176 protein-coding genes, 4 pseudogenes and 1 riboswitch are annotated in these 194,349 nt (G+C 73.0%); of the genes and pseudogenes, 91 read left to right on the forward strand and 89 right to left on the reverse strand.

Annotation, left to right across the window (positions count from 1 at the left end; genetic code table 11):
- The 23 genes from AB0M97_RS14280 to AB0M97_RS14390 all read right to left on the reverse strand — a co-directional run.
- The coding region (locus AB0M97_RS14280; protein ID WP_365961133.1) for a fasciclin domain-containing protein at nucleotides 1–431 on the reverse strand (431 nt) is incomplete at its 3' end.
- Nucleotides 432–507: 76 nt separating this feature from the next.
- Complete coding sequence (locus AB0M97_RS14285) at nucleotides 508–2,121, reverse strand: sulfite oxidase (RefSeq protein WP_365961134.1); 1,614 nt, start codon at nucleotides 2,119–2,121, stop codon at nucleotides 508–510.
- A 202-nt stretch (nucleotides 2,122–2,323) separates the two neighbouring features.
- A complete protein-coding gene (locus AB0M97_RS14290; protein ID WP_365961136.1) occupies nucleotides 2,324–3,070 on the reverse strand; it encodes an anti-sigma factor in 747 nt (248 codons plus the stop codon).
- Nucleotides 3,067–3,651 (reverse strand): ECF RNA polymerase sigma factor SigK, encoded by a 585-nt coding sequence (gene sigK, locus AB0M97_RS14295; protein ID WP_365961137.1) that lies wholly within the window; start codon nucleotides 3,649–3,651, stop codon nucleotides 3,067–3,069. The genes AB0M97_RS14290 and sigK overlap by 4 nt, the downstream gene beginning before the upstream one ends.
- Before the next feature lie 145 nt (nucleotides 3,652–3,796).
- Nucleotides 3,797–4,354, reverse strand: coding sequence for an ATP-binding protein (locus tag AB0M97_RS14300; RefSeq protein ID WP_365961138.1), 558 nt, complete (start codon nucleotides 4,352–4,354; stop codon nucleotides 3,797–3,799).
- A gap of 198 nt (nucleotides 4,355–4,552) precedes the next feature.
- Nucleotides 4,553–6,838 carry an N-acetylmuramoyl-L-alanine amidase gene (locus tag AB0M97_RS14305; protein ID WP_365961139.1) on the reverse strand — a complete coding sequence of 762 codons (2,286 nt, stop codon included), beginning with the start codon at nucleotides 6,836–6,838 and terminating at the stop codon, nucleotides 4,553–4,555.
- A 132-nt stretch (nucleotides 6,839–6,970) separates the two neighbouring features.
- Nucleotides 6,971–7,711: a VOC family protein gene (locus AB0M97_RS14310; protein WP_365961140.1), complete on the reverse strand. Its 741-nt coding sequence runs from the start codon at nucleotides 7,709–7,711 to the stop codon at nucleotides 6,971–6,973.
- 82 nt (nucleotides 7,712–7,793) lie between these two features.
- The gene (locus tag AB0M97_RS14315; protein ID WP_365961141.1) at nucleotides 7,794–10,196 is read right to left on the reverse strand and encodes a SpoIIE family protein phosphatase; all 2,403 of its coding nucleotides are present in this window, start codon (nucleotides 10,194–10,196) and stop codon (nucleotides 7,794–7,796) included.
- Nucleotides 10,197–10,506: 310 nt separating this feature from the next.
- Nucleotides 10,507–11,454, reverse strand: a complete 948-nt coding sequence (locus AB0M97_RS14320; RefSeq protein WP_365961142.1) for an oxidoreductase — start codon at nucleotides 11,452–11,454, stop codon at nucleotides 10,507–10,509.
- Entirely contained in the window at nucleotides 11,454–12,134 is a 681-nt protein-coding gene (locus tag AB0M97_RS14325; protein WP_365961143.1) for a DsbA family protein, read from the reverse strand. Before AB0M97_RS14325 ends, AB0M97_RS14320 begins: the two co-directional genes overlap by 1 nt.
- A gap of 34 nt (nucleotides 12,135–12,168) precedes the next feature.
- Nucleotides 12,169–13,284 (reverse strand): beta-ketoacyl synthase N-terminal-like domain-containing protein, encoded by a 1,116-nt coding sequence (locus AB0M97_RS14330; protein WP_365961144.1) that lies wholly within the window; start codon nucleotides 13,282–13,284, stop codon nucleotides 12,169–12,171.
- Between the two features lie 5 nt (nucleotides 13,285–13,289).
- Complete coding sequence (locus AB0M97_RS14335; protein ID WP_365961145.1) at nucleotides 13,290–14,138, reverse strand: alpha/beta hydrolase; 849 nt, start codon at nucleotides 14,136–14,138, stop codon at nucleotides 13,290–13,292.
- Nucleotides 14,135–15,097 carry a beta-ketoacyl synthase N-terminal-like domain-containing protein gene (locus AB0M97_RS14340; RefSeq protein ID WP_365961146.1) on the reverse strand — a complete coding sequence of 321 codons (963 nt, stop codon included), beginning with the start codon at nucleotides 15,095–15,097 and terminating at the stop codon, nucleotides 14,135–14,137. Before AB0M97_RS14340 ends, AB0M97_RS14335 begins: the two co-directional genes overlap by 4 nt.
- A complete protein-coding gene (locus tag AB0M97_RS14345; protein ID WP_365961300.1) occupies nucleotides 15,094–16,239 on the reverse strand; it encodes a beta-ketoacyl synthase N-terminal-like domain-containing protein in 1,146 nt (381 codons plus the stop codon). The genes AB0M97_RS14340 and AB0M97_RS14345 overlap by 4 nt, the downstream gene beginning before the upstream one ends.
- Nucleotides 16,236–17,537, reverse strand: a complete 1,302-nt coding sequence (locus AB0M97_RS14350) for a beta-ketoacyl-[acyl-carrier-protein] synthase family protein (RefSeq protein ID WP_365961147.1) — start codon at nucleotides 17,535–17,537, stop codon at nucleotides 16,236–16,238. The genes AB0M97_RS14345 and AB0M97_RS14350 overlap by 4 nt, the downstream gene beginning before the upstream one ends.
- A gap of 51 nt (nucleotides 17,538–17,588) precedes the next feature.
- The gene (locus tag AB0M97_RS14355; protein ID WP_365961148.1) at nucleotides 17,589–17,840 is read right to left on the reverse strand and encodes an acyl carrier protein; all 252 of its coding nucleotides are present in this window, start codon (nucleotides 17,838–17,840) and stop codon (nucleotides 17,589–17,591) included.
- 180 nt (nucleotides 17,841–18,020) lie between these two features.
- On the reverse strand, nucleotides 18,021–18,968 hold the full coding sequence (locus tag AB0M97_RS14360) for a hypothetical protein (protein ID WP_365961149.1): 948 nt from the start codon (nucleotides 18,966–18,968) through the stop codon (nucleotides 18,021–18,023).
- Complete coding sequence (locus tag AB0M97_RS14365) at nucleotides 18,965–19,213, reverse strand: acyl carrier protein (RefSeq protein WP_365961151.1); 249 nt, start codon at nucleotides 19,211–19,213, stop codon at nucleotides 18,965–18,967. Before AB0M97_RS14365 ends, AB0M97_RS14360 begins: the two co-directional genes overlap by 4 nt.
- Before the next feature lie 42 nt (nucleotides 19,214–19,255).
- Nucleotides 19,256–20,275: an SDR family oxidoreductase gene (locus AB0M97_RS14370; RefSeq protein WP_365961152.1), complete on the reverse strand. Its 1,020-nt coding sequence runs from the start codon at nucleotides 20,273–20,275 to the stop codon at nucleotides 19,256–19,258.
- Nucleotides 20,272–20,739, reverse strand: a complete 468-nt coding sequence (locus AB0M97_RS14375; protein ID WP_365961153.1) for an SRPBCC family protein — start codon at nucleotides 20,737–20,739, stop codon at nucleotides 20,272–20,274. Before AB0M97_RS14375 ends, AB0M97_RS14370 begins: the two co-directional genes overlap by 4 nt.
- A gap of 6 nt (nucleotides 20,740–20,745) precedes the next feature.
- A complete protein-coding gene (locus AB0M97_RS14380; RefSeq protein ID WP_365961154.1) occupies nucleotides 20,746–22,377 on the reverse strand; it encodes an MFS transporter in 1,632 nt (543 codons plus the stop codon).
- 13 nt (nucleotides 22,378–22,390) lie between these two features.
- Nucleotides 22,391–23,302, reverse strand: a complete 912-nt coding sequence (locus tag AB0M97_RS14385; protein ID WP_365961155.1) for a beta-ketoacyl synthase N-terminal-like domain-containing protein — start codon at nucleotides 23,300–23,302, stop codon at nucleotides 22,391–22,393.
- Nucleotides 23,299–24,453 carry a beta-ketoacyl-[acyl-carrier-protein] synthase family protein gene (locus tag AB0M97_RS14390; RefSeq protein WP_365961156.1) on the reverse strand — a complete coding sequence of 385 codons (1,155 nt, stop codon included), beginning with the start codon at nucleotides 24,451–24,453 and terminating at the stop codon, nucleotides 23,299–23,301. Before AB0M97_RS14390 ends, AB0M97_RS14385 begins: the two co-directional genes overlap by 4 nt.
- Nucleotides 24,454–24,673: 220 nt before the next feature.
- On the opposite strand from AB0M97_RS14390, the gene AB0M97_RS14395 reads away from it, so the two are divergent.
- The 16 genes from AB0M97_RS14395 (at nucleotide 24,674) to AB0M97_RS14470 (ending at nucleotide 37,845) form a co-directional block, all read left to right on the forward strand.
- Nucleotides 24,674–25,651 carry a thioesterase family protein gene (locus tag AB0M97_RS14395; RefSeq protein WP_365961157.1) on the forward strand — a complete coding sequence of 326 codons (978 nt, stop codon included), beginning with the start codon at nucleotides 24,674–24,676 and terminating at the stop codon, nucleotides 25,649–25,651.
- Nucleotides 25,652–25,657: 6 nt separating this feature from the next.
- Nucleotides 25,658–25,984: a DsrE family protein gene (locus AB0M97_RS14400; RefSeq protein ID WP_365961158.1), complete on the forward strand. Its 327-nt coding sequence runs from the start codon at nucleotides 25,658–25,660 to the stop codon at nucleotides 25,982–25,984.
- Nucleotides 25,984–26,388 (forward strand): hypothetical protein, encoded by a 405-nt coding sequence (locus tag AB0M97_RS14405; protein ID WP_365961159.1) that lies wholly within the window; start codon nucleotides 25,984–25,986, stop codon nucleotides 26,386–26,388. The genes AB0M97_RS14400 and AB0M97_RS14405 overlap by 1 nt, the downstream gene beginning before the upstream one ends.
- Nucleotides 26,388–26,765: a hypothetical protein gene (locus tag AB0M97_RS14410; protein ID WP_365961160.1), complete on the forward strand. Its 378-nt coding sequence runs from the start codon at nucleotides 26,388–26,390 to the stop codon at nucleotides 26,763–26,765. The genes AB0M97_RS14405 and AB0M97_RS14410 overlap by 1 nt, the downstream gene beginning before the upstream one ends.
- Nucleotides 26,766–26,823: 58 nt before the next feature.
- Complete coding sequence (locus AB0M97_RS14415; protein WP_365961161.1) at nucleotides 26,824–28,011, forward strand: beta-ketoacyl-[acyl-carrier-protein] synthase family protein; 1,188 nt, start codon at nucleotides 26,824–26,826, stop codon at nucleotides 28,009–28,011.
- Nucleotides 28,008–28,946: a beta-ketoacyl synthase N-terminal-like domain-containing protein gene (locus AB0M97_RS14420; RefSeq protein ID WP_365961162.1), complete on the forward strand. Its 939-nt coding sequence runs from the start codon at nucleotides 28,008–28,010 to the stop codon at nucleotides 28,944–28,946. Before AB0M97_RS14415 ends, AB0M97_RS14420 begins: the two co-directional genes overlap by 4 nt.
- Nucleotides 28,947–29,096: 150 nt before the next feature.
- Nucleotides 29,097–29,486 carry a hypothetical protein gene (locus AB0M97_RS14425; RefSeq protein ID WP_365961163.1) on the forward strand — a complete coding sequence of 130 codons (390 nt, stop codon included), beginning with the start codon at nucleotides 29,097–29,099 and terminating at the stop codon, nucleotides 29,484–29,486.
- Complete coding sequence (locus tag AB0M97_RS14430; RefSeq protein WP_365961164.1) at nucleotides 29,483–29,992, forward strand: beta-hydroxyacyl-ACP dehydratase; 510 nt, start codon at nucleotides 29,483–29,485, stop codon at nucleotides 29,990–29,992. Before AB0M97_RS14425 ends, AB0M97_RS14430 begins: the two co-directional genes overlap by 4 nt.
- Nucleotides 29,985–30,731, forward strand: a complete 747-nt coding sequence (gene fabG / locus AB0M97_RS14435) for a 3-oxoacyl-[acyl-carrier-protein] reductase (protein WP_365961165.1) — start codon at nucleotides 29,985–29,987, stop codon at nucleotides 30,729–30,731. The genes AB0M97_RS14430 and fabG overlap by 8 nt, the downstream gene beginning before the upstream one ends.
- Nucleotides 30,728–31,213 (forward strand): DUF3995 domain-containing protein, encoded by a 486-nt coding sequence (locus AB0M97_RS14440; protein WP_365961166.1) that lies wholly within the window; start codon nucleotides 30,728–30,730, stop codon nucleotides 31,211–31,213. The genes fabG and AB0M97_RS14440 overlap by 4 nt, the downstream gene beginning before the upstream one ends.
- A gap of 310 nt (nucleotides 31,214–31,523) precedes the next feature.
- Nucleotides 31,524–32,189, forward strand: coding sequence for a helix-turn-helix transcriptional regulator (locus AB0M97_RS14445; RefSeq protein ID WP_365961167.1), 666 nt, complete (start codon nucleotides 31,524–31,526; stop codon nucleotides 32,187–32,189).
- A gap of 162 nt (nucleotides 32,190–32,351) precedes the next feature.
- The gene (fabD, locus tag AB0M97_RS14450) at nucleotides 32,352–33,323 is read left to right on the forward strand and encodes an ACP S-malonyltransferase (RefSeq protein ID WP_365961168.1); all 972 of its coding nucleotides are present in this window, start codon (nucleotides 32,352–32,354) and stop codon (nucleotides 33,321–33,323) included.
- Between the two features lie 14 nt (nucleotides 33,324–33,337).
- On the forward strand, nucleotides 33,338–34,939 hold the full coding sequence (locus AB0M97_RS14455; protein WP_365961169.1) for an acyl-CoA carboxylase subunit beta: 1,602 nt from the start codon (nucleotides 33,338–33,340) through the stop codon (nucleotides 34,937–34,939).
- Nucleotides 34,940–34,944: 5 nt separating this feature from the next.
- Entirely contained in the window at nucleotides 34,945–35,151 is a 207-nt protein-coding gene (locus AB0M97_RS14460; RefSeq protein WP_365961170.1) for an acyl-CoA carboxylase subunit epsilon, read from the forward strand.
- Nucleotides 35,152–35,195: 44 nt separating this feature from the next.
- Nucleotides 35,196–36,953 (forward strand): biotin carboxylase N-terminal domain-containing protein, encoded by a 1,758-nt coding sequence (locus AB0M97_RS14465; protein ID WP_365961301.1) that lies wholly within the window; start codon nucleotides 35,196–35,198, stop codon nucleotides 36,951–36,953.
- Between the two features lie 121 nt (nucleotides 36,954–37,074).
- Nucleotides 37,075–37,845 (forward strand): LuxR family transcriptional regulator, encoded by a 771-nt coding sequence (locus AB0M97_RS14470; protein ID WP_365961171.1) that lies wholly within the window; start codon nucleotides 37,075–37,077, stop codon nucleotides 37,843–37,845.
- 13 nt (nucleotides 37,846–37,858) lie between these two features.
- On the opposite strand, the gene AB0M97_RS14475 is transcribed toward AB0M97_RS14470, so the two are convergent.
- The gene (locus AB0M97_RS14475; protein WP_365961172.1) at nucleotides 37,859–38,461 is read right to left on the reverse strand and encodes a TetR/AcrR family transcriptional regulator; all 603 of its coding nucleotides are present in this window, start codon (nucleotides 38,459–38,461) and stop codon (nucleotides 37,859–37,861) included.
- A 49-nt stretch (nucleotides 38,462–38,510) separates the two neighbouring features.
- Here AB0M97_RS14475 and AB0M97_RS14480 point away from each other — a divergent pair, with 49 nt between their 5' ends.
- A complete protein-coding gene (locus AB0M97_RS14480) occupies nucleotides 38,511–38,912 on the forward strand; it encodes a hypothetical protein (RefSeq protein ID WP_365961173.1) in 402 nt (133 codons plus the stop codon).
- Nucleotides 38,913–39,037: 125 nt separating this feature from the next.
- Here the strand turns inward: AB0M97_RS14480 and AB0M97_RS14485 are convergent.
- Nucleotides 39,038–39,390 (reverse strand): annotated as a pseudogene (locus AB0M97_RS14485) (5,10-methylene tetrahydromethanopterin reductase); the annotation flags it as partial.
- A gap of 225 nt (nucleotides 39,391–39,615) precedes the next feature.
- A complete protein-coding gene (locus AB0M97_RS14490; RefSeq protein WP_365961174.1) occupies nucleotides 39,616–40,221 on the reverse strand; it encodes a lytic polysaccharide monooxygenase in 606 nt (201 codons plus the stop codon).
- A gap of 382 nt (nucleotides 40,222–40,603) precedes the next feature.
- Here AB0M97_RS14490 and AB0M97_RS14495 point away from each other — a divergent pair, with 382 nt between their 5' ends.
- Nucleotides 40,604–41,368: a calcium-binding protein gene (locus AB0M97_RS14495; protein ID WP_365961175.1), complete on the forward strand. Its 765-nt coding sequence runs from the start codon at nucleotides 40,604–40,606 to the stop codon at nucleotides 41,366–41,368.
- A gap of 210 nt (nucleotides 41,369–41,578) precedes the next feature.
- On the opposite strand, the gene AB0M97_RS14500 is transcribed toward AB0M97_RS14495, so the two are convergent.
- Entirely contained in the window at nucleotides 41,579–41,953 is a 375-nt protein-coding gene (locus tag AB0M97_RS14500) for a MazG-like family protein (RefSeq protein WP_365961302.1), read from the reverse strand.
- Nucleotides 41,954–42,062: 109 nt separating this feature from the next.
- Complete coding sequence (locus AB0M97_RS14505; RefSeq protein WP_365961176.1) at nucleotides 42,063–42,608, reverse strand: DoxX family membrane protein; 546 nt, start codon at nucleotides 42,606–42,608, stop codon at nucleotides 42,063–42,065.
- 226 nt (nucleotides 42,609–42,834) lie between these two features.
- Between AB0M97_RS14505 and AB0M97_RS14510 the strand changes: the two genes are divergently transcribed.
- Nucleotides 42,835–43,161 (forward strand): nuclear transport factor 2 family protein, encoded by a 327-nt coding sequence (locus AB0M97_RS14510; protein ID WP_365961177.1) that lies wholly within the window; start codon nucleotides 42,835–42,837, stop codon nucleotides 43,159–43,161.
- A 427-nt stretch (nucleotides 43,162–43,588) separates the two neighbouring features.
- Complete coding sequence (locus AB0M97_RS14515) at nucleotides 43,589–45,229, forward strand: alkaline phosphatase D family protein (protein WP_365961178.1); 1,641 nt, start codon at nucleotides 43,589–43,591, stop codon at nucleotides 45,227–45,229.
- A gap of 37 nt (nucleotides 45,230–45,266) precedes the next feature.
- Here AB0M97_RS14515 and AB0M97_RS14520 read toward each other — a convergent pair whose 3' ends face one another.
- Nucleotides 45,267–46,292, reverse strand: a complete 1,026-nt coding sequence (locus tag AB0M97_RS14520; protein WP_365961179.1) for a Gfo/Idh/MocA family oxidoreductase — start codon at nucleotides 46,290–46,292, stop codon at nucleotides 45,267–45,269.
- A gap of 100 nt (nucleotides 46,293–46,392) precedes the next feature.
- On the opposite strand from AB0M97_RS14520, the gene AB0M97_RS14525 reads away from it, so the two are divergent.
- The 5 genes from AB0M97_RS14525 (at nucleotide 46,393) to AB0M97_RS14545 (ending at nucleotide 51,479) form a co-directional block, all read left to right on the forward strand.
- A complete protein-coding gene (locus tag AB0M97_RS14525; protein ID WP_365961180.1) occupies nucleotides 46,393–47,700 on the forward strand; it encodes a multidrug effflux MFS transporter in 1,308 nt (435 codons plus the stop codon).
- 56 nt (nucleotides 47,701–47,756) lie between these two features.
- The gene (locus AB0M97_RS14530; RefSeq protein WP_365961181.1) at nucleotides 47,757–48,824 is read left to right on the forward strand and encodes a serine hydrolase domain-containing protein; all 1,068 of its coding nucleotides are present in this window, start codon (nucleotides 47,757–47,759) and stop codon (nucleotides 48,822–48,824) included.
- Nucleotides 48,825–48,917: 93 nt separating this feature from the next.
- Nucleotides 48,918–49,925, forward strand: coding sequence for a small ribosomal subunit Rsm22 family protein (locus AB0M97_RS14535; protein ID WP_365961182.1), 1,008 nt, complete (start codon nucleotides 48,918–48,920; stop codon nucleotides 49,923–49,925).
- Between the two features lie 62 nt (nucleotides 49,926–49,987).
- Nucleotides 49,988–50,653, forward strand: coding sequence for a TetR/AcrR family transcriptional regulator (locus AB0M97_RS14540; RefSeq protein WP_365961183.1), 666 nt, complete (start codon nucleotides 49,988–49,990; stop codon nucleotides 50,651–50,653).
- 103 nt (nucleotides 50,654–50,756) lie between these two features.
- Nucleotides 50,757–51,479 (forward strand): bifunctional DNA primase/polymerase, encoded by a 723-nt coding sequence (locus AB0M97_RS14545; protein ID WP_365961184.1) that lies wholly within the window; start codon nucleotides 50,757–50,759, stop codon nucleotides 51,477–51,479.
- Nucleotides 51,480–51,520: 41 nt separating this feature from the next.
- Here the strand turns inward: AB0M97_RS14545 and AB0M97_RS14550 are convergent, their stop codons facing one another.
- Both AB0M97_RS14550 and AB0M97_RS14555 read right to left on the reverse strand, forming a co-directional pair.
- The gene (locus AB0M97_RS14550; protein WP_365961185.1) at nucleotides 51,521–52,513 is read right to left on the reverse strand and encodes a hypothetical protein; all 993 of its coding nucleotides are present in this window, start codon (nucleotides 52,511–52,513) and stop codon (nucleotides 51,521–51,523) included.
- A pseudogene (locus tag AB0M97_RS14555) lies at nucleotides 52,473–52,589 on the reverse strand (iron transporter); the annotation flags it as partial. The gene AB0M97_RS14550 and the pseudogene AB0M97_RS14555, both read right to left, overlap by 41 nt.
- 260 nt (nucleotides 52,590–52,849) lie before the next feature.
- Here AB0M97_RS14555 and AB0M97_RS14560 point away from each other — a divergent pair.
- Entirely contained in the window at nucleotides 52,850–53,353 is a 504-nt protein-coding gene (locus AB0M97_RS14560; RefSeq protein ID WP_365961186.1) for a hypothetical protein, read from the forward strand.
- Nucleotides 53,354–53,422: 69 nt separating this feature from the next.
- Here AB0M97_RS14560 and AB0M97_RS14565 read toward each other — a convergent pair whose 3' ends face one another.
- Both AB0M97_RS14565 and map read right to left on the reverse strand, forming a co-directional pair.
- Entirely contained in the window at nucleotides 53,423–54,070 is a 648-nt protein-coding gene (locus AB0M97_RS14565; protein WP_365961187.1) for a biliverdin-producing heme oxygenase, read from the reverse strand.
- A 133-nt stretch (nucleotides 54,071–54,203) separates the two neighbouring features.
- Nucleotides 54,204–55,061: a type I methionyl aminopeptidase gene (gene map / locus AB0M97_RS14570; RefSeq protein WP_365961188.1), complete on the reverse strand. Its 858-nt coding sequence runs from the start codon at nucleotides 55,059–55,061 to the stop codon at nucleotides 54,204–54,206.
- A gap of 58 nt (nucleotides 55,062–55,119) precedes the next feature.
- On the opposite strand from map, the gene AB0M97_RS14575 reads away from it, so the two are divergent.
- A complete protein-coding gene (locus AB0M97_RS14575) occupies nucleotides 55,120–55,347 on the forward strand; it encodes a hypothetical protein (RefSeq protein ID WP_365961189.1) in 228 nt (75 codons plus the stop codon).
- A 200-nt stretch (nucleotides 55,348–55,547) separates the two neighbouring features.
- Here AB0M97_RS14575 and AB0M97_RS14580 read toward each other — a convergent pair whose 3' ends face one another.
- Nucleotides 55,548–56,156 carry a hypothetical protein gene (locus AB0M97_RS14580; protein ID WP_365961190.1) on the reverse strand — a complete coding sequence of 203 codons (609 nt, stop codon included), beginning with the start codon at nucleotides 56,154–56,156 and terminating at the stop codon, nucleotides 55,548–55,550.
- A gap of 138 nt (nucleotides 56,157–56,294) precedes the next feature.
- Here AB0M97_RS14580 and npdG point away from each other — a divergent pair, with 138 nt between their 5' ends.
- Entirely contained in the window at nucleotides 56,295–56,975 is a 681-nt protein-coding gene (npdG, locus tag AB0M97_RS14585; RefSeq protein WP_365961191.1) for an NADPH-dependent F420 reductase, read from the forward strand.
- 65 nt (nucleotides 56,976–57,040) lie between these two features.
- Nucleotides 57,041–57,232 carry a hypothetical protein gene (locus tag AB0M97_RS14590; RefSeq protein ID WP_365961192.1) on the forward strand — a complete coding sequence of 64 codons (192 nt, stop codon included), beginning with the start codon at nucleotides 57,041–57,043 and terminating at the stop codon, nucleotides 57,230–57,232.
- Here AB0M97_RS14590 and AB0M97_RS14595 read toward each other — a convergent pair.
- Nucleotides 57,222–58,022 (reverse strand): site-2 protease family protein, encoded by an 801-nt coding sequence (locus tag AB0M97_RS14595; protein ID WP_365961193.1) that lies wholly within the window; start codon nucleotides 58,020–58,022, stop codon nucleotides 57,222–57,224. The genes AB0M97_RS14590 and AB0M97_RS14595 overlap by 11 nt on opposite strands.
- 177 nt (nucleotides 58,023–58,199) lie before the next feature.
- Between AB0M97_RS14595 and AB0M97_RS14600 the strand changes: the two genes are divergently transcribed.
- Nucleotides 58,200–61,484, forward strand: coding sequence for a BTAD domain-containing putative transcriptional regulator (locus AB0M97_RS14600; RefSeq protein ID WP_365961194.1), 3,285 nt, complete (start codon nucleotides 58,200–58,202; stop codon nucleotides 61,482–61,484).
- Nucleotides 61,485–61,516: 32 nt separating this feature from the next.
- On the opposite strand, the gene AB0M97_RS14605 is transcribed toward AB0M97_RS14600, so the two are convergent.
- The 3 genes from AB0M97_RS14605 to panB form a co-directional block, all read right to left on the reverse strand.
- Nucleotides 61,517–62,326 carry an ABC transporter permease gene (locus tag AB0M97_RS14605; protein WP_365961195.1) on the reverse strand — a complete coding sequence of 270 codons (810 nt, stop codon included), beginning with the start codon at nucleotides 62,324–62,326 and terminating at the stop codon, nucleotides 61,517–61,519.
- Nucleotides 62,323–63,342: an ATP-binding cassette domain-containing protein gene (locus tag AB0M97_RS14610; RefSeq protein ID WP_365961196.1), complete on the reverse strand. Its 1,020-nt coding sequence runs from the start codon at nucleotides 63,340–63,342 to the stop codon at nucleotides 62,323–62,325. The genes AB0M97_RS14605 and AB0M97_RS14610 overlap by 4 nt, the downstream gene beginning before the upstream one ends.
- A 344-nt stretch (nucleotides 63,343–63,686) precedes the next feature.
- Nucleotides 63,687–64,562 carry a 3-methyl-2-oxobutanoate hydroxymethyltransferase gene (gene panB / locus AB0M97_RS14615; RefSeq protein ID WP_365961197.1) on the reverse strand — a complete coding sequence of 292 codons (876 nt, stop codon included), beginning with the start codon at nucleotides 64,560–64,562 and terminating at the stop codon, nucleotides 63,687–63,689.
- A 179-nt stretch (nucleotides 64,563–64,741) separates the two neighbouring features.
- On the opposite strand from panB, the gene AB0M97_RS14620 reads away from it, so the two are divergent.
- The 3 genes and pseudogenes from AB0M97_RS14620 to AB0M97_RS14630 all read left to right on the forward strand — a co-directional run bounded on the left by AB0M97_RS14620 (nucleotide 64,742) and on the right by AB0M97_RS14630 (nucleotide 68,321).
- Nucleotides 64,742–66,331 (forward strand): MFS transporter, encoded by a 1,590-nt coding sequence (locus AB0M97_RS14620; RefSeq protein WP_365961198.1) that lies wholly within the window; start codon nucleotides 64,742–64,744, stop codon nucleotides 66,329–66,331.
- A gap of 113 nt (nucleotides 66,332–66,444) precedes the next feature.
- Nucleotides 66,445–67,079, forward strand: a pseudogene (locus tag AB0M97_RS14625) (TetR/AcrR family transcriptional regulator).
- A gap of 192 nt (nucleotides 67,080–67,271) precedes the next feature.
- Nucleotides 67,272–68,321, forward strand: coding sequence for an endonuclease/exonuclease/phosphatase family protein (locus tag AB0M97_RS14630; protein ID WP_365961199.1), 1,050 nt, complete (start codon nucleotides 67,272–67,274; stop codon nucleotides 68,319–68,321).
- Between the two features lie 102 nt (nucleotides 68,322–68,423).
- Here AB0M97_RS14630 and glnA (AB0M97_RS14635) read toward each other — a convergent pair whose 3' ends face one another.
- Nucleotides 68,424–69,785: a type I glutamate--ammonia ligase gene (glnA, locus tag AB0M97_RS14635; RefSeq protein WP_365961200.1), complete on the reverse strand. Its 1,362-nt coding sequence runs from the start codon at nucleotides 69,783–69,785 to the stop codon at nucleotides 68,424–68,426.
- Nucleotides 69,786–70,087: 302 nt separating this feature from the next.
- On the opposite strand from glnA (AB0M97_RS14635), the gene AB0M97_RS14640 reads away from it, so the two are divergent.
- From AB0M97_RS14640 to AB0M97_RS14655, 4 genes are all read left to right on the forward strand, one after another.
- Nucleotides 70,088–70,783: a DUF3105 domain-containing protein gene (locus tag AB0M97_RS14640; protein WP_365961202.1), complete on the forward strand. Its 696-nt coding sequence runs from the start codon at nucleotides 70,088–70,090 to the stop codon at nucleotides 70,781–70,783.
- On the forward strand, nucleotides 70,780–71,397 hold the full coding sequence (locus tag AB0M97_RS14645) for a DUF305 domain-containing protein (protein ID WP_365961203.1): 618 nt from the start codon (nucleotides 70,780–70,782) through the stop codon (nucleotides 71,395–71,397). Before AB0M97_RS14640 ends, AB0M97_RS14645 begins: the two co-directional genes overlap by 4 nt.
- Nucleotides 71,398–71,488: 91 nt before the next feature.
- Nucleotides 71,489–73,243 (forward strand): NAD+ synthase, encoded by a 1,755-nt coding sequence (locus AB0M97_RS14650; protein ID WP_365961205.1) that lies wholly within the window; start codon nucleotides 71,489–71,491, stop codon nucleotides 73,241–73,243.
- A gap of 372 nt (nucleotides 73,244–73,615) precedes the next feature.
- On the forward strand, nucleotides 73,616–75,172 hold the full coding sequence (locus AB0M97_RS14655) for a polysaccharide lyase family 1 protein (RefSeq protein ID WP_365961206.1): 1,557 nt from the start codon (nucleotides 73,616–73,618) through the stop codon (nucleotides 75,170–75,172).
- A 117-nt stretch (nucleotides 75,173–75,289) separates the two neighbouring features.
- Here the strand turns inward: AB0M97_RS14655 and AB0M97_RS14660 are convergent.
- A pseudogene (locus AB0M97_RS14660) lies at nucleotides 75,290–75,820 on the reverse strand (pyridoxamine 5'-phosphate oxidase family protein); the annotation flags it as partial.
- A 189-nt stretch (nucleotides 75,821–76,009) separates the two neighbouring features.
- On the opposite strand from AB0M97_RS14660, the gene AB0M97_RS14665 reads away from it, so the two are divergent.
- Nucleotides 76,010–79,015 carry a bifunctional [glutamine synthetase] adenylyltransferase/[glutamine synthetase]-adenylyl-L-tyrosine phosphorylase gene (locus tag AB0M97_RS14665; RefSeq protein ID WP_365961207.1) on the forward strand — a complete coding sequence of 1,002 codons (3,006 nt, stop codon included), beginning with the start codon at nucleotides 76,010–76,012 and terminating at the stop codon, nucleotides 79,013–79,015.
- On the opposite strand, the gene AB0M97_RS14670 is transcribed toward AB0M97_RS14665, so the two are convergent.
- Both AB0M97_RS14670 and AB0M97_RS14675 read right to left on the reverse strand, forming a co-directional pair.
- Nucleotides 79,003–79,875: a phosphatase PAP2 family protein gene (locus tag AB0M97_RS14670; protein ID WP_365961208.1), complete on the reverse strand. Its 873-nt coding sequence runs from the start codon at nucleotides 79,873–79,875 to the stop codon at nucleotides 79,003–79,005. The genes AB0M97_RS14665 and AB0M97_RS14670 overlap by 13 nt on opposite strands.
- Nucleotides 79,876–80,006: 131 nt before the next feature.
- The gene (locus AB0M97_RS14675; RefSeq protein ID WP_365961209.1) at nucleotides 80,007–81,041 is read right to left on the reverse strand and encodes a LacI family DNA-binding transcriptional regulator; all 1,035 of its coding nucleotides are present in this window, start codon (nucleotides 81,039–81,041) and stop codon (nucleotides 80,007–80,009) included.
- A 456-nt stretch (nucleotides 81,042–81,497) separates the two neighbouring features.
- Between AB0M97_RS14675 and AB0M97_RS14680 the strand changes: the two genes are divergently transcribed.
- The 7 genes from AB0M97_RS14680 to AB0M97_RS14710 all read left to right on the forward strand — a co-directional run bounded on the left by AB0M97_RS14680 (nucleotide 81,498) and on the right by AB0M97_RS14710 (nucleotide 94,818).
- Entirely contained in the window at nucleotides 81,498–82,769 is a 1,272-nt protein-coding gene (locus tag AB0M97_RS14680; RefSeq protein ID WP_365961210.1) for an extracellular solute-binding protein, read from the forward strand.
- A gap of 103 nt (nucleotides 82,770–82,872) precedes the next feature.
- Entirely contained in the window at nucleotides 82,873–83,877 is a 1,005-nt protein-coding gene (locus tag AB0M97_RS14685; protein ID WP_365961211.1) for a sugar ABC transporter permease, read from the forward strand.
- A 13-nt stretch (nucleotides 83,878–83,890) separates the two neighbouring features.
- Entirely contained in the window at nucleotides 83,891–84,802 is a 912-nt protein-coding gene (locus AB0M97_RS14690; RefSeq protein WP_365961212.1) for an ABC transporter permease subunit, read from the forward strand.
- 141 nt (nucleotides 84,803–84,943) lie between these two features.
- Nucleotides 84,944–86,692 (forward strand): glycoside hydrolase family 13 protein, encoded by a 1,749-nt coding sequence (locus AB0M97_RS14695; protein WP_365961213.1) that lies wholly within the window; start codon nucleotides 84,944–84,946, stop codon nucleotides 86,690–86,692.
- A 226-nt stretch (nucleotides 86,693–86,918) separates the two neighbouring features.
- A complete protein-coding gene (locus tag AB0M97_RS14700; RefSeq protein WP_365961214.1) occupies nucleotides 86,919–88,292 on the forward strand; it encodes an alpha-amylase family protein in 1,374 nt (457 codons plus the stop codon).
- Between the two features lie 683 nt (nucleotides 88,293–88,975).
- The gene (gene pulA, locus AB0M97_RS14705; RefSeq protein WP_365961303.1) at nucleotides 88,976–94,378 is read left to right on the forward strand and encodes a pullulanase-type alpha-1,6-glucosidase; all 5,403 of its coding nucleotides are present in this window, start codon (nucleotides 88,976–88,978) and stop codon (nucleotides 94,376–94,378) included.
- Nucleotides 94,379–94,461: 83 nt separating this feature from the next.
- Complete coding sequence (locus AB0M97_RS14710; RefSeq protein ID WP_365961215.1) at nucleotides 94,462–94,818, forward strand: 5-carboxymethyl-2-hydroxymuconate Delta-isomerase; 357 nt, start codon at nucleotides 94,462–94,464, stop codon at nucleotides 94,816–94,818.
- Nucleotides 94,819–94,831: 13 nt separating this feature from the next.
- On the opposite strand, the gene AB0M97_RS14715 is transcribed toward AB0M97_RS14710, so the two are convergent.
- The 3 genes from AB0M97_RS14715 to AB0M97_RS14725 all read right to left on the reverse strand — a co-directional run bounded on the left by AB0M97_RS14715 (nucleotide 94,832) and on the right by AB0M97_RS14725 (nucleotide 98,095).
- Nucleotides 94,832–95,521: a TetR/AcrR family transcriptional regulator gene (locus AB0M97_RS14715; RefSeq protein ID WP_365961216.1), complete on the reverse strand. Its 690-nt coding sequence runs from the start codon at nucleotides 95,519–95,521 to the stop codon at nucleotides 94,832–94,834.
- Between the two features lie 94 nt (nucleotides 95,522–95,615).
- The gene (locus AB0M97_RS14720; RefSeq protein WP_365961217.1) at nucleotides 95,616–97,538 is read right to left on the reverse strand and encodes a hypothetical protein; all 1,923 of its coding nucleotides are present in this window, start codon (nucleotides 97,536–97,538) and stop codon (nucleotides 95,616–95,618) included.
- A 35-nt stretch (nucleotides 97,539–97,573) separates the two neighbouring features.
- The gene (locus AB0M97_RS14725) at nucleotides 97,574–98,095 is read right to left on the reverse strand and encodes a tetratricopeptide repeat protein (protein WP_365961218.1); all 522 of its coding nucleotides are present in this window, start codon (nucleotides 98,093–98,095) and stop codon (nucleotides 97,574–97,576) included.
- Nucleotides 98,096–98,218: 123 nt separating this feature from the next.
- On the opposite strand from AB0M97_RS14725, the gene AB0M97_RS14730 reads away from it, so the two are divergent.
- Complete coding sequence (locus AB0M97_RS14730; RefSeq protein ID WP_365961219.1) at nucleotides 98,219–98,662, forward strand: hypothetical protein; 444 nt, start codon at nucleotides 98,219–98,221, stop codon at nucleotides 98,660–98,662.
- Between the two features lie 81 nt (nucleotides 98,663–98,743).
- Here the strand turns inward: AB0M97_RS14730 and AB0M97_RS14735 are convergent, their stop codons facing one another.
- The 5 genes from AB0M97_RS14735 to AB0M97_RS14755 all read right to left on the reverse strand — a co-directional run bounded on the left by AB0M97_RS14735 (nucleotide 98,744) and on the right by AB0M97_RS14755 (nucleotide 104,398).
- Nucleotides 98,744–100,216: a DUF1996 domain-containing protein gene (locus tag AB0M97_RS14735; protein ID WP_365961220.1), complete on the reverse strand. Its 1,473-nt coding sequence runs from the start codon at nucleotides 100,214–100,216 to the stop codon at nucleotides 98,744–98,746.
- 248 nt (nucleotides 100,217–100,464) lie between these two features.
- Nucleotides 100,465–101,481, reverse strand: a complete 1,017-nt coding sequence (locus AB0M97_RS14740; RefSeq protein WP_365961221.1) for an NAD-dependent epimerase/dehydratase family protein — start codon at nucleotides 101,479–101,481, stop codon at nucleotides 100,465–100,467.
- A gap of 59 nt (nucleotides 101,482–101,540) precedes the next feature.
- Complete coding sequence (locus tag AB0M97_RS14745) at nucleotides 101,541–102,143, reverse strand: winged helix-turn-helix domain-containing protein (protein ID WP_365961222.1); 603 nt, start codon at nucleotides 102,141–102,143, stop codon at nucleotides 101,541–101,543.
- A gap of 479 nt (nucleotides 102,144–102,622) precedes the next feature.
- Nucleotides 102,623–103,654: a glutamine synthetase gene (gene glnII / locus AB0M97_RS14750; RefSeq protein WP_365961223.1), complete on the reverse strand. Its 1,032-nt coding sequence runs from the start codon at nucleotides 103,652–103,654 to the stop codon at nucleotides 102,623–102,625.
- 384 nt (nucleotides 103,655–104,038) lie between these two features.
- On the reverse strand, nucleotides 104,039–104,398 hold the full coding sequence (locus AB0M97_RS14755; protein WP_365961224.1) for an arsenate reductase family protein: 360 nt from the start codon (nucleotides 104,396–104,398) through the stop codon (nucleotides 104,039–104,041).
- A 172-nt stretch (nucleotides 104,399–104,570) separates the two neighbouring features.
- Between AB0M97_RS14755 and AB0M97_RS14760 the strand changes: the two genes are divergently transcribed.
- Entirely contained in the window at nucleotides 104,571–104,885 is a 315-nt protein-coding gene (locus AB0M97_RS14760; RefSeq protein WP_365961225.1) for a hypothetical protein, read from the forward strand.
- A gap of 66 nt (nucleotides 104,886–104,951) precedes the next feature.
- On the opposite strand, the gene AB0M97_RS14765 is transcribed toward AB0M97_RS14760, so the two are convergent.
- From AB0M97_RS14765 to glnA (AB0M97_RS14775), 3 genes are all read right to left on the reverse strand, one after another.
- The gene (locus AB0M97_RS14765) at nucleotides 104,952–106,136 is read right to left on the reverse strand and encodes a winged helix DNA-binding domain-containing protein (RefSeq protein WP_365961226.1); all 1,185 of its coding nucleotides are present in this window, start codon (nucleotides 106,134–106,136) and stop codon (nucleotides 104,952–104,954) included.
- Between the two features lie 122 nt (nucleotides 106,137–106,258).
- Nucleotides 106,259–106,522, reverse strand: a complete 264-nt coding sequence (locus tag AB0M97_RS14770) for a hypothetical protein (RefSeq protein ID WP_365961227.1) — start codon at nucleotides 106,520–106,522, stop codon at nucleotides 106,259–106,261.
- 202 nt (nucleotides 106,523–106,724) lie between these two features.
- Entirely contained in the window at nucleotides 106,725–108,134 is a 1,410-nt protein-coding gene (gene glnA / locus AB0M97_RS14775; protein WP_365961228.1) for a type I glutamate--ammonia ligase, read from the reverse strand.
- 210 nt (nucleotides 108,135–108,344) lie between these two features.
- Between glnA (AB0M97_RS14775) and AB0M97_RS14780 the strand changes: the two genes are divergently transcribed.
- Nucleotides 108,345–108,812 carry an RDD family protein gene (locus AB0M97_RS14780; protein ID WP_365961229.1) on the forward strand — a complete coding sequence of 156 codons (468 nt, stop codon included), beginning with the start codon at nucleotides 108,345–108,347 and terminating at the stop codon, nucleotides 108,810–108,812.
- A 95-nt stretch (nucleotides 108,813–108,907) separates the two neighbouring features.
- Here the strand turns inward: AB0M97_RS14780 and AB0M97_RS14785 are convergent, their stop codons facing one another.
- From AB0M97_RS14785 to lipB, 4 genes are all read right to left on the reverse strand, one after another.
- Entirely contained in the window at nucleotides 108,908–109,609 is a 702-nt protein-coding gene (locus AB0M97_RS14785) for a DUF4191 domain-containing protein (protein ID WP_365961230.1), read from the reverse strand.
- A gap of 91 nt (nucleotides 109,610–109,700) precedes the next feature.
- Nucleotides 109,701–109,901, reverse strand: coding sequence for a hypothetical protein (locus AB0M97_RS14790; RefSeq protein WP_365961231.1), 201 nt, complete (start codon nucleotides 109,899–109,901; stop codon nucleotides 109,701–109,703).
- Nucleotides 109,902–110,174: 273 nt separating this feature from the next.
- Entirely contained in the window at nucleotides 110,175–111,164 is a 990-nt protein-coding gene (lipA, locus tag AB0M97_RS14795; RefSeq protein WP_365961232.1) for a lipoyl synthase, read from the reverse strand.
- 131 nt (nucleotides 111,165–111,295) lie between these two features.
- A complete protein-coding gene (lipB, locus tag AB0M97_RS14800; RefSeq protein WP_365961233.1) occupies nucleotides 111,296–112,114 on the reverse strand; it encodes a lipoyl(octanoyl) transferase LipB in 819 nt (272 codons plus the stop codon).
- 230 nt (nucleotides 112,115–112,344) lie between these two features.
- Here lipB and AB0M97_RS14805 point away from each other — a divergent pair, with 230 nt between their 5' ends.
- Nucleotides 112,345–113,802 carry a regulator gene (locus AB0M97_RS14805; RefSeq protein ID WP_365961234.1) on the forward strand — a complete coding sequence of 486 codons (1,458 nt, stop codon included), beginning with the start codon at nucleotides 112,345–112,347 and terminating at the stop codon, nucleotides 113,800–113,802.
- A 51-nt stretch (nucleotides 113,803–113,853) separates the two neighbouring features.
- Here the strand turns inward: AB0M97_RS14805 and AB0M97_RS14810 are convergent, their stop codons facing one another.
- Both AB0M97_RS14810 and AB0M97_RS14815 read right to left on the reverse strand, forming a co-directional pair.
- Nucleotides 113,854–115,260, reverse strand: a complete 1,407-nt coding sequence (locus AB0M97_RS14810; protein WP_365961235.1) for an NAD(P)/FAD-dependent oxidoreductase — start codon at nucleotides 115,258–115,260, stop codon at nucleotides 113,854–113,856.
- Between the two features lie 179 nt (nucleotides 115,261–115,439).
- Nucleotides 115,440–116,342, reverse strand: coding sequence for a TIGR01777 family oxidoreductase (locus AB0M97_RS14815; RefSeq protein ID WP_365961236.1), 903 nt, complete (start codon nucleotides 116,340–116,342; stop codon nucleotides 115,440–115,442).
- Nucleotides 116,343–116,415: 73 nt separating this feature from the next.
- On the opposite strand from AB0M97_RS14815, the gene AB0M97_RS14820 reads away from it, so the two are divergent.
- Together AB0M97_RS14820 and AB0M97_RS14825 are read left to right on the forward strand one after the other, a co-directional pair.
- Entirely contained in the window at nucleotides 116,416–116,916 is a 501-nt protein-coding gene (locus tag AB0M97_RS14820) for a GNAT family N-acetyltransferase (RefSeq protein WP_365961237.1), read from the forward strand.
- Between the two features lie 354 nt (nucleotides 116,917–117,270).
- Nucleotides 117,271–118,071 carry a peptidoglycan recognition protein gene (locus tag AB0M97_RS14825; RefSeq protein WP_365961238.1) on the forward strand — a complete coding sequence of 267 codons (801 nt, stop codon included), beginning with the start codon at nucleotides 117,271–117,273 and terminating at the stop codon, nucleotides 118,069–118,071.
- A 7-nt stretch (nucleotides 118,072–118,078) separates the two neighbouring features.
- Here AB0M97_RS14825 and AB0M97_RS14830 read toward each other — a convergent pair whose 3' ends face one another.
- The 7 genes from AB0M97_RS14830 to AB0M97_RS14860 form a co-directional block, all read right to left on the reverse strand.
- Complete coding sequence (locus AB0M97_RS14830) at nucleotides 118,079–118,597, reverse strand: DUF4240 domain-containing protein (RefSeq protein WP_365961304.1); 519 nt, start codon at nucleotides 118,595–118,597, stop codon at nucleotides 118,079–118,081.
- A 91-nt stretch (nucleotides 118,598–118,688) separates the two neighbouring features.
- Nucleotides 118,689–119,663 carry a WYL domain-containing protein gene (locus tag AB0M97_RS14835; protein WP_365961239.1) on the reverse strand — a complete coding sequence of 325 codons (975 nt, stop codon included), beginning with the start codon at nucleotides 119,661–119,663 and terminating at the stop codon, nucleotides 118,689–118,691.
- Between the two features lie 59 nt (nucleotides 119,664–119,722).
- On the reverse strand, nucleotides 119,723–122,425 hold the full coding sequence (aceE, locus tag AB0M97_RS14840; protein WP_365961240.1) for a pyruvate dehydrogenase (acetyl-transferring), homodimeric type: 2,703 nt from the start codon (nucleotides 122,423–122,425) through the stop codon (nucleotides 119,723–119,725).
- Between the two features lie 287 nt (nucleotides 122,426–122,712).
- Entirely contained in the window at nucleotides 122,713–123,342 is a 630-nt protein-coding gene (locus AB0M97_RS14845; RefSeq protein ID WP_365961241.1) for a GntR family transcriptional regulator, read from the reverse strand.
- Nucleotides 123,343–123,551: 209 nt separating this feature from the next.
- The gene (sucB, locus tag AB0M97_RS14850; protein WP_365961242.1) at nucleotides 123,552–125,399 is read right to left on the reverse strand and encodes a 2-oxoglutarate dehydrogenase, E2 component, dihydrolipoamide succinyltransferase; all 1,848 of its coding nucleotides are present in this window, start codon (nucleotides 125,397–125,399) and stop codon (nucleotides 123,552–123,554) included.
- A gap of 57 nt (nucleotides 125,400–125,456) precedes the next feature.
- Complete coding sequence (gene lpdA, locus AB0M97_RS14855; RefSeq protein ID WP_365961243.1) at nucleotides 125,457–126,845, reverse strand: dihydrolipoyl dehydrogenase; 1,389 nt, start codon at nucleotides 126,843–126,845, stop codon at nucleotides 125,457–125,459.
- Nucleotides 126,846–127,180: 335 nt separating this feature from the next.
- On the reverse strand, nucleotides 127,181–128,722 hold the full coding sequence (locus AB0M97_RS14860; RefSeq protein ID WP_365961244.1) for a leucyl aminopeptidase: 1,542 nt from the start codon (nucleotides 128,720–128,722) through the stop codon (nucleotides 127,181–127,183).
- A 408-nt stretch (nucleotides 128,723–129,130) separates the two neighbouring features.
- On the opposite strand from AB0M97_RS14860, the gene AB0M97_RS14865 reads away from it, so the two are divergent.
- From AB0M97_RS14865 to AB0M97_RS14885, 5 genes are all read left to right on the forward strand, one after another.
- A complete protein-coding gene (locus AB0M97_RS14865) occupies nucleotides 129,131–131,182 on the forward strand; it encodes a hypothetical protein (protein ID WP_365961245.1) in 2,052 nt (683 codons plus the stop codon).
- Between the two features lie 104 nt (nucleotides 131,183–131,286).
- Entirely contained in the window at nucleotides 131,287–132,807 is a 1,521-nt protein-coding gene (gene pelF, locus AB0M97_RS14870; RefSeq protein ID WP_365961246.1) for a GT4 family glycosyltransferase PelF, read from the forward strand.
- A complete protein-coding gene (locus tag AB0M97_RS14875; protein WP_365961247.1) occupies nucleotides 132,804–134,315 on the forward strand; it encodes a hypothetical protein in 1,512 nt (503 codons plus the stop codon). The genes pelF and AB0M97_RS14875 overlap by 4 nt, the downstream gene beginning before the upstream one ends.
- 62 nt (nucleotides 134,316–134,377) lie before the next feature.
- Nucleotides 134,378–135,076, forward strand: a complete 699-nt coding sequence (locus AB0M97_RS14880; RefSeq protein ID WP_365961248.1) for a spherulation-specific family 4 protein — start codon at nucleotides 134,378–134,380, stop codon at nucleotides 135,074–135,076.
- Complete coding sequence (locus AB0M97_RS14885; protein WP_365961249.1) at nucleotides 135,073–135,879, forward strand: endo alpha-1,4 polygalactosaminidase; 807 nt, start codon at nucleotides 135,073–135,075, stop codon at nucleotides 135,877–135,879. The genes AB0M97_RS14880 and AB0M97_RS14885 overlap by 4 nt, the downstream gene beginning before the upstream one ends.
- A gap of 23 nt (nucleotides 135,880–135,902) precedes the next feature.
- On the opposite strand, the gene AB0M97_RS14890 is transcribed toward AB0M97_RS14885, so the two are convergent.
- Nucleotides 135,903–136,685, reverse strand: coding sequence for an adenosylcobinamide-GDP ribazoletransferase (locus AB0M97_RS14890; protein ID WP_365961250.1), 783 nt, complete (start codon nucleotides 136,683–136,685; stop codon nucleotides 135,903–135,905).
- Nucleotides 136,686–136,694: 9 nt separating this feature from the next.
- The gene (gene cobT / locus AB0M97_RS14895) at nucleotides 136,695–137,777 is read right to left on the reverse strand and encodes a nicotinate-nucleotide--dimethylbenzimidazole phosphoribosyltransferase (protein WP_365961251.1); all 1,083 of its coding nucleotides are present in this window, start codon (nucleotides 137,775–137,777) and stop codon (nucleotides 136,695–136,697) included.
- 137 nt (nucleotides 137,778–137,914) lie between these two features.
- Between cobT and AB0M97_RS14900 the strand changes: the two genes are divergently transcribed.
- Complete coding sequence (locus AB0M97_RS14900) at nucleotides 137,915–138,790, forward strand: class I SAM-dependent methyltransferase (RefSeq protein WP_365961252.1); 876 nt, start codon at nucleotides 137,915–137,917, stop codon at nucleotides 138,788–138,790.
- A gap of 277 nt (nucleotides 138,791–139,067) precedes the next feature.
- Here the strand turns inward: AB0M97_RS14900 and AB0M97_RS14905 are convergent, their stop codons facing one another.
- Nucleotides 139,068–140,267 carry a bifunctional adenosylcobinamide kinase/adenosylcobinamide-phosphate guanylyltransferase gene (locus AB0M97_RS14905; RefSeq protein ID WP_365961253.1) on the reverse strand — a complete coding sequence of 400 codons (1,200 nt, stop codon included), beginning with the start codon at nucleotides 140,265–140,267 and terminating at the stop codon, nucleotides 139,068–139,070.
- Nucleotides 140,268–140,379: 112 nt separating this feature from the next.
- Here AB0M97_RS14905 and AB0M97_RS14910 point away from each other — a divergent pair, with 112 nt between their 5' ends.
- Nucleotides 140,380–140,592 (forward strand): hypothetical protein, encoded by a 213-nt coding sequence (locus AB0M97_RS14910; protein WP_365961254.1) that lies wholly within the window; start codon nucleotides 140,380–140,382, stop codon nucleotides 140,590–140,592.
- 65 nt (nucleotides 140,593–140,657) lie between these two features.
- On the opposite strand, the gene AB0M97_RS14915 is transcribed toward AB0M97_RS14910, so the two are convergent.
- Complete coding sequence (locus AB0M97_RS14915) at nucleotides 140,658–141,395, reverse strand: methyltransferase domain-containing protein (protein ID WP_365961305.1); 738 nt, start codon at nucleotides 141,393–141,395, stop codon at nucleotides 140,658–140,660.
- Nucleotides 141,396–141,481: 86 nt separating this feature from the next.
- Nucleotides 141,482–142,081 (reverse strand): DUF3043 domain-containing protein, encoded by a 600-nt coding sequence (locus AB0M97_RS14920; RefSeq protein WP_365961255.1) that lies wholly within the window; start codon nucleotides 142,079–142,081, stop codon nucleotides 141,482–141,484.
- 334 nt (nucleotides 142,082–142,415) lie between these two features.
- Between AB0M97_RS14920 and AB0M97_RS14925 the strand changes: the two genes are divergently transcribed.
- The 4 genes from AB0M97_RS14925 to AB0M97_RS14940 all read left to right on the forward strand — a co-directional run bounded on the left by AB0M97_RS14925 (nucleotide 142,416) and on the right by AB0M97_RS14940 (nucleotide 145,671).
- Complete coding sequence (locus AB0M97_RS14925) at nucleotides 142,416–143,201, forward strand: PspA/IM30 family protein (RefSeq protein ID WP_365961256.1); 786 nt, start codon at nucleotides 142,416–142,418, stop codon at nucleotides 143,199–143,201.
- Nucleotides 143,202–143,255: 54 nt separating this feature from the next.
- Nucleotides 143,256–143,537, forward strand: coding sequence for a hypothetical protein (locus AB0M97_RS14930; RefSeq protein ID WP_365961257.1), 282 nt, complete (start codon nucleotides 143,256–143,258; stop codon nucleotides 143,535–143,537).
- 155 nt (nucleotides 143,538–143,692) lie between these two features.
- Nucleotides 143,693–144,925 (forward strand): sensor histidine kinase, encoded by a 1,233-nt coding sequence (locus AB0M97_RS14935; RefSeq protein WP_365961258.1) that lies wholly within the window; start codon nucleotides 143,693–143,695, stop codon nucleotides 144,923–144,925.
- A 65-nt stretch (nucleotides 144,926–144,990) separates the two neighbouring features.
- Nucleotides 144,991–145,671, forward strand: coding sequence for a response regulator transcription factor (locus tag AB0M97_RS14940; protein WP_365961259.1), 681 nt, complete (start codon nucleotides 144,991–144,993; stop codon nucleotides 145,669–145,671).
- A gap of 136 nt (nucleotides 145,672–145,807) precedes the next feature.
- Here the strand turns inward: AB0M97_RS14940 and nadA are convergent, their stop codons facing one another.
- Complete coding sequence (gene nadA, locus AB0M97_RS14945; RefSeq protein WP_365961260.1) at nucleotides 145,808–146,992, reverse strand: quinolinate synthase NadA; 1,185 nt, start codon at nucleotides 146,990–146,992, stop codon at nucleotides 145,808–145,810.
- 315 nt (nucleotides 146,993–147,307) lie between these two features.
- Here nadA and erpA point away from each other — a divergent pair, with 315 nt between their 5' ends.
- Complete coding sequence (gene erpA / locus AB0M97_RS14950; RefSeq protein WP_100572291.1) at nucleotides 147,308–147,664, forward strand: iron-sulfur cluster insertion protein ErpA; 357 nt, start codon at nucleotides 147,308–147,310, stop codon at nucleotides 147,662–147,664.
- 72 nt (nucleotides 147,665–147,736) lie between these two features.
- Here the strand turns inward: erpA and AB0M97_RS14955 are convergent, their stop codons facing one another.
- Together AB0M97_RS14955 and AB0M97_RS14960 are read right to left on the reverse strand one after the other, a co-directional pair.
- The gene (locus tag AB0M97_RS14955; RefSeq protein WP_365961261.1) at nucleotides 147,737–149,272 is read right to left on the reverse strand and encodes a hypothetical protein; all 1,536 of its coding nucleotides are present in this window, start codon (nucleotides 149,270–149,272) and stop codon (nucleotides 147,737–147,739) included.
- A gap of 88 nt (nucleotides 149,273–149,360) precedes the next feature.
- Nucleotides 149,361–149,570, reverse strand: coding sequence for a hypothetical protein (locus tag AB0M97_RS14960; RefSeq protein WP_365961262.1), 210 nt, complete (start codon nucleotides 149,568–149,570; stop codon nucleotides 149,361–149,363).
- Between the two features lie 130 nt (nucleotides 149,571–149,700).
- Between AB0M97_RS14960 and AB0M97_RS14965 the strand changes: the two genes are divergently transcribed.
- The gene (locus tag AB0M97_RS14965) at nucleotides 149,701–150,675 is read left to right on the forward strand and encodes a carbohydrate kinase family protein (RefSeq protein WP_365961263.1); all 975 of its coding nucleotides are present in this window, start codon (nucleotides 149,701–149,703) and stop codon (nucleotides 150,673–150,675) included.
- 11 nt (nucleotides 150,676–150,686) lie between these two features.
- On the opposite strand, the gene AB0M97_RS14970 is transcribed toward AB0M97_RS14965, so the two are convergent.
- Complete coding sequence (locus tag AB0M97_RS14970; RefSeq protein ID WP_365961264.1) at nucleotides 150,687–152,069, reverse strand: aminotransferase class V-fold PLP-dependent enzyme; 1,383 nt, start codon at nucleotides 152,067–152,069, stop codon at nucleotides 150,687–150,689.
- A gap of 370 nt (nucleotides 152,070–152,439) precedes the next feature.
- Here AB0M97_RS14970 and coxB point away from each other — a divergent pair, with 370 nt between their 5' ends.
- From coxB to AB0M97_RS14990, 4 genes are all read left to right on the forward strand, one after another.
- The gene (gene coxB / locus AB0M97_RS14975; RefSeq protein WP_365961306.1) at nucleotides 152,440–153,360 is read left to right on the forward strand and encodes a cytochrome c oxidase subunit II; all 921 of its coding nucleotides are present in this window, start codon (nucleotides 152,440–152,442) and stop codon (nucleotides 153,358–153,360) included.
- Nucleotides 153,357–155,099 carry a cytochrome c oxidase subunit I gene (ctaD, locus tag AB0M97_RS14980; RefSeq protein WP_365961265.1) on the forward strand — a complete coding sequence of 581 codons (1,743 nt, stop codon included), beginning with the start codon at nucleotides 153,357–153,359 and terminating at the stop codon, nucleotides 155,097–155,099. Before coxB ends, ctaD begins: the two co-directional genes overlap by 4 nt.
- Complete coding sequence (locus AB0M97_RS14985; protein WP_365961266.1) at nucleotides 155,096–155,494, forward strand: cytochrome c oxidase subunit 4; 399 nt, start codon at nucleotides 155,096–155,098, stop codon at nucleotides 155,492–155,494. Before ctaD ends, AB0M97_RS14985 begins: the two co-directional genes overlap by 4 nt.
- Nucleotides 155,495–155,623: 129 nt before the next feature.
- Nucleotides 155,624–156,886: an Ig-like domain-containing protein gene (locus tag AB0M97_RS14990; protein ID WP_365961267.1), complete on the forward strand. Its 1,263-nt coding sequence runs from the start codon at nucleotides 155,624–155,626 to the stop codon at nucleotides 156,884–156,886.
- Nucleotides 156,887–156,924: 38 nt separating this feature from the next.
- Here AB0M97_RS14990 and AB0M97_RS14995 read toward each other — a convergent pair whose 3' ends face one another.
- A complete protein-coding gene (locus AB0M97_RS14995; protein WP_365961268.1) occupies nucleotides 156,925–157,326 on the reverse strand; it encodes a hypothetical protein in 402 nt (133 codons plus the stop codon).
- A 144-nt stretch (nucleotides 157,327–157,470) separates the two neighbouring features.
- Here AB0M97_RS14995 and AB0M97_RS15000 point away from each other — a divergent pair, with 144 nt between their 5' ends.
- The 6 genes from AB0M97_RS15000 to AB0M97_RS15025 all read left to right on the forward strand — a co-directional run bounded on the left by AB0M97_RS15000 (nucleotide 157,471) and on the right by AB0M97_RS15025 (nucleotide 164,626).
- The gene (locus AB0M97_RS15000) at nucleotides 157,471–158,091 is read left to right on the forward strand and encodes a heme-copper oxidase subunit III (protein WP_365961269.1); all 621 of its coding nucleotides are present in this window, start codon (nucleotides 157,471–157,473) and stop codon (nucleotides 158,089–158,091) included.
- A 66-nt stretch (nucleotides 158,092–158,157) separates the two neighbouring features.
- The gene (locus AB0M97_RS15005) at nucleotides 158,158–158,967 is read left to right on the forward strand and encodes a c-type cytochrome (RefSeq protein ID WP_365961270.1); all 810 of its coding nucleotides are present in this window, start codon (nucleotides 158,158–158,160) and stop codon (nucleotides 158,965–158,967) included.
- On the forward strand, nucleotides 158,964–160,022 hold the full coding sequence (locus tag AB0M97_RS15010; protein WP_365961271.1) for a Rieske 2Fe-2S domain-containing protein: 1,059 nt from the start codon (nucleotides 158,964–158,966) through the stop codon (nucleotides 160,020–160,022). The genes AB0M97_RS15005 and AB0M97_RS15010 overlap by 4 nt, the downstream gene beginning before the upstream one ends.
- Nucleotides 160,019–161,656: a cytochrome bc complex cytochrome b subunit gene (locus AB0M97_RS15015; RefSeq protein ID WP_365961272.1), complete on the forward strand. Its 1,638-nt coding sequence runs from the start codon at nucleotides 160,019–160,021 to the stop codon at nucleotides 161,654–161,656. The genes AB0M97_RS15010 and AB0M97_RS15015 overlap by 4 nt, the downstream gene beginning before the upstream one ends.
- Nucleotides 161,657–161,779: 123 nt before the next feature.
- The gene (gene trpD / locus AB0M97_RS15020) at nucleotides 161,780–162,844 is read left to right on the forward strand and encodes an anthranilate phosphoribosyltransferase (RefSeq protein WP_365961273.1); all 1,065 of its coding nucleotides are present in this window, start codon (nucleotides 161,780–161,782) and stop codon (nucleotides 162,842–162,844) included.
- A 78-nt stretch (nucleotides 162,845–162,922) separates the two neighbouring features.
- Nucleotides 162,923–163,039: riboswitch (SAM riboswitch) on the forward strand.
- A gap of 204 nt (nucleotides 163,040–163,243) precedes the next feature.
- On the forward strand, nucleotides 163,244–164,626 hold the full coding sequence (locus AB0M97_RS15025; protein WP_365961274.1) for an aminotransferase class V-fold PLP-dependent enzyme: 1,383 nt from the start codon (nucleotides 163,244–163,246) through the stop codon (nucleotides 164,624–164,626).
- On the opposite strand, the gene AB0M97_RS15030 is transcribed toward AB0M97_RS15025, so the two are convergent.
- The 7 genes from AB0M97_RS15030 to AB0M97_RS15060 form a co-directional block, all read right to left on the reverse strand.
- Nucleotides 164,566–165,774 carry a glycerate kinase gene (locus tag AB0M97_RS15030; protein WP_365961275.1) on the reverse strand — a complete coding sequence of 403 codons (1,209 nt, stop codon included), beginning with the start codon at nucleotides 165,772–165,774 and terminating at the stop codon, nucleotides 164,566–164,568. The two genes, AB0M97_RS15025 and AB0M97_RS15030, sit on opposite strands and share 61 nt — an antisense overlap.
- 10 nt (nucleotides 165,775–165,784) lie before the next feature.
- The gene (locus tag AB0M97_RS15035; protein ID WP_365961307.1) at nucleotides 165,785–167,194 is read right to left on the reverse strand and encodes an SLC13 family permease; all 1,410 of its coding nucleotides are present in this window, start codon (nucleotides 167,192–167,194) and stop codon (nucleotides 165,785–165,787) included.
- Nucleotides 167,195–167,328: 134 nt separating this feature from the next.
- Nucleotides 167,329–167,991, reverse strand: a complete 663-nt coding sequence (locus AB0M97_RS15040) for a response regulator transcription factor (protein WP_365961276.1) — start codon at nucleotides 167,989–167,991, stop codon at nucleotides 167,329–167,331.
- Nucleotides 167,988–169,352, reverse strand: coding sequence for an ATP-binding protein (locus tag AB0M97_RS15045; RefSeq protein WP_365961308.1), 1,365 nt, complete (start codon nucleotides 169,350–169,352; stop codon nucleotides 167,988–167,990). The genes AB0M97_RS15040 and AB0M97_RS15045 overlap by 4 nt, the downstream gene beginning before the upstream one ends.
- A gap of 58 nt (nucleotides 169,353–169,410) precedes the next feature.
- Nucleotides 169,411–169,728, reverse strand: a complete 318-nt coding sequence (locus tag AB0M97_RS15050) for a small secreted hydrophilic protein (RefSeq protein ID WP_365961277.1) — start codon at nucleotides 169,726–169,728, stop codon at nucleotides 169,411–169,413.
- 86 nt (nucleotides 169,729–169,814) lie between these two features.
- Nucleotides 169,815–170,096 carry an Lrp/AsnC ligand binding domain-containing protein gene (locus tag AB0M97_RS15055; protein WP_365961278.1) on the reverse strand — a complete coding sequence of 94 codons (282 nt, stop codon included), beginning with the start codon at nucleotides 170,094–170,096 and terminating at the stop codon, nucleotides 169,815–169,817.
- A complete protein-coding gene (locus tag AB0M97_RS15060; RefSeq protein ID WP_365961279.1) occupies nucleotides 170,093–170,827 on the reverse strand; it encodes a rhomboid family intramembrane serine protease in 735 nt (244 codons plus the stop codon). Before AB0M97_RS15060 ends, AB0M97_RS15055 begins: the two co-directional genes overlap by 4 nt.
- A gap of 159 nt (nucleotides 170,828–170,986) precedes the next feature.
- On the opposite strand from AB0M97_RS15060, the gene AB0M97_RS15065 reads away from it, so the two are divergent.
- The 5 genes from AB0M97_RS15065 to AB0M97_RS15085 all read left to right on the forward strand — a co-directional run bounded on the left by AB0M97_RS15065 (nucleotide 170,987) and on the right by AB0M97_RS15085 (nucleotide 176,486).
- Nucleotides 170,987–171,226, forward strand: coding sequence for a hypothetical protein (locus AB0M97_RS15065; RefSeq protein ID WP_365961280.1), 240 nt, complete (start codon nucleotides 170,987–170,989; stop codon nucleotides 171,224–171,226).
- Nucleotides 171,227–171,311: 85 nt separating this feature from the next.
- The gene (locus tag AB0M97_RS15070) at nucleotides 171,312–172,655 is read left to right on the forward strand and encodes an NYN domain-containing protein (RefSeq protein ID WP_365961281.1); all 1,344 of its coding nucleotides are present in this window, start codon (nucleotides 171,312–171,314) and stop codon (nucleotides 172,653–172,655) included.
- A 232-nt stretch (nucleotides 172,656–172,887) separates the two neighbouring features.
- Nucleotides 172,888–173,928: an NlpC/P60 family protein gene (locus tag AB0M97_RS15075; RefSeq protein WP_365961282.1), complete on the forward strand. Its 1,041-nt coding sequence runs from the start codon at nucleotides 172,888–172,890 to the stop codon at nucleotides 173,926–173,928.
- A gap of 253 nt (nucleotides 173,929–174,181) precedes the next feature.
- A complete protein-coding gene (locus AB0M97_RS15080; protein WP_365961283.1) occupies nucleotides 174,182–175,204 on the forward strand; it encodes an NlpC/P60 family protein in 1,023 nt (340 codons plus the stop codon).
- Nucleotides 175,205–175,337: 133 nt separating this feature from the next.
- A complete protein-coding gene (locus AB0M97_RS15085) occupies nucleotides 175,338–176,486 on the forward strand; it encodes a hypothetical protein (RefSeq protein WP_365961309.1) in 1,149 nt (382 codons plus the stop codon).
- Here the strand turns inward: AB0M97_RS15085 and AB0M97_RS15090 are convergent.
- Complete coding sequence (locus AB0M97_RS15090; RefSeq protein ID WP_365961284.1) at nucleotides 176,443–177,696, reverse strand: glycosyltransferase 87 family protein; 1,254 nt, start codon at nucleotides 177,694–177,696, stop codon at nucleotides 176,443–176,445. The genes AB0M97_RS15085 and AB0M97_RS15090 overlap by 44 nt on opposite strands.
- Before the next feature lie 119 nt (nucleotides 177,697–177,815).
- Here AB0M97_RS15090 and AB0M97_RS15095 point away from each other — a divergent pair, with 119 nt between their 5' ends.
- On the forward strand, nucleotides 177,816–178,958 hold the full coding sequence (locus tag AB0M97_RS15095; RefSeq protein ID WP_365961285.1) for a glycosyltransferase family 4 protein: 1,143 nt from the start codon (nucleotides 177,816–177,818) through the stop codon (nucleotides 178,956–178,958).
- Between the two features lie 92 nt (nucleotides 178,959–179,050).
- Here AB0M97_RS15095 and AB0M97_RS15100 read toward each other — a convergent pair whose 3' ends face one another.
- Nucleotides 179,051–180,847, reverse strand: a complete 1,797-nt coding sequence (locus tag AB0M97_RS15100) for an AMP-binding protein (protein WP_365961286.1) — start codon at nucleotides 180,845–180,847, stop codon at nucleotides 179,051–179,053.
- A gap of 313 nt (nucleotides 180,848–181,160) precedes the next feature.
- On the opposite strand from AB0M97_RS15100, the gene AB0M97_RS15105 reads away from it, so the two are divergent.
- The 6 genes from AB0M97_RS15105 (at nucleotide 181,161) to AB0M97_RS15130 (ending at nucleotide 186,366) form a co-directional block, all read left to right on the forward strand.
- Entirely contained in the window at nucleotides 181,161–181,958 is a 798-nt protein-coding gene (locus tag AB0M97_RS15105; protein ID WP_365961287.1) for a metallophosphoesterase, read from the forward strand.
- Nucleotides 181,959–182,060: 102 nt separating this feature from the next.
- Nucleotides 182,061–182,510, forward strand: coding sequence for an SRPBCC family protein (locus AB0M97_RS15110; RefSeq protein WP_365961288.1), 450 nt, complete (start codon nucleotides 182,061–182,063; stop codon nucleotides 182,508–182,510).
- A 172-nt stretch (nucleotides 182,511–182,682) separates the two neighbouring features.
- The gene (locus AB0M97_RS15115; protein ID WP_365961289.1) at nucleotides 182,683–183,852 is read left to right on the forward strand and encodes an ArsA-related P-loop ATPase; all 1,170 of its coding nucleotides are present in this window, start codon (nucleotides 182,683–182,685) and stop codon (nucleotides 183,850–183,852) included.
- Between the two features lie 57 nt (nucleotides 183,853–183,909).
- Complete coding sequence (locus AB0M97_RS15120; protein WP_365961290.1) at nucleotides 183,910–184,431, forward strand: DUF5304 domain-containing protein; 522 nt, start codon at nucleotides 183,910–183,912, stop codon at nucleotides 184,429–184,431.
- A gap of 55 nt (nucleotides 184,432–184,486) precedes the next feature.
- On the forward strand, nucleotides 184,487–185,440 hold the full coding sequence (locus AB0M97_RS15125; protein ID WP_365961291.1) for an ROK family glucokinase: 954 nt from the start codon (nucleotides 184,487–184,489) through the stop codon (nucleotides 185,438–185,440).
- Nucleotides 185,441–185,619: 179 nt separating this feature from the next.
- Nucleotides 185,620–186,366: an endonuclease/exonuclease/phosphatase family protein gene (locus AB0M97_RS15130; protein ID WP_365961292.1), complete on the forward strand. Its 747-nt coding sequence runs from the start codon at nucleotides 185,620–185,622 to the stop codon at nucleotides 186,364–186,366.
- A 94-nt stretch (nucleotides 186,367–186,460) separates the two neighbouring features.
- Here the strand turns inward: AB0M97_RS15130 and AB0M97_RS15135 are convergent, their stop codons facing one another.
- Both AB0M97_RS15135 and AB0M97_RS15140 read right to left on the reverse strand, forming a co-directional pair.
- Complete coding sequence (locus tag AB0M97_RS15135; protein ID WP_365961293.1) at nucleotides 186,461–187,057, reverse strand: hypothetical protein; 597 nt, start codon at nucleotides 187,055–187,057, stop codon at nucleotides 186,461–186,463.
- Entirely contained in the window at nucleotides 187,050–187,829 is a 780-nt protein-coding gene (locus tag AB0M97_RS15140) for an alpha/beta fold hydrolase (RefSeq protein WP_365961294.1), read from the reverse strand. The genes AB0M97_RS15135 and AB0M97_RS15140 overlap by 8 nt, the downstream gene beginning before the upstream one ends.
- A 188-nt stretch (nucleotides 187,830–188,017) precedes the next feature.
- Here AB0M97_RS15140 and AB0M97_RS15145 point away from each other — a divergent pair, with 188 nt between their 5' ends.
- From AB0M97_RS15145 to AB0M97_RS15160, 4 genes are all read left to right on the forward strand, one after another.
- The gene (locus AB0M97_RS15145) at nucleotides 188,018–188,806 is read left to right on the forward strand and encodes a lysophospholipid acyltransferase family protein (RefSeq protein ID WP_365961310.1); all 789 of its coding nucleotides are present in this window, start codon (nucleotides 188,018–188,020) and stop codon (nucleotides 188,804–188,806) included.
- An 88-nt stretch (nucleotides 188,807–188,894) separates the two neighbouring features.
- Nucleotides 188,895–190,142: a DUF5931 domain-containing protein gene (locus AB0M97_RS15150; protein ID WP_365961295.1), complete on the forward strand. Its 1,248-nt coding sequence runs from the start codon at nucleotides 188,895–188,897 to the stop codon at nucleotides 190,140–190,142.
- Nucleotides 190,143–190,150: 8 nt separating this feature from the next.
- Entirely contained in the window at nucleotides 190,151–190,843 is a 693-nt protein-coding gene (locus tag AB0M97_RS15155) for a response regulator transcription factor (protein WP_365961296.1), read from the forward strand.
- 71 nt (nucleotides 190,844–190,914) lie between these two features.
- Entirely contained in the window at nucleotides 190,915–191,934 is a 1,020-nt protein-coding gene (locus AB0M97_RS15160; protein ID WP_365961297.1) for a 6-phosphofructokinase, read from the forward strand.
- A gap of 57 nt (nucleotides 191,935–191,991) precedes the next feature.
- Here AB0M97_RS15160 and AB0M97_RS15165 read toward each other — a convergent pair whose 3' ends face one another.
- Nucleotides 191,992–193,872, reverse strand: coding sequence for an anthranilate synthase family protein (locus AB0M97_RS15165; RefSeq protein WP_365961298.1), 1,881 nt, complete (start codon nucleotides 193,870–193,872; stop codon nucleotides 191,992–191,994).
- Nucleotides 193,873–193,966: 94 nt separating this feature from the next.
- The gene (locus tag AB0M97_RS15170) at nucleotides 193,967–194,023 is read right to left on the reverse strand and encodes a trp operon leader peptide (RefSeq protein WP_121888102.1); all 57 of its coding nucleotides are present in this window, start codon (nucleotides 194,021–194,023) and stop codon (nucleotides 193,967–193,969) included.
- 96 nt (nucleotides 194,024–194,119) lie between these two features.
- Here AB0M97_RS15170 and AB0M97_RS15175 point away from each other — a divergent pair.
- On the forward strand, nucleotides 194,120–194,349 hold a 230-nt coding region (locus AB0M97_RS15175), incomplete at its 3' end, for a 3-deoxy-7-phosphoheptulonate synthase (protein WP_365961299.1).

Genomic DNA, 194,349 nt, shown 5'->3' on the forward strand with positions numbered 1-194,349 from the left:
TTGTCGCTCAGGACCTTGTCGAGGTCGGCCTTCGGGATCTTCGCGAAGGCGTCGTTGGTCGGCGCGAACACGGTGATGTTCTGGGCGTTGTTGAGCGTGTCGACCAGACCGGCCTTCTTCACCGCGGTCACCAGCGTGGACAGGGCCGGGTTGTTGGAAGCGGCGGTGGCCACCGGGTCCTTGGCCATGCCGTCGAAGGAACCGGCACCGTCCTTCGGCACCGACGCGCAGGCGGAGCCGAACGGCTCGTCCGTCGCGGGGGCGCCGGTGTCGGCCATGGAGTCGTCCGAGGCGGGCGCGGACGCCGATGCCTTGTCGCTGGTGTCCGACTTCGCCGAGTCGTCGCCGTCGCCGGAGCAGGCGCTCAGTGCGAGGGGGAGTACCGCGGCGGCGGCGACGGTCACGGCGATGCGGCGGATGCGGGTCTGCATGGTGTGTCTCCTGTTTTTCGGGTGCGGCGACGTGCCGCTCGATCGGGGGGTGGGTGGTGTGGGTAGGAGGGCGCGGTCACTCGACGGTGACGACGACGGAGTGCCATCCGCTGGCGCCGTCGGGGACGGTGCGCGTGCGCTTGTCGGTCTGGGTCCGGCCGGTGCGGTCGGTCGCCCGCACGGTGAGGGTGTGGCCGCCTTTGCGGGCGTCCCAGGCGTAGGTCCACTGGCGCCAGGTGTCCCGCGAGTCCTCCGCGGCGAGGGTGGCCTGCCGCCAGGGGCCGTCGTCGACGCGGATCTCGACCTTGTCGATGCCGCGGTGCTGGGCCCAGGCCACGCCGGCCACCATCACGGTTCCGGCCCCCGGCCGGGCGAACGGCTTGGGGGTGTCGATGCGGGACTGCGTCTTGACGGGAGCTTCGCGGGCCCAGTCGCGCTTGACCCAGTAGGTGTCGTAGGCGTCGAAGGTGGTCAGCTCGATGTCCTTGATCCATTTGCAGGCGGAGACGTAGCCGTAGAGGCCGGGCACGACCATGCGGACCGGGAATCCGTGGGTGAAGGGCAGGGGTTCGCCGTTCATGCCGACAGCGAGCATCGCGTCGCGGCCGTCCATGACCTCCTCCACCGGAGTGCCGATGGTCATGCCGTCGACCGAGCGGGCCACGAGCTGGTCGGCCGGACCGCCTCGGGAGGGCGGCCGCACGCCGGCCTCGCGGAGGAGGTCCGCGAGCCGGACACCGATCCAGCGGGCGTTGCCGACGTACGGGCCGCCGACCTCGTTGGACACGCAGGTGAGCGTGATGTCCCGCTCGACCAGGTCCCGCCGCAAGAGGTCGTCGAACGACAGCGTCAGGGGCCGTCGCACTCCTTGGCCGTGGATGCGCAGTCGCCAGGTGGTGGCGTCCACTTTGGGCACCACCAAAGCGGTGTCCACCCGGTAGAAGTCCTCGTTCGGGGTGATGAACGGGCTGACGCCCTTCACCCTGGCCTGTGCGCCGCGTGGTACGGCCCGGGCGGGTGAGGCCGGGGCAGGGAGGACGACGTTCCTGCGCGAGGCGACCGCTTCCCGGCCGCTGGAGGCGTTGAGGGACCGGCCCAGTACGCCCGCCCCGGACGAGGCGGCGGCAGCGGCGGTCGCGGCGATCACGAACCGGCGCCGGTCCCAGCCCTCCTCGCGTTCCGGTGAGGTGGTGCCGGGCGAACCGGCGGGTGAGGTGAGGCGGCCGATGAGGACGTACAGCAGGGCACCCGCGACGATCGCCCCGACGACGGACGGGAGGGCGTCGGCGAGACTCGTGGAGTCGGGGCGGCTGGTGGCAGCCGCCGCCCCGACGACCCCGAACACCAGGACTCCCGCAGCGCCGGCCCGGCGGTGGCGCAGGGCGACGACTCCGAGGACCGCGGCGAACAACGCCAGCACGGTGAGGATGCCGAGCTGCAGGATCAGCTTGTCGGCGGTGCCGAAGGTGCGGATCGCCCAGTCCTTCACGGCGGTCGGGGTGCGGTCGATGGCCGCACCGCCGACCGCGACGACCGGACCGGCCTGCGGCCGTACTGCTGCCGCCACCAATTCGGCGACAGCGAGGGCGGCGAAGCCTGCCAGAAGCCCGCTCAGCGCACCCAGCCCGAGCCGTGCCCTTCGCCCGGGACCGCTCCCGGTGTTGCGCGGTGCCTTCTCTTTGTCGCTCACACCCGTAATCCGGTCCCGGCCGGGCGGCGGATTGCCCTGAATCCCCGTGAATTATTTTTTTTCCGGACCAATCCGGCCGCCGCGCGGCTACGGATGGTGCGCCTGTCCGTACTTCCCCACCCGGCCGTGGTGGCTCACCCGGGCGCAGGGTTGCCGCACAGTGCGGCGAGCACGGGTACTCCGCTGTTCCGCGGCAGGGGATTCAGGCGGGCAGGGCCACCAGCGCCAGCGGGGACGTGGTGGGGCGGGTCGAGCCTCCGGCGGGTTCGACGGTGATGCCCACGGCCGACGCCGCGTTCGCCGAGCCGCTCAGGATGACGGCCTGGTTGGTGCGGTCCGCGTCCATCAGGCCGGCTGATCGCATGGTGCCGTCGACGTCGTACCACAGCTGATACGTCTTGTCCGCCGGGAGGTCGGGCAGGCCCGCCGCCATGAGTACGGACTTGTCCCGCTGACGCGAGAAGACGACCGTGGCGCTGGCGTCGCCGTCGATGCTGACGCGGCGGGCGACGGCGTCGGACGCGCCCACCACGGCAGCGAGCTCGTCCGTTCGCCGCTGAGCCTCCTCGGCCCGCACCGCAGCGTTCTCGGCGCGCTGGTGCTGCCAGGCAGCGACGCCTCCGAGGCCGGTGGCCGCCGCCAGGCAGGCGGCCAGCGCCAGCTGGGGAAGGCGCCGGCGCAGCCTGGTGGCGGGCTTGGCCACGCGGACAGTGGGAGGCACCTGCCGGACCGTTGCCACGCGGTGCAGGACGTGCTGCTTCATGGCGGGGCTGGGCGTGACGGCCACCGCTGCCGCGAGCCTGGCGGCTGTCGCGGTGAGCTCGGCCACCTCCTCCCGGCAGGACTGGCACACCTCGAGGTGCTTCTCGAACAGCGCCCGCTCCTCGTCGGACAGGGCGTGCACCGCATAGGCACCCGTGAGGGTGTGCAGGTCGGCATGGGTGGTCATGCGCTCACTCCCAGGCAGTCGCGCAAGCGGATCAGTCCGTCACGCAGGCGGGTCTTGACCGTGCCCAGCGGCACGGACAGCTGGGCGGCCACCTCGCGGTAGGTGAGTCCGCGGTAATAGGCGAGGGTGACGGACTGGCGTTGCAGCTCCGTCAGCGTGCGCAGGCACCGGCGGACCTGCTCCTGCTCCAGGCGGTGCTCGACCTGCTCACTGACTTCGTCGTACTCGGGCAGCTGGTCCAGGAGCGCCGCCTTGTGGTCCCTCGCCGCGGCCGCCTCCACCGAACGGACCCGGTCGACGGCTCGGCGGTGGGCGAGCGTGAGGACCCAATTCATGACGGTGCCGCGGTCGGGCCGGTAGCGGGGCGCGGTGCGCCACACCTCCACCAGCACCTCCTGGGCGACCTCCTCGGACTGGCTCCGGTCGCGCAGCACGGCACGGGCCACACCCAGTACCGGGGCCGCGACGGCGTCGTACAGCGCGGCGAAGGCGTCGGCATCTCCGCACGCCACCGACTGCATCAACGCTCCGAGGTCCGGCCGGCCCGCCGACTTGCGCCCGATGAATGCAGGCTCTTTCACTGAGTCCGTCCCCCGTTCGGCACCCGCCGGCCACGCCGGGCATCCCCGACAGCTCGCCTTACCGTCCTGAGCACGCAGCGGATGGAGCACCGCCTTTTGTCACCTGTCACGAAGGGAATCCGATCCTGAGGGGCGAATGGATTGGTCAGTTTCCGCGGGTTCTGCCGCCGGGGGCGGTCGGCCGAGGTGCCTGTCCCGGCGCCGGCCGGCCGTCCTGGACGCAACGGCGCCGCCCGGGACGGTCTGCCGTGTTCCCTTCAGCCTCACCGACAAGCGGCCCCGGATCATCGGCTCCGCGTCGGTCCATCATGTCCGCCCACACCGTGTGCCCGTCGTCGTCGACGCGGTCGCCCCACGCACTGGTGAGCGCGTCGACCAGGAAGAGGCCCCGGCCGCCCTCGTCCATCCAGAAAGACGGGTGCCTCCAGCGGGCCCGGACGAGTTCCACGTCGATCGTGTGACCCGCGTCCGCGACCTCGACCCGGACCGTACGGCCGCGGCATCCGCAGCACAGGGACACGGTCACCCGTACCGGTGGCCGGCCGTGGCGCACAGCGTTGGAGACCAGCTCCTCGAGGACCAGCCCGGCGTCGTCGGCGAGTTCCCCGGCTCCCCACGTGCGCAGCCGACTCCGCACGGCCCCGTGCACTTCGTGCGCGCACTCGACCGATGACAGGACGGAACTGCTGTAGGTGTATTCCATGACATTTCACCCTTCGGCCTCACTGAGTAATCCGTGGCCGTCGGGCGAATGGATGGCTGCGGACCGATCGCAGTCGCCGATGCCCGCCCATGGCGAAAACCCAACCCCCGCCTGCTGGGATTGGGCTCGCCCGTCTCACCGCGGACGCCGTGGCGGTGCAGTCGCCTCGGCGACCGCCTCCGCCTTCCGCCGCCCCACCTACTTGACGTACACGACACCGTCCGTCGTGACGGTCGGCCGGCCCGAGGTGCCCGCCACGACGATCTTGATGGTGTGCCTGGCGCTCGTGGACCAGGTTCGGGTCCAGATCGCGTCGCGGTACTTCGTCGTGGCCGACTTCAGGTCGACCGTGGCCGTCTTCGTGCCGTCGATGTACACGTGCGCCTGGCCCGAGGTGGAGGCCCGGGACACCACCCAGGCCACGGAGCGGCCGGTGAAGGTCCACGTCAGGGAGGCGTTCCTGGCGGAGCTGGAGTACGACTTGCCGCCCAGGTAGCTGGTGGAGGACTTGGTCGTCCAGGTGCCGGTCCTGGTGGCGGCGGACTCCTGAAGGATCACCGGGGTGCCGGTCACGGAGGCGGAGCCGGTGTTGCCCGCCTGGTCGTACGCGGTCATGGACCACGTGGTCGCCGTGCCGGACGCGGCGGTGCGGTTCGTGGCGCCGGTCGTCGGGCCGTACGTCGCGGCGGCGGGAGCGGTCAGTCTGACCTCCTTCAGGGCGGCGTTGTCGGCGGCCTTCCAGCTGAGCCTGAGCGGGACCGCCGCCGTGTTCACGGTTCCGGTGCGCAGGGCGAGGCTCGGCCTGGTCGGGAACGTCGGGGCCGTGGTCTCCGCGACGACCGTCGCGGCCGGGGAGGTGGCGACCTTGCCGGACTGGTGGGTCGCGCGGACCTGCACCCGGTGGGTGCCCACGGGCAGGGTGGCCCTGGCCGAGGTCGCGGTGCCGGCGGCCCTCGTGGTGGCCATGCCGTCGACGAGGAGTTCGTACGCCGAGATCAGCGAAGCCGGTGTGGTGGCCGACCAGTTCACCGTGATGCCGGCCTTGGTGTAGTACGTCGTGCCCGACAGGCCGGCGCCGGTGACGGACTTGATCGCCAGGCCGGTGACCGGACCGGCGGCCCAGTCGCGGATCGCGGGCAGCTTCGCGTAGAGCTGGTCGCCGGGGCACTGGGTGTTGTAGCCGTCACGGTGCCCGTGGATGGCCGGGAAGCTCAGCTGGGCACCCTTGGCCCAGGTCTTGCCCGCGTAGTTGCGGCCGCTGTCGCCCGCGGTCAGCGTGGTGGTGCCGGTCGGGCTCACGCCGTACTGGCCCAGCTTCCAGGCGGCGACCTTGGCCACCGACTCCATGGCGGCCTGGCTCGGCGCGACATCGGTGTACGTGCCGAGGACCGAGATGCCGGTGGTCTCGGCGTTGAAGCCGTAGGCGTGGGCGCCCATCACCGGCTTGTCCACGCCGCCCTTGCGTCCCTCGTAGACGGTGCCGCATTTGTCGACGAGGAAGTTGTAGCCGATGTCCTTCCAGCCCAACTGCTTGACGTGGTACGCGTAGATGCCCCGGACGACGGCCGGGGCGTCGGCGCAGGTGTAGGCGTTGGACTCGGCGGTGTGGTGGACCACCACCGCCTTGATCTTGCCGCCCGGCAGGTAGCCCGGTTCCTCGGGGCTGATCGACTCGTCCGCGCCCCATGCGGCGCGCGAGGTGATGTCCGGGCGGGGCGCGCTGGACGGCGGGGCCGTGGGGCCCGTGGCACTCGGGCTCGCGGTGGTGGGGGACGGGGCGGAGGGGGACGAGGGCGCGGACGAGGTCGGTGCCTCGCTGGAGGGCGCGGGGGCCGTCGGCGTCACGGACTCGGTGGGCGTCGCCGTCGGATCGGTGCTCGCCGTGACGTCGGTGGAGGGGGACGCGCTGTCTTCCGCCTGGCTGGGGCTGGGCGATGCCGTCGGGTCGTGCGTTTCGTCGGCGCGGAAGGCCGCCGGCTCCATGTCGCCCCCGGCGTCCGCACCCGGGTCGATCATGTCCAGGCGCAGCCCCGCGGGCAGTGCCGCGGACGTCTTCCCGCTCGCGGTGACGCGCACCTCCACGCCCTCGGACGGTCCCACCCAGGCCGGTTCGGTGCCGCCGCGGCGGGCCCCGGGCTCGCCCCGGCCGCTGTCGCCGTCCAGGCGCAGCCAGTCCGACCACCGACCGGACCCGGCGGCACGGGTACGTGCCTCCACCGTGCCGGCGAAGGTGGCCGCCGGGTCGGTCCAGGTCACGCCGAGCATGCTGAACGGGGCGCCGGTGTCCTGCTTCCTCAGCACGGCGCGGCGGCCGTCGCCGGCCGGCTGCAACGGGGCCGTGTGCGCCCGGGGCCGGACCGGGCCGGACTTGCCGTCGGAGGCTGTGCCGTCCGCCGGCGGCGCGGTCACTCCGTGGAACACAAGGGCCCCGGTGAGGCCGACAGCGGTCACGGCCGCCGTACCCCAGACGTACCGAGATCTCATGGGGAACCGATTCTTCCTTCTGTGGGACAACGAGCTTCTGTCGTCGGGGGATTCAGGCCGGGCATCGGGTCAGGATCACCGCGTCGGGTGACCGGCACGAGGACGTGGGGCGTCCGGCAGGCCGACCCCGCCTCACGACGCGGCCAACACGCAGAACTCGTGCCCCTCCGGGTCGCTCAGGCAGGTCCACGCAACGTCTCCCTGGCCGAGGTCGAGGTCGGTGGCGCCGAGGTGCCGCAGCCGGTCCACCTCCGCCGCCTGGTCGTCGCCGGGGCGCGGTTGCAGGTCCAGGTGGACGCGGTCCGGCGCGGTCTTCACGTCGGGCGTGCGGCGGAACTCGAGGTAGGGGCCGACGCCCTCGGGGGAGCGCCACACCGCGTGGTCGTCGGTCACCTGGTGCGGGGTCCAGTCGATCGCCTCGCCCCAGAACCGGGCCATGGCCCGCGGATCCCCGCAGTCGACCACTGTCCGGGCGACGGGGCCGGTGTCCCGGTAGGTCTCCCGCGGCTCCAGCACGCAGAACTCGTTGCCCTCCGGGTCGGCGAGGACCGTCCACGGCACGTCGCCCTGGCCCACGTCGGCGGGTGTCGCACCGAGCGCCGTCAGACGCGCGATCAGCTCCTCCTGATGCGCCGCGGAGGTGGTGGCGAGGTCGAGGTGCAGACGGTTCTTCGCCGTGGACGTGCGCTCCGGGACGGGAACCACGTCGATGCCGACCGCCACCGGGTGCGGCCACACGAAGTCGCCGACGGGACCGACGTAGGTGGTCACGCCGGATTCCCGGACGTTCCAGCCGGGCGCCTCCCCCCAGAATGTGCCGACCGCCGAGCTGTCGAGAGCCTTGGTGTTCACCTGAACCGGGCGCAGTGCCATGCCGGGATCTTATGCACGGCCTGTGCCGGGGACGCGCATTCATCGGCCTTTCGGGTTCAGGCCCAGGGCCTGTTCGCCGGGCTCAGGGCCGGAGCGTCAGCTGCTGTTCCGTCCAGATCGTCTTGCCGGACGCCGTGTAGCGGCTGCCCCAGCGGTGGGCGAGCTGGGCGATGAGGAACAGGCCGCGCCCGCCCTCGTCCATCAGCCGGGCCCGGCGCAGGCGCGGCTGGGTCTGGCTGGCGTCGGACACCTCGCAGATCAGGCTCTTGTCCTTGATCAGCCGCAGCCCGACGGGCGGTTCGGCGTAACGGATGGCGTTGGTGATCAACTCGCTGACGATCAGCTCGCTGGTGAAGGTCAGCTCCTCCAGGCCCCACGCGGCGAGCTGGGCGGTGATCAGCCGGCGGGCCTCCGCGACGACGCTCGGGTCGGCCGCCAGCTGCCAGGCGGCGGTGGTGCCCTCGGGCAGCCGGCGCACGCCGGCCACCAGGACGGCCACCTCGTCGGCGGGCGGCCCGGTCAGCACCTGGTCGAGCCCGGCCCGCCCGATGCCGGCCGGGGAGGCGCCCGACGCGGCGGCGGTCGCCATGCTCCGCTCCAGCAGCGCCATCCGGTCGTCGTCGGACCCCAGCCCTTTGGTGTGGAACACCAGGACGCTGTCCGGCGCGAGCGTCAGCTCCAGCGGCTCGAAGGGCAGGGTGCCCGTGCCGAGCGGCGGACCCGGCGTGAGGTTCACGCGCCCGCTCCGTCCGTCCGGGGTGATCAGGACGGGCGGCGGATGGCCCGCGCCGGCCATGACGCAGCGGCCGGTGACCGGGTCGTAGACGCAGTACAGGCAGGTCGAGCCGAGGACGCCGCCGTCCGGTGACTGCGGTTCCGTGCTGCTCAGCCGGACCACGAGGTCGTCCAGGTGGGTGAGCAGCTCCTCCGGCGGAAGGTCGAGGTCGGACAGCGTCTGCACCGCCGTGCGCAACCGGCCCATGGCCGCCGTCGCCGCCAGCCCGTGCCCGGCCACGTCACCGATCACGAAGCCCACCCGGGCGGCCGACAGCTCGATCACGTCGTACCAGCATCCGCCGATGCCCGACGCGCTGCCGGCCGGCACGTAGATCCCGGCCGACTCGGCCGCGCTGAGGGCCACGCCCGAGGGGGGAAGGAGACTGCGCTGCAGGGTTTCCACGGTGCGCAGCTCGGTGGTGTACCGGCGCGCGTTCTCCAGGCTCAGCGCGGCCCGGGAGGCGATCTCCTCGATCAGCGGGACGTCGCTGCCGGTGAAGGGCGTACGGTCCCCGGTGCGCCACAGGCCCAGCACCCCCAGCACGCTGCCCCGGGCGTGCAGCGGGACGAACAGCGCGGACGTCGCCGCCTCGGGGAACAGCAGCCGGCGCCGTTCCTCGTCGACGTTCAGCTCGGCGGCGAAGGCGGCCATGTCGGGCACCAGGACGGTCTGGCCCTCCACCAGGGCCTCGCTCTCCTCCTCCCGGGCGCGGACGGTGTCACCGACCTGGTGGATGTCCTCGGGCCAGGTGCCGCTCGCCGAGGCGGTGGCGATGCGGCGCAGCCGGGTGCCGGGGAGGAACCTGCTGGGCTCGCGCCCCAGGAAGACCGTGTCGGAGAGGTCCACGCTCACCAGGTCGGCGAAGGGCACGAGGACGGCGGCCAGCTCCTGGGCGTTGTGGGTGACGTCCAGGGTGCGGCCGAGCCGCGTGGCCGCCGCGTGCAGCAGGGCGAGCCTGCGACGGGCGGTGTACTCCTCGGTGATGTCGGTGAACACCGCCGCCACACCCGTCGCACCGTCCCCGGCGTCGTGCAGGCGGAACGCCGACAGGGACAGCACCCGCTCCTGCCCGGAGGCGGTCAGGGGCCGCGCTGAGTGCTTCCAGTCGATCAGGGCCTCGCCGGTGTCGAGCACCCGCCGCAGCTGCTCCTCGATCGCCTCGGCATCGTCCCGTACCAGCAGGTCCGTGAGCCGCAGACCCGGCGGGCACACCCCGTCCGGGTGACACCCCACGCCGAACCGGCGCGGGCCGGCGTTGCCCCGGGTGATCCGCAGGTCCGTGCCGAGGATGAGCAGGCCGATGTGGTGCTGGCCGAACAGCGCGCGGATCACCGACTCGTCCTCCGCGCGGGAGCCGGCCGCCGCCTCGGACCCGGGGGCCACGCGCACCACGAACCGGGTCTGGCCGGACGCGGGCAGCGGCAGCACCGCGGCGTCCGCCTCGACCGTCGAGCCGTCCTGGTGGATGAGGGACGTGCGCAGCGTCCGGTACTCCTGCCCGGACGCGCCGAGCGCCCCGGCCCAGGCGTCCGGCTCGGTGACGAGATCCGTGATGCGCCGGCCGCGCAGCTCCCCGGGAGGGCGGCCGACCAGGGCCCGCACCGCGTCGGTGCACCACATGACGACACCGTCCCCGTCCAGCCCGAACACCGCCGCCCGGTCGTCCGGCGGCCCGTCGATGCCGTGGGCGTGTGTCGTCGGAGTCACTCGGCTGCCTCGATCTGTTGAGTCCCTGAGCACCGGGGGAACACCACGCTTCCCGGCCATTGTGCGCGAGACGGTCCCGGACAGCACCCCGGGGCGGCCGGCCCGCACGCCGGCCGCCCCAGCCCCGCAGGCCCGCCGACGACCGGCCGCACGCCGGCCCGCACGCCCACCCGCACCGGGCCCGCCCGCCGGTCCGCACCGGGCCCGCCCGCCCGCCCGCACGCCGGCCCGCACGCCCGCCCGCACCGGGCCCGCACGCCGGTCCGCACCCGGCGCGGGCCCCCGGCGCGCGCCCCCGCCCCCGCCCGCGTCACGCACCGACCGGATACGTCACCCCCGTCAGCCGTTCCGACTCCCGCCACAGCCGCCGTTGCGCCTGCGCGTCGTGCGACCGCCTGCTCGACTCGACCCGCTCCGGATGGCCGGTGAACTGGGCCGGGCCGGGAGGGCCGAAGTAGGCGCCGCCCTCCGCGTCCGGGTCCGTCGCCGCGCGGAGGGTGGACAGCGCGCCCATCCGCGGGGACTGCACCAGCCACGAGTTGAGAAGGCCCAGGCGCGGGCTCATCAGGGCCCTGACCGGCGCCGGGAAGTCACGGGTGAACTCGGTGGCCGCGTTGCCCGGATGCGCGGCCACCGCGATGGTGCCCGCCCCGGCCGCCGTCAGCCGCCGCTGCAGTTCGTAGGTGAACATCAGGTTGGCCAGCTTCGCCCGGAAGTAGGCCGGCATGGCGCGGTACCCGCGCTCGAAGCCCAGGTCGGCGAAGTCCATCCGGCCGTGCCGGTGGCCGATGCTGCTGACGGTCACCACCCGGGAGCCGGGCGTCGTCAGCAGCCGGTCCAGCAGCAGGCCGGTGAGCGCGAACGGGCCGAGGTGGTTGACGGCCAGGGTCTCCTCGAAACCGTCCTCGGTGACACCGTGCCGCAGCCGCAGCCCGCCCGCGTTGTTGATCAGCAGGTCGATACGGGGATGGTCCGCGCGCAGGGCTTCGGCGGCCCCGCGGACCGAGGCGAGGGACGCGAGGTCCAGCCGCTGCGTGACGACCCTCGCCCCCGGCGCGGCAGCCGCGATGCGGCGCCGCGCCTCGGCCGCCCGGTCCGGGTTCCGGCAGGCCAGGACGACCGTGGCGCCGCGCCGGGCGAGCACCCGGGCGGCCTCGAAGCCGATGCCGCTGTTGGCGCCGGTGATCACGGCCGTCCGGCCCCGCTGGCCGGGTACGTCCGCGGACGTCCACCGCCGCGCCGCCGCGCCGCGGGCCATCAGCCGCAGCCTCCCGCGTGGCCCTGGTCGGCGCCGGTGGCCGTGAGGAGCCCCGCGGGCAGGTGCTGGGCGCGGACCCGGGAGACGAAGGCCGGGAGACGGTCCACGCCCCAGTACTTGTCGAAGCCGTTGATGAAGTACGGCACCCCGAACACGCCGTCCCGGTGGAGCCGTTCGAGCGCGGCCATGCCCTCGGCGCGTACGGCCGGGTCGGTGGCCGCCGACGCGAACGGCCCGGGGTCCAGGCCCAGACCGGTGGCCAGCCCGGCCATGACGGCCGGGTCGGAGATGTCCTTGCCCTCCTCCCAGCGGGCCCGGTAGACCGCGTCGACGAACGGGCGGCCCAGGCCGAGGCGGTCGGCGACCAGGTAGGCCAGGTGCGAGACCTCCCAGCGCGGGTCGCGGTCCTGCGGCCAGACCATCTCCAGGTCGCGTTCCCCGGCCAGCCGGCGCACGTCCTGGAGGATGTACAGGTGCTTCTCCCGCGACATGGGGACGTACGGCAGGCGGATGCCCCGCTCGGTGAGGTCGTGGCCGGTGGGCTCGTCCGGCTCCCAGAAGGGGAACCAGTCGATGGCCTCGGCGACGTCCGGGTAACGGTCCGTCAGATCGCGGTAGGCCATCCAGGAGTACGGGCTGCGGAACGAGAAGTACCAGCGCGGGGCGCGGCGTCGGGTCATGGGGCTCGGGCTCCTCGGGGAGTGGTTCGGCGGTTCAGTACAGGCGGAGCAGGGCGCAGCCGACCGAGCCCGTGCGGTCCACCGAGGTGATCAGGCCGATCCGTTCGGCGTCCGCCGGGTCGTCCGCCGGGTGTGTCTCGGCGTACGCGAGCAGGGAAGCCGTCTGGAAGCCGGCCGCCGCCGCCCCGGTGTCGCCGATCAGCTCGTGCGGCGCGAGCTCCACGGCGTCCAGCTCGCCGAGTACGTCGGACACGGCGAGGCGTTCGCCGGCCCCCGCCCGGCCCGTGCTGCTGGAGCGGGCGACCGCCACGATCCGGTCCGGGGCCACCTCGGCCTGGGCCAGCGCGCGGCGCAGGCAGGAGGAGAGCGCGGCGCGCACGTCCTCGCCGAGCACGACGCCCAGTTCCACGGCGAGGATCTCGGCGAGCACCGGCTGGTCGCCCGCCCCGGCGGGTTCGACGAGCAGCATGGAACTGCCCTCGCCGAGCGGGGTGGAAGCGGCGGGGGAGTCCTCCGCCGCCGTGTGGTGCTCCAGCCACGCCCGGGCCGGTGAGAACTCCTCGGCCGTGCCGCACAGCACGCTCTGCGCGTGGCCCGACGACAGCAGCCTGCGCGCGTAGTTGAGGGCGTGCAGGCCCGCCGCCCGGCCGCCCGCGATCGTGGTGTTCGGGCCCTTGAGCTGGTACCAGATGGCGCTCTGGCCGCTCGCGCAGTTCATCACCGTGTTCGGGAACTGTGCGGGGTCGACGAAGAACGGCTGCTCACTGGTGAGCGAGTCGCGGGTGAAGTCCATCATGCTCTGCGCGCTGCCGGTGGTGGTGCCCAGGGCGAACGCCGCGCCCTCACCGGTGCCCACCCGCTGGTTGCGCTCGCTCTCGCCGAGCAGCGCGCCGACCGCGGTGACGGTGAGCCCGGTGACCCGGTCCATCGAGCGGGTGCCCTTGCGGCCGAGTGCCGTACGGACGTCGAAGCCGGGCACCAGGCAGGCGGTCGGCTCCGGGATCGTCTCGTACGGGGGGCCGAGCACCGTCGTGGTGGTCCGGCGCTCCCGGATGCCCTCGGTGAACGCGGCCCGGCCGACGCCGAACGGCGAGACGGCGGACCACGCGGTGATGACCGGGCGGCGGCCGGCTGGTGCGGTAGCAGTCATGATCGTCACATTTCTGTGGTGAGGGTGGTCTGCAGGACGGGCCGGCGGGCCGGCACGGAGGCGAGGAACTCCCGCAGTTCGGCGTGGAAGGCGGCCGGCTCGTCCACCATCGGGAAGTGGCCGCTGCGGGTGAGCAGCCGCAGCCGTGCGTCCGGCAGCGCCGCGGACAGCGCGACGGCGTGCTCGGACGGCGTGGCGATGTCGTGCGTGCCGCCGACGACCAGGCACGGCACGCCGATCCGGGCCGTGCGCAGCTGGGGGGTGCGCAGGAACAGGTCGAAGAAGCGGATCCAGCCGTACGGGCCGATCCACTCCCGCACCCGTTCCGCCATGGCGGCCTCGGTGTCCGGCGAGACCCGGCCGCCGGAGTGGGCCCGGATGCCCTCCCGCAGGATCAGGTGGAAGTCGTTGAGGTAGTGGGTGATGGTCTCCCAGTCGAACTCCTCGGCCGAGCCCCGGTAGAACGGCGAGACGAGGACGAGGGCGCGGACGCCGAACCGGCCGGCGCCGTCCCGGTCCGCGTCACCGGTCCGGTCCAGCAGCTCCAGCAGCACGTTCGACGACATCGAGTGCGCGACCACCACGTCCACCGGGCCGGGCACGGACAGCAGCGCCTCCTCCACCCACGGGGTGAGGTCCGGGGTCCGGCCCCAGCCGGTGACGCCCTGGCCGCGCCACGGCAGCTGGGCCGACCACACGTCGTAGCCGGCGGCCAGCTGCCGCGCGGTCTCGTCCCACACGGTGTCGGTGCCCGCCAGGCCGTGCAGGAACAGCACCCTGGGGGCGCCGTCCGCCGCGGCGGTGGTGTGCCGCCGCAGCACGACGGGAGCCGACGGCTCGGGCGGACGGATCACCGCGGGCTCCCCGCGGGCGCCAGCAGGGACACACCGGAGGTGGCGCCGTGCAGGCCCGCCCCGGCCACCGCGTACACCGGGCCCGTGCCGCCCTCGTCGAACCAGCCGGTGGCCGCCGCGCACTGCAGGACGCCCAGCGCGCCGGACGCCTGGCCGAGGCCGGGGCCGATGCTGTCCCGGGGCACCCCGGGCAGCAGGTCGTCCGGCAGGCAGCCGGCGGCGCCCTGCGGGATGTGCCAGCGGACCGGCGCCGGTCCGTCGGGGCCGGCGAGGCCCGCCACGCAGTCGCGGACGCCCGCGGTCATCGCGTAACCGCCGTAGACGGCCCGGACGGTGGCCGACCGGTCCCGGGCGGCGCCGGCGCTCTCCACCACGACGGCGGCCCCGCCGTCCACGCCGGTACGGCCGTCGCCCAGCAGGCGGCGCACCGCGTCGTTGTCCGGCTCGACACCGATCACCAGGACCCGGTCGACGCGGCCCGAGCGGATCACGGTGGTGGCCCAGTGCAGGGCGTCCAGGCCCGAGGTGGCGCCGTTGCAGACCATCAGGTTGGGGCCGCGCAGGCCGAACCTGATCGCCACCGAGGACGCGATGACGTTGCTGGACGCGTTCGGCAGGTCCATCGGGGAGGTGGCCGAGACCGTGTGCTCCCGGATGGTGGCCAGGGCCCGCGTCACGGTGTCGAGGTTGCCGAAGTTGGAGCTGGCGACCACCCCGATGCTCGTCCCCGGCACGGTCAGCCCGTCCTCGTCGAGCAGCCCGGTGTCCATCAGGGCGCCCGAGGCCAGGCAGTACGCGAGCTGGGTGGCCCGGTCCTTGTAGCGCAGGCCCTTCTTGCCGACCAGGCCCTCCGGGACGACGGGCCGCCCGTCCGGGCCGGGGCCGGCGGCCAGCGCGGCCGGGGTGTCGGCGCCGGGCACCAGGACGCTGACGCCCGTGATCACCACCGCACTGCTCATCGTGCCGCCTCCACAATCGCCACCGCGTTGATGCCGCCGAACCCGAAGGCGTTCAGCTGCATGGTCCGTACGTCCGCCCGGCGCTCCCCGCCGGTCACGAACCGGAATCCGGCCGCCTCCTGAACCGGGTCGTCCAGGCCGACCGTGGGCGGTATCCGGCCCCGGTCCATCGCCCGCAGCCCGACCACCAGGTTGAGCAGGCCCGAGCCGCCCGAGGTGTGCCCGGTCATCGACTTGATCGCCGTCATCAGCGGCTTGTCCGCGTCGGCGCCGAGCACCTCGGCGAGCGCCACGGCCTCCGCCTCGTCGTTGAGGAGGGTGCCGGTGCCGTGCAGCATCACCAGGTCGATGTGGCCGGGCGCGACCGCGGCGGCCGCGTACGCCTGCCGCATGGCCTCGGCGATGCCCTCGGGCGAGGGCGCGGTGGCGTGGTAGGCGTCGCAGTTGACCGCGACGCCGCGCAGCCGCCCGTGCACCTGCCGCCCGTCGTCCCCGGTGCCGTCCCGGCGCAGCACGACGGCCGCCGCGCCGTCGCCCATGAGCACACCGGTGCGGTTGCGGTCGAAGGGCCTGACCCGCTCGGGCGCCTGCGGATGGACCCGCTCCAGCAGGCCGTACATGCTCTCGGTGAGCACGTCGACCCCGGCCACGACGACCGTGTCCGGGCCGTCCGGCGCGGCCAGCAGGTCCGAGGCGAGGGCGAGCGCGTACAGCGAGGCGGAACAGGCGTTGGAGAAGGTGTACGTCTGCTCGGCGCCGAACCGCTCCCGCAGGGCGGGGCCGAAGTGCAACCCGTCCTCGGTGAGTTCGCCGTCGCCGCGCCACCACAGCTCCAGTGAGCGCAGCTCCCGCAGCCCCGTGCCGACGAGGACCGGGACGCCGCTGAGGTCCTCCCCGAGACCGGCGTCCTTGGCCGCCTGCCCGACCGCGTCGAGCAGCAGGGCGGTGGCGCGGGCCGGGACGTCGACGCCGGGCGCCGGGCGGTCGTCGACCTCGTAGGCGTACTTCGCGCGGAAGTTGGCCGGGTCGAAGCCGCGCAGCGGGGCGTGGCCGGTGACGCCGGCGCACAGGTTCTCGAAGAGGTCGTCGATCCCCCTGCCCGTGCTCGCCACGGCGCCGATGCCGGTGATGGCCTGGCTCAGCACAGCGCGTCCTCCTTGTCGTGTAGGGGGTCGTCCCGGTGGTCGTACCGGCCGAGGAGCAGCACCGCGTTGTTGCCGCCGAAGGCGAGCCCGTTGTTCTGCACGACCCGCAGGTCGGCCTCGACCGTGCGGTTCGGCACGCAGTCGACGGGGCACTCCGGGTCGGTCGTGACGTGGTTGATGGTGGGCGGCACGAAACGGTTGTCGATGGCGAGCGCGCAGCCGATCGCGCCGAGCGCGCTGGCCGCGCCCATGCTGTGCCCGAGCATCGACTTCACGGACACCGTGCGCGGCGGGGTGTCCCCGAACACCTGGCGGATGGCGCCGACCTCGGTGACGTCGTTGGCCTTGGTGCCGGTGCCGTGCGCGGAGATCAGGTCGACCTGGTCCGGCTTGACGCCGGAGTTCTCCAGGGCGAGCTGCATGACGCGGGCGACGCTGTCCCGGTTGGGCGCCACCTGGTGGTAGGCGTCGCAGTTGAGGCCGTAGCCCAGCACCTCCGCGTAGATGTGCGCCCCGCGGGCGAGGGCCGCGTCCAGCCGCTCCAGTACGAGGATGCCGGCGCCCTCGCCCGTCAGGATGCCCTTGCGGTCGATGTCGAAGGGCTGGCAGCGGTCCGGGGCGATGGTGCCCAGCCGGTAGAAGCCGGTGAACGTCTTGCGGCACATGGCGTCCGCGCCGCCGCAGAACGCGAACTCGGCCTCGCCGGAGGCGACGGCGTCGAAGCCGTAGCCGATGGCGTAGTTGCCGGCCGCGCAGGCGGTGGGGACGGTCACCGCCTCCACGTCGCTCAGCCCCAGTTCCTGGGCGACGGCCACCGACAGCCGCCCGGCGGGGACCCGGCGCACGGCCACCGGGTCCATCCGCTCGGGACCGTCGGTGATCTCGGCCTCGACGAGGTGGTCGAGGTCGTAGGACTCCCCGTCGGTGGTGCCGATGGAGATCAGGCCGCGCTGCTCACGGAGCCGGCCGAGGTCGAGCCCCGAGTCCTCCAGGGCCATCCGGGCGGCGGCCACCGAGAACTGCGTGGCCCGCCCGAGCTGGTCGAGGTCGAGCCGCGTGACCCACCGGGCGGGGTCGAAGCCGGTGATCTCGCATCCCGTCGAGTGCGAGTAGCCCTCCGTGTCGAACACGGTGATGGGCTTGGCGCCGCTGCGGCCCTCCCTGAGCCCCCGCAGGAACTCGGCGACGCCGAGGCCGACGCTGGAGACCACACCGAATCCGGTGAGGACGACCCGGTGGCGTGCCTCGTCCCCGGCCGGCCCGATGGCTCGCTGCGCTGTGTGCTGTGCTGACATGCCACCCCTTTCGTTCACAGTCGTTGGCCGTCACCCGGATCCGGGCGCGGACTACCAGCCCGCGGCCTCGGCGACGACCTTGTAGACGCCCTCGATGTTCACCATGCGGGGCAGTTCGTTCTGGTTGATGACCACGCCGAACTGCTTCTCCAGGGCGGCGAGGATTTCGATCGCGCGCAGCGAGTCGGCGTTGTGGTCCTCCTTGAACCGGCTGGTCCGGGTGACCTCGTCCTCCTCTATCTCGAGGATGTCGCAGACGATTTCCTTGATGGTTTCGGTGCGCTCGGCGAGTTCGGTGGACATGTCTCATCTCCTGGTGAGGGAAGGGATTGTTCGCGGCTGATTCGCACGCGAATCGACGGGCGCGATCCGGTCGGTGCGGAGAAGTGGACTGCGCGCGGTCCGACCGGTGCGCGACGTGATTTCCGTGGCCTTATTCTCGACCGTCGGAAAGGCGGCCGGAGCGGCAGCGGCAGGAAGTTGTCAGTGAATCGGCGGGGCCTGCCGCAGGTGGCCCGCGGGGCGGCGCGCCAGCACGGCCTGGCCGACCGTCAGGACCAGTTCGCCGCGCACCCGGGTGGTGCCCTCGAAGATCTGGATGCCGTCGACCGTGCGGGCGAGGCGGACGCGGTGTTCGAGGGTGTCGCCGGGGAACACCGGGGCGCCGAAGGCCAGATCGGTGTAGCTGCCCAGCATCAGGACCTCTTCGGCGAGCACGTCCGTGTTCGCCCTGCCGGCCGTGGCGAGGACCGCCGCCGCCTGGTTGAAGGACTCCATCAGCGGGCCGACGGGATAGGCGTACGCGGCCGGGTCCTTCGCCTCGTCGCCGAGGTGCCGGTACCAGGGCTCGCCGTAGGTCACCGCCTTCTCGGCCGTGACGTGCGCGCCGGGGACGAAGGTCCGCACCCGGTCGATCAGCAGCATCTCGTCGCGGTGCGGGATGCGGGCCATCAGCTCGGGCAGCGACAACGGGCCGAGCCCGGCGGGCAGTTCCGCCGGCGCTGCGGAGAACTCCGGCGGGCCGGCGAGGGCGGCGGCGGTGCCCGCGTCCTCGTAGCGCAGCCGGATCCGGGCGACCCGGTCCCGCTCGGTGGCGGCCGTCGCCCGGCACACCCACCCGGCCCCGTCCCGCGCCCAGCGGAGCGTGAACGTCAGGGTGTCGCCGGGGTAGGCCGGGTGCAGGAACCGGGCCGACTCCAGGCGGGCCAGGCGCAGCGCGGGGGCGTCGGCGGGCGGCCGGCCGAGCGCGGCCAGGTGGGCCGTCTCGACGAGGAAGACGCCCGCGAAGATGGGAAAGCCGCGGTAGTGGCCGCGGAACACGGGCTCGGCGGGATCGAGCGGCAGTTCGACCGCACTGGTGCCCACGGCGCAGTCGGCCCGCACCACCGTGAAGGGGGTGCGGACCGACCGGCACTGTTCGTGGCCGCTCATCCGGTGACTTTCGAATGGAGCAGGCTGTAGGTCTGGCCGAAGGTGGTGATCTCGCTGAATTCCTGCTCGGAGATCTTGACGCCGAACTTCTTCTCCAGCTGGACGAGGATTTCCAGCCCCATCAGGGAGTCGACGCCGAGGTCGTCGACATAGAGGGCGTCGTCGGTGACGTCCTCGATCTCGACGTCGAGGGCGTCGGCGACGAGTTCCCGCAGGGATTCCTTTTCGAGCGTGGCAGTGGTCATGTCCTGTTTTCCTTACGTGAGGTGGGGCGAGGGCCGGACGGGTCAGGCGGGGACGAGCTGCCAGGGCTCCGGCAGCCGCTTGGCGTGCCGGGGCTTGGCGTCGGCCCACCAGCGGACCGAGCGGGCCAGTACCGCGCCCGGGTCCAGGACCTTCTTCGTCGGTTCGAAGGGGGCCGGGATGCTGGTGTAGCTCTCGAACATGCTGAGCAGTTCGACAGCGCGCTGCTGCACGTCCGACAGATGCGGCGTGGACAGCGGAAGGAAGAAGCCGTGCCAGTGGGCGGCCGGGATGACGGGGGCGAGCGGGATCGGGGCGATGCCCCGCTCGGCCCGCCACTCGTTGATGGTCCGGGTGATGACCGCCACCATGTCCGACACGCGCAGGCAGCCGTCGCCCGCGGCGATCGTCTCCACCGCCGTCGCGGCCGGCGGCGTGCCCAGCGCGGCGGCCACGATGACCTCGGCCACCTGGTCCACGGGGGCCAGCTCGATGAAGCCGTTCGGGTCGCCGACCAGCGCGGGCGCCAGACCGGACACCAGGGACTGCACCATCGCGTACGGGCCGGACAGCCGGGCGATCGCGCCGTCGGTGGCTCGGCCGAACACCAGCGGGGGCCGCACGATGGTCAGCGGGCCCGCGTGCCAGGTCCGCACGACCTCCTCGGACTCGGCCTTCGACCACTCGTAGCCGTTGCGGTACGGGCCGTACTCGGCGTCCTGCCCGGCCCCCTCCTGCCCGTCGACGTACGCCGTCGAGATGTGCACGACGTGGGTGTCGGCGTCGGCGAGTTCGAGGACGGCCTCGGTGGTGCGGACGTTGGCGGCGACGGCCTCCTCCTTGGTCATCGTCCACCGGGTCGAGGCGGCGCTGTGGATCACGACGTCCCAGTGCCGGCGCAGCTCGGCTGGGGCGGGCTCGGCGCCCAGCACCCAGCCGGTCTCCGCGGGCCGGGAGGGACGCCGCGTCACGGCCGTCACCTCGGCCCCGTCCCCGAACGTGGCGAGCTGCGCGAGCACCTCGCTGCCCACCACGCCGCCGGACCCGGTCAGCAGGATCTTCATCGGGTGCTCCTCGGCGTGCTGCCGGCCGGGCCGGGGGCGGCGGGTTCGCCGATCCGGGTCAGCGCGGACTCGGTGAAACGGCGCAGGGTCCGCTCGGCGATCGGGCCGAGCAGGGCGTCCATCAGCGGGATGCCGACCTCGAAGCCGACGTGCAGTTCCACGGTGGTCAGCGGGCCGTCGGTGCCGACCTGCCAGTGGCCGGCGAAGCCGCCGAGCGGGCCCTGCCGCTGGCGGAAGCCGATCCGGCGCCGCTCGTGGTCGAGGGACTCCTCCTGCACCCATTCCAGGCGCGGCCCGTCGAGCAGCACGGCCCAGCGGGTGGTCCGCCGGTCCCCGTCCTGCTCCAGGACCGCGGCCTCGGCGATCTCGGGGACGTAGGACGGCAGGGACGCGCAGTCGAGCAGGGCGTCCCAGATCCGGCCGGGGGGTTCGCCGGTCGTCCGGCGGGTGGTGATGGTGGGCACGGTCGGTCAGTCCTTCACGTGGGGTGACAGGCCGAGCTCGGGCAGTTCGCGCAGCTCGGCGTCGAGGTCGAGGGTGTGGTCGCCGCGCGCGCTCTCGTGCAGGTCCCGGGAGCGGATGCACAGCAGCGCGATGACGGCGCCCACGGCGGTCACGGCGGCGGACGCGATCAGGACGTCCTGCAGACCGTCGACGAAGGCGGAGTGGGCCGCCTCGGTGACCATCCCCGCGGTCTCGGGCGGCAGCGCCCCGGCCATCTCGCCGACGGCCCCGGTGGCCACCGCGTCCCCGAACTCGCCGGCCTTGTCGCCCAGTTCGCCGGCGGCGGGTGACGCGGCGAACGAGTCGGCGGCCCGGCTCTGGAAGATCGCCCCGAACACGGCGATGCCGAGGGCGACACCGACCTGCTGGAAGGTCTCGGCGATCCCGGAGGACATGCCCGCCTTCTCCGGCTCCACCATGCCGACCGACAGCGCGGCCCGCAGCGGCTGGTAGATGCCCATGCCGACACCGGCGACGAGCATGCTGGGCAGCAGCACGGTCCACTCGCTGTCGTCCCGCACCAGGGTGACCAGGCCGAGGCCGACCGCCATCAGCGTGCCCGAGACCACGGCCAGCAGCCTCGGCGACACCCGGGCCGTCAGCAGCCCGGTGACACCCGCGACGACGAACAGCGTCAGCGTCATCGGCAGGAAGCGCACCCCGGTCTCCAGCGGGCTGAAGCCCAGGACGTTCTGCAGGTAGCCGATCTGCAGGAAGATCGCGCTCAGCACGGTGGCGTTCCACAGCAGGGTGGCCGCGGACATGCCGTTGAACGTGGGGATGCGGAACAGCGACAGGTCCAGCATGGCCGCCGGGCCGCGACGGCGCTCGATCACCACGAACAGCACCAGCAGCACGCCCGAGCCGGTGAACATCGAGACGATGGGCGCGCTGTCCCAGCCCTCCGCGTGCCCCCGCAGGAAGCCGGTCACCAGCAGGCCGAGCGCGCTGGAGAACACCACCAGGCCCGGCCAGTCGACGGGATGGCCGGACGGGTTGCGGGACTCGCGGATGCGCAGCGCTCCCACGGCCAGCGCCAGGACGCCGATCGGCACGTTCACCAGGAAGATCCAGCGCCAGCTGAGCGCGTCGGTGAGAGCGCCGCCGATCAGCGGGCCGAAGGCGATCGCCAGGCCGACGACACCGCCGAAGATCCCGAAGGCCTTGCCGCGGTCCTTGCCCCGGAACTCGTGCCCGATCAGGGCCGGTCCGACCGCGAACAGCACGGCCGCGCCCACGCCCTGAAGCCCGCGCGCCAGGTTGAGCTGCAGGATGCTCTGCGACAGGCCGCACCACAGCGAGGCCAGGGTGAACACGACGAAGCCGGCGTTGAAGACCCGCTTGCGGCCCAGCCGGTCGGCGATCGAACCGCCGGTGAGCAGGAACGCGGCCAGCGTCAGCGCGTAGGAGTCGAGGACCCACTGGAGGTCGGCGAAGTCGGCGTCGAGCGAGACCCGCATGTCGGGCAGGGCCACGTTGACGACGGTGAGGTCGAGCATGAGCATGAACGTGGCGATGCAGACCACGGCCAGTGTCCAGCCGCGTGCCCCGGCCGCGGACTCGCCGCCTGCCTTCGGAACGGTTTCCTGAGTTGCCATGAAGTGCTCTCCTTCACTGGGGTGTTGAGGTTGTGACGAGGACGGCGGTGACATGGCCCGCGCCGGTCACGGCGACGACGAGCTGCGGTGCGGTGGGCCCCGAGAGCGCCGCGGCGACCGCCTGGAGGGGGCGCAGGGACCCGGCCCCGGCGGGTTCCGCGGCGACGCCGAGCACGGCCGCCACCGCCGCGGCGAGCGGCGAACCGTCGCCGGCCACCCGGACCGCCGCCGCGGACGGGACGCCGAGGTCCTGGAGCAGCGCGGTCAGCGGCGCCCCGGCGCCCTGGTGCGGCGGCACGAACAGCGACCGCGCCTCGACCCGCCCCAGCGCCCGCAGCCCCCGGTCCCGCACCGACCGCGCGGACTCCACGACCAGGGCGAGCGCGCCGTCCTCGGCCGCTCCCCGGACGGTCACCGCCGCCTTGTCGGACTCCGGCGGCACGACCTCCGTCGCCCCGGCCAGCAGCCAGTCGGCGCGCCCCGAGCGCAGCGCGCGCAGCCCGGTCTGGAGCGCCTCCAGGCCGGCGGTCCGCGGGGTGTGCACGGCCAGGCTGAATCCCTTCAGGGCGTGCTCCATCGCCACCCGGCTCGCTATGAGGTTCGGCGAGAAGTAGGGGACGGCGGTCGGCGACAGCAGACGCGCCTCGCCCTCCACGGTGGCCCGGTCGATCTCGGCGTGCAGTGCGGCGACGGCGTGGTTGGTGCCGACGGCGACCGCGCGCCGCTCCTCGGGGACGGCCGACAGCCCGTCCGCCGCGCCCTGCTGGGCCAGCACCCGCTTGACGGCGGCCAGCAGGTACTGGGCGGCCGTGGGCAGGTGGCGGTAGCCGCGGCCGAGTTCGGCCCGCTGGTCGAACCAGCCGGTCGCGCCGGGGTGCGGCGGGGCGAGCGTGCCGACGGCCGACACGACGAAGTCCTGGGTCATGAGGACGCTCCGGTCAGGGCCAGGGAGATGTTGTTGCCGCCGAAGGCGTAGGCGTTCACCAGCGCGACCCCCGAGCGCAGGGCGGTGGCCCCGCCGGGCAGGTGCACCGGGCACTCGGGGTCCGGCGCGGACGTCACCGGATTGCCGGGCACCGTGCCGTGGTGGAAGCACAGGGCCGCGAGGACCGTGCCCAGCACCCCGGCGCCGCCCGCGAGATGGCCGACGACCGCCTTCAGGTTGTGCAGCGGGATCGCGCCGAGGCGTGCACCGAACACCGCGCCCATCGCGGCGGCCTCCGTGCTGTCGTTGAGCTTCGTGCCGGTCGCGTGCGGGACGATCAGCGTGACGTCGCCGGGACCCGCTCCGGCCTCCTCGAGCGCCGCCCGCATGGCACGGCCCGCCTGGGTACCGGCCGGGTCGGGCGCGGTGGGATGCGCGGCGTCACAGCTCCAGCCGGAGCCCGCCAGCCGCGCGTACGCCCGGGCGCCGCGCGCCGTCGCGTGCGCGGCCGACTCCAGGACGACGGCGCCCGCACCCTCGCCGAGCACGACACCGGCCCGGTCCCCGGCGAAGGGCCGCGGCCGGTCGGGGGCGAGCGCGCCCATCTGGTTGAACGTGGCGACGGTCACCCGCGAGTAGGCCTCCGCGCCGCCCGCCACGACCACGTCGGCCTCGCCCGAGCGGATCATCTCCGCGCCGATGGCGATGGCGTACCCGCTGCCCGCGCACGCGTTGCTCAGATTGAGCGCCCCGGCCCCGGCACCGATGCGCGCGGCGAGCGCCGAGGCCAGCGTGAACGGCGGCGAGGCGTCCGCGACCGGCCGGACCCGGCCCGCGCGGGCCAGCTCCACCTGCCGGGCGTCGCCGACGCTTGAGCCCATCACCACGGCGATCCGCGCGCCGGGCACCGCGTCGAGCCCCGCGTCGGCGTACGCCTCCAGCCCCGCGTCCACGGTGTACCGGGTCGCGGGCGCCTCGTCCGTGGACCCGCCGGGCACCAGGTAGTACAGCGGCAGCGGCACCTTCAGGTCCGGGTCGGGCACCCGGTCCGCGACGGCGGTGGCGCCGGCCCGCACCCCGGACCAGAACGTCCCGACGCCCCGGCCCAGCCGGCAGACCACGCCCAGGCCGGTCATGGCGATCTCAGTCACCTGAACAACTCCCCGTCTGCGCGAATCCCGTGTTTCCGGGGCGACATTAGGGCGGCACATCACCGGGAACGGAGAACCGGCAGGAAGCTGAACGGCCCGGGTGCGAAACCCCGGACACCCTCTGCAGGAAGCTGTCAAGCCCCCGGGCGGAACTTGTGGTTGCGCCTACGTTTCCAGGCGTCACAGAGCCGTTGACCAGCCAAAGGAACGGGGAATTCCGATGTCGTCCACGTCACTTGCGAAAAAGCTGAGCGTCCTTACCGGGCAGCCCACCGAAACCGAGGTGCGCCCCCGCTACGAGGGCAACAACATCAACACCTGGATCGGCTTCAAACACGTCAATTACATGGTCGAAGAGGCCGTACTCGCGCACTTCCGTGCCGCGGAATTGCCCTCGCGGACCCTCTTCGAGGAATACGGCCTCGGCCTGGAGCTCGCCGAACTCGACACCCGCATCCTCAACGCCTTCCACCTGGACGACACGGCCACCGCCACCGTCCGCCCCACCGGCGACGGCACCGCGCTCACCTTCGCGGTCACCCTCTCCAAGGACGGCAGGAACAAGGACGTCACCGCCAAGGTGCGCGTGGCACTTCGCCGCGAGCGCTACGTCGACCCCGTGAACGCCGTCCCGGCCGAGCTGGCCCCGTACGCCGTCGAGCGGATCGCCACCGCCGAGCCGGTCCGGGACGCCGAACTCCTCCCGAGCGCCGACATCGGGCTGACCGCCACCCACACCACCGACCCGCTGCTGAAGGAACTCGTCGGCGACAGCAACGCCGTCGCCTGGCGCTGGCGGATCTCCTACCCGTACTGCCACCACAACGAGCGCCTGCAGATGTCCGGCTACCTGCGGCTCATGGAGGAGGCGAAGGACCGCTTCGTCGCCCACCGCGGCATCTCCATCAAGACCCTCCTCGACCAGCGCAAGTGGATCCCCGTCGTGCCGCACTCGAAGATCCGCTTCCTGGACGAGGCGCTGATGGAGGAGGAACTCCACATCGTCTTCACCGTCGAGGACATCTTCAAGGACCTCACCTACACCTCGCGGATGGACTGCTACGTCATCCGCGACGGCAGGCTCGTCCCCACCGCCACCGGCACCATCGTGCACGGCTACGCCGTGTTCTCCGACCGCAAGGACTGGTCCCTCGTCCCCTTCGACGAGCACGTCCTCACGGCCCTGCGGGGCGAGTGACCCGCCGTGCCCGACTTCGTGCTGATCGAGTCGTCCGGACCCGCCTCCGGCCCGGCCGGCGCCCGGTTCCTGGGCGACGCGGCGGCCCTGGCGCGGGCCGGCCACCCGGTCCGCCTGGTGCTGGTCCAGGAGGGCGTCACCGCCGCACTGCCCGGTGCGCAGCCCGCGCTGACCGAACTCCTCGACCACGGGGCCGAGCTGTGGGTCGACCGGTACTCGCTGGCCCAGCGCGGCCTGGCGGCGCACCGGCTGCCCGCGCGGGCACGGCTGGTGGGCATGGACGAGGTGGCCGGCGAACTGCTGGCGCCCGGCACCAGGGTGGTGTGGCACTGATGGCACGCACCCCGCGGACGGACGTCCTGCTCGTCGTGATGGGCCCGCCGCACACCGGTGAACTCACCACCTCGGTGTTCCGGCTGCTCCAGGCGCTCCTGGAACGCGGCGCGAGCGTCCAGGTCTGGGCCTGCGGCTACAGCACCATGCTCAGCCAGGAGGCGCTCGGCGAGGACAAGCCCGCCAACCTGCTCGACCGCCACACCCGGTACCCGACCACCGTCACGCTGATCCGGGAACTCCTGGAGGCGTTCCCAGGGCGGCTGCACTGGTTCGGCTGCCGCGCGTGCAGCGAGCACCGGGGCGCCACCGGCCACATCCCCGAGGTGCGCATGCGCCCGCCGCACACCTTCGGCGGCCATGTCCACGCCGCCACCAGGACGCTGTTCCTGGGGGTGGCCTGATGACCTCACTGGCGATCGTGGAGCGCGCCTACCGGGGGGCCGTCGAAGTCGCCTACTTCGACGCGCTGTTCCTCGGGATCGAAATCCACCGGCAGCTCGGCCTCGACCTGCTGCTGCGCGGCGAGGCCGTCACCTACGCGGTGGACGCCCCGCCGCCCGGGCCGCTGATGGTGGGCAGGCGGCCGGTGGACACCCTCGACGCGCCGCGCGCCGATCTGCTGCGGCTGCGCGACCTGGGCGTCGGCATCCGGGTGGAGCACGAGGACCTGGCGGCCCTGGGCCTGGGCGAGGACCGGCTGATCGACGGGGTGGAGTGCGTGGCGGCGGGCGAGTTCGCGGTTCGCTGGCCCGACTACGACCGGATCTTCTTCCTCTGACCGGCACAGGCCCGCCGCCCACACCAACGACCGACCCCACAGAGAGGGAGGACAGACGGTGACCGACGTCGTCATCACCGGCCTGGGCGCCCTGTGCCACCTCGGCGCGGGGGTGGACAGCTTCTGGAAAGGGCTGCTCGACCCCACCCCGCCCGTCGCGGCCCAGGCCCCCGACCCCCTGGCCCACGTCCCCATCAGGGACTTCCACTTCCTGCCCGAGGGCGCCCTGCCCCCCGAGCCGGAATCCGTCGACGGCTTCACGATCGGCGACGCCACCCGGGCGGCCCTCGCCGTCGCCCGCGAGGCGGTGGCCGACGCCGGGCTCGGCGGCCTCGGCGACGGCCGGACCGCCGTCGTCATGGGGACCTCCATCGCCGACGCGTACGTCATCGAGCAGTGGCGCGCCGACGGCAGCTTCCCGGCGGACGACGTGTGGACGCCGGTGTTCTCCACCGCGTCCGTCGTCGCCCGCGTGCTCGGCTGCGCCGGTCTCGCCAGCACCGTCAGCAACGCCTGCTCCGGCAGCGGCTACTCGATGGCCATCGGCGCCGACATGATCCGCGCGGGGGAGGCCGACGCCGTCGTGGTCGGCGGCTTCGAGACGTACTCCAGGGTCGCGCACGCCGCCTTCAACCAGGTCGGCGCCCTCGACCCGGTCAGCTGCCGGCCCTTCGACGCGACCCGGGGCGGCACCGTGCTCGGCGAGGGCGCGGGCGCGGTCGTCCTGGAACGCGCGCAGACCGCACGGGCCCGCGGCGCCCGGGTGTACGCGACGCTGACCGGCACCGGGTGGAGCTGCGAGGCCTACCACGCGACCGGCCTCGACCCGGACGGCACCCAGATCGTGCGGGCCATGCGGGACGCGCTCGCCGAGGCGGGCACCGGACCCGGCGACGTCGACTTCGTCGTCCCGCACGCCACCGGCACCAGGCTCAACGACCTCGTGGAGACCCGCGCCATGCGGGAGATCTTCGGCGAGCGGACCGGCCGGCTGCCGCTGTACAGCCTCAAGGCGCTCATCGGTCACACCGGCGGCGCGTCCGGCGGCCTGGCCACGGTCGCCGCGGCCCTCTTCCTGCACCACGGCCACCTCGCGCCCAACCTGCCGGTCGCCACACCCGACCCGGAGTGCCCGGTGCACGTCCCGGCCGACGCGGCCACCCCGGCCGGGCGGACCGCGATGGTCAACTCCTACGCCTTCGGCGGCAACAACATGTCCCTCCTGCTGCGGGGTGAACCGCGATGACCGCTGACCTGGTGGTGACCGGCATCGGCGTGGTCACCGAAGCCGCCCTCGCCCCGCGGGGCGCCGGGGCCAAGGGCTGGTTCGACCACCGCGCCGAACTCGGCCGCGGCTACAAGTACCTGCCCAGGGCGAGCCAGTACCTGCTCGCCGCCACCGCCCGGGCCCTCGCCGACACCGGCTCCCCGCTCGCCGACGTGCCCGAGCACCACCGGGCGATCACCGTCGGCACCAACAACGGCATGTCCGAGCTCCAGGGCGAGTTCGACCGCACGGTCATCGACGGCGACTCCACCCTGCTCAGCCCGGCCACGGTCCCGTACTTCTCGGTGAACCTGGTCGGCTCCCGGGTCGCCATGGAACACGGCCTCAAGGGCTTCAGCCTCGGCGTGCACAGCCCCCGGGTGGCGGGCCTGGAAGCCGTGCAGCACGGGGTCCGCGCACTGCGCGCCGGCCGTGCCCGCTGGCTGCTGGCCGGCGCCGCCGAGTCCCCGCTCGACCGGTCCGAGCCCGGCGCCGCCGGCAGCGAGGACGGAGCGGTGGCCCTGGTCGTGGAACGCGCCGAGGAGGTGGCGGCACGCGGCGGCCGGGTCCACGGCCGGGTGCACGTGCGCAGCTTCCTGCTGCCGCCGCCGCTGGCGGACACCCCCCGGGGCCGCGAGGAGGCCGAACGGCTGCTCGCGGACGCCGTGGCGGCCCTCGGCCTGGTGCGCAGGCGGCCCGGGGTGTGGGTCGTCGGCGGGGACGACCCGGTCACCCGCGTCGTCGGGGACGCGCTGGGCGAGGACGCGACGCGGGTCCGGGCCGGCGCCGGCTGCCTGGAACCGGCCGTGCGGGTCGCGGCCCTGCTGCGGGAGGCCTTCGCCGAACAGCTCGTCGTCGGGGTCGCCGCACAGGGCAACGTCTCGGTCGCCCACGTGGTGCCGGCCGCGGGCTGACCGCCCGCCGCCTGCGCACCGCCGTTGACCGCCCGCCCGCCTTTCGGCACCACCGCCGTACTGACGGCCGGCCTCGTCGGGAGGACCACCGCCGTACTGACGGCCGCCGCTTTCGCACCACCGCCGTATACGAAAGGAGCTGAACCCGCCATGCCCGTGGCCTTCGCCACCCCTTTGAACCGCACCGTGCGGACCCTCGAACGCCGGTCCGCCGGAGCCACCGCCCGGCTGACCGTCGGCGCGGACGAGCAGGTCTTCCGCGGCCACTACCCCGGCTTCCCGATCTTCCCCGGGGTCTGCCTGATCGAGACCGTGCACCACACCGCCCTGGCTCACCCGCCCGCCGGACAGGGGCGGCTGGTGCTCGCCGCCGTGGAGTCGGTGCGCTTCCTCAGTCCCGTCTTCCCCGGCGACGAGGTCACCGTCGACCTGGAGTGGAAGCTCAAGGCGGGAGCCTGGAAGGCGCACGCCGCCCTGTCCGCCTCCCGGGGCAGGACCGCCCAGGTCCGCCTCGGCTACGACCTGCGGGAGACGTCATGATCCCCGTCGACCGGCTCAAGGAGACGCTGCCGCACCGCTACCCGATGCTGCTCGTGGACCGGGTCACCGCCGTGGAGGCGGGAGTGTCCCTCACCGCCGTCAAGGCCGTCACCGTCAACGAGCCCTGGTACGCGCAGCTGCCCGACGACGCCACCGAGGACGACCACGCCTACCCGGTCGCCCTCCTGGTGGAGTCCTGGTGCCAGGCCGCCGGGGTGCTCGCCCTCTGGGAACAGGCGGACCCCGCCGAACTCGCCGGCCTGGTCATGCTGTTCGGCTCGATCAGCGGCATCCAGGTGCACGGCAGGGCACTGCCCGGCAGCCTCGTCGAGCACCGGGTGCGCCACGTCCGCAGCGTCGGCACGACGCTGATCTTCGAGGGCGAGAGCCTCCTGGACGGCGCGCCGCTGCTGACCGTCGGCTCGATCGTCATCACCATGCGCCCGGGCGGCGAACTGGCCGCACCCGGCGAGAACACCACCGAAGGAGAGCTGACCCATGCCTGAACGGACCGCCAAGGTGGCCCTCGTCACCGGAGGCTCCCGGGGCATCGGCCGCGCCTGCGTGCTGCGCCTCGCCCAGGACGGCTACGACGTCGCCTTCTGCTACTCGTCCCGGTCGGCGGCGGCCGACGAGGTGCGCGAGGAGGCCTCCCGGCACGGCACCCGCGTCCTCGCCGTCCAGGCCGACGTGTCCCGCGCCGACCCGGTGCGCGACCTGGTCAAGCAGGTCGGCGAACAGCTCGGCCCGATCGAGGTCCTGGTCGCCTCGGCCGGGATCGTCCGCGACAACCCGCTGCTCCTGATGACCGACGAGCAGTGGCACGAGGTGGTCGACGTCAACCTCACCGGCACCTACAACGTGTGCCGCTCCGTCGCCTTCGACATGCTCAAGCGCCGCTCCGGGTCCATCGTGACGCTGTCCTCGGTGGCGGGCGTCTACGGCATCGCCTCGCAGACCAACTACGCCGCCACCAAGGCCGGGATCATCGGCTTCACCAAGTCGCTGGCCAAGGAGGTCGGGCGGTACGGCATCCGGGTCAACGCCGTCGCGCCCGGCTTCATCGAGACGGACATGGTGTCCGGGCTCGACCCCGAGTACGCGAAGCAGATGGTCTCGGGCGTGCCACTGGGCCGGATGGGCACCGCCGACGAGGTCGCCGACCTCGTCTCGTACCTGTCGTCGGAGCGGGCCGGGTACATCACCGGGTCCGTGATGCAGATCGACGGCGGGATCGTTCTGTGACCACCCTGGTACGCACGCTGGTTCCGGCGGTGCTGACCGCCGCACTGGTGGTGATCGGGGTGCTCCATCTCGTCTGGGCGTTCTCGCCCTGGCCGCTGGACGACGAGGTCTCCTTCAGCAGGACAGTGCTCGGCAGCGACAGTGGCGAGATGCCGCCGCCCGCGCTGTCCGCGCTGGTCGGCCTGGCGCTGATCGCGGGCGCGCTGCTCATGCTGATGGTCAACCGGACTGTCCCGGCCGTCGGCCCCGCGGGGCTGCGCACGCTCGCCGGTTACGCCCTGGTCCTCGTCCTGCTCGGCCGGGGCCTGGGCGGCTTCCTGCTCAACTCGGGCGCCACCGACGAGTTCCAGCGGTGGAACAGTGCGCTGTACTCACCGCTGTGCGTGGTCCTCGGCCTGCTCGGCGCGGTGGTGATGACCGCGGGCAGGCGCCTGCCGCCGAAAAACGGAGCGGTTTCCTCCACCGATTCCGCAGCAATTTGAGGACCCTTCATGTTTCCTGCGGGAAACTAGTTCAATTATCACCGAATTGACGCGCGTTGACTGGCTACTTTGCGTCGCTATACAGTTGACCACGACGGCGTTTTTGATCATTGCTTTTCGTCGGGTCAGCAGTAGGGATGAGCGACGGGGCCCCAAGGGGACACGCCCCGTCGCCGTCCCGTGCCACGGGGGTGGACGCGAAGTGTTCGATCATGTGGAATCCATGCCGCATTCCGGCGGCGAAGCGGAAAGCGCGCTTCTCGAGATACGCTCGCTCATCGATTCGGTCTTCCCGAAGAACCAACTCGCGGTGGCGGAAAGCGACTCGCTGCTCACCACGACCGAGGACGTCCACAAGGCCCTGCGGGAACTCGCCGACCAGCTCGGCCGGGCCGAGCGCCGGGTGGACGTCGTGCTGCCCTCCGACCGCTCCGGGTCCGGGCTGCCGACGTTCGTGCTCTCCAGGGCGCCGAAAAGCCTGTCCGGCATCCGCATCCGCATGCTCGGCTCCGAGTCCACGGCCGAGCAGTTCGGGCTGCTCGACCTCAAGCGGCCGCGGCACGACCTGGAGATCCGCATCACCGACGCGCAGTTGCACGGCGCCGTCATCGTCGACGGCCGCACCGTCCTGACGCGCCACGTGAAGGAAGGCGTCTCGCACGCCGCGCTGGTGCGTGCCCCGGCCGTGGTCCAGTCCTTCAACGCCCTGTTCGCCGGCGCCTGGAAACGCGCGGTCCCGCTGTCTTTGGACCGCATTCGCCACGAGTTCCCCCACGAGGTGCTCGTGTGCCTCTGCGAGGGCTACATCGACGAAGTGGCGGCCCGCCAGCTGGACATGTCCGTGCGCACCTACCGCCGGCACGTGGCGGAGATCATGCGCCTTCTCGGGGCGAACTCCCGATTCCAGGCGGGCGTCTTCGCCGCCGAAGCGGGACTCCTGCGCGGCGAACGCGGTCAGGAGCGGCAGGCCGGCTGACCCTCCCGCCGGTTCCGAAACGCAACAAGCTGACATGCCCGTCAGGCACTTCTGACGGAATACCGGCCTCCTGTCAGTTTCTGGCCAATGCGCGGCCCGGCCTCCTTCCGGCTGCCTAGCGTCCGACGCATGAACCGACTCCCGTGAAAGGGGTGCGCCGTCATGGGAAAGACCGCATTCGTCTTCCCCGGCCAGGGATCGCAGCGGGTGGGCATGGGACTCCATCTGCTCGACCAGCGACCGGACCTGCTGGACACCTACTACCGGGAGGCCGACGACATCCTCGGCCTCCCGCTGTCCAAGCTCTGCTGGGAAGGCCCCGAGGAGGCCCTGCGCGACACGTCCGTCACGCAGCCCGCCGTCTTCCTGACCAGCATCGCCACACTGGACGTGCTGCGCGGACACGGCATCGGGCCCGCCCTCGTCGCGGGGCACAGCCTCGGCGAGTACACGGCCCTGGTGAGCGCGGGCGTCCTCGACTGGACCGACGCGCTGCGCCTGGTGCGCCGCCGCGGCGAGCTGATGGCCGAGGTCAACGTCCGGGTGCCCGGCCGGATGGCCGCCGTCATCGGCCTGAGCCTGGCCACCGTCGAAACCCTCTGCGCACGCGCGGCGGCCGGCACCGGCCAGGTCGTCGAGGTCGCCAACGACAACGAACCGGGACAGGTCGTCGTGTCCGGCCAGGCCGCCGCCGTCGACCTGCTCTGCGAGGCCGCCCGGGACGCGGGCGCCCTCAAGGTGGCCGTCCTGGAGGTGGGCGCGCCCTTCCACTCCAGCCTGATGGCCGACATCGAGGAGGAGTTCGCCGCCGAACTCGCCGAGGTCGACCTGCGCGCGCCGCGGGTGCCGGTGGTCTCGGGGGTCACCGCGGACCTGCTCGGCTCGGCCGTCGACATCCGCGACTGCCTGCGCCGCCAGCTCACGGGCCGGGTCCGCTGGACCGGCGCGGTGCGCGCGCTGGCCGCCGCGGGCGCCGAGGCGTTCGTGGAAGTGGGGCCCGGCCACGTGCTGTCCGGGCTGTGCCGGCGGATCGCGCCCGAGGTGCCGGGCCACCGGACGGACGACGCCCGCAGGCTCGCCAGGACCGTCGCGCTCACCGGCCACCGGACGGCCCGGCCCGGCACCGCGGCATGAAGGGGGACACGCACATGCGCAGCGTCACGGACACCGACGAGAATCCCCCGCCCACCGCTCCGGTGCGGGACCTGAGCACCTGGCTGGGCGAACTGACCGAACTCAAGACCCGGATACGGCGCGGCCCCGACCCGGCCGCCACCGAACGCCAGCACGCCAAGGGCAAGCTCACGGCCCACGAGAGGATCGAACTCCTCCTCGACAAGGGCTCCTTCACCGAGATCGAGGCGCTGCGCCGGCACCGGGCGACCGGCTTCGGCATGGAGCAGCGCCGCCCGCACTCCGACGGCGTGATCACCGGCTGGGGCACCGTGCACGGCCGCACGGTCTTCCTCTACGCGCACGACTTCCGCGTGTTCGGCGGCGCGCTCGGCGAGGCCCACGCCCAGAAGATCCACAAGGTGATGGACCTCGCCGAGGCGGCCGGCGCCCCGCTGGTGTCGCTGAACGACGGAGCGGGCGCCCGCATCCAGGAAGGGGTCACCGCCCTCGCCGGCTACGGCGGCATCTTCCGCCGCAACACCCGCTGCTCCGGGGTGATTCCGCAGATCAGCGTGATGCTGGGACCGTGTGCCGGCGGCGCCGCGTACTCCCCGGCGCTGACCGACTTCGTCTTCATGGTGCGCGGCACCTCGCAGATGTTCATCACCGGCCCCGACGTCGTGCAGGCGGTCACCGGGGAACGGGTGAGCCAGGACGAACTCGGCGGCGCCGACGTGCACGCCGGCACCTCGGGCGTCGCGGCCTTCGCGTACGACGACGAGGAACAGTGCCTGGAAGAGGTCCGCTACCTGCTCTCCCTGCTGCCCTCCAACAACCGCGAAGTACCGCCGAGGGCACCGGCCGCGGACTCGCCGACCCGCGCCACCGGGCGCCTGGTGGACCTGGTGCCGGCCGACCCCAGCAGGTCGTACGACATGCGCCGGGTCATCGAGGAGATCGTCGACGACGGCGAGCACTTCGAGGTCAGCGAGCGCTGGGCGACCAACGTCATCTGCACGCTCACCCGTTTCGACGGCCATGTCACCGGAATCGTCGCCAACCAGCCCGGCAGCATGGCCGGTGTGCTCGACATCGAGGCCTCCGAGAAGGCCGCACGCTTCGTCCAGTTCTGCGACGCGTTCAACATCCCGCTCGTCACCCTGGTGGACGTGCCCGGCTTCCTGCCCGGCGTCGGCCAGGAACACGACGGCATCATCAGGCGCGGCGCCAAACTGCTGTACGCCTACTGCAACGCCACGGTCCCGCGCATCTCGCTCGTGCTGCGCAAGGCCTACGGCGGTGCCTACATCGTCATGGACTCGCGTTCCATCGGCGCGGACCTGTCGCTGGCCTGGCCGTCGAACGAGATCGCGGTGATGGGCGCCGAGGGCGCCGCCAACGTCATCTTCCGCAAGGAGATCGCGGCGGCCGACGACCGGGACGCGATGCGCGCCCAGAAGATCAAGGAGTACCAGACCGAGCTGATGGGCCCGTACTACGCGGCCGAACGCGGCCTCGTGGACGACGTGATCGACCCGGCCGAGACCCGCGCGATCCTGGTCCGCTCGTTGGAGATGCTCCGCACCAAGCACGCCGACCTGCCGTCGCGCAAGCACGGCAACCCGCCGGTGTGATGGCGATGACGACACCTGCCCGCCCGGCCGCCCCGCACCTGACGGTCTTACGGGGCGACCCGGACCCGGAGGACCTCGCGGCCCTGCTCGCCGTGGTGATGAGCGGAGGCGGCGCGCCCGAACCGGTGGACCCCGGCCCGCTGCGGGCGGGCTGGGACCGCACCCACCGCGCGACCTGTCTCCCGGCCGGATCCTGGAGGTCACACCGATGAAACACCGGCCCGCCCCGCGGCGGACGCCCGTACCCGCCCGCCCGATACGCAGCATCCTCATCGCCAACCGCGGCGAGATCGCCGTCCGCGTGGCCCGGGCCTGCCGGGACGCCGGCATCACAAGCGTCGCCGTCTACGCCGACCCGGACCGGGACGCCCCGCACGTCCGGTCGGCGGACGAGGCGTTCGCACTGGGCGGCGACACCCCGGCGACCAGCTACCTGGACATGGCGAAGGTGCTGAAGGCGGCACGCGACGCGGGGGCGGACGCCGTCCACCCCGGCTACGGCTTCCTGTCCGAGAACGCCGACTTCGCCCAGGCCGTGCTGGACGCGGGCCTGACCTGGATCGGCCCGCCGCCCGCCGCGATCCGCGCCCTGGGCGACAAGGTCGCCGCCCGGCACATCGCGCAGCGCGCCGGGGCGCCGCTGGTCGCCGGCACCCCCGACCCGGTGTCCGGGGCCGGGGAGGTCGTCGCCTTCGCCGAGGAACACGGCCTGCCCATCGCCATCAAGGCCGCCTTCGGCGGCGGCGGGCGCGGACTGAAGGTGGCGCGGACCCTGGAGGAGGTGCCGGAGCTGTACGAGTCGGCGGTGCGGGAGGCGGTGGCCGCGTTCGGGCGCGGCGAGTGCTTCGTGGAGCGCTACCTCGACAGGCCGCGGCACGTGGAGACGCAGTGCCTCGCGGACGCCCACGGCAACGTGGTGGTGGTGTCGACGCGCGACTGCTCGCTGCAGCGCCGCCACCAGAAGCTGGTCGAGGAGGCGCCGGCGCCGTTCCTGTCGCGGGCGCAGAACGCGGAGCTGTACCGCGCCTCGAAGGCGATCCTGCGCGAAGCCGGCTACGTCGGCGCGGGCACGGTGGAGTTCCTGGTCGGCCAGGACGGCACGATCTCCTTCCTGGAGGTCAACACCCGCCTCCAGGTCGAGCACCCGGTCAGCGAGGAGGTCACCGGCATCGACCTGGTGCGGGAGATGATCCGCATCGCCGACGGCGAGGAACTCGGCTACGACGACCCCCTCTCGCGCGGTCATTCCTTCGAGTTCCGCATCAACGGCGAGGACCCGGGCCGGGGTTTCCTCCCCGCGCCGGGCACGGTGACGGCGTTCCTCCCGCCGTCCGGCCCGGGGGTGCGCGTGGACGCGGGCGTGGAGTCCGGCAGCGTGATCGGCCCGGCGTGGGACTCGCTGCTGGCCAAGCTGATCGTCACCGGAGCCACCCGTGAGCAGGCGCTGCAGCGGGCCGCCCGCGCGCTGGCGGAGTTCCGCGTGGAGGGCATGGCCACCGCGCTCCCCTTCCACCGCGCGGTCGTCGTGGACCCCGCCTTCACCGCCGAGCCGTTCACCGTGCACACCCGCTGGATCGAGACCGAGTTCGCGGGCGGCATCGAGCCGTTCACCGCCCCCGGCGCCGACGCGGCCGAGGAGGAGGGCGGCCGGGAGACGGTCGTGGTCGAGGTCGGCGGCAGGCGCCTGGAGGTCGCGCTGCCGTCGTCCCTGTTCGCCGCCCCGGCCCGTACGGCCCCGGCGGGCGGCGCCGGTCCCGTACGCCGCACGGCGAGGCGATCCGGCCCCGCGGCCTCCTCCGGGGACAGCCTCGCCTCCCCGATGCAGGGCACGGTCGTCAAGGTCGCGGTAGAGGAGGGCCAGCGGGTCGAGGAGGGCGACCTGGTCGTCGTCCTGGAGGCGATGAAGATGGAACAGCCGCTCAACGCGCACCGCTCCGGCACCGTCACGGGCCTGTCCGCCGAGGTCGGCGCGGCCCTCACCTCCGGCGCGGTCATCTGCGAGATCACGACGTGACGCGCCCGGGCCCGGCGGGGCCCGGGCGGCGGCAGGCAGCACCCGGCAGACGCGATTCGGCACACCGCCACCATCAGCCGGAACCATCAGAACCATCAGCACCGGACAGGAAAGGACCAACATGGGGGACGAGCTGGAGCAGACGCTGCTCCAGATGCGGGCGCTGGTCGAGGACGCGGTCTCCAAGACCCGTCAGCGCGCAGGAGCCGCCCAGAGCGCGGTGACCGTGGTGACCGATCCCAGCGACGAGCGCATCCGGCGGACCGCCGAGCGCCTCATCTCCACCGCGCGCCGCTCGGTCACCCTGGCGCTGCCGTCGTGCCAGGCGACCATGTCGGGGGCGCTCAGCGGCCTTCTCGACCGGCTGCGTGAGATCTCCGCCGTCGGCGTCGCCGTCCGCGTGCTCGGCGGCCCGGAGATCCTCGACGACCGCAACGTACGGCGCCATCTGGTGCCCCTGCCGCCGCGGGCCTGCTTCGACGTCAGGATCGCGGAGCACCAGCACCAGGCCGTCCTGATCGTGGACGAGCGGATGGCGCTGCTGCGCGCCGAGTTCGGCCGGGCGGGCGCGCAGACCGTGACGTTCCGCGTGCCGATCGTGCTGCGGGCGCTGGACGCCCTGTTCACGGGCGCCTGGTCCACCGCGACGCCCGCGCAGAGCTACCGCAGGGTCTCTGCACGCGGCCGGAGCGAGATCGCCCGGCAGGTGCTGGTCTGCCTCACCTCCGGCAACACCGACGAGGCGTCGGCCCAGAGCCTCGGCCTGTCGGTGCGCACCTACCGCCGTCACGTCGCCGAGCTGATGCAGGAGCTGGGAGCGGTCTCCCGCTTCCAGGCCGGGGTGCACGCCGTGGAACTGGGCCTGCTCGCCCCGGGCGCCCTGGCGGCATGACCGGGCGTCTGTGTCAGCCGCGCCGGAGGAGGGCGTCCATCGTCTCCTCCAGGTAGGTGGGGAACTCCTCGGGCGAGGGCAGCGCCGAGGGCACGGCGTGGCCGAGCTGGGTGTGGCCGAGATAGAAGCTGTACGCCATCCGGCCGCGCTGCCGCGCCGCGTCCTCGCCGAAGCCCAGCTCCGTGAACAGCCGGGTCAGATAGCCGATCCGGCGTTCGGTGACCTGCCGCAGCGCGGCGGCGACCTGGGGGTGGTCGGCGCTGGCCAGCAGGGAGACCTCCAGCGGATCGACGGCGGCCGGCTTGGTGACCTCGGAGAACAGCCGGCGCAGGCGCTTCTCCGGGTCCGGCTCGGTCTCCACCGCCGCGATGATCTCCTCGGTGTCCGCCTCCAGCCAGCGGGCGAGGGCGGCCTCGATCAGCGCCTCGCGGTTGCCGAAGTGCCAGTAGAAGCTGCCCTTCGTCGCCCCGAGCCGGGCGGCGAGCGGCTCGACCGCGACGGCCCCGAGGCCGCCGCCCTCCCGGATGGCGGCGAGCGCGGCATCCGCCCAGTCGCGGGCGCTGAGCCGGGCCTTCCTGGTCTGCCGCCGCTGCTCCGCCTTCTCCCGTTGCACCATGACCATACGGTACCGTATGGTTTCCATACGTCAGCGTATGGAGGATGCGATGCTCAAGGACAAGCCCGTGGCGGTGGCGTTTCCCGCAGGCGCCCGGCTGATCAGGAACGCCGTGGACCACCCCGACTACCAGGACGCGTACGCCATGGAGCTGCGCCCCGGAATGCCGCGCGATCCGGCGGCCTGGACCGGCATCCTGCGCGACGCCTTCCCGATCGCGGCGCAGCAGGACGGCGAGGCCCTGATGAACGTGAGCACGGCCGGCCTCGACGCCTGGGCCTCGATCGTCATCGACGACAACCGCGTCACGCTGTGCAGCTCGGTCAAGACCACCGCGTTGCGCTCCCGGCTGTACTGGGGCGTGGTGAAGCGGGTCCACCCCTTCATGGCGCGCACCATGATGGTCCGCACCCACCGCAAGCTGGCACTCGCCGCGCAGAACGCCGCGTAACCGCGCGGAGGAGGCCGGCATCCCGCACCCGCACCCCATCCGCAGGGCCCCGGGAGCCGGGCACCGCTCCCGGGCTCCGTCACGTCCGCGGCGGGCGGAGGTGGAAGGCGGGGGCCGCGCCACGCGAACGCCGGCATGATCCGCTCGGCGATCGGCCGCAGCTGTCCACGTCCGCCGCCCGCGCCAGGTCCCGGCCGGTGGACGCCCGCACCGGGGCGCGGTCCGTGACGGCGCAGATCATGTGGTTCACCCCGCTGGGCGCGATGTCCCGCCGGACCTTCTCCAGGCACTCCTCCAGCATCCCCGCGACGGACAGGCGCTCGGCGATCTCCTCAGACGTCAGCTCGATGCCGCGCCCCAGGTCCCCGGCCGCGATGGCCTCCACGACGACCGGCTTCAGCTCACCCGGGTCCACGCCGTTGCGGCGCAACTTCTCCTCCGGCCTGGACGACGCGTAGCTGCCGGAGGTGGTCCGCGAGCCTGCGGACCGACCAGCGGGTGAAGGGCGTGCCCAGTGCGGTGGGCCGGGTGGTGGCCGTCTCGACGATGAGGTTCTCGTCCTCAGTGCTCAGCAGGCGGGGACGGGAAGCCCCGTCGGGGCAGGGTGACCACAGGGGTCCCCTGCCCCGACGGGGCTCGGTCGGCCGGGCGGCGGGTTACCGGCGCCCGGCAGAGGCCGGTGCCGTGTGCGGCGCTCCCCGGCTCAGCCGAAGTTCACGTCGCTGCACCACATGTAGGCCTGGTCGAGGTGCGAGGCCTGCCAGATCACGAACACGATGTGGTGTCCGGTGTAGCCGGAGGTCTGGACGGGGAACGTGATGTTCTGCGCCGGGGCGAAGCGGCCGGTCTGCGTGATGAAGTCGAGGTTGCCCCAGCCCAGGGTCTGGGTCTTGGGATCGAAGCCCTGCTTGCTCACGTAGACCTTGAAGTAGTCGGCACCGTGGGACGCCTGGTCGTACAGCTGGATCGAGAAGTTGTTGCCGACGGTGGTGGTCTTCCACGGCCCGGGCTTGTTCAGGCTGGCGTTCCTCGAGAGGTTGTTGCTGCAGAGCGTCCCGTCGGGGGTCCGCGCCTGGAACTGGCCACCGAGGCCGTCGCGGAGCGCGCTCATCCAGTTCCACATGGTGTCGGGGTTGGCCTGCCAGGCCTGCCAACACATGGGGTCCTGGGTCTGCATCGCCGGGTTCGTGTGGTTGCTGCCCCACGTCTTCCAGCACTGGTACGCGCGGGTGGCGGGGCCGATGACGGTGCCGTGAGCCTGGGCGGGGGCCGACCAGGTCAGTGCGCCGACAACCACGGCGAACAGCATGACGAGCGCTTGGAGAGGACGGCGGAGGAACGACCGCGAACGCCCTGTTAACGGACTCTGTTTGGGCATGTGGGGGGAACTCCTTCCAGTGGCAAGGCTGTTATGGGAGCGCTCCCAACGGTAGGACTTCTGCGTGAAATGTCAATGAAACGAACGGAGTTGATCAAAGAGGCGGGTGGTGAGCAGGGAATCTGCCGTGAAACCGGGAGCCAGAACCGTTCCCGGGACCGGACAGCGGGACGTGGCATGACGCCGCGTCAGCACGCGGTCTTGCAAATCCGGACCAGCAGGGGAGACTGCCTTCACAACCGGGTCCTCCCGGTCCCCGGCAGCACCACGCCACGCAGGTCGGTCCACCGTCACTCCACCGAGATGAGGTCTCGTGAACCGAAACCGAGCCGCCGTCAGCGCGGCCGCCGTGACCCTGCTCACCGCCAGCCTCGCCGTCGGCCCGGCAGCCGCCACCACCGAGGCGAAGGCCCGCGTCGGAGCCGACTGGGCAACTCAGTCGATCGTCTTCACCGCCGCCGCAGGGCAGACCAACGACCTCAACATATTCCCCATGTACACCAGCGACGGGATCCGGCGGATCGGCTTCAGGGACGTGGTCCCGCTCGAACCGGGCGACCACTGCGCGTACTCCAGAGCCGAGGACACCACCTCCGTCGTCTGCGAGCTGCCCGCCGACAGCCCCCGGCCCGACAGGATCGACGTCTTCCTCGGCGACGGCAACGACACGGTCGCCGCCTTCACCCCCGGGGTCGGCACCGTCAGCGGCGGCCCCGGCGACGACGAACTGCACGCCCACACCGCACGCACGGTGCTGGGCGGCGCGGGGAACGACATGGTCATGGGACCCGCCGCCCTGCACGGCGGCGACGGCATGGACCACCTGATGGGTGACAGTGGCAACCAGCAGATGTGGGGCGACCGGGGCGACGACATGATCGAGGGCTACGGCGGGAACGACACCGTGCACACCGGCCCCGGCGACGACCACGCCATGGGCGGGGACGGCCGCGACATCCTCCTCGGCGGCCCCGGCAACGACACACTGCACGGCGAAGGCGGCGACGACCTCCTCTGCGGTGGCACCGGAGAGGACGCCCTCGAAGGCGGCCCCGGCCGCAACATCGTCCTCCCGTAACTGCGTCTCCACGCCCGACGGCCCTGGCCCGCGGCGCGAACAGCGTCGCGGGCGCCGAGCCGTCGGCGACCCGCCACCCGAGCCGCGTCAACCGCGAACGCCGCGGACGGCAGGTCCCCGCGCGACACGAGGTGACCCGGCGGAACCGGACCGTCGAACCTGTCGGCCGGCGCGGGCGCGAGTGCCCACCTTCCATGTGAGTCCGCGTCGTCAACTGTCCAGAGGGCGTGGCGCGTTGCCGGTGGCGAGCGAGCGGTTCCGGACCCTGGTCAGGTGGTGGGTGAACACCTCGCGCGCGTCGGGAGTGAGCGTGCGCAGCGCCACCAGCGCCGCGAACACCACGTCGCACAGTTCCGCCTGGACGTCCTCCCAGGTGTGCGTCACGCCCTTGCGCGGGTTCTGGCCGGTCGCCCCGATCACCGCCTGGGCGACCTCGCCGACCTCCTCCGACAGCTTCAGCATGCGCAGGGCCAGGCCCTCGCGGCCGTCGTGGGCGCGGTGGGAGTCCAGCCAGGCCCACAGCTCTTCCACCGTGGACCACAGGTCGGGCGAGTCGGCGGCGGGCGCGGGAACCGTCCGTGTCATCCCGTGCGCGGTCCTGTCGTGCCCGGCCCCGTCGTGCTCGGTCTTGCGCTCGGTCATGTGCTCGCTCATGCGCCCGAGCCTGCCACGCCGGACTGGCGGACCGACCGGCCTACTCCTCGAACAGCGCCTCCTGCTCGCCCTCCCTCTGCTGCCGCAGCCTGCGCCCCCGCGCTGCCACCACCAGCGCCGTCGCCGCGCCCGTCACCGCGAAGGCCGCCGGGATCATCCAGCCCCGGTTGACGGCGTGGCCGAGCGCGTGGTCCAGGGAGATCCGGCCGGGGCCCGTGACGGCGAGACCGGCCGCAGTGAGGCCGAGGGTCGCGGCGTACTCGTAACCGCCGCTCTGGTTGAAGAAGCCGTTCGGGGCGTGCACCGCGGCGGCGCCCGCCATCGCGCCCGCCGCCGCCGCACCGGCGGCGGGCGTGGCCAGGCCCAGCGCCAGCAGGGTGCCGCCGCCCAGTTCCGCGATCCCGGCGGCGGTGGCGCTGGCGGTGCCCGGCGCGTACCCGATGGACTCCATGAACTGGCCGGTGCCCTCGATGCCGCCGCCGCCGAACCAGCCGAACAGCTTCTGCGCGCCGTGCGCGGCGAGGGTGGCCCCGGCGCCCAGCCGGAGCAGCAACAGGCCCAGATCGCCTCGGTCGTAACAGGTCACGGTGTCTCCCGGGTCGCGGTACGGGGTCGGTGGGTGCCGACCGGGTCGGCGGGGCCGGCCGGGGTCGGCGGGGTCGGTGGGTGCCGCAGAGGTCGGCGGGCGCCGACAGGTTCCCCGCGCCCCGTCTGCGGCTCCGTCCTCCACCGTCGCACCGCTGCCACCCGTCCGGCCCGTCCGGGCGGCCGTTCGGGTGGCGGGGGCCGGGGGGCGGTGTGACGCTGCCCGCATGACCATTCAGACAGCCAAGCTCAGCGATCCCGCGGTGCGGGCCTTCGTCGACGCGGTCAACTCCCACGACCGGGAGGGCCTCATGGCGCTGCTCGCGCCGGGCGCGACGATGTCCGACGACGGCTCGGACCGGGACCTCGCGAAGTGGGTGGACCGGGAGATCTTCTCCTCGCACGGTCACCTGGAGGTGGACAACGAGTCGCGGGGCGGCCGTTCGCTGCTCGCCCGCCACCGGAACGACGTGTGGGGCGAGATGCGCACCCGCTGGAGCTTCACCGTGGACGGCGACGGCCGCATCACCCGCTTCGAGACGGGACAGGCCTGACGCCTCCCGGCGCCGCCGCGACCGGCGGCCGTGCGGCAGCCGCTCCACCGACCGGTGCGCATCCCGCGCTGTCACGCGGGATCCACCCCCACCCGGTGCGGTGGAGCGGCTGCCCCCTCCCCCTCGGAATGGTCCGGGCGGGCCCGTCGACGTCGGGCCCGGTCGACGGAAGGCCAGTGCTTCAAGTGTGAAGCTCCGGTGGAGATGAGTTGAGCATAAGTCCTTGACCGGCCGCAATGGTACGGACGGTCACATTCCGTTTGTGCTGATTCGTGCGGCGTGAAAGCCGGGCCCCCGGCCCGCGCACGGCACGGCCCGCCATCCGGACCTCATCAAACCGCCATGAGTTTGTCGTGTACGCGCCTGTCGGGTGTCGTCCCCGGCCAGTCCAATGCCCCCCTGTACTCATTCCACAGGGGAGGACCGGATGACATCCGAGGCCCGTCAGTCCCAGCACGCACCCGAACTGCGCGCCGCCGCCCGCCACATCGGCCGCCGCCGCTTCCTGACCGCCACCGGTGCCGCCGCCGCGCTCGCCTTCGCGGTCAACCTGCCCGCCGCCGGCACGGCGAGCGCCGCCGAACTCGACGCCCGGCGCATCACCGACGACCCGTTCACGCTCGGCGTCGCCTCCGGCGACCCGCTGCCCGGCTCCGTGCTGCTGTGGACCCGGCTGGCCCCGGCCCCCTACCAGCCCGACGGCGGTCTGCCCGCCGAACGCGTCACCGTGCACTGGGAACTCGCCCACGACGAGCGGTTCCGCCGGATCGTCAGACGCGGCGCCGCGACCGCGCACCCCGAGTTCCACCACACCGTCCACGTCGAGGTCGGCCACCTGCCCGCCGACCGCGTCCTCCACTACCGCTTCCGCGTCGGCGACTGGGTCAGCGAGACCGGCCGCACCCGCACCGCCCCGCTGCCCGGCAGCGACACCGGCCCGCTCACCCTCGCCGCCGTGTCCTGCCAGGCGTACCACGAGGGCTACTTCACCCCGTACGCCCATCTCGCCGCCGACGACGTCGACGTGGTCTTCCACCTCGGGGACTACCTCTACGAATACGCCGTCACCTCCGCGGGCGGCACACGCAACTACACCGACCGCACCCTCCCGGCCCTCTTCAACCGCGAGACCGTCACCCTGGAGGACTACCGGCTGCGCTACGCCCTCTACAAGACCGACCCCGACCTCAGGGCCGCGCACGCCGCCCACCCCTTCGTCGTCACCTGGGACGACCACGAGACCGAGAACAACTACGCGGACGACACCCCCGAGAACAGCGTCCCGCCGGAGGAGTTCCTGCTGCGCCGCGCCTCCGCCTACCGCGCCTACTGGGAGCACCAGCCGCTGCGCCGCCCGCAGCTGCCCAGCGGCCCCGACATGCAGCTCTACCGGCGCCTGCACTGGGGACGGCTCGCCCAGTTCGACGTCCTCGACACCCGCCAGTACCGCTCCAACCAGGCGCAGGGCGACGGCGCCCGGGTGCCCGGGCCCGAGGTGGACGACCCGGCGCGCACCATGACCGGCGAGACGCAGGAGCGCTGGCTGCTCGACGGCTGGCGCACCTCGCGGGCGCTGTGGAACGTCGTACCGCAGCAGGTCGTCTTCTCGCAGCGGAAGTTCGACCTCACCGAGCCGTCCCGCGTGTCGATGGACGCCTGGGACGGCTACCGCCCCTCCCGCCGCCGCGTCCTCGACGGCGCCGAGGCCGCCGGCATCGAGAACCTGATGGTCCTCACCGGCGACGTGCACGTCGGCTACGCCTTCGACATCAAGGACGACTTCGGCGACCCGGCCTCCCGCACCCGCGGCACCGAGATCGTCGCCACGTCCATATCCAGCGGCAGGGACGGCGCCGAGAAGCCCGCCAACTGGAACACGTACATGACCGCCAACCCGCACCTGAGGTTCTACAACGGCCGCCGCGGCTACGTGAACGTCACGCTCGGGCAGCAGCAGGCCCGCGCCGACTACAAGACGGTGCCGTACGTGTCCACGCCGGGGGCGCCGGTCACGACGGCCGCGTCCTTCGTCACCGAGGCGGGGCAGCCGGGCCTCAAGCCGGCATGACGCACCGGACGCCGGGTCGGGCACGGCGCGCCGCGCCTCAGGCCGGGACGAGCTCCGCCGCCGGGTCCGCCTCGCCCGGGTAGCGGACCCCCACGCGGTCCCGGACCGCGTCCAGCGTCCGCATCACCGCGAGCGTGCCCTCCAGCGGCACCAGCGGCGACTCGGTCTCACCGGCCCGCAGCGCCCGCATCACCTCGCGCGCCTCGTGCTTGAGGCCGGCGCGCGGACCGTCCGCCGGGTCGGCCGTGAACTCCTCGGGGTCACGGCCGTCCCGGTGCAGCACGAACCGGTCCGGGAAGAAGAACCCGCCCGGCACGTCGATACGGCCCGCCGAGCCGGTGACGGACGCGGACGTCGCCGTGCCGCTCACGATGGAGCAGTGCACCGAGGCGAGCGCGCCGCTCTCCCACGCCAGCAGCGCCCCCGTCTGCAGATCGACGCCCTCCTCCGAGAGCACCGCCCGCGCCGTGACGTCCGACGGCTCCCCGAGCAGCAGGTGCGCGAACGACACCGGGTACACGCCCAGGTCGAGCAGCGCGCCCCCGCCCTGCGCCGGATCACGCAGCCGGTGCGACGGCGGGAAGGGCCCCGCAAGCCCGAAGTCCGCCTGCACCGTGCGCACGTCACCGACCGCCCCGTCGTCCACGAGCGCCTTCAGCCGTCGCACCAGCGGATTGCAGTACATCCACATCGCTTCCATCAGGAAGCTGCCGCGCTCCCGCGCCAGCGCGACCAACTCCCGCGCCTCGCGCGCGTTCAGCGTGAACGCCTTCTCGCACAGCACGTTCCGCCCGGCCTCCAGGCACAGGCCCGCGGCGGCCCGGTGCGCCGCGTGCGGCGTCGCCACGTACACCACGTCGACGTCCTCGTCCCGCGCCAGCGACTCCCACGCGCCGTACGCCCGCGCGATGCCGAACCGGTCCGCGAACGCGTCCGCCGCCGCCTGCGTGCGCGACGCCACCGCCACGACCTCCGCGTCCGGCAGGTCCACCAGGTCCGCCGTGAACGACGCCGCGATCCCGCCGGTCGCCAGGATGCCCCAGCGCACGCTGCGTTCCGTCATTACCGGTCCCCACCTCGATCGTGTGACCCTCGCCACGTCGTACGAGCAGCCCGTTCGAGCTGAGAGCATAGGTGGCGGATCACCAGGAGAGGGAGGGCACATGCCCGAGCGCGGGGCGCCGACAACGGACAGCACACCCAAGGCGGCCATACCGGAAGCAGGCCGTGCGAGGGCCGCGCTCCGCCGCACCGGCCTGCTCGTCACCCTCGTCCTCGGCGGCCTCACCGCCACCCCGCCGCTGGCGATGGACATGTACCTCCCGGCGCTCCCCGAGGTCACCCGCTCCCTGCACGCGCCCGCCGCCACCGTCCAGCTCACGCTCACCGCCTGCCTGGCCGGCATGGCACTCGGCCAGCTCGTCATCGGCCCGATGAGCGACCGATGGGGCCGCAGGCGCCCGCTGCTCACCGGCCTCGCCGTCTACGTCGTCGCCACCGCCCTGTGCGCCCTCGCACCGAACGTCGAACTCCTCGTCGCCCTCCGCCTGGCCCAGGGCCTCGCCGGCGCCGCCGGCATCGTCATCGCGCGGGCCGTCGTCCGCGACCTGTACGACGGCATGGCCATGGCCCGGTTCTTCTCCACGCTCATGCTGATCTCCGGCGTCGCCCCGATCGTCGCGCCGCTCATCGGCGGCCAGATCCTGCGCGTCACCGACTGGCGGGGCGTGTTCGTCGTCCTCACCGGCGTCGGCGCCCTGCTGGCCGCCCTGGTGTGGGCGAAGCTCCCGGAGACCCTGCCCGCCGCCGAACGGCACTCCGGCGGCGTCGGCGAGGCGCTGCGCTCCATGCGCGTCCAGCTCGCCGACCGCGCCTTCACCGGCTACCTGCTCACCGGCGGCTTCGCCTTCGCCGCGCTGTTCGCCTACATCGCCGCCTCGCCGTTCGTCGTCCAGGAGATCTACGGGGCCTCCCCGCAGACGTACAGCCTGCTGTTCGGGCTGAACTCCGTCGGCCTGATCGCCGTCGGCCAGTTCAACGGGCGGGTCCTCGTCGGCCGGGTCGGCCTGAACCGCGTCCTCGCCGCCGGGCTCCTGGTCGTCGTCGGCGCCGCCACCGCGCTGCTGCTGATGTCCCTCGGCGTGTTCGGCGAGGTGGGGCTCTGGGCCGTCGCCGCCGCGCTGTTCGTCCTGATGTCCGCCATGGGCATCGCCCTGCCCAACGCGCAGACCCTCGCCCTGATGCGCGTGGAGCGCTCCGCGGGGTCCGCGTCCGCGCTGCTGGGCACCTCGTCCTTCCTCATCGGCGCGGTCGCCTCCCCGCTCGTCGGCGTCGCCGGGGAGGACACCGCCGTCCCGATGGCCGTCGTCCAGCTCGCCTCGGCGCTGGTGGCGCTGGCCTGCTTCGCGGGCCTGTGCCGCACCCGCAGGGCCCCGGTGGCGGCGGCCCCGGCCGAGGAGGCGAGGAACTGAGCGCGCCGAGACTGCGCGGCGGCAGCCCCGAACGGGCCGGACTCGACCCGGGGGAGATGCGCCGCCTCGTCCAGGAGGTCCACGACCTCACCACCGGCGACCGCCCCTGGGCGGCCGGAGCCGTCGTCCTCGCCGGACGCGGCCCCGTGCTCGCCGTCGCCCAGGCGGCGGGCTGGGCCGTCCGGTACGTCGCCCACGACCCGGCGACCGGGCGGGGCGTGGAACTGCCCGCCCACGCGCGCGTGCCGATGACCGTCGACACACCCTTCGACCTGGCGTCCCTCACCAAGCTGTTCACGTCCGTCGCCGCCGTGCAGCAGATCGAGCGCGGCACCCTCGGCATCGACGCGCTGGTCGGCGCCTACCTGCCCGACTTCCACGCCGCCGCCCGGCACGGCCTCACCGTGCGCCACCTGCTCACCCACACCTCCGGGCTGCGCCCCGAACTCCCGCTGTACGACTGCGCCGGCGCCGCGGAACGCCTGGCGCTGCTCCAGGCCGCGGAACCGGCCGCCGAACCCGGCACGCACTGCTACTCCGACCTGAACATGCTCCTGCTCCAGCACGTCCTGGAACGCGTCACCGGGCGCCCCCTGGACGTCCTGGTCCGGGACGGCATCACCCGCCCCCTGGGCATGACCTCGACCCGCTTCGGACCCTGCCCCGGCGCGGCGGCCACCGAGGACCAGCGCCGGCCGTGGGCCAAGGCGGACCGGGGCATGCTGCGCGGCGAGGTCCACGACGAGAACGCGTGGGCGCTCGGCGGCGTGGCCGGTCACGCCGGCCTGTTCGCCACCGGCCCGGACCTCGCGGTGTTCTGCCGCGCCCTGCTGGCGGGCGGCTCGTACGGCCCCGCCCGCATCCTCGGCCCCGACCTCGTGGACCTCCTGCTCACCCCGCCGGGCCTGGGCTTCGCCATGGACCAGCCGTGGTTCATGGGCGAGCTGTCCGGCCGGGGCGCGGCGGGCCACACGGGCTTCACCGGCACGTCCCTGGTCCTGGACCGGGCGACGGACACCTTCCTGATCCTCCTCGCCAATACCGTCCACCCGAAACGACGCCCCCCGGACAGCCGCCCGAGAGCGGCGGCGGGGACACGGGTGGCGAGAGCGGTCCGCAGCTGAGGCCTTCGGCGCCCCCGGCTGATCCCGGCCCGCCCGGCGCTCGGGGACCAGGCGCGAAGCGCCGCCCCCCAACGCCCGCCCTACAATCGCCAGGTGAACGCCCCCCTGCCCCCCGTCTCCGACACCCTGCGCGCCGCGCTCGGCGACCTCCTCGACGGGCTCCCGCCCCGGCGGGCCGCGCAGGCCGTCGAACGGCTCATCGCCAGCTACCGGGGCAGCACCCCGACCGACGCCCCGATCCTCAGGGACCGCGCCGACACGGTCGCGTACGCCGCGTACCGCATGCCCGCGACCTTCGAGGCGGTGCGGTCGGCGCTCACGCGGTTCGCGGCGGCCGTGCCCGGCTGGACACCCGGCGGCCACGTCGACGTCGGCGGCGGCACCGGCGCGGCGACCTGGGCCGCCGCCGCCACCTGGCCCGGCGCCCGGCCCGTGACCGTCCTGGACTGGGCCGAGCCCGCGCTCGCGCTCGGCCGGGAGATCGCCGCCGCCCACCCGGACCTGCGGGACGTCCGCTGGCGGCGCTCCCGGATCTCAGCCGCGCTCACCCTGGAGAGCACCGACCTCGCCACGGTCTCCTACGTCCTCAACGAGCTGTCCGCGCCCGACCGCGCCACCCTCGTCGACGCGGTGGCGAGCGCCGCCCGCGCCGTCGTCATCGTCGAACCCGGCACCCCCGACGGCTACGCCCGCGTCATCGAGGCCCGCGACCGCCTCGTCGCCGCCGGCTTCCACGTCGCCGCGCCCTGCCCGCACAGCGCCGCCTGCCCCATCGCCCCCGGCACGGACTGGTGCCACTTCTCGGCGCGCGTCAGCCGCTCCTCCCTGCACCGCCAGGTCAAGGGCGGCTCCCTCGCCTACGAGGACGAGAAGTTCAGCTACGTCGCCGCCACCCGGCTCCCGGCCGCCCCGGCCCCCGCCCGTGTCGTCCGCCGCCCCCAGATCCGCAAGGGCCAGGTCCTGCTCGACCTGTGCGAGCCCGACGAGCGCCTGGACCGCCGTACGGTCACCAAACGCCATGGCGACCTCTACAAGGCGGCGCGCGACGCGGCCTGGGGCGACGCCTGGCCGCCACCCGGGCAGGACACGCCGCCGAGCTGACCCGCCGCCCCGACGCCCCGGCCGCGAGACGCCCCGTCTCACCCCCTTGCTACCGTCGACCCATGGTCACCGAGCCCGCCCCGGACAATGCCCCCGACGAAACCCCCGCCGCCCGCCACCCCCGCACCCCCGACTCCTCCCGCCGCAGCGAGCGCTCCCGCCGCGCCATCTACGACGCCGCCCTCGCCCTCGTCGCCGAGATCGGCTACGCGCGGACCACCATCGAGGGCATCGCCGCCCGCGCCGGCGTCGGCAAGCAGACGATCTACCGCTGGTGGCCGTCGAAGGCCGACGTACTGCTGGAGGCCTTCCTCGACCTCGGCGAGCAGGCCGCGCGGTCCGCCGGGCAGGAGGGCACCGCCGTCCCCGACACCGGCGACCTCGCCGCCGACCTGAAGGCCGTACTGCGGGCCACCGTGGACGAGCTGTGCGACCCGGCGTTCGAGGCGCCGTCGCGTGCGCTGGCCGCCGAGGGCGTCGTGGACGAGCAGCTCGGCCGGGAGTTCGTCACCAAGCTGCTGGAACCCTCGCTCCGGCTCTACGCCGACCGGCTGCGCGCCGCGCAGGCCGCGGGCCAGGTCCGCCCGGACGTCGACCCGCGCATCGCCCTGGAGCTGTTCGTCTCCCCGCTGGCCCAGCGCTGGCTCCAGCGCACGGCCCCGATCTCCTACGAGTACACCGACACCCTGGTCGACTACGCCCTGCACGGCCTCGCGCCCCGCGCCTGACCCGGGACCGCCGCACCCCGATTGCGGGCTCCGGCCCCCCGAGGCGCACGATGGTGGGACGATAGGGCATGCTGGCACGCACGACGGCGAGGCGAGGGGATAGATGAGCGCGAGGTTCGGCGGCCGTACCGGCCTTCGGGGCAAACTCACCCAGTGGCTGCCCGGACGCCGCCCGAAGGAGGCCGTCGGCGCCGACGACCGGGAGGCCCTGCTGCTCGCCGCCGCCGCTGCGGGACTGCCCCTCGCGCCCGCCGCGCACCCGGCCGGCTACCGCTGCTCCTGCGACCGCGTCGGCTGTCCCACCCCGGCCCGCCACCCCGTGTCGTTCGCCTGGCAGACGCAGTCCACCACCGACCGCGCCCAGATCGAGTGCTGGGCCCGCCACCAGCCGCAGGCCAACTTCATCACCGCGACCGGCATGACGCACGACGTGCTGGACGTCCCCCTGGACGCCGGACGCGAGGCCCTGGAGCGGCTGCTCGCCGCCGGCATCGAGGTGGGGCCGGTCGCCGAGAGCGACGACGGCCGGCTGCTGTTCTTCACCCTCACCCGCGGCACCCCCGAGGACGAGGACGAGTGGTGGCCGTGCGAACTGGACTGCCACCCGGAGACCATGGACGAGCATCCCGGCCTGCGCTGGCACTGCCGCGGCTCCTACGTCCTGGTGCCGCCCGCCCGGCTCCCCGGCGACCAGTCCGTGCACTGGGTGCGCGGCCCCGAGCACGAACTGCCCGACCCGCTCAGCCTGCTGGAGGTCCTCACCGACTCCTGCGCCCGGTACGCGGGCGAGGAGCCGGCGCAGGCGTCCTGGCCCATGCGCCAATGACCCCCGTGGCACGGGCCTTCGCGGCGGCGGGCCGGTAGGGGCTACTCGCCCTGGGCCGACGTCAGGCCCTGCACGCGGCCCAGGATCGCCACGTCCCCGGAGCCCTTCGGGTCGAGGGCGGCCTGGTTGGAGACGAACTCCATCGTCAGCGACTGCTTGATCTCGCCGGTCGTCAGCGCGAGCACGCTCTTGTTCGGCGTCGGCACCGTGGCGCCCGCCGCGGCCGTCTGCTTCTGGTAGTGGCGCGTGGTGAAGAACACCAGCGCGTCACCGTCCGCGGTGCGCAGCCCCAGCGGCGCGTAGTCGCCGTTCGTCAGCGGCTCGTCGATGTACTGCGTGGCCAGGCCCGGCTTCGCGGCCTCCTTCTTGCGCAACTGCCGCCACACCGTGGTGTGGGCGCCCGCCGCGAAGGAACCCTCGCCGTCCTTCAGATACGTCGCGTAGTCACCGCTCAGCCTGTCCGGCGCGACGGCGACGTCCGTGGAGTTCGCGTCCACGGCCTCGGCCCAGCCGTCCTTGTCCGTCTCGAACTCGGGTACGTCCGCCGGGTCGAGCAGCGTCAGGTACGCCACCTCCCACGGCTCGTCCGTGCCGCCCCGCGTGAACACCAGCAGCCAGCGCGCGTCGCCGCCCTTGTTGCCCCGGGCGTCGGCGAGGAACCAGCGCGGCCAGCCCGCCTTCTTCGGAATGGTGAACCTGGCGTCGGTCAGCCTCAGCGGAGTGTGCGCGGGGTTGCCGCCCGGGTGGTTCGCCCGGCCCGCCTTCAGCCGCGCCCCGTCGATGTCGGCGAGGGCGCCGGTGACGTGACCGGCGTCCAGGGAACGGTCGTAGGCCTTGTCGGCCCTGTTGTACGCGGCCGTGAACTGGCGCAGCGCCTTCGCGGCCTCGGCGCGGGTGGCCGCCGGGAGCACCTCGCGCTCCCCGTGCACCACCACGCATCCGCTCGCCGTCACCGACAATGCGGTCACCGACGCCGCTATCAGGGCGCTCCGGTCAAGCCTGCGGAGCCTTCGAGGGCCGCGATCCCTGCTCATGAGGTCCCTTCACCTTCCCCTTTCCGGAGGCGAACCCTACCGGGGCGAGAAACAGCGCGAGCGTCGGGATCGGGTACGGACGAGCACGGCGCCGGTCCATGTGGAGAACCGGACCGGGGTGATGCGCGGAGCGCCCCCGCCGGGCGGCTGGACGGAGGCCGGGGGACGGGTGCGGCTGGAGCGCCGGGCCGCTTCCGTAGTCCGGGGCGCGTCGCACGTCCGGGTCCTTTCGAGCGTCCGTACGGGTGTAGGGGGGTGTGTGCGAGCGCGGGAACGGGGACCTCTGGCCCGATCACTCAGCTTCGTGAGAGGAGCCCCATGCGTATCCGATCAGTTGTGGCAGCAGCTCTGTTCGCCGCCGCCCTCACCGCCACCGGCTCGGCCACCGCCGTGGCCGGCGGCCAGGGGGACGGCCCCTACGGCGGGGACTGCGACACCTACTTCGGAAGCATCGACACGTCCACCAGCGACCTCACCTGGGGTGGCATCCGCTGCATCGACCACTTCGGTCAGCACGGCCGTGACCACTACAAGGATCACGACTACAAGGGCCACAAGGGCCGCGACGACTTCAAGGGTCACGACGGCTGGGACGGCCACAAGGGCGACGGCCGGGACGACCACAAGGGTTACGGCTGGGACGGCCACAAGGGCCACGACGGCCGGGACGGCCACAAGGGCGACGGCCGGGACGACGACAAGGGTTACGGCGGCTGGGACGGCCACAAGGGCGACGGCCGGGACGACCACAAGGGTTACGGCTGGGACGGCCACAAGGGCCATGACGGCCGGGACGACGACAAGGGTTACGGCGGCGGTGACCACGACGGCCGTCACTGAACCGGCCGTACGGACCCGGCCCCCGCACGTCCGCGTGCGGGGGCCCGGTCCTGTCCCGGCGGGCGCCGGTCAGGCCGACAGCGGGAACTCCTCGCCCAGCGCCCGGAAGACGGCCGTGTTCAGCGCGAAGGCCCGCTTGCACTCCGCCACGACCCGCTGCTTCTCCAGCTCGTCCACCCGGATGCCGTCCAGCAGCTCCCGGTAGGCCCGCTTGAACGCGGCCGGGTTGCCGATCTCCTCGAACACGTAGAAGCGGACGCCGTCGCCCTTGCGCGCGAAGCCCCACGTCCTTTCCGCCGTGTCGCGGATGATCTGGCCGCCGGACAGGTCGCCGAGATAGCGCGTGTAGTGGTGGGCGACATAACCGCCCGGCCAGGTGCGGGCGCACTCCTCGACCCGCGCCGCGTACCGGCGCGTGGCCGGCAGAGCCCGCAGCGTCGAACGCCAGCCAGGGCCCCGCAGATGCGCCAGGTCCCGCTCCAGCGAGGCCAGCCGGAACAGCTCCGGGCGGACGAACGGCCCGGCCACCGGGTCCGACGCCAGCGGCCCGGCCGTGGTCTCCAGCGCCTCGTACACGAACCACAGCTGCTCGGTGTAGCGGGCGTAGGCGTCCACGCCGAGCCGCCCGCCGAGCAGGTCGCTCATGAACGTCGAGGTCTCCGCCTCCACGTGCTGCTCGTGCGAGGCGGTGCGGATCTGTGCCGAGAACGCGTCCATGGGCCCGATCCTCCCTTGCCGACAGGCTGTCGGGAAGACCGTACCCAGGCCGGCCCGGAAGGAAGCCGGGCGAACGCGGCCGGGAAAACGGGGCCGGGGAGGAAGAGGGCAGGGGAAAGGCGGCCGGCGGCGGTCAGGGCAGCGTGAGGATCTCCGCGCCCGTGTCCGTCACGACCAGGGTGTGCTCGAACTGCGCCGTCCGCTTCCGGTCCTTCGTCACCACGGTCCAGCCGTCGTCCCACATGTCGTACTCGTGCGTCCCGAGCGTCAGCATCGGCTCGATCGTGAACGTCATCCCGGGCTGCATCACCGTCGTCGCGTGCGGGCTGTCGTAGTGCGGGACGATCAGGCCCGAGTGGAACGCCGTGCTGATGCCGTGGCCGGTGAAGTCCCGCACGACGCCGTAGCCGAAGCGCTTCGCGTACGACTCGATGACCCGGCCGATGATGTTGATCTGGCGGCCCGGCTTGACCGCCTTGATGGCGCGGTTCAGCGCCTCGCGGGTGCGCTCCACCAGCAGCCGGCTCTCCTCGTCGACCTCGCCGACCAGGTACGTGGCGTTGTTGTCGCCGTGCACCCCGCCGATGTACGCCGTCACGTCGAGGTTGACGATGTCGCCGTCCTTGAGGACGGTGGAGTCCGGGATGCCGTGGCAGATGACCTCGTTGACCGACGTGCACAGCGACTTCGGGAAGCCGCGGTAGCCCAGCGTCGACGGGTAGGCGCCGTGGTCGCACATGTACTCGTGCGCCACCCGGTCCAGCTCGTCCGTGGTCACCCCCGGCGCGATGTGCCGGGCGGCCTCCGCCATCGCCCGCGCGGCGATCCGCCCGGCGACCCGCATCGCCTCCACGGTCTGAGGGGTCTGCACCTCCGGCCCCGTGTACGGCGCCGGGGCGGGCTTGCCCACGTACTCGGGTCGGCGGATGTTTCCGGGTACGGAACGGGTGGGAGACAGCTCCCCTGGTACGAGCAGCGACTGGCCAGACATGCCAGCGAGTCTAACCAGCGGGCGTGGGGGACCATGTCCGCGGCGAAAGGAGCCGGTCATGGCCCTGTTCAAGAAGCGCACGGTCGGAAAACCGGGCGAGTGGTACTACTGCCTGAAGCACCAGAAGGTCGAAGAGGGCCCGGAGTGCCCCGCGAAGGACCGCTTCGGCCCGTACGCGACCCGTCAGGAGGCGGAAAAGGCGATGGACATCGCCCGCGAACGCAACCAGGAATGGGAAACAGACCCCAACTGGCACGACACCCCGACCCGCAACACGGAGGAGTAAGCCGCCCCGCGCGACAGCCGCGCCGCCCGACCCGCGGGGCAGCCGTGCTGCTCGACCCGCGGGTCATCGTGCCGCCCGGGGCGATGGGGGAGGGCGGGCGCAGGCGGCACCCGGCAACGCCGGGCAGGCGCGACCCCGTGACGGCAACCGAAGCCCACCCGCGCCCACCACCGCACCGCGACCACGGCGCACCCGCACCGTCACCACCGCGCCGGCGGCGGAGCCGTGATCCGTTCCGCCAGCTCGGACAACCGGTCACGAAACCTCCGCCGCCCCCGCGGCACCGGCACCGCGTTCTCCCCGGCCGCCGCACTCACCAGATGCTGCACCGTGTCCAGATCCAGCTCCCCGTCCCCGGGCACGGCCAGCGCCTCGTGCGCCATCGCCCCCAGCTCCCCCTCCTCCGCCCCGCCCCCCAGCGCCAGCACCCTCGCCCCCGCCCGCCGCGCGTCGTACACCCGCTCCAGCAGCCCGGCGCCCGGCTCCCCGGGCGCCACCACGAACAGCGTCTCGCCCCGCCGCGCCGCCGCCAGCCGGCCCAGGCCCACCGCCAGGTGCGCCGGGTCCGAGGGCCGCGCGTCGTGCCGTACGAGCGTCGGCGCCAGCTCCGGCGTGCCCGACCACGCGGCCTCGTCCACCAGATGCGCCGCGAGGTGCCACGGCTCGTACTCCGCCGTGCCCACCAGCAGCAGCCCGCCCCCGTGGGAGACGACCGACCCGCGCAGCACCCCCGCGAACCGCCGCGTGGCCCCCAGCCACTCCGTCCCGGCGAGCACTTCACGCAGCAACGCGACCCGTACGGCATCCATGGGGCCGCATCCTGCCGCAACCGGACAGGCCCGACGCCGGGTTCGGCGGGAATTCGCCCGTCCGGGACGGGCGCGGGCCCCGGCGCCGGTGGCCCACCTGAGCCGAGGGCGCGGGCGGCCCGCACGTACAGTCGGCCCATGACCTCTACCAAGGACCCCTGGGACCTGCCCGACGTCTCCGGCCTCGTCGTCGGCGTGCTCGGCGGCACCGGCCCGCAGGGCAAGGGCCTCGCGTACCGCCTCGCCAAGGCCGGCCAGAAGGTGATCATCGGCTCGCGCGCCGCCGACCGCGCGCAGGCCGCCGCAGCGGAACTCGGCCACGGCATCGAGGGCGCCGGCAACGCCGAGACCGCCCGCCGCAGCGACGTCGTGATCGTCGCCGTGCCGTGGGAGGGCCACGCCGAGACCCTGCGGTCGCTGCGCGAGGACCTGGCGGGCAAGCTCGTCGTGGACTGCGTCAACCCGCTCGGCTTCGACAAGAAGGGCGCCTACGCGCTGAAGCCGGGGGAGGGCAGCGCCGCCGAGCAGGCCGCCGCGCTGCTGCCGGACTCCCGCGTCACCGCCGCCTTCCACCACCTGTCGGCCGTCCTCCTCCAGGACCCGGGGATCGAGGAGATCGACACCGACGTGATGGTGCTGGGCGAGGAGCGCGCCGACGTGGAGACCGTCCAGGCGCTGGCCGGGCGCATCCCCGGCATGCGCGGCGTCTTCGCCGGGCGGCTGCGCAACGCGCACCAGGTGGAGGCGCTGGTCGCCAACCTGATCTCCGTCAACCGCCGCTACAAGGCGCACGCCGGACTCCGCGTCACGGACGTATGAGGCGATGGGGGACACTGGTGGCGGCAGCAGGTGCCAGCAGTGTCCCCCGACAGGAGCCGAACGTCATGCCCCGTCTCGCCCTCTACAGCCTCGCCGTCTGTCTCCTCGCCGTGGCCGCGGCCGTGGTCTCGTTCGTGAACGGCTTGTGGCTCGGGATCGTGTGGGTGCTGATCGCGGGCCTGTCGTCCAACATGACCTGGTATTACGTCAAGCGGGGCCGGGCCACGGGCGGGGCGGACCGGTCCGTCACGGGCTGACCGAGCAGTACTCGTCCGAGCCGCGCCAGAAGCGGTACAGGTCGTAGCCGCAGTAGGTCTCGACGTCGCCGATGCCCAGCCCCCGCAGGATCGCGTCGACCGCGTCGAAGAACACCGCGTTGACCGACGGCACCCACAGCAGCGCGAACACGAACAGCAGGCCGAACGGCGCGAAGGGTTCCACCTGCCGCTTGACGTTGTACGACAGCCAGGGCTCCAGCACGCCGTAGCCGTCCAGGCCCGGGACCGGCAGGAAGTTCAGGATCGCCGCCGTCACCTGGAGCAGGGCGAGGAAGGCCAGCGCGAACCGGAAGTCCCGCGGCACGCCGTCCAGCGCGTCCAGCCAGAACGGCGCCGTGCACACCACCGCGAACAGCACGTTCGTCAGCGGGCCCGCCGCCGAGATCAGGCTGTGCCGCCAGCGGCCCCGGACGCGGTCCCGCTCGATGAACACCGCGCCGCCGGGCAGGCCGATGCCGCCCAGCATCACGAACACCACCGGCAGCACGATGCTCAGCAGGGCGTGCGTGTACTTCAGCGGGTTCAGCGTCAGGTAGCCCTTGGTGCCGACGGACAGGTCGCCGCTGTGCAGCGCGGTGCGGGCGTGCGCGTACTCGTGCAGGCACAGGGAGACGACCCACGCCGCCGTCACGAACAGGAAGACCGCCACACCGGGCTGCGCGGCGAACCCGGTCCAGGTGGCCCACCCCGTGACCGCCATGACGGCCACGATCCCCAGGAAGACCGGACTGACCCGCCGCTCACTGCGCCGACTGGCGGTGGTGGCCATGAAACCCCCCGAACGAGAAAACGAACACCGCGGACGGCCCGACGGTACTGGACCGACGCCAGCACCGGTCACCCACGTCACCCCGAGCCGCCCGGCCCGCCTGCCGCGCACCCACGGGCCGGGGGATCCCCGCCGTCACCGCCCCGCCCCCGTGCCCTCCCCGCCCCACCGGAGACAATGGACCCCGTGCGCTACCGCATCCTCGGTCCCACGCAGGCCCTGCGTTCCGACGGCACCCCGGTGCCGGTCGGTGGGGCCCGCCTGCGCGCGCTGCTGACCGTCCTCGCCCTGCGGTCCGGCCGCACCCTGCCCGCCGGGCTGCTCGTGGACGAGGTGTGGCACGCCGACGACCCGCCCGCCGACGCCCCCGGCGCCCTCCAGGCCCTCGTCGGCCGCCTCCGCAGGGCGCTCGGCGCCGAGGCCGTCGCCTCCGTGGACGGCGGCTACCGCCTGACCGCCGCCCCCGACGACGTCGACCTGCACCGCTTCGAGCGCCTCGCCGCCGAGGGCACCCGCGCCCTCGCCGACGGCGACCCCGCCAAGGCCGCCGTCGTCCTGGACGACGCGCTCGCCCTGTGGCACGGCCCGCCGCTGGCCGACCTCCCCGACCGCACCGCCGAGGCCGCCCGCTGGGAGACCCGGCGCCTGGACGTGCTGCGCGCCCGGCACTCCGCCGCCCTCGCCCTCGGCCACGCCGGGCAGTCGCTGCCCGAGCTGACCGCCCTGTGCGACGGTCACCCCCTGGACGAACCCCTCCAGGCCCTGCGGCTGCGCGCCCTGCGCGACACCGGCCGCACCGCCGAGGCCCTGGCCGCCTACGAGGACGTACGCCGCACCCTCGCCGACCGCCTCGGCTCCGACCCCGGCCCCGCACTGCGCGCCCTGCACGAGGAGTTGCTGCGGCAGGAGGGCGGCCCCGCCGAGGGAGACCGGGCGGCCCGCGCCCCCGGGCCGGGGAGCCCCGGCAACCTGCGCGCCCGCCTCACCTCCTTCGTCGGGCGGGAAGCCGACATCGAGGCCATCCGCCGCGACCTCGGCACCGCCCGGCTCGTCACGCTCACCGGCCCCGGCGGCGCGGGCAAGACCCGCCTGTCGCAGGAGGCCGCCGAGGCCGCGCGGGACGCCGCCCCGGACGGGGTGTGGCTGGCCGAACTCGCGCCCGTGGACGACCCCGGCGCCGTACCGGAGGCCGTGCTCACCGCCGTGGGAGCGCGCGAGACCGTGCTGTACGGCGCCGGCGCCGAGAGCATGCGGGCCGTGGCCGACCGCCACGGCGACCCCGTGGAACGGCTCGCCGAGCACTGCGGCAGGCGCCGCATGATGATCGTCCTGGACAACTGCGAGCACGTCGTCGGTGCCGCCGCCCGCCTCGCGGCGGAGCTGCTGGCCCGCTGCCCGCGCCTGACCGTGCTCGCCACCAGCCGCGAACCCCTCGGTGTGCCGGGCGAACTGGTGCGCCCGGTGGAACCGCTGCCGGAACCGGTCGCGCTGCGGCTGCTCGCCGACCGGGGAGGAGCCGCCCGCGCCGGCTTCCGCGTCGAGGACGACCCCGGGGCCTGCGCGGAGATCTGCGCCCGGCTCGACGGCCTGCCCCTCGCCATCGAGCTGGCCGCCGCCCGGCTCCGCATGCTGACGCCCCGTCAGATCGCCGACCGGCTGGACGACCGCTTCCGCCTTTTGACCTCCGGAAGCCGTACCGTGCTGCCCCGCCAGCAGACCCTGCGCGCCGTGGTCGACTGGTCCTGGGACCTGCTCGACGCGGACGAACGGGACGTGCTGAGCCGCCTGTCGGTCTTCGCGGGCGGCTGCGACCTGACCGCCGCCGAGGCCGTCTGCGGCCCCGGCGCCCTCGAAGCGCTCGGCTCCCTGGTCGACAAGTCCCTCGTCGTCGCCGCCCCGTCACCCGACGGCGAGATGCGCTACCGGCTGCTGGAGACCGTCGCCGAGTACGCGGGGGAGCGGCTCGACGAGGCGGGCCTGCGCCCGGAAACGGCGCGCGCCCACCTCACGTACTACCGCGAACTCGCCCGCACCACCGACCCGTTGCTGCGCGGCCCCGGCCAGCTCGCCGCCGTCGGACGGCTGGAGCGCGAGTACGAGAACCTCCGCACCGCCCTGCGGCACGCCGTCGCCGAACGCGACGAGCAGGAGGCGCTGTGCATCGTGCTCAGCCTGGCCTGGTACTGGCAGATGCGCGACCTGCGCGTCGAGGCCCGCAACTGGTGCCGCGACGTCATGGCCCTCGGCCCCGACCCGTTCGCCACCCCGGCCCGCCGCGCCACGCCCGTGTGGCAGCGTTGCACGGACCACCCGCCCCCGATGACCGGCGAGATCCTGGCGGAGGCCCGCCGCGGCGTCCACCTGGCCCACCTGGCCTGCATGGACACCGAGCTGGCGACCTGGCAGACCCCGGCCGCCCAGGAGAAGCTGCGCGTCATCACCGAGGTGTACGAGCCGGGCATGCCGCAGACCTGCCGCAGCCCCGGCCTCCTCTGGTTCTACGCCGTCATGCTCACCGGCGGCACGGACCGGCTGCGCGGCATCATCGAGGCCTCCGTCCGCACCTGCCGCGAGACCCCCGGCTACGAGTGGGAACTCGCCGCCTGCCTCCAGATGCGCGCCAACATCCTCGCCAACCGCGCCGACTGGGCCGGGGACGCCTTCCGGGACGCCGACGAGGCCCTGGAGGTCTACCGGCGCCTCGGCGACTCCTGGGGCGCCGCCGAGGCGCTGTCCGCGCGCGGCGAGGCCCACGAACGCAAGGGCGATCACCGCCTCGCCGCCGCCGACTACGAGTCGGCCATCGCGCACGCCGAACGCCTCGGCGCCCGCGCCCAGCAGGCCGTCCTGCGGGCCCGCCTCGCCGGCGCGCTGCTGGAGTGCGGCGACACCGAGCGGGGCGAGCGGATGCTGCGCGAGGTGATCGACAAGCAGCACGGCAGCCACAGCGAGGCGCTGCCCGCCGCCCGCCTCTTCCTGGCCGGCCGGCTCGGCGTGACCGGCCGCGTCCCCGAGGCGCGCGAGCAGCTCAGACTGCTCCGCGAGGGCTTCGGCATCGCCCACTTCGTCGTCTTCGACGCGATCATCCTCGGCGCCGAGGCCTGGCTGGACGCCGCCGAGGGCCTGAGCGCGCAGAGCCTGGAGAAGTCCCGGCGCGCCATCGAACTGGCCGGCGACCCGCTGTCGCAGACCATCTCGCCGCACATGCGCTCCGCGTACTTCGTCGTCGCCGCGACGGCCCTCGCCGACGCCGACGGCGGCAGCCGCGCCGACGACGCCGCGCGGCTGCTCGGCGCCGCCGACGCGGCTCTGCCGCCCGGCCACGTCGCCTCCGCCTGGGAGCGGTACGTGTACCAGTGCGCGCAGACGCGGGTGCGGGCCGCGCTGGGCGAGGAGGCGTACGCCGCCGCATACGCGCAGGGCGGCGGCCTCTCCGCCGCGGAGGCCACCGCCCTGGTCTGACGCCGGTCGGCGGGCCGACGGACCGGTGGGGGTCAGGCCTTGGTGCGGAACTTGTGCACCGCGACCGGCGCCATCACCGCCGTGATCGCCACCGACCAGCCGATCGTCATCCACAGGTCGCCCGCGACCGGCCCGCCGACCATCAGCCCGCGCGCGGCGTCGGCCAGCGAGGACAGCGGGTTGTACTCGGTGAACCTCTCCAGCCAGCCCGGCATCGACTGCGGCGGCGCGAAGATCGACGAGCCGAACTGCAACGGCATCAGCACCAGGAAGCCCATCGCCTGCACGGACTGCGCGTTCTTCATGACCACGCCCAGCGTCAGGAACACCCACATCAGGGCCGAGCCGAACAGCACGGACAGCCCCACGGCGGCGAACAGCCCGGCCCAGTCGGTGACGTCGAAGCCCACCAGGACGCCGACCACCAGCAGTACGACGGTGGCGAACAGCATCCGCACCAGCTCCACCGCGATCTTGGCGAACAGCACGGAGCCGCGCCCGATGGGCAGCGAACGGAACCGGTCCATGACCCCGGTGCCGAAGTCCTGGTTGAAGCCGGTGCCCACGCCCTGAGCCATGTTCATGCCCATCATGGCCATCAGCCCGGGCACGATGTACTGCACGTACTGCTCCTGGCCGCCGCCGAGCGACTGCCCGATGGAGCCGCCGAAGACGTACACGAACAGCAACGTGAAGACGACCGGGAAGAGGACCGCGTCGAACATCGACTCCGGGTCCTGCCGGATCCACAGCAGGTTGCGGCGCACCAGCGCGCCGGTGTGCCGCACATGCCCGCGCAGCGGGATCCGGGCGTCGGCCGGGTGCGGGGTGGTGGCGGTCATGCGGCGATCTCCTCGCGGTCGTCGGCGGCCACGGTGTCCTGCGGGGCGCTTGGCCGGTGGCCGGTGAGCGACAGGAACACCTCGTCCAGGCTGGGCAGTTCGGTGCTGATGGAGGCGAGCGTGATGCCGCGCGCGGCGACGGCGCCCACGACGGCGGTCAGCTGCTCGTCGCTGAGCACCGGCACCAGTACGGCGCCGCGCTCGGCGTCCACGGCGGTCGTGGCGAGCCCGGTGATGCCGAGGTCGTCCAGCGCGGCGGCCAGCGGGCGCAGCTGCGCCGGGTCGGCCGGGCGGACCCGCAGGGTGCGTCCGCCGACCTTCGCCTTCAGCTCGTCGATGCCGCCGCGCGCGATGACCCGCCCCCGGTCCACGACGGTCAGCCCCGAGGCGAGCTGCTCGGCCTCCTCCATGTACTGCGTGGTCAGCAGCACGGTCACCCCGTCGCCGACCATGCGCCTGACCTCGGCCCACACCTCGTTGCGGGTGCGCGGGTCCAGCCCCGTCGTGGGCTCGTCCAGGAACAGCACCGCGGGGTGCCCGATCATGGACGCGGCCAGGTCGAGCCGTCGCCGCATACCGCCGGAGTACGTGCCGGCCGGTCGGCGGGCCGCCTCGGTCAGCGCGAACCGCTCCAGCAGCTCGTCCGCCCGGGCCCGCGCCTGCGTGCGGGACAGGTCGAGCAGCCGCCCGATGAGATACAGGTTCTCCCACCCGGCGAGCTTCTCGTCCACGGACGCGTACTGCCCGGTCAGCCCGATCACCCGCCGCAGCTGCCGGGGCTGCCGTACGACGTCGTACCCGGCCACGGTCGCCGTCCCGGCGTCGGGCGCGAGCAGCGTGGACAGAATCCGCACCAGGGTGGTCTTCCCGGCCCCGTTCGGCCCGAGCACCCCCATCACGGTGCCCTCCGGCACCTCCAGATCCACCCCGTCCAGCGCCTTCGTGGCCCCGTAATGCTTGACCATGCCCCGCACGGCGACGGCCGCGCCGCCTTTCCCTACGTCGATTCCCGTCATGCCGACGACACTCCCAGCCGCGCCCGACAAACGACCGACAGCGAACCGACAGCGAACCGACAGCAGGGCTGGACATCCAGCCCGTCCGGAGCGTGAGGACGAGGCGCGAACCGCCGAAGGGGGCCTGGGGGCGCAGCCCCCAGGGCCGGGAACGGGAAGGGGCGGCGGGGCGAAACCCGGCGAGGCCCGCTCTCGCAAAGACGGCAGCCCCCGCCGACGGGGGAAGATCGGCGAGGGCTGCCCGGGTGTTACCGCAGTGGCTCAGTCGGCCGAGCCGGGACGCTCGGCCCGGTCAGGGAGGCCGGCCCGGGGGCCGGGACGGCGGGCCCAGCGGGGACGGCCGCTCAGTGAACGGCGTGCTCCGGCGCCGGAAACGCCCCACCGACCACGTCCTCGGCGAACGCCTTCACCGCCCCGCCCATCACCTCACGCAGATCGGCGTACTGCTTCACGAACTTCGGCACCCGCCCCCCGGTCAGCCCGAGCATGTCGGTCCACACCAGCACCTGCGCGTCCGTCTCGGCCCCGGCCCCGATCCCGACGGTCGGGATGTGCAGCGTGCGCGTCACCTCGGCGGCCAGCTCGGCCGGCACCAGCTCCAGCACGACGGCGAACGCGCCCGCGTCCTGCACGGACTTCGCGTCCCGCAGCAGCTGCTGCGCCGCCTCCTCGCCGCGCCCCTGCACGCGGTACCCCATCGCGTGCACCGACTGCGGCGTCAGACCGATGTGCGCCATCACCGGGATGCCGGACTCCACCAGCAGCCGGATCTGCTCGTGCGAGCGCTCTCCGCCCTCCAGCTTGACCGCGCCGACCCCGGCCTCCTTCACCAGCCGGGTCGCCGAGCGCAGCGCCTGCACCGGGCCCTCCTGGTAGGAGCCGAACGGCAGGTCGCCGACGATGAGCGAGCGCCTGGTGCCGCGGACGACGGCCGCGGACAGCATGGTCATCTGATCCAGCGTGACGGGGACCGTCGTGTCGTAGCCGAGGTGGCAGTTGCCCGCCGAGTCGCCGACCAGCAGGACCGGAATGCCGGCGTCGTCGAAGACGGAGGCGGTCAGCGCGTCGTACGCGGTGAGCATGGGCCACTTCTCGCCGCGCTCCTTGGCGGCGGCGATGTCGCGGACGGTGATGCGACGGGTGCTCTTGCCCCCGTACAGCGCCTTGCTGCCGTCGGAGGGGTTGGGCTGCGCAGTCTGGGCAGCCGGAAGCTGCGTCATGGCAACGCTCCTCACAAGTCATCTCGAGGCGCCCTGACGGCGTCCCCGGATCTCCTCCATGGTGGCACTTCGGGTCGGCGAGGGCCAGAGCGGCCCCTGTGACGCGCTCCACGCACGTTCCCGGCGCAGTTATGCGATACGAGACGGTCTCGTATCGTAAATGGTCTACCGTGGACGGCATGAACGACCCTGCCCCTACCGGCCCGCGGATCCCGGCAGCGGTGCACCGGCGCCGCTGGGCGATCCTCGCCGTCCTGATGCTGAGCCTCCTCGTCGTCGTCCTGGACAACTCGATCCTGAACGTCGCCCTCAAGACGATCTCGACCGCGGCTCCGGCCGGCCTGGGCGCCACCCAGAGCCAGCTGGAGTGGGCGATCAACTCCTACACCCTGGTCTTCGCCGGCCTGCTGTTCACCGCGGGCCTGCTCGGTGACCGGCTCGGCCGCAAGAAGGTGCTGATGGCCGGGCTGCTGGTGTTCGGCGTCAGCTCGGCGCTGGCCGCCCAGTCGGGTTCGCCGCAGCAGCTGATCGCGTTCCGCGCGCTGATGGGCTTCGGCGCCGCCTTCGTCATGCCCGCCACGCTCGCCGTCCTCATGAACGTCTTCGAGCGCGAGGAGCAGCCCAAGGCCATCGGCATCTGGGCGGGCGGCGTCGGCCTGGCCATCGCCATCGGCCCGGTCACCGGCGGTGTACTCCTGGAGCACTTCTGGTGGGGCTCGGTGTTCCTCGTCAACGTGCCGATCGTGGTCGTCGCGCTCGCGCTGATGCTCTGGCTGGTGCCCGACTCCCGCGACCCGAGGCCCGGCCGCCTGGACCCCGTCGGCGTGCTGCTGTCCGTCGTCGGCCTGGTCCTGCTGGTCTACGGCATCGTCGAGGGAGGCCGGCTCGCCGACTTCACCGACCCCACCGTCCTCGCGGCCACCGGCGCGGGCCTCGCCGTACTCGTGGCGTTCGTGGTGTTCGAGAAGCGCAGCGACCACCCCTCCATCGACGTCACGTACTTCCGGGACAAGGCCTTCTCGGCCGCTGTCGCCGCCATCGCGCTGGTGTTCTTCGCGCTGATGGGCGTGACGTTCTTCGCGGTGTTCTACATGCAGAGCGTGCTCGGCCACTCGCCGCTGGAGTCCGGGCTGCTGCTGCTCCCGCTGGCGGTCGCGCAGCTGATCTTCGCGCCGCGCGCCCGGCTGGTGGTCAACCGCTTCGGCAACCGCGCCACCACCACCGCCGGCATGACGCTCGTCGCCGTGGCGCTCGCCGCGTTCGCGCTCCTCGACGCGCAGACCCCGCTCTGGCTGCTGGAGGCGATCCTGTTCGCCATGGGCTCCGGCATGGCGCACATCATGACGCCGGTCAGCGTCGTCGTCATGCAGACCGTGCCGCGCGAGAAGGCGGGCTCCGCGTCCGCCCTCAGCAACACCTTCCGGCAGGTCGGCGCCGCCCTCGGCATCGCCGTCCTCGGCTCGGTGCTGTCCACCGCCTACCGCAACGGCATCGAGGACAAGCTCGGCGCGGTCCCCGAGCACCTGCGCCACACCGCCGGCGAGTCCATCGAGGCGACCCTCGGCGTCGCCGCCGGGATGGGCCCGGCCGGCAGGTCCCTGGTGGCCCCGGCCCACGACGCCTTCCTCCAGGCCATGCACGTCACCGCCCTGCTGGGCGCGGGCGTCGCGGTGCTCGGCGCGGTCGTCGTGGCCCTGTTCCTGCCGGGCAGGCAGCGGGCGCAGCGGCAGGAGGAGAAGGACGGGCAGCTCGTGTCCGCGGGGGAGTAGGAGGGACAGCGGCGCAGGGACGCAGGGCAGTGGCGCAGAATCGGGGATCATCACCGGGTGACCGTGCGACCGGGCCCGGGCCGCCGCCCGGCAGCGGAAGGGAGCAAGCAGACGTGAGCCTCGCCGACAGCGACACCAGGCAGGACGGCCCGGCCAGGGGCCGCCCCCGCAGCGAGGCCGTGGAGCACGCCATCATCGAGGGCGTCATGAAGCTCCTGGAGGACGGCGTGCCGCTCGCGGAGGTCTCCATCGAGCGGATCGCCCGTACCGCGGGCGTCGGCAAGGCCACCATCTACCGGCGCTGGAGCGGCAAGGAGGAACTCTTCGTCGACGTCATGCGCGCCGCCGAACCGCCCGACGCGGAACTGCCCGGCACGTCGATGCGCGAGGACCTCGTCGTCCTGCTGGAGGCGGTGCGCCGGCGCGGACTGGTCAGCCGCTCGTCGGCCATCTTCCACAGCGTGTACGCCCAGATGAAGACCGCCCGAAGATCTGGGCCGAGTACCACAAGAGCGTCATCGAGCCCCGACGCCGCCTCGGCCTGGAGATCCTGCGCCGCGGCCAGCGCGACGGCGAACTCCGCGCCGACCTCGACGTCGAACTGCTCTACGACGTCTTCGTCGGCCCCATGCTGGTGCGCACCGTGTTCCGGCCGGGCGCCGAACTCCCCGAGGGCCTGGCCGAGCAGATCGTCGACACCCTGCTGGGCGGCCTGGCCCCGGCGCGGGAGGCCCACGGGGACCGGTGACGCCGCAGCCGGAATGTGCGTGTTTCGTCACAGTGCCCCGCGGGTTGCCGCGGTCCGGAACTCGGGACGCGCCCCCGCTCGTCCTCGTGCCTGTACGGCCGTCACCGGACGGCGGGGAACGGAGCCGATCATCCCCTAGGGTCGTAGCCACGGGGGTGACGGTGTGCGCACGGCAGGTAGTGAGGCAACGGTATGGCGCAGCAGGCGTACGTGACGGACTCGGACCACGGCGGCTCTCCGGCCGAGCGCCCGCGATCCCGGTTCCGGCGCCTGCTCTCCCGGCCGGCGGGCCGGTGGGGCGACCGGGACAGCCGGCGGCGCGGCGTGCTCGTGGCCGCCGCGGCGGTGCTGCTGGCGCTGGTGATGCTGGCCCACTCGCGCATCCCGAACGCGGTCGGCAACCTCGGCAGCCTCACGGAGACCTTCCTGCCCTGGCTGGGCCTGATGGTGCCGGCGCTGCTGGTGTCGGCCCTGGTGCGCCGCTCGGTGACCGCGCTGATCGCGGTGCTGGTGCCGGCGGTGGTCTGGCTGACGCTGTTCGGCGGGCTGCTCACCGACAAGGCGGCAGCCGGCGGTGATCTGACGGTGGCCACGCACAACGTCAACGCCGACAACCCCGACCCGTCCGGCACCGCCCGCGACGTCGCCGCCTCCGGCGCGGACGTGGTGGCGCTGGAGGAGCTGAGGGCGGCGGCGGTCCCCACGTACGAGAAGGCGCTGGCGTCGACGTATCCGCACCACGCGGTGGTGGGCACCGTCGGACTGTGGAGCAAGTACCCGATGAGCGGCGTCAGGGACGTCGACATCAAGCTCGGCTGGAAGCGCGCGATGCGCGCCACGGTCACCACCCCGGCCGGGCAGGTCGCCGTCTACGTCGCCCACCTCCCGTCCGTCCGCGTGAAGCTGGAGGCCGGCTTCACGGCCCGGCAGCGCGACAAGAGCGCCGACGCGCTCGGAGAGGCCATCGCCGGCGAGCAGCTCACCCGGGTCGTGCTGCTCGGCGACCTCAACGGCACGATGAACGACCGCGCGCTGAACGCCGTCACCTCCCAGATGCGCTCCACACAGGGCGCGGCGGGCAGCGGCTTCGGCTTCAGCTGGCCGGCGTCGTTCCCGATGGCCCGCATCGACCAGATCATGGTCAAGGGCATCGAACCGGAAAGCTCCTGGACCCTGCCCCGCACGAGCAGCGACCACCTCCCGGTCGCGGCCCGTGTGAAGGTCGCCCCGACGGCGTCCTGAAAACCCCGGACGCACGCTGCCTTTCCTTGCACCTGACCCGCCCGCCGAGCGAAACGGGCAGGGGGCGCCCGGCACGAGCCGGACGCCCCCTGCTCGGCGTGCTCACAGCACGGGCAGGTTCTTCCGCAGCTCGAACGCGGTGACCTCGCTGCGGTACTCCTCCCACTCCTGCTTCTTGTTGCGCAGGAAGAAGTCGAAGACGTGTTCGCCGAGGGTTTCGGCGACCAGGTCGCTGCGCTGCATCAGGTCCAGGGCCTCGCCCAGGTTCTGCGGGAGCGGCTCGATGCCCATCGCGCGGCGTTCCGCGTCGGACAGTGCCCACACGTCGTCCTCGGCGCCCGGCGGGAGTTCGTAGCCCTCCTCGATGCCCTTCAGGCCGGCGGCCAGCAGGACGGCGTAGGAGAGGTACGGGTTGGCGCCGGAGTCCAGGGAGCGGACCTCGACGCGGGCCGAGCCGGTCTTGCCCGGCTTGTACATCGGCACGCGCACCAGCGCCGAGCGGTTGTTGTGGCCCCAGCAGATGTACGAGGGGGCCTCGCCGCCGGCGCCCGCCGTGCGCTCCGTGCCGCCCCAGATGCGCTTGTACGAGTTGACCCACTGGTTCGTCACCGCGGACAGCTCCGCCGCGTGCTTCAGCAGGCCCGCGATGAAGGAGCGGCCGACCTTGGAGAGCTGGTACTCGGCGCCCGACTCGTAGAACGCGTTGCGGTCGCCCTCGAAGAGGGAGAGGTGCGTGTGCATGCCGCTGCCGGGGTGCTCGGAGAACGGCTTCGGCATGAACGTCGCCTGCACGCCCTGCTCCAGCGCCACCTGCTTCATCACCAGGCGGAACGTCATGATGTTGTCCGCCGTGGACAGCGCGTCCGCGTAGCGCAGGTCGATCTCCTGCTGGCCGGGGGCGCCCTCGTGGTGGGAGAACTCGACCGAGATGCCCATCGACTCCAGCATGGTGATCGCCTGGCGGCGGAAGTCCATGCCGACGTTCTGCGGGGTGTGGTCGAAGTAGCCCGAGTTGTCGGCGGGGGTGGGGCGGGAGCCGTCGACCGGCTTGTCCTTCAGCAGGAAGAACTCGATCTCCGGGTGCGTGTAGAACGTGAAGCCCAGGTCGGAGGCGCGGGCCAGGGCGCGCTTGAGGACGTAGCGCGGGTCGGCGAAGGACGGGGAGCCGTCCGGCATGAGGATGTCGCAGAACATGCGTGCGGTGCCGGGGGCCTCCGCGCGCCAGGGCAGCACCTGGAAGGTGGAGGGGTCCGGCTTGGCGATCATGTCGGACTCGTACACCCGGGCGAAGCCCTCGATCGCGGAGCCGTCGAAGCCGATGCCCTCGTCGAAGGCCTGCTCCAGCTCGGCGGGGGCCACGGCCACCGACTTGAGGAAGCCCAGCACGTCCGTGAACCACAGGCGTACGAAACGGATGTCGCGCTCCTCCAACGTCCGGAGCACGAACTCCTGCTGCTTGTCCATCTTCCGCTTCCCCATCCTTGCTGGTCAGGCCGCCTGTCTCCGGTCCCGAGGGTGGCGGTCGGGCATCTGAGCATCCCACCACAACACCGTTTCACGCGCGTTGCGGACCATGATCGGGCGGCCGGCTCCGGTCTGAACGTCCGGCGTACGGCGGTTACCGCTGTGCCGCCCATATTGCCTCCTGGCGGTTGCGGGCGTAACGGCGGGAGGGGATGGAACCCGTCCGGAGGGCTCGGCTGTTCCTTCGCATCCCAGTACGATCAGCTGGCCTCCTCCGTCACCTGCCCCGAAGGACACGAACCATGGGTTCCGCGAAGAACGGCTCCGGCAAGACCGGCAAGAACAGCAGCGGCTCGGCGCGTCAGACGCGGATAGCCGAGATGCGGCGTGCGGAGCAGGCACGCGACCGGCGCAACCGGCTCCTCACGATCGGCGCGAGTGCCGTGATAGTCGCCGCGCTCGTCGTGGGCGGTGTGGTGCTGGTGCGGTCGCAGTCCGACTCCGGCGCGTCCGACAGCGCCAACGGCGACTCCAAGACGTCCGGGAAGTTCGTGACGGACGCGGACGGGGTGAGGAAGTGGCAGGGCAAGCTGTCCCGCAACCACGTCACCAAGGACGTGGACTACCCGACCGAGCCGCCCGTCGGCGGTGACCACAACCAGGTCTGGATGAACTGCAACGGCGACGTCTACACCAAGCCGATCAACAACGTGAACGCCGTGCACTCCCTGGAGCACGGGGCCGTGTGGGTGACGTACAACGCGAAGGCCGACAAGGCCGACGTCGACGCGCTCGCGGCGAAGGTGAAGAAGACGCCGTACACGCTGATGAGCCCCGTGGAGGGGCAGCAGGACCCGATCATGCTGTCGGCGTGGGGGCACCAGCGGACGGTGAGCGGGGCCGACGACCCGAACGTCGACACGTTCCTCGAGAAGTTCGTGCAGGGCGCGCAGACGCCGGAGCCCGGGGCGGCGTGCACGGGAGGGCTGCCGCAGTGAGAAGGGCCGGCTGGATCGCGGGGGCCGCGTCGGCGGTGCTGGTCGCCGCCGGCGGGGTGACGTGCGCGGTCGCCGGGGACGACGGCGGCGGGGCGGGCGCCCCGCCGCCCGCCGCGTCGTCGGCCGACGCCGGGTTCGCCCGGGACATGGCCGTGCACCACCAGCAGGCCGTGGAGATGTCGTACATCGTGCGGGACCGCACCGACGACGTGGAGGTGCGGCGGCTCGCGTACGACATCGCGCAGACGCAGGCGAACCAGCGGGGGATGCTGCTCGGCTGGCTGGACCTGTGGGAGCTGCCGAAGGTGTCGGCGGATCCGCCGATGACGTGGATGGGGATGCGCGGGGCGCCGTCGGAGGGGGACGGGGCGCTGATGCCGGGGATGGCGACCGACGCGGAGCTGGCGAGGCTCGGGAAGCTGCGGGGGCGCCAGGCGGAGGTCTACTACCTGCGGCTGATGACCGAGCACCACAAGGGCGGGGTGCACATGGCGCAGGCCTGCGCCGCGAGGTGCACGGTCGGCGTGGAGAAGCGGCTGGCGCGCGGGATGGCGGAGGCCCAGGAGTCGGAGATCGGGCTGATGACGGACATGCTGCGGGAGCGCGGCGCGTAGCCCTCCCGCGCCGGGAGGCCCGGGGGCCCCGACGACGGCCGTGCCCCCGCCCGCCCCCCCATCGCGTCGCTCTGACGATTACACTGGCCCCGTGCCTCAACTACGCGTCGCCCTGAATCAGATCGACTCACGCGTCGGCGACCTCGCCGGGAACAGCGAGACCATCGTCCGCCGGACCCGCCGCTGCGCCGAGCGGGGAGCGCATCTCGTGGCGTTCCCGGAGATGGCGCTGACCGGGTATCCCGTGGAGGACCTGGCCCTCAGGTCCTCCTTCGTGGAGGCGTCCCGCGCCGCCCTGCGCGACCTCGCCGCCCGCCTGGCGGCCGAGGGCCTCGGCGGCCTCCCGGTGGTCGTCGGCTACCTCGACCGCTGCGAGACCGCCCAGCCGAAGTACGGCCAGCCCGCGGGCGCCCCGCAGAACGCCGCGGCGGTCCTCCACGGCGGCGACATCGTGCTCACCTTCGCCAAGCACCACCTGCCGAACTACGGCGTCTTCGACGAGTTCCGCTACTTCGTGCCCGGCGACACCCTGCCCGTCCTGCGCCTGCACGGCATCGACGTCGCCCTGGCCATCTGCGAGGACCTCTGGCAGGACGGCGGCCGGGTACCGGCGGCCCGTTCCGCCCGGGCGGGCCTGCTGCTGTCCGTGAACGCCTCCCCGTACGAGCGCGACAAGGACGACACCCGGCTGGAACTCGTCCGCAAGCGCGCCCAGGAAGCCGGCTGCACCACCGCCTACCTCGCCATGATGGGCGGGCAGGACGAGCTGGTCTTCGACGGGGACTCGATCGTCGTGGACGCCGGCGGCGAAGTCCTCGCGCGGTCCCCGCAGTTCGCGCAGGAGTGCCTGGTGCTCGACCTGGACCTGCCCGCCGCCGCCGCGGACGCCCCCAGCGGTGTCGTGGACGACGGGCTGCGCATCGAGCGCGTCGTGCTGTCCGAGGAGCCCCTGCCCGCCTACGAGGCCGAGGCGAACGGCTCCTACGCCGCCCGGCTCGACGACGACGAAGAGGTCTACTCCGCCCTGGTCGTCGGGTTGCGCGCCTACGTCGAGAAGAACGGGTTCCGGTCCGTGCTGATCGGGCTGTCCGGCGGCATCGACTCCGCCCTCGTCGCCGCCATCGCCTGCGACGCGGTCGGCCCGGAGAACGTGTACGGCATCTCCATGCCGTCCCAGTACTCCTCCCAGCACTCCAGGGACGACGCCGCCGAGCTCGCGCGCCGCACCGGGCTCAACTTCCGCACCGTGTCCATCGAGCCGATGTTCGACGCGTACATGGGCGCGCTGGGGCTGACCGGGCTCGCGGAGGAGAATCTGCAGTCCCGGCTGCGCGGCACGCTGCTGATGGCCGTCTCCAACCAGGAGGGGCACATCGTCCTGGCGCCCGGCAACAAGTCGGAGCTGGCGGTGGGCTATTCCACGCTCTACGGCGACTCCGTGGGCGCGTACGGGCCCATCAAAGACGTCTACAAGACCCTCGTCTTCCGGCTCGCCGAGTGGCGCAACCGCGCCGCCGCCGAGCGGGGGGAGACCCCGCCCATCCCGGAGAACTCCCTCACCAAGCCGCCGAGCGCCGAACTGCGGCCCGGCCAGGTCGACACCGACTCGCTGCCCGACTACGCCGTGCTCGACGCGATCCTGGCGCGGTACGTCGACCGGGACGAGGGCGCCGACCAGATCGTCGCCGCCGGGTTCGACCCCGCGCTCGTGACGAAGACGCTGCGGATGGTCGACACCGCCGAGTACAAGCGGCGCCAGTACCCGCCGGGCACCAAGATCTCCCCGAAGGGCTTCGGCAAGGACCGCCGCCTGCCCATCACGAACGGCTGGCGGGAAACCGGCTGAGGGAACGGGCCGGCGCGAAACCGGCCGAGGGACACGCCTGGAACAACCGGCGGAGGAAAACGGGCCGGTTCCGGTCGGCCGGGGACCCGCCCGCGGCTTTCCCGGCCCGCCCCGCGATATCCGGAACCACATAATCCACAACTGCCCGGAGCCTTGCCACCCCCGTCGAGGGCGTCCTATGGTGCGCAGACAGAAAGCGCTTTCCCAGGGCGTGGGAGCGATCCCATCGCAGTGAACCCCGCGGCCCCGGCCGCCCGTTGAGAGCCGCACCACCTGCACGAACCGCCCCGGATCCACGGCCTGCCCGACCACGGAACGGCCACCGCCCCGGCGGTGCCCTGTCATGCCCATGACACGAAAGGCGAACCCATCATGAAACGACCAGTCGCCCTGCGACTCGGAGCGGTACTGGCCACGGGAGCCGTTGCCGCCGCGGCCGGTGTGGCCCTCGTGACGCCCCAGGCGTCGGCCGCCACCGCCGGTGCCACCGGCTTCGCGGCCCAGAACGGCGGGACCACCGGCGGAGCGGGCGGCCAGACCGTCCGCGCCAGCACCGGAACCGCGATCCACCAGGCCCTGTGCGGCAGGGCCAGCACCAGCACCCCGATCACCATCCAGGTGGAGGGGACCATCAACCACGGCAACACCAGCCAGGTCTCCGGCGGCAGTTGCAGCACGGCCGCAGACCGCATCGAGCTCAAGGGCGTCAGCAACATCACGATCGTCGGCGTCGGCAGCGGTGCCGTCTTCGACCAGCTGGGCATCCACATCCGCGACTCCCGCAACATCATCATCCAGAACGTGACGGTCAAGAACGTCAAGAAGTCCGGTTCGCCCCTCTCCAACGGCGGCGACGCCATCGGCATGGAGAGCAACGTCCGCAACATCTGGGTCGACCACACCACGCTGGAGGCGTCGGGCGGGGAGTCGGAGGGCTACGACGGCCTCTTCGACATGAAGAACAACACCCAGTACGTCACCCTGTCGTACAGCATCCTGCGCAACTCCGGCCGCGGCGGCCTCATCGGGTCCAGCGAGAGCGACCTGTCCAACGGCTACGTCACGTTCCACCACAACCTGTACGAGAACATCGGCTCCCGCGCGCCCCTGCTGCGCGGCGGCATCGGCCACATGTACAACAACCACTACAAGAACCTGACCTCGTCCGGCATCAACTCCCGGGCCGGCGCCCGCGCCAAGGTCGACAACAACTACTTCGAGGACTCCAAGGACGTCCTCGGCACCTTCTACACCGACGCCAAGGGCTACTGGCAGGTCAGCGGCAACATCTTCGACAACGTGACCTGGTCCAGCCCCGGTACCGACAACTACCCGGCCGGGCCCAACCCGACGTCGAACACCACCGTCTCGCTCCCGTACGCCTTCAGCGCCGACCCGGCCACCTGCGTGCCGAGCGTCGTGAGCCAGACGGCGGGCGCCAACAAGGGACTTCGCGTGTCCGACGGCAGCTGCACCCCGCAGACGCCGGGCCCGACGCCGACCACCCCCACGCCCACCCCGACGACACCCACGCCCACGCCCACGCCCACCCCGACCCAGCCCAGCGGCACCAACCTCAGCCTCGGGGCAGGCGCCGACGGCACCAGCAAGGCCGACGGGACGAGCTACGGCAACGTGCGCGACGGCAACATGAGCACCTACTGGTCACCGGCCGGTTCGACCGGTTCCGTGTCGGTCAAGTGGGGCTCGGCCACCACGGTGTCCAAGGTCAACATCCGTGAGGCGGCGGGCTCCTCGGCCCTCGGTTCCTGGAAGCTGGTCAATTACGACACCGGCGCCGTCCTGGCCTCCGGCAGCGGCGCGGGCCTCGTCGGCTTCCCGGCGACCTCGCTGAGCAAGATCACGCTCCAGATCACCGGCTCGACCGGCACCCCGAAGATCGCCGAGTTCGAGACGTACGCCGGCTAGTGCGCGGCGGCGCGGGGACCGGTCCGGCTGACGGCCCCCGCGCCGCTCCCGCCGCCCTCGCCCGCCGGAGCCGCCGCACCGTGTGCGGCGGCTCCCTCCGTCGCGCGGGCCTCGGCCGAACCGCCACCGCGTCCGGCTGAACGGCTCGCCCTTGCCGAACCCGAACACCGTGCGGGGCGCCACCGAGAACACCACGGCGTGCCCGGGGCCGTGGTGGAAGTACCCGGCGCGCACCTCGAAGTGCCAGAAGCCGCCGTACTTCGCCTCCCACGCGGCGGCCGGCTCGCGCAGCCTGCCGCCGTCGGACACGCGGACCGCCCCGCCCTCCACGACCAGGTCGCAGCCCCGGTTCCAGAGGGTGGCGCCGGTGGTCACCGCGACGCGGGAGTCGGCGGCGATGGTGCTGGCCTTGCGCTTCCCGGACCCGGCGCAGAAATGCAGCACGCCCCGCGACCACACCACGGGCAGCGGCGCCACGTACGGCCGCCCGTCCGGGCACACCGCGGAGATCCGGAACGGTCCGGCCGGGGCGAGCATCGGCTCGGCGTCCGCCCACGGCGTCGCCCTGGCCGACGGGTCGCTGTAGCGCGGGTCGAGACGGGTCCCGGGGCCGTCTCCGGGCCACCGGCCGCTCGTCGGATGTGTCACGGCGTGTTCTGCCCACCGGACGGGCCCGCGGCCGGGCCGTCCTCGCTGTCCTTTCCGCGTGCCCCCCTGCCTCAGGACGTGCTCCCGGCAGGACCGACCCCGCACCCCGGCGGAACTGATCGCTCCCGCGCCCCGCGGCTGCGGTTAGGCTCGACCCCGTACCGCATCGACGCAGGACAGGAGGCCGGGATGACGGCGCCGGGGCGCAGGAGCAGCACCTTCACGCGACTGCTGCGGCACGGCTTCACCGATGCCTCCGCCGCCGAACGGCTCCTCGACACCCCCGAGCTGGCCCCCCTCCGCGACGACCCGGTCCTGCTGGACGCCCTCGGCGCCACCGCCGACCCCGACCTCGCCCTCCAGGGCCTGGTACGGCTGCTGGAGGCGCAGCCCGACGCCACCGCGCGCCGCGAACTGCTCGACACGGTGACCGCGGCCAAGCCGCTGCGCGACCGCCTCCTCGGCGTGCTCGGCGCGTCCGCCGCGCTCGCCGACCACCTGGCCCGGCACGCCGGCGACTGGCGGGCGCTGGTGATGTACGAGCCGCGCGACCTGCACCCCGGCGTGGACGAGTTCGAGCGCTCCCTCGCCGAGGCCCGCGACCCGGTCGCGCTGCGCGTCGCCTACCGGCGCTGCCTGCTGTCCATCGCCGCCCGTGACGTGTGCGGCACCACAGACGTCGCCGAGACCGCCGCCGAACTCGCCGACCTCGCCACCGCCACGCTGCGCGCCGCCCTCGGCCTGGCGCGGGCCGCCGCGCCCGACGACGCGGAGCTGTGCCGGCTCGCGGTGATCGCGATGGGCAAGTGCGGCGGCCACGAGCTGAACTACGTCTCCGACGTCGACGTGATCTTCGTCGGGGAGGCCGTCGACGGCGCCGACGAGGGCAAGGCGCTGCGCGCCGCGACCCGGCTCGCCTCGCACATGATGCGGATCTGCTCGGAGACGACCGTCGAGGGCTCCATCTGGCCGGTGGACGCCAACCTGCGCCCCGAGGGCAGAAACGGTCCGCTCGTCCGCACGCTCAGCAGTCACGTCGCCTACTACCAGCGCTGGGCCAAGACCTGGGAGTTCCAGGCGCTCCTCAAGGCCCGCCCCGTCGCCGGCGACCTCGGCCTCGGCGAGCAGTACGTCGCCGCCGTCGAGCCCCTGGTGTGGCAGGCGGCGGAGCGGGAGAACTTCGTCGCCGACGTGCAGAAGATGCGCCGCCGGGTGGTGGAGAACATCCCCGTCGCCGAGGTCGACCGCCAGCTCAAACTCGGCCCGGGCGGCCTCAGGGACGTCGAGTTCGCCGTGCAGCTGCTCCAGCTGGTGCACGGCCGGGCGGACGCCTCCCTGCGCAGCGGTACGACGCTGGCCGCGCTGAAGGCCCTCGCGGCGGGCGGCTACGTGGGCCGCGCCGACGCCGCGCAGCTCGACGAGGCGTACCGCTTCCTGCGCTCCATGGAGCACCGCATCCAGCTGTTCCGGCTGCGCCGCACCCACCTGGTGCCCGAGGACGACGCCGACCTGCGCCGCATCGGACGCTCCCTGGGCCTGCGCGCGGACCCGGTGGCCGACCTGCACCGGGAGTGGAAGCGGCACGCCGGAGCCGTTCGGCGCCTGCACGAGAAGCTGTTCTACCGGCCGCTGCTCGACGCCGCCGCCCAGCTCGCCCCCGGCGAGGCCCGGCTCAGCACCGAGGCGGCCCGGGAACGCCTGGTCGCCCTCGGCTACGCCGACCCGGCGTCCGCGCTGCGGCACCTGGAGGCGCTGGCCTCCGGGGTCAGCCGCAAGGCCGCCATCCAGCGCACGCTGCTGCCGGTGCTGCTGGGCTGGTTCGCCGACTCCGCCGACCCGGACGCGGGCCTGCTGAACTTCCGCAAGGTGTCCGACGCGCTCGGCAAGACCCCCTGGTACCTGCGGCTGCTGCGCGACGAGGGCGCGGCGGCGGAGAACCTCGCGCGGGTGCTGTCGGCGGGGCGGCTCGCCCCCGACCTGCTGATGCGGGCCCCGGAGGCCGTGGCGCTGCTCGGCGACGGCGACACCGGCGGGCGCGGCGGTCTGGAGCCGCGCGGCCGGGCCCAGCTGGAGCAGGAGGTCCTCGCCGCGGTCCGGCGTGCGGACGGCGCGGCGCAGGGCGTCACGGCGGCCCGCGGTGTGCGGCGCCGCGAGCTGTTCCGCACCGCGGCGGCCGACATCGTCGGCTCGTACGGCACGGAGGCGCAGCCCGCCGAGGCCGACCAGGGGGCGCTCGTCGACCTGGTCGGCGGGGCGGTGTCCGACCTGACGGCGGCGGCGCTGGCGGGCACGCTGCGGGCGGTGGTCGGGGAGGGCTGGGGCGACACCCTGCCGACCCGGTTCGCGATCATCGCCATGGGCCGGTTCGGCGGCCACGAGCTGGGCTACGGCTCCGACGCCGACGTGCTGTTCGTGCACGAGCCCCGGGACGGCGTCGAGGAGCGGGAGGCCGCCGACGCGGCGAACAAGGTCGTCTCCGAGATGCGCCGCCTGCTGCAACTGCCCAGCTCGGACCCGCCGCTGCTGATCGACGCCGACCTGCGCCCGGAGGGCAAGTCGGGTCCGCTGGTGCGGACCCTGAAGTCGTACGAGGCCTACTACCGGCGCTGGTCGCTGGTGTGGGAGTCGCACGCGCTGCTGCGGGCCGAGGCGGTCGCCGGGGACGAGGAGCTGGGCCGCAGGTTCATCGAGCTGGTCGACCCGCTGCGCTACCCGGCCGACGGGCTGGGGGAGGAGGCCGTGCGGGAGATCCGGCGGCTGAAGGCCCGCATGGAGGCGGAGCGGCTGCCGCGCGGCGCCGACCCCCGGCTGCACACCAAGCTCGGGCCGGGCGGGCTGTCCGACGTGGAGTGGACCGTGCAGCTGATGCAGCTCAGGCACGGCGCTCAGGTGCCCGGGCTGCGCACGACGCGCACCCGGCAGGCGCTGGCCGCGGCCCGCGAGGCCGGGCTGATCACGGCGGAGGACGCGGCGACGCTGGACGAGGCGTGGGTGCTGGCGACCCGGGTGCGCAACGCGGTGATGCTGGTGCGCGGCAGGGCCGGCGACACGTTTCCCTCGGAGAGCCGGGAACTGGCGGCGGTGGGCCGCTACTTGGGGTACGGGGCCGGTCACGCGGGCGACATGCTGGACGCGTACCGCCGCACCACGCGCCGGGCGCGGGCGGTCGTCGACGAGCTGTTCTACGGCACCTGAGCGCGCCGGCGCGCGCTCGGCGTCAGCAGGGGCCGGGGCGGCGGCGCCGTCCTCGGCAGCGCGTACGGCGTCGCCCCGTACCAGGCGCCCGCCAGGGCGTAGCCGAACGCCAGGCACAGCACGCCGCCCACCGCGTCCAGCCAGAAGTGGTTGGCCGTGGCGACGATCACCACCAGCGTGCCCGCCGGGTACAGCAGGCCCAGCACGCGCACCCAGGGGACGGTGGCGAGGGCGAAGATCGTCAGGCCGCACCACAGGGACCAGCCGATGTGCATCGACGGCATCGCGGCGTACTGGTTCGACATGTTCTTCAGGTCGCCCGACGCCATCGAGCCCCACGTCTGGTGGACCACGACCGTGTCGACGAAGTGGCCGCCGTTCATCAGCCGGGGCGGCGCCAGCGGATACAGGTAGTAGCCGACCAGGGCCACGCCCGTGGTGGAGAACAGCACCAGCCGGGTCGCCGCGTAGCGCCCGGGGTGCGCGCGGTACAGCCACACCAGGACGCCGAGCGTCACCACGAAGTGCAGCGTGGCGTAGTAGTAGTTCATGCCGACGATCAGCCACGTCACCGAATTCGCGGCGTGGTTGACGGACTGCTCGAAGGCGAGGCCGAGCTGGTGCTCGAACCTCCAGATCCAGTCGGCGTTGCGCAGCGCCTCGCCGCGCTGTTCCGGGACGGCGTTGCGGATGAGGGAGTACGTCCAGTAACTCACCGCGATCAGCAGGACCTCGAACCACAGACGAGGCCGCCGCGGCGCGCGCAGCCGCCGCAGGAAGCCCTGGCCCGCGTCGTCCGTGACGGAGTGCGGAACGGCCGCTTCGCGGCCTTCCAGAGTCGTCACGGTCGTCTCACCCATGGGCACAGAGTCTGCCAGACAAGCCTTTCCCGACCGATCATCCTCCGGTCGGGCCCGGGACGCATGTTCTCCACCGCGAGGAGGGCCGGTGGCTACCACGCGGGCACGGTGCGTCGCCCCGCGCCTCCCCCTCAGGGACGATTCCGGTCACCGGGGGCCGAAGCGGTGGAACCCCGCACGACCAGTTCCGGCATGAACACGAACTCGCTGTGCGGCGCGGGCGTCCCGCCGATCTCCTCCAGCAGCGTGCGCACCGCGGCCTGTCCCATCGCCGGGACCGGCTTGCGGACCGTCGTCAGCGGCGGGTCGGTGAACGCGATCAGCGGGGAGTCGTCGAAGCCGACCACGGAGATGTCCGTGGGGACCTCCAGGCCGTGCTGGCGCGCCGCCCGTATCGCGCCGAGCGCCATCATGTCGCTGGCGCAGACCACCGCCGTGCAGTTCCGCTCGATCAGCGCCGTCGCGGCGGCCTGGCCGCCCTCCAGCGTGTAGAGCGAGTGCTGCACCAGCTCCGTCTCCACGGTCTGCGCGCTCAGGCCCAGCTGCTCCTGCACCGAGCGCACGAACCCCTCGATCTTGCGCTGCACCGGCACGAAACGCTTGGGGCCGAGGGCCAGGCCGATGCGGGTGTGGCCGAGGGAGGCGAGGTGCGTGACCGCCAGCGCCATCGCCGCGCGGTCGTCGGGCGAGATGAACGGCGCCTGCACCTTGGGCGAGAAGCCGTCCACGAGCACGAACGGCACGCCCTGGGCGCGCAGTCGCTCGTAGCGCTGCGTGTCGGCCGTGGTGTCCGCGTGCAGTCCGGAGACGTAGATGATCCCGGCGACGCCGCGGTCCACGAGCATCTCCGTCAGCTCGTCCTCCGTCGACCCGCCCGGGGTCTGGGTGGCCAGCACCGGGGTGTAGCCCTGCCTGGTCAGCGCCTGCCCGATGACCTGGGCCAGCGCCGGGAATATCGGGTTCTCCAGCTCCGGCGTGATCAGGCCCACCAGGCCCTCGCTGCGCTGCCGCAGCCGCACCGGGCGTTCGTAGCCCAGGACGTCGAGCGCGGCCAGCACGGACTGGCGGGTGGTGGCGGCGACGCCCGGCTTGCCGTTGAGGACGCGGCTGACGGTCGCCTCGCTCACCCCCGCCTGAGCAGCGATGTCGGCAAGCCGTGTGGTCACAGCAGGGGACTGTAGCGGGCGCATGTCGCCTTGCCCACCGACCGGACGCCTGGTGCGCACCGGTGAGCGGCGCGCCGCGGGTTGCTGCGTCATCGCGATCCCTCATGTCGTGGTCGGTGTCCGGTACCGCAACGGATGATTCACCCGGCGGAAACGGATGGCAAGTGCTTGCAGAGTCTTGCACAGGCCCCGTCGGGGCGCGTAGGGCCCGGACACAGGGTCGCGCGGCGGTGGCGGACAGGTCACGGCGGCATAACTCTCGGCAGGCCTTGCACTTTTTTGCTGCAAGGTCTTTCGCGGGCATTGCATCGCTGTTACGTTCACGTCGCCCGGCAGCGTCCCCCACTCTCGGACCACTCGAGCGGGAGGGGCCCCCATCGGCGCGGTCGGCAAGTCGGCAGGAGCGGCAGACGGGGCCCCCTGCACCACACGGGCTTTCACCCTCAAGGAGAACTCATGCGGCGTGGCATAGCGGCCACCGCTCTGGTGGCGTCCCTCGCCCTCGCGGCGACGGCCTGCGGCGGCGACAGCGACAGCGGCGACAAGGCCGACGGCCCGGTCACCCTCACCTGGTGGGACACGTCCAACGCCACCAACGAGGCGCCGACGTACCAGGCCCTGGTCAAGGAATTCATGGCCGCCAACAAGGACATCAAGGTCAAGTACGTCAACGTGCCGTTCGACCAGGCGCAGAACAAGTTCGACACCGCCGCCGGTTCCAAGGGCGCCCCCGACGTGCTGCGTTCCGAGGTCGGCTGGACCCCCGCCTTCGCCAAGAAGGGCTACTTCCTGCCGCTGGACGGCACCGAGGCCCTCGAGGACCAGGCCAAGTTCCAGTCCAGCCTGATCGAGCAGGCCAAGTACGAGGGCAAGACGTACGGCGTGCCGTTCACCACGGACACCCTCGCCCTCGTCTACAACAAGGCCCTGTTCGAGAAGGCCGGCGTCGAGGCCCCCAAGACCTGGGACGAGCTGAAGAAGGCCGCCGCCACGATCAAGGACAAGACGGGCGTCGACGGCTACTGGGGCTCCACCCAGGCCTACTACGCGCAGTCGTTCCTCTACGGCGAGGGCACCGACACGGTCGACGCCGACGCCAAGAAGATCACCGTCGCCTCCCCCGAGGCCAAGAAGGCCTACGGCACCTGGCTGAGCCTGTTCGACGGCAAGGGCCTGCACAAGGCCGACACCACCGCCGACGCCTACGCCCACATCCAGGACGCGTTCGTCAACGGCAAGGTCGCCGCGATCATCCAGGGCCCGTGGGAGATCACCAACTTCTACAAGGGCGCCGCCTTCAAGGACAAGAAGAACCTGGGCATCGCCCCCGTCCCGGGCGGCTCCAGCGGCAAGGCGGGCGCCCCGACCGGCGGCCACAACCTGGCCGTCTACGCCGGCTCCAGCGAAGCGAAGCAGAAGGCCGCGCTGAAGTTCGTCAACTTCATGACCTCGGCCAAGGCGCAGGAGACCATCGCGCTGAAGAACTCCACGCTGCCGACGCGCGAGGACGCCTACAGCGTCAAGGTCGTCGCCGACCCGGGCATCGCCGGCTACCAGGGCGTGCTGTCCGCCGCCCAGCCGCGCCCGGCGCTGCCGGAGTACAGCTCGCTGTGGGGCCCGCTCGACGAGGAACTGCCGAAGATCGCGAGCGGCAAGGTGTCCCTGGACAAGGGCCTGAGCAACGCGGAACTCGCCATCGCCAAGCTGGTGCCGGACTTCAGCAAGTGATCCGGCCGGCCGCCGGATCCGCCCCGCACGGGACGGGTCCGGCGGCCGTCGGCCTGCCCGGCCACCCCTTCAGTGCCGTAGAACTTTCCAGAAAGTGTCGAACATGACAGTCGCCATCGACCGCGCGACCGGCAAGCGCCGCGGTGACCGCGCGCCGCGGCCCGGGCTGGGCCGGCGCTTCCAGCACAGCTACCGGAAATACTGGTACGCCTACGCCATGATCGCGCCCGTGGCCGTCGTGCTCGGCGTCCTGGTGCTGTATCCGCTGGCGTACGGCTTCTATCTGACGCTCACCGACGCCAACAGCCTCAACACGGCCCGCACCATCGGCGTCAACGAGATCGAGGCCACCTACAAGTTCATCGGACTCGACAACTACGCCGACATCCTGTGGGGCCCGACGGCGTACGACCGGTTCTGGTCGCACTTCATCTGGACGATCGTGTGGACCGCGCTGTGCGTCGGCCTGCACTACACCATCGGCCTCGGCCTCGCCCTGCTGCTCAACCAGAAGCTGCGCGGCCGGACCCTGTACCGGCTGATCCTGGTCCTGCCGTGGGCCGTGCCGACCTTCGTCACCGTCTTCGGCTGGCGCTTCATGCTCGCCGACGGCGGCATCATCAACTCCGGCCTGGACATGCTGCACCTGCCGACGCCGCTGTGGCTGGAGGACACCTTCTGGCAGCGGTTCGCCGCGATCATGGTCAACACCTGGTGCGGTGTGCCGTTCATGATGGTCTCCCTGCTCGGCGGCCTGCAGTCCATCGACTCCACCCTGTACGAGGCGGCCGAGATGGACGGCGCCACCGCCTGGCAGCGGTTCCGCTACGTCACCCTGCCGGGGCTGAGGTCGGTCAGCTCCACCGTCGTCCTGCTCGGCGTCATCTGGACCTTCAACCAGTTCGCCGTGATCTTCCTGCTGTTCGGCAACACCGCCCCGGACGCCCAGATCCTCGTGACGTGGGCCTACTACCTGGGCTTCGGACAGCAGCCGCGCGACTTCGCGCAGTCCGCCGCCTACGGCATCCTGCTGCTGGCCATCCTGATCGTCTTCACCTCCTTCTACCGCCGCTGGCTGAACCGCAATGACCAGCAGCTCGCGATCTGAGGCAGGAGTCCCCATGAGTACCACCACAGTCGAGACCCCCGCCGCGGCCGGCGACAAGGGCGCGGCGGCCCCCGGGCCCGGCACGGTCCGCCGCCGCGGCGAGACCGGCCTCGGCGCCGCCCTCGCCTCCCACGGCATCCTGATCGCCGCGAGCCTGGCCGCGCTGTTCCCGATCGCCTGGCTGGTGTTCCTGTCCCTCGGCCCGGACAAGGACGACTACCTGCACCCCGGAGACATCTGGGGCAAGATGACGCTCGACAACTACGCGTTCGTCCTGCAGGACACCAACTTCTTCGACTGGCTCAAGAGCACGCTGGTCGTCTCGCTCGGCACCACGCTGATCGGCGTCGTCATCGCCGCCAGCACCGGCTACGCGGTGTCCCGCATGCGCTTCCCCGGGTACCGCAAGTTCATGTGGGTCCTGCTGGTCACCCAGATGTTCCCGGTGGCGGTCCTGATGGTGCCGATGTACCAGATCCTGTCGGAGCTCCAGCTCATCGACACCTACCTCGGCCTCATCCTGGTCTACTGCTCGACCGCGGTGCCGTACTGCGCCTGGCTCCTCAAGGGCTACTTCGACACCATCCCGTTCGAGATCGACGAAGCGGGCCGGGTCGACGGACTGAGCCCGTTCGGCACCTTCGTGCGGCTGATCCTGCCGCTCGCCAGGCCGGGCCTGGCCGTCGCAGGCTTCTACAGCTTCATCACCGCGTTCGGCGAGGTCGCCTTCGCGTCGACGTTCCTGCTGGACGACACCAAGTACACCTTCGCGGTCGGCCTGCAGAGCTTCGTCAGCGAGCACGACGCGCAGCGCAACCTCATGGCGGCCACCGCCGTGCTGGTCGCGATACCCGTGTCCGCGTTCTTCTACCTCGTGCAGAAGAACCTGGTGACCGGCCTCACCGCCGGCGGCACGAAGGGCTGACGCCGGTGACCGGACTCCCGCGCGCCTGACCGCGCGGGCGGCGGCCGCGGTGCCCGTCCGACCCCGCTGCACCGCGGCCGCCTCGTCGTCACCCGCAGCCGCAACCCACACCCGATGACCCCGTTAGGTTCCAAGGACGCCATGAGCCAGCAGCACTCCGCCGCCCCGGCCGAAACCTCCCCCTCCCAAGCAGCCGTCGCCACGGTCACCAAGCGCCGCGACTGGTGGCGGGACGCGGTGATCTACCAGGTCTACCCACGCAGCTTCGCCGACAGCAACGGCGACGGCATGGGCGACCTCGAAGGCGTACGCTCCCGCCTGCCGTACCTGCGCGACCTCGGCGTGGACGCCGTGTGGCTCAGCCCCTTCTACGCCTCGCCGCAGGCCGACGCCGGCTACGACGTCGCCGACTACCGGGCCGTCGACCCGATGTTCGGCACGCTGCTCGACGCCGACGCGCTGATCCGCGACGCGCACGGACTGGGCCTGCGCATCATCGTCGACCTGGTGCCCAACCACTCCTCCGATCAGCACGAGTGGTTCAAGCGCGCCCTGGCGGAGGGCCCCGGCTCCCCGCTGCGGGAGCGCTACCACTTCCGCCCCGGCAAGGGCCCGAACGGCGAACTGCCGCCCAACGACTGGGAGTCCATCTTCGGCGGCCCCGCCTGGACCCGCGTCACCGAACCGGACGGCACGCCCGGCGAGTGGTACCTGCACCTGTTCGCCCCCGAGCAGCCCGACTTCAACTGGGAGCACCCGGCGGTCGGCGACGAGTTCCGCTCCATCCTGCGCTTCTGGCTGGACATGGGCGTCGACGGCTTCCGCATCGACGTCGCCCACGGCCTGGTCAAGGCCGAGGGACTGCCGGACCTCGGCTCCGACGAGCAGCTGAAACTGCTGGGCAACGATGTCACCCCGTTCTTCGACCAGGACGGCGTGCACGAGATCTACCGGCAGTGGCGCACGATCCTCGACGAGTACGCGGGCAACGACCCGGGGCCCGAAGGGCCTTCCGCAGCAGGGCGGGGGCGGGAGACGGGCGGGCGTATCTTCGTCGCCGAGGCGTGGACGCCGACCATCGAGCGCACCGCCAACTACGTCCGCCCCGACGAGCTGCACCAGGCCTTCAACTTCCAGTATCTGAGCACCCACTGGGACGCGGCCGAGCTGCGCGAGGTCATCGACCGCACCCTGGAGGCGATGCGCCCGGTCGGCGCCCCCGCCACCTGGGTGCTGTCCAACCACGACGTGACCCGGCACGCCACCCGGTTCGCCAACCCGCCCGGCCTCGGCACCCAGATCCGCCTGGCCGGCGACCGCGACCTCGGCCTGCGCCGGGCCCGCGCGGCCACCCTCCTCATGCTCGCGCTGCCGGGATCGGCGTACGTCTACCAGGGTGAGGAGCTGGGCCTGCCGGACGTCGTCGACCTGGCCGACGAGGTGCGCCAGGACCCGGCGTACTTCCGCGGCGCGGGCCAGGACGGCTTCCGCGACGGCTGCCGGGTGCCGATCCCGTGGACGCGCGCCGGTTCGTCGTACGGCTTCGGCGACGGCGGCAGCTGGCTGCCGCAGCCGGAGGGCTGGGGCGAGCTGAGCGTCGAGGCGCAGACGGGACAGCCCGGCTCGACGCTGGAGCTGTACCGGACGGCGCTCGCGGTGCGCCGGGAACACGCCGACCTGGGCGCGGGCGACGCGGTGGAGTGGCTGCGGGCGCCCGAGGGCGTCCTGGCCTTCCGGCGCGGGGAGTTCGTGTGCGTGGCGAACACCACGGGGGAGTCGGTGACGACACCGGCGTACGGCCGGGTGCTGCTCGCCAGCGGTGAGGTGGCCGAGGTGGACGGCGAGGCGAAGGTCCCCGCCGACACCACGGTCTGGTTCACCAGGACCTGAGAACCGTCACCCGAGGGCCCGCCGGGGCGGACGAACGGTCCGCCCCGGCGGGCCCTCGCAAGATTTTTCATTGAATTCCATACGGCCTGCTGCCTTTTCAGGTGGCAGGCCTTTAACATCTGCGTCACCGCAAGGTTGCTGGAAAGTTTCAGCAAGAATCCTCAGCGGTCCCACCGGCCTTCCCCGGGCCGGATCCCCACCGCCTTCGACGAAGAAGGAACCCCACATGGCACGCAGAACCCTCGCCGGGGCGCTCGCCCTCACGGCCGCCGCATTTGTCATGGCCCCGACTGCCGCCGAGGCCTCCCCGCCCGGCACCAAGGACGTCACGGCCGTCCTCTTCGAGTGGAACTTCGCCTCCGTCGCCAAGGAGTGCACCAGCACCCTCGGCCCGGCCGGCTTCGGATACGTACAGGTCTCCCCGCCCGCCGAGCACATCCAGGGCGCGCAGTGGTGGACGTCGTACCAGCCGGTCAGCTACCGGATAGCCGGCCGGCTCGGCGACCGGGCCGCCTTCCAGAACATGGTGAACACCTGCCACGCGGCCGGGGTCAAGGTCGTCGTCGACACGGTCATCAACCACATGTCCGCGGGCAGCGGCACGGGCACGGGCGGCTCCTCGTACAGCAAGTACAACTACCCCGGCCTCTACAGCTCCTACGACTTCGACAACTGCACGGCGCAGATCACCAACTACCAGGACCGCTGGAACGTCCAGAACTGCGAACTGGTGGGCCTGGCGGACCTGGACACCGGCGAGGAGTACGTCCGCTCGGCCATCGCCAAGTACATGAACGACCTGCTCTCCCTCGGCGTGGACGGCTTCCGCGTCGACGCGGCCAAGCACATGCCCGCGGCGGACCTGGCGAACATCAAGTCCCGCCTGACGAACCCCTCGGCGTACTGGAAGCAGGAGGTCATCCACGGCGCGGGCGAGGCCGTGCAGCCGACCGAGTACACCGGCAACGGGGACGTCCAGGAGTTCCGCTACGCCTACGACCTCAAGCGGGTCTTCACCAGCGAGAACCTCGCCTACCTGAAGAACTACGGCGAGGGCTGGGGCTATCTGAGCAGCTCCAGCGCGGGCGTGTTCGTCGACAACCACGACACCGAGCGCAACGGGTCGACGCTCAGCTACAAGGACAACGCCCGTTACACGCTGGCGAACGTCTTCATGCTGGCCTGGCCGTACGGGGCGCCGGACATCAACTCCGGTTACGAGTTCACCGACCACGACGCGGGGCCGCCCAACGGGGGCCGGGTGGACGCGTGCTGGCAGAACGGCTGGAAGTGCCAGCACGCCTGGCGGGAGATCAAGTCGATGGTGGGCTTCCGCAACGCCACGCGCGGGCAGGCGGTGACGAACTGGTGGGACAACGGGGGCGACGCGATCGCCTTCGGCCGGGGCAGCAAGGGCTTCGTGGCGATCAACCACGAGGCGGGAGCGCTGACCCGCACGTACCAGACGTCGCTGCCGGCGGGGACGTACTGCAACGTGCAGAACAACACGCAGGTGACGGTGAACGGCTCGGGCCAGCTGACGGCGACACTGCCGTCGAACACGGCGCTGGCGATCTACGCGGGCAAGTCGACCTGCTGACGCGCTGAAGCGGCAACGCCCCGCCGGCTTCGGGAGCGCCGGGGTGTTGCGCGGCCCGGCGCCCTCCCGCGTGTGCGGAACCACCGGGCCGCAGCCGCCCACGCCCGGAAGAACGTATGGGCAGAAGGAGCCACCGCAGTCGCCCACGCCCGGAAGGGCGTATGTGCAGAAGGAACCACCGGGCCGCAGTCGCCGATGGCGAGGAGGGGCCGTGTCGGGGGGTGTCCGCCCGCAGCGGTTGGCGCGTCCGCGCCGGTCCCTTCACGACTCACCGATTCCGCGCCGTTCCGAGGACGGACACCCCCCGGCGCGGCCCCGCCCCACCCACCGAAGAGACAGCGCTACGCGCACCCCCACCGAACCCGCGCAGGCCGCCGCAGGCGCCCCACCCGCACCCACGAGGCCGCCGCACCCTCGGCACCCACCGGAGCCACCGCCCCACGCGCACCCCCCACCGACCCCGCACAGGCCGCCGCAGGCACCCCACCCGCACAGCACCGCAGACCTCCGTAACAATCCGGCATGCAACCCCTTACCGCCCCTTTCACGCCTCTTGCTGCAACCCTTGCGCCGGCGATACCGTCGCGCGGACGCCCGGCGACGGAGACGGACAGAAACGTCGGCCATCACCGAGGCGCAGGGGTCGGACCCGAATGAGCCGCAGTCGCAAGGAGTTCACGCCCGTGATACCGAGATGGCCGGCGCGGCCCACGCGCCGCACCCCGCACGGCAGACGGCTCGCGGCCGTCACCGTCACCGTCGCCGCACTCGCCGCATCCGCATCCCTCGTCCAGCCGCCGGCGGCCATGGCGGACACCCCACCCGCCCCGCCGTCCGACGCGAAGCTCGCCGCGCAGCCGGCCCGTCACGACGCCACCCGCGAGCAGTTCTACTTCGTCCTGCCGGATCGTTTCGCCAATGGCGACCCCGGCAACGACAAGGGCGGCCTGACCGGTTCACGCCTCACCACCGGCCACGACCCCACCGACAAGGGCTTCTACCAGGGCGGCGACCTCAAGGGCCTCACCAAGAAGCTCGACTACATCAAGGGCCTGGGCACCACCGCCATCTGGATGGCCCCCCTCTTCAAGAACCAGCCCGTGCAGGGCGAGGGCAGCAACGCCTCCGCCGGCTACCACGGCTACTGGATCACCGACTTCACCCAGGTCGACCCGCACTTCGGCAGCAACGCCGACCTCGAGAACCTCATCGACAAGGCCCACGCCAAGGGCATGAAGGTCTACTTCGACGTCATCACCAACCACACCGCCGACGTGGTCGACTACGAGGAGAAGTCCTACAGCTACCTCTCCAAGGGCGCCTTCCCGTACCTGACCGCCCACGGCACCCCCTTCGACGACGCCGACCACGCCGCGGGCGACGGGAAGTTCCCCCGCGTCGACCGCGACAGCTTCCCCCGCACCCCGACCGTCCCGGCCGCCAAGAAGAACCTCAAGGTCCCGTCGTGGCTCAACGACCCGGCGATGTACCACAACCGGGGTGACTCGACGTACGCCGGCGAGTCCACCACCTACGGCGACTTCTCCGGCCTGGACGACCTGTGGACCGAGCGCCCCGAGGTCGTGGAGGGCATGGCGAGGATCTACCAGCGCTGGGTCAGGGACTTCGGCATCGACGGCTTCCGCATCGACACGGTCAAGCACGTCAACATGGAGTTCTGGACGCAGTGGGCCACGGCCCTGGACGCCTACGCGGCCAAGCGCGGCCGTGACGACTTCTTCATGTTCGGCGAGGTCTACTCCGCGGACACGGCGATCACCTCGCCGTACGTCACGCAGGGCCGTCTGGACGCCACGCTGGACTTCCCGTTCCAGGAGGCGGCCCGCCAGTACGCCTCCCAGGGCGGCAGCGCCCAGAAGCTCCGGTCGGTCTTCGCCGACGACTACCGGTACACGACGGACAAGGCCAACGCGTACGAGCAGGTCACGTTCCTCGGCAACCACGACATGGGCCGCATCGGGCACTTCCTGAACCAGGACAACCCGAAGGCCACGGACGCCGCCCTGCTCAAGCGCGCGAAGCTGGCCAACGAGCTGATGTTCCTCAGCCGCGGCAACCCGGTCGTCTACTACGGCGACGAGCAGGGCTTCACCGGCTCCGGCGGCGACAAGGACGCCCGCCAGCCGCTGTTCGCGTCCCGCACCGCCGACTACCTGGACGACGACCGGATCGGCACGGACCGCACGCACGCCGACGCCGCGTACGACACCAGTGCCCCGCTCTACGAGCAGATCAGGGCCCTGGCGAAGCTCCGCAGGGCGCACCCGGCGCTCACGGACGGCGTCCAGACCGAGCGGCACGCGGCGCACGGCCCCGGCGTTTACGCGTTCTCCCGCACGGACACCGAGTCCCGCACCGAGTACGTCGTCGCGTTCAACAACGCCACCGACGCCAAGTCCGCGACGTTCGCCACGGGTTCGCCGGACACCGCCTTCACCGGCATCCACGGCACCGACGCGACCGTGCGGTCGGACGGCGACAAGAAGATCACCGTCACCGTCCCGCCGCAGTCGGCGATCGTGCTGAAGGCCGCCACCGCGCGGCCCGAGCCCGCCACCGCGCCGTCGCTCACCCTGAAGGCCCCGGCCGCGGGCGCCACCGGCACGGTGGAGGTGACCGCCGGCACCGACGAGGGAAACCGCGTCGTCTTCGCCGCGCAGACCGGCAACGCCGAGTGGCGGATCCTCGGCTCCGCCGACCACGCCCCGTACAAGGTCACGCACACCGTCGGCGCGGACGTACCGGCGGGCACGGCCCTGCGCTACAAGGCGGTCGTGATCGACGCGGCCGGCCGCACCAGGAGCGCCACCGCCGAGAGCAGCACGGGCACGCCGCCCGTCGAGGAGCCCCCCACCGCGTCGTCCCGGGACTACGCGATCGTGCACTACAAGCGCGAGGACGGGAACTACGCCGACTGGGGCCTGTACGCCTGGGGCGACCTCGCCGAGGGCGAGGCCACCAACTGGCCGGACAGCCACCCCTTCACCGGCCGCGACGCGTACGGCGCGTTCGCCTACGTGAAGCTGAAGCCCGGCGCGCAGAACGTCGGCTTCCTGGTGATCGACAAGAACGGCACCAAGGACGTCCCGGCCGACCGCACGATCGACGTCACCAGAACCGGCGAGATCTGGATCGAGCAGGGCAAGGACACCGTCCGCACCGAGCGGCCCGAGTACCCGGCGCAGGACAGGACGAAGGCGGTCCTGCACTACCACCGCGCCGACGGCGACTACGACGGCTGGGGTCTGCACGCCTGGACCGGCGCCGCGCACCCCACCGAGTGGTCGAATCCGCTGAAGCCGGTGAAGACTGACCCCTATGGCGCTGTCTTCGAGGTACCGCTCACCGAGGGTGCCACCAGCCTCAGCTACATCATCCACAAGGGCGACCAGAAGGACCTGCCCGCCGACCAGTCCCTGGACCTCACCGCGCACGGCCACGAGGTGTGGCTGTTGAGCGGCCAGGAGAAGTACCTGCTGCCGCAGCCCGCGGGCTCCGCGGCGGCCCTCGACCTGACCACCTCCAAGGCGGTCTGGATCGACCGGAACACGGTCGCGTGGAACGGCTCAGAGGCCGCCGCCTCCACCCAGCTGCTGTACTCCCGCAGCGGCTCCATCAAGGCCGAGAACGCCACGCTGACCAGCGACGACGAGCGCTGGCTGCGGTTGTCCAAGTCGTCCCTGACCGACGCCCAGAAGGCGAGGTTCCCGCACCTGAGGAACTACACCGCCTTCTCCGTCGACCCGCGGGACCGGGACCGCGTGCGCGAGGCGCTGCGCGGCCAGGTCGTCGCCTCCCAGCGGGCCGTGAACGGTGCCGTCCTCGCCGCGACCGGCGTGCAGATCGCCGGAGTCCTGGACGATGTGTACGACGCGACGAGGGCGGACCTCGGCCCGGTCTTCCGCGACGGCCGCCCCACGCTGTCGGTGTGGGCGCCCACCGCGCAGTCGGTGCGGCTGGAGATCGACGGTTCCACGGCCGCCATGAAGCGGGACCCCGCCACCGGCGTCTGGTCCGTCACCGGCCCGTCGTCCTGGAAGAACAAGCCGTACCGGTACGTCGTGAAGGTGTGGGCGCCCAGCGTCCGCGAGGTCGTCACCAACAAGGTCACCGACCCGTACTCGCTCGCCCTCACCGCGGACTCCGAGCGCAGTCTCGTCGTCGACCTGCGCGACCGGGCGCTCGCCCCGAAGGGCTGGTCGGCGCTGAGCAAGCCACAGGCCGTGCCGCTGAAGGACGCCCAGATCCAGGAACTGCACATCCGCGACTTCTCCGTCGAGGACAGGACGGCCGGCAACCCCGGCAGCTACCTCGCCTTCACCGACAAGGACAGCGCCGGAAGCAGGCACCTGCGCCGACTCGCCGAGGCGGGCACGTCGTACGTGCACCTGCTGCCCGCGTTCGACATCGCCACGATCCCCGAGAAGAAGTCGGACCAGGCGACCGTCGACTGCGACCTGGCCGCCTTCCCGGCCGACTCGGCCGAGCAGCAGAAGTGCGTGGCGAAGGCCGCCGCGAAGGACGCCTACAACTGGGGCTACGACCCGTTCCACTACACGGTCCCGGAGGGCTCCTACGCCACCGACCCGGACGGCACCGCCCGCACGGTGGAGTTCCGCAGGATGGTCAAGGCGCTCAACGAGGACGGCCTGCGGGTCGTCATGGACGTCGTCTACAACCACACCGCGGCGAGCGGCCAGGCGAGGACGAGCGTCCTCGACCGGATCGTGCCCGGCTACTACCAGCGGCTCCTCGCCGACGGCTCGGTGGCGAACAGCACCTGCTGCGCCAACACCGCCACCGAGAACGCCATGATGGGCAAGCTCGTGGTCGACTCGATCGTCACCTGGGCCAGGGAGTACAAGGTCGACGGCTTCCGCTTCGACCTGATGGGCCACCACCCGAAGGCGAACATCCTCGCCGTCCGCAAGGCCCTCGACGCGCTCACCGTCGACAAGGACGGCGTCGACGGCAAGAAGATCATCCTGTACGGCGAGGGCTGGAACTTCGGCGAGATCGCCGACGACGCCCGCTTCGAGCAGGCCACCCAGAAGAACATGGCGGGCACGGGCATCGCCACGTTCTCCGACCGGGCCCGTGACGCGGTGCGCGGCGGCGGCCCCTTCGACGCCGACCCCGGCATCCAGGGCTTCGCCTCCGGCCTCTACACCGACCCCAACCCGGCGGCGGACAACGGCACGCGGGCCGAGCAGAAGGCCCGCCTGCTGCACTACCAGGACCTGATCAAGGTCGGCCTGTCCGGCAACCTGGCGAGGTACCGCTTCACCGGCACCGACGGCAAGGAGGTCACCGGAGCCCAGGTCGACTACAACGGCTCCCCGGCCGGGTACGTGGACGCCCCCGGTGACGCCCTCGCGTACGCCGACGCGCACGACAACGAGACGCTGTTCGACGCCCTCGCCTTCAAGCTGCCGAAGGACACCCCGGCCGCGGACCGGGCCAGGATGCAGGTGCTGGCGATGGCCACGGCCGCCCTCTCGCAGGGCCCGGCCCTGTCGCAGGCGGGCACCGACCTGCTGCGCTCGAAGTCCCTGGACCGCAACTCCTACGACAGCGGCGACTGGTTCAACGCCATCCACTGGGACTGCGCCGACGGCAACGGCTTCGGCCGCGGGCTGCCCCCGGCGGCCGACAACGAGTCCAAGTGGCCGTACGCCAAGCCGCTGCTGACGTCGGTGCGGGTGGGCTGCGAGCAGATCGAGGGGGCCTCGGCCGCCTACCGGGACCTGCTGAGGATCCGGACGACCGAGCCGGCGTTCTCCCTCGGCACCGCCGAGCAGGTGCAGGCGAAGCTGTCCTTCCCGCTGTCCGGCACGGACGAGACACCCGGCGTGATCACCATGAAGCTCGGTGACCTGGTCGTGGTGTTCAACGCGACGCCGGAGGCGCGGGAGCAGCGCGTCGAGGCCCTCGCCGGGACGGCCCACCGGCTGCACCCGGTGCAGGCGTCCGGCGCCGACCCGGTGGTGAAGAAGGCGTCGTACGACGCGGACAGCGGCACGTTCACGGTGCCGGCCAGGACGGTGGCCGTCTTCACCCGCTGACGGAAACCGCTTTCTGGACACGTGCGGCCAACGGGGCCACCCGCGGTTAGGGTGGCCCCGTTGCCGTAGAACAGGAGTGCCCCGTGCCGCAGATCACCGTCGACTACTCGGACCGGCTGGCGGACGACTTCGACCGCCCGGGCTTCGCGCGGGCCCTGCACGCCGCGACCGTCGAGATCGCGGCCGCGAAGCCGCCCGCCTGCAAGACGCAGTTCCGCAGGACGGAGGAGACCACCGTCGGCCCGGACACCGAAGGGCACGCCGTCGTGCACGTCGTGATCGGCCTGCTGGCCGGCCGCACCGACGAGACGAAGGCCCGGCTCACCGAGGAGGCCGTGGAGCTGCTGAAGCGGTACGTGAAGCCCGCGGACGGCCTCGCGCTGCACGTGTCGGCCGAGGTGCGGGACCTCGACCCCTCCTACCGCAAGTCCGACAGCTGAGGCGCGTCCCGGTTCAGGACGCGAGGGCGATCAGCCGGGAGGCCAGGCCGTTGAACGGCCCGTCGGCCGGCTCGTCCTTGAGGATGCCCCGCAGCAGGGCGCTCAGCCCGTCGTCGTAGGCGGCGCCGACGGCCACGAGCGCGGCGAAGTCGTGCACCAGCTGGGTCTCCAGCTCGGCGCGCGGGATGCGCCGCCCGTCGAGCCAGATCAGCGCCGTCGACTCCACGAGCGAGATCCACGAACGGATGACCAGTTCCAGTCGCGCGGGCGGCTCCTCCACCCGCAGATGCGAAAGGATCTGGTCATACGCGGCCTGCCGTACGGCGCCGACAAGGGCGTTCGTGGTCGAGGAACCGGCCGCCGGTCCGCCGCGCACGAGGGCGGAGAAACCGGGCCCGTGCTGCTCCACGAAGTCGAAGAAACGGCGCATCACCCGCAGCAGCCGCAGCCCCAGCGGGCCCTCCTCCGGCTCGACGAAGCGGGCCGCCAGATCGTCCGAGGCGCGCTTCAACGCCGCCTCGTACAGGCTGAGTTTACCGGGGAAGTAGTGGTAGACCAGGGGGCGCGAAATGCCCGCGGCCGAGGCGATCTCGTCGATGGAGACCTCGTCGGGCGAGCGGCGGCTGAACAGTTCGAGGGCAACGCCGATCAACTGCTGCCGCCGCTCCTCGACTCCCATTCTGCGGCGAACCCCGGTAGACATGCGAACACCTTACCGATCGAATCCGGCCTCGAACCGGTCCGTTACGGCACGGATGTTCGCCCGCGCGGTCACCCGGCCGGCGGCGCGCACGCCGTCACCCCAGGCCGCTGACCGTCCGCCCGTCCCGCAGCGTCCCCTTCAGACCCGCCTGCGCCCCGGCCCTGGCCGGAAGCACCAGCAGATTGCCGCGTACGGAACCGCTGACGCCGCCGGTCGTGCGGATCGACTCGGTGTCCCGGCTGCCCGCCGCCAGCAGGAACCAGTCACCGCCCTCCGACTTCCACAGCACCCCGGCCAGCACGTGCGGGTCCTTCGCGCCGCACGCCGTCACGTTCTCCGCCTGCGCCACCACCGCCCCCTGGGCCCCGCCCGGCGTGCGGAACTGCGCCAGCACCCGCTCGCCGCCGCCCCGCCAGGTCTCCGCGCGCGTGCACACCCACGCGGCCGTCCCGCCCGCGCCGGGCAGCTGCTGCCCGGCGTACTCCCAGGCGTTCACACTCCGCACGCCCGCCGAGCGCATCGCCGCCAGCGAGCAGGCATACGGCGCCCAGGCGCGCAGCGCTCCGGCACCCGCGGCCTCGGCGGCCGAACCGGGGCGGCCCGTGGTGAGGCGGGCCGGGACCAGCTCACCGAGGTCGGTCATCAGGCGGCTGCCGGTGCCGTCGGTCACCTGGAGCACATGCCACGACGTGCACGTCCCGGACTGCCGGGCGGCCGGGCTCGCCAGCGGCGCCGTCACACCGCCGGTGACCGCGAGGTCCCGCTCCGGGGAGCCCGGCTCGGCGAGGTCCCGGACGGACGCCTCCTTCACCCAGGGCGCCGTCAGATAGCGGACATTGCCGTCGGCCCGCTCCAGCACCACCGCGCTCGCCTCGGCCCGGCCCGCGCCGTCGACCCGCGCGAAGTCGAGCGCGGCACCCCGCGTGCCGTCCTTCGGCTCCGCGTACCGGGCGATGCGCAGACCGTCGTGCAGGATCACCACGCGCGCGTTGCCGACCTCCCCGGCGTACAGCAGCTGCGGCGGCCCGGACGGGCCGCCGGACGGGGTGCCCGGCGTCGCCGACACCCGGACCGTCTCACCGGGCCGGGCCCACACGGCGAGGGCGCGGCGCAGCAGGGCCTCGTCGCCGGTCAGGGGGCCGCGCGCGGGCCACACGGAGAAGTCGGTGCGTGCCGAGGTCTGCCACGCGGCGGGCGCCACCCTCGTCAGCTTCGCCGGGTCCAGCGCCGCCTCGGCCGCGGGATTGCGCGCGTACGGCGGCGCGGCGGCACCGTCCGGGCCCCACGCGTCGCCGGGCAGGCCCAGCAGCGCCCCGCACGCCACCAGCGCGGCCCCGGCGGCCAGCGCCGCCTTCATGTGCTGCCTGCGCCGCATCAGGTCGGTGGGCCGCGCCTGGAGCGAACAGGCGTCGAACTCGGGGGAGTCCAGCAGCGCGTACCGCTCCGGCACCTCCCCGGCCGCGCGCAGCGCCCCGGCCACGTCCGCGACGCCCGCCTCGGCCAGCACCCCGCGCACATCGCCCTCGGGCAGCTGCTCCAGGCCGCGCAGCACATACACGGCGCGCGCCGGGGCGGACAGCGCCGACAGCGCCTGGTCCAGGGCGAGTTCGTCGGCTCCGCCGGAGCGCGGGAACAGCCTGAGCCCCCACACCTGGGGCAGCAGCGGCGGCAGCTGGGCGCGCCGGGGCAGCATCCGGTGCCGCGGCGGCAGGTCCGCCTCCAGCGCGGTGCGCAGCACCCGCAGGCGCACCAGGGCGTACCCCGGGTCGGCGTTCCGGCCGGACCGCTGCGCCGGGAGGAGCGGCGCGGGCGTCCGGCCGCGGGGCAGGGCACGCTGGGTGAGGGCGTGCGCGGTCAGGACACGCCGGTTGCGGCCGAGGCGGGGCGGCAGCACCAGGTAGGCGAGCCGGACCAGCCGGGGATAGTGCTCGACGAGCGCGGCCTCGGCCTGCTCGACGTCCACGACCGGGTCGGTGGGGGAGGGGGCGGGGAGCGGGGCGACATCCTGTGACTGCACGTTCAGCAGAACGAGCGAATCGTTGGATGGTCACTTCACTCGCGCGGGTCGCCCTCCGCGGCGGTCAGCAGCCGCGCGTAGTTCGCCATCGACCGCTGGTAGCGCGGCAGATGGGGCGCGAGGGCGCCCAGCACCAGCGACAGGCCCTCGCGGTCGCGGCCGAGGCTCGACAGGCACAGCGCGAGCACCGCGCGCACGGCGTCGTCCAACTCGTCGGAGGACGCGGTCAGTTCGGGCGTGAGCAGCTCGACGCCCTCCTGGGCCCGCCCGGTGTTGCGCAGCGAACTGGCCAGCTGGATCTTCGCCCGGCGCGCCTTGTACGGGCTCACCTCGCCGAGCCCGCGCGCCAGCGCCTCCCGGTACAGCGGAACGGCCTTGTCCGAGTGGCCCGTCGAGTCCCAGGCGCAGGCCTGCTCGAACGGCCCCAGCGGGCCGCCCTCGGGCAGTTCGGCGACCAGCTCGTCGATCACCGCGCGGAACTCGGCCGCCCCGTCCTCGCCGTAGCCGTCCAGGGACGCCCAGGCGGCGGCCACGCGGTCTTCCCAGTCCTGGTTCACCGGCACACTTTCGCACGGCGGGGCGGGCCACGGAAGCCGGATGTGAGCGCGGCGCCCGCCCCGCCCGTATCCAGGGGGAGGACCGGCCTCGGCATGCCGCCGCGAGGGACTGGAGGGAACAGGATGACAGCGACCCGACCGATGCTCGCGCTGACCGGGGCCGTGGCGGCACTGGCCCTGGCGGGCTGCGGTTCCGGCGGGGACGGAGGCGGGGAGGGCGGGGCCGCGCGGCCCCCTACGGCGAGCGCCGGCCTGGAGCACCTGGCCGCCGAGGCGAGGTGCGAGCCGGAGCTGCAGACCGACGCGGACGAGATCCGCCAGGCCGTCTGCACGACCGGCGACGGCACGTACGTCCTCGCCACCTTCGCCACCGACCGCGGCCAGCGCGAGTGGATCGACACGGCCAAGGACTACGGCGGTCACTACCTCGTCGGCCGCAAGTGGGTCGCCGTCGGCCACGCGGACGTGGTGCGGGCGCTGCGCGGGCGGCTCGGCGGGACGCTGGAGGAGGGCACGCCGCACGAGGGCCACCCGGGCGGTGCCGGCCACTCCGGCCCGCACCGCTGAGCGCGCACGTGAGCCGGCGGCGGGACTGGTCCCCGCCGCCGGCTCCGGCGTCCCGGCCTCCCGTGCCGGCCCGCTAGCGGGTCACCGGCAGTCCTCGCCGCTGTTGACGCAGTCGACCACCCGGTTCATCAGGTCCTCGTCCATGACGTTGATGAAGTCGTCGTGGTCGGTGACCGGCTTGTGCAGCTGCTCCGGAAAACCGTCGACCGCGAACGGGTTCCGCACCCGCCCGTCCTCGACGGTCGGCCGCGGCACGTCGTAGACCAGCTTCATCGTCAGCTGCGGGACGGCCCGGAAGCCCTCCGGACAGGCGCCGGTGGCCGGGTCGGCGAACGCCACGTGGTCACGGTGGTTGGCGCTGTCGGTGTTCCGCCCGTCCCAGCAGCTCTGGAAGTCGAAGATCCGGACCACCTTGGAACCGTCCGGGCACAGCGGGTACCTGTCCTTGAGCACCCGGTCCTCGAACCCGGTGCAGGACCAGCCCGCGTTGGCGTTCGCGTCGCCGTTGGTGAACGCCTTCGCGTCCCCGGTGATGATGCGCAGGAACTTCGGCATCGCCACGACCTTGCTCCGCGGGTTGCCGACGAACGTGATCTCGGCACCCTCCGCCTTCAGGATCGTGCCGACGTTGCCCTCGGCGCCGCCACCCGGCTCGTCCGCGTCGAACTCCCGGCTGCCGTCCTGGAGCCGCAGCACCGGCCAGTAGTACGTGGACCTGTCCCCCTGGTTCCGGCAGCTCGTCGCCGCGTTCGCCAGGTCCTCGTCGCTGGAGAACGCGTCGTTGTCCTGGTTGCCGACGTAGTCGTGCGTGTGGTGCGCGCCGTTGTCGACGCCGGGCGCCACGATCAGGTTGTCGCTGTTGAACAGGCCGTTCTCGTTCACGCCGCACTCGGTGGTGAAGGTGCCCGTCGAGGCGTCCTCGCCCTGCTGCGGCCGCTGGACGTTGGGCTCGACGGCCGTGATGTCGGCGAAGTCGCCGGCGACCGGGCCGGCGGCCCCGTTGCCGTTGCCGCCCTGGTCCCGGCCGCTTTGGTTCTCGTCGCCGTCCTGGTCCTGGCTGCCGCTGTCGCCGGGCGCGGGCCGGTCGGCCGGGACGCCCCGGCACTCGGCGAACCGGCCCAGGCCGCGCGGCTCACTGCCGCCCGCCCGGCGGATGGTGACGCCGATCCGGTGGAGGGCGGCGGTGCGCTGGGACTTCAGCGGGCCGAGGACGGAGTTGCGCACGAACCCCGGGTCGGCGGCCTGCGCCCGACGTGTCGACGCGAGCCGGGCGTACGCCTCGGTGACCTGCCGGTCCAGGTTCGCCAGTTCCCTGTCGACACCGGGGCGGGCCCCGCTCGGCAGCCGGCCGAGCTGCTGACCGACGTCCGGACAGTCGAGGGTGGCGATCTGCGCCCCCGCGGCCCGGGTCCGGCCGTCCCGGCTGCCGGACTCGTGCGCCGAGGCATGGACGTTCGCCCAGACCAGCCCGCCCCCGCCGAGGGCCAGTGCCGCCGCCGCGGCCATCGCCCTGACGGCCGTCGGCGTACGGCGTTTTCGTGTAGTGCGTCCCATGGAACTCCTCTGACGTCGTTGCGGGCCGTCAAGACGCCCGACAGGAGCGAAGCGGCCCCCTCCCATACGGAGCCGGTCCCAGAGGTGTTCAGACGTTGCGGGAGTTGCGGGTGCCGGCGCCGCCGGGGCCGGCCCGCGCATCGCGTCCGACGCCGCCCCCGGCACCCCCGGACGACCGCCGCCGCTGCCCCCCGGCCCACGCAACCCCGCACACCGCTCACCGAGCAAAGCCCCGGCGAACCCCAGGGTCAGGCCCCGCCGCCCGCCCCACCCGCCGCGAGCACCCTCGCCTCCACCTCCGGATCGAGTCCCTTGCTGGGCCGGTCCGGCCGCTGTGGTGCCGTGCCGTCGAGTTGCTGGAGCCACGTCCACGTGTCGGCGACCGTCTCCGTCACGGGGCGGCAGCGCAGCCCGGTCGCGACGGCCCGCGAGACGTCCGCGGCGTGCAGCGCGTCGTGCAGGTCGCTGCCCGGCGGCACCCACACCGGCAGCTGTGTCCACGGCTCGATGCCCGCCGCCAGGATCACCTCCGGCTCCGTCCACCGCAGATCCGCGCCGCCGCCGGTCACCCGCGCGCACGCCTCCAGCAACTCGCCCATCGTCGCGTGGCCCTGAGGGCTCATCAGGTTGTACGGCCCGCTCAGCTCCGCCCGCGCCGCGCCGAGCGTCCACTCCGCGAGGTCGCGCACGTCGACGTACTCCAGCGGCAGGTCCCGCGGCCCCGGCGCCAGCACCGGGCCGCCGCGCGCCATGCGCGTCAGCCACCAGGGCAGCCGCCCCACGTTCTCGTACGGGCCGAGGATCAGCCCCGCCCGCACCAGCAGCGCCCGGTCCGCGCCGAACGCCTCCAGCGCCGCCAGCTCACCGCCCCGCTTGTCCTCCGCGTACGACGTCTGCTCCGCGTCGGCCGACCCCTCCACCACCGGCGCGTCCTCGGCGTACCCGGCGGGCGGCGCCCAGGCGTACACCGAGCAGCTCGACACGTACACGTACCGCCCGGCCCGGTCCCGCAGCAGCCGCGCCGCGTCCCGCACCGCGCGGGGCGCCGCCGACCACGTGTCCACCACGACGTCCCACTCGGCGCCGTCCGCGGCGAGGGCCGCGAGCCCGTCCGGCGCGGTGCGGTCGCCGTGCAGCGACCGCACCCCCGGCGGGGCCGCGTGCCGCCCCCGGTGGAACACCGTCACGTCCCAGCCGCGCCCCAGCGCCGCCTCCACGACGGCCCGCCCCGCGAACTCCGTACCACCCAGCACCAGAAGCCTCATGCCGGCCACTGTGCACGGCCCGGTCCCGGCACGGAACGGGAATCTGCCGTCAGCCGAACTCAGCGCCCGGTCGGCGGCACGTACTTGTAGCCGACCCGGCGCACCGTCTGGATCGCCGCCCGGTGCTCGGCCCCCAGCTTGCGGCGCAGCCGGGCGACATGGACGTCGACCGTGCGGCCGTCGCCCACGTGCCCGTAGCCCCACACGGTGCTCACGAGCCGGTCCCGGGTGTGCACCCGGCCGGGGTGCGCGACGAGGTGGGCGAGCAGCTCGAACTCCAGGTACGTCAGGTCGAGTTCACGCCCGGCGACCTCGGCGACGCGCCGCACCGTGTCGACGCGGACGAGCGGCACGCCGTCCCCGCCGCCGGCCGGGTCGTCGACCGGGGCGCTTGCCGGTTCGCCGGCTTCCGGCAGGGCGGGCGCCGTGCGGAACGGCGGCTGCTGTCCGGCCGGGACGAGCACCAGGTAGCCGACCATCGGCGGCCGGCCCGGCAGCGCGGGCAGTGCGTGCGGCGGGGCGGGCAGCCAGGTGGCGCCCGGCGGCAGCAGGTCCGTCACGTCCACGGTCGTGTCCCGGTCGACGGCTCGCAGCCGGTGCCGCGGGGCGCTGGAGGAGTGGGCGGGAAGCGTGGCGTCGGACAGGGAACGGGAGGTCGCCATGGGAGGTCAGCTCTTTCGCGCGAGGAGTTCGTCGGGAAAGGGCGACGGCCGCGAGTTGGTGGTCGGGCGCGCCGCGGGACGTACGTCGTCCGCGCGGGCCGAAGGCCGGGAGACGGCTTTAGAGGGCCCGCGCGTTCACCGCGGGGCAACACACCCGGTCGAAGTCGTGGTGCTGACGGGAGGGCCAGAAGGGCTCGAGGTCGTGACGACCTGTCGCGGTGTGCTTCTGGAAGCCGGTCATGGAGCCATTCAAGCAGACACCTGCCTCCCGCAGCAGCCGTCTCTCACACCCTGGACGCCTCCCCGCGCCGCACCTCTCAGTCCACCAGGCGACTGCGTCTGCCCGTTCCCCGTCTCGGCCTTCACCGCCAGGCCCCCGTCGATCTCCATGCCCTCCACCATGACACGCGCCACTGACGACGCGAGGGGGCGCCCACCGTGACGGTGGGCGCCCCCTCGCGGGAAGCCGGGCGGCCGGATCAGACCTGGCCGGCCTTCTCCAGCGCGGAGCAGCAGGTGTCGACGAGCAGGCGGGTCACCACGTACGGGTCGACGTTGGCGTTGGGACGGCGGTCCTCGATGTAGCCCTTTCCGTCCTTCTCGACCTGCCACGGGATGCGCACCGAGGCGCCGCGGTTGGAGACGCCGTAGGAGTACTCGTTCCAGGGGGCGGTCTCGTGCAGGCCGGTCAGGCGGTCGTCGATGCCGGCGCCGTAGTTCTTGACGTGGTCGAGCGGCTTGGAGCCCTCGCCGAGCGACTCGGCCGCGGTGATGATCGCCTCGTAGGACTCGCGCATCGCCCTGGTGGAGAAGTTGGTGTGCGCGCCGGCGCCGTTCCAGTCGCCCTTGACCGGCTTCGGGTCGAGGGTGGCGGCGATGCCGAAGTCCTCGGCGGTGCGGTAGAGCAGCCAGCGGGCCACCCACAGCTGGTCGGAGACCTCCAGCGGCGCCAGCGGCCCGACCTGGAACTCCCACTGGCCCGGCATGACCTCGGCGTTGATGCCGGACAGGCCGAGGCCCGCCCGCAGGCAGTTGTCCAGGTGCGCCTCGACGGCGTCGCGGCCGAAGATCTCGTCCGAGCCGACGCCGCAGTAGTAGCCGCCCTGCGGGGCCGGGAAGCCCCCCTTGGGGAAGCCCAGCGGGTAGCCGTCCTTGAAGAACGTGTACTCCTGCTCGATGCCGAAGACCGGCTCCTGCGCGGCGAACCGTTCCGCGACCTCGGCCAGCGCGGCACGCGTGTTGCTGGAGTGCGGCGTCATGTCCGTGTTGAGGACCTCGCACAGCACCAGCACGTCGTCGCCGCCGCGGATCGGGTCCGGGCAGGTGAAGACCGGCTTGAGCACACAGTCGGAGGCGTGACCCACGGCCTGGTTCGTGGAGGAACCGTCGAAACCCCAGATCGGCAGCGCGTCCAGGCCCGCGGGCTCGCCCGTGATGATCTTCGTCTTGGAACGCAGCTTGGCCGTCGGCTCGGTGCCGTCGATCCAGATGTACTCAGCCTTGAAGGTCACGGGGCCACATCCTTCGGGGGTGGGTCTAGGCGCACTTGCGGGTGCTGCGGCGCTGCGGCACTGGGGCGCTGCGGATGCCCGGAAGCCTGTCAACAGGCGATTTCCCGGCCATTGCCCGTACGTGAACCCCGTGTTACCGGCGCATCGTGTGGCGCGATTCACGCGGTGCGCCGGGGGCGCGGCGCCACGCCCCGTCCCCGCCCTGTTCATTCACCGCGACCCTGTTGTCGACGTACCGGAGCAGGTCCTCCGTCAGCGCGGTGATCACCACATCCCCGGTCCCGGCGCCGCCCCCCACCGCCCGTCGGCGAACACTACGAACCGCACGGTCGCCACCCGCCGGAAGGCACCGGCCGATCCCGGCGGCACCGTCGGCAGGCCCGATCACCGGGACATCGCGTCCCGCACGGCCTCGTCGGTGCGCGCCACGACCGCCGTGCCGTCGTCCGCCGTGATGATCGGCCGCTGGATCAGCTTGGGGTGCTCGGCGAGCGCCGCGATCCAGCGGTCGCGCGAGGCCTCGTCCCGCGGCCACTCCTTGAGGCCCAGCTCCTTGGCGGCGGCCTCGTGGGTGCGGGTGATGTCCCAGGGTTCGAGCCCGAGCCGGTCCAGTACGCCCCTGATCTCGTCCTCGCTCGGCACGTCCTCCAGATACCGGCGGACGGTGTAGTCGGCGCCCTCCGCGTCGAGCAGGCTGACGGCGCTGCGGCACTTGGAACAGGCCGGATTGATCCAGATCTCCATGCGCCCCACGGTACGCGAAAACCCGTCTCCCACCTGCGCCCCAGCAGCCCCGAAAGCCCTTGTGGCCAGGGGCTTCTGTCAGTGGTGGGGAGTAAAATAGAAGCAGTGTTCGAGAGTGGCGGCGGGTGCAGCGAGGCCCCGGCGGCGCTCTCTCCGCGACAGGAGGATGCCTGTGCCCGCTGCCGCACTGAAGGCGAAGCCACTGCCCACCCAGTCCACCGCGAAGCGTCCCGTCCTGCTCGACCTGCCCTACGCCCCCGTGGAGAAGCGCCCGTTGCCGCCGGGCCGTCCCCGCGAGTGGTACATCACGCACAACCGGCGTCTGAAGGCGATGCGGCTCGCGATCGCCCTGCTCGACTCCGGCGTCTACGTCCCGAACCAGGCCCGCAACGAGACCATCCGGGAGGCGGCGGAGACGATCGGCGTGCACCCGCCGTCGGACACGACGTGCCACATGGTGCGGGCGCTGATGCGCTACTGCCGGTGACACCACCGGTGCCGGGCAGCTCGCGTGTGCGGGGTGCCCGGCACCGGCCGGCCCTCCGCCGCCGGCCTACGCCGTCAACTCCCGCTCCAGCGGCGTCCGGAAGCGCGGCGTCACCCGCGTCGTCCCGACCCAGCCGCGCAGCCGCTCGGCCTCCGCGGCAATGGCCGCCTCCGCGTCGCGGCTCACGTCCCGCGGGTCGAGGAGGCGCCAGGCGATCTCCCCGTCGGCTCGCTGCGCCCAGCCGCCGACCACGCGCCCGTTCCACCACACCGTCGGGCCCACGTTCCCGCTCCGGTCGAACAGGGCCGCCCGCAGCTCCGGCGCCAGGTACCAGTCCCGGTGCTGCCACCCCATCGCCGTCGGGTCCAGGGCCGGCAGCAGCGCCGCCCACGGCTCGTCGGGACCGGTCACCGGACCCTCGTCGCCGTCGGACACATACCCCGTGCCCTCGTCCAGCGACACCGGCCGCGCCCCGATCGCCGCGAGCGCCCGGCGCACGTCGGTCACGCGCCACCCCGTCCACCACTTCAGGTCCGCCTCCGTCGCCGGACCGCACGCCGTCAGCCAGTGCCGCAGCAGCACCGCCCGGGCCTCGGCCGGGTCCAGCTCGGGATGCTCGGGGGCGAGCGCCCAGCGGAACTGGCTCGACGTCCAGGAACCGAGCGGCCGGCCCCGTACGACCTTGCCCTCCACGCCCAGCACCTTCAGCAGCCGCGTCGACACGGTGTGGACACCCTCGTAGCTCTTGCCGGCCGCGTATACGAACTGCTCCTTCAGCCGCGGCTCGTCCACGGCCAGTTCGGCCGCCGTGGCCTGCCCGCGCCGGCCCAGCGCGGCGAGCGCCGACTCCTCGACCTCCTTCAGCCAGGTCGCGTCCGGCGCCCCGGCCGCCGCCATGTCCTTGAGCAGCGCGGCACGCTCCCGGGCGGCGACCGTGAGGCCCGTCGAGGCGTGCACGACGGCGGTCAGCTCGGCGGGGAACACGAACACCGTGTGCCGCATGCCGTGCATCCGGACCAGCGCACCGTCCTCGTACAGCGCCCGCCCGGTCTCCGGTACGGTCTTCGCCGGGTCCCCGAGCCGCGCGCCCACCGCCAGGTACACCGTCGCCGGGTCCGTGCCGTGCAGCGCCACCAGGGAGCGGGCGACCTCCTCGGGAGCCGCCGCCCGGGCCGCCCCGGCCAGCCGGTGCCGCACCGCGAGCCGCGCCCTGCGCTCCGCCACCGGAATGTGCCGCCCACCGTCACCCATGGACACCTCCACCGTCACACCGATCGTGCGGCCCATTCTCATGGACGGCACTGACAACGGGGCGGCAAGCCGGACCGGCCCGGCTCACGGACCGCCGGGCCGGCCCGGCACCTCCACCGGCATCAGAACGGCGGCCGGAACCCCCCGTACCCCAGGAGCACGATCAGCGCGGCCATGCCGCCGAGGACCAGGACGGCCGACAGCCAGGCCGGACGGTGCCGGTGCGCCCTGCGGGCGGGCTCGGGGCGGAAGGGGACCGGGCCGGGCGGGTTGTGCCTCCAGCGCGCGGCGAGCATCCGGGCACGGGCCGACGGCTCCTTGTGGGCGGCGCCGTCCGCCCACCGGAGGTCGTACTCACGCTGCTCGAAGTCGTCCCGCTCGGACATCCCGGCCATCCCCGTCATCACTCGAACCCCGGCTCAGACCCAGCATCCCTCGCCCGGACCGCTTCTGTGAAGCGCGCCGCGAGCCCCGCACCCGCCCCGCGCCTCCGCCACACCGCGAGGGCCCGCCGTCCCATGAAGGGGACGGCGGGCCCTCGAACAGGTTGGACAGGAGGAACCCCGGGCCGCTGCGGCCCGGTGCCTGTCACACGTCGAAGTACAGCTCGAACTCGTGCGGGTGCGGACGCAGCTGCAGCGGCGCGATCTCGTTCGCGCGCTTGTAGTCGATCCAGGTCTCGATCAGGTCGGACGTGAACACGTCGCCCTGGAGGAGGAACTCGTGGTCGGTCTCCAGGCGGTCGAGGACGGCGCCGAGGGAGGTCGGGACCTGCGGAACGCCCGCGTGCTCCTCGGGAGCCAGCTCGTACAGGTCCTTGTCGATCGGCTCGGCCGGCTCGATCTTGTTCTTGATGCCGTCCAGGCCCGCGAGCAGCAGCGCCGAGAACGCGAGGTACGGGTTGCCGGAGGAGTCGGGCGCACGGAACTCCACGCGCTTGGCCTTCGGGTTGGAGCCCGTGATCGGGATGCGCATCGCGGCGGAGCGGTTGCGCTGCGAGTACACCAGGTTGACCGGCGCCTCGAAGCCCGGCACCAGACGGTGGTACGAGTTCACCGTCGGGTTGGTGAACGCCAGCAGCGACGGGGCGTGCTTGAGGATGCCGCCGATGTAGTAGCGGGCGGTGTCCGACAGGCCGGCGTAACCGGCCTCGTCGTAGAACAGCGGGTCGCCGTTGCTCCACAGCGACTGGTGGACGTGCATGCCCGAGCCGTTGTCGCCGAAGATCGGCTTCGGCATGAAGGTCGCGGTCTTGCCGTTGCGCCAGGCCACGTTCTTCACGATGTACTTGAACAGCTGGAGGTCGTCGGCCGCGGCGAGCAGCGTGTTGAACCGGTAGTTGATCTCGGCCTGGCCGGCGGTGCCCACCTCGTGGTGCTGGCGCTCGACCTTCAGGCCGGCCCGGTCCAGCTCCAGGGAGATCTCGGCGCGCAGGTCGGCGAAGTGGTCGACCGGCGGGACGGGGAAGTAGCCGCCCTTGTAGCGGACCTTGTAGCCGCGGTTGTCCTCGAGGGCGCCGGTGTTCCAGGCGCCGGCCTCGGAGTCGATGTGGTAGAAGGACTCGTTCGCACCGGTGGCGAAGCGGACGCTGTCGAAGACGTAGAACTCGGCCTCGGGGCCGAAGTACGCGGTGTCGGCGATGCCGGTGGAGGCGAGGTAGGCCTCGGCCTTCTTCGCCACGTTCCGCGGGTCACGGGAGTACTGCTCGCCGGTGATCGGGTCGTGGATGAAGAAGTTGACGTTGAGCGTCTTGTCACGGCGGAACGGGTCCACCCGGGCGGTCGACAGGTCCGCGCGCAGCGCCATGTCGGACTCGTGAATGGCCTGGAAGCCGCGGATCGAGGAGCCGTCGAAGGCCAGCTCCTCGTCCGGGTCGAACGCCTCGGCGGGCACCGTGAAGTGCTGCATGACGCCCGGGAGGTCACAGAACCGGACGTCGATGAACTTGACGTCCTCGTCCGCGATGAACTTCTTGGCCTCGTCGGCGTTCTGGAACATCCAGCTCCTCCTACTCCCGACCGTCCCGCCGGGGTGGTAGTTCGTTCGTGCGGCCAGTGCGGGTGGCACACGCTGACCTCGACCCTAGGGACGCGTGATTTCTCCGGCGTGACCCATTTGTTTCGCACAAGTTAACCGGCTCTCGTTCCACGGTAGCCCCGGAGCCCCCCGGCGTCCCCCGGTCACACCCCTGCGCAGTACCGTGGACGGGTGGACAACAGGGAAGCATTCGGATCATGGCTGTCGGGGCCCCGCGCGGCCCTGGAGAACGCGGGTGCGGATCTCGGATACCGGGGCGAGCAGCTGGGTCTGCCGGAGAAGGGCCCCGGCTCGATCGCCCGGCCGGGCCGCCGCATCGGAGCGCTGGCCGTGGACTGGGCCCTGTGTGTCTTGATCGCATACGGCCTGATCACTGACGGCTACAACCAGGCGACCGGCAACTGGGCGCTGCTGATCTTCTTCGTGCTCAGCGTCCTGACGGTCGGCACGGTCGGCTGCACACCCGGCAAGCGGATCTTCGGCCTCCGGGTGCTCGCCCTGGACACCGGCACGATCAACCCGCTGCGCGTGCTGCTGCGCACGGTGCTGCTGTGCCTGGCCGTCCCGGCGCTGGTCTGGGACCGCGACGGCCGCGGCCTGCACGACCGGCTGGCCCGCACGGTCGAAGTCCGTATCTGACGCTCGCCGCACCCGCCCACCGAGACACGGCGAAGGGGCGCCCGGAGTGATCCGGGCGCCCCTTCGCCGTGCGCGGTATGACGGGACGACGTGCGTCAGCGGGCCTTCGGTCCGCCCTTCGGCAGTTTCATGCCCTTCGGCATGGGCCCCTTCGGCAGCGGCATGTTGCTCATCAAGTCGCCCAGCGCGCGCAGCCGGTCGTTGGTCGCGGTGACCTGCGGGCCGGTCAGCACGCGCGGCAGCTTCAGCATGGTGGTGCGCAGCTTCTTCAGCTCGACCTGGCCCTCGCCGGTGCCGACGATCAGGTCGTGCACCGGTACGTCGGCCACGATGCGGTTCATCTTCTTCTTCTCGGCGGCCAGCAGGCCCTTCACCCGGTTCGGGTTGCCCTCGGCGACCAGCACGATGCCGGCCTTGCCGACGGCGCGGTGCACCACGTCCTGGCTGCGGTTCATCGCCACGGCGGGGGTGGTGGTCCAGCCCCGGCCGATGTTGTCCAGTACGGCCGCCGCGGCGCCCGGCTGGCCCTCCATCTGCCCGAAGGCGGCCCGCTCGGCCCGGCGCCCGAACACGATCGCCGTGGCGAGCAAGGCGAGCAGGAGGCCCAGGATGCCGAGATAGATCGGGTGACCGATCAAGAACCCGATCGCGAGGAAGACACCGAAGGTGACGATTCCCACTGCCGCGAGTACAAGACCGATCTTCTTGTCGGCCCTGCGGGTCATCTTGTAGGTCAGGGCAATCTGCTTCAGTCGCCCGGGGTTCGCGGCGTCCGCCGCGGTTTCCTTCCTCGCCATGGCACGAAGTCTACGTGCCCCGTCGAGCGCCTACGACGGCGGTGCCCCGGCGGGACGCGGGCGCGGGGGCCGGGCGACGGGGCGCGGAGGATCAGGCGCGGCCGGACACGGTCTGCTCGAGGACGCGCTGCGCCTCGACCCGGTCCTGGGCGCGGCGACGGTCCTCCAGCACGGCGGTCCAGGCGTTGCGGCGGGCGGTGCGCTGGCCGCTGCTCAGCAGCAGCGACTCGACGGCACGCAGCGCGGTGCCGAACGACGGAATGGCGGTGGCGCGGTCGGGCGCGGCCTGCATGGTGGAGGTCCCCCCTCGGAACGGCAACGACAGTGGGTGTACGACCTGTGAAACCAGGGTCACTGATTGGTGTTACCAGGGCGTGACCGGCCGGTCAAACACCCATGAAGCCCCGATGTGGCGCCCCGGAACACGGACGCGGCCCCGACGTACGTCCTCAACTGGGAGGACGGTCGGGGCCGCGTCCCACCGGTCACTACCGGCAGGTAGCCGCTTGTGCGGGAATTCACACGCTCGCCACGGGCCGTGTGAGTACGGGCGGGTGACGGCGTGTCAGACGGCCTGCGCGGCGATCCGGGCGCCGTCCTGCTGCGGAGCGGCCGCATGGCGCTGCTCGATCGCCATGCGGTAAAGCCGCCCGGCGCGGTAGGAGGACCGCACCAGCGGGCCGGACATCACGCCGGAGAAGCCGATCTGCTCGGCCTCCTCCTTCAGCTCCACGAACTCGTGCGGCTTCACCCAGCGCTCGACCGGGTGGTGACGCACCGACGGACGCAGGTACTGCGTGATGGTGACCAGCTCGCAGCCCGCGTCGTGCAGTTGCCGCAGCGCGTCGCTGACCTCCTCGCGGGTCTCGCCCATGCCGAGGATCAGGTTCGACTTGGTGACCAGGCCGTGGTCGCGGGCGGCGGTGATGACGCGGAGGGAACGCTCGTAGCGGAAGCCGGGGCGGATGCGCTTGAAGATCCGCGGAACCGTCTCGACGTTGTGCGCGAAGACCTCGGGGCGGGAGGAGAAGACCTCGGCCAGCTGCTCCGGGACGGCGTTGAAGTCGGGGGCGAGCAGTTCGACCTTGGTGCGGCCGGCCTCGCGGTCCGCGGTCTGCCGGTGGATCTGGCGCACGGTCTCGGCGTACAGCCAGGCGCCGCCGTCCTCGAGGTCGTCGCGGGCGACGCCGGTGATGGTGGCGTAGTTGAGGTCCATGGCGACCACGGACTCGCCCACCCGGCGCGGCTCGTCGCGGTCGAGGGCCTCGGGCCTGCCGGTGTCGATCTGGCAGAAGTCGCAGCGCCGGGTGCACTGGTCGCCGCCGATGAGGAAGGTCGCCTCGCGGTCCTCCCAGCACTCGTAGATGTTCGGGCAGCCGGCTTCCTGGCACACCGTGTGCAGCCCCTCGCTCTTGACGAGGTTCTGCATCTTCGTGTACTCGGGACCCATTTTCGCCCGGGTCTTGATCCACTCGGGCTTGCGCTCGATGGGGGTCTGGCTGTTGCGGACCTCCAGGCGCAGCATCTTGCGTCCGTCGGGTGCGACTGCGGACACGGCTGGCTCCCTAGCGATTGATTCCTCGGCGTCCACCAGGGTACGCCCGTTGATTTCCTGCCCGGCGCGGGTGCGGGCCTGGGTGAGGGCTGCCGCCCCGGGCCCGCGCCGCGGCCCGGACGGCCCCGTCCTCAGGCGCCGGACGGACCGGCGGCTGCCGGTGTCCTGTCGATCACGCGCGGCTTGAGGTCCGCGTTCTCCAGGACATCCCTCAGGTGCCGCTCGACGACCGGCAGGACCTCCTCGATCGTCACGTCGCGGCCCAGTTCGCCGGCGAGGGAGGCGACCCCCGCGTCGCGGATGCCGCACGGGATGATCTTGTCGAACCACTTGTTGTCGGGGTTCACGTTCAGTGCGAAGCCGTGCATCGTGACGCCCTTGGCGACCCGGATGCCGATGGCCGCGATCTTGCGGTCCTCGCGGCGCTGGCCGGCGTTGGACGGGGCGTACTCGGGGCCGTTCAGGCGCGGGTCGAACTCGTCGTCGTGCAGGCGCGGGTCGAAGTCCAGGGACAGCCCGCCGAGCGCGGGGCGCTGCTCGACCGGGTCGCCGAGCACCCACACGCCGCTGCGGCCCTCGACCCGGGTCGTCTCCAGGCCGAAGTCGGCGCACGTGCGGATCAGGGCGTCCTCCAGGCGGCGCACGTGCGCCACGACGTCCACCGGGCGCGGCAGCTTCTGGATCGGGTAGCCGACGAGCTGGCCGGGGCCGTGCCAGGTGATCTTGCCGCCGCGGTCCACGTCGATGACCGGCGTGCCGTCGAGGGGGCGTTCGCTGTCCTCCGTGCGGCGGCCCGCCGTATACACCGGAAGGTGCTCCAGCAGCAGCACGGTGTCGGGGACGCGGTCCTCGAAGCGCGCCGCGTGCACCCGGCGCTGCTCGTCCCACGCCACCCGGTAGTCCACGGCCTCGGCACCGAAACCCATGCGGACGAACCGCAGCTCACTCACGGCAAGCGCCTCCCTAGAAGGTCGTAAGGCACGAAACATGCCTACGCCACTGTACGACCGCCTCCGGTCGTCAGCCTCGCGGTCAATCCTCACACGATCGGATGAATGCTCGAAAAAAACTGCAATCGCCTGGCTACTCTCCGCTACATTCGCGCCGACCATGAGGCCATAAGGGCTGCTCACAGGCAATCCGGGCACTTCGTCCCGGAAGGCAGGAGACCGCACCGCAGATGACGGAACGACCCGCGCAGCGCACTCCCAACCGCCAGCTCGCCGCGCTCATCGCAGAAGCGGGATTCTCCCACGCAGGTCTGGCCCGTCGCGTCGACCAGCTCGGTCTCGAACACGGACTGGACCTCAGATACGACAAGACGTCCGTCACCCGGTGGCTGCGCGGCCAGCAGCCGCGCGGCACCACCCCCGCCCTGATCGCCGAGGTGTTCACCCGCCGCCTCGGCCGCAGGCTCACCGCGCAGGACCTCGGGCTCGACGCCTGCGCCCCCGTCTACGCCGGGCTGGAGTTCGCCGCCACCCCCGAGGAGGCCGTCGACATCGTCAGCGGGCTGTGGCGCAAGGACTCCGGCAGCCACGCCGAACTCCGCAAGATCGCCTTCACCCCGGCGGGGCTCGTCGTGCCCAGCCGCGACTGGCTGATCGGCCGCCCCGACGAGAAGGTCGCCCGCGGCGAGGCACCCGCCCGGGTACCCGCCCAGGGCCGCCCGGCCGGACCCGAATCGGCCGCCGCCCTGTCCGGCCGGCGCGGCCGGACCGACCGCACCCCCGGCCAGCGGGTCACCGGCGGTGACATCGCCGCGCTCCGCTCCGTCGGGGAGCTGTTCCGCACCCTGGACGACATGTACGGCGGCGGCCACGCCCGCCAGGCCCTCGTGCGCTACCTGGAGCACGAGTGCGAGCCCATGCTGCGCGGCAGCTACGGCGAGCAGGCCGGGCGCCGGCTGTTCGCGGCGGCGGCCGACCTGACCCGGCTCGCCGGCTGGACGTCGTACGACATCGCCGCGCACGGGCTCGCGCAGCGCTACTTCGTGCAGGCGCTGCGGCTCGCACAGGCGGCGGCGGACCGGGCCTACGGCGCGTACGTGCTGGTCACCATGAGCCGGCAGGCCGTCTACCTCGGCCACGGCCGGGAGGCCGTCCAGCTCGCGCGCGTGGCGCAGCAGGGCGTCGGGACCACCGTGCCGCCCACCCTCCAGGCGCTGCTGCACGCCGCCGAGGCCCGCGCGCACGGCGTCCTCGGCGAGGTGCGCGCCTGCACCGCCTCCCTCGTACGGGCCGAGCGCGCGCTGGAGACCGCCCGGCCCGGCGACGACGTACCGCACTGGGCGCGGTTCTTCGACGAGGCGCAGCTCGCCGACGAGTTCGGGCACTGCCACCGGGACCTCCAGCAGTTCCGCGCCGCCGCCCAGCACGCCGAGCGCTCGCTGCAACTGCGCGCCCCCGTCTACGCCCGCAGCCGCGTGTTCTGCAAGGTGGTCCTGGCCACCGCCCGCCTCGGTCTCGGCGAACTCGACGAGGCCTGCCGGCTCGCCGCGGAGGCGGCGGGCCAGGCGGCGGAGATGCGCTCGGTGCGCGCCGTGGAGTACGTCAGGGACTTCGAGCGCCGCCTGGAGCCCTACAAGGACGCGGCCCCGGTCCGGGGCTACCGGGACCGGGTGGCGGCCCTGAACTGACTGCGGTGACGGCCGGTCCGGAAAGTCCCGGACCGGCCGTCACCGCACGGCTCACGCCGCCGGGCGCATCGTCCGCGGCGGTTCCGCCGCGTGCATCGGACCGCCCGCGCCCAAGTCCGTCAGGACGGCCGCCGCCGCCCGTCCGCCCGAGTGCAGCGCGCCCTGGACCGTGCTGGTGTCCCGGTGGTCGCCGCACACGTAGAGCCCCGCCAGGAGACGGACCGGCCGGCACAGGTCGTGCGGGGCGCCCATCGCCGGGACCGCCTCGCGCGTGTGGTGCACGGCGAGCGTCTCCCAGCCCGCGGTCGACGTGCCGTACAGCCGGGCCAGGTGCGCGCGGACGGCGGTGTCCACGTCCGGCGGCGGTGCGCCGAGGACCGTCGACGTCACCAGCGCCCGGCCGGCCGGCGCGCGGGACGGGTCCACGCGGCTGACCACCGCCGTGTGCGCCACGGGGCCGCCCCGGTCCGCGTCCAGCACCAGGGACGCGCCCGTGGGCGGCGGCTCCTCGGTGGTGTGGTGCAGCACCGTCACCGGATGGAAGCCCGGCACCCGCAGGCCGGGCAGCAGCTCGGCCGCGGCCCGCGCGTCCGTCGCCACCAGCACCGCGCGGCAGCGGATCTCGCCGTGCTCGGCCGTCGTCACCGACGTCGTGGACACCGCGGTCACCCGCGTCCCGGTGTGCACCGTGCCGGGCGGCAGCGACCCCGCCAGCAGCTCGGGCAGCGCGTCCGCGCCGCCCTCCGGCAGGCACAGCCGCCCGGCCGCGAAGGCCCGCAGGGCGAGGTCCGCGCACCGACTGGACGTGCTCAGCTCAGGGTCGCACAGCAGGGCCGCGAGCAGCGGCCTGAGGAACCCGTCGACGGTGCGGGCGGGCAGGCCGCGCGCCGCGAGGGCCTCGGCGGCCGGCGACTCGGGCCGCACCAGCAGCCGTTCCACGGGCGTGCCCGCGAGCCGGGACAGCGCGGAGCCGAGCCGCGCCTGGTCCATGGCGCCGCCGAGCGGGGCGCCGGCCCGGCTGCGCGGCACGGCGTCGGGCCGCCCGGCCGTCCCGGCGGCCGGGACCGGCCTCCTGGGCGCCGGTACCGACCTGGGGGTGCCCGCGAGGGCGCGCACCGCGTGGAGTGCGCCCCGTGCGCCCCCTGCGCCGGTCTGGGCGCCGGCGCGGTGGTGCCGCCCGTCGCTGTGCAGCAGCACCCCCGGCGCGAACGGGCGCAGCACCAGCCCGTCCAGACCCGGCGTCAGCCGCAGCGCCGGATACGCCGTGGACAGCAGCTGCCCGATTCTGTCGAGCCTGAAGCCGTCGACCTTCTCCGTCGCCATCCGGCCGCCGACCCCGTGGGCGGCCTCCAGTACCACGGTCGACACTCCTGCGCCGGTCAGCCGGTGCGCCGCCGCGAGCCCGGCGACCCCGGCTCCCACGACGACGACGTCGGCCTGATTCACGGGCTCAAGCACGTGCCCCTCCTCGAGGTTGCGCGACAGCTGGAGACGTCATGCCCCCAACCGGCTCCAGGGATACCCGAGTCCGGCTCGAGATTAGGCCCGCGTCCCGCCCCGCGGAGTCGCGCACGCACAGGGCACGGGCGCACGCCGGTCGCATGCCCGGCCGCGGCCCCGCCGCCCCGGCGCCCGCCTCACAGCGCCGCCCGGATCGCCTCCTCCACCTCGGGGAACGCGAACCGGAACCCCGACTCCAGCAGCCGCGCCGGCAGCACCCGCGCACTGCCCAGCACGTCCCCGGCCATCTCCCCGAGCACCCCCCGCAGCACCGGCGCGGGCACCGCGAACGGCGTCGGCCGGCGCAGCACCCGCCCCATCGCCGCGGTCACCTCGCGGTTCGTCACCGGGTGCGGCGCGGTCAGGTTGAAGGGCCCCGACAGGCCGTCGGTGTCCAGCAGATGGCGCAGCGCCGCCACCTCGTCGTGCAGCGCGACGAACGACCAGTACTGCCGCCCGTCGCCCAGCCGTCCCCCGAGCCCCGCCCGGAACAGCGGGAACAGCCGCCCCCACGCACCTCCACCGCGGGCCACCACCAGCCCGGTGCGGGCCAGCACCGTCCGCACGCCCGCCTCCCGCGCGGGCGCCACCGCCGCCTCCCACTCCACGCACAGCGACGGCAGGAACCCCTCGCCCGGGGGCGCGCTCTCGTCCACGGCTCGGTCGCCGGTGTCCCCGTAGAAGCCGATCGCGCTGCCGTTCACGAACACCCGCGGCCGCGTCCCCGGGTCCAGCGCGGCCAGCGCCCCGGCGAGCGCCGCCGTCCCGTCCACCCGGCTGGAGCGGATCTTCTCCTTGTACGCGCGCGTCCAGCGGCGGTCGCCGATCCCGGCCCCGGCCAGGTTGACCACCGCGTCGCACCCGGCGAGCCCCGCCGCGTCCACGGACCGCCGCCCCGGGTCCCACCGCACCTCGTCCGCCGCCCGGGGCGCCCGGCGCACCAGGCGCACCACCTCGTGCCCGTCCGCGGTCAGGGACCGCACCAGGGCGCTGCCGACGAGACCGGACGCGCCGGCCACCGCGATACGGGAAGCTGCCATGCGCCCATCGTGCCCGCTCCGCCCGCGAAAAACAGCCGACGAACTGCGCGGCGTGCGCCGTACAGTGACCGTCATGCCGCATCCGTCCATACGCCACGCCACCCTCGCCGACGAGGACGCGCTCGCGCGGCTCGACCTGGCCACCTGGTCGCACCTGCACGCCGTCACCCCGCGCCCCGAGCACCCGGAGCCGTTCTTCCGCGAGCGCTGCGGGCCGCGCGACCACCTCGTCGCCGAACTCGCCGGCCGCGTCGTGGGCTACGTGCGCCTCGGCTTCCCCACCGAGCTCGCCTCCAACGCGCACGTCCGGCAGATCCGCGGCCTCGCCGTCGCCGAGGAGGCCCGCGGCCTGGGCGTCGGCCGGGCCCTGGTCCGGGCCGCCGTCGAGGAGGCCCGCCGCCTCGGCGCCCGCCGCATCACCCTGCGCGTCCTGGGCCACAACACCACGGCCCGCAAGCTGTACGAGTCCGAGGGCTTCGTCGTCGAGGGCGTCCAGCCGGAGGAGTTCTGCCTGGACGGCACCTACGTCGACGACGTGCTGATGGGGCAGTCCCTGGTCCCGCTCGACGACTGACCGCCGCCCGGCAGGGCTCTCGTTGATCACTTGATCACCCATTCGCGGAAAGCCGCCGGCAGCCGGCCACACGCGCGTGCGCACAGGGGGACGGTGACGCTCCGGCGGCCGGCGACCTGCGGACCGGCCACGCGCGCGTGCGCACGGCCGTCCCCCGCGAACCACGGCAGCCCGGCCCCGGCGACCGGCCACGCGCGCGTGCGCGCGGTCGGACACGACGGCACCGGCACGCCCCGTGCGCACGGGCCGGGCCACGCGCGGGTACGCGAGGCGGAACGCCGAGGACCGGGACGCGGTTCCACGGGTGGCACGCCCCGCCGCGCGGGCCGGGCGGATCGGCCCGACAGTGGGACCATGCGTGTCGTCCGAAGCGCGCGAGGGGCACGGCAGCCGCGCGCGGGCCGGGCCCCCGCCCTGCCGGGCACCGTCCGGGCGCCGCTGCGCTGGCTGCCCGGGCTCACCGCCGTCGCGGCGCTGCTGCTGTGCGCGCACGGCGTCGACCGGCACCCCGCCGCCCCCACGGCCCGCCCCGCCGCGCCGTACCACGCCCCCCGGCCGCACATCGTGCCGCGCTCCGCCTGGCTGGGCGACGCCGCCCGCCCGCAGCCCCGGCCGCGCTACGACGACAAGGTCCTCGCCGTGTTCGTCCACCACACGGACACGCCCAACGACTACGACTGCGCCGACACCCCCCGCATCCTGCGCGGCCTCTACACCGGCCAGACCGGCGCCCGCGACTGGGACGACATCGGCTACAACTTCGTCGTCGACCGCTGCGGCACCGTCTACGAGGGCCGCGCCGGAGGCGTCGCCCGGGCCGTCACCGGCGCCCACACCCAGGGCTTCAACCACCGCACCACCGGCATCGCCGCCCTCGGCACCTTCACCGCGGGCACCCCCGTGCCGCAGGAGGTCACCGACGCGATCGCCGCGCTGGCCGCCTGGAAACTCGGCCCGTCCGGCACCGACCCGCGCGCCATGGTCGAGCTGGTCTCCACGAGCGGCCACAGCCGGTACGCGGCTGGGGCCACCGCCTCCCTGCCCGCCGTCGCCGGCCACAACGACGGCTACATGACCAGCTGCCCCGGCGCCGAACTCACCGCCCGCCTCCCCGCGATCCGCGGACAGGCGGCCCGGTTGCAGGGCAGGCCGTGAGCCGCCGTCAGGCCCGGAACCGGTCCCACAGCCGGGGATACCGCTCGGCCAGCGCCCGCTCGTCCTCGAAGTCGACCGGCGTGCCCTCCGGCTCGGCGGGCGGCGGCGGGATGTCCAGGTCCGGCGCGACGGCACCGGTGAGCTGCTCGTACGCCTCGTCCGCCGCGTAACCCAGCTCCTCGGCGTCCCCGTCCAGCTCCTCGTCGAAGTCGTCCAGCAGGTCGGCCAGCGCGTCCGGGTCGTGCAGCGCCCCCTCGAACACCTCGCGCCCCTGGCCGATCAGCCAGCACCGGAAGAAGTCGAAGGCGTCGTCGCTCGCGCCGTCCAGCAGCACCCAGGCCGCGCCCCACAGGTCCCAGCGGTAGGCGCGGTTGTAGCGCACCTCGAAATGGCGGGCGAAGTCCAGGACCGCTTCCGGGTCGAGGCCCAGCAGCCGCTCCACGAGCTGGTCGGCCTGCTCCTCGGGATCGCCGTCGGCGGCCTCCCGGGCGTCGTCCACCAGCTGCCAGAACTCCGTCTCGTCCATCACGGGTCCAGCATCGGCCCTCGGCGCATCCGCCGCACGCGGAGTGCGGCGGATCGTTATGTGCCGTACGGCGCCGGCCGGCCGCGGATCGTCACATCCCGTACAGCGCCGCCAGCCGCCGCGCGTCCGCCGCGAACCGCGCCCGCAGCGTCCCGGGCGCGAGGACCTCCACCTCCGGCCCGAGCGCCGCCAGCTGCGTGTGGGCGACGTCCTCCGACTCCACCGCCAGCGTCACCGTGACCCAGCCGTCGCCGTCCGGTTCGCCCGCCGTGCCCAGCGCCTCCCGCGCGGGCAGCGGGTCCATCGCGTACGGCAGTCTGCGCACCCCCGCCGGGGACAGCCGCACCAGGACGTCCGCCCGCAGCAGCGACCGCGCGAACTGCTCCGCCCGCTCCTCCCAGAACGCCGGAAGATCGAAGTCCTCCTCCCGCGCGAACCGCTCCGCACCGGCCTCCACCGACGTGAACCGGTCGATCCGGTACACCCGGAACGACGCACCGCCCGCCACCCGCGCGCACAGGTACCAGACCCCGGCCTTGAGGACGAGCCCGTACGGCTCCAGCTCCCGGACGACCTCGTCCTCCCCGCGCCGGTAGCGCGCCGTGATCCGCCGGTCGTCCCACACCGCGTCCGCGACCGCGGGCAGCAGCCGCGGCGTCCGGGGCTCCCGGAACCAGTTCGGCGCGTCCAGGTGGAACCGCTGCGCCGCCGTGCGCGAGGCGTCCCGCAGCGACGGCAGCAGCGCCGCCGACACCTTCAGCCGGGCCGCCGACGCCGCGTCCTCCAGGCCCATCTCGCGCAGCGCCCCCGGCACCCCCGACAGGAACAGCGCCTCGGCCTCGCTGCGGTGCAGGCCCGTCAGCCGCGTCCGGTACCCGCCGACCAGCCGGTAGCCACCGGCCCGGCCCCGGTCCGCGTACACCGGCACGCCCGCCTCCGACAGCGCCTGCGCGTCCCGGGTGACGGTCCGCTCCGACACCTCAAGCTCCCGCGCCAGCTCGGCGGCGGTCATCGAGGGCCGGGACTGGAGCAGCAGCACCATCTTGATCAGCCGGGCAGCACGCATGCCCCACATCATGCAGGAGGCCCCCGCCGGAGCGAGGGCCTCCCGGAACACACCGCGACCTACAGGCCGTAGCGCTCGCGCGCCTCCTTCACGGCCGTCGCCTTGACCTCGCCGCGCCGGGCGAGCTGGGCCAGGGCGGCGACGACGATCGACTCCGCGTCCACGCCGAAGTGGCGGCGGGCCGCGTCCCGGGTGTCCGACAGGCCGAAGCCGTCGGCGCCCAGCGACGACCAGTCCTGCTCGACCCACTGCGCGATCTGGTCCGGGACCTGACGCATGTAGTCGGACACCGCCAGCACCGGACCCTCGGCGCCCTGCAGCGCCCGGCGGACGAACGGCACCCGCTCCTCGCCGCGCAGCAGCGCCTCGTCGGCCTCCAGCGCGTCACGGCGCAGCTCGCCCCAGGACGTCGCCGACCACACGTCGGCGGCCACGCCCCACTCCTCGCACAGCATCCGCTGCGCCCTGAGCGCCCAGTGGATCGCCGTACCGGAGCCGAGCAGCTGGATGCGCGGCGCGTTCGCCACCGGGATCAGGCCCGCCGACTCCGCCGTGTTGAAGCGGTACAGGCCCTTGACGATGCCCTCGTCGATGCCGGGCACGGACGGCTTGGCGGGCTGCGGCAGCGGCTCGTTGTAGACCGTCAGGTAGTAGAAGACGTCCTGGTCCTCGCCCGGGGCCGGCTCGCCGTACATGCGGCGCAGGCCGTCCTTGACGATGGCGGCGACCTCGTAGGCGAACGCCGGGTCGTACGTCAGCGCGGCCGGGTTGGTCGCGGCGATGACGGGGGAGTGGCCGTCGGCGTGCTGCAGGCCCTCACCGGTCAGCGTCGTACGGCCCGCCGTGGCGCCGATGAGGAAGCCGCGGCCGAGCTGGTCGCCGAGCTGCCACATCTGGTCGGCCGTGCGCTGCCAGCCGAACATCGAGTAGAAGATGTAGAAGGGGATCATCGGCTCGCCGTGCGTCGCGTACGACGTGGCGGCGGCGATGAAGTCGGCCATCGAACCGGCCTCGGTGATCCCCTCGTTGAGGATCTGGCCGTTCGTGGCCTCCTTGTAGTACATCAGCTGGTCGCGGTCGACCGGCTCGTACGTCTGGCCCTTGGGCGAGTAGATCCCGAGGGACGGGAAGAGGCTCTCCATGCCGAAGGTGCGCGCCTCGTCGGGGACGATCGGCACCCAGCGCTTCCCGGTCTCCTTGTCGCGGACCAGGTCCTTGACCAGGCGGACGAAGGCCATGGTGGTGGCCACGTTCTGCGAACCGGAGCCCTTGTCGAAGGACGTGAAGGCCTTCTCGGCGGGCGCGGGCAGCGGCGCGACCGGGTGCACACGGCGCGCCGGGGCCGGGCCGCCGAGGGCGGCGCGGCGCTCCTGGAGGTAGCGGACCTCGGGCGAGTCGGCGCCCGGGTGGCCGTAGGGGACCACGCCGTCGACGAAGTCGCTGTCCTTGATCGGCAGGCCGAGGCGGTCGCGCATGGCCTTGAACTCGTCCACCGACAGCTTCTTCATCTGGTGGTTGGCGTTCTTCGACGCGAAGCCCTCACCGAGGGTGTGGCCCTTGACCGTCTGGGCCAGGATCACGGTCGGCGCGCCCTTGTGCGCGAGGGCCGCCCGGTACGCCGCGTACACCTTGCGGGGCTCGTGGCCGCCGCGCGAGACGTGGAAGCACTCGAGGATCTTGTCGTCGCTCAGCAGCTTCGCCATCTCCACCAGCGCCGGGTCGGCGCCGAAGAAGTCCTGGCGGATGTAGGCCGCGTCGCGGGTCTGGTACGTCTGGATCTGCGCGTCCGGTACCTCGCGCAGCCGGCGTACCAGCGCGCCGGTGGTGTCGAGCCGGAGCAGTTCGTCCCACGCGGAGCCCCACAGCGTCTTGACCACGTTCCAGCCGGCGCCGCGGAACTGGGCCTCCAGCTCCTGCACGATCTTGAAGTTGGCGCGGACCGGGCCGTCGAGGCGCTGGAGGTTGCAGTTGATGACGAAGGTGAGGTTGTCCAGCTCCTCGCGGGCGGCGAGCGCGAGGGCCGCCGTCGACTCGGGCTCGTCCATCTCGCCGTCGCCGAGGAACGCCCACACGTGCGAGCCGGCGGTGTCCTTGATGCCGCGGTGGGTCAGGTAGCGGTTGAAGCGCGCCTGGTAGATCGCGGAGAGCGGGCCGAGGCCCATGGACACCGTCGGGAACTCCCACAGCCAGGGCAGCCGGCGCGGGTGCGGGTACGACGGCAGGCCGTTGCCGCCCGTCTCGCGGCGGAAGTTGTCCAGGTGGGACTCGTTCAGCCGGCCGTCGAGGAAGGCGCGGGCGTAGATGCCGGGGGAGGCGTGGCCCTGGATGTAGAGCTGGTCGCCCGAGCCGTCGGCCTCCTTGCCCTTGAAGAAGTGGTTGAAGCCGGTCTCGTACAGCCAGGCCGCCGAGGCGAAGGTGGCGATGTGGCCGCCGACGCCGTATGTCGAGCCGCGGGTCACCATGGCCGCCGCGTTCCAGCGGTTCCAGGCCGTGATCCGGGCCTCCATCTCCTCGTCACCGTCCACGGCGGGCTCGGCGGAGGTCGGGATGGTGTTGACGTAGTCGGTCTCGAGGAGCTTCGGCAGCGCGATGCCGGCGCCCTCGGCGCGCTCCAGCGTGCGGCGCATCAGGTACGCGGCACGGTGCGGCCCGGCCGCCTTGGCGACGGCGTCCAGCGAGGCCTGCCACTCGGCAGTCTCCTCGGGGTCGCGGTCCGGGAGCTGGTCGAGCTCGCTCGGCTGGATGGCGTAGGGGTCGGTCATGTCGCCGCCTTCCTCAGTCGAAGGGGGTTCCCTCATCGGCAAGGGTTCAGGGGTGCCCTTGATCTTTGGCAGGACAGGGCTCAAGGCGCGGCACGGAGTCGTTTGTGCGGCTTCCGCGCGCGGCCCGTCGGCGACTGTAACCCCCTGATCGATGATCGATCAAAGGGTTCGGGGCGAAAATACCTTGATCGCAAGAAAGTCGGCACGGGGTGCCTGCGGCCAAGACACCGGGTGCCGCGTTCCGGGGTGGTTTTCGCAGGTGGGGAGACGTCTGAGCGGGGTGCCGCTCAGTCTTCGTGCCGAGGCGCGCAGCCCAGCACGTGCGCCTTCACCAGCTCCGCGATACGCGGGTCACGGCGCTTGAACGCGGCCACCAGCTCCTCGTGCTCCTCGGCGTACGACTGCTGGACCGTGCCCAGCCAGCGGATCGACAGCGCCGTGAACACCTCGATGCCCAGGCCCTCCCAGGTGTGCAGCAGCACCGAGTTGCCCGCCGCCCGCACCAGCTCCCGGTGGAACGCCACCGTGTGCCGCACCTGCCCCGTGCCGTCCGCCCTGCGGTCCGCCTCGTACAGCGCCAGGACGTGCGGCTCCAGCGCCGAGCAGTCCTCCGCGAGGCGCGCCGCCGCCAGCTCCGCCGCGATGGCCTCCAGGCCGGCCCGCACCGGGTAGCTCTCCTCCAGGTCGGCCGCGGTCAGATTCCGCACCCGTACGCCCTTGTTGGGCGCCGACTCGATCAGCCGCAGCGACTCCAGCTCGCGCAGCGCCTCCCGGACCGGGGTCTGGCTGACCTCCAGCTCGGTGGCGATCCGCCGCTCCACGATCCGCTCGCCCGGCTGCCAGCGCCCGCTGATGATCCCTTCCAGGATGTGCTCGCGGATCTGCTCGCGCAGCGAGTGGACGACGGGCGCGGTCATGAGGGCTCCTTAGGGAGGGCGTGACGTTTAGACAATACGGCGGGACCCTCCCGGGGAAGGGGCGTGCGGGGGCGCTCAAGCGCAGGTGAGACGAGACTTACACGCGGGACCGACGAGACGCGCACAGGGGCGTGCGGTGCCCGGCGAAAAGGACGATGCCCCCGCCCCGCGACTGCGGGCGAGGGCATCGGACTGCGCGTCCGGCGGCGTTACAGGCCGAGCTCGACCTCGAACTCGCCCGCCTCCAGGATCGCCTTGACCGCCGTCAGGTAACGCGCCGCGTCGGCGCCGTCCACCAGCCGGTGGTCGTACGACAGCGTCAGGTACGTCATGTCGCGGATGCCGATGACCGTACCCTCCTCCGTCTCGATGACGGCCGGGCGCTTCACCGTGGCACCGATGCCGAGGATCGCGACCTGCCCCGGCGGCACGATGATCGTGTCGAACAGCGCGCCGCGCGAACCGGTGTTGGAGATGGTGAAGGTCGCCCCGGACAGCTCGTCCGGCGTGATCTTGTTGGCGCGGACCTTGCCGGCCAGCTCCGCCGTGGCCTTGGCGATACCGGCGAGGTTGAGACCGCCGGCGTTCTTGATGACCGGGGTCATCAGGCCCTTCTCGGAGTCCACCGCGATACCGATGTTCTCGGTGTCGAAGTAGGTGATGGTCCCCTCGGCCTCGTTGATCCTGGCGTTGATGACCGGGTGGGCCTTCAGCGCCTGGGCCGCGGCCTTGACGAAGAACGGCATCGGGGAGAGCTTGACGCCCTCGCGTGCCGCGAACGCGTCCTTGGCCCGGCCGCGCAGCTTCATCAGGCGCGTGACGTCGACCTCGACGACCGAGGACAGCTGCGCCTGCTCGTGCAGGGCCTTGACCATGTTGTCGCCGATGACCTTGCGGATGCGCGGCATCTTCACGGTCTGGCCGCGCAGCGGGGAGGCCTCCAGGGCGGGGGCCTTCTTCGCGGCGGGCGCGGCGGCCGGGGCCGGGGCAGCGGCGGCGGCCTTCGCGGCCTCGGCGGCGGCGACGACGTCCTGCTTGCGGATCCGGCCGCCGACGCCGGTGCCCTTGACGGTGGCCAGGTCGACGCCGTTCTCGGCGGCGAGCTTGCGCACCAGCGGGGTGACGTAGGCGCCGTCGTCACCGGCGGTCGCGGCGGGCGCCGGGGCCGGGGTGACGGGGGCGGGTGCGGCCGGCTCGGGAGCCGGGGCGGCCTGCTGCTGCGGCGCGGGAGCCGCCGGGGCCTGCGGAGCCTGGGCCTGCGGGGCCGGGGCGGCGGGCTGCTCGGGAGCGGGGGCAGGCTGCTCCTGCGCCGGGGTGGGCTGCTCCTGGGCCGGGGCGGGCTGCTCCTGGGCCGGGGTGGGCTGCTCCTGGGCCGGGGTGGGCTGCTCCTGGGCCGGGGCGGGCTGCTCCGGGGCGGCCGGAGCGGCCGGGGCGGAACCCGGCTGGCCGATGACGGCCAGCTTGGCGCCGACCTCGGCGGTCTCGTCCTCGCCGACGACGATCTCCAGCAGCACACCCGCGGCGGGCGCCGGGATCTCGGTGTCGACCTTGTCGGTGGAGACCTCGAGCAGCGGCTCGTCGGCCTCGACGCTGTCACCGACCGACTTCAGCCAGCGGGTGACGGTGCCCTCGGTGACCGACTCGCCGAGCGCGGGCAGGACCACGTCCGTCCCCTCGGCCGAACCGCCACCGGCGGCGGCCTCGGCGGTCGGGGCCGGGGCGGGGGCGGACTGCTCCGTGGACGGGGCGGCCTGCGGGGTGGGCTCGGGCGCCGGCGCGGGGACGTCCTCGACGGCCTGCGTCGCGGCGGGGGCGCCGCTGCCGTCGTCGATGACGGCCAGCTCGGCGCCGACCTCGACCGTCTCGTCCTCGGCGACCTTGATGGAGGCCAGCACACCGGCAGCGGGCGAGGGGATCTCGGTGTCGACCTTGTCGGTGGAGACCTCGAGCAGCGGCTCGTCGGCCTCGACGCGCTCACCCTCGGCCTTCAGCCACCGGGTGACAGTGCCCTCGGTGACGCTCTCGCCGAGCGCCGGAAGGGTTACGGAAACCGCCATGGTTTCGGTTGCTCCTTAGAAGTGCGGAAGTCTGTGTCGTCGCGTTCGAGGGCTCGCTCAGTCGTGCGCGTGCAGCGGCTTGCCCGCGAGGGCCAGGTGGGCCTCGCCGAGCGCCTCGTTCTGCGTCGGGTGGGCGTGGACGAGCTGGGCCACCTCGGCCGGCAGCGCCTCCCAGTTGTAGATCAGCTGGGCCTCGCCGACCTGCTCACCCATGCGGTCGCCGACCATGTGGACGCCGACCACCGCACCGTCCTTCACCTGGACGAGCTTGATCTCGCCCGCGGTCTTCAGGATCTTGCTCCTGCCGTTGCCCGCCAGGTTGTACTTCAGAGCGACGACCTTGTCCGCGCCGTAGATCTCCTTGGCCTTGGCCTCGGTGAGACCCACGGAGGCGACCTCCGGGTGGCAGTACGTCACCCGCGGCACACCGTCGTAGTCGATCGGGACGGTCTTCAGACCGGCCAGGCGCTCCGCCACCAGGATGCCCTCGGCGAAGCCGACGTGGGCGAGCTGGAGCGTCGGGACCAGGTCACCGACGGCGGAGATCGTCGGGACGTTCGTCCGCATGTACTCGTCGACCAGGACGTGACCGCGGTCCATGGCGACCCCGGCCTCCTCGTAGCCCAGGCCCTGCGAGACCGGGCCGCGGCCGACGGCCACCAGCAGCACCTCGGCCTCGAACTGCTTGCCGTCGGCGAGGGTGACCTTGACACCGTCCTGGGTGTACTCCGCCTTCTCGAAGAAGGTGCCCAGGCTGAACTTGATGCCGCGCTTGCGGAACGCGCGCTCCAGCAGCTTGGAGCTGTTCTCGTCCTCGGCCGGGACGAGGTGCTTCATGCCCTCGACGATGGTGACGTCCGCGCCGAAGGACTTCCACGCGGAGGCGAACTCGACGCCGATGACGCCGCCGCCCAGGATGATCGCGGACTTCGGCACGCGGTCCAGGACGAGGGCGTGGTCCGAGGAGATGATCCGGTCGCCGTCGATCTGCAGGCCCGGCAGCGACTTCGGCACGGAGCCGGTCGCCAGCAGGACGTGGCGGCCCTGGACCCGCCGGCCACCCACATCGACGGAGGTCGGCGAGGAGAGCCGGCCCTCACCCTCGATGTACGTCACCTTGCGGGAGGCGATCAGGCCCTGCAGGCCCTTGTACAGGCCCGAGACGACCTCGTCCTTGTACTTGTGGACGGCAGGGACGTCGATGCCCTCGAAGGTGGCCTTCACACCGAACTGCTCGCTCTCGCGCGCCTGGTCGGCGATCTCGCCCGCATGCAGCAGGGCCTTGGTGGGGATGCATCCCCGGTGCAGGCAGGTGCCGCCGACCTTGTCCTTCTCGATCAGGGCGACGTCCAGGCCCAGCTGCGCCCCGCGCAGGGCCGCGGCGTAACCACCGCTACCACCGCCGAGGATCACTAGGTCGAAAACGGTGCTGGCGTCGTTCGCCACGTCACGTCCTCCATGCATGTGCGCCGTACGCCGGTCGTCGCTGACCGGCAGGCGGCTGGTGTCCGGCCGCTCTTGCTTCGGCCCTTCGGTGGGGGCCCTGTCCTGCCGAGCCCCATCTTCGCACTTGTCGGCGCCCGAGGAGACGCGGGGCCGGTGTGTGAGACGTCCCACGTTCAGGTGTCACGGGGACCGGTGGCGCCGGAAGGGGCGCGGGGTCCCGCCGATGTGCGGCTGCGCCGCGGGGCGCGGCCGGCCGCCTGCGGCCCGCGGACGCCCGCGCCCCTTTCGCCCGGGAGTCCGGGAGCCCGGACCGGCCCGGGCTTCCCGGGCGGACGTCAGCCCAGATCGCCCGCGGCCGTCAGCTCCGCGAGCCGCACCAGCGTGCGCACCGCGGACCCCGTGCCGCCCTTCGGCGTGTACCCGAACGGGCCGCCCTCGTTGTACGCCGGGCCCGCGATGTCGAGGTGCGCCCAGGGGATGCCCTCGCCCACGAACTCGCGCAGGAACAGGCCGGCGACCAGGCCGCCGCCCATCCGCTCGCCCATGTTCGCGATGTCGGCGGTCGGGGACTCCATGCCCTTGCGCAGGTGCTCCGGCAGCGGCATCGGCCAGGCGGCCTCGCCGGCCTCCTCGGCGGCCTCGTGCACCGCGGTACGGAACGCGTCGTCGTTCGCCATGACGCCGAAGGTGCGGTTGCCCAGCGCCAGCATCATCGCGCCGGTCAGGGTCGCCACGTCCACGAGGGCGTCCGGCTTCTCCTGGGAGGCGGCCCACAGCGCGTCGGCCAGCACGAGCCGGCCCTCGGCGTCGGTGTTGAGCACCTCGACGGTCTTGCCGCTGTACATGCGCAGCACGTCGCCCGGGCGGGTCGCGGAGCCGGACGGCATGTTCTCGGCGAGCGCCAGCCAGCCGGTGACGTTGACGTCCAGGCGCAGGCGGGCGGCGGCGACGACCGCGGCGAACACGGCGGCGGCGCCGCTCATGTCGCACTTCATCGTCTCGTTGTGCCCGGCCGGCTTCAGCGAGATGCCGCCCGAGTCGTAGGTGATGCCCTTGCCGACGAACGCCAGGTGCTTCTTCGCCTTGGAGGACGTGTACGACAGCTTCACCAGGCGCGGCGGCGACGCCGAGCCGGCGCCGACGCCGAGGATGCCGCCGTAGCCGCCCTTGGTGAGGGCCTTCTCGTCGAGCACCTGCACCTTGATGCCGTGCTCCTTGGCCGCGGCCTGCGCGACGGCCGCGAACGCCTCGGGGTTGAGGTCGTTCGGCGGGGTGTTGACCAGGTCGCGGGCGCGGTTGAGCTCCTCGCAGACCGCGGTGGCGCGCTCCAGGGCCGCCTTGCAGGCCTTGTCGCGGGGCTTGGCGCCGAGCAGGACGGCCTCGCCGAGCGGCGCCTTGCCGTCCTTCGCCTTGGCGTCCTTGCCGTTCTTGTACGCGTCGAAGGAGTACGCGCCGAGCAGCACGCCCTCGCCGACGGCACCGGCGTCCGCGGCGTCGGCGACCGGCAGGGCGAAGGCGGCCTTCCCCCGTCCGGCCAGGGCACGGGCGGCGGCACCGGCGGCCCGGCGCAGCACCTCGGCGCCGTAGGAGCCCGCGTCGTCCTTGCCGGGCTCCTCGCCCAGGCCCACCGCCACCACGAGGGGGGCCTTGAAGCCGGACGGCGCGGGCAGCTTCGTCACCTCGCCCTCGGCACCGGAGGCGCCGAGGGTCTCCAGGACGCCGGCGAGCTTGCCGTCGTATGCGTGGTCCACGGCCTCGGCGCCCGGTGCGACGACCAGGTCCCCGGACCTGGATGCCGTGCCCTTGGCGACACCGATCACGATCGCGTCGGCCCGCAGGCCGGGCGCCGCGGCGGTGCTGAGAGTGAGAGCAGTCACGGTGGTGAATTCTCGCTTCCGATGTGAAGTTGCTGTGGCCGAACGGGTGGGTCGACCGGGCCCGAGGCCAGACCCCCGGATCTGGCTGGGACTCCCGGCCCGCCCTCCGGGCGGACGGCGGGCGTCCGAGGCCAGACCCTAGCTCCACGTGCGGCGTGGGCTGCGGGTGAGGTGGCGACCGGGGCCTTCACCCTGCCGGCGAACACCCGGGACGAGCCTACGCTCGTGGCCGCCTTCCCCGGCGGGCGTTCACCCGGCGGCGGCTTCACGGCCATTTTCGGTCTCACAGCGTGTGACGTGAGTCATACTCATCGCGTTTGGGTGAGGGGTCAGCTCACCGCTTTGCATGATTTCCACGGATCCTCCGCTTATCGACCGCGAGGGGACCACCTGGGGGGAGGACCCGCCATGGCGCACCGTGCGCACCGCTGGAATGTTCTGGGCCGTACGAGAGGGCCCGCCGTCGTCCTGACGGCCGCAGGGCTGCTGGCGCTGGGACTGGGGGCACCCGGCGCGTCGGCCGCCGAGACACCCCGTGTCGACCTGAGGGTGCTGGTCGTCGACAACGGCGACAGCTCCGTCGGCGCGATCACCGCCCAGCTCAGGAGCACGGGCGTGCCGTACACCACCGTCGACCTCGGCGACCCGGGCCGCCCGGCCGTCACCGAGGCCTTCCTCAGCGACACGGTCAACGGCCGGCCGCGCGCGAAGTTCCAGGGCGTCGTGCTGCCCAACGAGGCACCGTTCGGCGCGGGCTCCGCCGAGCAGACCGCCCTGGAGGCCTACGAGCGGACGTACGGCATTCCGCAGGTCGACGCCCACACCTGGGCGCACCCCGGCGTCGGCCTCGACTACACCAGCGAGGGCGGCTGGGCCGGCACCCTCGACGGCCGCGAGGCCACCGTCACCGAGGCCGGACGGGCCGGGCCCTTCGACTACTTGGAGGGCGCGTTCACCTTCGAGGACAACTCACCGCTCACCCGGGAGAGCTACGGCTACGTCGCGCAGCCCCGCGCCGGCTTCACCAGCTACGTCGACCTGCCGGTGCCCGCCGGGCAGGGCCGCGGCAGCCTGGTCGGGGAGTACGCGCACGACGGGCGCCGCGAGCTGGTGGTGACCTTCGCGTACAACCAGCACCAGCAGCACTTCCGGCTGCTCGCGCGCGGCATCGTCGAATGGCTCACCCAGGGCGTCCACCTCGGACAGTCGCGCAACCACTTCGCCGTGCACGTGGACGACGTGTTCGCGCCCGACAGCCGCTGGGACACCGAACGCAACTGCACCCCCGGCGACTTCGACTGCGCGGGCGGCGACGGCGAGGGCACCGCGCCGATCCGCATGACCGCCGACGACGCGCGCTACGCCGCCCAGTGGCAGCGGGAGCGCGGCTTCACGCTCGACATGGTCTACAACGCGGGCTCCGGCGAGGAGTGGAAGGCCGAACACGGCGGCACGGACGCGCTCACCGCCCGGCTGCTCGCCGACAGGAGCCAGTACCGCTGGATCAACCACACCTACACCCACCCCTACCTCGGCTGTGTGCAGGACACCTCCACCGTGCCGTGGAGCTGCGCGAAGAACGCCGACGGGTCGGTGAAGTGGACGAGCCGCGCCGAGATCGCCGCGCAGATCCGCGACAACCACGACTGGGCCGTCGCCCGGGGCCTGCCCGTGGACCGCACCGAGCTGGTCACCGGCGAGCACTCCGGCCTGAAGTCCCTGCCGCAGCAGCCGGTGGACAACCCCCACCTCGCGGGCGCCCTCGCCGACAACGGCGTCAGGTGGATCGCCTCCGACAACTCCCGCGAGCCCGGCCAGCGCGCGGTGGGCGCCGCGCTCACCGTGCCCCGGCACCCGATGAACGTGTACTACAACGTCGGCACCGAGGCCGAGATGACCGACGAGTACAACTGGATCTACACCTCCCGCGCCGACGGCGGCAGCGGCGTCTGCGAGACGGACCCGACCTCCACCTGCCTGCCCGCGCCACTGGACACGGCCACCGGCTACGACACGCACATCGCCCCGCAGGAGGCGCGCACCGCCCTCGGCCACGTCGTCTCGGGCGACCCGCGCCCGCACTACGTCCACCAGTCCAACCTGGCCGAGGACCGCATCCTCTACCCGGTCCTGGACAAGGTCCTCGCCGACTACGCGGCCCTGTTCGCCGCCAACACCCCGCTGGAGAACCTGCCGCAGCGGGCCATCGGCACCGAACTCCAGCGCCGCGCCGCCTGGCAGGCCGCGCTCGACGCCAACCGCGTCACCGCCCACCGCATCGGCACCACCGTCACCGTGACCGCCCCGGCGGGCGTGCGCATCCCCGTCACCGCGCCCGAGGGGACCAGGAAGCAACTCCTCCTCGGGACCGCCGTGTTCGGCACCCCGTACGCGGGAGAGCGCTCGGCCTGGACGACGCCGGAGGCGCTGCAGTCGTCGGTCACGCTGAAACTGCCGTAAGGCGAAGTGCCCCGAAGGGGCGCGGGGAACCGCGCGCCCGGCCACCCGCGGCCGGGCGGCGGTTCCCCGCACATCATCCGCATCACCCGGGGGGAGCCGCAGCGATGCGTACCGGCCGTCATGTCACCATGCTCACCGAAGGCACCTATCCGCACGTCCACGGCGGCGTCAGCACCTGGTGCGACCAGCTCGTCAAGGGCATGCCCGAGGTCGGCTTCGACGTCGTGTCACTCACCGGCACCGGCCGCGAGCCGGTGACCTGGGAGCTGCCGCCGAACATCCACCGGCACACCGTCGTGCCGACCTGGGGCCCGCGCCCCGGCCGCAACCGCCCGCCGTACGGCAGGGCCCGGCGCCGCTTCCTCGACACCTACGAGCGGTTCCTGCTGTCGTTCCTCGACCCCGCCGGCCCGTGCGACTTCGGCGACGCCCTGTACCGACTGGCCGTCCTCGCCCGCGACGGCCGCCTCTCCGCGGCCCTGCGCACCGAGGCGGCCCTGCGGTCCCTGATGTGGATCTGGACCTCGCCCCACCTGCCGACGGCCGCCGCCCGGCCCACCGTGCACGACGCGCTCACCGCCACCGACCTGCTCGAACACGCCCTGCGTCCGCTCGGCGTGCGCATCGCGGCCGACTCGGTGGCGCACGCCGTCTCCAGCGGCCTGGCCACCCTGCCCGCGCTCGCCGCCCACCACCTGGACGGCGTACCGTTCCTGCTCACCGAGCACGGCATCTACCTGCGCGAACGCTACCTCGGCTACTGCCGTGACGCGCAGCGCTGGCCCGTGAAGGCCCTGATGCTCGGCTTCTACCGCGAACTGAACACCCTCGGCTACCGCGCCGCCGACCTGATCACCCCCTGCAACCAGTACAACCGCCGCTGGGAGGAGCGCGGCGGCGCGGACACCGGCAAGATCCGCACCGTCTACAACGGCGTCGACCCGCAGGCCTTCCCGCACGCCGGGCCCGAACCCGACGTGCCCACCCTGAGCTGGTGCGGCCGCATCGACCCGATCAAGGACCTGGAGACGCTGATACGCGCCTACGCCATGGTCCGCGCGGAGATGCCCGAGACCCGGCTGCGGCTGTTCGGCCCGGTGCCGCCGGGCGGCGAGGCGTACCGCACCCGGCTGGAGAAGCTCGCCGCCGAACTCGGCGTCACCGACGGCCTGACCTTCGAGGGCCGCATCACCGAGGTGTGGCGCGCCTACGCGGCCGGTCACGTCGTGATGCTGTCCTCCATATCCGAGGGCTTCCCGTTCTCCATCATCGAGGCCATGTCCTGCGGCCGTACGACGGTGTCGACGGACGTCGGGGGAGTGCGGGAGGCCGTCGGCGACACCGGGCTCGTGGTGCCGCCGCGCGAACCGGAGAAGATGGCCGCCGCCGCGCTGACCCTGCTCCGCGACCGTGAAAGACGCCGCGAACTGGGCGAGTTATCCCGCAGACGGGTCATCGACCGCTTCACGCTGCGCCGCTCCGTGGACGCCTTCCGGACGATCTACCAGGAACTCGCCGGGCTGCCCGAGGTCTACGAGCCGGCGGTCGAGACCGTCGCCGACTGGACCGCCGAACTGCGCGACCCCTGGTACGCGGCCGTCGCGACGGACGGGACCGACTGGTGAGCGGCAGCGTCTGGCTCCCCCCGGACTCCCGCCCCGTCACCCTGCCCGCCATCCCCCGGCAGCGCACCCCCACCTGGGCGCGGCGCGACCCCGTGGACGAACTCGCCGACCGCCTCGACGACTTCGTGGCCGCCGCCGTCCACCCCGACGAGATAGCCGCCCTGCTGGAGTCCGACGGCCTGTCCGACGACCAGATACGCGAGCGGTACGGCCTGAAGAACTCCTTCGCCCTCGCCGAGGAACTCTACGAACGGGTCGCACGCCGCCACCCCGAACCCGACGGCCCCGCCCCCGTGCCCTGGCGGGCCGCTCTGCTGGGGTGCCTGCTGCGCGGCGTGGTCTTCGCGCTGCCCGGCTTCGCCTACGTCCTCGGCGCGCCCCTGCTGACCGGCCCGCGCGCCCTCGGCCTGCCCGCGGGCACCGTGCCGCTGCTGGCGGGCGCGCTGTGCGGCTGGGCGTGGAACCAGGGCCTGTCCCACCGGGCGTACGCGTGGCTGGGCCTGGGAGACCGGGACGCCGCCCGGCGCTGTCTCCTCCTCGGGGCCGTGACCGGCGCCGTGCTCGGCGCGCTGGCCACCCTGGCAGCCGCCGGAGCCGCCGGCCCGGGCGCGGTGGCCTTCGCCGCCGGGCAGTCCTGCTACCTGGGCGCGGCGACCGTCCTGCTGGTCATGGGCCGCGAGAAGGCCCTGCTGGCCGGCCTGCTGCCGATGACGGCGGGCGCCGTCCTCACCCTCGTGCGCCCCGTGCCCGACGCGGCACGTTTCGCCCTGCTGCTGGGCTCACTGCTGGCGGTGGCGGTCCTCGCGGTGCGCGAAGTGGCGTCCGCGCCGCGGCAGCCGGGCCGCTGGAGCGCCGCACTGACCGCGCTGCTGCCCTTCGGCGCGTTCGGCGCCCTGCCCGCCGAGCAGCGCCGCCCGGCCGGGCCCCGGCTCGCCGGCTCCCTGCCGTACGCCCTGTTCGGGCTCGGCAGCGGCGTCCTCGTGCTGTACGCGGCGCTCGGCGACGTCCTCGCGGGCCGGGAGGCGAGCCCGGTCGCCGCACCGGCCGCCGTCGCGCTCACCCTCAGCATGGGGCCCGCCGAATGGCTGCTGCACCGCTTCCGCAGCGGCAGCCTCGCCGGGCTGTGCTCCACCCGCACCCCGCGCGCCTTCCGCCGGGCGACCGCCCGCACCGCCGGCCGGTGCCTCACCGGCTACCTCGCCGCCCTGCTCGCCCTGGCCCTGACCGCCTCCGCCCTGTGGCCCGGCTCCCCGGCCGTGGGCGGCGTCCGGCTCGCCGGCCTGCTGCTGCTCGGCGTGGTGGTGTGGACGGGCCTGCTGCTCCAGTCCTTCGGCGCGGTCCTCGCCGCGACGGCCGCGTGCGGCACCGCCGCCCTCGTCCAGACCTTCGCCCTCCTCACCCGCGCGGGCGACCCGCCCCTCGTGGGCCTCGCCGTGTACGGCACGGCCGCCACCGCGCAGACCGTCCTGGTGTGCGCCCTGCTGGGAAGGGCGACGGCCCACCGATGAGCGAACCGCCGACGCCGCACGGGAAAGTGCCGGATGCGTGTGAGGAAGCGCCTGACGGACCGGTGCCGCACGGGGAACCGCCCCCGGCGGCCGGCGAGTTGCCGCCCCCGCCCCGCGACCTGCTGGTCCCGTACTACGAGCACCCCGCCGTCCGCCCCGCCGAATGGGACGCGATCGTCGCCGCCGCCCCGCGCCTGTACGGCGTCGTCCTCAACCCGGCCAGCGGCCCCGGCGACCGCCCCGACCCGGCGTTCGCCGAGGTCGCGGCACGGCTGCGGGCGGCAGGGGTGCGCGTCCTCGGCTACGCCGACACCGCCTACGGCCGCCGCCCGCACGCCGACGTGGTCCGCGATCTCGCCCGGCACCGCGACTGGTACGGCACCGACGGCGCCTTCTTCGACCAGGCCGCCTCCGCACGCGCGCAGTTCGCGTACTACCGGCGCCTCGCGGCAGCCGCCTGGGGCGCCGGCTGTGCCACGCTCGCCCTCAACCACGGCACGGCACCCGACCCGTCGTACGCCCGCGTCGCCGACCTCCTCGTCACCTTCGAGGGGAGCTGGGAGTCGTACCGCGCGCTGCGCCACGAGCCGTGGCGGGGCCCGTGCGACGTGCGGCTGTGCCATCTGGTGTACGGCGTGCCGCCCGGCGCCGACCTCGCACCCCGGGCCCGCGCGCGGGGCGCGGCCGTGCACTGTGCGGTTCCGGGCGAGGGCGATCATCCTTGGGGGACGCTGCCCCACACCCTGGAGACGACCCGGTGAGACGCCCGCCCCTGTTCGCCGCCCTGCTGGGCGCCCTGCTCCTGCTGCTCGCGGGCTGCACCGACGGCCCCGACGGCACGCCGGGGAAGGGCGCGACGGACCGCGCCCGCTGGCAGCCGCGCCCCGGCACGCACTGGCAGTGGCAGCTCAGCGGACGCCTCGACACCTCCGTCGACGTGCCGGTCTACGACATCGACGGCTTCGACCACTCCGCGCGGACCGTCGCCGCACTGCACCGCGACGGCCGCAAGGTCATCTGCTACCTCTCGACCGGCGCCTGGGAGGACTTCCGCCCCGACGCCGGGGACTTCCCCCGCTCGGTGCTGGGCCGCTCCAACGGCTGGAAGGGCGAGCGCTGGCTCGACATCCGCCGCGTCGACGTCCTGGAACCCCTCATGGCGGCCCGCCTCGACATGTGCCGCGACAAGGGCTTCGACGCGGTCGAGCCCGACAACATGGACGGCTACCGCAACCGCACCGGCTTCCCGCTCACGGCCGCCCACCAGCTGCGCTACAACCGTCTCGTCGCGCGGCTCGCCCACGAGCGCGGCCTGTCCGTCGGCCTGAAGAACGACCTCGGCCAGATCCCCGAACTGGTCGGCGACTTCGACTTCGCGGTCAACGAGCAGTGCGCCCAGTACGACGAGTGCGAGGCCCTCACCCCGTTCATCGAGGCCGGCAAGGCGGTCTTCCACGTCGAGTACGAACTGCCGGCGCGCCGCTTCTGCCCCGAGGCCCGCAGGCTCCGGCTCAGCTCGATGCTCAAGAAGTACGAACTGGGGCCGTGGCGCCGGGCGTGCTGAACCCCGTCGCCGCGCGCGGTGCGTCAGCCCAGTGACAGCACCACGAGCGCCGCCGTCGCCGCCGTCTCCGCGAGCGCGCCGAACACATCGCCGGTGATGCCGCCGAAGCGGCGCGTGCAGTGCCGCAGCAGCAGTTCGGCCGCGCCGAGCGCGACGAGCACCGCGAGCGCCGTACGGACCACGCCGTCCGCCCCGAGGAACGCGCCGGACGCCGCCGCGAGCCCGGCCACGGCCACCGCCGCGCCCACCGCGCCGCGCACCGGCACCACCCCGGCGACGGCCGCGCCGAGCCCTTCCGGCCGTGCCGCCGGCACCCCGGACCGGGCCGCCAGGGTGAGCGCGAGCCGGGCCACGGTGCCCGCGACGACGGCGGCCAGCGCGCCCCGCAGCCACGAGCCGGCGTACGCCCCGGCCAGCGCGGCGACCTGCGCGAGCAGCACGAACACCAGCGTGATGACGCCGAACGGGCCGATGTCCGACTGCTTCATGATCCGCAGCGCGTCCCCGGCGGGCTTGCCGCTGCCCAGCCCGTCGGCGGTGTCGGCCAGCCCGTCCAGATGCAGCCCACGCGTGAGCAGCGCCGGTACGGCGGCCGAGGCGACGGCGGCGAGCGGCGCACCGGCCCCGAGGAGCAGCAGCACCAGCCCGGCGGCGGCGGCCCCGGCCCCGACGGCCAGCCCGGCCAGCGGGGCGCACAGCATGCCGCCGCGCGCGGCGTCCCGGTCCCAGCGGGTCACCCGGACCGGGAGCGCGGTGAGCGTGCCGAAGGAGAAGCGCAGGCCGTCGGCCCAGGGGGTCGTGAACACCGGCGCGGATTACGGGGCGGCCGGGGGAGCGCCCTCGGGGGCCGGCTCCGGCCGCTCGGGCAGCTCCGCCGCCAGCGCCGCCGCCGCCTGCACCAGCGGCAGGGCCAGCAGCGCGCCCGCTCCCTCGCCGACCGTCACGCCGTGGGACACCAGCGGCTCCAGGGCCATCCGGTCCAGCGCCTTCGCCTGGCCCGGCTCCCCGCTGTCGTGCCCGGCCAGCCACCAGTCCGGCGCCCGGAACGCGATCCGCTGGCCCACCAGCGCGCACGCGGCGGCCACCACGCCGTCCAGGACCACCGGCATCTTCCGCACCGCGCTCTGCAGCAGGAAGCCCGTCATCGCCGTGAGGTCGGCGCCGCCCACCGCGGCCAGCAGCTGCAACTGGTCGCCGAGCACCGGCCGCGCCCGGCGCAGCCCGTCCCGGATCGCCGCGCACTTGCGCATCCACGCGAGGTCGTCGATCGCCAGCCCGCCGCGCCCGGTCACCACGGACGCGTCCGTTCCGCACAGCGCGGCGACGAGCACGCCCGCGGCGGTCGTCCCGCCGACGCTGACATCGCCGAGGAGCACCAGGTCGGTGCCCGCGTCGGCCTCCTCGTCGGCCACCGCGACGCCCGCCCGGAAGGCGGCCTCCGCCTCCTCGGCCGTGAGCGTGTCCTCGACGTCGAGGCGCCCGCCGCCGCGCCGCACCCGGTGGCGTACGACATCGGCGGGCAGGGTCTCGGGGTCGCAGTCCAGCGCCATGTCGACGATCCGCACGGGCACGCCGAGCCGCCGCGCCAGCACCGACACCGGCCGGCCGCCCTCCAGGACCTCCCGCACCAGCTGCCCGGCCGTGCCCGCCGGACGCGCCGAAACCCCCAGCTCGGCGATGCCGTGGTCACCGGCGAAGAGGACGACCCGGGGCCGCTCCACCGGCCGCACGGGTACGGCCGCCTGGGCCGTCGCCAGCCACTCACCCAGATCGTCGAGCCGGCCCAGCGAACCGGGCGGCACGATCCGACGTTCCCGGCGCGCCTCCGCGTCGCGCCGCACTCCGCCGTCGGGGCGCTCGATCAGATCGGTGAAGTCGTCGAGATTCAGCGAGCTCATTCGCCGAACAGTACCGGCCCCGGTCGAACTGATCGCCGCCACATCGCCACCCCGTCACGGCGACGTCGTTGCACCGAAGATCGGTATCCCCTACGTTCCGGTTTGTCATGGATTGCCGTTCGCCCCCGGGAGCCGCCATGCCGTCCGCCCCGATCCCCGCCCGGACCGTCGGCCGGCGCCGGGCCACCGGCCGTGCCGGACTCGCCCACGCCATCGCCCGGACCATCGCCCACGTCCACGAGCCGCGCCGCCCCGACTGCCCCTGGTGCGGCGCGCGGCGGCTGCGCCCCCGGCCGGCCCCGTCGGGCGTACGCGGTCTGCGCACCGGACTGACCGCGACGGACCTCGCCGAGGGCAGTCCCGGCGGCGTCCCCCTCGACGAGTGCGGGGACTGCGGGCACGTCTTCCAGAACCCCCGGCTCACCGCCGAGAGCCACGCCTTCCATCGCCGCGCCCAGGACGAGGCCCGCGCGGCCCGCCGCCTCACCGCCCACCGCCACCGCTCGGCCGCCCGCGCGCTGCTGGCCTTCCCCGAGCCGGAGAGCTGGCTGGACGCCGGCACGGGCGACGGCCACTTCCCGGCCGCCGCGCGGGAGTTCTTCCCGTACACGTCCTTCGACGGCGTGGACACCGACCGCCGCGTGGTACGTGCGTTCACGGCCGGCCGTGTCGAGGAGGCCCACGTCGGCCGCCTGACGGACCCGCACATCACCGCCCGGCTGCGCGCCCGCTACGACGTCGTCAGCATGCTCCACCACCTGGAGGGCACCCCGGACCCCCGCGCGGAACTCCACGCCGCCCTCACCGTGCTCCGCCCCGGCGGCCACCTCCTGCTCGAACTCACCGACCCCCGCGCCCGCTGGTGGACGGCCCCGGCCCACCCCGCCGACCTGCACCTGCCACTCCCGGCAAACATCGAGGCGGAACTCCACGCGGAGGGCTGCACGACCCTCACGGCCCCCCACCGCGCGGGCCTGCCCGGCACATACCGCATCCTGGCCCGCAGAAACTGACGACCCGGCCCCCGCCACAGATCCGCCCCCGACCGGACGCCGTCACGCCTCGGCCGTCCGCCGTCATGCCTCGGCCGCCCGCCGTACGACCCGTCCCTGCCCGCCGGCCGCCGGTGCACCCCCGTCCGGACGCTGCTCGACTCGCGCCCGTGCGGACGCCGTACGACTCGCCCCCGACCACCCGCCGTCATGCCCCGGCCGCCCACCGCACGACCCGTCCCCGGCCGCCCGCCGTCGGTGGGCCCTCGGCCGCCCGCCGCGCCCCCCACACCACCGGTCACCCCCGCAGAACCACCGCCTGTCCCGCCACCACCAGCACCACGTGCTCGCACTCCGCGGCGAACGCCGCGTTCAGGCGGCCCAGTTCGTCCCGGTACCGTCGGCCCGACGCCGTTGCCGGCACGATTCCGGAGCCCACCTCGTTCGACACGGCGACCACCGTGCGCCGTGTTTCCCGTACCGCCCCCGTCAGCTCCCGCACCCGCTCCCGCAGCGCGCGCTCCCCGCCGTCCGCCCACTCGGCGTCGTCCCACGCCCCCACGGCGTCCATCGCGTCCGTCAGCCACAGCGACAGGCAGTCCACCAGCAGCGGCGGCCCGTCGTCCTTCAGCAGCGGCACCAGAGCGCAGGTCTCCACGGTCCGCCAGGACCCCGGCCGCCGCTCCCGGTGCGCCGACACCCGCGCCGCCCACTCGCCGTCGCCGCCCCGGGACCCGCCCGTCGCCACGTACAGCACGTCCGGGAAGGCCTCAAGGCGCCGCTCGGCCTCCACCGACTTGCCCGACCGCGCCCCGCCCAGCACCAGCGTCCGACGCGGCACGTCGGGCACGTCCTCGTAGGCGCCGACGGCCAGCGTCGTCCCGTCCGGCACCGCCCGCGCCCCGGCCGCCGCGAGCCGCCGCCGCAGCTCCGCGCCCGGCGGCACGTCGTGGCCGAGGTGCACGGCGACGACGTCCGTGGTCGGCCCGGCCGCGCCCACCGCCCGCAGCTTCGCCAACCCGTCCGGCCGCCCCACGACGTCCGCGAGGACCATGTCGTACGACTCGGCGGGCTCCTCGAGGCCCGCGGGCGCGCCGCCCGGCGGCAGATACAGCAGCCGCTGCCCGTCCGGCCCGGTCACGGCGTACCCGGTGCCGGGCGCGTCCATCGCCACGGCCCGCACCCGATGCCCCGTCAGCAGCGCCAGCTCCCGCCCGTCCGGCACCCGCCCCGGCTGCGGCAGCCCCGCGGGCACCTCCACGGCGGGCCCGTCGTGCGGATGCGTGAGCAGCACCTGCCGCACGCCGCTGAGCGAACGCCCCACCCGCGCGGCCGCGAACGCCGCGCCGGGCGTGAGGTCCAGCAGCAGCGCCCCGTCCACCAGTACGGCGGTGGCCGCGCGCGCGTCCGCGCCGAGGGCGGACGCGCAGGCCGCGCAGGAGCAGTCGGGGCGGGGAAGCCCCGCGGGGGCGCCGGTGCCGAGCAGAGTGATGTCCACGCCCTGATTTTGGCGTGCCCCGGCAGGTCTTGCGCGCCCGGCTAGGCTCTGGGCAGGAGCCGGACCAAGATCCGGCTTCTGCTCTGCATGTGCTCAGACCTGGGAGGCGTACATGGCGGCATGGACGTGGCGGTTCGAGGCGGCCGACGGGACGGAGGTCCAGCCCGCGGTGCAGCCCGAGGAGTTCACCACGCAGGGGGACGCCGAGTCCTGGATCGGGGAGCAGTGGAAGGCGCTGCTCGACGGCGGCGTGGACCAGGTGCGGCTGTTCGAGGACTCCGCGGAGATCTACGGGCCGATGAGCCTGCACGCGGACGAGTCGTGACCCGGTGAGACACGGAGGGGGCGGCCCGCCGGGCCGCCCCCTCCGTCACGTCGTGCCTGCCGTGCTCAGTTCCGCACGCCGCACAGGTGCAGCAGCGCGGCCACCCCGCGGTACGGGTCCGTGCGCCCCGCCCGCTCCTCGACCGCGAGCAGCGTCTCCAGGTCGGCCGGCGGCTGCGCGCCGTCGGCCGCCGTGTCCGTGAAGACCCGCACCCCGTACCAGGTGTGCAGCGGCGCCCCGATGCCCGCGAGCGTCCCCGTGAGCTTGCTCAGCCGGTCGGCCCGCACCCCGGACGCCGCCCGCACCGGCGTTCCCCCGTCCGGGCCGAGCCGGGGGTGGGGCAGCCGGTCGGTCGTGTCGAACGCGGCCAGCGCCCCGGCCCAGTCGCCGGACAGCCCCGGCCGCATCGCGAGCGCGTCGCCGTTGCAGACCAGCAGCGACAGCAGCCCGCCCTGCGCGAGCATCCGCGCGAGCCCGGCCAGCAGCGGGTCCGGCTCCTCGGCGCGCATGAGCACGCCGTGGCACAGCACCACGTCGAAGCTGCCCGGCCGGAAGTGCACGCCGGTGTCGCGGCCGTCGCCCTCGATGATCCGCATCCGCTCCCGGACGCCCTCCGGCTCACCGGCCAGCGCCGTACGCGCCGCGTCGATCAGCTCCGGGTCCCGCTCCAGGCCGGTCACCTGGTGCCCGGCCCGCACCAGCCGCAGCGCCTGCGCGCCCCGGCCCATGCCGACGTCGAGCACCCGCAGCCGCCGCCCGACCGGGAACCGCCCGGCGAGCTGCTCGTCGAGCTGCCGGGCCACCAGCTCCCGGCGGACCACGTCACGCAGTCCGCCCGGCCCGCCGCTGCGGGCGAAATCCGCCGCGCCCCCGGTGAACGACGTCGTGCTCAGGGCCGCTCTCCGCGCTTGACCTGCGGCTTCGGCAGCCGGAGCCGGCGCATCTGGAGGGAGCGCATCAGGGCGTAGGCGACGGCGCCGCGCTTGTTCTCGTCGGGGAAGCGCTCGTTCAGCTGCTTCTTCAGCCGGAAACCGGTGGCGACGGAGTCGAGCACGATCAGCACGATCACCACGAGCCACAGCAGCAGCGCGACATTCTGCAACGAGGCCACGCGCACCATGCTCAGCACGAGGATGACGACGGCCATCGGCAGGAAGAACTCCGCGATGTTGAACCGCGAGTCGACGAAGTCGCGCGCGAAGCGGCGGACCGGGCCCTTGTCACGGGCCGGCAGATACCGCTCGTCGCCGCTGGCCAGCGCCTGGCGCTGCCGCTCCAGCGCGGCACGGCGCTCCTCGCGCTGCCGCTTCGCCGCGTCCTTGCGGGACATCGACGTGTTGGCGACGCTGCGGCGCTGCGACTGGGCCTGGCTGCGCTTGGGCGTGGGGCGGCCCTTGGGGGCCTCCGGGTGGCGGGGACTCGTGGAGTCGGTCACCGTCGCCTTGTCGGCGGACGGAGCCTTCTCTTCCTTGGCGCGGCTACGGAACACAAAACCCAAGGGTAAGGGGTAACCAAGGGGTACGGGGCCGCAGGTCCCCGGAAAGTGGTGGGAGACGGGTGGGCATGCACCCCCGTTCCGCCGGGAACGATCCGGCAACACCGGGCGTCTCCAACAGGACAGGAGGGGACGGCACCGGACAGCGAGTACGGGAACCACCTACTCCCTGGGCCGGAGCGCGCGAGCGGTCAGTCGTCCTTGGGGATGAGCGCATCCGTCCCCGGACAGTGCGGTAATGGATGCAGGGCCCGTACTGTGGGTTCTGGAGCAGGTGCTGGAGCTGGAGTCCGTCAGAAGGGGGCGCGCGAAGCCCATGAGCGGTGTCATGAAGCGTATGGGAATGATCTTCCGCGCGAAGGCGAACAAGGCCCTTGACCGGGCCGAGGACCCGCGCGAGACCCTGGATTACTCGTACCAGAAGCAGCTCGAGCTGCTGCAGAAGGTGCGCCGCGGTGTGGCCGACGTGGCCACGTCCCGCAAGCGCCTCGAGCTCCAGCTGAACCAGCTGCAGTCCCAGTCCTCCAAGCTGGAGGACCAGGGCCGCAAGGCGCTCGCGCTGGGCCGCGAGGACCTGGCCCGCGAGGCGCTCTCCCGCCGCGCCGCCCTCCAGCAGCAGGTCACGGACCTGGAGACCCAGCACGCGACGCTCCAGGGCGAGGAGGAGAAGCTCACCCTGGCGGCCCAGCGCCTGCAGGCCAAGGTCGACGCCTTCCGTACGAAGAAGGAGACGATCAAGGCCACCTACACCGCCGCCCAGGCGCAGACCCGGATCGGCGAGGCCTTCTCCGGCATCTCCGAGGAGATGGGCGACGTCGGCCTGGCGATCCAGCGGGCCGAGGACAAGACCGCGCAGCTCCAGGCGCGGGCCGGCGCGATCGACGAACTGCTCGCCTCCGGCGCCCTGGACGACCAGTCCGGCATGCACAAGGACGACATCCAGGCCGAGCTGGACCGGCTCTCGGGTGGTACGGATGTGGAGCTGGAGCTGCAGCGCATGAAGGCGGAGCTGGCCGGCGGTTCCTCCGGCGGGCAGCAGGCCATCGAGGGCGGCGCGGACCGGCAGCAGTCCCATCAGCAGCCGCAGGACACCCCGCGCTTCGACAAGCAGTGACCGCCATACGGTGACCGCCACGCGGCGGCCGGGGCCCACGCCGAGGAGGGCGACATGATCGTACGGATCATGGGGGAGGGACAGGTGAGGCTGGCCGACGGCCACCTCGCCGCACTCGACGAGCTGGACGACGAACTCGCGGCCGAGATGGAGAACGGCGACGGCCCCGGCTTCCGCCGCACCCTCCAGGCGCTCCTGGACCGGGTGCGCGACCTCGGGGACCCGCTGCCGGACGACTCCCTGGAACCGTCGGACCTGATCCTGCCGTCCCCGGACGCGACCCTGGACGAGGTGAGGGAACTGCTCACCGACAACGGCCTGATCCCCGGCGCCTGAAGGACTCTCCGGCCTGCCCGGCGCCCGCACCTCCCGCCCGTCCGGCGGTCGGGGACGAGGCCGTCGGGCCGGTGGGCGGTCCGGGGGCGCGACCCCGCGGACGGTCACGCCGGCACCGGGTACAGAACACCCGCGGGTCCGTACAGTTGGCTGGCGTGACCCCCCTCGACCGCGCCAGATGCCGACTCAAGGCCCACCCCATGGCCCTGGACGCGGCCATCGCGGCCGGCGTGCTCGCCTGCATGGTCGCCGGTTCGTTCGTCGACCCGCACAGCGGCGACCGCGTCACCTGGGGCGTGCGCACCCCGGACGCGCTGAGCCTGGTGCTCATGACCCTGTGCGCCGCCGCGCTGGTCTTCCGCCGCCGCGTCCCGAGGACGGTCCTCGCCCTCACCGGCACGCTGTCCCTGGTCGAGTTCGTCACCGGCGACCCCCGCACCCCCGTCGCCATGTCCGCCGTCATCGCCCTCTACACGGTCGCCGCCTCCACCGACCGCCCCACCGCCTGGCGCATCGGCCTGCTCACCATGACCGTGCTGACCGGCGTCGCCATGATCGCCGGCCCGCTGCCCTGGTACGCGCAGGAGAACCTCGGCATCTTCGCGTGGACCGGCATGGCCGCCGCCGCGGGCGACGCCATCCGCAGCCGCCGCGCTTTCGTGCAGGCCGTGCAGGAGCGCGCCGAACGCGCCGAACGCACCCGCGACGAGGAGGCCCGCCGCCGCGTCGCCGAGGAACGCCTGCGCATCGCCCGCGACCTGCACGACGTCGTCGCCCACCACATCGCCCTGGTCAACGTGCAGGCCGGCGTCGCGGCGCACGTCATGGACAAGCGGCCCGACCAGGCCAAGGAGGCCCTCGCCCACGTGCGGGAGGCCAGCCGTTCGGCGCTCAACGAACTGCGCGCCACCGTCGGCCTGCTGCGCCAGTCCGGCGACCCCGAGGCGCCCACCGAACCGGCGCCGGGCCTGGACCGCCTGGACGAGCTCGCCGGCACCTTCCGCAGCGCCGGGCTGCACGTCGAGGTCGCCCGCGCCGACCAGGGCACCACCCTGCCCGCCGCCGTCGACCTGGCCGCGTACCGGATCATCCAGGAGGCTCTCACCAACGTGCAGAAGCACGCGGGCCCCGAGGCGAAGGCGGAGGTCAGCGTCGTCCGCGTGGGACCCCACATCGAGATCACCGTCCTGGACGACGGGACCGGCGAGGCCGAGCGCACGGCCTCCGGCGGCGGGCACGGGCTGCTCGGCATGCGCGAGCGCGTCACCGCCCTGCGCGGCACCCTCACCACCGGGCCCCGCTACGGCGGCGGCTTCCGCGTCCATGCGATCCTGCCGCTCAAGGCCCGTACGCCCGCCACGCCGCCAGGGACCGAACCGTCCGTGTGACACCCGGTCGCACGACGCGTCCGCACGACACCGTCCACGTGACCGCCGCACCGGGGGGACCCCGCATGACCATTCGTGTCCTGCTCGCCGACGACCAGGCCCTGCTGCGCAGCGCGTTCCGGGTGCTGGTCGACTCCGAGCCCGACATGGAGGTGGTCGGTGAGGCCTCCGACGGCGCCGAGGCCGTGCGGCTGGCGAAGCAACGGCGGGCCGACGTCGTGCTGATGGACATCCGGATGCCCGGCACCGACGGGCTCGCCGCCACCCGCATGATCAGCGCCGACCCCGGTCTGGGCCAGGTCCGCGTGGTCATACTGACCACCTTCGAGGTGGACGACTACGTGGTGCAGTCGCTGCGCGCGGGCGCCTCCGGCTTCCTCGGCAAGGGCTCCGAGCCGGACGAGCTGCTGAACGCTATCCGGGTCGCGGCGAGCGGTGAGGCGCTGCTGTCGCCGGCCGCGACCAAGGGCCTGATCGCCCGCTTCCTCGCCCAGCGGGACGCCGACGAGGAACGCGACCCGGCCCGGGCCGAGCGGCTGGACGCGCTGACCGTGCGGGAGCGCGAGGTGCTGGTGCAGGTCGCGGGCGGGCACTCCAACGACGAGATCGCCGAGCGCCTGGAGGTCAGCCCGCTCACGGTCAAGACGCACGTCAACCGGGCCATGGCCAAGCTCGGCGCCCGGGACCGGGCCCAGCTCGTGGTGATGGCGTACGAGTCGGGCCTGGTCCGTCCCAGGGCGGACTGAACCCGGCACGGCCGCACTGCGCCCGCCGTACAGCCATGCGAAGGGCCCCGTCCCGGCGTCGCAGGACGCGCGGGGGCGGGGCCCTTCGTACCCGGCCCGCCCGGACGGCGACGGGCGGGCGGGTGCCGGGGAATCGTTACGGCAGCGCCAGCATCCGCTCCAGTGCCAGCTTGGCGAACGCCTCCGTCTCGGTGTCCACCTCGATGCGGTTGACCAGCTTGCCGTCGGCGAGGGATTCCAGCGCCCACACCAGGTGCGGCAGGTCGATGCGGTTCATGGTCGAGCAGAAGCAGACCGTCTTGTCGAGGAACACGATCTCCTTGCCCTCGGAGGCGAAGCGATTCGCCAGCCGCCGCACCAGGTTCAGTTCCGTGCCGATGGCCCACTTGGAGCCGGCCGGGGCCGCCTCCAGCGTCTTGATGATGTACTCCGTGGAGCCGACGTAGTCCGCCGCGGCGACCACCTCGTGCCGGCACTCGGGGTGGACCAGGACGTTCACGCCCGGGATGCGCTCGCGCACGTCGTTCACGGAGTCCAGGCTGAAGCGGCCGTGCACCGAGCAGTGGCCGCGCCACAGGATCATCTTCGCGGCGCGCAGCTCGTCCGCGGTCAGCCCGCCGTTCGGCTTGTGCGGGTTGTAGACGACGCAGTCCTCCAGGGACATGCCCATGTCGCGCACCGCGGTGTTCCGGCCGAGGTGCTGGTCGGGCAGGAACAGCACCTTCTCGCCCCGCTGGAAGGCCCACTCCAGGGCGCGCCGCGCGTTGGAGGACGTGCAGATCGTGCCGCCGTGCTTGCCCGTGAACGCCTTGATGTCCGCGGACGAGTTCATGTACGACACGGGCACGACCTGCTCCACGACGCCCGCGTCGGTCAGCACGTCCCAGCACTCGGCGACCTGCTCGGCCGTCGCCATGTCGGCCATCGAGCAGCCGGCCGCCAGGTCGGGCAGCACGACCTTCTGGTCGTCGGACGTCAGGATGTCCGCGGACTCTGCCATGAAGTGCACACCGCAGAACACGATGTACTCGGCCTGCGGACGCGCGGCGGCGTCCCGGGCCAGCTTGAAGGAGTCGCCCGTGACGTCGGCGAACTGGATGACCTCGTCGCGCTGGTAGTGGTGGCCGAGCACGAAGACCTTGTCCCCGAGCCTCTCCTTGGCCGCGCGGGCGCGCTCCACCAGGTCCGGGTCGGACGGCGAGGGCAGGTCGCCCGGACACTCCACACCGCGCTCGCTCCTCGGGTCGGCCTCGCGGCCGAGGAGCAGCAGGGCGAGGGGCGTCGGCTGTACGTCGAGCTCCTGGGTCTGGGCGGTGGTCACGACACGCACCCTTTCTGTTCTGCGGCTCGCCGGGTCCGGAAGGCCGGACCCGGCGGGACACCGATACGACTTTTCGTCGGATTGACGCTATTTATCATAACCGCTTCACGTCAGTTTGACGATGGCCATAGCGTCCATGTGACGTGAATCCCGGCGGTCGCTGATTCATTCCCGAAAGAGGCGTTTTCCGCTTCCCGCGGCGTGTGCGAGCATGAAGACGGACCGAAAGACACGAGCCCGGCCCGGAATGAATCCGCGGCCCCGCCGGTTGCAACCGTCGGCAAGCAGTCTCCGTACAACCCGGGAGAGATGTAGATGTCCGTATCGGACGAGACCACCACCGTCACCGACGGCATCATCCTGACCGACGCCGCCGCGTCCAAGGTCAAGGCGCTGCTCGACCAGGAAGGCCGCGACGACCTGGCGCTGCGCGTCGCCGTCCAGCCCGGCGGCTGCTCCGGCCTGCGCTACCAGCTGTTCTTCGACGAGCGCTCCCTCGACGGCGACGTGGAGAAGGACTTCGACGGGGTCAAGGTCGTCACCGACCGGATGAGCGCCCCGTACCTGGGCGGCGCCACCATCGACTTCGTGGACACCATCGAGAAGCAGGGCTTCACGATCGACAACCCGAACGCGACGGGTTCCTGCGCCTGCGGCGACTCCTTCAGCTGAGCCCCGCCCCGCACGCACGAAGGCGGCGCCCCCTCCCCGGAGGGAGCGCCGCCTTTCTGCGGTACCGGCGCCCTACTGCGGCAGCCGCGCCCCCGGCTTCTCCAGCGGGACGGACCTGCCGTCCGCCGTGACCACCGCGCGGTTGCCGAGCGGCGCGTCCAGCTGCACCGTCCGGTGGTGCACCTTGGCGATCATCACGCACACCTTGTCCGGCCACGGCGTCTCGGTCACCCTCACCGTCACCTTGCCGCCGCTCTCGCGCGCCGTCGCCCGGTAGTCGGAGCAGACCCCGCCCGTGAAGCTCACGGTCAGCTCCCTGCCCTCGGCGGTATAGCCCTCGACGGCGACGTCACGCGGCTTCGCGGTCCGCTCTTCGTCCGGCCCGGTCGGCCGGGGGCTCGGCCGCTCGGTCGGCCCCGCGGGCGGCGCCGGGGAGGCGAGGTACGCGGGGTCGATCGCCGGGTGCGTCACGGTGAAGGTGTCCTTCGCGCCCGGCGCGCGCACCTCGAACAGCCAGGACGGCACCAGCGCCTGCCGCCCCGACACGAACTGCGCGGCCAGCCCGAACACCGCCTTCTCCACCGTGATCGTCTGCCTCTTCGGCTCCGGGCCCGTCAGGTCGGTGCCCGGTTCGCACGGCTCCCGCGACCCGTCCCGGTGCGGCACGGGACCGGCGCAGCCGCCGATCCCCACCGGCCCGCCGCCCGGCGCCGCGTTCAGCAGCTCCAGCGTCCGCTCCGCGTCCAGGACGGGATACGTGTCGCCCTTGACCGGCGCCTTCAGCTGACCGCTGGCGCCGACCACCTCGCCGCTCGCGCCGACGGTGATGCCCGTGCTCCAGCCGTAGGTCGGCAGCCCGCCGACCAGCGGCTCGGCGTTCACCACCCGGTTGGCGCCGTGGACCTGGCGTGCGGAGAGCCGCGCGTCGTCCTGGCCGACCGCCTTCAGCACCGGCGCGGCGGCCTTCTTCGCGGCCTCCTCGCCGACCGGGCCGGCCGCCGGGCCGCCCGCCGCCGGTCCGCTCGCGCACGTCAGCCTGCCCGTGCAGTTGTCGGTGCCCGGCGCGTACCGGTAGAAGGTCCAGGTGCCCGGCGCCTGCCGGTTCACCTGGAGGCTCGGCCCCGCGCCGTCCTTCGGGCCGATCCGCCACGTCTGCCCCTGCTCGACCGGCGTCCCGTCGACGCCCAGCGCCCCGGCGAGCCGGGCCACCTCGCCCCGGGTGACCTGCCCCGCCGCCCGGTACACCGGCGCCGATCCGGGACCCTCCGGCAGCGTCCCGGCGGCCCGGTAGGCAGCCCCGTACGGGTTCGGCTCGCCCGGCGCGACGCCGTGGCCGCCGCTGCCGGTGTAGCCGTCCAGGGCCAGCGGCGGGGGAGTGCCGCCACCGCGCGCCCCCGGCGCCGCCTTGCCGTCCGTGTCACCGGACGTGCTCGCGGCGAGATACGCCCCGCCGCCCCCGACGGCCAGCACGGCCGCGGCGACCGAGGCGACGACGACCGGTGTACGCCGGGACGCGCGCCGGGTGGCGCCCCCGTCGCCGTCGTCGCGGACCCGGCCGGTGCCGTCACCGGCCGCGGCGTCGTCGTTGTCGGGTCGCTCCGTGTTCACCGCATCGCTCCTTCGGCTGCACAGCTGTCACTGGGGACAGCGGTGGGACGCGGCGGGGCAGCGAGCGGTTCCCCTTCAGGGCGCCGGTTCAGTCGCCGTAGTCCGACATCGCGTCCAGCAGCCGGGCCGAGGCCGCCGGAACGCTCACGCCGTGGATGAGCGACGGCGGCACCGGGCGGGCCGTCGCCCGGTCCCGGACCGTCCAGTGCGGAGCCATCCGGGCGCAGTCGCCGCGCAGCGACGCCAGATCGGCGTCGGTCTCGTCCGGGGCGGGGGCAGGGGCCTGGGGGTTCGTCATGACGGCACCGTATGCAGCTTGTGCCACGCGAAGAAAGATCTACTATCGGGTAGTTTTGCCCGCTTCAGTGACCCACGCCGACCCGGTAGCGTGAACTGTCAATCCGCCTCCCTTCTGGAGAGTCCACGCCGTGCGCATCGCAGTCACCGGCTCCATCGCCACCGACCACCTCATGACCTTCCCCGGCCGCTTCGCCGACCAGCTCGTCGCGGACCAACTGCACACGGTCTCGCTGTCCTTCCTGGTCGACAACCTCGACGTCCGGCGGGGCGGCGTCGGCGCGAACATCGCCTTCGGCATGGGCCAGCTCGGCACGAAGCCGATCCTGGTCGGCGCCGCGGGCATCGACTTCGACGACTACCGGGCCTGGCTGGACCGGCACGGCGTCGACACGGAGTCCGTCCGCATCTCCGAGACGCTGCACACCGCCCGCTTCGTGTGCACCACCGACGCCGACCACAACCAGATCGGCTCCTTCTACGCGGGCGCCATGAGCGAGGCCCGCCTCATCGAGCTGCAGACCGTCGCCGAGCGCGTCGGCGGCCTCGACCTGGTGTGCATCGGCGCCGACGACCCGGAGGCGATGCTCCGGCACACCGAGGAGTGCCGCTCGCGGTCCATCCCGTTCGTCGCGGACTTCTCCCAGCAGATCGCCCGCATGGACGGCGAAGAGATCCGCATCTTGCTGGACGGCGCGACCTACCTCTTCTCCAACGAGTACGAGAAGGGCCTCATCGAGTCCAAGACCGGCTGGAGCGACGCCGAGATCCTCTCCCGCGTCGGCCACCGCGTCACCACGCTCGGCGCGCGCGGCGTGCGCATCGAGAAGGCCGGCCAGGACCCGGTCGAGGTCGGCTGCCCGGACGAGGAGCGCAAGGCCGACCCGACCGGCGTCGGCGACGCCTTCCGCGCCGGTTTCCTCTCCGGCCTCGTCTGGGGCGTCTCCCTGGAGCGCGCGGCGCAGGTCGGCTGCATGCTCGCCACGCTCGTCATCGAGACGGTCGGCACCCAGGAGTACCAGCTGCGCCGCGGCCACTTCATGGAACGCTTCGCCAAGGCCTACGGCGACGAGGCCGCCGCCGAGGTCGAGGCCCACCTGGCCTGACCGCCCCGCGCCTACCCCAGCCGGCGGACCACGTACGCCGAACCCCGGTCCGCCGGCTCCTCGCCGACGTACTCCTGTCCCCGCATCTCGCACCACGCCGGGATGTCCAGGCGCGCCGCCTCGTCGTCCGCGAGGACCCGGACCGTGCCGCCCACCGGCACGTCCCCGATGACCTTGGCCAGCTCGATCACCGGGATCGGGCAGCGCCGCCCCACCGCGTCCACGACCACCGCGTCCGACTCCGGCCTCGCGTCCTCCGCGGCGACCGGCGCGCCCAGCTTCTCCCGCACCCCGGCCACCGCCCCGGGCAGCACCGCCAGGAACCGGTCGACGTCCTCCTCCCGCGTCCCGGCCGGCAGCGACACCCGGACGTTGCCCTCGCTCAGCACCCCCATCGCCCGCAGCACATGGCTGGGCGTCAGCGTGCTGCTCGTACAGGACGAACCGGACGACACGGAGAAGCCCTCCCGGTCCAGCTCGTGCAGCAGGGTCTCCCCGTCGACATAGAGACACGAGAACGTGACGATGCCGGGCAGCCGGCGCACCGGGTCCCCGACCACCTCCACGTCCGGCACCAGCTGCGGCACCCGCGCCCTGATCCGGTCCGTCAGCCGCCGCAGCCGCGCGGCCTCCGCGTCCGCCTCGGCGCGCACCGCCCGCAGCGACGCAGCCGCGGCCACGATCGCCGGCAGACTCCCGAAACCGGCCGCCCGCCCCGACTCCCGCTCGTCCGACGGCCCCCGCACGGCGAACCGCACCCCCTTGCGGACGACGAGCAGCCCGACCCCCGGCGGCCCGCCCCACTTGTGCGCGCTCGCCGTCAGCAGCGACCACCCGCCCGGCACCGGCCCCCACCCCAGCGACTGGGCGGCGTCCACCAGCAGCGGCACCCCGGCCGCCCGGCACGCCTCGGCCACCCGTGCCACCGGCTGCTCCGTGCCCACCTCGTGGTTCGCGGACTGCAGACAGGCCAGCGCGGTGTCCGGCCGCAGCGCCGCCGCGTAGGCGTCCGCGGCCACCGCGCCCGTACGGTCCACCGCCACCCGGGTGACCGTCCCGCCGTCCGCCTCGTGCGCCTCCGCCGCGTGCAGCACCGAGGAGTGTTCGACGGCTGACACGATCAGGTGACGCCCGGCCCGCCGCCGCCCGGCCAGCGCCCCCGCCACGCCCGTGTGCACGGCCCGCGTCCCCGACGAGGTGAACACCAGCTCGTCCGGCCGGCACCCCACCACCTCGGCGGCGGCCTCCCGGGCGGCGTCCAGCAGCATCCGCGCCCGCCGCCCCTCCCGGTACAGCCGCCCCGGATCGGCCCACCCCTCGTCGAGCGAGGCCACCAGGGCCTGCCGGGCGACGGGATGGAGGGGAACACCGGAAGCAGCGTCGAAGTAGCCCACAGTCCAAAGCTAAACCGCCGGGACCTGCACATGCCCCGCAGGGGCGCGGGGAACCGGGCGAGCGGCCAGGCGCAGTCCCACACCCGCCGAACAGCCCGCGCCCCCGACCCGTGGGGCGCCCCAACCCCCTTCGAAGGGCGCCCCGGCGCGTATGCCCCCCTCCCCGCGAACCCCCGGAGAGCGTCGGCTAGGGTTTGGTCCGCATAAACATCCAAACCCCTGCCCGACGCAGGGCGGCGACCAACCAACGAGAAGGCCGCAGCCAATCCGCGCGGGCGAGACTCTGGGAAGGCGCTACGTGAGTCCCAACGGCTCCGACCTCCCCCACCGCCTGAAGGGCGTGGGCGGTACCCCCTCGCCGCGGCGCCCGATGCGGCGGAAGCTGCTGCAGGCACTGACCGCGGGCCTGGTCCTGGCAACCGCCACCGGTTGCACATACGAGGACTTCCCCCGCCTCGGCATGCCCACCCCGACCACGGAAGAGGCTCCGCGGATCCTCTCCCTGTGGCAGGGCTCGTGGGCTGCCGCGCTCGCCGTCGGCGTGCTGGTGTGGGGCCTGATCCTGTGGAGTGCACTCTTCCACCGGCGCAGCCGCACCAAGGTCGAAGTTCCCCCGCAGACCCGGTACAACATGCCCATCGAGGCGCTGTACACCGTGGTCCCGCTCATCATCGTCTCGGTGCTGTTCTACTTCACGGCCCGTGACGAGTCAGAGCTCCTGAAGCTCGAGAAGAAGCCCGACGTCACGGTCAACGTGGTCGGCTTCCAGTGGAGCTGGTGCTTCAACTACGTGGAGAGCGTCGACGGCTCCTCGGGCGACGCGAAGTCCGCCAAGGAACTGGACGGGATCCCCGACCGGTACAAGGACCAGTTCCCGGCGAACGCCGGCGGTGTCTACGACTGCGGTGTCCCCGGCACCCGGAACCCGCAGACCAACGCCCCGGGCCCGACGCTGTGGCTGCCCGAGGGCAAGCGGGTCCGCTTCGTCCTCACCTCGCGCGACGTCATCCACTCCTTCTGGGTGGTGCCGTTCCTGATGAAGCAGGACGTCATCCCGGGCTACACCAACGCCTTCGAGGTGACCCCCAACCAGGAGGGCACCTTCAAGGGCAAGTGCGCCGAGCTGTGCGGCGTCGACCACTCCCGGATGCTGTTCAACGTGAAGGTCGTCTCCCAGGAGCGGTACGAGCAGCACCTCAAGGACCTCGCGAAGAAGGGGCAGACCGGTTACGTTCCCGCAGGCATTGAGCAGGCGGGTCACGAGAAGAACCGGAAGGCGAACATCCTGTGAGCATCGTCAACGAACCTCAGGGCGCCCAGGCGCCGACTGAAGACTCGTATTACGAGGACGAGCTGCCCGTACGGCGCAAGCAGCCCGGCAACGTCGTGGTGAAGTGGCTGACGACCACCGACCACAAGACGATCGGCACGCTGTACCTGGTCACGTCGTTCGCGTTCTTCTGCATCGGCGGCGTCATGGCGCTGCTCATGCGTGCCGAGCTGGCCCGGCCGGGCCTGCAGATCATGTCGAACGAGCAGTTCAACCAGGCGTTCACGATGCACGGCACGATCATGCTGCTGATGTTCGCGACGCCGCTGTTCGCCGGCTTCGCGAACTGGATCATGCCGCTGCAGATCGGCGCGCCGGACGTGGCCTTCCCGCGGCTGAACATGTTCGCCTACTGGCTCTACCTGTTCGGCTCGCTGATCGCGGTCGCCGGTTTCCTCACCCCGCAGGGCGCGGCCGACTTCGGCTGGTTCGCCTACTCCCCGCTGTCGGACGCGGTCCGCTCGCCGGGCGTCGGCGCCGACCTGTGGATCATGGGTCTGGCCTTCTCCGGCTTCGGCACCATCCTCGGCTCGGTCAACTTCATCACCACGATCATCTGCATGCGTGCCCCCGGCATGACCATGTTCCGCATGCCGGTGTTCACCTGGAACGTGCTGCTGACCGGTGTGCTGGTCCTGCTGGCCTTCCCGGTCCTCGCCGCCGCGCTGTTCGCGCTGGAGGCGGACCGCAAGTTCGGCGCGCACATCTTCGACCCGGCCAACGGCGGGGCGCTGCTGTGGCAGCACCTGTTCTGGTTCTTCGGCCACCCCGAGGTGTACATCATCGCGCTGCCGTTCTTCGGCATCATCAGTGAGGTCATCCCGGTCTTCAGCCGCCGCCCGATCTTCGGTTACATGAACCTGATCGCGGCGACCATCGCCATCGCCGGTCTCTCGGTGACGGTGTGGGCGCACCACATGTACGTCACCGGTGGCGTGCTGCTGCCGTTCTTCTCCTTCATGACGTTCCTGATCGCCGTCCCGACCGGCGTGAAGATCTTCAACTGGATCGGCACGATGTGGAAGGGCTCGCTGTCCTTCGAGACGCCGATGCTCTGGGCGATGGGCTTCCTCATCACCTTCACCTTCGGCGGTCTGACCGGCGTCATCCTGGCCTCGCCGCCGATGGACTTCCACATCTCCGACTCGTACTTCGTGGTGGCGCACTTCCACTACGTCGTGTTCGGCACCGTGGTCTTCGCGATGTTCTCCGGCTTCCACTTCTGGTGGCCGAAGTTCACCGGCAAGATGCTCGACGAGCGCCTCGGCAAGATCACCTTCTGGACGCTGTTCTTCGGCTTCCACGGCACGTTCCTGGTCCAGCACTGGCTGGGCGCCGAGGGCATGCCGCGCCGGTACGCCGACTACCTGGCGGCCGACGGCTTCACCGCCCTGAACACGATCTCGACGATCAGCTCGTTCGTGCTCGGCATGTCGATCCTGCCGTTCTTCTACAACATCTGGAAGACCGCGAAGTACGGCAAGAAGATCGAGGTGGACGACCCGTGGGGCTACGGCCGTTCGCTCGAGTGGGCGACGTCCTGCCCGCCGCCGCGGCACAACTTCCTCATCCTGCCGCGGATCCGCAGTGAATCCCCGGCGTTCGACCTGCACCACCCGGAGATCGCCGCGCTCGACGAGCTCGAGAACGTCGGTCACGGGGAGAAGGCCCTCGCTGGGGGCAAGGAGGCCGGCAAGTGAAGATCCAGGGCAAGATGTTCATGTGGCTGAGCGTCTTCGTCCTCGCCATGGCGATCGTCTATGGCGTGTGGTCGAAGGAGCCGGCCGGTACCACGGCCCTCTTCCTGACCTTCGGCCTGTGCATCATGATCGGCTTCTACCTGGGCTTCACGGCCAAGCGGGTGGACGTCGGCGCGCAGGACAACAAGGACGCGGACGTCGCGGACGACGCCGGCGAGATCGGGTTCTTCAGCCCGCACAGCTGGCAGCCGCTGTTCCTGGCCGTCGGAGGCGCCTTCGCCTTCCTGTCCGTCGCGATCGGCTGGTGGCTGATGTACTTCTCGGCGCCGCTGATCCTGATGGGTATCTGGGGCTGGGTCTTCGAGTACTACCGCGGTGAGAACCGCACCCAGTAGCACGCGAGCGACGCCAGGGAGCCCGGACACTCCGCACGGAGTGTCCGGGCTCCCTCGTCTGTCCCACCGGGCTCACTCGTCCGGGTGACCCGACGCGCCGCCGCCGCCGATGCTCCCTACGTTGAGGCCATGAGCCACACCGACCTCCCGCGCAGCCGGACCGCCGTCGGCTGCACGCTGCTCGTGATCGCCCTCGGCGCGGGCCTGACCGGCTGCGGCGGCGACGACGACCCGCTGGCGGCCGAGCCGTACGACGCGGCGGACCAGGTCTCCTTCAGCGGCGGCGAGGGAAAGCCGACCGACCCGGACAAGCCGCTGGAGGTCGTCGCCGAGGACGCCGACGGGCGCATCACCGACGTCACCGCCGTGGACGCGGCAGGGCGCTACGTGGCGGGCGAACTCGCCGCCGACGGCACCCGGTGGCACAGCACCTCCCCGCTGGCCGCAGGAGCCCGCTACACGGTCCGGGTGAGCACGGAGAACGGGGACGGCGCGCCCGGCCGGAAGGTCTTCACCTTCCGCACCGGCCGGCCCACCACCAAGAAGCACCTGAACGTCACCTTCGGCCCCAAGCAGGGCACCTACGGCGTCGGGCAGCCCATCACCGCGGAACTGTCCCTGCCGGTCAAGGACCGGACCCAGCGGGCCGTCGTGGAGCGCGCCCTCAAGGTGCGCTCGACGCCCGCGGTGGAGGGCGCCTGGCACTGGGTCGACGACAAGGAACTCCACTACCGGCCCAAGGACTACTGGCCGGCCCGCGCCACCGTCCAGGTGCGCAGCAACCTGGAGGGCATCAAGGTCGGCGACCGGCTGTGGGGCGGCCGGTCCAAGCCCCTGAGGCTCGGCATCGGGGACCGGGTCGTCGCCGTCACGGACGCCGCCGCCCACACCCTGACGCTGTACAAGAACGGCAAGGAGGTCAAGTCGGTCCCGGTCACCACCGGCAAGCCCGGCTTCGAGACCCGCAACGGCGTCAAGGTCGTCCTCGGCAAGGAGTACTTCGTCCGCATGCGCGGCACCAGCATCGGCATCGCCGCCGGCAGCAACGAGGACTACGACCTGCCGGTCTACTACGCCACCCGGGTGACCTGGAGCGGCGAATACGTGCACGCCGCGCCCTGGTCCGTGGGGTCCCAGGGCTCGGCCAACGTCAGCCACGGCTGCACCGGCATGAGCACCGGCAACGCCAAGTGGTTCTTCGACAACGTCCGCGAGGGCGACATCGTCAAGGTCGTCAACTCGGACGGCGACACGATGGAGGCGTTCGGCAACGGCTTCGGCGACTGGAACGTCCCCTGGCGGAAGTGGCGCGAGGGCAGCGCCCTGACCGCGGGCCCGTCCCAGGCGGCGGGCGCCCAGCAGACCGCACGCCTCGCCCCCACGGCGACGTGAGCCGCCGTCGCCCCCGCGGCGACAGAGCCGCCGCGCCGCTAGGCGGTCAGGGACGCCTTGCGGCGCAGCAGGGCGGCCAGGGCGTTCGCGAACTCCACGGGCTCCACCGGCAGGGCCACCGCGGCGTCGGCCCGGCTCCACGTCGCCAGCCAGGCGTCCTGCGGCCGTCCGATCAGCAGCAGCACCGGCGGGCAGTCGAAGACCTCGTCCTTGATCTGCCGGCACATCCCCATGCCCCCCATGGGCACCGCCTCGCCGTCCAGTACGCAGGCGTCGATGCCGCCCTTGTCCAGCTCCTTGAGGACGGCCGCGGGTGTCGCGCATTCCAGGAACTCGACCAGCGGGGCATCGGGAGCGGGCCGTCGGCCGGTGGCCAGCCGCACTTGCTCCCGGGTGTTGGCGTCGTCGCTGTAGACCAGCACCGTGGCGGTCGGCTGCATTGTTCCTCCGTGACGTCAGCGTCGTAAGGACAGGCCCGTGAGGCGGATGCTACCCCTGCGAACACCACGTCAACAGCGGTACGGCCGTCCCAGACACTCCGAACGGGACCCCCCGGAGTGAGGGCGGGATAAGCGACCGACATAATGTCGGTCGTGGCGACAGCAACGACAGTAGAAACCGGGCACGCGCACCCGTCGGTCAACCGGCCGAACCTCGTCAGCGTCGGAACCATCATCTGGTTGAGTTCCGAGCTGATGTTCTTCGCGGCCCTCTTCGCGATGTACTTCACCCTGCGATCGGTGACAGGGCCCGACCACTGGAAGGAGATGGCGGACCATCTCAACTTCCCGTTCTCGGCGACCAACACCACGATCCTGGTGCTCTCCTCCCTGACCTGCCAGCTCGGCGTGTTCGCAGCCGAGCGCGGTGACGTGAAGAAGCTCCGGATGTGGTTCATCGTCACCTTCGTGATGGGTGCGATCTTCATCGGAGGCCAGGTCTTCGAGTACACCGAGCTGGTCAAGGAGGCGGGTCTCTCGCTCTCCTCCGATCCCTACGGCTCCGTGTTCTACCTGACGACCGGCTTCCACGGTCTGCACGTGACGGGCGGCCTCATCGCCTTCCTGCTGGTCCTGGGCCGTACCTACGCGGCCAGCAGATTCACCCACGAGCAGGCGACCGCCGCCATCGTCGTGTCCTACTACTGGCACTTCGTCGATGTCGTCTGGATCGGCCTCTTCGCCACGATCTACATGATCAAGTAGCCGGGCCCGCTCCCGAGCACATCTCCAGAAGCATCGACGCAGAAGATCCTGACACCGGGGTAATCCGTGAAAAAGCTCTCCGCACGACGACGCCACCCGCTGGCGGCACTCGTCGTCCTACTCCTCGCGCTGGCATGCACCGGGGGGCTGTACGCCGTGTTCGCGCCCGCGGACAAGGCGAAGGCCGACGAAACCGCCCAGTCCCTCACCATCGAGGAGGGCAAGAAGCTCTACTCGGTGGGCTGCGCCAGCTGCCACGGCACCGGCGGTCAGGGCACCAGCGACGGCCCCAGCCTGGTCGGCGTGGGCGCCGCGGCCGTCGACTTCCAGGTCGGTACCGGCCGTATGCCGGCGCAGCAGCCCGGCGCCCAGGTGCCGCGCAAGAAGGTCATCTACTCGCAGGCCGAGATCGACCAGCTGGCGGCGTACATCGCCTCCCTGGGTGCCGGTCCGTCCGTCCCGACCGAGGAGCAGTACAGCGTGGAGGGTGCGGACGTCGCCAAGGGTGGCGACCTGTTCCGCAACAACTGCGCGCAGTGCCACAACTTCACCGGCAAGGGCGGTGCGCTGACACACGGCAAGTTCGCGCCTACCCTGGAGGGCGTCGAACCGAAGCACATCTACGAGGCCATGCAGACGGGCCCGCAGAACATGCCGTCCTTCCCCGACACCACGCTGTCGGAGAAGAACAAGAAGGACATCATCGCGTACCTCGACGCGGTCAACAGCGACGACACTGTGAGCCCGGGCGGCTGGGAACTGGGCGGACTCGGTCCGGTCAGTGAGGGTCTGTTCGGCTGGATCTTCGGTCTGGGCGGCCTGATCGCCGTCGCCGTCTGGATCGCCGCTCGGACCGCAAAGGCCAAGAAGTCATGAGTAGCCAACACTTTCCCCAAGAGAACCTGCCGGCTGAGCAGGACACCACGCACGGCGCGGTGGACGTGGCGGACGACAAGGACCCGTTCGCCGACCCGGGCCTGCCGCCCCACGAGCCCCGGATCCAGGACATCGACGAGCGGGCCGCCAAGCGGTCCGAGCGGACGGTCGCCCTGCTGTTCACGGTGTCGATGCTGGCGACCATCGGCTTCATCGCCGCGTTCGTGTCCATCCCCATCGACCGGTCGGTCTACATCTTCCCGATCGGCCACATCAGCGCACTGAACTTCGCGCTCGGTGTGACCCTGGGCCTGGCCCTGTTCTGCATCGGCGCCGGCGCGGTCCACTGGGCCCGCACCCTGATGACCGACGTGGAGATGGCCGACGAGCGCCACCCCATCGAGGCGTCCCCCGAACTGCGCACGCAGATCCACGACGACTGGCGCCAGGGCGTCAAGGAGTCCGGCCTCGGCCGCCGCAAGCTGCTGCGCAACACCATGCTCGGCGCGCTCACCCTGGTCCCGCTGACCAGCCTCGTCCTGCTGCGCGACCTCGGTCCGCTGCCCGGCGACAAGCTGCGTCACACCATGTGGTCCAAGGGCAAGCTGCTCGTCAACATGAACACGAACGAGCCGCTGCGTCCGTCGGACGTCACGGTCGGCTCCCTCACCTTCGCCAAGCCCGAGGGCCTGGAGGAGCACGACCACCACTTCCAGACGGAGATCGCCAAGGCCGCCCTGATGATCGTCCGCATCCAGCCGGACGACATCAAGGACAAGCGCGAGCTCGAGTGGTCGCACGAGGGCATCGTCGCGTACTCGAAGATCTGCACCCACGTGGGCTGTCCGATCTCCCTGTACGAGCAGCAGACGCACCACGTGCTCTGCCCCTGCCACCAGTCCACCTTCGACCTCTCCGACGGCGCCCGGGTGATCTTCGGCCCCGCCGGTCACGCCCTGCCGCAGCTGCGCATCGGCGTGAACGAGGAGGGTTACCTCGAAGCGCTCAGCGACTTCGAGGAGCCCGTCGGTCCTGCCTTCTGGGAGCGCGGATGAGTACCACCAGCAGTACAGAGCCCCGCACACGCGGGAAGGCCCCGGCCGGCCAGCGCGTCGCCGACTGGGCCGACGGCAGGCTCGGGATCTACGGCCTGGCCAAGGCCAACATGCGCAAGATCTTCCCGGACCACTGGTCCTTCATGCTGGGTGAGATCTGCCTCTACACCTTCATCATCATCATCCTCACGGGTGTGTACCTGACGCTGTTCTTCCACCCGTCGATGAACGAGGTGGAGTACCACGGCAGCTACGTCCCGCTGCAGGGCGTGCTGATGAGCGAGGCGTACGCCTCCACGCTGGACATCAGCTTCGACGTGCGCGGTGGTCTGCTCATCCGGCAGATCCACCACTGGGCGGCGATCATCTTCCTCGCCGGCATGTTCGTGCACATGATGCGCGTGTTCTTCACGGGCGCGTTCCGCAAGCCGCGCGAGGTCAACTGGCTGTTCGGCTTCCTGCTGTTCGTCCTGGGCATGTTCACCGGGTTCACCGGCTACTCGCTCCCGGACGACCTGCTCTCCGGCACCGGTGTCCGCTTCACGCAGGGCGCCATCCTGTCGGTGCCGATCGTGGGCACGTACATCTCGATGTTCCTGTTCGGCGGGGAGTTCCCGGGCGGCGACTTCGTCGCGCGGTTCTACTCGATCCACATCCTGCTGCTGCCGGGGATCATGCTCGGCCTGGTGACCGCCCACCTGATCCTGGTCTTCTACCACAAGCACACGCAGTACGCGGGCCCCGGACGGACCAACAAGAACGTCGTCGGCATGCCGCTGCTGCCGGTCTACACGGCGAAGGCCGGAGGCTTCTTCTTCCTGGTCTTCGGCGTCATCACCGTGCTCGCCGGCATCGCGTCCGTCAACCCGATCTGGGTGCTCGGCCCGTACCGCCCCGACTACGTGTCCACGGGCGCCCAGCCCGACTGGTACATGGGCTTCGCCGAGGGCCTGGTCCGCGCCATGCCCGGCTGGGAGATCAACTTCTTGGGCCACACGCTCGTCCTGGGCGTGTTCGTCCCGCTGGTGGTCTTCGGCCTGTTCCTCGGTGTGCTCGCCCTCTACCCGTTCATCGAGTCCTGGATCACCGGGGACAAGCGCGAGCACCACATCCTGGACCGCCCGCGCAACGCCCCGACCCGGACCGCGTTCGGTGTCGCCTGGCTCACCGCCTACATGATCATGCTGATCGGCGGCGGCAACGACATCATCGCGACGCACTTCCACATGTCGATCAACGCGGTCACCTGGTTCGTCCGCATCGGCTTCTTCGCCGGTCCGGTCATCGCGTTCGTCGTCACCAAGCGGATCTGCCTCGGCCTCCAGCGCCGGGACCACGACAAGGTGCTGCACGGCCGCGAGTCGGGCATCATCAAGCGCCTGCCGCACGGTGAGTTCGTCGAGGTGCACGAGCCGCTCAGCCAGGAGCAGCTCTACACCCTCACCGCTCACGAGCAGTACAAGCCGGTCGAGATCGGCCCGACGGTCGACGCGAACGGCGTCGAGCGGAAGGTGAAGGGCCCCGAGAAGCTGCGCGCCAGGCTGAGCAAGGCGTACTTCGGCTCCGGCTCCCAGGTCCCGAAGCCGACCGTCGAGGAGTACAAGGAGATCACGAGCGGCCACGGCCACCACTGATCGCTGCGTTCGCCACGCCACGCGAAGGGCCCCGTCCCGCTGTACGGACGGGGCCCTTCGCCGTGCCCGGGGCTGGATAGGGTGGGCACCAGTCTGAACGTGGCTACGACCCAGGAGCGGCTGATGAGCGCTGTGACCCCCGCTGGAGGCGACACCGCGGCGGGCCGCGCCTGGCCCGCCCTGCTGAACGGCCTGCTGGACCGCCGGGACCTGACCGCCGACGACACGGCGTGGGCGATGGACCTGATCATGCGGGGCGAGGCGACCGACGCGCAGATCGCCGGCTTCGCGGTGGCCCTGCGGGCCAAGGGCGAGACGGTCGAGGAGATCACCGGCCTGGTCCGCACGATGTACGAGCACGCCAACGTGATCCACGTGCCCGGCGACACGGTCGACATCGTCGGCACCGGCGGCGACGGGGCCAGGACGGTGAACATCTCCACCATGTCCGCGATCGTCGTCGCGGGCACCGGCGCCAAGGTCGTCAAGCACGGCAACCGCGCCGCGTCCTCCGCCTCCGGGGCCTCCGACGTGCTGGAGAAGCTCGGCGTGAACCTGGAGCTGACGCCGCAGCGGGTGGCCGAGGTCGCCGAGGAGGCCGGCATCACCTTCTGCTTCGCGGTGAAGTTCCACCCGGCGCTGCGTCACGTGGCGGCGGCCCGCGGCCAGCTCGGCATCCGCACGGTGTTCAACTTCCTGGGCCCGCTGACCAACCCGGCGCGGGTGACGTCCCAGGCGGTCGGCGTGGCCGACGCGCGGATGGCGCCGATCATCGCCGGGGTCTTCGCCGAGCGCGGCAACTCCGCGCTGGTGTTCCGCGGCGACGACGGCCTGGACGAGCTGACCACGACGTCCACGTCCCACGTGTGGGTGGTCCGGGACGGCAAGGTGTCCGCGGAGACCTTCGACCCCCGCGACGTCGGCCTCGACCTGGTCCCCGTGGAGGCGCTGCGCGGCGCGGACGCCTCCTACAACGCGGAGGTCGCCCGCAGGCTGCTGGAGGGCGAGCCCGGCCCGGTGAGGGACGCCGTCCTGCTGAACTCGGCGGCGGCCCTGGTGGCCCTGAACCCCGGTGACGCGCCGCTGGCCGAGCAGATCCGCGCCGCCATGGCGCGGGCCGCCGAGGCCATCGACTCCGGCGCGGCCAAGCGTGCCCTGGACCGCTGGGTCGCGGCGAGCCACGCCTGACCCCGGCCGCCGTGCCGTACGTCCCGCGATCCGGACACGGGTTGCGGGACGTCGATCTTTTCCGTACGTTTCTGGGCAGGTCATGAGCGACAGTCACGCGGCCCCGGCCGGCTGTCCGGCAACCCTCCGTCCGTGGCGGGGTGCCCCGGGTGAAGACCAGGCCGCAGTCAGCAAGGTCTGCGGCAAGCGCGGACCCCTCGCGCGCTTCTGACGGAGCGCGGGGCCAGGGGTCCTGGTCGTTCGAGGGAGTCTCCCGTGAGCAAGCGAATGCGTTAGGGCCGCAGAGCCCCGCCTCCGCATCCCCCCTTTTCCCCGCGCTTCGTCGCGCGCCGCGTCCGAGCCCTGTTCTGTCCTGCCGGCTCGCGCGGTGATTCCCCCTGCCTTCACGGGAGCTTCGCCATGTCCGTCTCCACCGCTGCCGCCGACCAGTCCCTGCACACCCCGCTGCCCGTGCTGGGCCGGGACGTCACCGTGCCCCTCGTCACCGGCGGCGAGGTCACCTACGCCGCGCTCGACTACGCCGCCAGCGCCCCCGCCCTCCAGCGCGTCTGGGACGACGTCGCCGCCTACGCGCCGTACTACGGCAGCGTGCACCGGGGCGCCGGGTACCTGTCGCAGCTGTCCACCGACCTGTTCGAGAACGCCCGGCGGACCGTCGCCGAGTTCCTCGGCTGCCGAGGCGACGACCAGGTCGTCTTCACCCGGTCCACCACCGACTCCCTCAACCTGCTCGCCGCCGCGCTCCCGGCCGGCTGCGAGGTCTTCGTCTTCGAGACCGAGCACCACGCCTCCCTGCTGCCCTGGCGCGGCGCCCGCGTCACCTGCCTCGACGCCCCGCGCAGCCCCCGGCAGGCGGTGCGGACGCTGGAGCGCGCCCTCGCCGGCCGCGCACCCCACGGCCCGGCCCTCGTCTGCGTCACCGGCGCCTCCAACGTCACCGGGGAGCTGTGGCCGGTGCGGGAGCTGGCCGCCGCCGCCCACGCGCACGGCGCCCGGATCGTCCTCGACGCCGCCCAGCTCGCGCCCCACCACCCCGTCTCCGTGACGGAGCTGGACGTCGACTGGGTCGCCTTCTCGGGGCACAAGCTGTACGCGCCGTTCGGCTCGGGCGTGCTGGCCGGGCGCGTCGACTGGCTGCGGGAGGCCGAGCCGTACCTCGCGGGCGGCGGCGCCAGCCGCAAGGTCACCCGCCGCGCGGACGGGGGAGTGGACGTGGAGTGGCACGACGGCGCCGCCCGGCACGAGGCCGGCTCGCCCAACGTCATCGGCGCCCACGCCGTCGCCTCCGCCTGCAAGGCCCTCACCGAGGCCGGGTTCGACACGCTCGTCGCCCGCGAGGAGCACCTGATCCGCAGGGTGCGCGAGGGTCTCGCCGACGTCCCCCAGGTGCGGTTCCTGTCGCTGTTCGGGGACGACGCGCCGCGGGTCGGGGTCCTCTCCTTCGTCGTGGACGGCTGGAACAGCTCCCACTTCGCCGCCGCCCTGTCCGCCGAGTACGGCATCGGCGTCCGCGACGGCCTGTTCTGCGCCCACCCGCTGCTGCGCACCCTGCTGGGCAGCGACCCGCAGGCGCAGGGCGAGTGCGGCGCCCCTGAGGCCGCGCCCGGCGAGACGTCCCTCAACGCCGTCCGGGTGAGCTTCGGCGCGGGCACCCCCGACGCGCACGTGGACCGCTTCGTGACCGCCTGCCGGGAGCTGGTGCGCGACGGCGCGCGCTGGAGCTACCGCACCGAGAACGGCCGCTGCGTCCCCGACACCTCGGCGACGCCCGCCTCCGCGTGACCCGGCAGCCCGGCGCCCAGCAGGATCATCCGCAGGGCCCGCTCGGTGGCGTCGGTGAGCAGTTCGGCGGCCCGCAGCAGCGCCTCGTCCAGGGCCATCGGCGCGGGCAGGATGCCGTGGCAGGCGTCCACGCCCGGCACCTCGTGGGCACCCTCGCCGAGCGTGCCCGCGAGGGCCAGCACCGGGCGGCCGTACCGCTTGGCGCGCCGGGCCACCTCACCCGGGACCTTGCCGCGCGGCGTCTGGCGGTCCAGGGCGCCCTCGGCGGTGACGACCAGATCGGCGCGGGCCAGCCGGGCGTCCAGGTCCAGGTGGTCCAGGAGCACGGTGAAGCGGGGCAGCAGGCGGGCGCCGAGCGCGGCGAGCCCGGCGCCGAGCCCGCCCGAGGCGCCGGTACCGGGACCGGTGCGCAGGTCGGTGCCGGTGACGCGCAGATCGCGGGTGAGGACGTACGCCCAGTTCTCCAGGGCCGCCGACAGGTCCTCGACCTGGGCCGGGGTCGCGCCCTTCTGCGGGCCGAAGACGCGGGCGACGCCGCGCTGCCCGCACAGCACGTTGAACGGGTTGCAGGCGACGAGCAGTTCCGCGTGCGCGAGCCGGGGGTCGAGACCCGCCGGGTCGACGCGGCGCAGCCGGATCAGCTCCCGCCCTCCGCGCGGCAGTTCGCGGCCGTCGGCGTCCAGCAGCCGGGCGCCGAGCGCCTGGAGCGCGCCCGCGCCGCCGTCGGACGTTCCGGAGTCGCCGCAGCCGACCAGGATGCGCCGCGCGCCCGTGCCGAGCGCGGCGCGGATCAGCTCGCCGACGCCGTACGTGGTGGTGGCGCCGGGGTCGCGCAGGGATCGCGGGATCAGGGAGAGGCCCGCGACGGCGGCCATCTCCACGACCGCCGTGTCCCCGGAGCCGAGCAGCGCGAAGTGGGTGCCGACGCTCTCCCCGACCGGGCCGGTGGCGGACAGCGCGACCAGCCGGCCGCCGGTGGTGGCGGCCAGCGTGGCGGCCGTGCCCTCGCCGCCGTCCACCAGCGGGACGAGGTCGACGTCGGCGGCGGGCAGCACCCGGCGCACGCCGGCCGCGATGGCGTCGGCGGCGGCCTGGGCGGACAGGGACTCCTTGAAGCCGGTGGGGGCCACGGCGATGCGACGGAGCATGGGGTTCTCCTCAGCGGGTCAGGGGAACGCCGAGCAGCGGCCACACCGCGACGGCGAACAGCAGGACGAGCACGGCGGTCAGCGGGGCCAGCACGGCCGACAGCCGCAGCAGGTCCCGCGGGGTGTAGCTGGGGGTGCCGGGCAGCTCGGCGAAGAGCGCGACCGGTTTGGCGGAGGCGGGCAGCGTGTGGCAGAACCCGGCGGCGGCGGTCGAGGCGAGCGCGGCGGCGACCGGGTTGACCCCGGCGGCCACGGCCGCCGCGACGACCAGCGGCACCAGCACCGACGAGCGGGCCGACCGGGACTGGAGCACCAGGTGGGCGGCCGTGCTGACCGCGATCACGACCGCCAGGAACACCGAGGGCGCGACCTGCGAGGGCAGCCCCGAGACCAGCCACTTCGCGGCCCCGGAGTCGGCGAGCGCGATGCCCATCGCCATCGTCGCGGCCATGAACAGCAGCAGCGCCCACGGCACCGTCCGCAGCGCGTCCTTCAGCCGGACCGTGCCGAGCGCGGGCGAGGACGCGACGACGGCGCCGATCAGCGCGACGACCGCGGGCGGCACCCGGTGCAGCGGCTCGCTGCACCACAGCACGACCACCGTCGCCAGCAGCAGCGCGCAGCGCGACTCGGCCGGCGTCCACGGGCCGGTCACCGGCTGCTCGCTGTGCCGCTGGATGTCCCGCGCCGTGATGTGCACGGGGCCCTCGCGGTCCGCGCGCCGGGTCGTCGTCAGCAGCACGGCCTCGGCGGCCAGATGGGAGGACGCCACCGCCAGCGGCAGCCCGAGCAGCAGCCACTGGGTGAACCCGATCCGCTCTCCGGACGTCTCCCACAGCACCGACACGGTGATCAGATGTGCGCCCGCGCCGATCAGGGTCGCCACCGCCGACAGCAGGATCACGGTCGGGAACAGCAGCGCCAGCATCACGATCAGTCGCCGCCGGTCGCCGAGCGCCTTGGCGAGGGCCAGGAACACCGGCAGCGCCAGCGCGGCCCGGCCGGACGTGGCGGGCACCGCGAACGCCGTGACGACCAGCGCGGCCGTCGTCAGGTGCACCAGCTGCCGCACGGTGCGCGCCCCGCCGACCAGGAACGCCGCCGCCCGCCCCGCGAGCCCCGTCCGCGTCACCGCGGCGGCCAGCACGAAGGCGCAGATCAGCAGCCAGACCGTCGCGTCGCCGAGGGTGCCGAACAGGGTGTCGCTGCTGATCACCCCGGTCGCGGTCAGCGCGAGCCCGGCGCCCAGCGCGATGTACGTGTCGTCGATCGGCGTGGCGATCCAGGCGCAGGTCGCCAGCGCGAACACGGCGAGCGTGAACCGGGCCTCGGCACCGAGGCCGGGGAAGGTGCCGGGCACCGCGAGCAGCGCGCACACCGACAGGGCGGCGCACAGGGCGGCACACAGGCCGGCGGTCAGCCGGAGGTTCGGGGTCACGCCCTTGACGGTCCACCCCGGCGGTGAGCCCTCAATGAGCCGCGCATGAAGGAACTTTCACGAGGACCCCGGCCCTCGGCGAGCCCACGCCCCGGCGGCCCACGCCCGGCCCCGGCTCACCCCGGCAGCCGGTACCCCATCCCCCGTACCGTCTCCACCCGCTGCGCCCCGAGCTTCTTGCGCAGCGCGCGCACGTACACGTCCACGATGTTGGAGCCCGGGTCGAAGTCGTAGCCCCACACGTGGGAGAGGATCTGCTCGCGGGAGAGTACCTGCCCCGGGTGCCTCAGGAACAGTTCCAGCAGGACGAACTCACGGGCCGTCAGGTCCACGGTCCGTTCCCCGGAGCGGGCCCGCCGGGTGCGCAGGTCCAGGCTCAGCGTGCCCGAGCGCAGCACCGTCACCTCGGGCGCCCGGGCCGCCGTACGCAGCCGCAGGCGCACCCGGGCGAGGAGTTCCTCGAAGCGGAACGGCTTGGTCATCCAGTCGTCGGCGCCGCCCTCCAGGCCGGCCACCGTGTCCCCCACCGAGTCCCGCGCGGTCAGCACGATCACCGGGACCGTCACCCGGGCCTCGCGCAGTTCGCGCAGCACCGTGAAGCCGTCCCGGCCGGGCAGCCCGATGTCCAGCACGACCAGGTCGAAGCCGCCGGTCAGCGCGTACTCGCAGGCCGCGTCGCCGTCGCCGACGACGCTGGTCGTGAAGCCGTTGGAGCGCAGGCCCTTCTGCACGAAGGAGGCGATGCGCTCCTCGTCCTCGACGATCAGGATGCGGTTCACGTGCGTGCCTCTTCCAGGGTCAGGACGAAGGTGGCGCCGCCGCCCTCGGTCTCGCGCAGGCCGATCCGGCCGCCGTGCGCCTCGGCGATCGCCCGCACGATGGACAGCCCGAGCCCGGCGCCGGAGGAGCGCGCGCCGCGCCGGGCGGTGCCGCGCCGGAACCGCTCGAAGATCACCTCGGCGTCCTGCGGGCGCACTCCCGGCCCGGAGTCGGCGACGTACAGCTCGACGCGCGTGCCGTCCGCGCGGGAGCCGATGCGGATGGTCTGGCCGGGCGCGGTGTGCTGCACGGCGTTCTGCGCGAGCTGCACCATCGCCTGCGTGATCCGCTGCGGGTCCAGCTCGGCCTCCCGGTCGGCGACCTCGGTGAGCTGCCAGTCGCGCTCGCCGAGGGTGCGGGCCTTGACGTAGACGTCGGCGGTGAGTTCGGCGAGCTGGACCGGCTCCGGGGTGACGAAGTCGGGCCGTTCGGCCTTGGCGAGCAGCAGCAGGTCCTCCACGATGCGGCTCATCCGGTCCAGCTCGTCGGTGACCAGCCGCACCGTCTCCTCGCGCTCGGCCGGGTCGTCGCCCATCAGCTCCAGATGGCCGCGCACGATCGTGATCGGGGTGCGCAGCTCGTGCCCGGCGTCGTCCACGAACTGGCGCTGCGCGGCGAAGGCCCGCTCCAGCCGGTCGAGCATCGCGTTGAACGTCTCGGCGAGGGCCGCCACGTCGTCCCGGCCGGGCACCGGGATACGGCGCGTCAGGTCCTGCTCGGTGAGCTGCGCCGCCGCCGCGCGCACCAGCCGCACCGGCCGCAGGATCCGGCCGGCGACCACCCAGCCGATGCCGGTGGTCAGCAGCAGGGCGGCCCCGGAGATGGCGAGCAGCAGGCGGGTCACCTCGTCGACCCGGTGCTGTTCGCGGCCCGGGTGGAAGGCGACGACGAACGCGGCCTCCGGCCTCCCGCCGTGCCGGGCGACGGCGACCTTGGCCCAGCGGACCTCACCCGCGGGGCGGTGCAGGGTGCCGGTGGAGCCAGGCGCGTCGAAGACCCGGCGGCGGGCGCCGGCATCCTGGTGCAGTGGCAGCGGTACGTCGATGTCACGCGGCTGGATGATCTGCGCGGGCCCGCGGCCCGGCCGGCCGACCAGCCCGATCAGCTCCTCGTCCGGGTCGGCGTACTGGCGTTCCAGGAAGACGTGCAGCAGCCGCGCCGGGTCGGTGAACGGACGGCCGGTCCTCGGGTCGACGCCCCGCTCCTCGAAGTTGGCGAACTCGCCGGCCTCCTGCGCGAGCAGTCCGTCGACCCGCCGGCCGGCGTCCCGCAGCAGGATGGAACGGGTGGTCGCGGCCACCGAGGCGAGGGCGACCGCCATCACCAGCAGCAGCCACAGCAGGATGCGTACCCGGGCGGAGAGCCGCCGCCGCGGGCGGTCAGCCGTCGCTCCGCCCGTCGTCGTCGGGTCCGCCGCCGTCGTCGTCCCGTCCGAAGCCGCCGGGTCCACCTGTGTCGTCGTCATCGTCGTCGCTCGCGGGGCTGTCGGTGACCGGCGGCCGGGAAACGACCACCTGGTCGCTCGGCTCCGGCGCGGGCCGGGTGGGCTTCGGCGCGGGGGAGGGGCGGTCCAGCTCCACCCCCGACGGGACCTTCGGCGGTTTCGGCTCGTCGGTGAGGACGAAACTGGTCGCGGCGATGCCGAGCGGGATCGCCACGACGGCGGTCAGGGCCGCCATCCGGTGCGAGAAGACCATGCGGCGATCCTGCCCGGGCCCGGCCCCGGCCCGGATGAGCCCGGGATGAAGAAGTCTTCATCCGGGCGGGAGCCGGGCGGGGTCGTTCAGCTGTCGAGGCCGATGGCGAACGCCGCCTCCAGGTCGTGCTGCGAGTAGGTGCGGAACGCCACGTGCGTGTCCGTGCCCTCCACGCCGGGGATCTTGCTGATCCGGCCGGGGATGATCTCCGCGAGGTCCTCGTGCTGCTTCACGCGCACCATCGCGATCAGGTCGTACGTCCCGGTGACGGAGAAGACCTCGCTCACGCTCTCCAGCGAGGCGATCTGCTCCGCGATCTCGGGAATGCGGTCCACGCTGGTCTTGATGAGGACGATCGCGGTGATCACGGCTGGTTCTCTCCCTCGGGGGCTGGCGCTGGGGCGCTGTTCACTCTAGTCGTACGGCGAAAGCGCACCCAGGCGCAGACGAAGCCCAGGCCGAACCCCACCAGGTGCGCCAGGTACGCAACGCCGGGACCGGAGGAGGCCCGGCCCGCCGCCAGCCACTGCAGGACCGCCCAGAAGGGCAGCACGATCCACGCCGGGAAGCGCACCGGCAGGAAGAACAGGAACGGCAGAAGACTGGTGACGCGGGCCCGCGGGAACAGATAGAGAAAGGCGCCGAGGACCGCCGAGATGGCCCCCGACGCGCCGACCAGGGACTGGGGTGACGTCGCGTTGGCGGCGGCGTAGCCCAGCAGGGCCAGGTAGCCGCAGCCGAGGTAGAAGAGGGTGAACCGCACACGGCCCATGCGTTCCTCGGTCATCGTTCCGAAGACGTAGAGGAAGAGCATGTTGCCGAGCAGATGCACCCAGCTGCCGTGGACGAACAGCGCCGTCGCCGGGGTGAGGACGGCGCCCGGGGAACCGCCGAACAGATCCGCCGGGATCACGCCCCAGCGCCGGAAGTAGGCGCGCTGCTCGGCCGCCAGCTCCTCCCCGGTGCCGTACCCGGGATTCAGCCCCGAGGCCGGGCCGAGTAGGAAGACCAGACAGCACAGCGCGATCAGCCCGTACGTCACCGGCGCCGCCGGGCACCGGACCGTTCCGCCGGCCGGCGCTCTCCAGATACCGATCATGAACAGAGCATGGCGTAACCGGACTCATCAGGACAGAGCGCCTCGCCGCCGTGGGCGGACGGGCGGCGGGCACCCGCCAGGCCGTAGGGTTACGAGCCACACGCAGCCGGGAGACCGGCGCGTCACCGACAATAGAAGGCACAGAAGGAAAGAGCACCGATGACGGTTCCCCGGCCGACCGCCACGACGCGGTGGCGCTGCGCCCTGTGCGGCAACCTGACGCGCTTCGACGTGACCCGCTCGTCCAAGGTCGTCGAGTACGTGCACCTCGACCTCGCCGGGGAGCCGCAGGTCGAGGAGCGCGAGGTGCTCAGTGAGACCATCGACTCGGTGCGGTGCCGCTGGTGCAACGCCGTGGACCAGGTGGAACTCGTGGACAGGCCGGCCGCCGGCTCCTGACGGAGCGGGCCCGGCGCAGGGCGATCCCCGACGGGGTCCCGATCCGGGACCGGCGCGGGATCCCGCACAGGCATTGGGGTGACGGATGGTGGAGACCACAGGCGGGGGGCCGCAGGACGGCGCCGCCGAGGTGCTCGACCGTCCGCTGCCCGACGGTGTGCGCCGCCGCGTCGTGCAGATCGTGTCCGACGGCTTCGGCGGGCTGACGATGGCCGAACTGCCCGCCCAGCTGAGGCAGTACGCGCGGTTCACGCCGACACGCCGGGCGAAGTTCGCGGGCAACGCCATGGCGGCGGCGCTGGAGACCGACCCGCTGTTCCGGCAGCGCATCGGCGAGAAACTGAGAGAGGCGCAGCCGGAGATCGCCGGCGCCCTGGACTCCGGCGCCCCGCCCCCGGCCGCGGACCCGCTCGACGTGGCGGCCGCGGCCTACGTACTGCGGCCCACGGGCTGGGTGAAGCTCGTGACCGCGGCCGGCGAGGAGGCCTTGCGGGCCGACGCCGAACGCGCCGACGAGGAGAACCGCGCCGAGCTGGAACGGCTGCGCGCCGAACTCGCCCAGGCCCACGAGCACACCCGGGCCGAGACCGAGCGGCTGCGCGCCGAACTGGAGTCGGCGAAGAAGGAGGCCGAGTCGCTGCACCGCAAGCTGCGCTCCGCCCTCAGCGACGTCAAGCGCGGCGAGGCCGCCCTGCGCAAGGCGCACGGCGAGATCGAGGCCGTGCGCGCCGAGAGCCACACCCAGGTCTCCGCCGCCGAGAGCGAGAGCCGGCGCCTCAAGGCCCGCCTCGCCGAGGCGGAGGCGACCCTGGAGGCCACCCGCCGGGCCGCCCGGGAGGGCCGCAGCGTCGAGGACATGCGGGTACGGCTGCTGCTGGACACCCTGCTCGACGCCACCCAGGGGCTGCGCCGGGAACTGGCGCTGCCCCCGGTGTCGGTGCGGCCCGCCGAGACCGTGGACGCCGTCGAGCCCGGCCGGATGACGCCGAAGGACATCGCCGCCCGCGCGCTGTCCGACAACGACCCCGCGATCCTCGACCAGTTGCTCGCGCTGCCGCAGGCCCATCTGGTCGTCGACGGCTACAACGTCACCAAGACCGGCTATCCGCAGATGCCGCTGGAGAAGCAGCGCCTCAGGCTGCTCGGCCAGCTCTCCCAGCTCGCCGCGCAGACCGGCGCCGAGGTGACGTGCGTCTTCGACGGCGCCGAGCTGGCCGCGCCCGTGCTGCTCGCGCCGCCGCGCGGGGTGCGGGTGCTGTTCTCCAAGCCGGGCGTCACCGCCGACGAGCTGATCCGCCAGCTGGTGCGCGCCGAGCCGCCCGGCCGGCCCGTCATCGTCGCCTCCACCGACCGCGAGGTGGCCGACGGGGTCGCCCGCGCGGGCGCGCGCCCGGTGGCGTCGGCGGTGCTCCTCAAGCGGCTTTCCTGACTGCTGGTTCCCTTCTGCCCCAACCGCAACGTACCGGCGCAATGCCCGAATTGACGGAACCCTCACGCAACGTAGTGTCAAGCGCACGTCACCGCTGGTGAGTTCACGGCAGAGAATGCGATCCGTAACCGGGATATTTCGGCAGAGGATTTGAACTGATCACGGATGGGTCACTAGGGTCTGCCTTCGAACCCGCGAACGGGTGATCACTCACGAGAAGGAGCTCGCCCCCGTGGCGTCCCACCGTCGTCCCAAGCAGCCGAGTCGCACACGCGTGACCGTGCTGACCACCGCAGCCGCCGCTGCTGTCGCCCTGAGCTCGCAGGCCGCGCACGCCGCGCCCAGCGAGAAGCCGAGCAAGGACGAGGTCAAGGCCAAGGTAGACAAGCTCTACGAGCAGGCAGAACAGGCCACCGAGAAGTACAACGGGGCCAAGGAGAAGCAGGAGAAGCTCCAGGAGGAGATCTCCACCATCCAGGACAACGTCGCCCGCGGTCAGGAAGAACTCAACGACCTGCGCGACGGCCTGGGCACGATGGCCAGCGCCCAGTACCGCACGGGCGGCATCGACCCCTCCGTTCAGCTGTTCCTCTCGTCCGACCCGGACGACTACCTCGACAAGGCGTCCACGCTCGATCAGCTCAGCAGCCAGCAGGTCGAGGCGCTGAGGAAGATCCAGGAGAAGCAGCGCGAGCTGGCCCAGGACCGCGCCGAGGCCTCCGAGAAGCTCAAGGACCTGGCGTCCACCAGGACCGAGCTCGGCAAGAAGAAGAAGGAAGTCCAGAGCAAGCTCGCCGCCGCGCAGAAGCTGCTCAACAGCCTCACCGCGAAGGAGAAGGCCGCCCTCGCCGCCGAGCAGGAGCGCGCCACCCGCAGCAGCGAGCGCGACGCCCTCAGCGGCTCCTCCTCCGCCGCCTCGGGACGGGCCGCCGCGGCCTACGCCGCCGCCCAGTCCAAGCTCGGCTCCCCTTACGTCTACGGCGCCACCGGCCCGTCCTCCTTCGACTGCTCGGGCCTGACCTCGTGGGCGTACGCCCAGGCCGGCGTGGCCATACCCCGGACCTCCGAGGCGCAGTCCGGCTACGGCACGCGGATCACCTCGGTGAACGACCTCCAGGTCGGCGACCTGGTGTTCTTCTTCAACGACCTGCACCACGTGGGCCTGTACGCGGGCAACGGCCAGATCATCCACGCGCCGCGCACCGGCACGGTGGTCCGCTACGAGTCGATGAACACCATCGGCGGCCCCTTCATGTGGGGCGTCCGGGTCTGACCCGAACCCCCTGCCGTGCCTGTGCAAGACGGCACGCCGTACCGCCCGAACGGGCGAATTGCACAGAGCGTCGACGACCCCACGCCCCGCCGGTGACCTGCGTCAGCGGCGGGGCGTCACCGTACGTGCCCACGGCGGTCGTTGGTGTGCGCCCCGCCACGGGGTTACTGTCTGCCGCGCTTCTCTCACCGCCGGGCCCCTTTCCGGCGTCAGGGAGCGGACCTGTCCGCCAGCGGAAGGAGTGCGGCTTCCCGTGGGTTCCCATCGTCGCGTTGCACCGTCCGGCCTCGACCGGGGCTCGGCCGCCGTGCTCGGCGTCCTGTCCGTCACGGCCGCCGCCCTCGGCGCCGTACCGGCCCCCGCGGCCCCGGCCGCGCCGCTCGACGACGCGCGTGCCGAGGTCGAGCGTCTGCACGCCGCCGCCGAGAAGGCCACCGAGGCCTTCAACGAGGCCGAGGAACGCGCCGACGCACTGCGCGGGGAGGTCCGCGACGCGCAGGACCGCATCGCCCGGCGGCAGAGCCACGTCAACGCCCTGCGGGAGTCGCTCGGTTCGCTGGCCGGCGCCCAGTACCGCGACGGCGGCATCGACCCGGCCCTCGCCCTGCTGCTCACCTCCGACCCGGACGACTACCTCGACAAGGCGGCCGTGCTCGACCGGATCGGCGCCCGCCAGGCCGGCGAACTGCGCAACCTCCGCAAGGCCCTGCGCGAACTCGCCCAGGAACGCGCGGAGGCCGCCGGCAAGGTCGCCGCACTCGACGAGAGCCGAAGAGCCGTCGCCGCCCACAAGAAGACCGTCGAACAGAAACTCGCCGCGGCCCGGCGGCTGCTGAACTCCCTGTCGGACGACGACCGCGCCGCCTACGACCGCGCCTCCCGCACCGGCCGCGCCGACCTGCCCGTCCCCGGCGGCGACGCCCCGGCCTCCGGACGGGCCGCCGCCGCCCTCGCCGCCGCCCGGGCCGCCCTCGGCAAGCCCTACGTCTGGGGCGCCAACGGCCCCACCGGCTTCGACTGCTCGGGCCTGACGCAGTGGTCGTACGCGCAGGCCGGGATCGCCCTGCCGCGCACCTCGCAGGCCCAGCGGTACGCCGGCCGGCAGGTCCCGCTCTCCGAGGCCCGCCCCGGCGACCTGGTCACCTACCGGTCCGACGCCAGCCACATCGGGATGTACGCCGGCAACGGCCAGGTCATCCACGCCCCCTACCCGGGAGCCCCGGTGCGCTACGACCCGGTGGGCATGATGCCGGTCTCCTCCGTCACCAGGGTCTGACGTCGCACGGCCCTGCGCCCTTACCCTCTCAAGGGTGGCCAGGGCCTGTCCGGAGTTTCCCGTCCCCGCCGCGACGCCCGGCACCGGGCCTCGCCGCGCTCCCGGGCGCGCTCCCGTCTTCTCCGCGCCCGCGCTGTGTCTGCTGCTCGTCTCCCTTGTGGCGTGCGGCGGACGGCCGGACGCCCAGACGCTGCGGGCCGACGTCCAGCGGGTGCTCGACCGGCGCGCCGAGGCCCTCCTCGACCGCGACGAGCGCGCCCTGGCGGAGACCGGCGCGCGGGCCGGGTACGACAACCTGCGGGCCGTGCCGCTGGACGGCTGGTCGTACCGCGTGAAGGACGTGCGGCGCAGCGGCGACACGGTCACCGCCGACACCGAACTGCGCTACCGCGTCCGCAGCGTCGACCGCGCCCCCGTCACCACGGCCCGCACCCTGCGGCTGAGCCGGGACGCGGACGGCCGGTGGTCCGTGGACCGGGACCGGCCCGCGAAGAAGTCCGCGCAGCAACTGTGGGACCAGGGCGCGGTACGCGTGGTGCACGGCACGCACAGCCTCGTCCTCGGCGTCGGCCAGTCCCGCGAGACCCTTGACCGCTTCGCCGGACTCGCCGACCGTGCGGTGCCGGCCGTGTCGGACGCCTGGCCCACCGAGTGGTCCCGGCAGGTTGTCGTGCTCGTGCCCGGGTCGCTGGAGGGCATGGCCGGGCTGCTGGGCTCGCCCGCCTCGTCGTACCGCGGCATAGCGGCCGTCACCACCGGCGAGACCGGTGACCGCGCGTCGGCGCCCGCGGACCGGATCGTCGTGAACCCCGACGCGTACGGGACGCTCGGCGCCGTCGGCCGGCAGGTCGTCCTCACCCACGAGACCACCCACGTCGCCACCCGCGCCCACACCACCCCCGCGACCCCCCTGTGGCTGTCCGAGGGCTACGCCGACTGGGTCGGCTACCGCGGCACCGACCGCACCCCGCGGCAGGCCGCGCCCGAACTGGCCGCCGCCGTCACCGGGGGACGGCTGCCGGCGAAGCTGCCCGAGGACGGCGACTTCGGCTTCGACGGCGACGCGCACGCCCTGGCGCGGGCGTACGAGAGCGGCTGGATGGCCTGCCGGATGATCGCCGACCGCTGGGGCGAGGAACGCCTCGGCGCGTTCTACCGGGCCGTCGGCGGCCACGGGAAACGGGCCGGCGCCGTCGAGGACGCCCTGCGCCGGGTGCTCGGCACGAGCCCGCAGGCCTTCACGGCCGCGTGGCGGGACTACCTGCGCTCGGAGTTCGGGTGAGCGGCGCCGGGGCCGCCGCGCCGGGGACCGGCGCCCCGCCCGGGACGGTCGCGCGCCACAGCCGGGCCGCCGCGGTGAGCGTGGCGGCCAGCAGCAGGCCGTTGCGGACGAACAGCAGCGTGACGCCGAGCGCGTCGCTGGCGACGACGTGCGCGAACCACAGCGGGAACTCCAGCACCGTCACCAAGCACGCCGCCAGCACCATCCCCACGGGCAGCCGCATCCGGCTCGCCGGGTGGCACAGGCACACCGCCGCCACCCCGACCAGCCACACCAGGTACTGAGGGCTGATCACCCGGCTCGTGGTCGTGAACATCAGCACCGCCACGAACGCCGCGTCCGCGACCGTGTGCGCCTCGAACCGCCGCGCCAGCAGCCGCCACAGCAGCAGCCAGCCGAACGCCACACCGGTGAGGAACAGCGCCGCCGAACTCACCACGTCCACGTACGGGCCGAGGAACTCCACGGAGCCGTAGTTGAGCAGCACCTCGCCGTTCCAGCCGTGGTGCCGGGCCACGTGGAAGACCAGCGCGCCCAGCGACTCCACCTCGGTGCCCCGGTCGCGCTGGAAGGTCAGGAACGCGAACGCCCCCGGCATCGCCACCGCGAACGCCGCCGCCACCACCGCGCCGGTCGCCGCCGCCGCGGCCCACGCGGAGCGCCGCCGCACGGCGAGCAGCACCAGCGCCGGCCACACCTTGAGCAGCGCGCCCAGGCCCGCCAGCACGCCCATCGCCCGCGGATGCCGGGCACCCGCCAGCAGCGCCGCCACCGCGACCGCCGTGACCATCACGTCGTAGCGCGCGTACACGGTCGGGCCGAGCAGCGGCATGCCCGCCACCCACACCCAGGCGCCCCGCGGGGACAGACCGGGCCGTCTTCCCGCCCAGGCCAGCAGGGCGAGGACGGCCAGGTCCGCGAGGCAGGCCAGCACGTAGAACGCCGTCGCGTAGTCCAGGAAGGGCAGCAGCCCGGGGGAGAGGACGGCGAGCGCCGCGGCCGGCGGGTACTGCCAGGTCACGTCGTCCAGCGGGAACGTCCCGGTGCTCAGCACCTCGTACCAGCCCCGGTAGATGCCGGACACGTCGCTCGTGACGTCCGGGCCGGGGAAGACGTACACCTTCAGCACCCACAGCATCAGCAGCAGCCGCGTCAGGGTCCAGACCACCAGCAGCGGTCCCAGGTGCCGCCGCACGCCCGTCGTCTTCACGTGATTCCCTGCCGTCCGCCCGCCACCGATGGGGCCATGATGTCCCGGACAGCTGTGCGGCTGCCACCCGGCCCGGCCGGGCCCGCCCGTGAACAGCGGGTTCGGTAGGGTCGGCGGCGATGCACAAGACCCTGATCGTGACCAACGACTTCCCGCCCCGGCCCGGCGGCATCCAGGCGTTCCTGCACAACATGGCGCTGCGCCTCGACCCGGACCGGCTCGTCGTCTACGCCTCCACCTGGAAGCGCGGCGCCGAGGGCCACCGGGCCACCGCCGCCTTCGACGCCGAGCAGCCCTTCACCGTCGTGCGCGACCGTACGACGATGCTGCTGCCGACGCCGGCGGTCACCCGGCGGGCCGTCGGGCTGCTGCGCGAGCACGGCTGCACCTCGGTGTGGTTCGGGGCGGCGGCACCGCTCGGGCTGATGGCACCGGCGCTGCGGAAGGCGGGCGCCGAGCGGATCGTCGCCACCACCCACGGCCACGAGGCGGGCTGGGCCCAGCTGCCCGCCGCCCGGCAGTTGCTGCGCCGCATCGGTGAGGGCACCGACACGCTCACCTACCTGGGCGAGTACACGCGCGCGCGGATCGCCGGCGCGCTGACCCCCGTGGCGGCGGCCCGGATGCGGCAGCTGCCGCCCGGCGTCGACGAGAAGACCTTCCACCCCGGCTCCGGCGGCGAGGAGGTCCGGGCCCGGCTCGGGCTGACCGACCGGCCCGTCGTCGTCTGCGTCTCCCGGCTCGTGCCGCGCAAGGGACAGGACACGCTGATCCTGGCGATGCCGAGGATCCTGGCCGCAGAACCCGACGCCGTGCTGCTGATCGTCGGCGGCGGACCCTACGAAAAGGACCTGCGCCGCCTCGCCCACGAGACCGGCGTCGCGGACTCCGTGCGCTTCACGGGCTCCGTGCCCTGGTCCGAGCTGCCCGCCCACTACGGCGCGGGCGACGTGTTCGCCATGCCGTGCCGGACGCGCCGCGGCGGGCTCGACGTCGAAGGGCTCGGCATCGTCTACCTGGAGGCCTCCGCGACCGGCCTGCCCGTCGTCGCGGGTGACTCGGGCGGCGCGCCCGACGCGGTGCTCGACGGCGAGACCGGCTGGGTGGTGCGCGGCGGCTCCGCCGACCAGGCCGCCGAACGCATCGTCACCCTCCTCGGCGACGCGGAACTGCGCCGCCGGATGGGGGAGCGGGGCCGCGCCTGGATCGAGGAGAAATGGCGCTGGGACCAACTGGCGGAAAACCTCACAGCACTGCTGTAGAAGCGCCCCGAAGGGGCGCGGGGAACCGCGCGCTCGACCACGAACGACGGAGAGCCGCCAGCGGCGAAGGGGGCACCCCGGAAGGCGCCGTCCTACTTCGCGTAGATCGCCTCGATCTCGTCCGCGTAATCCTTCGCCACGACATTCCGCTTCAGCTTCAGCGACGGAGTCACATGCCCCGACTCCTCCGTGAACTGCGAGGCGAGAATGCGGAACTTGCGCACCGACTCCGCCTGCGACACCGCCGCGTTGCCGTCGTCGATCGCGGACTGGATCGCGGCGTTCAGGTCCGGGTCGTCGCGCAGCTGCGCCGCCGTGACGCCGGCGGGCTTTCCGTGCTCGGCGGCCCAGCGGCCCAGGAACTCCTCGTCGATGGTGATCAGCGCGCCCACGAAGGGCCGCCCGTCGCCCACCACCATGCACTCGGCGACCAGCGCGTGCGCCCGGATGCGGTCCTCGATCACGGCCGGGGCGACGTTCTTGCCGCCCGCGGTCACGAGGATCTCCTTCTTGCGGCCGGTGATCCGCAGATAGCCGTCCTCGTCGAGGGTGCCGATGTCGCCGGTGTGGAACCAGCCGTCGGCGAGGGCCTCCTCGGTCGCGCCCGGGTTGTTCCAGTACTCCTTGAACAGGTGCTCGCCGTGCAGCAGCACCTCGCCGTCGTCGGCGATGCGGACCACCGAGCCGGGCAGCGGCTGGCCGACCGTGCCGATCTTCTGCCGGTCCCAGGGGTTGAACGCGGTCGCGGCGCAGGACTCGGTCAGGCCGTAGCCCTCCAGCACCGCGAAGCCGATGCCCCGGAAGAAGTGCCCGAGGCGCTCACCGAGCGGGGCGCCGCCGGAGATGGCGTACTCGCCCCGGCCGCCCAGCACCGTGCGCAGCTTGCTGTAGACCAGCTTGTCGAACACCTTGTGCCGGATCCGCAGGCCGAGGGACGGTCCGGACGGGGTGTCCAGCGCCCTGCTGTACGCGATGGCCGTGTCCGCCGCCCTGTCGAAGATGCGGCCCTTGCCGTCGGCCTGTGCCTTGGCGCGCGCCGCGTTGTAGACCTTCTCGAACACCCGCGGCACGCCGAGGATCAGCGTCGGCCGGAACGAGGCCAGCTCCTCGGTGAGGTTCTTGATGTCGGGGACGCAACCCAGCTTGATCGGCGCGAGCATCGGCGCGATCTCCACGAGCCGCCCGAAGACGTGCGCGAGCGGCAGGAACAGCAGCACCGAGCACTCGCCCGTGCGGAACAGCGGGCGCAGCCGCTCGACGACGTTGCCGCACTCGGCGAAGAAGCTGCGGTGGGTCAGCACGCAGCCCTTGGGGCGGCCGGTGGTGCCGGAGGTGTAGACGATAGTCGCCGGGTCGTCGGCGCGCGCCACCGAGCTGCGCTGCTCGACGGTCGCGTCCGTGACGTCCTGGCCGAGCCGGCCCAGCTCCTCGACGGCGCCCGCCTCGATCTGCCACACGTGCTTCAGCTCGGGCAGCCGGTCGCGCACCGACTCGACGGCCGCGGCGTGCGTGTCCAGCTCGACCACGCAGGTGGTGGCGCCGGAGTCGCTGAGGATCCACTGCACCTGCTCCGGGGAGCTGGTCTCGTACACCGGCACGGTGACCGCGCCCGCGCTCCAGATCGCGAAGTCCAGCAGCGTCCACTCGTAGCGGGTGCGGGACATCAGGGCCACCCGGTCGCCCGGCTGGACGCCGGAGGCGATCAGGCCCTTGGCGGCGGCGTGCACCTCGGCGAGGAACGTCCGGGCCGTCACGTCCTGCCAGGCGCCGCCCACCTTGCGGGCGATGACGGCGACGTCCGGATGCTGTGCGGCGTTTCTGCGGACGATGTCGGTGAGATTTCCGTCCGCAGGGACCTCGTACAGAGCCGGAAGGCTGAACTCGCGCAAGACTGCTGCTCCTCATAGGGCGCCGGCGCCACGACGTTGTGCGATGCGACGGTGCGGTCCAAGGCTGGGCAGGTGCTCAGAGGTTCGGCCGGGGGGCGGGGCCCACTGGTTGAACGCCTGAGCACGACTGGACTGCCCGGACGTTACCCGCCGGTATGGCGTCTTCGACAGGGGGGCCCGGCGAGATGTTCGCTGCGTCACACGGATCGGTGTTCCTTCGCGCACAGTAGTCCAGGGCTTTTGTGACGTGCGAGTAACCGCAGGTCCGGCCGCCACTGTTCACGTGTGGCGCACGCGCCTACCCTTGATCGTCATGGCACCCACACGAGCCGGTGAGAACAGGACGCGCGTACACGTGGTCAGCGACGTGCACGGCAACGCCCGTGACCTGGCGCGGGCCGGGGACGGCGCCGACGCCCTGATCTGCCTGGGTGACCTCGTCCTCTTCCTCGACTACGCCGACCACTCCCGCGGCATCTTCCCCGACCTGTTCGGCGTCGAGAACGCCGACCGCATCGTGGAACTGCGCACCGCCCGCCGATTCGAGGAGGCGCGCGAGTTCGGGGCACGGCTGTGGGCCGGCATCGGCACGGACCGGGCCACCGCGATCGAGGAAGCGGTGCGCAAGCAGTACGCCGAGCTGTTCGCCGCGTTCCCCACACCGACGTACGCCACCTACGGCAACGTCGACATACCGCCCCTGTGGCCGGAGTACGCCGGGCCGGGCACCACCGTCCTGGACGGCGAGCGCGTCGAGATCGGCGGCCGGGTCTTCGGCTTCGTCGGCGGCGGGCTGCGCACCCCGATGCGCACGCCGTACGAGATCAGCGACGAGGAGTACGCCGCGAAGATCGAGGCGGTCGGCGAGGTCGACGTGCTGTGCACGCACATCCCGCCGGAGGTCCCCGAACTGGTCTACGACACCGTGGCGCGGCGCTTCGAGCGGGGCAGCCGGGCCCTGCTGGACGCGATACGCCGCACCCGGCCCCGCTACTCCCTCTTCGGGCACGTGCACCAGCCGCTCGCCCGGCGGATGCGGATCGGGGCGACCGAGTGCGTGAACGTCGGCCACTTCGCCGGGACGGGCCGGCCCTGGGCGCTGGAATGGTGAGACCGGCGCAGGTGGGGTGAACCGGGCACGATCGCCGCGCGGTAGCCTTCACGCTGCACACACTCACGTCCTTACCGGCCCGTATCTGGAGGACCCACGGCGATGGCGGAACACACCAGCTCGAGCATCACGATCGAGGCGGCACCGGCCGACGTCATGGGAGTGATCGCCGACTTCGCGCGCTACCCGGACTGGACCGGCGAGGTGAAGGAGGCCGAGGTCCTCAAGACCGACGCCCAGGGCCGCGCCGAGCAGGTCCGCCTCGTCATGGACGCGGGCGCGATCAAGGACGACCAGACCCTCGCGTACACCTGGACCGGCGACCACGAGGTCTCCTGGACCCTGGTCAAGTCCCAGATGCTGCGCTCCCTGGACGGCGTCTACAGCCTCAGGCCGGCCGGCCCGGGCCGCACGGAGGTCACGTACCGCCTCACGGTCGACGTCAAGATCCCCATGCTGGGCATGATCAAGCGCAAGGCGGAGAAGGTCATCATCGACCGGGCCCTGGCGGGCCTGAAGAAGAGGGTGGAGTCGGAGGGCGGGGGCCGGTAACGGCGGGGGAGCGGGCCGGCTGCGACGGGGGGGCACGGGTCGGCGCGGCCCGTCGGCGCCGGGCCGCGCGACCGCCGGGCGGTCACCGCGCCTCCCGCCCCCGTCCCACTCGGCCCCCTCACCGCCCCGCAGGACAACGCCCCCCAAACCGCCGTCCGTTACGGTCACCCCCATGCGCACCCTCCTGTTGACCGGCCCGGGCGGCACCGGCCGCACCACCGTCGCCGCAGCCACCGCCCTGCACGCCGCCCGCGAGGGCACCCGCACCCTCCTCCTCACCACCGACCGCACCGACACCCTCGGCGCCGCCCTCGGCACCAGCACCGGCCCGGACCCCAAGGCGGTCGCCCCGAACCTCACCGCCTGGCGCCCCGACCCCGCCGCCGACTTCCGCGCCGGCCTCACCGCCCTCCAGGACCGCGCCTCCGTCGCCCTCGACCTCGTCGGCGCCACCCCCCTCGACCCCGAGGAACTCACCCCGCTGCCCGGCGCCGAGGAACTCGCCCTGCTGCGCGCCCTGCGCGACGCCGCGCTGTCCGAGTCCCACGACCTCCTCGTCGTCGACCTGCCCCCGGCCCCGCAGGCCCTCGCCCTGCTCGCCCTGCCCGAGGAACTCCGCCGCTACCTGCGCCGCCTCCTGCCGCCCGAGCGGCAGGCCGCCCGCGCCCTGCGCCCCGTCCTCGGCCGGCTCGCCGGCGTGCCCATGCCCGCGGAATGGCTGTACGAGTCGGCCGCCCGCTGGGACCTGGAACTCGCCGGCGCCGAGGCCGTCCTCGCCGACCGCCACACCGTCGTACGGCTGGTCGCCGAGCCCGGCCCGGCCGGCGCCGACGCCCTGCGCACCGCCCGCCTCGGCCTCGCCCTGCGCGGCCTGCGCACCGACCTCCTCGTCGCCAACCGCGTCCTGCCCGAGACCGGCCACGACACCTGGCTCGCCGGCCCCGTCGCCCAGCAGCGCAAGACGCTGGAGGAGTGGCACGAGTCGTACGACGTCCGCACCGTCGCCCACCTCGGCCGCGACCCGCGCGGCACCGACGACCTGCTGGCCCTCGCCGTCCCCGGCGCCGCAGCCGAGGCGTCCCCCGCCGAGTGGCCCGTCACCGACCGCATCGCGGACGACGGCGTGCTGGTCTGGCACGTCCCGCTGCCCGGCGCCGAGCGCGACCAGCTCGACCTCGTCCGGCGCGGCGACGAACTCGTCGTCACCGCCGGGCCGTTCCGCCGCATCGTGCCGCTGCCGTCCGCGCTGCGCCGCTGCACCGTCGAGGGCGCCGCCCTGCGCGACGGCGAGCTGCGCGTCCGGTTCGCACCGGATCCACGGCTCTGGCCGCGAACCCGGTGAACCGCCGGCATGCCTTCCGGTAACGTCGTAGGGACGAACCGTAGTCAGGAGCCCGTCATGAGCGAAGAGCGCCCGGCGCCCGACGCCCCCGAGCCCGAGGCGGCCGACGAGGTCCGGGTGTCCGAGGCGGACGCCGACGCCTGGGCGTCCGCCGTCGCGGAGGACCTGGAGGCGGAGCAGGCCCGCCGCCGCACCCAGTACGGGCCGCCCCCCGGCTCGGCCGCCGAGGAACTGCGCAAGCTCGTCGACGCCGTCGCCGACAAGCTGTCCGACCTCCAGGCCCCGATCCTCGGAGCGGTCGCGGGACCCGCCGCGCAGGAGGCCGTACGGCAGGTCGTCCAGCAGGCCAAGGCCGCCGTCGAGCCCGTCATCGAGCGCAACCCGGACGTCTTCGCCCACCTCGCCGCGGCCGGCGGCGAACTGCTCGCCGCCTACCGCTCCGCCGTCCAGGCCCAGGAGCGGCGCTGGACGAGCGGCGAGTCCGGCCCGCCCGATCCGGACCGGCGGGACGACCGGGACGGCCCGGACGACGAGGACGGTCCAGGGAGTGGACCAGGACAGCGCATCGACGTGGAGTGACCCTCCCCTCGGGTACGGTTGGCCGTAGCGGGGCTCGACCGAAACTGAGGGATTCATGGGACTCACCATCGGCGTCGACATCGGCGGCACGAAGATCGCGGCCGGCGTGGTCGACGAGGAAGGCAGCATCCTCTCGACCCACAAGGTGCCGACCCCCGGCACGCCCGACGGCATCGTGGACGCCATCGCCTCCGCGGTGGAGGGCGCGCGCGCCGGTCATGACATCGTCGGCGTGGGCATCGGCGCCGCCGGCTACGTCAACCGCCAGCGCTCCGAGGTCTACTTCGCGCCCAACATCGACTGGCGCAACGAGCCGCTGAAGCAGAAGGTCGAGGCCCGCGTGGGCCTCCCGGTGGTCGTGGAGAACGACGCGAACGCCGCCGCGTGGGGCGAGTACAAGTTCGGCGCGGGCAAGGGCCACCGCAACGTCATCTGCATCACGCTCGGCACCGGTCTCGGCGGCGGCATCATCATCGGCAACAAGCTGCGCCGCGGCCACTTCGGCGTGGCTGCCGAGTTCGGGCACATCCGCATGGTGCCGGACGGCCTGCTGTGCGGCTGCGGCTCGCAGGGCTGCTGGGAGCAGTACGCCTCCGGCCGCGCCCTCGTGCGGTACGCGAAGCAGCGCGCCAACGCCACACCGGAGAACGCGCAGGTGCTGCTCGGCATGGGCGACGGCACCCCGGACGGCATCGAGGGCAAGCACATCTCCATGGCCGCCCGGCAGGGCGACCCGGTGGCCGTCGACTCCTACCGCGAGCTGGCCCGCTGGGTCGGCGCCGGCCTCGCCGACCTCGCCTCCCTCTTCGACCCGTCCGCCTTCATCGTCGGCGGCGGCCTGTCCGACGAGGGCGAGCTGGTCCTGGACCCGATCCGCAAGTCGTACAAGCGCTGGCTCGTCGGCGGGAACTGGCGTCCGGTCGCCGAGGTCCGCGCCGCCGAGCTGGGCAACAAGGCCGGTCTGGTGGGCGCCGCCGACCTGGCCCGCGAGCCCGACCCGGTCATGTAGGAGGCCCGGCCCGGTCATGTGAAGGGCCCGATCCGAGCAGGCAAGGGCCCGGCCCGTGCACGTCAGGGGACCGGTGCCGCACGCGCTCACGGGGCGCGGGAACCGTGCGAACAGCCACGCCGAAAGGGCGGTCGCGCGGGTACCCCGCGCCCCCGGTCGTGGGGCGTACATTGATCCACATGGAGCTGCTCCCCAACTCCCGCACCGAGCCCGACGGTTCCGCCGTCGTCCGCGTCCTGGGCTACAACATCCGCTCGATGCGCGACGACACCGGCGCGCTCGCCCGTGTCATCAGGGCCTGCACCCCCGATCTGGTCCTCCTCCAGGAGGCGCCGCGCTTCTTCCGCTGGCGCAAGAAGCTCGCCCGTCTCGCCCGCGCGACCGACCTGGTGGTCCTCTCCGGCGGGGCCACCGCGGCCGGGCCCGCCCTGCTGTGTTCCCTGCGGGCGGGCGTCGAGCGCACCGAGGACGTCCTGCTGCCCCTCACCCCCGGGCTGCACCGGCGCGGCTTCGCCACCGCCGTCGTACGCTTCGGCGGCGCCCGGCTCGGCGTGCTGAGCTGCCATCTGAGCCTGCAGCAGGACGAGCGCCACGAGCAGGGCGGCATGCTCCTCGACCGGCTGGCAGCCCTCGGCACGGAGCACGCGGTCGCGGGCGGCGACCTCAACGAACGCCCCGGCGGACGCACCTTCCGGCGGCTGGCCGGCGACCTCCAGGACTGCTGGGCCACCGCGCCCTGGGGCGGCGAGTACACCTCCACGCCGGGCGACCCGCGTCAGCGCATCGACGCCATCTTCGCGACGAAGGGCATCGAGGTGCTCGGCTGCGGCGTACCGCTCGGCCACCCCGGCGTGCGGGACGCGGACCTGCGGGCGGCCACCGACCACCTGCCGGTCCTGGCCGCCCTCAGAGTGCCGGCCGGCTGACATCCCCGCGGCCTCACCGGCCGGCGGCCCCGGGCCTTGGCCCGCCCGCGGCCCCACGCCAGGTGACGCACCCGGCCCGGGGCGCTCCGCAGCCTCAGACCACCGCGCCCCGCCCCGGGTCCTCGTCCTCCTCGTCGCCCGGGTTCATCCGCATCACCAGCGTGAGGAACCCGCCGAGGAAGCCGCCGATGCCGAGCGTCGTCAGCCACCACGTCATGTCCCAGCCGAGCAGCACCGCCAGCAGAAGCAGCACCGGCCCGCCGAGCACGCCCAGCCAGGCGAACTTCGCGGTCACGTCGGCGTCCGGCAGCGGCGGCGGCTCCGGCGGGACGAAGTGGCCCTCGTCGTCCTCCGTGAAGTCCTCCTCCGCCGGCTCGGCCACCGCGTAGTCGCGCGGCCCGACGCCGGGCGCGAACGACACCGAACTGCCCACCGGGCGGGCCGACGCGGGACGCTCGTCCTCCGCCTCGTCGTCACCGGCCGGGATCTTGCTCGGCGTCTCCGGCTCCGTGTTCGTCTCGGCCTCCAGCAGCGCCAGGTCCTCCACCGACTTGAAGGGCTTGGCGCCCGGCGGGTCCGGCGGCTCGTCGCCGTACCCCGCGACGATGGCCGCCCAGGCCGCGTCCTCGTCGAAGGGAACGTCCTTCTCGTCCGGCTCGCGGTCCTCGCGGTCGAAGTCGTGCTCAGCCACCGACGGCCGTCCCTTCCTTGCCGACACCGGGTGCGATCCGGGCGATGAACGCGAGGCTCTCCTCGAAGATCCGGCCCGCGTCAAGGTCCAACGTCGCGACGTGGTAGCTCTGTTCCAGCAGGATCTCCGTCACGTCCCGGGAGGACACCCGGCTCAGGATCCGGGCGGAGTCGGCGGGCGGTACGACATGGTCCCGCGGGCTGCGCAGCAGCAGCAACGGCTGGGTGACCTGAGGCAGCTCACCGTCCACGACCCGGAAGAACGCGCGCAGCGAGTGCGCCGCGTGCAGCGGCACCCGGTGGTAGCCCAGTTCGGTGGCGCCCGGCTTGGCGATGTCGCTCGTGATGCCCCGCGTCGTGCGCACGAGGTGCCGGGCCACCGGCAGGGCGTACGCGGACAGGCCGTGCACCTTGTTCGCCGGGTTGACCACCACGACGCCGTCCACCGCGGCGCCGTGCCGGGCCGCCAGCCGCAGCGCCAGCGCGCCGCCCATCGACAGGCCGGCCACGAACACGCGCGTGCAGCGCTCGCGCAGGGCCCGCAGCTCGCGGTCGACTTCCGCGTACCAGTCGGGCCAGCCGGTGAGCTGCAGGTCCTCCCAGCGGGTGCCGTGCCCGGGCAGCAGCGGCAGTGACACGGTCAGGTCGCGCTCGGCGAGGTACTCGGCCCAGGGGCGCAGCGACTGCGGGCAACCGGTGAAGCCGTGACAGAGGAGCACGCCGACGTCCCCGCCCTCGTGGCGGAACGGCTCGGCTCCAGGGAGGACCGGCACCTTCGGTCTCCTGTTCGTGAAGAGGCTGACACGTCGAATGCGGGGACTCCGCTCGCGCGGATCGCTCGCGGGTACTTCACCGTACGCGACGGCACTGACACCGACCAGGGCCGTAGAGCCCTTCGGCAGTGCTGCGGGATAAGGTCTGAGCGACGGACAGGGGAGGCACTCGGTTGATTTACGGCGCGATGAAGGTCACCGTCGGGGGGCCGCTGAAGCTTGCCTTCCGGCCCTGGGTGGAGGGCCTGGAGCACATTCCCGCCGAGGGCCCGGCCATCCTGGCGAGCAACCACCTGTCGTTCTCGGACTCCTTCTTCCTGCCCGCGGTCCTCGACCGCAAGGTCACCTTCATCGCCAAGGCCGAGTACTTCACCACGCCCGGCCTGAAGGGCCGGATGACCGCCGCCTTCTTCAAGGGCGTCGGCCAGCTCCCCGTGGACCGCTCCGGCGCGCGCGGCGCGGGCGAGGCCGCGGTCAGGAGCGGCATCGAAGTGCTGGAGCGCGGCGAGCTGTTCGGCATCTACCCGGAGGGCACCCGCTCACCCGACGGCCGGCTGTACCGCGGCAAGCCGGGCGGCCTCGCGCGCGTGGCCCTCGCCACCGGAGCGCCCGTCATCCCGGTCGCCATGATCGACACCGAGAAGATCCAGCCGCCCGGGAAGGTCGTCCCGAAGCTGATGCGCCCGGGCATCCGGATCGGCCGCCCGCTGGACTTCACCCGCTACCAGGGCATGGAGCACGACCGGTTCGTCCTGCGCGCGCTGACCGACGAGGTCATGTACGAGATCATGAAGCTGTCCGGCCAGGAGTACGTCGACATGTACGCCACCGCCATGAAGCGGCAGCTGGCGGAGGCGGCGAAGGCCGAGAAGGAGGCCGCGAAGGCGGCGAGGGCCGCGCTCGCGCAGGCCGAGAGGGAACAGGCGCAGAAGGAGCGGGCGGCCCGCGAACAGGCCGCCGAGGAGCAGGGCGAGTAGACCAGAGCACGGCGGACCGGTCCGCGCCACGCGGCCCGGGCGGAGCGGTCCGGGCCCCGGCGGGGGCCGCGGGCCGGGGGTGGGGGACATGGCCAGACGCGAGAGAGTCACGAGGATGTCGGTCGAGCAGCCGCTGTGGCGCGCGCTCACCGGCTACCGGGTGCTCGCCCTGGTGTACGCGGTCGGCCTCTTCGCCACCACCCACGACGAGTTCGACCGCCCCTGGGTCGCCGTCGCCTACTTCGCCGTCCTGGCCGTGTGGACCCTGGCCACCCTGCCCCGGATCGCCAACGCCGACAGCTGCACCAGGCGGTTCCTGGCCGCAGACCTGACCGTCGCGCTCACCGGCATCCTGCTCACGCCGGTCGCCGACGCCCACGAGCGGATCCAGGCGGGCGGGCCGACGCTGCCGTCGATATGGACCGCCGGAGCCGTCCTCGCCTTCGCGCTCAAGGGCGGCTGGCGCTGGGCGGCGCTCGCCTCCACCCTCGTCGCCGTCGCCAACCTGATCGAGCGCGGCAGCCCGGCCCGCGACACCGTCCACAACGTCATCCTCGTCTGGGTGGCCTCCATCGCCATCGGCTACGTCGTGGAGGTCGCCCGCGCCTCCGAGCGCACCCTCGCCCGCGCCCTGGAGATCGAGGCCGCCACCCGCGAACGGGAGCGCCTCGCCCGCGACATCCACGACAGCGTCCTGCAGGTGCTGGCGATGGTGCAGCGGCGCGGCGCCGTCATCGGCGGCGAGGCGGCCGAGCTGGGCCGCATGGCCGGCGAGCAGGAGGTGGCGCTGCGCACCCTCGTCTCCGGTGGCCTGGTGCCCGTCTCACGGGTGTCGGAGGACGCCGCCGAGGGCGCCGTCGTACGGGCCGTGGAGGAGGACGACACCGCCGGGGACGGCCCGGTGGACCTGCGGGCGCTGCTCGCCCCGTACGCCTGCTCCGGTGTCAGCCTCGCCGAGCCAGGCGCCCCGGTGCTGCTCCCGCCCGGCGCCGCCCGCGAGGTCGCCGCGGCCGTCGGGGCCGCCCTGGACAACGTCCGCGAGCATGCCGGGGAGCACGCGCGCGCGTGGATCCTGGTGGAGGACGAGCCCGGCGAGATCGTCGTGACCGTACGGGACGACGGGCCCGGCATCCCCGAGGGCCGCCTCGCGCAGGCCGAGGGCGAGGGACGGCTCGGCGTGGCCCAGTCGATCCGCGGCCGGCTGCGCGACCTCGGCGGCAGCGCCGAGCTGATCTCCGTCCCGGGGCAGGGCACCGAGGTCGAACTGAAGGTACCGAAGGACGCGGCGGACGCGGCGCGCGTGACGCACGCACGGGGGAAAGGCAACGAGCGATGACGGAAGCCATGACGGAACCCACGACGGAACGGCAGCCCCCGGTCAAGGTCATGGTGGTGGACGACCACCCCATGTGGCGCGACGCCGTCGCCCGCGACCTCGCCGAGTCCGGCTTCGACGTGGTCGCCACCGCGGGCGACGGCGACCAGGCGGTGCGCCGCGCCAGGGCCGTCGGGCCCGACGTGCTGGTCCTCGACCTGAACCTGCCCGGCAAGCCCGGCGTCCAGGTCTGCAAGGAGGTCGTCGCCGCGAACCCGGCGGTGCGCGTCCTCGTGCTGTCCGCGAGCGGTGAGCACGCCGACGTCCTGGAGGCCGTCAAGTCCGGCGCCACCGGCTACCTGCTGAAGTCGGCGTCGACCGGGGAACTCCTCGACGCGGTGCGCCGTACCGCCGCCGGCGACCCCGTCTTCACGCCGGGCCTCGCCGGACTGGTCCTCGGCGAGTACCGCCGCCTGGCCTCCGAACCGGGCCCGGCCACCCCGGACGCGGAGGAGTCCCGCGCCCCGCGGCTGACCGACCGCGAGACGGAGGTGCTGCGCCTGGTCGCCAAGGGCCTGAGCTACAAGCAGATCGCCGAACGCCTCGTCATCTCGCACCGCACGGTCCAGAACCACGTCCAGAACACCCTCGGCAAGCTCCAGCTCCACAACCGCGTGGAACTGGTCCGCTACGCGATAGAACGCGGCCTGGACGACGAGTGATCCTCGCTGGAGCGCCGTTCGCCCGATAGCGTGGACCCGTCGGGACAACGCGGCGGAGGGACATTCCCATCATGCGGGTCGGAGTACTGACCGGAGGCCGTGACTGCCCGGGGCTGAACGCCGTGGTCCGGGCCGTCGTCCGCAAGGGCGTACAGGAGTACGGCTACGAGTTCGTCGGCTTCCGGGACGGCTGGCTCGGGCCGCTGGAGGGGGAGACCGTCCCCCTCGGCATCCCCGCCGTGCGCGGCACGCTGCCCCGCGGCGGCACCATCCTCGGCTCCTCGCGGACGGACCCCCTGCGGTACGACAACGGGGTCGGCCGCATCAAGGACACCCTCGCCGCGCTCGAGGTCGAGGCGCTCATCACGATCGGCGGCCGGGACACCCTCTCCACGGCCGCGCGCCTCGCCGACGAGCACGGGCTGCCCTGCGTCGGCGTGCCCAAGACGATCGACAACGACCTGCCCGGCACGGACTACACGGTGGGCTTCGACACCGCCGTCGGTGTCGCCACGCAGGCCATCGACCGGCTGCACACCACCGCCGAGTCCCACAAGCGGGTGCTCGTGGTGGAGGTGATGGGCGGGGAGAGCGGCTGGATCGCGGTGCACTCCGGTCTGGCCGGCGGCGCGAACGTCATCCTGATCCCCGAGCAGCCCTTCGACGTGGAGCAGGTGTGCGGCTGGGTGACGTCCCGGTTCAGGGCGTCGTACTCGCCGATCGTGGTCGTCGCCGACGGTGCCGTGCCGAAGGAGGGCAACGTGGTCCTCAAGGGCGGTGCGAGCGGGCAGGTGCGGCTGTCCGGCGTGGGGGAGTGGCTGGCCGCGGAGATCGAGCACCGCACCGGCAAGGAGGCCCGCACCACGGTGCTGGGGCACACCCAGCGCGGCGGCTCGCCCAGCCCGTTCGACCGCTGGCTCGCCACCCGCTTCGGGCTGCACGCCGTCGACTGCGTCCGCGACCGCGCGTTCGGCACGATGGTCGCCCTGCGTGGCACGGACATCGTGCGCGTCCCCCTGCGGGAGGCGGTGACGGGCCTGAAGCAGGTGGACCCGGCCCGCTACGCGGAGGTCGGTGTCTTCTTCGGGTGAGGCGGCGGTGGAGTCCGCGCACCGGACCGTGGACTCCACCGTGCCCCCCGCCCCCGGTTACCGGGCGGGACCCGGCTGCGCGCACGTGCTCGTGCCGCGCAGCCGGCCCACCAGCTCCCGCACGATCGCCGCGCCGTTCAGCGTCAGCACCGACTCCGGATGGAACTGCACCCCGGCGAAGCCCGGTCCCCGCAGCGCGTGCACCTCGCCGTTCGCGGCGCGGCTCACCTCCACGCCGTGCGCGGCCAGCTCCCGCGCGGCCCCGTCGTCGCAGCACGCCACGAAGCTGTTGTAGAAGCCGACGGTCTCGCTCCGCCCGAACAGGTCGATCCGCGTCTGCGCCCCCTGGTACGGCACCTCCTTGCGGACGATCTCCATGCCCAGCCCGGCCGCGATCAGCTCGTGCCCGAGGCAGACACCGAGCAGCCCGTGCGGGTGCTCGCGCATCAACCGGGCGGTCAGCTCCCGCAGGAACCGCATCTTGGGATCGGCGAGGTCCGACGGGTCACCGGGCCCCGGCCCCAGCACCACAGGCCCGGCGTGCCCGAGCACCGCCTCCCGCAGCCCCGGCTCGTCGTACCGCCGGACGGTCACCTCCAGACCGCCCGCGCGCAGCACGTGCGCGAGCATCGCCGTGAAGGTGTCCTCCGCGTCCACGACCAGGGCGTGCCCGCTCAGCGCGTCGGACCGGTCCTGCATCCGCAGCCAGAACGGCGCGAGCGCGGCCCGCCGCCCGTCCAGTGCCGCCCGCACCCGGGGGTCGTCCGCCAGCAGGGCCCCGGCCCGCTCCGCGCGCGGCCGGGGCGGCCGTACGCCGAGCGCCGCCAGCACCCCGGCCGCCTTGGCGTGCGTCTCCGCCACCTCGCCCGCCGGGTCGGAGCCCCGCACGAGCGTCGCGCCGACCGGCACCCGCAGCCGCCCGGCCGGGTCGATGTCGGCGGTGCGGATGAGGATCGGCGAGTCGAGGGTCTGGGCGCCGCCCGCGTCCCTGCCGATCAGGGCCAGCGCGCCCGCGTAGTAGCCGCGCCCGCCCTTCTCGTGCCGTTCGATGACCCGGCAGGCGTTCTGCACCGGCGACCCGGTGACGGTCGCCGCGAACATCGTCTCCCTGAGCACGTCCCGCACGTCCAGCGAGGACCGGCCGCGCAGCTCGTACTCGGTGTGCGCGAGGTGCGCCATCTCCTTCAGCCGGGGCCCGACGACGACACCGCCCATGTCGCCGACGGTGCACATCATCTTGAGTTCCTCGTCGACCACCATCGACAGCTCCTCGATCTCCTTGCCGTCGGCGAGGAAACCGAGCAGGTGCTCCGGGGTGGGCCCCTCGGCCGGGTAGCGGTACGTCCCGCTGATCGGGTTCATCACGACCGTCCCGCCCGACATCCGCACATGCACCTCGGGGCTCGCGCCGACCAGCGTGCGCTCCCCGGTGTGCACGACGAACGTCCAGTACGCGCCCCGCTCCCCCTCGAGCAGCCGCCGGAACAGCGCCAGCGCGTCGGCCCGGCCGAACCCCGGGATCTGCCCCCGGTAGGTCCTGCGGATCACGAAGTTGGCGCCCTCGCCGTGCCCGATCTCCTCGTCCAGCACCCGCCGGACGATGCGCTCGTACTCCTCGTCGTCCACGTCGAACCCGCCGTCCTCGACGCGCACGTCATGGGCGGGCAGCGCGGACAGGGCGTCGGCGAGCGGGATCTCGCAGGACTCCTCGGGCGTCAGCGCCAGCAGGGGTGTGCCGTCGTCGCGCACGTCGAAGCCGCGCTCGCGGATCTGCCGGAACGGCACCAGGGCGAGGCACGCGCCGGGCAGGTCGGAGAGCCGGCCGTACTCCGCCACCGGCCCGATCAGCAGCTCGACCACGTCGTGGTCGTGCCCGGGGGAGCGGCGGCGCAGCAGGGCGAACGGGCGGTCGTCGCCCGGCAGGTCGGTCAGGTTCACGGTCGTGTCCTTCTGGGAAGGAGGGACGACCCGGGCCGCAAACGCCGAAGGCCGCCCCTCGGGCGGCCTTCGCGAAGTCGGTGCGTACGCGCAGTCAGTGGGCCGCCGAGGGAGCGGTCCACCACCAGGTGCGGGTCGAGTGCGCGAACATACGGCGCACCCTACCCCACGTCCGCGGGCTGTACGTCGCGTCTCACTTCCTGGGCATCGGGCGGGAGGCGCCACAGCACCCCGTAATGTTGAGGCCGTGACCGTGAACGCTAAGTCCAGCCAGAGCGCTGGCAACACCTGGCGAAACCTGCCCGCGGCGCAGCAGCCCGAGTACCCCGACGCCGAGGCTCTGCGCGCAGCGATCGCGGACCTCGAGTCGTATCCGCCGCTCGTCTTCGCGGGCGAGTGCGATCAGCTGCGCGCCCGGATGGCGGCCGTCGCCAAGGGAGAGGCGTTCCTCCTCCAGGGCGGCGACTGCGCCGAGGC

It is taken from the genome of Streptomyces sp. NPDC051207 (assembly GCF_040682395.1).
Classification (GTDB): Bacteria; Actinomycetota; Actinomycetes; order Streptomycetales; family Streptomycetaceae; genus Streptomyces.

What these genes read in the sequence shown, in the direction of transcription:
- AB0M97_RS14325 (WP_365961143.1), bottom strand. Translation starts at nt 12,134, where the DNA reads ATGACCCGACGCCGCGCCCCGCGCTGGTACTTCTCGTTCCGCAGCCCG.
- AB0M97_RS14610 (WP_365961196.1), bottom strand. Translation starts at nt 63,342, where the DNA reads ATGACGGGAATCGACGTAGGGAAAGGCGGCGCGGCCGTCGCCGTGCGG.
- erpA (WP_100572291.1), top strand. Translation starts at nt 147,308, where the DNA reads ATGTCCGTATCGGACGAGACCACCACCGTCACCGACGGCATCATCCTG.
- glnA (WP_365961228.1), bottom strand. Translation starts at nt 108,134, where the DNA reads ATGTTCCAGAACGCCGACGAGGCCAAGAAGTTCATCGCGGACGAGGAC.
- AB0M97_RS14690 (WP_365961212.1), top strand. Translation starts at nt 83,891, where the DNA reads ATGAGTACCACCACAGTCGAGACCCCCGCCGCGGCCGGCGACAAGGGC.
- AB0M97_RS14765 (WP_365961226.1), bottom strand. Translation starts at nt 106,136, where the DNA reads ATGGGTGACGGTGGGCGGCACATTCCGGTGGCGGAGCGCAGGGCGCGG.
- AB0M97_RS14715 (WP_365961216.1), bottom strand. Translation starts at nt 95,521, where the DNA reads ATGTCTACCGGGGTTCGCCGCAGAATGGGAGTCGAGGAGCGGCGGCAG.
- AB0M97_RS15160 (WP_365961297.1), top strand. Translation starts at nt 190,915, where the DNA reads ATGCGGGTCGGAGTACTGACCGGAGGCCGTGACTGCCCGGGGCTGAAC.
- AB0M97_RS14460 (WP_365961170.1), top strand. Translation starts at nt 34,945, where the DNA reads ATGACGACACCTGCCCGCCCGGCCGCCCCGCACCTGACGGTCTTACGG.
- AB0M97_RS14405 (WP_365961159.1), top strand. Translation starts at nt 25,984, where the DNA reads ATGGCACGCACCCCGCGGACGGACGTCCTGCTCGTCGTGATGGGCCCG.
- AB0M97_RS15030 (WP_365961275.1), bottom strand. Translation starts at nt 165,774, where the DNA reads ATGCTCCGTCGCATCGCCGTGGCCCCCACCGGCTTCAAGGAGTCCCTG.
- fabG (WP_365961165.1), top strand. Translation starts at nt 29,985, where the DNA reads ATGCCTGAACGGACCGCCAAGGTGGCCCTCGTCACCGGAGGCTCCCGG.
- AB0M97_RS14580 (WP_365961190.1), bottom strand. Translation starts at nt 56,156, where the DNA reads ATGGATGCCGTACGGGTCGCGTTGCTGCGTGAAGTGCTCGCCGGGACG.
- AB0M97_RS14590 (WP_365961192.1), top strand. Translation starts at nt 57,041, where the DNA reads ATGCCCCGTCTCGCCCTCTACAGCCTCGCCGTCTGTCTCCTCGCCGTG.
- AB0M97_RS15115 (WP_365961289.1), top strand. Translation starts at nt 182,683, where the DNA reads ATGCGCACCCTCCTGTTGACCGGCCCGGGCGGCACCGGCCGCACCACC.
- AB0M97_RS14525 (WP_365961180.1), top strand. Translation starts at nt 46,393, where the DNA reads ATGCCCGAGCGCGGGGCGCCGACAACGGACAGCACACCCAAGGCGGCC.
- AB0M97_RS14300 (WP_365961138.1), bottom strand. Translation starts at nt 4,354, where the DNA reads ATGGAATACACCTACAGCAGTTCCGTCCTGTCATCGGTCGAGTGCGCG.
- AB0M97_RS14545 (WP_365961184.1), top strand. Translation starts at nt 50,757, where the DNA reads ATGAGCGCGAGGTTCGGCGGCCGTACCGGCCTTCGGGGCAAACTCACC.
- AB0M97_RS14475 (WP_365961172.1), bottom strand. Translation starts at nt 38,461, where the DNA reads ATGGTGCAACGGGAGAAGGCGGAGCAGCGGCGGCAGACCAGGAAGGCC.
- AB0M97_RS14745 (WP_365961222.1), bottom strand. Translation starts at nt 102,143, where the DNA reads ATGGCGACCTCCCGTTCCCTGTCCGACGCCACGCTTCCCGCCCACTCC.
- AB0M97_RS15070 (WP_365961281.1), top strand. Translation starts at nt 171,312, where the DNA reads ATGGTGGAGACCACAGGCGGGGGGCCGCAGGACGGCGCCGCCGAGGTG.
- AB0M97_RS14470 (WP_365961171.1), top strand. Translation starts at nt 37,075, where the DNA reads ATGGGGGACGAGCTGGAGCAGACGCTGCTCCAGATGCGGGCGCTGGTC.
- AB0M97_RS15105 (WP_365961287.1), top strand. Translation starts at nt 181,161, where the DNA reads ATGGCACCCACACGAGCCGGTGAGAACAGGACGCGCGTACACGTGGTC.
- AB0M97_RS14930 (WP_365961257.1), top strand. Translation starts at nt 143,256, where the DNA reads ATGATCGTACGGATCATGGGGGAGGGACAGGTGAGGCTGGCCGACGGC.
- AB0M97_RS14430 (WP_365961164.1), top strand. Translation starts at nt 29,483, where the DNA reads ATGATCCCCGTCGACCGGCTCAAGGAGACGCTGCCGCACCGCTACCCG.
- AB0M97_RS14365 (WP_365961151.1), bottom strand. Translation starts at nt 19,213, where the DNA reads ATGACCACTGCCACGCTCGAAAAGGAATCCCTGCGGGAACTCGTCGCC.
- AB0M97_RS14410 (WP_365961160.1), top strand. Translation starts at nt 26,388, where the DNA reads ATGACCTCACTGGCGATCGTGGAGCGCGCCTACCGGGGGGCCGTCGAA.
- AB0M97_RS14960 (WP_365961262.1), bottom strand. Translation starts at nt 149,570, where the DNA reads ATGACGAACCCCCAGGCCCCTGCCCCCGCCCCGGACGAGACCGACGCC.
- AB0M97_RS14640 (WP_365961202.1), top strand. Translation starts at nt 70,088, where the DNA reads ATGGGTTCCGCGAAGAACGGCTCCGGCAAGACCGGCAAGAACAGCAGC.
- AB0M97_RS15010 (WP_365961271.1), top strand. Translation starts at nt 158,964, where the DNA reads ATGAGTAGCCAACACTTTCCCCAAGAGAACCTGCCGGCTGAGCAGGAC.
- AB0M97_RS14770 (WP_365961227.1), bottom strand. Translation starts at nt 106,522, where the DNA reads ATGTCCGAGCGGGACGACTTCGAGCAGCGTGAGTACGACCTCCGGTGG.
- AB0M97_RS14670 (WP_365961208.1), bottom strand. Translation starts at nt 79,875, where the DNA reads ATGGGTGAGACGACCGTGACGACTCTGGAAGGCCGCGAAGCGGCCGTT.
- glnA (WP_365961200.1), bottom strand. Translation starts at nt 69,785, where the DNA reads ATGGACAAGCAGCAGGAGTTCGTGCTCCGGACGTTGGAGGAGCGCGAC.
- AB0M97_RS14740 (WP_365961221.1), bottom strand. Translation starts at nt 101,481, where the DNA reads ATGAGGCTTCTGGTGCTGGGTGGTACGGAGTTCGCGGGGCGGGCCGTC.
- AB0M97_RS14530 (WP_365961181.1), top strand. Translation starts at nt 47,757, where the DNA reads ATGCGCCGCCTCGTCCAGGAGGTCCACGACCTCACCACCGGCGACCGC.
- AB0M97_RS14755 (WP_365961224.1), bottom strand. Translation starts at nt 104,398, where the DNA reads ATGGAGATCTGGATCAATCCGGCCTGTTCCAAGTGCCGCAGCGCCGTC.
- AB0M97_RS14500 (WP_365961302.1), bottom strand. Translation starts at nt 41,953, where the DNA reads ATGACACGGACGGTTCCCGCGCCCGCCGCCGACTCGCCCGACCTGTGG.
- AB0M97_RS14605 (WP_365961195.1), bottom strand. Translation starts at nt 62,326, where the DNA reads ATGACCGCCACCACCCCGCACCCGGCCGACGCCCGGATCCCGCTGCGC.
- AB0M97_RS14480 (WP_365961173.1), top strand. Translation starts at nt 38,511, where the DNA reads ATGCTCAAGGACAAGCCCGTGGCGGTGGCGTTTCCCGCAGGCGCCCGG.
- AB0M97_RS14565 (WP_365961187.1), bottom strand. Translation starts at nt 54,070, where the DNA reads ATGGACGCGTTCTCGGCACAGATCCGCACCGCCTCGCACGAGCAGCAC.
- aceE (WP_365961240.1), bottom strand. Translation starts at nt 122,425, where the DNA reads ATGACCGACCCCTACGCCATCCAGCCGAGCGAGCTCGACCAGCTCCCG.
- AB0M97_RS14805 (WP_365961234.1), top strand. Translation starts at nt 112,345, where the DNA reads ATGACGGAACGACCCGCGCAGCGCACTCCCAACCGCCAGCTCGCCGCG.
- AB0M97_RS14820 (WP_365961237.1), top strand. Translation starts at nt 116,416, where the DNA reads ATGCCGCATCCGTCCATACGCCACGCCACCCTCGCCGACGAGGACGCG.
- AB0M97_RS14655 (WP_365961206.1), top strand. Translation starts at nt 73,616, where the DNA reads ATGAAACGACCAGTCGCCCTGCGACTCGGAGCGGTACTGGCCACGGGA.
- AB0M97_RS14305 (WP_365961139.1), bottom strand. Translation starts at nt 6,838, where the DNA reads ATGAGATCTCGGTACGTCTGGGGTACGGCGGCCGTGACCGCTGTCGGC.
- AB0M97_RS15060 (WP_365961279.1), bottom strand. Translation starts at nt 170,827, where the DNA reads ATGATCGGTATCTGGAGAGCGCCGGCCGGCGGAACGGTCCGGTGCCCG.
- AB0M97_RS14910 (WP_365961254.1), top strand. Translation starts at nt 140,380, where the DNA reads ATGGCGGCATGGACGTGGCGGTTCGAGGCGGCCGACGGGACGGAGGTC.
- AB0M97_RS14350 (WP_365961147.1), bottom strand. Translation starts at nt 17,537, where the DNA reads ATGTCAGCACAGCACACAGCGCAGCGAGCCATCGGGCCGGCCGGGGAC.
- AB0M97_RS14845 (WP_365961241.1), bottom strand. Translation starts at nt 123,342, where the DNA reads ATGACCGCGCCCGTCGTCCACTCGCTGCGCGAGCAGATCCGCGAGCAC.
- AB0M97_RS14370 (WP_365961152.1), bottom strand. Translation starts at nt 20,275, where the DNA reads ATGAAGATCCTGCTGACCGGGTCCGGCGGCGTGGTGGGCAGCGAGGTG.
- AB0M97_RS14455 (WP_365961169.1), top strand. Translation starts at nt 33,338, where the DNA reads ATGCGCAGCGTCACGGACACCGACGAGAATCCCCCGCCCACCGCTCCG.
- fabD (WP_365961168.1), top strand. Translation starts at nt 32,352, where the DNA reads ATGGGAAAGACCGCATTCGTCTTCCCCGGCCAGGGATCGCAGCGGGTG.
- AB0M97_RS14630 (WP_365961199.1), top strand. Translation starts at nt 67,272, where the DNA reads ATGGCGCAGCAGGCGTACGTGACGGACTCGGACCACGGCGGCTCTCCG.
- AB0M97_RS14490 (WP_365961174.1), bottom strand. Translation starts at nt 40,221, where the DNA reads ATGCTGTTCGCCGTGGTTGTCGGCGCACTGACCTGGTCGGCCCCCGCC.
- AB0M97_RS14380 (WP_365961154.1), bottom strand. Translation starts at nt 22,377, where the DNA reads ATGGCAACTCAGGAAACCGTTCCGAAGGCAGGCGGCGAGTCCGCGGCC.
- AB0M97_RS14395 (WP_365961157.1), top strand. Translation starts at nt 24,674, where the DNA reads ATGTCGTCCACGTCACTTGCGAAAAAGCTGAGCGTCCTTACCGGGCAG.
- sucB (WP_365961242.1), bottom strand. Translation starts at nt 125,399, where the DNA reads ATGGCGGTTTCCGTAACCCTTCCGGCGCTCGGCGAGAGCGTCACCGAG.
- AB0M97_RS14330 (WP_365961144.1), bottom strand. Translation starts at nt 13,284, where the DNA reads ATGACTGCTACCGCACCAGCCGGCCGCCGCCCGGTCATCACCGCGTGG.
- AB0M97_RS14340 (WP_365961146.1), bottom strand. Translation starts at nt 15,097, where the DNA reads ATGAGCAGTGCGGTGGTGATCACGGGCGTCAGCGTCCTGGTGCCCGGC.
- AB0M97_RS14995 (WP_365961268.1), bottom strand. Translation starts at nt 157,326, where the DNA reads ATGCAGCCGACCGCCACGGTGCTGGTCTACAGCGACGACGCCAACACC.
- AB0M97_RS14425 (WP_365961163.1), top strand. Translation starts at nt 29,097, where the DNA reads ATGCCCGTGGCCTTCGCCACCCCTTTGAACCGCACCGTGCGGACCCTC.
- AB0M97_RS14540 (WP_365961183.1), top strand. Translation starts at nt 49,988, where the DNA reads ATGGTCACCGAGCCCGCCCCGGACAATGCCCCCGACGAAACCCCCGCC.
- AB0M97_RS14520 (WP_365961179.1), bottom strand. Translation starts at nt 46,292, where the DNA reads ATGACGGAACGCAGCGTGCGCTGGGGCATCCTGGCGACCGGCGGGATC.
- AB0M97_RS14835 (WP_365961239.1), bottom strand. Translation starts at nt 119,663, where the DNA reads ATGCGTGCTGCCCGGCTGATCAAGATGGTGCTGCTGCTCCAGTCCCGG.
- AB0M97_RS15125 (WP_365961291.1), top strand. Translation starts at nt 184,487, where the DNA reads ATGGGACTCACCATCGGCGTCGACATCGGCGGCACGAAGATCGCGGCC.
- AB0M97_RS14685 (WP_365961211.1), top strand. Translation starts at nt 82,873, where the DNA reads ATGACAGTCGCCATCGACCGCGCGACCGGCAAGCGCCGCGGTGACCGC.
- cobT (WP_365961251.1), bottom strand. Translation starts at nt 137,777, where the DNA reads ATGAGCTCGCTGAATCTCGACGACTTCACCGATCTGATCGAGCGCCCC.
- AB0M97_RS14310 (WP_365961140.1), bottom strand. Translation starts at nt 7,711, where the DNA reads ATGGCACTGCGCCCGGTTCAGGTGAACACCAAGGCTCTCGACAGCTCG.
- AB0M97_RS14320 (WP_365961142.1), bottom strand. Translation starts at nt 11,454, where the DNA reads ATGGCCCGCGGCGCGGCGGCGCGGCGGTGGACGTCCGCGGACGTACCC.
- AB0M97_RS14290 (WP_365961136.1), bottom strand. Translation starts at nt 3,070, where the DNA reads ATGACCACCCATGCCGACCTGCACACCCTCACGGGTGCCTATGCGGTG.
- AB0M97_RS14730 (WP_365961219.1), top strand. Translation starts at nt 98,219, where the DNA reads ATGACAGCGACCCGACCGATGCTCGCGCTGACCGGGGCCGTGGCGGCA.
- trpD (WP_365961273.1), top strand. Translation starts at nt 161,780, where the DNA reads ATGAGCGCTGTGACCCCCGCTGGAGGCGACACCGCGGCGGGCCGCGCC.
- AB0M97_RS14680 (WP_365961210.1), top strand. Translation starts at nt 81,498, where the DNA reads ATGCGGCGTGGCATAGCGGCCACCGCTCTGGTGGCGTCCCTCGCCCTC.
- AB0M97_RS14665 (WP_365961207.1), top strand. Translation starts at nt 76,010, where the DNA reads ATGACGGCGCCGGGGCGCAGGAGCAGCACCTTCACGCGACTGCTGCGG.
- AB0M97_RS14600 (WP_365961194.1), top strand. Translation starts at nt 58,200, where the DNA reads ATGGACCCCGTGCGCTACCGCATCCTCGGTCCCACGCAGGCCCTGCGT.
- panB (WP_365961197.1), bottom strand. Translation starts at nt 64,562, where the DNA reads ATGACGCAGCTTCCGGCTGCCCAGACTGCGCAGCCCAACCCCTCCGAC.
- AB0M97_RS14940 (WP_365961259.1), top strand. Translation starts at nt 144,991, where the DNA reads ATGACCATTCGTGTCCTGCTCGCCGACGACCAGGCCCTGCTGCGCAGC.
- AB0M97_RS14420 (WP_365961162.1), top strand. Translation starts at nt 28,008, where the DNA reads ATGACCGCTGACCTGGTGGTGACCGGCATCGGCGTGGTCACCGAAGCC.
- AB0M97_RS15150 (WP_365961295.1), top strand. Translation starts at nt 188,895, where the DNA reads ATGGCCAGACGCGAGAGAGTCACGAGGATGTCGGTCGAGCAGCCGCTG.
- AB0M97_RS14595 (WP_365961193.1), bottom strand. Translation starts at nt 58,022, where the DNA reads ATGGCCACCACCGCCAGTCGGCGCAGTGAGCGGCGGGTCAGTCCGGTC.
- AB0M97_RS14790 (WP_365961231.1), bottom strand. Translation starts at nt 109,901, where the DNA reads ATGCAGGCCGCGCCCGACCGCGCCACCGCCATTCCGTCGTTCGGCACC.
- AB0M97_RS14700 (WP_365961214.1), top strand. Translation starts at nt 86,919, where the DNA reads ATGGCACGCAGAACCCTCGCCGGGGCGCTCGCCCTCACGGCCGCCGCA.
- AB0M97_RS14515 (WP_365961178.1), top strand. Translation starts at nt 43,589, where the DNA reads ATGACATCCGAGGCCCGTCAGTCCCAGCACGCACCCGAACTGCGCGCC.
- AB0M97_RS15000 (WP_365961269.1), top strand. Translation starts at nt 157,471, where the DNA reads ATGTCGGTCGTGGCGACAGCAACGACAGTAGAAACCGGGCACGCGCAC.
- AB0M97_RS14825 (WP_365961238.1), top strand. Translation starts at nt 117,271, where the DNA reads ATGCGTGTCGTCCGAAGCGCGCGAGGGGCACGGCAGCCGCGCGCGGGC.
- AB0M97_RS14865 (WP_365961245.1), top strand. Translation starts at nt 129,131, where the DNA reads ATGGCGCACCGTGCGCACCGCTGGAATGTTCTGGGCCGTACGAGAGGG.
- AB0M97_RS15110 (WP_365961288.1), top strand. Translation starts at nt 182,061, where the DNA reads ATGGCGGAACACACCAGCTCGAGCATCACGATCGAGGCGGCACCGGCC.
- AB0M97_RS15050 (WP_365961277.1), bottom strand. Translation starts at nt 169,728, where the DNA reads ATGGTCTTCTCGCACCGGATGGCGGCCCTGACCGCCGTCGTGGCGATC.
- AB0M97_RS14900 (WP_365961252.1), top strand. Translation starts at nt 137,915, where the DNA reads ATGCCGTCCGCCCCGATCCCCGCCCGGACCGTCGGCCGGCGCCGGGCC.
- map (WP_365961188.1), bottom strand. Translation starts at nt 55,061, where the DNA reads ATGTCTGGCCAGTCGCTGCTCGTACCAGGGGAGCTGTCTCCCACCCGT.
- AB0M97_RS14360 (WP_365961149.1), bottom strand. Translation starts at nt 18,968, where the DNA reads ATGAGCGGCCACGAACAGTGCCGGTCGGTCCGCACCCCCTTCACGGTG.
- AB0M97_RS15130 (WP_365961292.1), top strand. Translation starts at nt 185,620, where the DNA reads ATGGAGCTGCTCCCCAACTCCCGCACCGAGCCCGACGGTTCCGCCGTC.
- AB0M97_RS14830 (WP_365961304.1), bottom strand. Translation starts at nt 118,597, where the DNA reads ATGGACGAGACGGAGTTCTGGCAGCTGGTGGACGACGCCCGGGAGGCC.
- AB0M97_RS14575 (WP_365961189.1), top strand. Translation starts at nt 55,120, where the DNA reads ATGGCCCTGTTCAAGAAGCGCACGGTCGGAAAACCGGGCGAGTGGTAC.
- AB0M97_RS14550 (WP_365961185.1), bottom strand. Translation starts at nt 52,513, where the DNA reads ATGAGCAGGGATCGCGGCCCTCGAAGGCTCCGCAGGCTTGACCGGAGC.
- AB0M97_RS14695 (WP_365961213.1), top strand. Translation starts at nt 84,944, where the DNA reads ATGAGCCAGCAGCACTCCGCCGCCCCGGCCGAAACCTCCCCCTCCCAA.
- AB0M97_RS14815 (WP_365961236.1), bottom strand. Translation starts at nt 116,342, where the DNA reads ATGGCAGCTTCCCGTATCGCGGTGGCCGGCGCGTCCGGTCTCGTCGGC.
- AB0M97_RS15065 (WP_365961280.1), top strand. Translation starts at nt 170,987, where the DNA reads ATGACGGTTCCCCGGCCGACCGCCACGACGCGGTGGCGCTGCGCCCTG.
- AB0M97_RS14385 (WP_365961155.1), bottom strand. Translation starts at nt 23,302, where the DNA reads ATGACCCAGGACTTCGTCGTGTCGGCCGTCGGCACGCTCGCCCCGCCG.
- npdG (WP_365961191.1), top strand. Translation starts at nt 56,295, where the DNA reads ATGACCTCTACCAAGGACCCCTGGGACCTGCCCGACGTCTCCGGCCTC.
- AB0M97_RS15025 (WP_365961274.1), top strand. Translation starts at nt 163,244, where the DNA reads ATGTCCGTCTCCACCGCTGCCGCCGACCAGTCCCTGCACACCCCGCTG.
- AB0M97_RS14990 (WP_365961267.1), top strand. Translation starts at nt 155,624, where the DNA reads ATGAGCCACACCGACCTCCCGCGCAGCCGGACCGCCGTCGGCTGCACG.
- AB0M97_RS14785 (WP_365961230.1), bottom strand. Translation starts at nt 109,609, where the DNA reads ATGGCGAGGAAGGAAACCGCGGCGGACGCCGCGAACCCCGGGCGACTG.
- AB0M97_RS14510 (WP_365961177.1), top strand. Translation starts at nt 42,835, where the DNA reads ATGACCATTCAGACAGCCAAGCTCAGCGATCCCGCGGTGCGGGCCTTC.
- AB0M97_RS15095 (WP_365961285.1), top strand. Translation starts at nt 177,816, where the DNA reads ATGCACAAGACCCTGATCGTGACCAACGACTTCCCGCCCCGGCCCGGC.
- AB0M97_RS14355 (WP_365961148.1), bottom strand. Translation starts at nt 17,840, where the DNA reads ATGTCCACCGAACTCGCCGAGCGCACCGAAACCATCAAGGAAATCGTC.
- AB0M97_RS14735 (WP_365961220.1), bottom strand. Translation starts at nt 100,216, where the DNA reads ATGGGACGCACTACACGAAAACGCCGTACGCCGACGGCCGTCAGGGCG.
- AB0M97_RS15015 (WP_365961272.1), top strand. Translation starts at nt 160,019, where the DNA reads ATGAGTACCACCAGCAGTACAGAGCCCCGCACACGCGGGAAGGCCCCG.
- AB0M97_RS15045 (WP_365961308.1), bottom strand. Translation starts at nt 169,352, where the DNA reads ATGGCGGTCGCCCTCGCCTCGGTGGCCGCGACCACCCGTTCCATCCTG.
- coxB (WP_365961306.1), top strand. Translation starts at nt 152,440, where the DNA reads ATGCGGCGGAAGCTGCTGCAGGCACTGACCGCGGGCCTGGTCCTGGCA.
- AB0M97_RS15145 (WP_365961310.1), top strand. Translation starts at nt 188,018, where the DNA reads ATGAAGGTCACCGTCGGGGGGCCGCTGAAGCTTGCCTTCCGGCCCTGG.
- pelF (WP_365961246.1), top strand. Translation starts at nt 131,287, where the DNA reads ATGCGTACCGGCCGTCATGTCACCATGCTCACCGAAGGCACCTATCCG.
- AB0M97_RS15120 (WP_365961290.1), top strand. Translation starts at nt 183,910, where the DNA reads ATGAGCGAAGAGCGCCCGGCGCCCGACGCCCCCGAGCCCGAGGCGGCC.
- AB0M97_RS14620 (WP_365961198.1), top strand. Translation starts at nt 64,742, where the DNA reads ATGAACGACCCTGCCCCTACCGGCCCGCGGATCCCGGCAGCGGTGCAC.
- AB0M97_RS14925 (WP_365961256.1), top strand. Translation starts at nt 142,416, where the DNA reads ATGAAGCGTATGGGAATGATCTTCCGCGCGAAGGCGAACAAGGCCCTT.
- AB0M97_RS15155 (WP_365961296.1), top strand. Translation starts at nt 190,151, where the DNA reads ATGACGGAACCCACGACGGAACGGCAGCCCCCGGTCAAGGTCATGGTG.